This window comes from Pseudomonas citronellolis, assembly GCF_001586155.1.
GTDB lineage: Bacteria > Pseudomonadota > Gammaproteobacteria > Pseudomonadales > Pseudomonadaceae > Pseudomonas > Pseudomonas citronellolis.
The window spans coordinates 4170106-4395069 of the sequence record NZ_CP014158.1; the positions used below are offsets into that span (position 1 = coordinate 4170106).

General features: G+C 67.5%; 197 protein-coding genes, 1 tRNA gene, 2 pseudogenes and 1 riboswitch (1 of these 201 only partly in view). Of the genes and pseudogenes, 99 read left to right on the top strand and 101 right to left on the bottom strand.

What is annotated here, in order from left to right:
* Nucleotides 1-94: 94 nt before the first annotated feature.
* The 7 genes from PcP3B5_RS18070 to PcP3B5_RS18100 all read right to left on the bottom strand — a co-directional run bounded on the left by PcP3B5_RS18070 (nucleotide 95) and on the right by PcP3B5_RS18100 (nucleotide 8814).
* Nucleotides 95-1045: a beta/alpha barrel domain-containing protein gene (locus PcP3B5_RS18070; protein WP_061562044.1), complete on the bottom strand. Its 951-nt coding sequence runs from the start codon at nucleotides 1043-1045 to the stop codon at nucleotides 95-97.
* The gene (locus PcP3B5_RS18075) at nucleotides 1042-2103 is read right to left on the bottom strand and encodes an LLM class flavin-dependent oxidoreductase (RefSeq protein ID WP_237143046.1); all 1062 of its coding nucleotides are present in this window, start codon (nucleotides 2101-2103) and stop codon (nucleotides 1042-1044) included. The genes PcP3B5_RS18070 and PcP3B5_RS18075 overlap by 4 nt, the downstream gene beginning before the upstream one ends.
* Nucleotides 2104-2659: 556 nt before the next feature.
* Nucleotides 2660-3652 carry an Ldh family oxidoreductase gene (locus PcP3B5_RS18080; protein WP_061562046.1) on the bottom strand — a complete coding sequence of 331 codons (993 nt, stop codon included), beginning with the start codon at nucleotides 3650-3652 and terminating at the stop codon, nucleotides 2660-2662.
* A 10-nt stretch (nucleotides 3653-3662) separates the two neighbouring features.
* Nucleotides 3663-5030, bottom strand: coding sequence for a DUF1329 domain-containing protein (locus PcP3B5_RS18085; protein WP_009623028.1), 1368 nt, complete (start codon nucleotides 5028-5030; stop codon nucleotides 3663-3665).
* A 10-nt stretch (nucleotides 5031-5040) separates the two neighbouring features.
* Nucleotides 5041-6846, bottom strand: a complete 1806-nt coding sequence (locus PcP3B5_RS18090; protein ID WP_043272007.1) for a DUF1302 domain-containing protein — start codon at nucleotides 6844-6846, stop codon at nucleotides 5041-5043.
* A 163-nt stretch (nucleotides 6847-7009) separates the two neighbouring features.
* Nucleotides 7010-8089 carry an AraC family transcriptional regulator gene (locus PcP3B5_RS18095; protein WP_160329418.1) on the bottom strand — a complete coding sequence of 360 codons (1080 nt, stop codon included), beginning with the start codon at nucleotides 8087-8089 and terminating at the stop codon, nucleotides 7010-7012.
* A 71-nt stretch (nucleotides 8090-8160) separates the two neighbouring features.
* The gene (locus PcP3B5_RS18100; RefSeq protein ID WP_009623032.1) at nucleotides 8161-8814 is read right to left on the bottom strand and encodes an NADPH-dependent F420 reductase; all 654 of its coding nucleotides are present in this window, start codon (nucleotides 8812-8814) and stop codon (nucleotides 8161-8163) included.
* Between the two features lie 153 nt (nucleotides 8815-8967).
* Between PcP3B5_RS18100 and PcP3B5_RS18105 the strand changes: the two genes are divergently transcribed.
* Nucleotides 8968-9867, top strand: a complete 900-nt coding sequence (locus PcP3B5_RS18105) for a LysR family transcriptional regulator (protein WP_061562047.1) — start codon at nucleotides 8968-8970, stop codon at nucleotides 9865-9867.
* Between the two features lie 66 nt (nucleotides 9868-9933).
* Here PcP3B5_RS18105 and PcP3B5_RS18110 read toward each other — a convergent pair whose 3' ends face one another.
* The 4 genes from PcP3B5_RS18110 to PcP3B5_RS18125 form a co-directional block, all read right to left on the bottom strand.
* Nucleotides 9934-11307: a DUF1329 domain-containing protein gene (locus PcP3B5_RS18110; protein WP_009623036.1), complete on the bottom strand. Its 1374-nt coding sequence runs from the start codon at nucleotides 11305-11307 to the stop codon at nucleotides 9934-9936.
* 13 nt (nucleotides 11308-11320) lie between these two features.
* Nucleotides 11321-13132 (bottom strand): DUF1302 domain-containing protein, encoded by a 1812-nt coding sequence (locus PcP3B5_RS18115; RefSeq protein ID WP_061562048.1) that lies wholly within the window; start codon nucleotides 13130-13132, stop codon nucleotides 11321-11323.
* A 106-nt stretch (nucleotides 13133-13238) separates the two neighbouring features.
* A complete protein-coding gene (locus PcP3B5_RS18120) occupies nucleotides 13239-14684 on the bottom strand; it encodes an aldehyde dehydrogenase family protein (RefSeq protein WP_061562049.1) in 1446 nt (481 codons plus the stop codon).
* 82 nt (nucleotides 14685-14766) lie between these two features.
* Nucleotides 14767-16251: a flavin-containing monooxygenase gene (locus tag PcP3B5_RS18125; protein WP_061562050.1), complete on the bottom strand. Its 1485-nt coding sequence runs from the start codon at nucleotides 16249-16251 to the stop codon at nucleotides 14767-14769.
* Between the two features lie 169 nt (nucleotides 16252-16420).
* Between PcP3B5_RS18125 and PcP3B5_RS18130 the strand changes: the two genes are divergently transcribed.
* Nucleotides 16421-17017 (top strand): TetR/AcrR family transcriptional regulator, encoded by a 597-nt coding sequence (locus tag PcP3B5_RS18130; protein WP_061562051.1) that lies wholly within the window; start codon nucleotides 16421-16423, stop codon nucleotides 17015-17017.
* A gap of 36 nt (nucleotides 17018-17053) precedes the next feature.
* Here the strand turns inward: PcP3B5_RS18130 and PcP3B5_RS18135 are convergent, their stop codons facing one another.
* The 8 genes from PcP3B5_RS18135 to PcP3B5_RS18170 all read right to left on the bottom strand — a co-directional run bounded on the left by PcP3B5_RS18135 (nucleotide 17054) and on the right by PcP3B5_RS18170 (nucleotide 27017).
* Nucleotides 17054-17884 (bottom strand): SDR family NAD(P)-dependent oxidoreductase, encoded by an 831-nt coding sequence (locus PcP3B5_RS18135; protein ID WP_160336935.1) that lies wholly within the window; start codon nucleotides 17882-17884, stop codon nucleotides 17054-17056.
* An 868-nt stretch (nucleotides 17885-18752) separates the two neighbouring features.
* Entirely contained in the window at nucleotides 18753-19712 is a 960-nt protein-coding gene (locus tag PcP3B5_RS18140; protein ID WP_061562052.1) for a quinone oxidoreductase family protein, read from the bottom strand.
* Between the two features lie 42 nt (nucleotides 19713-19754).
* Nucleotides 19755-20528: an ABC transporter ATP-binding protein gene (locus PcP3B5_RS18145; RefSeq protein WP_043318384.1), complete on the bottom strand. Its 774-nt coding sequence runs from the start codon at nucleotides 20526-20528 to the stop codon at nucleotides 19755-19757.
* Between the two features lie 229 nt (nucleotides 20529-20757).
* The gene (locus PcP3B5_RS18150; RefSeq protein ID WP_061562053.1) at nucleotides 20758-22002 is read right to left on the bottom strand and encodes an MFS transporter; all 1245 of its coding nucleotides are present in this window, start codon (nucleotides 22000-22002) and stop codon (nucleotides 20758-20760) included.
* A 30-nt stretch (nucleotides 22003-22032) separates the two neighbouring features.
* The gene (locus tag PcP3B5_RS18155) at nucleotides 22033-23385 is read right to left on the bottom strand and encodes an outer membrane beta-barrel protein (RefSeq protein WP_061562054.1); all 1353 of its coding nucleotides are present in this window, start codon (nucleotides 23383-23385) and stop codon (nucleotides 22033-22035) included.
* Nucleotides 23386-23450: 65 nt separating this feature from the next.
* On the bottom strand, nucleotides 23451-25082 hold the full coding sequence (gene mhpA, locus PcP3B5_RS18160; RefSeq protein WP_061562055.1) for a bifunctional 3-(3-hydroxy-phenyl)propionate/3-hydroxycinnamic acid hydroxylase MhpA: 1632 nt from the start codon (nucleotides 25080-25082) through the stop codon (nucleotides 23451-23453).
* A 105-nt stretch (nucleotides 25083-25187) separates the two neighbouring features.
* The gene (locus PcP3B5_RS18165) at nucleotides 25188-26108 is read right to left on the bottom strand and encodes a VOC family protein (protein WP_043318375.1); all 921 of its coding nucleotides are present in this window, start codon (nucleotides 26106-26108) and stop codon (nucleotides 25188-25190) included.
* Between the two features lie 75 nt (nucleotides 26109-26183).
* Entirely contained in the window at nucleotides 26184-27017 is an 834-nt protein-coding gene (locus PcP3B5_RS18170; RefSeq protein ID WP_043272021.1) for a fumarylacetoacetate hydrolase family protein, read from the bottom strand.
* A gap of 172 nt (nucleotides 27018-27189) precedes the next feature.
* Here PcP3B5_RS18170 and PcP3B5_RS18175 point away from each other — a divergent pair, with 172 nt between their 5' ends.
* Nucleotides 27190-27894, top strand: coding sequence for a GntR family transcriptional regulator (locus PcP3B5_RS18175; RefSeq protein ID WP_043272022.1), 705 nt, complete (start codon nucleotides 27190-27192; stop codon nucleotides 27892-27894).
* 12 nt (nucleotides 27895-27906) lie between these two features.
* Here PcP3B5_RS18175 and PcP3B5_RS18180 read toward each other — a convergent pair whose 3' ends face one another.
* Nucleotides 27907-28797, bottom strand: a complete 891-nt coding sequence (locus tag PcP3B5_RS18180) for a LysR substrate-binding domain-containing protein (protein WP_009623090.1) — start codon at nucleotides 28795-28797, stop codon at nucleotides 27907-27909.
* Between the two features lie 107 nt (nucleotides 28798-28904).
* Here PcP3B5_RS18180 and PcP3B5_RS18185 point away from each other — a divergent pair, with 107 nt between their 5' ends.
* Both PcP3B5_RS18185 and PcP3B5_RS18190 read left to right on the top strand, forming a co-directional pair.
* Complete coding sequence (locus PcP3B5_RS18185) at nucleotides 28905-29480, top strand: nuclear transport factor 2 family protein (RefSeq protein ID WP_009623091.1); 576 nt, start codon at nucleotides 28905-28907, stop codon at nucleotides 29478-29480.
* Between the two features lie 59 nt (nucleotides 29481-29539).
* Nucleotides 29540-30418 carry an alpha/beta hydrolase gene (locus PcP3B5_RS18190; protein WP_061562056.1) on the top strand — a complete coding sequence of 293 codons (879 nt, stop codon included), beginning with the start codon at nucleotides 29540-29542 and terminating at the stop codon, nucleotides 30416-30418.
* 60 nt (nucleotides 30419-30478) lie between these two features.
* Here the strand turns inward: PcP3B5_RS18190 and PcP3B5_RS18195 are convergent, their stop codons facing one another.
* The 8 genes from PcP3B5_RS18195 to PcP3B5_RS18230 form a co-directional block, all read right to left on the bottom strand.
* Nucleotides 30479-31840: an outer membrane beta-barrel protein gene (locus PcP3B5_RS18195; protein WP_043272024.1), complete on the bottom strand. Its 1362-nt coding sequence runs from the start codon at nucleotides 31838-31840 to the stop codon at nucleotides 30479-30481.
* 97 nt (nucleotides 31841-31937) lie between these two features.
* A complete protein-coding gene (locus tag PcP3B5_RS18200) occupies nucleotides 31938-32315 on the bottom strand; it encodes a nuclear transport factor 2 family protein (RefSeq protein ID WP_043272025.1) in 378 nt (125 codons plus the stop codon).
* Nucleotides 32305-33189 (bottom strand): fumarylacetoacetate hydrolase family protein, encoded by an 885-nt coding sequence (locus PcP3B5_RS18205; protein ID WP_058070472.1) that lies wholly within the window; start codon nucleotides 33187-33189, stop codon nucleotides 32305-32307. The genes PcP3B5_RS18200 and PcP3B5_RS18205 overlap by 11 nt, the downstream gene beginning before the upstream one ends.
* A gap of 10 nt (nucleotides 33190-33199) precedes the next feature.
* Nucleotides 33200-33778, bottom strand: a complete 579-nt coding sequence (locus PcP3B5_RS18210; protein ID WP_009623105.1) for a VOC family protein — start codon at nucleotides 33776-33778, stop codon at nucleotides 33200-33202.
* Nucleotides 33779-33801: 23 nt separating this feature from the next.
* Nucleotides 33802-35088: a 2-oxo acid dehydrogenase subunit E2 gene (locus PcP3B5_RS18215; RefSeq protein WP_061562057.1), complete on the bottom strand. Its 1287-nt coding sequence runs from the start codon at nucleotides 35086-35088 to the stop codon at nucleotides 33802-33804.
* A 12-nt stretch (nucleotides 35089-35100) separates the two neighbouring features.
* Nucleotides 35101-37761: an alpha-ketoglutarate dehydrogenase gene (gene mdeB / locus PcP3B5_RS18220; protein ID WP_061562058.1), complete on the bottom strand. Its 2661-nt coding sequence runs from the start codon at nucleotides 37759-37761 to the stop codon at nucleotides 35101-35103.
* 101 nt (nucleotides 37762-37862) lie between these two features.
* The gene (locus PcP3B5_RS18225; RefSeq protein WP_043272029.1) at nucleotides 37863-38369 is read right to left on the bottom strand and encodes a flavin reductase family protein; all 507 of its coding nucleotides are present in this window, start codon (nucleotides 38367-38369) and stop codon (nucleotides 37863-37865) included.
* A 16-nt stretch (nucleotides 38370-38385) separates the two neighbouring features.
* Nucleotides 38386-39600: an acyl-CoA dehydrogenase family protein gene (locus PcP3B5_RS18230; RefSeq protein WP_061562059.1), complete on the bottom strand. Its 1215-nt coding sequence runs from the start codon at nucleotides 39598-39600 to the stop codon at nucleotides 38386-38388.
* Nucleotides 39601-40073: 473 nt separating this feature from the next.
* On the opposite strand from PcP3B5_RS18230, the gene PcP3B5_RS18235 reads away from it, so the two are divergent.
* Entirely contained in the window at nucleotides 40074-40844 is a 771-nt protein-coding gene (locus PcP3B5_RS18235) for a TetR/AcrR family transcriptional regulator (RefSeq protein WP_061562060.1), read from the top strand.
* Here the strand turns inward: PcP3B5_RS18235 and PcP3B5_RS18240 are convergent.
* The 4 genes from PcP3B5_RS18240 to PcP3B5_RS18255 are packed head-to-tail and all read right to left on the bottom strand — an operon-like array spanning nucleotide 40823 to nucleotide 47544.
* A complete protein-coding gene (locus PcP3B5_RS18240) occupies nucleotides 40823-41815 on the bottom strand; it encodes a LysR family transcriptional regulator (RefSeq protein WP_061562061.1) in 993 nt (330 codons plus the stop codon). The genes PcP3B5_RS18235 and PcP3B5_RS18240 overlap by 22 nt on opposite strands.
* Nucleotides 41816-41848: 33 nt before the next feature.
* Nucleotides 41849-43246 (bottom strand): efflux transporter outer membrane subunit, encoded by a 1398-nt coding sequence (locus PcP3B5_RS18245; protein WP_061562062.1) that lies wholly within the window; start codon nucleotides 43244-43246, stop codon nucleotides 41849-41851.
* Entirely contained in the window at nucleotides 43243-46377 is a 3135-nt protein-coding gene (locus PcP3B5_RS18250) for an efflux RND transporter permease subunit (RefSeq protein ID WP_009623119.1), read from the bottom strand. The genes PcP3B5_RS18245 and PcP3B5_RS18250 overlap by 4 nt, the downstream gene beginning before the upstream one ends.
* 39 nt (nucleotides 46378-46416) lie before the next feature.
* On the bottom strand, nucleotides 46417-47544 hold the full coding sequence (locus tag PcP3B5_RS18255; RefSeq protein WP_058490131.1) for an efflux RND transporter periplasmic adaptor subunit: 1128 nt from the start codon (nucleotides 47542-47544) through the stop codon (nucleotides 46417-46419).
* 220 nt (nucleotides 47545-47764) lie between these two features.
* Between PcP3B5_RS18255 and PcP3B5_RS18260 the strand changes: the two genes are divergently transcribed.
* A complete protein-coding gene (locus tag PcP3B5_RS18260) occupies nucleotides 47765-48532 on the top strand; it encodes an IclR family transcriptional regulator (RefSeq protein ID WP_061562063.1) in 768 nt (255 codons plus the stop codon).
* A gap of 45 nt (nucleotides 48533-48577) precedes the next feature.
* Here the strand turns inward: PcP3B5_RS18260 and PcP3B5_RS18265 are convergent, their stop codons facing one another.
* Both PcP3B5_RS18265 and PcP3B5_RS18270 read right to left on the bottom strand, forming a co-directional pair.
* Nucleotides 48578-48976 (bottom strand): ArsR/SmtB family transcription factor, encoded by a 399-nt coding sequence (locus PcP3B5_RS18265; protein ID WP_061562064.1) that lies wholly within the window; start codon nucleotides 48974-48976, stop codon nucleotides 48578-48580.
* A complete protein-coding gene (locus PcP3B5_RS18270) occupies nucleotides 48973-49623 on the bottom strand; it encodes a peroxiredoxin (protein WP_024128674.1) in 651 nt (216 codons plus the stop codon). Before PcP3B5_RS18270 ends, PcP3B5_RS18265 begins: the two co-directional genes overlap by 4 nt.
* Before the next feature lie 148 nt (nucleotides 49624-49771).
* Here PcP3B5_RS18270 and PcP3B5_RS18275 point away from each other — a divergent pair, with 148 nt between their 5' ends.
* The 3 genes from PcP3B5_RS18275 to PcP3B5_RS18285 all read left to right on the top strand — a co-directional run bounded on the left by PcP3B5_RS18275 (nucleotide 49772) and on the right by PcP3B5_RS18285 (nucleotide 53281).
* Nucleotides 49772-50710 carry an MBL fold metallo-hydrolase gene (locus tag PcP3B5_RS18275; RefSeq protein ID WP_061562065.1) on the top strand — a complete coding sequence of 313 codons (939 nt, stop codon included), beginning with the start codon at nucleotides 49772-49774 and terminating at the stop codon, nucleotides 50708-50710.
* An 83-nt stretch (nucleotides 50711-50793) separates the two neighbouring features.
* On the top strand, nucleotides 50794-52476 hold the full coding sequence (locus tag PcP3B5_RS18280; RefSeq protein ID WP_061562066.1) for a bifunctional protein tyrosine phosphatase family protein/NAD(P)/FAD-dependent oxidoreductase: 1683 nt from the start codon (nucleotides 50794-50796) through the stop codon (nucleotides 52474-52476).
* A gap of 10 nt (nucleotides 52477-52486) precedes the next feature.
* Nucleotides 52487-53281, top strand: a complete 795-nt coding sequence (locus tag PcP3B5_RS18285) for a sulfite exporter TauE/SafE family protein (protein ID WP_009623129.1) — start codon at nucleotides 52487-52489, stop codon at nucleotides 53279-53281.
* A gap of 20 nt (nucleotides 53282-53301) precedes the next feature.
* Here PcP3B5_RS18285 and PcP3B5_RS18290 read toward each other — a convergent pair whose 3' ends face one another.
* Together PcP3B5_RS18290 and PcP3B5_RS18295 are read right to left on the bottom strand one after the other, a co-directional pair.
* Complete coding sequence (locus PcP3B5_RS18290) at nucleotides 53302-53535, bottom strand: metal-sensing transcriptional repressor (protein ID WP_058070484.1); 234 nt, start codon at nucleotides 53533-53535, stop codon at nucleotides 53302-53304.
* 184 nt (nucleotides 53536-53719) lie between these two features.
* Nucleotides 53720-53917, bottom strand: coding sequence for a YgaP family membrane protein (locus PcP3B5_RS18295; RefSeq protein WP_043318350.1), 198 nt, complete (start codon nucleotides 53915-53917; stop codon nucleotides 53720-53722).
* A gap of 182 nt (nucleotides 53918-54099) precedes the next feature.
* Between PcP3B5_RS18295 and cydP the strand changes: the two genes are divergently transcribed.
* The 5 genes from cydP to PcP3B5_RS18320 are packed head-to-tail and all read left to right on the top strand — an operon-like array spanning nucleotide 54100 to nucleotide 57439.
* A complete protein-coding gene (cydP, locus tag PcP3B5_RS18300; RefSeq protein ID WP_043272039.1) occupies nucleotides 54100-54309 on the top strand; it encodes a cytochrome oxidase putative small subunit CydP in 210 nt (69 codons plus the stop codon).
* The gene (locus tag PcP3B5_RS18305) at nucleotides 54309-55883 is read left to right on the top strand and encodes a cytochrome ubiquinol oxidase subunit I (RefSeq protein ID WP_061562067.1); all 1575 of its coding nucleotides are present in this window, start codon (nucleotides 54309-54311) and stop codon (nucleotides 55881-55883) included. The genes cydP and PcP3B5_RS18305 overlap by 1 nt, the downstream gene beginning before the upstream one ends.
* A 10-nt stretch (nucleotides 55884-55893) precedes the next feature.
* Nucleotides 55894-57030: a cytochrome d ubiquinol oxidase subunit II gene (gene cydB, locus PcP3B5_RS18310; RefSeq protein WP_061562068.1), complete on the top strand. Its 1137-nt coding sequence runs from the start codon at nucleotides 55894-55896 to the stop codon at nucleotides 57028-57030.
* Nucleotides 57031-57042: 12 nt separating this feature from the next.
* Nucleotides 57043-57159, top strand: a complete 117-nt coding sequence (cydX, locus tag PcP3B5_RS18315; protein ID WP_009623142.1) for a cytochrome bd-I oxidase subunit CydX — start codon at nucleotides 57043-57045, stop codon at nucleotides 57157-57159.
* The gene (locus PcP3B5_RS18320; RefSeq protein WP_043318342.1) at nucleotides 57140-57439 is read left to right on the top strand and encodes a cyd operon YbgE family protein; all 300 of its coding nucleotides are present in this window, start codon (nucleotides 57140-57142) and stop codon (nucleotides 57437-57439) included. The genes cydX and PcP3B5_RS18320 overlap by 20 nt, the downstream gene beginning before the upstream one ends.
* A 1093-nt stretch (nucleotides 57440-58532) precedes the next feature.
* Here the strand turns inward: PcP3B5_RS18320 and PcP3B5_RS18325 are convergent.
* Nucleotides 58533-59810: a putative porin gene (locus PcP3B5_RS18325; RefSeq protein ID WP_061562069.1), complete on the bottom strand. Its 1278-nt coding sequence runs from the start codon at nucleotides 59808-59810 to the stop codon at nucleotides 58533-58535.
* On the opposite strand from PcP3B5_RS18325, the gene PcP3B5_RS31905 reads away from it, so the two are divergent.
* Nucleotides 59701-60141 (top strand): hypothetical protein, encoded by a 441-nt coding sequence (locus tag PcP3B5_RS31905; protein WP_162493534.1) that lies wholly within the window; start codon nucleotides 59701-59703, stop codon nucleotides 60139-60141. The two genes, PcP3B5_RS18325 and PcP3B5_RS31905, sit on opposite strands and share 110 nt — an antisense overlap.
* A 66-nt stretch (nucleotides 60142-60207) precedes the next feature.
* Here the strand turns inward: PcP3B5_RS31905 and PcP3B5_RS18330 are convergent, their stop codons facing one another.
* Complete coding sequence (locus PcP3B5_RS18330) at nucleotides 60208-61842, bottom strand: sigma-54-dependent Fis family transcriptional regulator (protein ID WP_061562070.1); 1635 nt, start codon at nucleotides 61840-61842, stop codon at nucleotides 60208-60210.
* A gap of 295 nt (nucleotides 61843-62137) precedes the next feature.
* Here PcP3B5_RS18330 and mhpA (PcP3B5_RS18335) point away from each other — a divergent pair, with 295 nt between their 5' ends.
* The 6 genes from mhpA (PcP3B5_RS18335) (at nucleotide 62138) to PcP3B5_RS18360 (ending at nucleotide 68271) form a co-directional block, all read left to right on the top strand.
* The gene (gene mhpA, locus PcP3B5_RS18335) at nucleotides 62138-63766 is read left to right on the top strand and encodes a bifunctional 3-(3-hydroxy-phenyl)propionate/3-hydroxycinnamic acid hydroxylase MhpA (RefSeq protein WP_061563292.1); all 1629 of its coding nucleotides are present in this window, start codon (nucleotides 62138-62140) and stop codon (nucleotides 63764-63766) included.
* 25 nt (nucleotides 63767-63791) lie between these two features.
* Nucleotides 63792-64847, top strand: a complete 1056-nt coding sequence (locus PcP3B5_RS18340; protein ID WP_061562071.1) for a maleylacetate reductase — start codon at nucleotides 63792-63794, stop codon at nucleotides 64845-64847.
* 44 nt (nucleotides 64848-64891) lie between these two features.
* A complete protein-coding gene (locus PcP3B5_RS18345; RefSeq protein WP_061562072.1) occupies nucleotides 64892-65731 on the top strand; it encodes an intradiol ring-cleavage dioxygenase in 840 nt (279 codons plus the stop codon).
* Nucleotides 65732-65823: 92 nt separating this feature from the next.
* Nucleotides 65824-67068 (top strand): MFS transporter, encoded by a 1245-nt coding sequence (locus PcP3B5_RS18350; RefSeq protein WP_061563293.1) that lies wholly within the window; start codon nucleotides 65824-65826, stop codon nucleotides 67066-67068.
* A gap of 114 nt (nucleotides 67069-67182) precedes the next feature.
* A complete protein-coding gene (locus tag PcP3B5_RS18355) occupies nucleotides 67183-67377 on the top strand; it encodes a 2-hydroxymuconate tautomerase (RefSeq protein ID WP_009623158.1) in 195 nt (64 codons plus the stop codon).
* Nucleotides 67378-67446: 69 nt separating this feature from the next.
* Nucleotides 67447-68271 carry a SphA family protein gene (locus PcP3B5_RS18360; RefSeq protein ID WP_052267888.1) on the top strand — a complete coding sequence of 275 codons (825 nt, stop codon included), beginning with the start codon at nucleotides 67447-67449 and terminating at the stop codon, nucleotides 68269-68271.
* Nucleotides 68272-68389: 118 nt separating this feature from the next.
* Here the strand turns inward: PcP3B5_RS18360 and PcP3B5_RS18365 are convergent, their stop codons facing one another.
* From PcP3B5_RS18365 to PcP3B5_RS18400, 9 genes are all read right to left on the bottom strand, one after another.
* The gene (locus tag PcP3B5_RS18365; protein ID WP_061562073.1) at nucleotides 68390-69778 is read right to left on the bottom strand and encodes a 4Fe-4S binding protein; all 1389 of its coding nucleotides are present in this window, start codon (nucleotides 69776-69778) and stop codon (nucleotides 68390-68392) included.
* The gene (locus PcP3B5_RS18370; protein ID WP_061562074.1) at nucleotides 69775-70626 is read right to left on the bottom strand and encodes an FTR1 family iron permease; all 852 of its coding nucleotides are present in this window, start codon (nucleotides 70624-70626) and stop codon (nucleotides 69775-69777) included. Before PcP3B5_RS18370 ends, PcP3B5_RS18365 begins: the two co-directional genes overlap by 4 nt.
* A 13-nt stretch (nucleotides 70627-70639) precedes the next feature.
* On the bottom strand, nucleotides 70640-70966 hold the full coding sequence (locus PcP3B5_RS18375) for a cupredoxin domain-containing protein (RefSeq protein ID WP_061562075.1): 327 nt from the start codon (nucleotides 70964-70966) through the stop codon (nucleotides 70640-70642).
* Between the two features lie 60 nt (nucleotides 70967-71026).
* A complete protein-coding gene (locus PcP3B5_RS18380) occupies nucleotides 71027-71557 on the bottom strand; it encodes an iron transporter (protein WP_009623170.1) in 531 nt (176 codons plus the stop codon).
* A gap of 234 nt (nucleotides 71558-71791) precedes the next feature.
* The gene (locus PcP3B5_RS31520; RefSeq protein WP_143096590.1) at nucleotides 71792-71959 is read right to left on the bottom strand and encodes an OprD family porin; all 168 of its coding nucleotides are present in this window, start codon (nucleotides 71957-71959) and stop codon (nucleotides 71792-71794) included.
* A 144-nt stretch (nucleotides 71960-72103) separates the two neighbouring features.
* Nucleotides 72104-73420 (bottom strand): hypothetical protein, encoded by a 1317-nt coding sequence (locus tag PcP3B5_RS18385; RefSeq protein ID WP_061562076.1) that lies wholly within the window; start codon nucleotides 73418-73420, stop codon nucleotides 72104-72106.
* 50 nt (nucleotides 73421-73470) lie between these two features.
* A complete protein-coding gene (locus PcP3B5_RS18390; RefSeq protein WP_058071769.1) occupies nucleotides 73471-73860 on the bottom strand; it encodes a DUF4440 domain-containing protein in 390 nt (129 codons plus the stop codon).
* 74 nt (nucleotides 73861-73934) lie between these two features.
* Nucleotides 73935-75236, bottom strand: coding sequence for an NAD(P)/FAD-dependent oxidoreductase (locus PcP3B5_RS18395; RefSeq protein ID WP_058071768.1), 1302 nt, complete (start codon nucleotides 75234-75236; stop codon nucleotides 73935-73937).
* Nucleotides 75237-75269: 33 nt separating this feature from the next.
* Nucleotides 75270-76688 (bottom strand): APC family permease, encoded by a 1419-nt coding sequence (locus tag PcP3B5_RS18400; protein ID WP_082656987.1) that lies wholly within the window; start codon nucleotides 76686-76688, stop codon nucleotides 75270-75272.
* A gap of 217 nt (nucleotides 76689-76905) precedes the next feature.
* Here PcP3B5_RS18400 and feaR point away from each other — a divergent pair, with 217 nt between their 5' ends.
* The gene (feaR, locus tag PcP3B5_RS18405; protein ID WP_058071767.1) at nucleotides 76906-77844 is read left to right on the top strand and encodes a transcriptional regulator FeaR; all 939 of its coding nucleotides are present in this window, start codon (nucleotides 76906-76908) and stop codon (nucleotides 77842-77844) included.
* Between the two features lie 179 nt (nucleotides 77845-78023).
* A complete protein-coding gene (locus tag PcP3B5_RS18410; RefSeq protein ID WP_058071766.1) occupies nucleotides 78024-78260 on the top strand; it encodes a site-specific integrase in 237 nt (78 codons plus the stop codon).
* A 120-nt stretch (nucleotides 78261-78380) separates the two neighbouring features.
* Here the strand turns inward: PcP3B5_RS18410 and PcP3B5_RS18415 are convergent.
* Nucleotides 78381-78468, bottom strand: a tRNA-Ser gene (locus PcP3B5_RS18415).
* Between the two features lie 129 nt (nucleotides 78469-78597).
* Between PcP3B5_RS18415 and PcP3B5_RS18420 the strand changes: the two genes are divergently transcribed.
* The 7 genes from PcP3B5_RS18420 (at nucleotide 78598) to PcP3B5_RS18450 (ending at nucleotide 82844) form a co-directional block, all read left to right on the top strand.
* Nucleotides 78598-79263, top strand: a complete 666-nt coding sequence (locus tag PcP3B5_RS18420) for a Bax inhibitor-1/YccA family protein (RefSeq protein ID WP_061562078.1) — start codon at nucleotides 78598-78600, stop codon at nucleotides 79261-79263.
* A gap of 115 nt (nucleotides 79264-79378) precedes the next feature.
* Nucleotides 79379-79771, top strand: a complete 393-nt coding sequence (tusD, locus tag PcP3B5_RS18425) for a sulfurtransferase complex subunit TusD (RefSeq protein ID WP_061562079.1) — start codon at nucleotides 79379-79381, stop codon at nucleotides 79769-79771.
* Nucleotides 79771-80130 (top strand): sulfurtransferase complex subunit TusC, encoded by a 360-nt coding sequence (tusC, locus tag PcP3B5_RS18430; RefSeq protein ID WP_061562080.1) that lies wholly within the window; start codon nucleotides 79771-79773, stop codon nucleotides 80128-80130. Before tusD ends, tusC begins: the two co-directional genes overlap by 1 nt.
* Nucleotides 80130-80429: a sulfurtransferase complex subunit TusB gene (tusB, locus tag PcP3B5_RS18435; RefSeq protein WP_061562081.1), complete on the top strand. Its 300-nt coding sequence runs from the start codon at nucleotides 80130-80132 to the stop codon at nucleotides 80427-80429. The genes tusC and tusB overlap by 1 nt, the downstream gene beginning before the upstream one ends.
* The gene (locus PcP3B5_RS18440; RefSeq protein WP_043272060.1) at nucleotides 80426-80761 is read left to right on the top strand and encodes a TusE/DsrC/DsvC family sulfur relay protein; all 336 of its coding nucleotides are present in this window, start codon (nucleotides 80426-80428) and stop codon (nucleotides 80759-80761) included. Before tusB ends, PcP3B5_RS18440 begins: the two co-directional genes overlap by 4 nt.
* Nucleotides 80758-81759, top strand: coding sequence for a glycosyl transferase family protein (locus tag PcP3B5_RS18445; protein WP_061562082.1), 1002 nt, complete (start codon nucleotides 80758-80760; stop codon nucleotides 81757-81759). Before PcP3B5_RS18440 ends, PcP3B5_RS18445 begins: the two co-directional genes overlap by 4 nt.
* A gap of 83 nt (nucleotides 81760-81842) precedes the next feature.
* A complete protein-coding gene (locus PcP3B5_RS18450) occupies nucleotides 81843-82844 on the top strand; it encodes a glutathione S-transferase family protein (protein ID WP_061562083.1) in 1002 nt (333 codons plus the stop codon).
* Nucleotides 82845-83168: 324 nt separating this feature from the next.
* On the opposite strand, the gene PcP3B5_RS18455 is transcribed toward PcP3B5_RS18450, so the two are convergent.
* The 6 genes from PcP3B5_RS18455 to ftsK are packed head-to-tail and all read right to left on the bottom strand — an operon-like array spanning nucleotide 83169 to nucleotide 90664.
* The gene (locus tag PcP3B5_RS18455) at nucleotides 83169-83498 is read right to left on the bottom strand and encodes a lysozyme inhibitor LprI family protein (RefSeq protein WP_043318304.1); all 330 of its coding nucleotides are present in this window, start codon (nucleotides 83496-83498) and stop codon (nucleotides 83169-83171) included.
* 17 nt (nucleotides 83499-83515) lie between these two features.
* Nucleotides 83516-84901 carry a siroheme synthase CysG gene (gene cysG / locus PcP3B5_RS18460; RefSeq protein WP_061562084.1) on the bottom strand — a complete coding sequence of 462 codons (1386 nt, stop codon included), beginning with the start codon at nucleotides 84899-84901 and terminating at the stop codon, nucleotides 83516-83518.
* 1 nt (nucleotide 84902) lies between these two features.
* A complete protein-coding gene (gene serS, locus PcP3B5_RS18465) occupies nucleotides 84903-86183 on the bottom strand; it encodes a serine--tRNA ligase (RefSeq protein ID WP_061562085.1) in 1281 nt (426 codons plus the stop codon).
* 42 nt (nucleotides 86184-86225) lie between these two features.
* Nucleotides 86226-87551: a replication-associated recombination protein A gene (locus PcP3B5_RS18470; protein WP_009623214.1), complete on the bottom strand. Its 1326-nt coding sequence runs from the start codon at nucleotides 87549-87551 to the stop codon at nucleotides 86226-86228.
* 38 nt (nucleotides 87552-87589) lie between these two features.
* Nucleotides 87590-88213, bottom strand: a complete 624-nt coding sequence (lolA, locus tag PcP3B5_RS18475) for an outer membrane lipoprotein periplasmic chaperone LolA (RefSeq protein ID WP_009623215.1) — start codon at nucleotides 88211-88213, stop codon at nucleotides 87590-87592.
* A 12-nt stretch (nucleotides 88214-88225) separates the two neighbouring features.
* A complete protein-coding gene (ftsK, locus tag PcP3B5_RS18480; RefSeq protein WP_009623226.1) occupies nucleotides 88226-90664 on the bottom strand; it encodes a DNA translocase FtsK in 2439 nt (812 codons plus the stop codon).
* A 193-nt stretch (nucleotides 90665-90857) separates the two neighbouring features.
* Between ftsK and trxB the strand changes: the two genes are divergently transcribed.
* The 4 genes from trxB to infA all read left to right on the top strand — a co-directional run bounded on the left by trxB (nucleotide 90858) and on the right by infA (nucleotide 93612).
* Entirely contained in the window at nucleotides 90858-91811 is a 954-nt protein-coding gene (trxB, locus tag PcP3B5_RS18485) for a thioredoxin-disulfide reductase (protein ID WP_061562086.1), read from the top strand.
* Nucleotides 91812-91848: 37 nt separating this feature from the next.
* Nucleotides 91849-92553 carry a leucyl/phenylalanyl-tRNA--protein transferase gene (gene aat, locus PcP3B5_RS18490; protein ID WP_061562087.1) on the top strand — a complete coding sequence of 235 codons (705 nt, stop codon included), beginning with the start codon at nucleotides 91849-91851 and terminating at the stop codon, nucleotides 92551-92553.
* Between the two features lie 31 nt (nucleotides 92554-92584).
* A complete protein-coding gene (locus PcP3B5_RS18495; RefSeq protein ID WP_043272068.1) occupies nucleotides 92585-93292 on the top strand; it encodes an arginyltransferase in 708 nt (235 codons plus the stop codon).
* A gap of 101 nt (nucleotides 93293-93393) precedes the next feature.
* The gene (gene infA / locus PcP3B5_RS18500) at nucleotides 93394-93612 is read left to right on the top strand and encodes a translation initiation factor IF-1 (protein WP_002553999.1); all 219 of its coding nucleotides are present in this window, start codon (nucleotides 93394-93396) and stop codon (nucleotides 93610-93612) included.
* 88 nt (nucleotides 93613-93700) lie between these two features.
* Here infA and clpA read toward each other — a convergent pair whose 3' ends face one another.
* Both clpA and clpS read right to left on the bottom strand, forming a co-directional pair.
* On the bottom strand, nucleotides 93701-95974 hold the full coding sequence (gene clpA / locus PcP3B5_RS18505; protein WP_043272069.1) for an ATP-dependent Clp protease ATP-binding subunit ClpA: 2274 nt from the start codon (nucleotides 95972-95974) through the stop codon (nucleotides 93701-93703).
* A gap of 27 nt (nucleotides 95975-96001) precedes the next feature.
* On the bottom strand, nucleotides 96002-96364 hold the full coding sequence (gene clpS / locus PcP3B5_RS18510) for an ATP-dependent Clp protease adapter ClpS (RefSeq protein WP_024128657.1): 363 nt from the start codon (nucleotides 96362-96364) through the stop codon (nucleotides 96002-96004).
* Nucleotides 96365-96591: 227 nt separating this feature from the next.
* Between clpS and cspD the strand changes: the two genes are divergently transcribed.
* The gene (cspD, locus tag PcP3B5_RS18515) at nucleotides 96592-96867 is read left to right on the top strand and encodes a cold shock domain-containing protein CspD (RefSeq protein WP_043318293.1); all 276 of its coding nucleotides are present in this window, start codon (nucleotides 96592-96594) and stop codon (nucleotides 96865-96867) included.
* Nucleotides 96868-96947: 80 nt separating this feature from the next.
* On the opposite strand, the gene icd is transcribed toward cspD, so the two are convergent.
* Nucleotides 96948-98204 (bottom strand): NADP-dependent isocitrate dehydrogenase, encoded by a 1257-nt coding sequence (gene icd, locus PcP3B5_RS18520; protein WP_009623236.1) that lies wholly within the window; start codon nucleotides 98202-98204, stop codon nucleotides 96948-96950.
* A gap of 397 nt (nucleotides 98205-98601) precedes the next feature.
* On the opposite strand from icd, the gene PcP3B5_RS18525 reads away from it, so the two are divergent.
* The 23 genes from PcP3B5_RS18525 to nuoN all read left to right on the top strand — a co-directional run bounded on the left by PcP3B5_RS18525 (nucleotide 98602) and on the right by nuoN (nucleotide 125857).
* Nucleotides 98602-100824 carry an NADP-dependent isocitrate dehydrogenase gene (locus tag PcP3B5_RS18525; RefSeq protein WP_009623237.1) on the top strand — a complete coding sequence of 741 codons (2223 nt, stop codon included), beginning with the start codon at nucleotides 98602-98604 and terminating at the stop codon, nucleotides 100822-100824.
* A 131-nt stretch (nucleotides 100825-100955) separates the two neighbouring features.
* The gene (locus tag PcP3B5_RS18530; RefSeq protein ID WP_043318288.1) at nucleotides 100956-101423 is read left to right on the top strand and encodes an NUDIX hydrolase; all 468 of its coding nucleotides are present in this window, start codon (nucleotides 100956-100958) and stop codon (nucleotides 101421-101423) included.
* 40 nt (nucleotides 101424-101463) lie between these two features.
* Nucleotides 101464-102603, top strand: coding sequence for a tRNA 2-thiouridine(34) synthase MnmA (gene mnmA, locus PcP3B5_RS18535; RefSeq protein WP_061562088.1), 1140 nt, complete (start codon nucleotides 101464-101466; stop codon nucleotides 102601-102603).
* Nucleotides 102600-103226 (top strand): high frequency lysogenization protein HflD, encoded by a 627-nt coding sequence (hflD, locus tag PcP3B5_RS18540; RefSeq protein WP_009623241.1) that lies wholly within the window; start codon nucleotides 102600-102602, stop codon nucleotides 103224-103226. The genes mnmA and hflD overlap by 4 nt, the downstream gene beginning before the upstream one ends.
* A gap of 114 nt (nucleotides 103227-103340) precedes the next feature.
* On the top strand, nucleotides 103341-104711 hold the full coding sequence (gene purB, locus PcP3B5_RS18545) for an adenylosuccinate lyase (protein ID WP_009623243.1): 1371 nt from the start codon (nucleotides 103341-103343) through the stop codon (nucleotides 104709-104711).
* A gap of 60 nt (nucleotides 104712-104771) precedes the next feature.
* Nucleotides 104772-105947: a ribosomal protein uL16 3-hydroxylase gene (locus tag PcP3B5_RS18550; protein ID WP_043272074.1), complete on the top strand. Its 1176-nt coding sequence runs from the start codon at nucleotides 104772-104774 to the stop codon at nucleotides 105945-105947.
* Nucleotides 105940-106368 (top strand): GNAT family N-acetyltransferase, encoded by a 429-nt coding sequence (locus tag PcP3B5_RS18555; RefSeq protein ID WP_009623246.1) that lies wholly within the window; start codon nucleotides 105940-105942, stop codon nucleotides 106366-106368. The genes PcP3B5_RS18550 and PcP3B5_RS18555 overlap by 8 nt, the downstream gene beginning before the upstream one ends.
* Nucleotides 106369-106378: 10 nt before the next feature.
* Nucleotides 106379-106996: a DUF7931 domain-containing protein gene (locus tag PcP3B5_RS18560; protein ID WP_009623248.1), complete on the top strand. Its 618-nt coding sequence runs from the start codon at nucleotides 106379-106381 to the stop codon at nucleotides 106994-106996.
* Entirely contained in the window at nucleotides 106993-107808 is an 816-nt protein-coding gene (locus PcP3B5_RS18565; protein ID WP_043272076.1) for a secretin N-terminal domain-containing protein, read from the top strand. Before PcP3B5_RS18560 ends, PcP3B5_RS18565 begins: the two co-directional genes overlap by 4 nt.
* 489 nt (nucleotides 107809-108297) lie before the next feature.
* Nucleotides 108298-109893, top strand: coding sequence for an isocitrate lyase (locus tag PcP3B5_RS18570; RefSeq protein WP_058490158.1), 1596 nt, complete (start codon nucleotides 108298-108300; stop codon nucleotides 109891-109893).
* Between the two features lie 1071 nt (nucleotides 109894-110964).
* Nucleotides 110965-111378: an NADH-quinone oxidoreductase subunit A gene (locus PcP3B5_RS18575; RefSeq protein ID WP_009623254.1), complete on the top strand. Its 414-nt coding sequence runs from the start codon at nucleotides 110965-110967 to the stop codon at nucleotides 111376-111378.
* A 10-nt stretch (nucleotides 111379-111388) separates the two neighbouring features.
* The gene (locus PcP3B5_RS18580; RefSeq protein ID WP_009623256.1) at nucleotides 111389-112066 is read left to right on the top strand and encodes a NuoB/complex I 20 kDa subunit family protein; all 678 of its coding nucleotides are present in this window, start codon (nucleotides 111389-111391) and stop codon (nucleotides 112064-112066) included.
* Nucleotides 112067-112126: 60 nt separating this feature from the next.
* Nucleotides 112127-113908, top strand: a complete 1782-nt coding sequence (nuoC, locus tag PcP3B5_RS18585; protein ID WP_009623258.1) for an NADH-quinone oxidoreductase subunit C/D — start codon at nucleotides 112127-112129, stop codon at nucleotides 113906-113908.
* A 2-nt stretch (nucleotides 113909-113910) separates the two neighbouring features.
* A complete protein-coding gene (gene nuoE, locus PcP3B5_RS18590; protein WP_009623260.1) occupies nucleotides 113911-114405 on the top strand; it encodes an NADH-quinone oxidoreductase subunit NuoE in 495 nt (164 codons plus the stop codon).
* The gene (nuoF, locus tag PcP3B5_RS18595) at nucleotides 114402-115751 is read left to right on the top strand and encodes an NADH-quinone oxidoreductase subunit NuoF (protein WP_061562089.1); all 1350 of its coding nucleotides are present in this window, start codon (nucleotides 114402-114404) and stop codon (nucleotides 115749-115751) included. Before nuoE ends, nuoF begins: the two co-directional genes overlap by 4 nt.
* A gap of 129 nt (nucleotides 115752-115880) precedes the next feature.
* Nucleotides 115881-118595 (top strand): NADH-quinone oxidoreductase subunit NuoG, encoded by a 2715-nt coding sequence (gene nuoG, locus PcP3B5_RS18600; protein ID WP_061562090.1) that lies wholly within the window; start codon nucleotides 115881-115883, stop codon nucleotides 118593-118595.
* Between the two features lie 11 nt (nucleotides 118596-118606).
* On the top strand, nucleotides 118607-119599 hold the full coding sequence (gene nuoH / locus PcP3B5_RS18605; protein ID WP_024128655.1) for an NADH-quinone oxidoreductase subunit NuoH: 993 nt from the start codon (nucleotides 118607-118609) through the stop codon (nucleotides 119597-119599).
* Between the two features lie 11 nt (nucleotides 119600-119610).
* The gene (gene nuoI / locus PcP3B5_RS18610) at nucleotides 119611-120159 is read left to right on the top strand and encodes an NADH-quinone oxidoreductase subunit NuoI (protein ID WP_009623268.1); all 549 of its coding nucleotides are present in this window, start codon (nucleotides 119611-119613) and stop codon (nucleotides 120157-120159) included.
* 11 nt (nucleotides 120160-120170) lie between these two features.
* Nucleotides 120171-120671, top strand: a complete 501-nt coding sequence (gene nuoJ / locus PcP3B5_RS18615) for an NADH-quinone oxidoreductase subunit J (protein WP_043318272.1) — start codon at nucleotides 120171-120173, stop codon at nucleotides 120669-120671.
* A gap of 4 nt (nucleotides 120672-120675) precedes the next feature.
* A complete protein-coding gene (nuoK, locus tag PcP3B5_RS18620; protein ID WP_009623272.1) occupies nucleotides 120676-120984 on the top strand; it encodes an NADH-quinone oxidoreductase subunit NuoK in 309 nt (102 codons plus the stop codon).
* Entirely contained in the window at nucleotides 120981-122825 is a 1845-nt protein-coding gene (gene nuoL / locus PcP3B5_RS18625; RefSeq protein ID WP_061562091.1) for an NADH-quinone oxidoreductase subunit L, read from the top strand. Before nuoK ends, nuoL begins: the two co-directional genes overlap by 4 nt.
* Before the next feature lie 28 nt (nucleotides 122826-122853).
* Nucleotides 122854-124383, top strand: coding sequence for an NADH-quinone oxidoreductase subunit M (gene nuoM, locus PcP3B5_RS18630; protein ID WP_009623276.1), 1530 nt, complete (start codon nucleotides 122854-122856; stop codon nucleotides 124381-124383).
* Between the two features lie 7 nt (nucleotides 124384-124390).
* Entirely contained in the window at nucleotides 124391-125857 is a 1467-nt protein-coding gene (gene nuoN, locus PcP3B5_RS18635; RefSeq protein ID WP_009623278.1) for an NADH-quinone oxidoreductase subunit NuoN, read from the top strand.
* A gap of 224 nt (nucleotides 125858-126081) precedes the next feature.
* Here the strand turns inward: nuoN and PcP3B5_RS18640 are convergent, their stop codons facing one another.
* Complete coding sequence (locus tag PcP3B5_RS18640) at nucleotides 126082-127146, bottom strand: AI-2E family transporter (protein WP_043318269.1); 1065 nt, start codon at nucleotides 127144-127146, stop codon at nucleotides 126082-126084.
* Nucleotides 127147-127662: 516 nt separating this feature from the next.
* Between PcP3B5_RS18640 and PcP3B5_RS32620 the strand changes: the two are divergent.
* Nucleotides 127663-128616 (top strand): annotated as a pseudogene (locus PcP3B5_RS32620) (methyl-accepting chemotaxis protein); the annotation flags it as partial.
* A gap of 102 nt (nucleotides 128617-128718) precedes the next feature.
* Nucleotides 128719-129474 (top strand): methyl-accepting chemotaxis protein, encoded by a 756-nt coding sequence (locus tag PcP3B5_RS32625; protein WP_370311555.1) that lies wholly within the window; start codon nucleotides 128719-128721, stop codon nucleotides 129472-129474.
* Nucleotides 129475-129693: 219 nt separating this feature from the next.
* Here PcP3B5_RS32625 and thrH read toward each other — a convergent pair whose 3' ends face one another.
* Nucleotides 129694-130311 carry a bifunctional phosphoserine phosphatase/homoserine phosphotransferase ThrH gene (gene thrH / locus PcP3B5_RS18650; RefSeq protein ID WP_061562093.1) on the bottom strand — a complete coding sequence of 206 codons (618 nt, stop codon included), beginning with the start codon at nucleotides 130309-130311 and terminating at the stop codon, nucleotides 129694-129696.
* A gap of 187 nt (nucleotides 130312-130498) precedes the next feature.
* On the opposite strand from thrH, the gene PcP3B5_RS18655 reads away from it, so the two are divergent.
* The 3 genes from PcP3B5_RS18655 (at nucleotide 130499) to PcP3B5_RS18665 (ending at nucleotide 132362) form a co-directional block, all read left to right on the top strand.
* Nucleotides 130499-131233, top strand: a complete 735-nt coding sequence (locus PcP3B5_RS18655; protein ID WP_061562094.1) for a phosphoadenylyl-sulfate reductase — start codon at nucleotides 130499-130501, stop codon at nucleotides 131231-131233.
* 77 nt (nucleotides 131234-131310) lie between these two features.
* The gene (locus PcP3B5_RS18660) at nucleotides 131311-131655 is read left to right on the top strand and encodes a hypothetical protein (RefSeq protein ID WP_061562095.1); all 345 of its coding nucleotides are present in this window, start codon (nucleotides 131311-131313) and stop codon (nucleotides 131653-131655) included.
* A gap of 77 nt (nucleotides 131656-131732) precedes the next feature.
* Nucleotides 131733-132362, top strand: coding sequence for a phosphatase PAP2 family protein (locus PcP3B5_RS18665; RefSeq protein ID WP_061562096.1), 630 nt, complete (start codon nucleotides 131733-131735; stop codon nucleotides 132360-132362).
* A 788-nt stretch (nucleotides 132363-133150) separates the two neighbouring features.
* On the opposite strand, the gene cysB is transcribed toward PcP3B5_RS18665, so the two are convergent.
* The 5 genes from cysB to PcP3B5_RS18690 all read right to left on the bottom strand — a co-directional run bounded on the left by cysB (nucleotide 133151) and on the right by PcP3B5_RS18690 (nucleotide 137151).
* Entirely contained in the window at nucleotides 133151-134125 is a 975-nt protein-coding gene (cysB, locus tag PcP3B5_RS18670; protein WP_009623289.1) for an HTH-type transcriptional regulator CysB, read from the bottom strand.
* A 196-nt stretch (nucleotides 134126-134321) separates the two neighbouring features.
* On the bottom strand, nucleotides 134322-134810 hold the full coding sequence (locus PcP3B5_RS18675) for a universal stress protein (RefSeq protein WP_009623290.1): 489 nt from the start codon (nucleotides 134808-134810) through the stop codon (nucleotides 134322-134324).
* Nucleotides 134811-134874: 64 nt separating this feature from the next.
* Nucleotides 134875-135786, bottom strand: a complete 912-nt coding sequence (locus PcP3B5_RS18680; RefSeq protein WP_009623291.1) for a 5'-nucleotidase — start codon at nucleotides 135784-135786, stop codon at nucleotides 134875-134877.
* 21 nt (nucleotides 135787-135807) lie between these two features.
* Entirely contained in the window at nucleotides 135808-136761 is a 954-nt protein-coding gene (locus tag PcP3B5_RS18685) for a putative 2-dehydropantoate 2-reductase (RefSeq protein WP_061562097.1), read from the bottom strand.
* Nucleotides 136762-137151 carry a YbbN family protein gene (locus PcP3B5_RS18690; RefSeq protein ID WP_061562098.1) on the bottom strand — a complete coding sequence of 130 codons (390 nt, stop codon included), beginning with the start codon at nucleotides 137149-137151 and terminating at the stop codon, nucleotides 136762-136764.
* On the opposite strand from PcP3B5_RS18690, the gene PcP3B5_RS18695 reads away from it, so the two are divergent.
* Nucleotides 137150-137569 (top strand): PilZ domain-containing protein, encoded by a 420-nt coding sequence (locus PcP3B5_RS18695; protein WP_024128653.1) that lies wholly within the window; start codon nucleotides 137150-137152, stop codon nucleotides 137567-137569. The two genes, PcP3B5_RS18690 and PcP3B5_RS18695, sit on opposite strands and share 2 nt — an antisense overlap.
* Nucleotides 137570-137735: 166 nt before the next feature.
* Nucleotides 137736-138812: a 3-deoxy-7-phosphoheptulonate synthase gene (locus tag PcP3B5_RS18700; RefSeq protein ID WP_058490167.1), complete on the top strand. Its 1077-nt coding sequence runs from the start codon at nucleotides 137736-137738 to the stop codon at nucleotides 138810-138812.
* A gap of 57 nt (nucleotides 138813-138869) precedes the next feature.
* Here the strand turns inward: PcP3B5_RS18700 and PcP3B5_RS18705 are convergent, their stop codons facing one another.
* On the bottom strand, nucleotides 138870-139154 hold the full coding sequence (locus PcP3B5_RS18705) for a GNAT family N-acetyltransferase (RefSeq protein WP_009623398.1): 285 nt from the start codon (nucleotides 139152-139154) through the stop codon (nucleotides 138870-138872).
* 22 nt (nucleotides 139155-139176) lie between these two features.
* On the bottom strand, nucleotides 139177-140451 hold the full coding sequence (locus PcP3B5_RS18710; RefSeq protein ID WP_009623399.1) for a hypothetical protein: 1275 nt from the start codon (nucleotides 140449-140451) through the stop codon (nucleotides 139177-139179).
* A 225-nt stretch (nucleotides 140452-140676) separates the two neighbouring features.
* On the opposite strand from PcP3B5_RS18710, the gene PcP3B5_RS18715 reads away from it, so the two are divergent.
* Together PcP3B5_RS18715 and PcP3B5_RS18720 are read left to right on the top strand one after the other, a co-directional pair.
* On the top strand, nucleotides 140677-141366 hold the full coding sequence (locus tag PcP3B5_RS18715; protein ID WP_061562099.1) for a crotonase/enoyl-CoA hydratase family protein: 690 nt from the start codon (nucleotides 140677-140679) through the stop codon (nucleotides 141364-141366).
* Between the two features lie 1187 nt (nucleotides 141367-142553).
* Nucleotides 142554-142742, top strand: coding sequence for a hypothetical protein (locus PcP3B5_RS18720; protein WP_009618839.1), 189 nt, complete (start codon nucleotides 142554-142556; stop codon nucleotides 142740-142742).
* Nucleotides 142743-142813: 71 nt separating this feature from the next.
* On the opposite strand, the gene PcP3B5_RS18725 is transcribed toward PcP3B5_RS18720, so the two are convergent.
* The gene (locus PcP3B5_RS18725; RefSeq protein WP_058073232.1) at nucleotides 142814-143320 is read right to left on the bottom strand and encodes a macro domain-containing protein; all 507 of its coding nucleotides are present in this window, start codon (nucleotides 143318-143320) and stop codon (nucleotides 142814-142816) included.
* Nucleotides 143321-143551: 231 nt separating this feature from the next.
* Here PcP3B5_RS18725 and PcP3B5_RS18730 point away from each other — a divergent pair, with 231 nt between their 5' ends.
* Both PcP3B5_RS18730 and PcP3B5_RS18735 read left to right on the top strand, forming a co-directional pair.
* Nucleotides 143552-143773 (top strand): hypothetical protein, encoded by a 222-nt coding sequence (locus PcP3B5_RS18730; RefSeq protein ID WP_061562100.1) that lies wholly within the window; start codon nucleotides 143552-143554, stop codon nucleotides 143771-143773.
* Nucleotides 143774-143871: 98 nt separating this feature from the next.
* A complete protein-coding gene (locus PcP3B5_RS18735; protein WP_009618833.1) occupies nucleotides 143872-144843 on the top strand; it encodes a magnesium and cobalt transport protein CorA in 972 nt (323 codons plus the stop codon).
* Between the two features lie 334 nt (nucleotides 144844-145177).
* Here the strand turns inward: PcP3B5_RS18735 and PcP3B5_RS18740 are convergent, their stop codons facing one another.
* The 4 genes from PcP3B5_RS18740 to PcP3B5_RS18755 form a co-directional block, all read right to left on the bottom strand.
* The gene (locus tag PcP3B5_RS18740) at nucleotides 145178-145915 is read right to left on the bottom strand and encodes an amidotransferase (protein WP_043317045.1); all 738 of its coding nucleotides are present in this window, start codon (nucleotides 145913-145915) and stop codon (nucleotides 145178-145180) included.
* 192 nt (nucleotides 145916-146107) lie between these two features.
* Nucleotides 146108-146665, bottom strand: a complete 558-nt coding sequence (locus PcP3B5_RS18745; RefSeq protein ID WP_043272094.1) for a cysteine hydrolase family protein — start codon at nucleotides 146663-146665, stop codon at nucleotides 146108-146110.
* A 449-nt stretch (nucleotides 146666-147114) separates the two neighbouring features.
* Nucleotides 147115-149259, bottom strand: coding sequence for a 3-hydroxyacyl-CoA dehydrogenase NAD-binding domain-containing protein (locus PcP3B5_RS18750; protein WP_061562101.1), 2145 nt, complete (start codon nucleotides 149257-149259; stop codon nucleotides 147115-147117).
* A gap of 161 nt (nucleotides 149260-149420) precedes the next feature.
* Nucleotides 149421-150626 (bottom strand): acetyl-CoA C-acetyltransferase, encoded by a 1206-nt coding sequence (locus tag PcP3B5_RS18755; RefSeq protein WP_061562102.1) that lies wholly within the window; start codon nucleotides 150624-150626, stop codon nucleotides 149421-149423.
* A gap of 671 nt (nucleotides 150627-151297) precedes the next feature.
* Here PcP3B5_RS18755 and PcP3B5_RS18760 point away from each other — a divergent pair.
* A complete protein-coding gene (locus PcP3B5_RS18760; protein WP_061562103.1) occupies nucleotides 151298-152098 on the top strand; it encodes a c-type cytochrome in 801 nt (266 codons plus the stop codon).
* Nucleotides 152099-152188: 90 nt separating this feature from the next.
* On the opposite strand, the gene PcP3B5_RS18765 is transcribed toward PcP3B5_RS18760, so the two are convergent.
* The 10 genes from PcP3B5_RS18765 to PcP3B5_RS18810 form a co-directional block, all read right to left on the bottom strand.
* Nucleotides 152189-152404 (bottom strand): TOBE domain-containing protein, encoded by a 216-nt coding sequence (locus PcP3B5_RS18765; protein WP_009618813.1) that lies wholly within the window; start codon nucleotides 152402-152404, stop codon nucleotides 152189-152191.
* Nucleotides 152405-152452: 48 nt separating this feature from the next.
* Nucleotides 152453-153262 (bottom strand): aliphatic sulfonates ABC transporter ATP-binding protein, encoded by an 810-nt coding sequence (gene ssuB, locus PcP3B5_RS18770; protein WP_061562104.1) that lies wholly within the window; start codon nucleotides 153260-153262, stop codon nucleotides 152453-152455.
* Complete coding sequence (gene ssuC / locus PcP3B5_RS18775) at nucleotides 153259-154053, bottom strand: aliphatic sulfonate ABC transporter permease SsuC (protein WP_009618809.1); 795 nt, start codon at nucleotides 154051-154053, stop codon at nucleotides 153259-153261. The genes ssuB and ssuC overlap by 4 nt, the downstream gene beginning before the upstream one ends.
* Nucleotides 154054-154116: 63 nt before the next feature.
* On the bottom strand, nucleotides 154117-155268 hold the full coding sequence (ssuD, locus tag PcP3B5_RS18780) for an FMNH2-dependent alkanesulfonate monooxygenase (RefSeq protein WP_061562105.1): 1152 nt from the start codon (nucleotides 155266-155268) through the stop codon (nucleotides 154117-154119).
* 110 nt (nucleotides 155269-155378) lie between these two features.
* On the bottom strand, nucleotides 155379-156356 hold the full coding sequence (locus tag PcP3B5_RS18785) for a sulfonate ABC transporter substrate-binding protein (protein WP_061562106.1): 978 nt from the start codon (nucleotides 156354-156356) through the stop codon (nucleotides 155379-155381).
* A gap of 168 nt (nucleotides 156357-156524) precedes the next feature.
* The gene (gene ssuE / locus PcP3B5_RS18790; RefSeq protein ID WP_043317032.1) at nucleotides 156525-157118 is read right to left on the bottom strand and encodes an NADPH-dependent FMN reductase; all 594 of its coding nucleotides are present in this window, start codon (nucleotides 157116-157118) and stop codon (nucleotides 156525-156527) included.
* Between the two features lie 444 nt (nucleotides 157119-157562).
* The gene (locus tag PcP3B5_RS18795; RefSeq protein WP_061562107.1) at nucleotides 157563-158312 is read right to left on the bottom strand and encodes an ABC transporter ATP-binding protein; all 750 of its coding nucleotides are present in this window, start codon (nucleotides 158310-158312) and stop codon (nucleotides 157563-157565) included.
* Nucleotides 158309-159136, bottom strand: a complete 828-nt coding sequence (locus tag PcP3B5_RS18800; RefSeq protein ID WP_061563295.1) for an ABC transporter permease — start codon at nucleotides 159134-159136, stop codon at nucleotides 158309-158311. Before PcP3B5_RS18800 ends, PcP3B5_RS18795 begins: the two co-directional genes overlap by 4 nt.
* A gap of 9 nt (nucleotides 159137-159145) precedes the next feature.
* Nucleotides 159146-160153, bottom strand: a complete 1008-nt coding sequence (locus PcP3B5_RS18805) for an aliphatic sulfonate ABC transporter substrate-binding protein (protein ID WP_145923919.1) — start codon at nucleotides 160151-160153, stop codon at nucleotides 159146-159148.
* 183 nt (nucleotides 160154-160336) lie between these two features.
* Nucleotides 160337-160975 carry a peroxiredoxin gene (locus PcP3B5_RS18810; protein WP_009618796.1) on the bottom strand — a complete coding sequence of 213 codons (639 nt, stop codon included), beginning with the start codon at nucleotides 160973-160975 and terminating at the stop codon, nucleotides 160337-160339.
* 236 nt (nucleotides 160976-161211) lie between these two features.
* Here PcP3B5_RS18810 and PcP3B5_RS18815 point away from each other — a divergent pair, with 236 nt between their 5' ends.
* Nucleotides 161212-161421, top strand: a complete 210-nt coding sequence (locus PcP3B5_RS18815; RefSeq protein WP_009618794.1) for a DUF6316 family protein — start codon at nucleotides 161212-161214, stop codon at nucleotides 161419-161421.
* Nucleotides 161422-161869: 448 nt separating this feature from the next.
* Here the strand turns inward: PcP3B5_RS18815 and PcP3B5_RS18820 are convergent, their stop codons facing one another.
* Complete coding sequence (locus PcP3B5_RS18820) at nucleotides 161870-163054, bottom strand: thiolase family protein (protein ID WP_009618792.1); 1185 nt, start codon at nucleotides 163052-163054, stop codon at nucleotides 161870-161872.
* Between the two features lie 168 nt (nucleotides 163055-163222).
* Entirely contained in the window at nucleotides 163223-169036 is a 5814-nt protein-coding gene (locus PcP3B5_RS18825; protein WP_061562108.1) for a retention module-containing protein, read from the bottom strand.
* A 480-nt stretch (nucleotides 169037-169516) separates the two neighbouring features.
* Between PcP3B5_RS18825 and PcP3B5_RS18830 the strand changes: the two genes are divergently transcribed.
* The 4 genes from PcP3B5_RS18830 (at nucleotide 169517) to PcP3B5_RS18845 (ending at nucleotide 176351) form a co-directional block, all read left to right on the top strand.
* A complete protein-coding gene (locus PcP3B5_RS18830) occupies nucleotides 169517-170875 on the top strand; it encodes a TolC family outer membrane protein (protein WP_058490183.1) in 1359 nt (452 codons plus the stop codon).
* Nucleotides 170876-170980: 105 nt separating this feature from the next.
* Nucleotides 170981-173143: a type I secretion system permease/ATPase gene (locus PcP3B5_RS18835; protein WP_043318226.1), complete on the top strand. Its 2163-nt coding sequence runs from the start codon at nucleotides 170981-170983 to the stop codon at nucleotides 173141-173143.
* Between the two features lie 4 nt (nucleotides 173144-173147).
* Complete coding sequence (locus PcP3B5_RS18840) at nucleotides 173148-174494, top strand: HlyD family type I secretion periplasmic adaptor subunit (protein ID WP_061562109.1); 1347 nt, start codon at nucleotides 173148-173150, stop codon at nucleotides 174492-174494.
* 684 nt (nucleotides 174495-175178) lie between these two features.
* Entirely contained in the window at nucleotides 175179-176351 is a 1173-nt protein-coding gene (locus PcP3B5_RS18845; RefSeq protein ID WP_061560270.1) for an IS4 family transposase, read from the top strand.
* A 142-nt stretch (nucleotides 176352-176493) separates the two neighbouring features.
* Here the strand turns inward: PcP3B5_RS18845 and PcP3B5_RS18850 are convergent, their stop codons facing one another.
* The 4 genes from PcP3B5_RS18850 to PcP3B5_RS18865 all read right to left on the bottom strand — a co-directional run bounded on the left by PcP3B5_RS18850 (nucleotide 176494) and on the right by PcP3B5_RS18865 (nucleotide 180463).
* Nucleotides 176494-177228: a proteasome-type protease gene (locus PcP3B5_RS18850; RefSeq protein ID WP_043272105.1), complete on the bottom strand. Its 735-nt coding sequence runs from the start codon at nucleotides 177226-177228 to the stop codon at nucleotides 176494-176496.
* 79 nt (nucleotides 177229-177307) lie between these two features.
* Complete coding sequence (locus tag PcP3B5_RS18855) at nucleotides 177308-178105, bottom strand: transglutaminase family protein (protein WP_061562110.1); 798 nt, start codon at nucleotides 178103-178105, stop codon at nucleotides 177308-177310.
* Nucleotides 178102-179052, bottom strand: a complete 951-nt coding sequence (locus PcP3B5_RS18860; RefSeq protein ID WP_009618784.1) for an alpha-E domain-containing protein — start codon at nucleotides 179050-179052, stop codon at nucleotides 178102-178104. Before PcP3B5_RS18860 ends, PcP3B5_RS18855 begins: the two co-directional genes overlap by 4 nt.
* Before the next feature lies 1 nt (nucleotide 179053).
* On the bottom strand, nucleotides 179054-180463 hold the full coding sequence (locus PcP3B5_RS18865; protein WP_043318215.1) for a circularly permuted type 2 ATP-grasp protein: 1410 nt from the start codon (nucleotides 180461-180463) through the stop codon (nucleotides 179054-179056).
* 368 nt (nucleotides 180464-180831) lie between these two features.
* Here PcP3B5_RS18865 and ydcS point away from each other — a divergent pair, with 368 nt between their 5' ends.
* The 5 genes from ydcS (at nucleotide 180832) to PcP3B5_RS18890 (ending at nucleotide 186605) form a co-directional block, all read left to right on the top strand.
* Nucleotides 180832-181971, top strand: coding sequence for a putative ABC transporter substrate-binding protein YdcS (gene ydcS, locus PcP3B5_RS18870; RefSeq protein ID WP_061562111.1), 1140 nt, complete (start codon nucleotides 180832-180834; stop codon nucleotides 181969-181971).
* A 438-nt stretch (nucleotides 181972-182409) separates the two neighbouring features.
* On the top strand, nucleotides 182410-183429 hold the full coding sequence (locus tag PcP3B5_RS18875) for an ABC transporter ATP-binding protein (RefSeq protein WP_009618779.1): 1020 nt from the start codon (nucleotides 182410-182412) through the stop codon (nucleotides 183427-183429).
* The gene (locus PcP3B5_RS18880) at nucleotides 183426-184331 is read left to right on the top strand and encodes an ABC transporter permease (protein ID WP_082816356.1); all 906 of its coding nucleotides are present in this window, start codon (nucleotides 183426-183428) and stop codon (nucleotides 184329-184331) included. The genes PcP3B5_RS18875 and PcP3B5_RS18880 overlap by 4 nt, the downstream gene beginning before the upstream one ends.
* Nucleotides 184321-185127: an ABC transporter permease gene (locus PcP3B5_RS18885; RefSeq protein WP_009618775.1), complete on the top strand. Its 807-nt coding sequence runs from the start codon at nucleotides 184321-184323 to the stop codon at nucleotides 185125-185127. The genes PcP3B5_RS18880 and PcP3B5_RS18885 overlap by 11 nt, the downstream gene beginning before the upstream one ends.
* Before the next feature lie 53 nt (nucleotides 185128-185180).
* Entirely contained in the window at nucleotides 185181-186605 is a 1425-nt protein-coding gene (locus tag PcP3B5_RS18890) for a gamma-aminobutyraldehyde dehydrogenase (protein WP_061562112.1), read from the top strand.
* Between the two features lie 379 nt (nucleotides 186606-186984).
* On the opposite strand, the gene PcP3B5_RS18895 is transcribed toward PcP3B5_RS18890, so the two are convergent.
* The 5 genes and pseudogenes from PcP3B5_RS18895 to PcP3B5_RS18910 all read right to left on the bottom strand — a co-directional run bounded on the left by PcP3B5_RS18895 (nucleotide 186985) and on the right by PcP3B5_RS18910 (nucleotide 192374).
* A complete protein-coding gene (locus tag PcP3B5_RS18895; protein ID WP_061562113.1) occupies nucleotides 186985-187947 on the bottom strand; it encodes a PDR/VanB family oxidoreductase in 963 nt (320 codons plus the stop codon).
* Nucleotides 187948-188008: 61 nt separating this feature from the next.
* Nucleotides 188009-188134, bottom strand: a pseudogene (locus tag PcP3B5_RS30850) (aldehyde dehydrogenase family protein); the annotation flags it as partial.
* Between the two features lie 41 nt (nucleotides 188135-188175).
* Nucleotides 188176-189297: an aromatic ring-hydroxylating oxygenase subunit alpha gene (locus PcP3B5_RS18900; protein WP_061562114.1), complete on the bottom strand. Its 1122-nt coding sequence runs from the start codon at nucleotides 189295-189297 to the stop codon at nucleotides 188176-188178.
* A 136-nt stretch (nucleotides 189298-189433) separates the two neighbouring features.
* Nucleotides 189434-191038 (bottom strand): BCCT family transporter, encoded by a 1605-nt coding sequence (locus tag PcP3B5_RS18905; RefSeq protein ID WP_061562115.1) that lies wholly within the window; start codon nucleotides 191036-191038, stop codon nucleotides 189434-189436.
* Between the two features lie 250 nt (nucleotides 191039-191288).
* Entirely contained in the window at nucleotides 191289-192374 is a 1086-nt protein-coding gene (locus PcP3B5_RS18910) for a tartrate dehydrogenase (RefSeq protein ID WP_058490192.1), read from the bottom strand.
* A 103-nt stretch (nucleotides 192375-192477) separates the two neighbouring features.
* On the opposite strand from PcP3B5_RS18910, the gene PcP3B5_RS18915 reads away from it, so the two are divergent.
* Nucleotides 192478-193392 carry a LysR substrate-binding domain-containing protein gene (locus tag PcP3B5_RS18915; RefSeq protein WP_061562116.1) on the top strand — a complete coding sequence of 305 codons (915 nt, stop codon included), beginning with the start codon at nucleotides 192478-192480 and terminating at the stop codon, nucleotides 193390-193392.
* A 440-nt stretch (nucleotides 193393-193832) separates the two neighbouring features.
* Here the strand turns inward: PcP3B5_RS18915 and ung are convergent, their stop codons facing one another.
* Nucleotides 193833-194528 (bottom strand): uracil-DNA glycosylase, encoded by a 696-nt coding sequence (ung, locus tag PcP3B5_RS18920; protein ID WP_058070269.1) that lies wholly within the window; start codon nucleotides 194526-194528, stop codon nucleotides 193833-193835.
* A 71-nt stretch (nucleotides 194529-194599) separates the two neighbouring features.
* Here ung and PcP3B5_RS18925 point away from each other — a divergent pair, with 71 nt between their 5' ends.
* On the top strand, nucleotides 194600-195469 hold the full coding sequence (locus PcP3B5_RS18925) for an HDOD domain-containing protein (protein ID WP_081884682.1): 870 nt from the start codon (nucleotides 194600-194602) through the stop codon (nucleotides 195467-195469).
* A gap of 3 nt (nucleotides 195470-195472) precedes the next feature.
* On the opposite strand, the gene PcP3B5_RS18930 is transcribed toward PcP3B5_RS18925, so the two are convergent.
* Nucleotides 195473-196354 carry an AraC family transcriptional regulator gene (locus PcP3B5_RS18930; RefSeq protein WP_061562117.1) on the bottom strand — a complete coding sequence of 294 codons (882 nt, stop codon included), beginning with the start codon at nucleotides 196352-196354 and terminating at the stop codon, nucleotides 195473-195475.
* 141 nt (nucleotides 196355-196495) lie between these two features.
* On the opposite strand from PcP3B5_RS18930, the gene PcP3B5_RS18935 reads away from it, so the two are divergent.
* The 5 genes from PcP3B5_RS18935 (at nucleotide 196496) to PcP3B5_RS18955 (ending at nucleotide 201507) form a co-directional block, all read left to right on the top strand.
* Nucleotides 196496-197659, top strand: coding sequence for an isobutyryl-CoA dehydrogenase (locus PcP3B5_RS18935; protein WP_061562118.1), 1164 nt, complete (start codon nucleotides 196496-196498; stop codon nucleotides 197657-197659).
* A gap of 207 nt (nucleotides 197660-197866) precedes the next feature.
* A complete protein-coding gene (locus PcP3B5_RS18940) occupies nucleotides 197867-198685 on the top strand; it encodes an enoyl-CoA hydratase (RefSeq protein WP_009618757.1) in 819 nt (272 codons plus the stop codon).
* A gap of 10 nt (nucleotides 198686-198695) precedes the next feature.
* Nucleotides 198696-199799, top strand: a complete 1104-nt coding sequence (locus PcP3B5_RS18945; protein ID WP_061562119.1) for an enoyl-CoA hydratase/isomerase family protein — start codon at nucleotides 198696-198698, stop codon at nucleotides 199797-199799.
* A 67-nt stretch (nucleotides 199800-199866) separates the two neighbouring features.
* Nucleotides 199867-200757: a 3-hydroxyisobutyrate dehydrogenase gene (gene mmsB, locus PcP3B5_RS18950; RefSeq protein WP_061562120.1), complete on the top strand. Its 891-nt coding sequence runs from the start codon at nucleotides 199867-199869 to the stop codon at nucleotides 200755-200757.
* A gap of 108 nt (nucleotides 200758-200865) precedes the next feature.
* A complete protein-coding gene (locus PcP3B5_RS18955; protein ID WP_061562121.1) occupies nucleotides 200866-201507 on the top strand; it encodes an NAD(P)-dependent oxidoreductase in 642 nt (213 codons plus the stop codon).
* A 599-nt stretch (nucleotides 201508-202106) separates the two neighbouring features.
* Here the strand turns inward: PcP3B5_RS18955 and PcP3B5_RS18960 are convergent.
* Nucleotides 202107-204092: an alkyl/aryl-sulfatase gene (locus tag PcP3B5_RS18960; protein WP_061562122.1), complete on the bottom strand. Its 1986-nt coding sequence runs from the start codon at nucleotides 204090-204092 to the stop codon at nucleotides 202107-202109.
* Nucleotides 204093-204192: 100 nt separating this feature from the next.
* Between PcP3B5_RS18960 and PcP3B5_RS18965 the strand changes: the two genes are divergently transcribed.
* Nucleotides 204193-205122, top strand: a complete 930-nt coding sequence (locus tag PcP3B5_RS18965; RefSeq protein ID WP_061562123.1) for a LysR family transcriptional regulator — start codon at nucleotides 204193-204195, stop codon at nucleotides 205120-205122.
* Nucleotides 205123-205158: 36 nt separating this feature from the next.
* On the opposite strand, the gene PcP3B5_RS18970 is transcribed toward PcP3B5_RS18965, so the two are convergent.
* The 4 genes from PcP3B5_RS18970 to PcP3B5_RS18985 all read right to left on the bottom strand — a co-directional run bounded on the left by PcP3B5_RS18970 (nucleotide 205159) and on the right by PcP3B5_RS18985 (nucleotide 210199).
* Nucleotides 205159-206547 (bottom strand): amidase, encoded by a 1389-nt coding sequence (locus PcP3B5_RS18970; protein WP_061562124.1) that lies wholly within the window; start codon nucleotides 206545-206547, stop codon nucleotides 205159-205161.
* 20 nt (nucleotides 206548-206567) lie between these two features.
* On the bottom strand, nucleotides 206568-207869 hold the full coding sequence (locus PcP3B5_RS18975) for an MFS transporter (protein ID WP_145923988.1): 1302 nt from the start codon (nucleotides 207867-207869) through the stop codon (nucleotides 206568-206570).
* Between the two features lie 204 nt (nucleotides 207870-208073).
* A complete protein-coding gene (locus PcP3B5_RS18980) occupies nucleotides 208074-209288 on the bottom strand; it encodes a hypothetical protein (RefSeq protein WP_061562126.1) in 1215 nt (404 codons plus the stop codon).
* Between the two features lie 11 nt (nucleotides 209289-209299).
* Complete coding sequence (locus tag PcP3B5_RS18985) at nucleotides 209300-210199, bottom strand: nitrilase family protein (protein ID WP_061562127.1); 900 nt, start codon at nucleotides 210197-210199, stop codon at nucleotides 209300-209302.
* A 100-nt stretch (nucleotides 210200-210299) separates the two neighbouring features.
* Here PcP3B5_RS18985 and PcP3B5_RS18990 point away from each other — a divergent pair, with 100 nt between their 5' ends.
* Nucleotides 210300-211466, top strand: a complete 1167-nt coding sequence (locus PcP3B5_RS18990; RefSeq protein ID WP_237143049.1) for a LacI family DNA-binding transcriptional regulator — start codon at nucleotides 210300-210302, stop codon at nucleotides 211464-211466.
* A 49-nt stretch (nucleotides 211467-211515) separates the two neighbouring features.
* Here the strand turns inward: PcP3B5_RS18990 and PcP3B5_RS32035 are convergent, their stop codons facing one another.
* Together PcP3B5_RS32035 and PcP3B5_RS18995 are read right to left on the bottom strand one after the other, a co-directional pair.
* Complete coding sequence (locus tag PcP3B5_RS32035) at nucleotides 211516-211677, bottom strand: hypothetical protein (RefSeq protein WP_203228507.1); 162 nt, start codon at nucleotides 211675-211677, stop codon at nucleotides 211516-211518.
* A 100-nt stretch (nucleotides 211678-211777) separates the two neighbouring features.
* On the bottom strand, nucleotides 211778-212032 hold the full coding sequence (locus PcP3B5_RS18995; RefSeq protein WP_058070261.1) for a DUF1145 domain-containing protein: 255 nt from the start codon (nucleotides 212030-212032) through the stop codon (nucleotides 211778-211780).
* Between the two features lie 250 nt (nucleotides 212033-212282).
* A riboswitch (guanidine-I (ykkC/yxkD leader) is annotated at nucleotides 212283-212381 on the top strand.
* Between the two features lie 56 nt (nucleotides 212382-212437).
* On the opposite strand from PcP3B5_RS18995, the gene PcP3B5_RS19000 reads away from it, so the two are divergent.
* The 9 genes from PcP3B5_RS19000 to PcP3B5_RS19040 form a co-directional block, all read left to right on the top strand.
* Nucleotides 212438-213502 carry a putative urea ABC transporter substrate-binding protein gene (locus tag PcP3B5_RS19000; protein ID WP_061562129.1) on the top strand — a complete coding sequence of 355 codons (1065 nt, stop codon included), beginning with the start codon at nucleotides 212438-212440 and terminating at the stop codon, nucleotides 213500-213502.
* 183 nt (nucleotides 213503-213685) lie between these two features.
* Entirely contained in the window at nucleotides 213686-214858 is a 1173-nt protein-coding gene (locus PcP3B5_RS19005) for an IS4 family transposase (protein ID WP_061560270.1), read from the top strand.
* A 58-nt stretch (nucleotides 214859-214916) separates the two neighbouring features.
* A complete protein-coding gene (locus PcP3B5_RS19010) occupies nucleotides 214917-215732 on the top strand; it encodes an ABC transporter permease (RefSeq protein WP_061562130.1) in 816 nt (271 codons plus the stop codon).
* On the top strand, nucleotides 215729-216535 hold the full coding sequence (locus PcP3B5_RS19015) for an ABC transporter ATP-binding protein (protein WP_061562131.1): 807 nt from the start codon (nucleotides 215729-215731) through the stop codon (nucleotides 216533-216535). The genes PcP3B5_RS19010 and PcP3B5_RS19015 overlap by 4 nt, the downstream gene beginning before the upstream one ends.
* Nucleotides 216536-216545: 10 nt before the next feature.
* Nucleotides 216546-217274, top strand: a complete 729-nt coding sequence (locus PcP3B5_RS19020) for an urea amidolyase associated protein UAAP1 (protein ID WP_061562132.1) — start codon at nucleotides 216546-216548, stop codon at nucleotides 217272-217274.
* Nucleotides 217275-217298: 24 nt separating this feature from the next.
* Nucleotides 217299-217934 carry an urea amidolyase associated protein UAAP2 gene (locus PcP3B5_RS19025; protein ID WP_061562133.1) on the top strand — a complete coding sequence of 212 codons (636 nt, stop codon included), beginning with the start codon at nucleotides 217299-217301 and terminating at the stop codon, nucleotides 217932-217934.
* A 258-nt stretch (nucleotides 217935-218192) separates the two neighbouring features.
* Nucleotides 218193-221849, top strand: a complete 3657-nt coding sequence (uca, locus tag PcP3B5_RS19030) for an urea carboxylase (protein WP_061562134.1) — start codon at nucleotides 218193-218195, stop codon at nucleotides 221847-221849.
* Nucleotides 221850-222067: 218 nt separating this feature from the next.
* Entirely contained in the window at nucleotides 222068-223876 is a 1809-nt protein-coding gene (gene atzF, locus PcP3B5_RS19035; protein ID WP_061562135.1) for an allophanate hydrolase, read from the top strand.
* A 200-nt stretch (nucleotides 223877-224076) separates the two neighbouring features.
* On the top strand, nucleotides 224077-224964 hold the 5' portion of the coding sequence (locus tag PcP3B5_RS19040; protein WP_061562136.1) for a DUF2157 domain-containing protein. The gene runs 186 nt beyond the window's last position; only the first 888 of its 1074 coding nucleotides appear in the window; its start codon is at nucleotides 224077-224079; the stop codon falls past the right edge of the window.

Consider the following 224964-nt stretch of genomic DNA (forward strand, 5'->3'; position numbering starts at 1 on the left):
TTATGGTGGCCCGGCATACCGGGCGCATGTTTCGTGGGCTACCGGCCGGCGGCGCTCTGTGGCGCCTGGCGGCCGGGCACGCAGGCCCTGTGTTCTATCGCCTGGCCCAGTCGAAGGTACCCTGGGCCTTGCGGAAGGCTTCCAGCTCGGCCTGGTCCAGCGGTACCTTGCCGACGCGCCGGGTGAAACCCTTCTCGCCTGCGCCGAGGATAGCGTCCAGCCAGTTCGCCGTGTCGATCAGCGCGCCCAGGTCCAGCCCGGTTTCCACGCCCATCAGCTCCAGCAATTGCACCGCGTCCTCGGTGCAGACGCCACCCACCGAGGCCCCCGGCGCCGCCGGATGGCCGCCGGAGCCGGCCAGGGCGGTGTCGATGTTGGCCACGCCCAGGCGCGCCAGCTCGGCGACGTTGGCCACGCCCATGCCGCGGCTGTCGTGGACCTGCACGTTGAGCCGGTCGATGCCGGTGAGCCCGGCGGCGAACTCGACCATGGCGCGCACCTGCGGCGGCGCCGCGTAGCCGCAGGAGTCGGCCAGGATCCAGTGCTCGACGCCCATGGCCAGCAGGCGCTCGGCCAGCGGCCGCACGCTGGCCGGGCCGCGCGGCAGGCCGATGGGCCCGCCGAAGGCGGCGATGATATAGGTGCCCAGGCCGGTGCCGGTGCCCTCGGCCAGCTCGCGCATCTTCTCAAGCTCAAGCAGGGAATCGTCGATGGAGCGGCCGATGTTGGCGCGGGCGAAGGCTTCGTCGGCGGCCAGCAGGAACCAGGCGACGTGGGCGCCGGCGTCGATGGCGCGCTTGAGCCCGGTGAGGTTGCCCACGCAGCACTCCAGCGACAGCCCCTCGCGGCGCTGCACGCCGGCGAACACCTGCTCGGCGTCGGCCAGCCCGGGCACCAGCTTCGGGTGGACGAAGGACGACACCTCGATGGCGCGCATCCCGGCCGCGCTCAGGCGGTCGACCAGCTCGATCTTCTGCGCGGTGTTCGCCGGCCGTGCCTGGAAGGCCAGGCGTGGCGAGATGTCGCGAAGGCGCACCGGCTTCATTGCAGCTCCTGCTTGACGCGCACCAGGAAGTCCTTCAGCGACGGTTCCCACAGGCCATCGGCGCCGCCGGTGAAGAGGAAGGCGCCGATGCCCAGGGCGTGGTACTGCTTGAGGGTGGCCATGACGCGGTCCGGGGTGCCGACCAGCGCCGCCGAGTTGGCGAAGCCGCCGAGCAGCTTGACCAGCCCGCTCCAGAAGCAGTCGTCGTGGACGTCGGCGTTGGTCAGCGACAATTGGCGCTCGCGCCCCACCGAGGTGTCGCCGGCGCTGGAGCGGGCGAAGCGGTTGCTGCCCTGGGCGGCGAGGATGGTGTCCTCGGCGGCGTGGGCGGCGGCCCAGGCGGCCTCGTCGGTGTCGCCCAGGAACAGCCGCAGGCTCAGCGAGAATTCCGGCTTGCGCCCATGCTTCTCGGCGGCGGCGAGCACCCGCTCGATACGCTCGCGGGTGCCGGCCAGGGGCTCGCCCCAGAGCATGTAGGTGTCGGCATGGCGGGCGCCGAATTCGATGGCCGCGTCGCTGTCGCCGCCCATGAACACCGGCACGTGGTTCTTCAGCGGACGCAGCAGCTGGCGCACCGCCTCGGCGCGGTAGAACTCGCCCTGGTAGTCGAAGGACTTCGGCTCGCTCCAGCAGCGCTTCATCACTTCCACGTACTCGCCGGCGCGCTCGTAGCGGGTGGCCTTGTCGGCGTAGTCGCCCTCGCGGTGCACGTCCTTGTCCGAGGAGCCGGTGACGAAGTTGATCGCCAGGCGCGCGCCGGACATCACGTCCATGGTGGCGAAGCAGCGCGCCGCGGCGGCCGGGTGCATGACACCCGGGCGGTGGGCGACGATCAGCTTGACGCGGCTGCTTTCGGCGAACAGCAGCGGCGAAGTCACCAGGTTGTGCGGCCACAGGGACGAATAGCCGCAGAGTATGTAGTCGATGACCTCCGCCGCCTCCCATTTGCGCGCCTGGCGCGCCAGTGCCTCGGGGCTGGGGACGTTGTTCTCGAAGGGACTGTCCACGGTGAATATCTTGACCATCTGCTGCCGTTCCTCGTTGTTGTTATGGGGCATCGCCGCCACGGGGAGCGGCGATGAGCTTGAGGCGACTATAGGGCGCGGCCGCAGGGCTCCATAGGACAGGCCACGACGGACAGGGGACCGAAGACGACAGACTGGAAGATTCTCGATGCAGGGTATGGCGGGCAAATGAAAACGCCGTTTCCCAGGGGTGGGAAACGGCGTTTGTGCGCTGCTTTTCGTAGGATGGGTTGAGCCTTGGCGAAACCCATGCGGTCGTGGCGATGGGTATCGCTTCGCTCAACCCGTCCTACGTTGGTGTATTCCTGCAGTTGTAGGAGCGAGCTTGCTCGCGAAAGGTGTTCGCCGGTGGTTGCGGTGTGCTGGGTGGACTCCGCCCCTCTCCCTAAAGGGAGAGGGGGCTGTCCTGAGCGGATTTGGGGCTTGGTGTCATCCTGGAACAACGGAGGTTTCAAGAGCGAAAGGAGTATCAGGATAACTGCTGACTTCCCGCACACACCGAACGGCCCCCTCTCCCTTCAGGGAGAGGGTTGGGGAGAGGGTTGCGGACGTCAACACCGCTCCAGCGCCAAACCATGCTCCCCTTCCCTCACCCTCCAGTCCCAGCGACCTTCACCAGAGCCTGATACACCACCTCCTCCACCTCGACACGCCCCTCCGCCAGCCGCCGCTCACGCTCCGCCGCCGACCGCTCGAACGGCACCCTCACCGGCCTACCTTCCTCCAGCGGACGAGTCGCCCGCAGGCTTTCCAGATACTCGCCCACCCTCTGCCGGAACGCCTCGCGCTCGCCGAACAACCCGGGATCCACCACCAGCAGGAAGAAGCCGCAGTCGCGCAGCCCCTCGGGGGCCGCCGCGGCGCCGCAGAGCATGCCCAGCAGTTGCACCACCAGCGCCAGGCCCGAGCCCTTGTGGCCGCCCCAGACGCTGAAGGCGCCGGCCAGGGCTTCGGCCGGTTCGCGGGTCGGCTGGCCTTGCCCGTCGAAGGCCAGGCCCGGCGCCAGCTGCTCGCCCAGGCGCAGCTTCAGCAGCACCTCGGCGAGCATCACGCTGGAGGTGCCGATGTCCCAGATCATCGGCGCCGTCGGGGTGGGGAAGCCGAAGGCGATGGGGTTGGTGCCGAAGCGCTTTTCGGTGCCGCCGTGGGGCGCCACTATGTGCCCGCCGCTGCCGGCGATCATGCCGGCGAAGCCGGCGCCGGTGACCTGTTCCAGGTAGTAGGAGAACATCCCCGTGTACCAGGTCTGGCGGGCGCCGACCACGGCCACGCCGCTGTCGCGGGCCTTGGCGATGGCCAGGTCGGTGGCGCGCTGGGCGACCAGGTAGCCGACCTGGTCGCCGCCGTCGATGGCCGCCGACACCGCGCTTTCCCGCTCGATACGGATCGGCCGCGGCGGCGTGGGGCTGGCGGCGATCCGCTCGATGATCGACAGCGCCCGCGGCAGGCCGCCATAGGACAGCCCGCGCAGTTCGCAGTCGATCAGGTGGTCGGCGATCACCCTCGCCTCTTCGGCGCTGTGGCCGCAACCGCGCATGCCGGCTTCGGCCAGTTCGCGGGCCTGCTGGATACTCAGAAACATATCGCCTCCCTTAGCGCACGCCGTCGTTGCGCAGTGCTGCTGTACTGAAGTCACTGGAAGAAAGCTCGATCCCGTATTGCACAGGCGCCTTTTCCTCGTTGCCCAGGCCGATGGCGATGTAGCGCCCGGCGATCAGGTCATACAAGGCTTCCAGGGCGTACACCGGGATCTGCTTGTCGTACTGCTGGTACAACTGCGCCTCGCCCACCCGCCAGAGCTGGCCGCGGCCGTCGTAGAGCTCCGACTCGGCGATCTGCCAGCTGTCCTCGTCGAGGTAGAAGCGGCGCTTGGCGTAGATGTTGCGCTCGCCGCTCTTCAGGCTCGCTTCCACCACCCACACGCGGTGCAGCTCGTAGCGCGTCAGGTCCTGGTTGATGTGCCCGGGCTTGAGGATGTCGGCGTATTTCAGCTGCGGCGAGGCCAGCCGATAGTTGTTGTAGGGAATGTAGATTTCCCGCTTGCCCAGCAGCTTCCACTCGTAGCGGTCCGGCGCGCCGTTGAACATGTCCAGGTTGTCCGAGGTGCGCAGGCCGTCGGCGGCGGTGCCGGGGCCGTCGTAGGCGATCTGCGGGGCGCGCCGCACGCGGCGCTGGCCGGCGTTGTAGACCCAGGCCAGGCGCGGCTCCTTGACCTGGTCGATGGTCTCGGCCACCAGCGACACGTTGCCGGCCAGGCGCGCCGGCGCGGTGACCTTCTGCTTGTAGTAGAAGAGCAGGTTGGCCGCCTTGTCCGCCGGCAGGTCGGGCAGGCCGTCGGGCATGGCGATCTCGTCCTCGAAGTTGACCAGGCTGTATTCGCCATTGGTCTGCGGCGCCGCCTGCACGATGGAGCGCCGCAAGGTGCCGCCGCGGTAGCGGGTGATGTGGTTCCAGATCACCTCCAGGCCGTTGTGCGGGATGGGGAAGGCGTAATAGCGGCTGTCGGTGAAGTCGGCCAGGCCGCTGCCGCCCTCCACCAGCCTGGTGCGCTGGGCGCTGACCTTGGCCAGGTCGTAGATCTTCTGCGGCAGCGCCGCGCTGCGGTGGCTGCTGTACACCGGGATGCGGTAGCTGTCCGGGTAGCGCTGGAACAGCGCCAACTGGCCCTCGGTGAGTTTGCCGCGGTACTGCTGCAGGTTCTGCGCGGTGATCACGAACAGCGGCTTCTCGCCGGCATAGGGGTCGCCGACGAAGCCGCCGGCGGCGATCGGCGCGGCATCGGTCGGCAGGCCGCCGGTCCATGCCGGGATGCTGCCGTCGGCGTTGCCGGCCTTCTCCGCGCCCAGCGGGGTGAGGCTGCTACCGAGTTTGGCGGCCTCGTCGGGGGTGGCCGCGGCCAGCACGCTGGTGGCCAGCAGGGAAAGGGTCAGGGAAGCGAACCATCGGGTTGTTGCACGCATCTGTGGCTCCTCAGAAGTTCACGCCGAAGCTGAGCGCAAGGAAGTCGCGATCGCCCTGGGTGTTGTACTTGCCGTCGAAGAAGTTGGTGTAGGAAAGGCTGGCCGTATAGGTATTCAGGTAGTCCGCGTCCAGGCCGACGCTGGCGGCCTTGGCGCCCTGGTTGAACTGCCCGTTGGGGCCGTAGCCGTCGACGTCCTGGGACCAGGCCAGGTTGGGCTTGAGGTTCACCCCGGCGAACACGTTGTTGTAGTCCCACAGCGCGCGCACGCGGTAGCCCCAGGAGTCGCGGGTGACGAAGCCGGCGGTGCCGAACTCGGCGCGCTGCGCCGGGTCGTCGACGCTGCCGAAGTTGGGGTCGCGGCCGTAGCGCAGGTCGTGGGTGCTCTCCAGGCCGCCGACGTGGTCGTAGGCCACCTCGCCCACCAGGGTCAGGCGCTCGGCGCCCATCACCTGGTCGAAGAAGTGGGTGAAGGTGGTCTGCAGTTGGGTGATCTCCTTGCGCCGGTAGCCCTGGTTGTAGGCGCCCTCGCTGGTGGGGATGGTTGGCGAGGCGAGGCCGCCGCTGATGGGGTTGAGCAGCGCCCGCGGCAGGTCGGTGGTGTTGATCTGCAGCGGCGCGTTGGGCCGGTAGCTGATCTCGCCGCTCCAGGCGGTGCCGGTGGGCAGCGTGGTGGCGAAGCTCAGGCCGTAGAGGCGGATGTTTTCCGGGTATTCGAGAAAATACTGGCCGGTGCCCAGCGCGGCGCTCTGCAGCAGGCCGCCGGCCAGGGGCCCTGCGGCAGCGTTGAAGGCCGGGTTGGCGGCCACCGCGAGCAGGCCGCTGGGCGTCCGGGTGGAGAGGAACGGCGTGCGGCTGTGGTAGTTGATGAAGTAGCCGCCGTACTCGACGTTGTCGGTCTGCCAGCGCAGGGCCAGGCCCCACTGCCCGGAGTCGCGCGCCTCGCGGTCCTTGCCGCGGGGGATGGCGACGCCCTCGGCGTCGACGTCGAAGCCGATGCCGAAGGCCCGCGCCAGGGGCTCCAGGGGCGCGATGGCCGGCGAGCCGACGCGGTTGTTGTCGTTGCAGCCCTTGGCCACCACATCGGAGCTGGAGAAGAAGGTGCCGCAGTTGTCGACCACGGTCTTCTGCCATTCCAGCTGGTAGAAGCCGTCGACGCTCAGCGAGTCGCCGAGGCTCTGCGACAGCGAGAGCATGTTCACCGGGATCAGCGCTTCCTTGACCTCGGCGCCGGGGCGGCGCAGGGCGGAAACGTCCACCGGGTTGATGGCGTTGATGCCGTTGGCGATGAAGGTGCTCTCGCCCCAGCTCACCACCTGCTTGCCCAGGCGCACCGCGCCGGGCTGCCCGCCGATGTCGTAGTTGCGGTAGACGAAGGCGTCGAGGATTTCGCCGCCGGAGGCCTTGGCGCCCTCGTCGCGGCCGTGGTCGTCGATGTCCTTCCAGGGCCGGTTTTCGTCCTTGAGTTCGAAGTCGTACCAGTAGCGGCCGCGCAGCAGCGCACCGTAGTCGCCGTACTTCAGCTCCAGGTCGTGGATGCCCTTGAAGATCTTCGAGAAGGTTTCGCCGCGCTTGAAGTTGAGGCGGCCGTCGTCGCCGGTGGCGGTCGGGCCGCGCCCGCCGTTGTTGATGCCGACCAGGTTCCTGTCGATTTTCGAGGTCCCCCAGCTGGCGCCGAAGGAAAGCGAGGAGTCGAGCTGGCCTTCGATCTCGCCGAGGGTGAAGTTGTAGGCATGGGCGGGGGCGGCCAATCCCAGTACGACCGAGAAGGTCAGTACCTGCGACGCAAGGTTGGCCTGCCGATTTGTTCTTGTCATTCGGCGCTCCTGAGGCTGGGCCTCTTATTGTTCTGGCACCGCCCGCCTGGCCGGCGGGGGTGTGGCAGAACGATAGGGCCAGGCCCGGGGCGCAACTAGGACCGCCCGCGACGCCCAGGGGACCGAAGACGACAGTCGAAGGCGGTCGCTGCCAGCCGGGCCCTCAGCCCTTCTGCGAACGCCGGAAGACGCTGGGCGACATGCCGGCCCAGCGGCTGAAGGCCCGGGTGAAGGCGCGCCGTTCGGAGAAACCGAGGCGCTCGCTGATGCTGTCCAGGTCCAGGTCGGTTTCGCGCAGCAGCTTGCTGGCCTGGCGGAAGCGCAGGCGCGCCTGCAGCGCGGCGAAGCTCTCGCCCTCGCTCCGCAGGCGCCGCTGCAGGGTGCGCACCTGCATGCCGAGTTCCTCGGCGCTGCCCTCGATGCCCAGGCTGAGCAAGGCCGGGCGCTCGCCGAAGAGCCGTTCCAGCTGGCCGCTGATGCCCACCTGCGAGGTCAGCCGGGAAACCCGTTGCTCGATGCTCACCTCGGCCTGCCGATGCAGCTCGGGCAAGGCGCCGAACAGCGGCTGGTCGAGCAGTTCGCGGGGCAGCACGATGGCGTTGCAGGGCTGCTCGAAACGCACTTCGGCAGCGAAGTGGCGGGCATAGAGTTCGCCATACTCCGGCGCGGCATGGCGCACCAGCACGCGTTCCACGGCGTTGCGGCCGATCAGCGTGCGGGTGAAGCGCAGCATCGAGGCCAGCCAGGCCTCGGTGAAGTAGCGCGTCGGCGCCGGCCAGGCCTGGTAGTCGCCCAGGTCGATGCGCAGCTGGGCGTAGCGGCTGCTTTCGTGCAGGGTCATGCGCAGGCTCTGGCTCATCAGCTCGCTGACCCAGTCCAGCGCGCGCAGCGCCTTGCGCAGCGTGGTGCAGGTGGCCAGGTAGGTCTCGATCTCGGGGATCGAGCCGAAGGCGAAGGACTCGCCGAAGACGAAGGGGAAATGCTCGCCACGCGCCCTGGCCGCCTCGGAGCGGGCGACGCAGGCCTCGATCAGCCGGCTGGACTGGGCCAGGCTGATGCTGACCTCGTTGAGGCGGATGCCATCCACCCGCACGCCGATCTCGCGGAGGATGGGGTCGATGGCGAAACCGCAGCGCGCCGCTGCCTGGATCCAGCTGGGCAGCGGTACGAAAGCGATCTTTTCCTGCGGCGAAACAGGCCGGGAGGGCCTGGCGGCGGGCGGTGCGGAGGGACTCTTGGGCATGCCGCCCATACTATCGGAGTCACTCGTGGCAAACCAGAATCCCCCGCGCCAGAGCCCTCCCCCGCGCCGCGTCAGCTGCGCCAGGCGCCTTCGGCCTGGTTGGGCCCGGTATCGGCCAGCGCGGCGCGCAGGCCGGCGCTGTCCAGGCGCCGGCAGTAGGCCGGGCGCGCGCGTTCGAAACGCCAGCCCTCGGCCAGGGGGCCGGCGTCGACCACGTCGTAGCCGAAGCGCTCGTGCAGTTCAGCGGCCGCCTGCTTGGCCTGCGCATCGTCCCCGGCGATCGGCAGCGCGCGGCGGTCGGCGGCGCCGGCGGGCCGCGCGTCGGCCACCAGGTCGCGTTCGAGGATGGCGTTGAAGGCCTTGACCACGCGGGCGCCTTGCAGGTGCTGCGCCAGCAGTTCGCTGGTGGTGGTCGCCTGGCTGTCCAGCTCGGCGAACTGGCCGTCGCGCTGCGGGTAGTAGTTGTTGGCGTCCAGCACGATCTTGCCGGCGAAGGCCTGGGCCGGCAGCTCGCGGTAGCGGCCGAAGGGGATGGCCAGCAGCAACAGGTCGCCGAAGCTGGCGGCCTGCTCCACGCTGCCGATCCGGCAGCCCAGGGCGATCATGGTGCTGGTCAATGTGTGCGGGCCACGGGAGTTGCTGAGCATCACCTCGTAGCCGTTCTTCACGCCCAGTTCTGCCAGGGCGCGGCCGATGAAGCCCGCCCCGATGATTCCGATACGCATCGCCTGTCTCCCGTTGTCCATTCTCGGTGGGGGGCGGCTGGCGCTTGCCAGCCAACCCGGAAGCCAGGATGCTATTTGAAACCTGGAGGCGGAAAAATCGGCCTCCATTTGCAAGTGCCGAAACCATTGGTTTTGAATCGCGAGTTTTGAATCATGGATCGTCTGCAAAGCATGGCGGTATTCGTCAAGGCCGCCGACAGCGGCTCCTTCTCCGCCGCCGGCGCGGCCCTGGGCATGTCCTCGCAGATGGTCGGCAAGCACGTCGGCGCACTGGAGGAGCGCCTGGGCGTCAAGCTGCTCAACCGCACCACCCGCCGGCAGAGCCTCACCGAGGTCGGCCAGCAGTACTACGAACGCTGCAAGCTGGTGCTGGCCGAGGCGGAAGCGGCCGACGCCCTGGCCCTGAACCACAGCGCGGTGCCGCGCGGGCGCCTGCGCATCAGCGCCCCGGTGACCTACGGCACCTACTGCCTGCTGCCGCTGCTCGGCCGCTACCTGCGCACGCACCCCGAGGTGCAGGTGGAACTGTCGCTCAACGACCGCCTGGTGGACCTGATCGACGACGGCTTCGAGGCGGTCATCCGCATTGGCACCCTGGGCGACTCCAGCCTGGTGGCCCGGCCGCTGGCGCCCTACCGGCTGGTGGCCTGCGCCTCGCCGGACTACCTGGCCGAGCACGGCACGCCACATGCCCCGGCCGAGCTGGCCCGGCACCAGTGCCTGGGCTTCACCTTCCAGTCGCCCGCGGCGGCCAGCGACTGGCTGATGCTCGACAGCGAAAGCCTGCAGTACTTCTCCCGCGGCAGCCGCTTCCAGGTCAACGACGCGCGCGCCCAGCGAGCCGCGGCGCGCGACGGCTTGGGCATCCTCCTCGGCGCCGAGGCGATGCTCGCCGAAGACCTGCGCCGGGGCAGCCTGGTGCGGCTGTTCCCCCAGCTGCAGATGCCGGCGCGGCCGGTGCACCTGCTGTACGCCAGCGACCGACGCATGCCGCCGAAGCTGCGCAGCTTCGTCGACCTGGTAGTGGCGGATCTTGGCGCCGGCCAGGCCTGAACGCCACGCTGGCGAGCAAGGCGCCACCGCCCTGCCCGCTCACGCGCACAGGGCGGTGGCCGGGTTTCAGCGCACCCCGGTGCTGCGCAGCGCCGAGGGGGTGAAGTCGGCCGGCGAGGCCTTGAGGTCGAACTGCACGAAGGTCTTCTCCTCGTTGCTCAGGCCGGTGACGATGTAACGTCCGGCGATCAGGTCGTCGAGTTCCTCGAAGGCATAGGCCGGCACTTCGCGCTGGTAGTAGGGCATCAGCATGGCGCGACCGACCCGCCACAGCTGGCCGCGGCCGTCGTAGAGGTCGGACATCGCGATCTGCCAGCTGTCCTCGTCGAGGTAGAAGCGGCGCTTGGCGTAGATGTTGCGCTCGCCGCTCTTCAGCGTTGCCTCCACCACCCACACCCGGTGCAGTTCGTAGCGCGCCAGCTCCGGGTTGGTGTGGCCGGCCTTGAGGATGTCGGCGTACTTCACCGTCGGCGCGGCCAGGCGGAAGTTGTTGTAGGGGATGTACAACTCCTTCTTGCCGATCAGCTTCCAGTCGTAGCGGTCCGGCGCGCCGTTGTACATGTCGAAGTTGTCCGAGGTTCGCAGGCCGTCGGCGGCGGTGCCGGGGCCGTCGTAGGCCACCTGCGGGGCGCGGCGCACGCGGCGCTGGCCGGCGTTGTAGATCCAGGCCATGCGCGGCTGCTTCACCTGGTCGAGGAAGTCGTGCACCAGCAGCACGTTGCCGGCCAGGCGCGCCGGCGCGGTGATCTGCTGCTTGAAGTACAGCAGCGCGTTGGCGGCGGTGTCCGCCGGCAGGTCGGGCATCTTGTCGGGGAAGGCCACCTCGTCCTCGAAGTTGACCAGGCTGTAGCTGCCGTTGACCTGCGGCGCGGCCTGCACGTACAGGCGCCGCAGGTTGCCGCCGCGGTAGCGGGTGATGTGGTTCCACACCACTTCCAGGCCGTCGTGGGGGATGGGGAAGGCGTAGTAGCGGCTGTCGGTGAAGCCTTCCAGGCCGTTGCCGCTGGGGATCAGGCGGGTCTTCCGGGCGCTGACCTTCGCCGCCGCGTAGATCGCCTCGGGCACCGCGTTGGAGCGGTGGCTGGTGTACACCGGCATGCGGTAACTGTCCGGGTAGCGCTGGAACATCGCCAGCTGCCCCTCGGACAGGCGCGCGCGGTACTGCTCGAGGTTCTTCGCGGTGATGGTGAACAGCGGCTGCTCGCCGGCGTAGGGGTCGCCGAGGAAGCCATTGGCGGTCACCGGCGCGGCGTCGGGCTTGAGGCCGCCGGTCCAGGCCGGGATGCTGCCGTCGGCGTTGCCGGCCTTCTCCGCGCCCAGCGGAGTCAGCGAAGTGCCGAGCTTGGCCAGCTCGTCCGGCGTGGCCGCCGCCAGCGCGTGGCCCGCCAGCAGGCTCAGGACCAGGGCGATGCCGTGCAACTGTATCTTGGGCTTGTTCATGCAGGCTCCCTCCTCAGAAGTTCACGCCGAAGCTGAGCGCGACGAAGTCGCGGTCGCTGATGGTGTTGTAATCGCCGCCGAAGAAGTTGGTGTAGGAAAGGCTGGCGGTGTAGGTGTTCTGGTAGTCGGCGTCCAGGCCGATGCTGGCGGCCTTGCTGCCCTCGTTGAACACCGGGCCGTAGCCGTCGACGTCGTGGGACCAGGCCAGGTTGGGCTTGAGGTTGATGCCGGCGATGACGTTGGGGTAGTCCCAGATGGCCCGCGCGCGGTAGCCCCAGGACGACGAGGTGTAGAAGCCGTGGCTGCCGTAGCGGCTGGCCGCCGCCGGGTTCTCCGGCACGCCGTAGACGGCGTCGCGGCCGTAGCGCTCGCCGACGTCGTCGGTCATGCCGCCGACGTAGGTCAGGCCCAGCTCGCCCACCAGGGTCAGGCGCTCGGCGCCCATCACCTGGTCGAAGAACTGGGTGAAGGTGGTCTGCGCCTGGGTGACCTCCTTGCGGATGTAGCCGTGGCTGACCTGCCCGGCCGTCCCCAGCGCGCCGGCCACGCCGCCGCTGGCGAAGCCGCCGGCCACGGTGGTGGCCAGCAACGGGGTGAGGTCGGTGGTGTTGGTCTGCAGCGGCATGTTCGGCCGGTAGCTGATCTCGCCGCTCCAGGCGGTGCCGGTCGGCAGCGTGGTGGAGAAGCTCAGGCCGTACAGGCGGATGTCCTCGGGGTATTCGAGGAAGTAGCTGCCGCGGCCGAGCAGGATCGGCTGGGCCAGCGCCGCGGTGGCCGGGCTGGAAAGCGCCAGCAGGGCATTGCCGATGTCGCCGCGGTTGGCGTTCTGCATGCTGACGATGGGCGTGCGGCTGTGGTAGTTCATGAAGTAGGCGCCGTACTCGGTGTTGTCGCCCAGCCAGCGCAGGGCCAGGCCCCACTGCCCGGAGTCGCGCGCGTCGCGGTCGGCGCCGCGCGGCACCATCAGGCCCTCGGGGGTGACGGTGACGCCCAGGGAGTTGAGCACGGCCTTGGTCGCCGGCGCGTTGAGGCCGGCGACCGAGGCCGGGTCGAGGATGTTGTAGTTGCTCCGGCAGCCGTCGGCGGCCACGTCGGTGGTGGAGAAGAAGGTGCCGCAGTTGTCGATGACGGTCTGGTCCCACTCCAGCTGGTAGAAGGCTTCCATCGACAGCTGGTCGGTCAGGCCCTGGGAGATGAAGGCCATGTTCACCGGGATCAGGCCTTCCTTGATCTCGGCGCCGGGGCGGCGGAAGGCGGCGACGTCGATGGGGTTGATGCTGTTGATCGAGTTGAGGATGAAGGTGCTCTCGCCCCAGCTCACCACCTGCTTGCCCAGGCGCACGCTGCCGGGCTTCTCGGCGATGCTGTAGTTGTAGTAGCCGAAGGCGTCGAGCAGCTGCGCGCCGGAAGACTTGGCGCCTTCCTTGCGGCCGTGGTCGTCGATGTCCTTCCACTGGCGGCTTTCGTCCTTGAGCTCGAAGTCGTACCAGTACTTGCCGCGGGTGAAGACGCCGAAGTCGCCGTACTTCAGCTCCAGGTCGTGGATGCCCTTGAAGATCTTCGAGAAGGTCTCGCCCTTTTTGAAGTTCAGCCGGCCGTCGTCGTTGGTCTGGGTGAAGCCGTGGCCGCCGTTGGCCGCGCCGATCAGGTCCTGCTTGGGACTCTGGGTGCTCCAGCTGGCGCCGATGGACAGCGAGGAGTCGAACTGCCCCTGGATCTCGCCGATGTTGAAATTGACCGCCGAGGCCTCGGCACTGACGCCGACGCCCACCACCACCGCCAGTACCTTCGTGCTGAAGCCGGCGAACCTTATTGTTCTTATCATTTGGCGCTCCTTGATGGATGACTCGATCCACGTCCGCCGCGGCCCGGCCGCGGCGGGGTTGGCATGTGCCGCGCGGCCCGCCGGGCCGGCGCGAACCCCCTCCCCCTCAACCGCCGACGGCAGCGGCGATCAGGGCGTCGGCCAGTTCGCCGTAGGGGGCGAACATGGCGCGTACCCGGTCGTCCTGACCGCGCTCGACCACCGAGCGCAGGTTGGAAAACTCCAGGAATCCTTCATGGCCGTGCTGGCGCCCGCTGCCGCTCTTGCCGATGCCGCCGAACGGCAGGCCGGGCACCGCGGCCTGCAGCGCCGCGCAGTTGATGCAGGCGCCGCCGGAAACGGTGCGGCCGAGCACCCGGTGGGCGCTGGCCGGGTGGGCCGAGAACACGTAGATGCCCAGCGGCCGCTCGTGGGCGTTGACGTAGGCGATGGCCTGGTCCAGCTCGCGGTAGGTGAGCACCGGCAGGATCGGACCGAAGATCTCCCGCTGCATCAGCTGCATGCCGTCGTCCACGTCCAGGGCCAGGGTGAAGGGCAGGCGCCGCGCCTGCGGCTGCGCCTCGCCGCCGAACTGCACCAGGCTGGCGCCCCTGGCGCGGGCGTCGTCGAGGTAGCCGAGCAGGCGCTGCAGGTGCCGCGGGTTGATGATGCCGGTGGTGTCGGCGCGGCTGGCGTAGCCCGGCAGGCGGCTGTCCAGCAGCGCGCCGACCATCCGGACGAAACGCTCGCGGTCGTCCTCGTGGACCAGCACGTAGTCCACGGTCACGCACATCTGCCCGTTCTTGATGGTCTTGCAGCCGACGATCTGCTCCACCGCGGCCTCGTCCAGGCCGCCGGGGGCGATGATCGCCGGGCACTTGCCGCCCAGCTCCAGGGTCACCGGCACCAGGTTGTGCGCCGCGGCCACCGCCACCTGGCGGCCGACCTCGGTGCTGCCGGTGTACATCAGGTGGTCCCAGGGCTGTTCGGCGAAGGCCCGGGCCAGGTCGAGGCCGCCGGCCACCGCGGCGAGCTGCTCGGCGTCGAAGTGGCTGGCGAGCATCTCCAGCAGCAGCTCGCTGCAGGCCGGGGCCAGGTCGGAGGGCTTGACGATCACCCGGTTGCCGGCGGCGAGCATCTCCACCACCGGGCCCAGGCCGATGTCGAAGGGGAAGTTCCACGGCGCCATGTTGCCGACCACGCCCTTGGGCTGCGCCACCACGTAGGCCTTGGCGCTGCCGTACAGGGCCGGGTCCATGGGCCGCGCCTGGGGCTTCATCCAGCTCACCAGGTGCTCGGCGACGTACTGCGCGCGCCCCGCCACGCCCAGGCACTCGACCAGGTCGGCGAACTGCTTCGGGTGGCTGCCGAAGTCGCTGGCGATGGCCTCCTGGATGCGCGTGCGGTTGGCCAGCAGCATGCTCGCCAGGGTGCCGAGCAGCGCCAGGCGCTGGGCCAGGCTGGGCATCGGCTCGGCGAGGAAGGCGCGGCGCTGGGCGGCGAGCAGCCGCTGCAGTTCGGCGATCTGCGCCGCATCGCCGGCGCCGGGGGTTTCACGTTCGATAAAGGCCATGGTCGTTCCTTCGCAGTCTGGTAGCGGGCCCGGCTGTGGCGCCGGCCCTGATCATCGTCACGGGAAGCTGCAGCGGCGCGGCTCAGGTGCCGGGTTGCAGGGCCTCCCCGGCCGGCGTGGTGCGGTGGAACTTCAGGTTGCGCTGGGCCAGGCGACCGAAACGCATGTCCAGCAGGTCGCCCAGGTAGCTCTGCTTCTGCCGCCAGGGCGCGCCCGGGCCCTGCTTGGGGAACAGCGGCGCGGCGCGCAGGATGTAGCCGGACTGCAGGTCCAGCAGCGGCGCGGCGGGCATCCGCGGGTCGTCCGCCTGGGCTACGCAGTGGCTGTAGCCCTTGCGCGCCATGTAGCGCAGCAAGCGGCAGACGTAGAGGGAGGCGAGGTCCGCGCGCAGCGTCCAGGACAGGTGGGTGTAGCCGACGCAGACCGCCGCGTTGGGCAGCCCGGACATCATCAGGCCCTTGTAGCTGTAGGTGTCGCCCACCGCGACCGGGCGCCCGTCGACCTCGAAGCGGATGCCGCCGCAAGGCACCAGCTCCAGGCCGGTGGCGGCGACCAGGATGTCCGCCGCCAGCTCCTGGCCCGAGGCCAGGCGCACGCCGTGCTCGCTGAAACCCTCGATGCGGTCGGTGACGATGGAGGCGCTGCCCTTGCGCAGGGCGCGGAACAGGTCGCCGTTGGGCACCAGGCACAGGCGCTGGTCCCAGGGCTGGTAGCTGGGTGCGAAGTGCGGGTCGAGGGGAAAGCCCTCGCCCAGGTAGCGGCGCATGCCGCTGCGGATCAGGCGCTTGGCCAGGTTCGGGCGGTGCCGGCAGAGGCGGTAGAGGAACAGGCTCAGCAGCACGTTCTTGGCGCGCACCAGCTTGTGCGCCAGTTTCTCCGGCAGCAGCTTGCGCAGGCCGTCGGCCAGGGCATCGGTGTCCGGCAGCGACAGCACGTAAGACGGCGAGCGCTGCAGCATGGTGACGTGGGCCGCCTCGCCGGCCAGGCTCGGCACCAGGGTCACGGCGGTGGCGCCGCTGCCCACCACCACGATGCGCTTGCCCTGGTAGTCGAGGTCCTGCGGCCATTGCTGGGGGTGCACCAGGCGCCCCTTGAAGCGCTCGATGCCGGGGAACGCCGGCAGGTGGCCGGCGTCGTAGCGGTAGTAGCCGCTGCACAGGTAGAGGAAGTTGCAGGTGAAGCCGCGCAGCTGGCCGCCCACCTCGACCTGCAGCTGCCACAGCGCATGCTGCGACGACCAGGCCGCCGAGACGATGCGGTGGCCGAAGCGGATGTGCCGGTCGATGCCGAACTCCCGCGCGGTGTCGCGGATGTATTCGAGGATGCTGGCGCCGTCGGCGATGGCCTTGCCGGCCTTCCAGGGGCGGAAGGCATAGCCCAGGGTGAACATGTCCGAGTCCGAGCGCACGCCGGGGTAGCGGAACAGGTCCCAGGTGCCGCCGATGGATTCGCGCGCCTCCAGGATCGCCAGGCTGCGCTCCGGGCAACGCGTCTTCAGGTGGTAGCCGGCGCCTATGCCGGACAGCCCGGCGCCCACCACCAGTACATCGAAATGCTCGACCGACATCTGGATCTCCACGCTGTTGTCGTACCCCCGACGCCGCCGGGGGATGCTTTTTTATGCGGTGAAGCGTCGCTAAGATGCAAAAACTCCGGCGCCTGCTTTAAGGTAGGCACCTTAAAACCGAATCTAAGGTGAACACCTTACAATGTCAACCGCCGAACAGGTGAAGCCCATGAAGCGCCAGAACACCCGGGAGCGCATCCTGGTCACGTGCCGCAAGCTGTTCAACACCAGCGGCGTGGCCGCCGTGACCACCGCGGCCATCGCCGAGGCGGTGGGCATCAACGAGGGCAACCTGTACTACTACTTCAAGAAGAAGGCCGACATCGTCAGCGAGCTGTTCGAGCAGTTCGCCGCCGAGCAGCTGCGCGTGGCCTCGCAGCAGGACGACCTGCACCTGTGGTTCCAGCTGATGTGGGAATGGCGCTTCTTCTACCGCGACAGCATGACCCTGTTCGCCCTCGACCCCAGCCTGCGCCCGCGCCTGCAGACGCTCTCCGACGAGGTCCAGGCCCACGGCCGCGCCAAGCTGCTGGCGATGATCGGCAGCGGGCGCATGAACCTGCGCGAGGAGCAGATCGAGGCGCTGCTGGAGAACGCCTGGATCGTCTCCACCTACTGGATCGAATACCTGCACTCGCGGCACGGCATCGTGCGCGTCACCCGCAAGCACCTGAACTGGGGCTACAACCAGATGGCGGCGCTGTTCGAGCCCTACCTGGTGCGCTCGCGCGACGTCCGCGCGGCCGCCGGCGACCCGGCCGAGTGACGCGCGGGGCCGCTCGCCGGCCCCGCGCCCGGCGTCTCAGTCCGTGGCCTCCACCTTGTCCATGCGCGCCCGCATGATCCGCTGCATCAGCCGCGGCGACAGGCGCTGCAGCAGCCAGCCGACGCCCACCTCGCTGCGCGGGGTGACGCAGAACAGCCGCCCCTTGCTGATGTCCGTGAGCACGTCCGCCGCCACCCGGTCGGGCGACACGCCGCGCCGCGCGTAGTACTCGACGGCCCGCGACTGCCGCTGCTCGGCGCCGGCCCCGCGCATGCGGGTGTTGCGGATGATGGCGGTGTCGATGGTGCCCGGGCAGAGGATGGTGACGTCGACGTTGCGCCCGGCCAGTTCCGCCGCCAGCGACTGCGACAGCCCGACCACCGCGTGCTTGGAGGCGCAGTAGGGCGCGGTGCGCGGCATCGGGATCAGCCCGGCGCCGGAGGCGGTGTTGACGATGTGCCCGCGCCCGGGCTGCGCCAGCATGCGCGGCAGGAAGGCGTGGATGCCGTGCACCACGCCCATCAGGTTGACCTCGAAGACCCAGCGCCAGTCGGCCAGCTCGGTGTCCTCCACCCGCCCGGCATGGCCGACGCCGGCATTGTTGAACAGCAGGTCCACCCTGCCCTCGCGGGCATACACGCGCTCGGCGAAGGCCGCCAGCGCCGCGGCGTCGGTGACGTCCAGCGCCTCGCCGGCGGCATTGGGCAACCCCTCGGCGACGCGCTGCGCCGCCGCGCCATCGACGTCGGTGCAGTACACCCGGGCGCCCAGCGCGCCCAGGCGCTGGGCGATGGCCCGGCCGATACCCGAGCCGGCGCCGGTGACCACGGCGATCTTGTTGTTGTAATAGCTGGCCAGTTTCGACAACGCGGCATCCTCCTCAGGATCGTTCGCCATACGGCGCCGCTGCGCACCCAGGCCATGCGCAAAGGCACGGCGGGCGGCGCAACGAGCCCCACGCCTAAGGTGATTACCTTAAAAAGTGCAAGAGGTCAAACCCGTCGCAGCTCGCCGCGGTTGTCGTACTGGTCGACCTTTGCGATCGCCCGGCTGATGGCCGGGGTGGTGTACGTGCCTGCCGATGGGAAGCGCTGATCACAGTCTTGCCGACTACGCCGAAGCGCTTTTCGTAGGATGGGTTGAGCCTTGGCGAAACCCATGCGGCCATGGCGATGGGTATCGCTTCGCTCAACGCCATCCTACGACGCGCCAGGGTTGGCCTGGGCACACGGCCATGGCCTCGGCGTATCGGCGGATAACCGCGAACGGTTATTCGCCCTACGCTCCCGGGAGCCTCCGTCGCAGGAGTAGCTGTCTTGCCGGCTGCGCCGAAACGCTTTTCGTAGGATGGGTTGAGCCTGCGAAACCCATGCGGCCATGGCGATGGGTATCGCTTCGCTCAACGCCATCCTACGACGCTCCAGGGTTGGCCTGGGCACACGGCCATGGCCTCGGTGTATCGGCGGATAACCGCGAACGGTTATTCGCCCTACGCTTCCGGAAGCCCGAATCGCGGACGGAGTCCGCCCCTACGGTTCCAGGAAGCACGGGCGTAGGAGCGGACCTTGTCCGCGATAGCCGGTCGTCCCGGCGCGATTCGCGGATGAGATCCGCTCCTACACTGCCCACCCTCGCCATTCCAATGTAGGAGCGCGCCCTGCGCGCGAAATCGCGGGCAGGGCCCGCTCCTACAGGTTACCGGGAGGCAGGGTATTCCTCCCCCGCGGCTACCCGATCACAGGGTGAAGACGATGCGCTCGGCGGCGCTGCGCTGCCAGGCCGACTCGACCTCGCTCAGCGGCACCGCCTCGGCGTCCACCTTCAGCCCGGCCGGCTCGATGGCCCGCAGCAACTGGCCGATCACCTGCACCAGGCCTTCGTTGGAGACGCTGCCCAGGCCGCTGCCGAGCAGCTCCAGGCCGGAGCTGCGCAGCGCGCCGGCGTTCAGCGGCAGGCTCGCCCCGGCGAGCGAGCCGATGTTGACGAAGCGCAGGCGCGGCGAGGCTTCGCCGCTGCCGTGGCTGGCCGCGGCGTCGAGGATGCAGGCCGCCGGCGGGCCCCACAGGTAGTCCAGCACCACGTCGATGCCGCGGCCCTGGATTTCCTCGCGCAGCTCGGCGGTCAGCTGCTCGGCCGGCTGGTCCAGGCGGATGAACTGGTCCGCGCCCAGGGCGCGCAGCTCCGCCTCCACCGCCGGGTTGCGCGCGGTGGCGATCACCCGCGAGGCACCCAGGTGCCTGGCCACCTGGATGGCCAGGCGCCCGGAGGTGCCGGCGGCGCCGTTGACCAGCACGCTTTCGCCGGGCTTGAAGTGCGCGCGTTCCTGCAGCGCCGCCCAGGACGACATGCCGGGGTTGGCGATGGCCGCGGCGGTGATGTCGTCGATGCCGTCGGGCACCGCCACGCAGTAGCGCGCGTCCACCGCCACGGTCTCGGCCATGGCGCCGTGGGGCGCGCGGGGGAAGGCGAAGTACACGCGGGTGCCGTCTTCCAGCAGGCCCACGCCGTCGACGCCGGGCACCGCCGGCAGGCTCCGGGGGCTGCTGTAGTGCTTGCCGCTGGCCTGGGCGCGCACCAGTTGGCTGAGGGCGGCGGCGCGCACGCGCACCAGCACCTCGCCGGCGGCGGCTGGCTGCGCCTCGAACTCGCCGTAGCGCGGCGGCTGGTCGAAGGCATGGACGATGGCGGCTTTCATGGGTTTCTACTCCGGTGGGTCAGGGGAATCGGGATGCCGGCTTCAGGCGTGCCAGCAGCGGTACCAGCCGTCCTGCTCGTCGATGCGCAGCTCGGTCTGGTAGAGGTCGGACAACCGGGCGCTGGTCAGCACCTCGGCCTTGGGCCCGTCGGCGACGATGCGGCCCTTGTCCAGCAGCACCACGCGCTCGATCTCGGGGATGACCTCGTCGATGTGGTGGGTGGTGATGATCATGGCGTGCGCCTCGCCGCAGAAGCGCCGCAGCAGCTTGAGCATGCCCAGGCTGGCGCCCATGTCCAGACCGTTGGCCGGCTCGTCGAGGATCAGCGCGCGCGGCCGGTGGACCAGCGCGCGGGCCAGCAGCAGGCGGCGCTTCTGCCCGGTGGACAGGCGCTGGAACATGGTCCGCTCGTGGCCGGCCATCTCCACCACCGCCAGCAGCGCGCGGGCCTGCTCCAGTTGCTCGTCGCTGGGCTGCAGGTGGCCGTGGGCGCCGATCGAGCCGAAGAAGCCGGAGACCACCACGTCCAGGGCCTGGGTGTAGGGTGTGTAGTCGTCCTGCAGGTCCTGGGAGATGAAGCCGATGCGGCTGCGCAGGTCCCAGAGGTTGACGGTGTCGCTGCCGAACAGCCGCAGGTGGCTGCCCTCGCGCTCCACCGGGTACAGCTCGCGGCTGATCAGCTTGAGCAGGGTGCTCTTGCCGGCGCCGTTGGGGCCGAGGATGGCGACCTTCTCGCCATCGCCGATGTGCAGGGAAAAGCCGTCGAGCACGCGGGTCTGCTGCTGGAAGGCGGTGACGTTGTGGATGTCGATCATGAAGGGTTCGTCGTCGCGGGCGTGGGAATGCCGATACTACATCAGGTGGCACCGGGCGGCGCCGGCTCGTGACCGGCGCCGCCCAGGCCCTGCGCGAGGGAAGGAACATCGGCCGGCGCGGATGGCGCCGGCGATGGCATGCGCATCCCGCGCATGACGCGGACGAAGCCGGGACGGTGGGCCCGGCTCCGCCCTGCCGACATCCTGTCGGCGGTAACGGCCAGCGGCTTCAGGCCACGTCTCCGGCCTGCCCGACCGGCGCCTTGCGTCGCAGCGGCGCGGTCTCGCGCAGCAGGCTGGCGGCGGCAACGCCGAGCGCCACGCCGCCCAGGGCCAGGTAGAGGGTGTACTGGATGCCGTGGTGCTGGGCGATGTAGCCGGCCAGGGCCGGCGCCACGCCGCCGCCGAACACCTCGCCGATGCCCACCACCAGCCCGGTGGCGGTGGACACCAGGGGCAGCGGCACCGACTCGCCGGTGAGCGGGCCGACGGTCATGCAGATCATGCTGAAGTTGAAGAAGGTGGTGAGGAACAGCAGCGCGAACAGCGTCAGCGGCTCGGCCCCGGTGTGCATCAGCAGCCAGATGCAGGCACCGGTGGCGACGAAGCTGCCCAGCACCACCGGCTTGCGTCCCAGGCGGTCGGAAAGCCCCGGCAGCACCAGCTGGCCGATGAAGCCGCCCAGGCCGATGGCGGACATGACGAAGCCCATCTGCTGCACGCCCAGGTGCAGGTAGTCGGTGAGGTAGTTGGGCATCATCACGCTGAGCACGAACAGGCTGGTGAGCATGCAGAACATGCCGAGGATGTTCAGCGGCACGTTGCGGTAGCGTAGCGCGTCCAGCCAGCGGCCCTGCTCCTGGGGCGCCTCGGCGGCCGCCGGCGCGCGGGTCTCGCGCAGGCGGCGGTACATGAACCAGGCGAGCAGGAAGCCGGGCAGCGACACCACCACGAACACCCAGCGCCAGGACGGCAGCACCAGCAGCAGCTGGGTGGCGAGGATCGGCGCCAGGCCCAGGCCGAGGATCGGGAAGAAGGCCTGCTGGATGCCGATGTTCAGCCCGCGCCGCGACGGGTGCGAGGACTCTGCGGTGGCGGCGATGGCGGTGGGTGTGAAGGCGCCCTCGGAGACGCCCATCACCGCGCGGATCAGCAGCAGCGCGGCGACGCCGTTGGCCAGCCCGGACAGCCCGGCCAGCAGGGAGAACAGCAGCACCGCGGGGATCAGCACCTTGCGCCGGCCGATATGGTCGGACAGCCGGCCCATGAAGATCGAGGAAATCCCCCAGGCGATGGCGAGGACCGCCGAGATGTTGCCCAGGTCCTGATAGTCCAGGTTCAGCTCGCTCATCATCACCGGGAACAGCGGCAGGATGATGAAGCGGTCCAGGCCGACCAGGCCGAAGCCCAGGGCGAGCATGGCGACGGCCGTGTATTCGTAGCGCGCATTCCACTTGTTGTCGTTGTTGTGCATGGCATGGGTACTCGGGACGTTGGCGGGCGGTCAGAAGTAGAACAGCGCTTCGACCATGGTGGAGAGTTGCGAGCGGTCGCGGCCGTTGCCGTAGGGGCGGTCGTGGTCGCGGGGGTCGAACCAGTCGTAGCGGACTTCCGGGCGCAGCGAGAGGTTGCCGGTCACATCCCAGCGCAGGCCGGTGGTGAGGGCGTTGTAGTCGCCGCGGGCGGTGCTGGTGGGGAACAGGATGAAGCCGTCCGGGTCGCTGAAATGCTCGCCGCGCAGGGAGAAGGACAGGTCCGGGCGGTACTGGTAGGTGACGACCGCGTTGGCGCCCCACCAGCGGGCGCCGTCGAAGCCGGGGCCGCTCACCACGTCGACGGTGGAGGCCTTGCCATCGCCGGCCTGGTGGCCGTAGACCAGCTCGGCGCCCATGGACCAGCGCTCGTCGAACCTGTGCCAGCCGTTGAGCGAGTGCTGCTGCTTGAGCTGGCCGCTGTCGGCGACCAGCCGCGCGGTCGGCGCCTGCACGTCGGAGAAGCTGTCGTTCTGCTCGTTGCCGACGATGAACTCGTAGTCGAGCCAGGTGTTCATGTCCGCCGTGCGCCAGCGCAGGGCGCCCATCAGCGACTTGCCGTCGTTGTTGTCGCGCAGGTTGTTCCAGCCCTGCACCACGCCCAGCTCCAGGCCGAGGATGCCGCTGGCGTCATTGCGCAGGCGGGTGCCGACCAGCACGCCGGAGACGGTGCCCGGCTCGCTGACGAAGGCGTAGGTCTTGCTGGCGAAGGGGTTGCGCGCCTGGCGGATGTTCGGCGGGATCTCGTAGCCCAGCGCCGGGCCGAACACCCCGGCCATGAAGTTGAAGCCCGGCCCGTAGGGCACGTAGGCGGTGGCGGCGATGTTGGGGACGGCGAGGAAGCGGTCCTTGTCCTTCTGCGCCTTGGCGGCGTCGTCCTCGTTCATGTTCCAGTGCATGTCCCAGCCGAAGGTCCGGGCGAACTGGGCGTTGCGCCCGTAGTTGGCCTCGAAGGTGAAACCGAAGGCGAAGTCCTCCGGCTTGGGCCCCGGCAACGGGGTGATGCGCGGCACGAAGGTGCCCTTGAGCGCCTTGTCGACGAACAGGTGCAGGCTGCCCCACTCCAGGCCCTCGTCGGACATGCCGGTGAGCGGCAGGTTGCTCAGGCCGTCCTCGCGTTCGTCGTGGGTGGAGCGGTTGTTGCGCGCGTAGGCGATGTCCAGCAGGCCGGAAACCGTAATGCCGTAGTCGCGCTCCAGGCTGTCGCCGAAGAGGCCCTTGAACAGAGCGCCCTCCCCCGGCGCCGGCGCCTCGGCGGCATGGCATTCGACGATCGCCAGGGCGGCCAGGACCGCACCAAGCGTTTTCACCTTGATGTTGAGCATGCTTCTGTCTCTTGTTGTTGTTTTCAGAGGGGTGCCGCGGGGGAGTGCCCCGCGGCAGAAGGGACCTAGACCTGGGCGGCGAGCGGCCGCCGCGCCTCGCGCAGCGCGCCGCCCTGGCCCTGCTGCAGCGCCAGGTCGCGGCGCAGCGCGTCGAGCAGTTGCGGCAGTTCGCTGGCGTGGCCGATGCCGCCGTAGATGTAGAAGTCCGGGCGCACCAGCACGGCTTGCAGCCCGGCGGCGCGGAGGAACTGGTGGTACTTGCCGGACAGGTCGCGGCAGGTGCCTGGCGCGCCGTCCTCGCTCAGGCGCACGTCCTTCACTTCCAGCTGTTCGAGCAGTGCCTTGTGCGCCTCGTCCAGCCCGGCCAGCGGGTCGTCGCCGATGCTCACCAGGTGGAAACCGCGGCCGAAGGCGTCGTCGTAGCGCTGGCGGTGTTCGTCGCGCTCGATCTCGCCGTGTACGCCCAGGCAGCCGGCCGGGCCCAGGGCGCGGCCGTTGCGTTCGTCCTTGTGCACCACGCCGTCGACCAGGCCGGGGAACGGCGGCAGCGGCGGCACCTGGCCGGAAAGGAAGGCGGCATCGCGCTCGGCGGCCTTCTGCGGGTCGGCCACGCAGACCACCTTGCCCATTTCCACCGAGGCGTCGATCACCGCGCGGATCTGCGGCTTGCGCTCCAGGGTGTAGCTGTCCAGCAGCTGCTCCGAGCAGATGCCGCGGAAGATCAGGTCCAGGCGCCAGGACAGGTTCCAGGCATCGCGGATGCCCGAGCACATGCCCTGGCCCATGAACGGCGGCATCAGGTGCGCGGCGTCGCCGGCCAGCAGCACGCGGCCGTGGCGCCAGGTCTGGGCGATGCGCGAGCGGAACTGGTAGACGGCGTGGCGCACCAGGCTGGCGGTGTCCGGGGTGACCCAGGGCGCCAGCAGTTCCCAGACCTTGTCGGTGCTCTGCAGGTCCTCGATGCTCTCGTGGGGCAGGCGCATGAATTCCCAGCGGCGGTAGCCGGGGCCGCCGGGGACCATGGTGGTCGGCCGCGCCGGGTTGCACCACTGGCCGATGTCCGGCACGTCCAGCTCGACGCCGGGCTTGGGCTGCAGGTCGACCACCAGCCAGTCCTCCTGGAAGCCCAGGTCCTGCCAGTCGATGCCACATTCGCGGCGCACCACGCTGTTGGCGCCGTCGGCGCCGATCACGTAGCGGGCGCGCACGCTGCGCTGCTCGGTGGCCTGCGCCGCGTCGCCGCGCTGGGTGCGTTGCATGCGCAGCTCGCAACCCTGCGCGTCCTGGCTCAGCCCCAGCACTTCCCAGCCCTGGTGGACCTCGACGTTGGCGATGGCCTTGGCCCGACGGTCGAGGATGGCCTCCAGGCCCGGCTGGTTGAACAGGTAGCCGAAGGGGCCGTCGCTGATCGACTCGGCCGACCAGTCGATTTCCACCAGCACCTTCCAGTCGGCGTTGAACCACTGGTAGCAGGCCGAGGGCTGGGAAATCTCCTGCAGTTCCTCTTCCAGGCCCATCATGCGGAATACGCGGCGGATCTCGTGGTCGTGGAACACCGCGCGCGGCAGCGGGTAGAGGGACTGCCAGCGCTCGTACACGGCGACGCTGTAGCCCATCTTGCCGAGGAGGATGGCGAGGGTCTGGCCGACCGGGCCGTAGCCGACGATGGCTACGTCATGGATCTTGTTTTCGTTCATCTGTGCTGACCTGAAACCGGGTGGGTTTTGGGCAAGCCGCTCCCCGCCTCCCTGCGCGGCAGGAAAGTGTTCGGGACCAGGGCGCGGCCTGCGTCGCTGGGGGCGCTAGCTTTTGGCCGGCGCGCTGTCCGTCTCGGTGTTGAGGACGAAGTACTCGGGGACGCTGGGGCCCCAGAGGTACAGCGAGTTCTCGGGCGGGAAGTCGCCGGCCGGCCACTGGCTGCCGGCGTCGATGAAGTCCATGTCCGCCGAGTACTCGCAGAACGAGCCCCAGGGGTCGCGGACGTAGTGGAAGTAGTTGGAGCCCAGGCAGTGCCGCCCGGTGCCCCAGCCCTCGCGGTAGCCGGCGTTGGCCATCTGCTCGGCGCCGTTGCCGACCTCGTCGACGCCGTCGACTTCCCAGGCGGCGTGGTGGAAGCCCTTGGCGCCGCTCTTGCAGAAGGCCACCAGGTGGTGGTCGCAGCCGTGCGGGGCGTGGGTGAAGGCGATGATGTCCTGGGAATGGTCGGACAGCCGCAGGCCCAGGGCCCGCTCGTAGAAGGTGACGGCCTGGGGCACGTCGGGGCTGAACAGCAGCACGTGGGACAGCCGCCGCGGGCGCACCCGGGCCACTTCGTCGCGGGTGCCGACGCCGCGCACGGCGGGCCGCACCGGCGCCGCGGCGTGCTTGCTGTCGGGCATGTGCTTGGCGCCGACCCTGACCTGCAGCAGGTTGCCGTCGGGGTCGCGGAACCAGAAACCCTCGCCGTCGCCGGCCTCGAAGCGCGCGCCGGCGACCTCGGCCTGCTGGCGCAGGGCGTCATAGTCCTCGGCGAAGCAGTTGAAGCTCAGGTAGGCCAGGCTCTTGCGCGGGCCCTGCAGCATCCGCGCCCAGCGGTGGCCGTCGGCGGCGCGCAGTTCCAGGGCATCCGCGGTTTCGCCGACTTCCAGGCCGAAGCTGGCGAAGAAGGTCCGCGCCTCGGCCAGCGAGGGCACGAACAGCGCGTAATGATCGATCGAATGCACACTGCGGGGAGTGACAGTCATGATCGCCTCCGTTTGTTGTTCTTGTCGTCGAAGCCTCGGAGCGGGAGGCTTCGATCTGGCCGGGAATGCCCGGGGTCAGGCTTCGTCCACCACCGGGTTGACCAGGGTGCCGATGCCTTCGATGGACACTTCCACCACGTCGCCGGCCTTCAGGTAGACCTTCGGGTCCATGCCGAAGCCAACGCCGGCCGGGGTGCCGCTGACGATCACGTCGCCCGCTTCGAGGGTCACCGCCTCGCTGAGGGTGGAGATGATGGTGGCCACGTCGAACAGCATGTCCTCGGTGTTGGCCGATTGCACCACCTTGCCGTTGACGCGGGTCTGCAGCAGCAGGCCCTTGCCGCCGGCCGGCAGTTCGTCGGCGGTCACAAGGTCCGGGCCGAAGGCGCCGGTGTCGTCGAAGTTCTTGCCCACGGTCCACTGCGGCGACTTGAACTGGTACTCGCGCACCGAGCCCTCGTTGAACAGCGCGTAGCCGGCCACGTGCTGCAGCGCCTGCTCCTTGGCAATGTGCCGGCCGCCGCTCTTGAGCACCACGGCCATCTCGCCCTCGTAATCCAGGGTGTCGGAGATGCGCGGGCGCACCAGCGGCTGGTTGTGGGCGATCAGGCTGCTGTTGAAGCGCGGGAACAGCGTCGGGTAGTCCGGCTGGGCGTAGGGCGATTCCTTGGTGTGGTCGGCGTAGTTCAGGCCAACGCAGACGATCTTGCCGGGCTTCTTCATCAGCGGCAGGTAGTCCTGCTCGCCGATCTGCACCAGCGGCCCCTGCGCCTCGGCGCCGTAGGTGGCCAGGTCCACGCCGCGCTCCAGCAGCGACTCCAGGGTTTCCTCGCCGAGGACCCGGACGCCTTCGGCAGTACGCACGCCCAGTACCGGGCGGCCTTGGTGAGTGAAGCGAACGTAGCGCATGGAGCTGACCTCTTGTTGTGGTTCGTGACGACCGCCAGGCAGTGCGGTATGGGCCCTAAGCTAATCCGAGGAAAATATGCCGTCAACGATAAAATATATTTTTTCAGAATTATCGATAAAAGGCCGCCATGTGTATCATCTGCCTCATCCGTCATCACCCGTGGTAAAGCCCATGAACCGAGCCGAACGCTGGGCACAGCAGCCCGAAGTCTCGGAAAAGCGCACCATGGCCTCGCAACTGGAGGCCAGGGTCCGCGAAGACATCATCAACGGCCGCCTGGCGCCGGGCAGCCGCCTGCGCCTGAAGGAGCTGGCCGAGCACTACGACGCCGGCGTCATCCCCCTGCGCGAGGCGCTGTCGCGCCTGGCCGCCAGTGGTTTCGTCAGCGCCGAGGACCAGAAGGGTTTCAGCGTCGGGCGCATCTCCGCGGAGGAAATCCGCGACATCACCCACACCCGCCTGCTCATCGAATGCCAGGCCCTGGCCGAGTCCATCCGCAACGGCGACCTGGAGTGGGAAAGCCGGCTGATCGCCGCCCACCACCGCCTGGACCGCCTGCCCATCGTCGAAGGCCCGGAACGGCTGATGAAGCCGGAATGGGAGAACGCCCACGAGGCCTTCCACGAGGCGCTGATCGCCAATTGCCGCTCGCCCTGGCTGCGGCGCCTGTCGCACATGCTGCGCGACCAGACCGCGCGCTACCGCATGCTCTCGGTGCACTACAACGACAGCGCCAGCCGCGACGTCCCCGGCGAACACCGCGAACTGCTCGACGCCGCCCTGGCGCGCGACGTGGACAAGGCCTGCGCGCTGCTGGCGCAGCACTACGAGACCACCACCCGCAGCGTGCTGGCCCATGAGGCGTTGAAGGGCTAACCGGCCCCGGACTCACTCGCCAGCCAGCCCCTGGCGGGCGATGCCCAGGAAGGCGCGCACGGCGCCGCCGGTTTCCTCGTTGCGGCTGACCAGCAGCAGGTCGGCCTGCGGTTCCATGCCGCCGAGCCGGCGGTAGGCCACCCCCGGGATGTGCACCTGCAGCAGCGGCTCGGGCACCAGCGCCACGCCCATGCCGGCGGCCACCAGCGCCAGCACGCTGAGGGTGCTGCTGGTGCGGTGCACCTTGGGCTCGCGCCCCAGCGCCCGGCGCAGGCCGCCGAGCATGTTCTCGTCGGCGCCGTGGGCGGCATAGACGATCAGCGGTTCCGCGCCGAGCATCGACACCTGCAGCGGCTGGGCATCGACCAGCGGATGGCTGTCGGGCATGGCCACCAGCAGCGGCCAGGTGCCGATGCGCTCGAAGCACAGCGAGTCGTCGACGATCTGCCCGCCGTGGCTGGGGGCGTAGCCGATATCCAGCTGGCCGGCCTGGATCGCCTCGACCTGCAGGTGCGGCGCCAGTTCGCGCAGCACCACCTCGGCCTCCGGGTAGACGGCGTGGAAGGCCCGCACGTCCGCCATCAGCCGGCCGCTGAACACGGCGTTGCCGGCGAAGCCGATGCGCACCGTGCCCATCTCCCCGCGCAGCGCCCGCTGCACCGTGCGCTGGGCGTGTTCAGCCTGGGCCAGGGTGCGTTCGGCCTCGCCACGCAGCATCCGCCCGGCCTCGGTCAGTTCCACCCGGCGGCTGGTGCGCACGAACAGCGGGCCGCCGAGTTCCTCTTCCAGGGCGCGTATCTGCATGCTCAGCGCCGACTGCACGATGTGCAGGCGCTGGGCGGCGCGGCCGAAATGGCCTTCCTCGGCGACGGCGAGGAAGTAGCGCAGGTGACGCAGGTCCATGGGCATATCCTTCAGAATTAGTGATTGATTGTTCAGATCAATCTATTTGAGTTCGCTACCGCGCGGGAAGATGCTGAGGCGATTTCCCACAAGCAAGAGAACACACCATGCACAGTTACCTGGAAGACCGTCTGCAGATCACCGACCTGATCACCGGCTGGATCCACCGCGACCTCGGCCAATGGGAGCGCCTGGCCGGGCTGTTCCACCCGGACGGGGTGATCGAGGTCACCTGGTTCGAAGGCCCCTTCTCCGACTTCATCGAAGGCTCGCGGCGCATGGGCGCCTCCGACCTGCGCACCAAGCACCTGATCGGCACCCCGGTGGTGGAGATGAACGGCGAGCGCGCCATCGTCGAGACCAACGCGGTGATAGTCGCCGAGAACGTGCGCCTGGGCCTGGGCTGCAGCGTGCACAACCGCTTCTACGACCTGGCGGAAAAACGCGACGGCCAGTGGAAGCTGCTCAAGCGCCAGAGCATCTACGACATGGGCGGCTTCAGCTTCCCGCGCGGGCCGGTGGCGGTCGAGGCGCAGGTGCTGGAGCGCTATCCGCGCGAGTATGCGCCCCTGGCCTACCTGCTGGAGAAAAGCGGCTTCCCGTTGGGCCGGACCTTCGCCACCCGCGGCAGCGAGCTGGAACGCTCCATGCGGCAGGCGGCCCAGGCCTGGCTCGCCGCCTAGCCTTCGCCCGGCGCCAAAGGATCGGAAAACCACAACAACAAGAAGAGGAGCGAAAAACCATGTGCAAGCAGGACTATGTCTTCCGCGGGCTGGGCGTCACGCTGTCCGGCCGCGGACGGATACCGGAGGCCGAAAGCCCGGACCGGCATCCGCTGATCATCGCCATCCACGGCGGCACCTATTCCTCCCGCTACTTCGACGTGGCGGGCTATTCGCTGCTGGACCGGGCGCAGGCGCAACAGCTGCCGATCTTCGCCATCGACCGTCCGGGCTACGGCCTGAGCGCGGACTACGCCGCCAACGCGCCAAGCATCATGGACAACGCGGAGATTCTCGACTCGGCCATCCATGGCCTGTGGCACAGCTATTCGCACAAGGCCTGCGGCATCGTCCTGGTCGGCCACTCGATCGGCGGGGCCATCACCATCGCCATCGCCGCGCGCCAACCGTCCTGGCCGCTGCTGGGCATCGCCATCTCCGGCGTCGGGCTCGACCCGGTGCCGGCCTCCAAGGACAAGTGGAACCAGGTGCCCGCGGAACAGGCCCTGGTCAGCGTGCCGCCGGAGGCGATGGACGGGTTCTTCTTCGGCCCGCCGGGCACCTACGAGCAAGGCGTCATGCCGCAGGCCAGCTACAGAGCGAGCGCCCCTGCCCCACGCAGCGAACTGATCGACATCGGCATGCACTGGCCGAAGCAGGTCGGCCGGCTGGCTGCGCAGGTCAAGGTGCCGGTGCACTATCGGCAGCCCGAGTTCGAACAGCTGTGGCCGGTGGACGAGGCGACTATCCAGCGTTTCGCCGATGCCTTCGTCAACTGCCCGGAGATGGATGCGGCGCTGTTCAGGGACGCCGGCCACTGCATCGATTTCCACCGCTCGGGCGAGGCCTTCCAGTTGCAGCAACTGGCGTTCGCCAGGCGCTGCGCCGCCCGCGCATAGGTCCCGGGCCGGCAGAAAAGCCCTGGCAGCTTGGGCTGCCAGGGCTTTTTTCATTGATCGTCAGAAGTACAGGAGCGCTTCCACCATCGCCGTCAACTGGTCGCGATCCCGGCCGTTGCCGAACGGGCGATCGTGTTCGCGGGCGTCGAACCAGTCATAGCGCAGCTCCGGGCGCAGCGAGAGGTTCTTGCTGACTTCGTAGCGGAAGCCGCTGGTGATGGCGTTGAAGTCCCCGCGGGCGGTGGTGGTGGGGAACAGCGTGAAGCCGTCCGGGTCGCTGAAATGCTCGCCGCGCACCGAGAACGACAGGTCGGGCCTGACCTGGTAGGTGACCACCGCGTTGACGCCCCACCAATGGGCGCCATCGAAGCCCGGCCCGGTGATGATGTCCACGGTCGATGGCTTGCCGTCGCCGTCCTGGCGGCCGTAGACCAGCTCCGCGCCCATCGACCAGCGCTCGTCGAAGCGGTGCCAGCCGTTCAGCGAATGCTGCTGCCGGAGCTGGCCGTCCGGGGAGATCAGCCGCGAGGTCGGCGCCTGGACGTCCTTGACGCTGTCGTTCTGCTGGTTGCCCAGCATGAACTCGTAGTCGACCCAGGTCTGCATGTCGGGCGTGCGCCAGCGCAGCGCACCGAACAGCGCCTTGTCGTCGTTGTTGTCGCGCAGGTTGCTCCAGCCCTGGGCCACGCCGAGTTCCACCCCCAGCAGCCCATGCGGGCTGTCGAGCAGGCGGGTGCCCAGCATCACGCCGCTGACCGTCACCAGGTTGCTGACGAAGGCGTAGGTCCGGCTGGCGAAGGGGTTGCGGGCCAGGCGGATGTTCGGCGGAATCTCGTAGCCGAAGGCCGGGCCGAAGATGCCCGCCATGACGGTGAAGCCCTGCCCATAGGGCAGGTAGGCGGTAGCGGCCAGGTTGGGCATGGAGACGAAGTTCTGCCTGTCGCGCCGGGCCTTCTCGGTGTCGTCGTCGCCGGGCGAATTGACGTCCCAGTGCATGTCCCAGCCGAAGGCCCGGGAGAACTGGGCGTTGCGCCCGTACAGGGCTTCGAAGGTGAAACCGAAATCCGCCTGCTCGGGAGCCGGGCCCGGCAGCGGGGTGATGCGCGGGATGAAGTTGGCCTTCAGCGGCTTGTCGACGAACAGGTGCAGGCTGCCCAGCTCGAAGCCTTCGTCGGAAAAACCGGTGATGGGGAGGTTGCTGAGGCCGTCGCGGCGCTCGTCGTGGGTGGAGCGGTTGTTGCGGGAGTAGCCGATGTCGAGCAGGAAGGAGGTGGTGATGCCGTAGTCGCGTTGCAGGCCGTCGCCGAACAGGCTGCGGAACAGCGTGCCTTCGGCGGGCTCGCCGGCCGGCTCGGCGTGGCAATCGATTATCGCGAAGGCGGCCAGCACCGCACCCAGCGCTTTCACCCGGATGTTGTTCATGGAAGTGGACTCTTGTTGTTGTTCTGTCAGTGGGGTGGGTTCCGGCGTCCCTGCCGGCGCGGGCCGTCGCCGGCCCGCGAACTTGCATCGGTCTCCGTCAGAGGTTGGTGGCCTGGAAGGCGCACTGGCGCCAGCCGTCCTCCCCGCGCAGCCACACCTGGGTGGTGTAGGCCTTCATCAGCCGCTCCTCGCCGCTCTCGCGCAGGACGATGGCCTGTTCCAGGCGGCCGCTGGCGATGGCGGTGTCGCCGAACACGCGCACGCGCATGTCGCTGCGCTCGACGCTGAGGAAGTCGATGTGCCTGGCGACCATTTCCAGGTACTGCTCCTTGTCGTCCACCTTGCCGGTGGCGTGGACGTGCACCAGGGCGTCGTCCATCAGCGCCGCCAGGGTTTGCAGGTCGCGCTGCACCAGGGCGCGGCAGCGCTCGCTCTCTAGACGCAGGATTTCCTGCTGGATGGCTTCAGCGTGCATGGCCGTCTCCTGCCGCGCGCTCGGCGCGGACGATGTTCTCGATGGCGCCCAGGCCGTCGATCTCCACCCGTACCCGGTCGCCCTCGCGCAGCCAGCGCGGCGGCTTGAAGCCCACGCCGACGCCACCGGGGGTGCCGCTGAAGATCACGTCGCCCGGCTCCAGGGTCATCACCTTGGACAGGTGCTCCACCTGCTGGTAGCAGTCGAAGATCAGCTCGCGGGTGTTGGAGTCCTGGCGCTTCTCGTCGTTGACGAAGCAGCGGATGCCCAGTTCGTGCGGGTTGCCCAGCTCGTCCGGGGTGACCAGCCAGGGGCCGAAGGGCGCGTGGCCGTCGAACGACTTGCCGAGCACGAACTGCGAGGTGCGCAGTTGCCAGTCGCGCACGCTGACGTCGTTGCCCACGCAGTAGCCGAAGATCGCTTCGCGCGCCTGCTCGCGGCTGACGTGGCGGCAGCGCTTGCCGATCACGAAGACCATCTCGGCCTCGTAGTCCAGCTGCTCCGACACCCGCGGCAGGTCGATGGGCGCGTAGGGGCCGTTGGCCGCGGTGTTCATCATGGCGAACCACAGCTGGTCGGCCGGCGTGGCCATGCCCGACTCGGCGACGTGGTCGGCGTAGTTCAGGCCGATGCCGAGGATCTTGCCCGGGCGCGGCACCGGGGCCAGGAGAGTCACCTCATCGAGGGCGAAGTCCGCCTTCTGCAGCTGCGCCAGGCGCTGCAGCGGCTCCTGCCAGAGCTGCCATTCGCCGATCAGCCCGGCCATGTCGCGCGGCGCGGCGGACAGGTGGTCGGCGACGCGGATGATGCCCTCGCCGCTGACGATGCCGACGCCCACCAGGCCGCCGGGGGTCTTGAAGGTGCAGAGTTTCATGGTCGTTTCCTTATCCCAGTACGGTGCGGGTGCCGGTGGCGGCGGTGCCCAGCTGGCAGAGCTCGGCGTCGCTGGCGCCGCTGCGCCACAGCTCGACCATGGCGTCCGGGTCGAACTCCAGGCCGATGGGGTCGTTGGCGAAGGTTTCGCTGTGGAAGAAGGCCGCGGCGTCGGCGGCCTCGACGAAGTTGTCCACCTGCAGCTCGATGTCGTTGCCTTCCGGGTCGCGGAAGTACAGCGAGGTGGTCGGCCCGTGGTTGATGCACCAGTAGGGGCGGATGCCCTCTTCCTTCAGGCGCAGGTAGGTGTTGAGCAGGTCGGCGATGCTGGCGTAGCTGTAGGCGATGTGGTGCACGCCGGTGACCTCGTCGGACTTCGGCGGCAGGTGCGGCATGTTGAAGAAGGCCAGGCGGTGGTGCTCGTCGTCGTAGGTGATGAAGGTGAGGATGTCGTCCTCGAACACCAGTTCGGCCTGGAACAGCTTGCGGTACCAGTCGACCATGGCCTTGCGGTCGGCGCAGCGGAACACCAGGTGGGCCATTTTCATCGGCACGATGCGTTCGGCGGGCGTGGCTTGGGAAGCAGTCATCTCGGTTCTCCTTGTTGTCGTACTCAGACCAGCACCCGGCGGAAGTCGCCGAGCAGGGTCGCCAGGTAGGCGAGGAAGCGCCCGGCCTCGGCGCCGTCCACCGCGCGGTGGTCCCAGGACAGCGACAGCGGCAGTTGCAGGCGCGGTTCGAAGGCGCTGCCGTTCCAGCGCGGTTGCAGCTCGGCGCGGCCGACGCCGAGGATCGCCACTTCCGGCGCGTTGATGATCGGGGTGAAGTGGCCGCCGCCGATGCCGCCCAGGGACGAGATGGAGAAACAGCCGCCCTGCATCTGCGCCGGGCTCAGCTTGCCGGCGCGGGCCAGTTGCGAGAGCTCGGCCATTTCCTGCGCCAGCGCGGCGATGCCCTTGCGCTCGGCATCGCGGATCACCGGCACCACCAGGCCGTTGGGGGTGTCGGCGGCGAAGCCGATGTGGAAGTAGTGCTTCTGCACCACTTCGTCGCCCTCCAGGCTCACGTTGAACTGCGGGAAGCGTTGCAGCGCCGCCACGCAGGCCTTGATCAGGAAGGCCAGCAGGGTGACCTTGGCCTGCCCTTCGCGCGCCTCGCCGTTGAGCTGCACGCGCAGCGCTTCCAGCTCGGTGACGTCGGCCTGGCTGTGGTTGGTGACGTGGGGGATGCTCACCCAGTTGCGGTGCAGGTTGGCCGCCGAGATGCGCTTGATGCGCGACAGCGTGCGGCGCTCGACGTGGCCGAACTGGGCGAAGTCCACCTGCGGCCAGGGCAGCAGGTCGAGCCCGCCGCCGAGTTTGGCGGCGGCCGCCGGTTGTTCGCGCTGGGCCTTGACGAAGGCCAGCACGTCCTCGCGCAGCACCCGGCCGTTGGGGCCGCTGGCCGGCACCTGGTCGAGGTCCACCACCAGTTCGCGGGCCAGCTTGCGCACCGCCGGGCCGGCCAGGGCCAGTTGCGGTTTGCGGACTTCTTCAGCGGCGGGCGCCGGCGCAGCTTGCACGCTGGGCGCGGGAGCGGCGGCCACCGGCTCGGCTTTCACTACGACGGGCGCGGCCTCGGGAATCGCAGGCGCAGCTTCGGCGACCACAGGCGCGGTGGCGCCCTCCCCGGCCGGTTCGATATGGGCGATCACGCTGCCCCGGGAGACCTTGTCGCCCGGCTTGATCAGCACTTCGCGAATGGTGCAGGACAGGGTGCTGGGCACGTCCATCACCGCCTTGTCGGATTCGAGCACGATCAGCGGCTGTTCCACGGCGACCACATCGCCGGCCTTGATCAGCACCTCCACCACCGGCAGGTCCTTGAAGTCGCCGATATCGGGAACCATCAGTTGTTGCATGGCGTTCACTCCTCAACGGTTCCAGGGGGCGCCGGCGGCGCCGTCGATGGCGTAGCGCGCGCGGGCCTGGGCATGCTTGTCGCGGTCGATACCGGCCAGCGCCGCCAGGGCGATGTGCTGGCGGTCCAACTCGAAGAAGCGGCGCAGCGCCGGGCGGGTGTCGCTGCGGCCGAAGCCGTCGGTGCCCAGGGCGGTGTACGGCGCCCGCAGGTAGGGCGCGATCAGCTGCGCGTAGCCGCGCACGTAGTCGCTGGCGGCCACCACCGGCACTGCGCCGGGCAGGCAGGTTTGCAGGTGGCTGCGCGCTTCGGTCTGCTCGCCGAACAGTTGCTCGCGCTCGACCTCGCGGGCCTCGCGGGCCAGTTCGGAGAAGCTGGTGACGCTCCAGATCTCGCTGGCCACGCCCCACTCTTCGGCGAGCAGTTCGGCGGCGGCGATGACCTCGCGCAGGATGGCCCCGGAGCCGAGCAGGCGGACCGCAGGCGCGCCCTCCCCGCGGCTGCCGAACAGGCGCATGCCCTTGATCACGTCGGCGTGCTGCGCGGCGTCCAGCGGCGCCTGCACGTAGTTCTCGTTGGTCACCGTCAGGTAGTAGAACTCGTCGTGCTGCGCTTCGAGCATGCGCCGGCCGCCGTGGTCGATGATCACCGCCGCCTCGGAGGCGAAGGCCGGGTCGTAGGCGCGGCAGTTGGGCACGGTGGAAGCTATCAGCTGGCTGGTGCCGTCCTGGTGCTGCAGGCCCTCGCCGGCCAGGGTGGTGCGCCCGGCCGTGGCGCCGATCAGGAAGCCGCGGGCGCGCTGGTCGGCGGCGGCCCAGATGAGGTCGCCGATGCGCTGGAAGCCGAACATCGAGTAGTAGATGTAGAACGGCAGCATGGCCACGCCGTTGACGCTGTAGGAGGTGGCCGCCGCGACCCAGGAGGAGATCGCCCCGGCCTCGGTGATGCCTTCTTCCAGCAGCTGGCCGTCGCGCGCTTCCTTGTAGTAGAGCATCGCCCCGGCGTCTTCCGGCTCGTAGAGCTGGCCGGCCGGCGAGTAGATGCCGATCTGGCGGAACAGGTTGGCCATGCCGAAGGTGCGCGCCTCGTCGGCGACGATGGGCACGATGCGCGGGCCCAGCTGCTTGTCCTTGAGCAGGTTGGAGAACAGCCGCACCACCGCGGTGGTGGTCGAGCTTTCACGCTCGTCCGGTTGCAGGGCGAACTGCGCGTAGCTCTCCAGCGCCGGCAGCGCCAGGGGGTCGGCCTGGCCGACGCGGCGCGGCAGGTAGCCGCCCAGGGCCTCGCGGCGCTCGCGCAGGTAGCGCAGCTCGGCGCTGTCCTCGGCCGGCTTGTAGAAGCGCATTTCTTCCAGAGCGGCGTCGTCCAGCGGCAGGGCGAAGCGGTCGCGGAAGGCCTTGAGCGCGTCGATGTCCAGCTTCTTCTGCTGGTGCGAGGTGTTGCGCGACTCGCCGGCCTGGCCCATGCCGAAGCCCTTCTTGGTCTTGGCCAGGATCACCGTCGGCCGGCCGTCGTGCGCCTTGGCGGCGGCGAAGGCGGCGTGCAGCTTGCGGAAGTCGTGGCCGCCGCGGCGCAGGCCGTCGATCTCCTCGGGGCTCATGTGCGAGACCAGCGCCTGCAGTTCCGGGTCGAGGTCGAAGAAGTGCGCGCGGTTGTAGTTGCCGTCGTTGGCGCCGAGGGTCTGGTACTGGCCATCCACGGTGTGGGCGAAGCGGCGCAGCAGCACGTGGTTGCGGTCGCGGGCGAACAGCGCGTCCCAGTCCGAGCCCCAGATCACCTTGATGACGTTCCAGCCGGCGCCGCTGAACAGCGCCTCCAGCTCCTGGATGATCTGCCCGTTGCCGCGCACCGGGCCGTCCAGGCGCTGCAGGTTGCAGTTGATCACGAAGGTCAGGTTGTCGAGCTTCTCGCGGGCGGCCAGGGACAGCGCGGCGAGGGATTCCGGCTCGTCCATCTCGCCGTCGCCGAACACGCCCCAGACATGGCGCTGGGCGGTGTCGGCGATGCCGCGGTGCTCCAGGTAGCGGAGGAAGCGCGCCTGGTAGATGGCGCTGATCGGGCCGATGCCCATGGAGCCGGTGGGGAACTGCCAGAAGTCCGGCATCAGCCAGGGGTGCGGGTAGGAGCACAGGCCGCCGCCGTCCACTTCCTGGCGGTAGCGCTGCAGCTGTTCCTCGCCCAGGCGCCCTTCGAGGAAGGCGCGGGCGTAGACGCCGGGCGCCGAGTGCGGCTGGAAGTACACCAGGTCGCCCTTGCCGGCGGCGCTGTCGGCGCGGAAGAAGTGGTTGAAGCCGACCTCGAAGATCTCCGCCGCCGAGGCGTAGCTGGCGATGTGGCCGCCCAGCTCGCCGTAGGCCTTGTTGGCCCGCGCCACCATGGCCAGGGCGTTCCAGCGGATGATCGAGGTGATGCGTTCCTCCATGGCCAGGTCGCCGGGGAAGGCCGGCTGCTGCTCCAGGGGGATGCTGTTCTGGTACAGCGAATAGGGGTGCGCCGAGGGGCGCACGCCCAGGTGGCTGGCATGCTCGGCCAGGCGCTGCAGGAGGAAGTCGACGCGCTCGCCGCCGGCGCTGCGCGCCACGGCCTCCAGGGCGTCGAGCCATTCGTGGGTTTCCTGGCGGTCGCTGTCCTGTTCGGCGCGCTCGCGGGGTGATTCGGTGATCCTGGCTGTCATGGTTCTTCGCTCGATCAGGGTTTCGCAGGCGCGAGCCGCCCCCGGGCGCCCCCTGCCGGGGGCGCCGTGGCGTTCGCGCGGTCAATCGTCGGTGCGCGGGCCTACCAGCCTTCGCGGCAACCGTTCCACTCGGCGCCCGGCGAGCGGGCGTGCATCTGGTGGTAGCGGCCGCTGTAGAACAGCAGCGGCTTGCGCTGCTCGCCGATGCGCAGGTGCTCCACCTCGCCGATGTACAGCTGGTGGTCGCCGGCCGGGTGCACGTCCACCGTGCGCGCCACCAGCTGCACCAGGCTGCCGTCCAGCAGCGGGGTGTCCTGGTGCCGGCAGAACGGCAGCTCCAGCCCCTCCTCCGGGCGCCCGCCGAAGTGCGCACTCAGCGGGCGCTGGGTCTCGGCGAGGAAGTTCACGCCGTAGCGCACGCCCTCCTTCACCCACTGGTTGAAGCGCGAAGCGTTGCGCACCGAGACGAGGATCAGCGGCGGCTCCAGCGACACCGACATGAAGGCGTTGGCGGTCATGCCGGCCGGCTCGCCGTCGGCGAGGTAGGTGATCACGGTGACGCCGGTGGCGAACTGGCCCATCACCGTACGCAGGAGTTTGGGGTCCATGGGGTTGCCCTCCCGGTCAGATCAGCGGGGTGACGGTGTTTTCCAAGCCCAGCAGCGCCTTGCCGTACAGCTCCAGGCCGATGCTCGGCAGGGCCACGGCGTGCCGCGCGGCGGTGTTGGAGTCGCGCCACCAGCGCTGCATCGGGCTGCTCTCGGCGAAGCTGCCGGCGCCGTGGGCAGTGAGCAGGATGTTGATGGCGTCGGTGATGTGGCTGTTGACCAGGCCGACGTCGGCGCGGATGCGCGCGCGGGTGGTGGCGTCGAGCTTGCGGCCCTCGCGCGCGGCGGCGTCGATCTCGTCGACGGCGCGGAAGGCGCGCAGCTCGGCGCTGTCGATCTTCAGCGCGGCCTCGGCGACCTGGGCCTGGAACAGCACCGAGTCGGTCTGCTTCTCGAACGAGGTGTAGGCGATGGCGCGGCGCGGCGCGTTGTCGATCACGTACTTCAGCGCGGCGCGGCCCAGGCCCAGCTGCGGGCCGTTGAGGATCAGCGCGGCGAAGGGCACGAACAGCGGGCGGTAGCTGGCCTCGTCCTTGAATTCGGTGGGGTAGTCGCCCTCGATGGCCGCGCCCATGTTCAGCAGGCGGTGGTCGGGCACGAACACCTCCTCGGCGACGATGCAGTTGCTGCCCGAGGCGCGCATGCCGGTGGTGAACCAGGTGTCTTCGATGCAGAACTGTTCGCGCGGGATCAGCGCCAGGTACTGGGCCACCAGCGCGCCGTTGGCGTCGCGCTCCTCGGCGCCCACGGCGGCCCAGTCGGCGTGCAGGCTGCCGGAGGAGAAGTACCACTTGCCGGAGACGATCAGGCCACCCTCGACGCGGCGGGTGTTGGGCGAGGCATTGAACACGCCGGACACGCGGGCGTCGGGGTTGGCGCCGAACACGTCGTTCTGCGCGCGCTCGCTGAACAGACTGGTGAACCAGGCGCAGACGTTGGTCAGCGCGGCCACCCAGGCAGTGCCGCCGCAGCCTTCGGCGAGCGCCGCGGACACTTCCAGGTGCGAGCGCAGGGTGCCTTCGTGGCCGCCGAAACGCTTGGGCACCATCAGCCGGAACAGCCCGGCGTCGCGCATGGCCTGGATGTTCTCCTCGGCGGCGCGGCGATTCCTCTCCGACTCCGCAGCGTTCTTGCGCAGCAGCGGCTGCAGCGCTTCGGCGCGCTTGACCAGCTCCTGCAGGGAGGGACGCTGCTCGGCCACGGGCAGCACGCTTACGTCGGACACTTTCATCGCTTCTTTCATGGCTTCGACCTTGTATGTCACAATGACTAAAATGTCATTCATTTGTTCTGGGCGAACGAATCCCGCCGGCCGCGGCGCCAGGGCGCACCGGATGGCAACGGATTCCTCGCGGGCAGGCGTCGGCGCTCAGGACCTTGATGGTCCCGCAGGCATACGGTTACCCGGAGTGGCTAGGAATGCGGGGAAATATCAGGCGCGCGGGCGCTTGCGGCGCGGCGGCGGAGGAAGCGGGCGGGACAGGCGGGGTGGCAAGGCGTTACGGATCATTTTTCGTCTCCTGTTGTTTTTATGACGAAAGCGCCAGAGCGACGAATACGTTATAGACTGAACATACTTGTCATTCCGACATTGGTCAGCAATGTAGGACAGACGCCCCGCTCGTACAAGGGGTGCGATCAAATAAATTTATTCACCCGACTATCGGCATAGTTTTTAACAATGACATTTTGTCACTCCCGGAGATGAAGTCCGTGTCCGACGACCAACAGCCCTCCCCCCGCGGACGGGCCAACCCCGACCACCGCCCGAAGATGGCGGAGAAGAAACGCCTGCTGATGCGCACGCGCCTGCTCGACGCGGCGATGCGGGTATTCGCCGAGCCCGGCTCGGCCACGCCGGTGATCGACGACGTGATCCGCGAGGCCAAGGTCTCGCGCGGCACTTTCTACCGCTACTTCGACTCCCTGGACCAGGTGCTGGTCGCCCTCGGCCAGGACCTGAGCAACCAGATGACCACCGACATCCTGCCGCTCTACGACATCCTCCAGGAGCCGTGGAAGCGCATTTCGGTGGGTTTCCGGGTGTTCCTGGTGCGCGCCCTGCTGGACCGCAAGTGGGCCGGCTTCGTCACCCGCGTCGACGTCTGGCCGCACCACGCGCTGGTGGCCGAGTACATGGGCCGCGACCTGGAGGGCGGGCGCGCCGCCGGCGAACTGCACTTCGAGCGCCTCGACGCCGCCACCGACTTCCTCATGGGCGCCTCGGCCCTGTGCATCCAGACCATCCTGCAGGGGGTGGAGAAGGTCAACGAGTACGTCGACGCCTGCGTGCACATGGCCATGGCCAGCCTCGGCTACGACGCGGCCACCTGCCGGCGCGGCGTGAACTTCTCGCTGACCTACCTGCAGGACTGGGGCTCGGGCGCGCTGGACCTGCCGCGCCCGGTATGGTCGCTGAACCTCAACTCGCGCGAGGGCCGCGAATTCCTCGCCTATCGTCGCAACGGGGCCTGAGCCTCACCGCCGCACCCGGCCAGGCGCGGCCGCGGGCGCGCCCAGTAGCGCGGGTCGTCGAGCACCGCCAGGTCGCGGGCGAAGGCCTGTGGCAGTTGCGCCTTGAGGAACTCGACCCAGGTGCGGATCTTGGCGTCGAGGAAGCGCCGCGAGGAATACAGGGCGAAGACGTCGCGGCCGTGCAGGCGCAGCTGTGGCAGGACCCGCAGCAGCCGCCCTTCGCGCAGCGCGCGGGCGGCGACGAAGCCCGGCAGCAGGCACACGCCCATGCCCGAGGCGGCGGCCAGGCAGGCCGCCTCGGGGAGGTTGACGCGCAGCACGTCCTCGAAGGCGAAAGGCGCCTCCTCGGCCTGCTCGCTGAAGTACCAGCCATCGGGAAACAGCGGGTCGGCCAGCATCAGGCAGCGGTGTTCGCGCAGGTCTTCCGGGCACCTCGGCACCCCGTGGCGGTGCAGGTACCCGGGCGCGGCGCAGAGCACGCTGAACACCCGCCCCAGGCGCTGGGCGACGAAGGCCGAGTCGGGCAGCCCGCGGGACAGGGTGACCAGCACGTCCAGGCCCTCCTCCAGCAGCGCCGGGGTGTCCTGGGTCAGCGACAGGTCGATGGACACCTCCGGGTAGCGCTCGCGGTACGCGGCGATCAGCGGTGTCAGGTGCTCCAGGCCGAACTCGGTCACCGCGTGCAGGCGCAGCCGCCCGCTGGCCCGCGACAGCGAGCCGGCGGCCTCGGCGGCGGCATCGTCGATCTCGCCGAGGATGCCCTTGCAGCGCTTGAAGTAGCGCCGGCCGGCCTCGGTCACCGCCACGCTGCGGGTGGTGCGTTGCAGCAGGCGCGCGCGCAGCTGCTCCTCCAGGCCTGCTATCAGCCGCGAGACCTTCGACGGCGACATGTCGAGGGCGCGGGCGGCCTGGCTGAAGCTGCCGCTCTCCACCACCCGCACGAAGGCCTGCATGCCTTGCAAGAGGTCCATGGCCCTACTCCCCGGCGGCGCGCGCCGCGGCCCTCATCTGTCGCCCCCGCCGAGGGCCTTGTACAGCGCCACCAGGTTCTGCTGGCGGGCCAGTTCGGTGGCCACCAGTTCCTGCTGCGCGGCGAACAGGCTGCGCTGCGCGTCCAGGGAGTTGAGGTAGGTGTCCACGCCCTGCTCGTAGCGGGCCCGGGCCAGGTCGTAGGAGTGGGCGTTGGCCTTCACCAGCAGCGCCTGGGCGCGCACCTGCTCCTGCAGGGTGCCGCGCGCGGCCAGGCCGTCGGCCACCTCGCGGAAGGCCACCTGGATGGCCTTCTGGTAGTTGGCCACTTCGATGGAGGCCTGGACCTTGGCCACGTCGAGGTTGGCCCGGTTGCGGCCGCCGTCGAAGATCGGCAGGCTGATCGACGGCACGAAGCTCCAGGCGCCCTGCCCGCCGGCGAACAGCTGGCCGAGCTCGGCGCTGGCCGAACCGGCCGAGGCGGTCAGGCCGATGCGCGGGAAGAAGGCCGCGCGCGCCGCGCCTATGTTGGCGTTGGCGGCCTTGAGCGCGTGCTCGGCGGCGAGGATGTCCGGGCGCCGGGTCAGCACCTCCGAGGGCAGGCCCACCGGCAGCGCCTCGTCCAGCGCCAGCGCCTGCGGCGCCGCCTGGCGCAGCCGCTGCGCATCCAGCGGCCTGCCCACCAGCAGCACCAGGGCGTTGCGGTCCTGCGCCACCAGGCGCCGGTACTGCGCCTGGCTGGCCTCGGCGGCCCGCACCGTGCTTTCCGCCTGGCTCAGGTCCAGCTCGGTGGCGACTTCCGCGGCGTAGCTGCTGCGGATGGTGGCGTAGCTCTGCCGCTGGCTTTCCAGGGTCTGCCGGGCGATGGCCAGGGACTGCAGGTCCGCCTGCAACTGGTAGTAGGCCGTGGCTACCTCGGCGACCAGGGCGATGCGCGCGCTGCGCTGCGCCTCCACCGTCTGCAGGTAGGTCTGCAGCGCCTGTTCGTTGAGGCTGCGTACCCGGCCGAAGAAGTCCAGTTCATAGGAGGCGATGCCCACCCCGGCGTCGTAGCGGTGGGTGGTCTCCGTGCGGCCGCTGCTGGACAGGTCAGCCGGGGTGCGCTGGCCGTTGCCGGAGGCGCTGGCGTCGATCGACGGCAGCAGGTCGGCGCGGCTGATGCGGTACTGCGCCCGCGCCTTCTCGATGTTCAGCACGGCCACGCGCAGATCGCGGTTGTTCTCCAGGGCATCGGCGACCAGGGCCTTGAGCTGTTCGTCCTTGAAGAAACCCTGCCAGGGCAGCAGCGCCTGCGCCGCGTCGGCCCGGGGCGCGGCCCAGTCCTGCGCGACCGGGCTTTCCGGGCGCTGGTAGTCGGGGATCAGCGAGCAGCCGCCGAGCGCGCCCACCGCCAGGGCGACGCTGAGCATCGCCCGCCATTTCAGCTGATTCATGCGTGTTCTCCCTGCTGGGCGTCGAGTGGTTTCGCCTTGCGGCTGAACAGGCGGGTGATCAGCACGTAGAACATCGGCACGAAGAACACCGCCAGGAAGGTCGCGGTGAGCATGCCGCCGACCACCCCGGTGCCGATCGAGTGCTGGCTGCCGGAGCCCGGCCCGTGGGAGATGGCCAGCGGCAGCACACCGAGGACGAAGGCCAGCGAGGTCATGATGATCGGCCGCAGGCGCAGGCGCGCCGCCTCCGAAGCCGCCTTCAGCAGCGGCATGCCCTGTTCGTGCAGCGCCTTGGCGAACTCGACGATGAGGATGGCGTTCTTCGCCGACAGGCCCACGGTGGTCAGCAGGCCGACCTGGAAGAACACGTCGTTGGCCAGGCCGCGGCCGAGGGTGGCCAGCACCGCTCCGATGACGCCCAGCGGCACCACCATGATCACCGCCAGGGGCACCGTCCAGCTTTCGTAGAGGGCCGCCAGGCAGAGGAACACGATCAGCACCGAGATGGCGTACAGCGCCGGCGCCTGGGAGCCGGACAGGCGTTCCTCGTAGGAGATGCCGGTGAACTGCAGGCCGATGCCGTCGGGCAGTTGGGCGACGATGCGCGCCACCGCCTGCATGGCGTCGCCCGAGCTGTAGCCCGGCGCCGGCTCGCCCTGGATCTCCACCGCCGGCACGCCGTTGTAGCGTTCCAGCTTGGGCGAGCCGTAGGTCCAGTAGCCGGAGGCGAAGGCGGAGAACTTGACCATCTCGCCACGGGCGTTGCGCACGTACCACTTGGCGAAGTCCTCGGGCGAGATGCGCGAGTCGATGGCGCCCTGCACGTAGACCTTCTTCACCCGTCCGCGGTCGACGAAGTCGTTGACATAGGCCGAGCCCCAGGCGGTGCTCATGGTGGCGTTGATGTCGCTGATACTGACCTGCAGCGCGCGGGCCTTTTCCTTGTCGATCACCACCTGGTACTGCGGCTCGTCGTTCATGCCGTTGGGCCGCACGTTCTTCAGCACCGGGTCGGCGGCGGCCAGTTCGAGGAACCTGTCGCGGGCCTGCATGAGCTTCTCGTGGCCCAGGCCGACGCGGTCCTGGAGGAACAGGTCGAAGCCGGTGGCGTTGCCCATCTCCAGGATCGCCGGCGGCACGATGGCGATGGCGGTGCCGTCCTTGATCTGCGCGATCCGCGCCTGCAGGCGCTGGGCCAGGGCGAAGATGCTGGTGTCGTCGCGGCCGCTACGCTCCTCCCACGGCTTCAGGCCGATGAAGAGCATCCCGGAGTTCTGCCCGCGACCGGCGAAGTTGAAGCCGCTCACCGTGTACGCGGAGTCGATCAGCCCGGCCTCGTCGTGCAGCAGGTAGTCGCGGATCTCGTCCAGCACCACCTGGGTACGGGCAGCGCTGGCGTTGCTCGGCATCTGCACCTGCACCACCATGTTGCCCTGGTCCTCGTCGGGCAGGAAGGCGCTGGGAATCTGCGGGAACAGCCACACCAGCGCGACCACGATCAGCCCATAGATGCCCAGGAACAGCCCCTTGCGCCGGGCGATGGCGTCCACGCCGGTCTTGTAGCGCTCGGCGCCGCGGTCGAAGCTGCGGTTGAACCAGCCGAAGAAGCCCTTCTTCTCGTGGTGGCCATGCACCGGTTTGAGCAGGGTGGCGCACAGCGCCGGGGTGAAGATCATCGCCACCAGCACCGACAGGGCCATGGCCGAGACGATGGTGACCGAGAACTGCCGGTAGATGATGCCGGTGGCGCCGCCGAAGAAGGCCATGGGCACGAACACCGCCGAAAGCACCATGGCGATGCCCACCAGGGCGCCCTGGATCTGTCCCATGGACTTGCGCGTGGCCTCCCGGGGCGAGAGCCCCTCCTCCACCATCACCCGCTCGACGTTTTCCACCACCACGATGGCGTCGTCCACCAGCAGGCCGATGGCCAGGACCATGCCGAACATGGTCAGGGTGTTGATGGTGAAGCCGCAGGCCGCCAGCACGCCGAAGGTCCCCAGCAGCACCACCGGCACCGCCAGGGTGGGGATCAGCGTGGCGCGCAGGTTCTGCATGAACAGGTACATCACCAGGAACACCAGGAGGATGCCTTCGAACAGCGTCTTGACCACCTCATGAATGGAGGCGCTGACCACGGGCGAGGTGTCGTATGGGTAGACCACCTTCAGGCCCTTGGGGAAATAGGGCTCCAGCTCGGCCACGGTCTCGTGCACGCGCTTGACGGTGTCCAGCAGGTTGGCCCCGGTGGCCAGGCGCAGGGCGATGGCCGCCGCCGGCTTGCCGTTGTAGGTGCCGGAGATGGAGAAGTTCTCCGAGCCCAGGCCGACCTCGGCCACGTCCTTCAGGCGCACCTGGGAGCCGTCCGGGTTGACCTTCAGGAGGATCTCGCGGAACTGCGCCGCGGTGGTCATCCGCGACATGCCCAGCACGGTGGCGTTCAGCTGCACGCCCTGGTGCGTCGGCAGGCCGCCGAGGGCGCCGGAGGATACCTGCACGTTCTCCGCGCGCACCGCGTCGATCACGTCCTGCGGCGTCAGCTGGTAGCTGAGCAGCTTCTGCGGGTCGACCCAGATGCGCATGGCGTACTGCGCGCCCAGCAGCAGGAAGTCGCCGACGCCCTTGGTGCGGGTGATCGGGTCCTTGAGGTTGGAGGCGATGTAGTTGCCGATGTCGAAGTCGTCCATGCTGCCGTCCTCGGAATACAGGCCGACGATGAGCATGAAGTTGATCTGGTACTTGGCCACCCGCAGCCCCTGCTTCTGCACCTCTTCGGGCAGCAGCGGGGTGGCCAGCTGCAGCTTGTTCTGCACCTGTACCTGGGCGATGTCCGGGTCGGTGCCCTGGTCGAAGGTAACGATGATGTTGGTGCTGCCGTCGGCGTTGCTCTCCGAGGAGATGTAGCGCAGCCCGTCGAGGTTGTTCAGCTGCTGCTCGATGGGTTGCACCACGGTGTCCTGCACCGTCTGCGCCGAGGCGCCGGGATAGGTGACGGTGGTGATGATCGCCGGCGCGGCGATGTTCGGGTACTGGTTGACCGGCAGCTTGAGGATGGAAAGCCCACCCGCCAGCATGATCACGATCGCGATCACCCAGGCGAAGATCGGCCGGTTGATGAAGAAGGATGCCATTGGGAATTACCGGAAGATTGCGGCTAGGCCGGGGCAGTTCTATTCGTGGGAACTGGCGAGGGTCTGCACGGGCGCGACGTTGTTCGCCGCCACCGGCTTGAGCACGGCGCCGGGACGCACGCGCTGCACGCCCTCGGTGACGACGCGCTCGCCGGCGGCCAGGCCCGACTCCACCAGCCACTGGTTGCCCAGGGTGCGCGACACCCGCACCTGGCGCAGCTCGGCCTTGTCGCCCTCGCCCACCACCCAGGCGGTGGCCTCGCCCTTGAGGTCGCGGCTGATGCCCTGCTGCGGCACCAGCAGCGCCTGGCGGCGCATGCCCTCGGCCAGGGAGCCGTGGACGAACATGCCCGGCAGCAGGAGGCCGTCCGGATTGGGGAACACCGCGCGCAGGGTCACCGCGCCGGTGCTCGGCTCCACCGTCACCTCGGAGAACTTCAGCACCCCGGGCAGCGGGTAGCGCGAGCCGTCCTCCAAGCTCAGGTGCACCTGCACCTGGCCCGGGCCGGCCATGCTCAGTTGCCCGGAATCCAGCTCGCGGCGCAGCCGCAGCATGTCGGTGGCGGCCTGGTTGACGTCGACATAGATGGGATCGAGCTGGTTGATCGAGGCCAGCTCCTGGGCCTGGCCGGCGTTCACCAGCGCGCCCTCGGTGACGTTGGAACGGCTGATGCGCCCGCCGATGGGCGCCAGCACGCGGGTGTACTCCAGGTTGATGCGGGCGGTCTTCAGCTCGGCCTCGGCCTGCTTCCAGGCCGCTTGCGCATCATCGAACTGCTGGCGGCTGATGGCGCGGGTCTCCAGCAGGCGCTGGTAGCGCTGCGCCAGGTTGCGCGCGCTGTCGCGGGTGGCCTGGGCCTTGTCCACCGCGGCCTGGTACAGCGCCGGGTCGATCTGGTAGAGCTGCTGGCCCTTCTTCACCACGCTGCCTTCGGCGAACAGGCGCTTCTGGATGATCCCGCTGACCTGCGGCCGCACTTCGGCCACGCGGTAGGGCGCGGTGCGCCCGGGCAGGTCGCCGCTGAGCAGGACGTCCTGCGCCTTGAGTTCGACCACGCCCACCTCGGGGGCCGCAGCCTCCATCTTCTGCTCGGTCTTGCCACAGGCCGCCAGCACCAGCGCCGTCGACAACAGGGCCCCGAGGCTCCGCAAAGCTCTGACTTTCATCGTTTCTCCTTGGACATGCCGCCAATGCCCGAATGGCCGCGCGGAGGACTTCCGCCAACGGCGGGGTCGGATCGGGCGAGGCGGCAGTGTACCACAATACGATTATCTGTATCGCAATATGGTACAACTGAATTCACAGCCCCTGCCGAGCGCGCGGCAAGGCTGTACACTCCGCCGGTCGCCACGGCGCATGCGGCGATGCAGAGCTTCGAGGAACCAGATGAGCGAAGAGAAAGACATGCCGGAAGAGGCGCGCAGCGGCGGCATCCAGGTGATCGCCCGGGCCAGCGCCATCATGCGGGCGCTGGGCGCGCAGCCCCAGGGGCTGAGCCTGGCGGCCATCGCCCAGGCCGTCGGGCTGCCGCGCTCGACGGTGCAGCGCATCATCGGCGCGCTGGAGGCCGAGGCGCTGGTGGAGGCGATCCGCCCCGGCACGGGCTACCGCCTGGGCCCGGCGCTGGGGCAACTGATCCACCAGGCCCACAGCGACATCATCTCGGTGGCCCGGCACTCCCTGGAACGACTCTGCGACGCCCTGCAGGAAACCGTGGCGCTGTCCTGCATCCGCGCCCGCCAGACCCACGTGATCGACCGCGTGATCGCAGAGACCGAGTTGCGCGTGGTGATCCCCATGGGGCACTCGCTGCCCATGCATGCCACGGCCGACGGCAAGGTGCTGCTGTCCACCCTGGACGACGACAGCATCGCCCAGTGGCTGGGCCCCTCCCCGGCCAGGCTGACCCCTCACACCCGCGACCTGCCGGCGCTGCTCGCGGAAATGCCGACCATCCGCCGCAGCGGCATGGCCCGGGACCTCGAGGAACACACGCCGGGCATCAGCGCCCTCAGCATCCTGATCCCCACTTTCATGGGGCCGCACGCGGTGTCGGTGGTGGCGCCCAGTACGCGCTTCCAGGCTCGCGAGGCCTACTTCCGCGAAGCGCTGGAGGTGTGCAAGACGGAAATCAGCCGGCAGGCGGGGATGTAGCCAGAAGGAGCGACCGCCGCTGCGCGCGGCGGTATGGCGGCAGGCCTAACGCTCGATACGGGCGAAGCGCGCGCTCTCCCCGGGCGCCGGCGTCGCCCTGGCGGGGAGCCGGGCCGCCTGTTGCAGCTGCGGATCGCCGCACAGCGCCTCGTGCAACGCTTCCAGCAGCACCTGCACGCGGGCGTCGGCCAGGCTGTAGTAGATCGAGCGGGATTCGCGGCGGGTCTTCACCAGTTGGTTCTGCCGCAGCTCCGCCAGTTGCTGCGACAGGCCGGGCTGGCGCAGGCCGAGGTCGCGTTCCAGTTCCGCCACGGAGCATTCGCCACGGGCGATCTGGCAGAGCAGCAGCAGGCGCGTCGGGTTGGCCAGCAGGCGCAGCAGTTCGGCGGCGTCGTTGGCGCGTTCCTTCAGGGCTTCCAGGCCCTCGTCGACCGGCGCTTTCATGGTTTCTTCCAGCGGTAGTACCAGGTTTCGTCCGGGCCGGGTTCGACCTGCAGCGCCTCATGGGCATCCAGGGCCACCGGCTCCAGCAGCGCGCCGCCGGGCTGCCAGCCCTCCGGGGTGGAGGCGGCGTGCCGGTCGCTGGCCTGCAGCGCGGCGACCAGGCGCAGCAGTTCCTCCACCGAGCGGCCGACGTTCATCGGGTACCAGCTCAGGGCGCGGATGATGCCCTCCGGGTCGATCACGTAGCTGACCCGGGTGGTGGAGCTGTCCACCGCGTCGGGGCCGACCATGCCGTAGCCGCGGGCGATGGCCATGGAGGGATCCTCGATGATCGGGAAGTCGATGGCCACGCCGAAGCGCTCGTGGATGTCGCGTATCCACGCCAGGTGCGAGTAGAGGCCGTCCACCGACAGCGCCAGCAGCTCGCAGCCCAGTGCGTCGAAGCGCGGCTTGGCGCGGGCGAAGGCGATGAATTCGCTGGTGCACACCGGGGTGAAGTCCGCCGGGTGGGAGAACAGCAGCAGCCAGCGGCCGCGGTAGTCGCTCAGGGCAACGTCGCCGCGGGTGGTGCGGGCGCGGAACTCCGGCGCACGGTCGTTCTGGCGCAGCGGCGGCATGGAGGGAGCGGAACAGGCATTGGCTTCCACGGTGATCCAGATCCTCGGCTGAACAGGCCCGTCATGCTACCGCCCCGGCCCGGTAGCGTCGACGGCGACACTTCGACGTTTTCATAATTGCACTATTAAAGAAATAGTGTAAGCATGATTCAGGTCAATGTCGCAGGAGACGTCCCCCATGTCCGCCCTCCACGCCGATGCCGCCCTGGCCGCCGCCAGCGCACTGGTCGACGACGCCACCAGCGGCCGCGCCCCCGCCCCGCAGGTCACCTCGTTCTTCGACGAAGCCACCTTCACCGTCAGCCATGTGGTGCGCGATCCCACCAGCAACGCCTGCGCCATCATCGACAGCGTGCTCGACTTCGACCAGGCCAGCGGCCGCACCCACCAGGAGTCGGCCCAGGCCCTGGTGGAGTTCGTCCAGGCCAACGACCTGCGGGTGTCCTGGCTGCTGGAGACCCACGCCCATGCCGACCACCTGTCCGCCGCGCCGCTGCTGCAGGAACGCCTGGGCGGGCGCCTGGCGATCGGCGAGCGGATCACCCGGGTGCAGCAGACCTTCGGCAAGGTCTTCAACGCCGGCAGCGCCTTCGCCCGCGACGGCAGCCAGTTCGACCATCTTTTCGCGGATGGCGAAAGTTTCCGCATCGGCAACCTGCAGGCCATCGCCCTGCACGTGCCCGGGCATACCCCGGCCTGTATGGCCTACGTGATCGGCGATGCGGTGTTCCCCGGCGACACCCTGTTCATGCCCGACTACGGCACCGCGCGCTGCGACTTCCCCGGCGGCGACAGCGCCACGCTGTTCCGCTCCATCCGCCGGCTGCTCGGCCTGCCGCAGCGGGCGCGGGTGTTCCTCTGCCACGACTACAAGGCCCCCAGCCGCGACCACTACGCCTGGGAAACCAGCATCGGCGCGCAGCGCGCCGGCAACATCCACGTCCACGACGGCGTGAGCGAGGCCGCGTTCGTCGCCATGCGCGACGCCCGCGACGCCACCCTGCCGATGCCGCGCCTGATGCTGCCCTCGGTGCAGGTGAACATGCGCGGCGGCCACCTGCCGGAGCCGGAAGACAACGGCGTGCGCTACCTCAAGCTGCCGCTGAACCTGCTCTGAGCCGCCGACGGCGGGCCATGACGGCCGCTGTCCCGCCGCCCTCCCCTTGCCTTGCGCCGCCGAAAGAAGAAGAGGAATCCGCCATGCAACGTCTGCCCCTGGACGATGGCTTTTGCGTCGCCCCGCAACTGAACCCCGAAGACCTTTCCGCCCTGGCCGCCGCCGGCATCCGCAGCCTGGTCTGCAACCGTCCCGACGGCGAGGCCGACGACCAGCCGGGCAGCCCGGCCATGGCCGCGGCCGCCGCCGCCCAGGGCCTGGAGTTCGCCTACCTGCCGGTGATCAGCGGCGCCATCGGCGACGCCGACGTCCATGCCTTCGCCGCCGCCCTGGAGCAGTTGCCCGGCCCGGTGCTCGCCTACTGCCGCACCGGCACCCGCTCGGCCACCCTCTGGGCGCTGTCCCAGGCAGGGCAACGGCCCCTGGACGACATACTCGCCCGCGCCGCCCGCGCCGGCTTCGACCTCGGCCAGCTGCGCCCGCGCCTGCAGGCCGCCGCCAGCCCCCGCCCGGGGCGTGGCGAGCCCACCTACGACCTGGTGGTGATCGGCGCCGGCGCCGCCGGCCTGGCCACCTGCGCCAGCCTGCTCAAGCGCCGCCAGAACCTGAGCATCTGCATGGTCGAGCCGGCCACGGAGCACTACTACCAGCCGGGCTGGACCATGGTCGGCGCCGGCGTCTTCACCCAGGACCGCACGGTGCGCCCGATGGCGGCGCTGATCCCCGACTGCGTGGCCTGGGAACGCTCCGCCGCGGCGGCCTTCGCGCCCCAGGACGACCGAGTGATCCTGGCCAACGGCGCCAGCCTGAAGTACCGCGTGCTGATCCTGGCGCCCGGCCTGAAGCTGGACTGGAACGCCATCCCCGGCCTGACCGACACCCTGGGGCGCAACGGCGTGACCTCCAACTACCGCTTCGACCTGGCGCCCTACACCTGGCAACTGGTGCGCGGCCTGCACCGCGGCCGCGCGCTCTTCACCCAGCCGCCGATGCCGATCAAGTGCGCCGGCGCGCCGCAGAAGGCCATGTACCTGTCCGCCGACCACTGGCTGCGCGGCGGCCGCCTGGAGGGCATCGACATCCAGTTCCACACCGCCGGCGCCGCGCTGTTCGGCGTGGCGGACTACGTGCCGGCGCTGATGGAGTACGTCGAGCGCTACCGCGCCCAGCTCAACTTCGGCTCGACCCTGGCGGCCGTCGACGGCCCGGCGCGCACCGCCACCTTCGCCCGCACCGATGCCGACGGCCAGCGCCACGAGGAAGTGCGCGAGTTCGACATGCTCCACGTGTGCCCGCCGCAGACCGCTCCGGACTTCATCCGCAGCAGCCCGCTGGCCGGCGACGGCGGCTGGATCGACGTCGACCCGGTGACCTTGCGCCATGCGCGCTTCGCCAACGTCTTCGCCCTCGGCGACGCCAGCGCCGCGCCCAACGCCAAGACCGCCGCGGCGGCGCGCAAGCAGGCCCCGGTGGTGGCGCACAACGCCCTCGCCTGCCTCGACGGCCTGCCCCTGACCGCGGCCTACGACGGCTACGGCTCCTGCCCGCTGACCGTGGAGCGCGGCAAGATCGTGCTCGCCGAGTTCGGCTACGGCGGCAAGCTGCTGCCCACCTTCCCGCGCTGGCTGCTCGATGGCCGCAAGCCGTCGCGCCTGGCCTGGCACCTGAAGTCCGAGGCGCTGCCGGGCATCTACTGGAACGCCATGCTCAAGGGCCGCGAGTGGCTCTGCGCGCCCGGCCGGCGCCGCGCCGGACAGTCCGCCTGAGGAAGCCGCGATGCCGACCCTCAGCCTGTTGCAGTACCTGCTCGGCGCCGCCGCCGGATCGCTGGTGGGCTTCACCCTCGGCCTGGTCGGCGGGGGCGGCTCGATCCTCGCCGTACCGCTGATGGTCTACCTGGTCGGCGTCGACAACCCCCACGTCGCCATCGGCACCAGCGCCCTGGCGGTGGCCGCCAACGCCGCCGCCAACCTGCTCAACCATGCCCGCCGCGGCAACGTGAAGTGGCCCTGCGCCTCGCTGTTCGCCCTGGTCGGGGTGGTCGGCGCCTTCTTCGGCTCGTCCCTGGGCAAGGCCTTCGACGGCCAGAAGCTGCTGGCGCTGTTCGCCCTGCTGATGCTGGTGGTGGCGGCGCTGATGCTGCGCGGGCGCGACAGCGAAGGCGACGCCGCGGTGGCCCTGGGCCGCGGCAACGCCCCGCGGCTGGCGGCATTCGGCGGCCTGGCCGGGGCCCTGTCGGGGTTCTTCGGCATCGGCGGCGGCTTCCTCATCGTGCCCGGCCTGATGGCCGCCACGCGCATGCCGATCCTCTTCGCCGTGGGCAGCTCGCTGGTGGCGGTGACCGCCTTCGGCCTGACCACCGCGCTCAACTACGCGCGCTCGGGCCTGGTGGACTGGCCGCTGGCGGTGGTGTTCATCGGCGGCGGGGTGGCCGGCGGGCTGTGCGGCGCCTGGCTGGCGACGCGCCTGTCGCGCAGCCAGGGCACCCTGAACCTGGTGTCGGCGGCGATGATCGGCGCCACCGCGCTGTACATGCTCTACCGCAGCCTGGGGGCGCTGGGCGTCATATGAACGGCCGGGCAGCGCACCGCTCAGGTGTACTTGGTGAAGATCGCCCGGACCCGCTGCAGCGTCTGCGCCGCGTCCTGCCCCTGGTCCTCGAACGCCTCTTCCAGCAGGCAGGCGAGCAGCTCCTGGTAGGCCTTTTCCAGGGCCTTGCGCGCCGCGCGGAACTGCAGCGCGATGGTCTCGCACTCCTCGCCCCGGCGGATCATGGCCTGCAACCCGCGGATCTGGCCCTCGACCCGGGCCAGGCGGTTGAGCATCGCTTCCTGGGGGGTGATATCGCTTTTTCTGCTCACGTGTACCTTCCAACGCGCATCCCAAGGTGAAGGCTCCATGGGATTCCCATCCACGGCAACCCGGCGCCCGGGCGTGAGGGTAGCGTTGTTCGGCGGGCACAGCCAGCCCGGCGGCGCGGCAGCCGCCGGGCATGGCCCGCGCCCGGCCTCAGGAGCGCTTGCAGCTCCCGCAGGTGCTGATGCCCAGCAGCGGATAGGCCGGGCAGAAACGGAAGATGCCGGTGGCCAGCGGCACCACGCCGATCCACCCCCACCAGCCGATCACGCCGGCGAGGCTCAGCCCGATCAGCAGCAGCCCCACGACGATGCGCACCGCGCGATCGATGGTCCCCACATTCGCTTTCATGACGATCTCCTTGGTCAGGTCCCGCGCCGGCCATCCAGCGCGGTGAAGATGAGCGGCCGGCTTGCCGGGTCGGGCGCCGGACGAGGGTCCGTGCGCCCGCTGCGTCAATCTGCCATCTCATTGGAAGGGCATTTCCAACATACCCTATGGGGTATTACAGCAGTCGCTCCGGAGGTGCACAAGTGAGTGCGTCAATCCGCTACCCGAAGCTGGTGAAGGAACTGGCGGCCATCCTGCTGATCAAGCTGGTGCTGCTCCTGGCCATCAAGGCCATCTGGTTCGACCACCCCACCCTTCCCGCCGAGGGCGAACGGCAGGTCAGCGCGCACCTGCTGGGCACCCCCGACCCCGTATCCACCCCCACCTCATCCCCCGCCAAGGAGTCCCCGTGATGATTTCCGAAGCCGTAGTCGACCTGTCACGCCTGCAGTTCGCGATGACGGCGATGTACCACTTCCTGTTCGTGCCCCTGACGCTGGGCCTCGCCTTCCTGCTGGCGATCATGGAGTCGGTCTACGTGATGACCGGCAAGCAGGTGTACAAGGACATGACGCAGTTCTGGGGCAAGCTGTTCGGCATCAACTTCGCCCTCGGCGTCACCACCGGGCTGACCATGGAGTTCCAGTTCGGCACCAACTGGGCCTACTACTCCCACTACGTCGGCGACATCTTCGGCGCGCCCCTGGCCATCGAGGGGCTGATGGCGTTCTTCCTCGAATCCACCTTCATCGGCCTGTTCTTCTTCGGCTGGGATCGCCTGTCCAAGGTCCAGCACCTGAGCGTGACCTGGCTGGTGGCGCTGGGCTCGAACCTCTCGGCGCTGTGGATCCTGATCGCCAACGGCTGGATGCAGAACCCGGTGGGCGCGGAGTTCAACTTCCAGACCATGCGCATGGAGCTGACCGACTTCGGCGCGCTGCTGTTCAACCCGGTGGCCCAGGTCAAGTTCGTCCACACCGTGGCCGCCGGCTACGTGACCGGGGCGATCTTCGTCCTGGCCATCTCCAGCTACTACCTGCTCAAGGGCCGCGACCAGGGCTTCGCCCGCCGCTCCTTCGCCATCGCCTCGGCCTTCGGCCTGGCCTCGATCCTCTCGGTGATCATCCTCGGCGACGAGTCCGGCTACGAGATCGGCGACGTGCAGAAGACCAAGCTGGCCGCCATCGAGGCCGAGTGGAACACCGAGCAGGCGCCAGCCGGCTTCACCCTGTTCGGCATCCCCGACCAGGAGCAGATGCGCACCCATTACGCGATCAGGATTCCCTACGCGCTGGGCATCATCGCCACCCGCTCGCTGGACAAGGAGGTCACCGGCATCAAGGACCTGCTGGTGCAGCACGAGGCGCGCATCCGCAACGGCATGCAGGCCTACGCGCTGCTGGAACAGCTGCGCAGCGGCGACACCTCCGCGGCCACCCTCGCCGCCTTCGATGATGTGAAGCAGGACCTGGGCTACGGCCTGCTGCTGAAGAAGTACACCGACAAGGTGGTGGACGCCAGCGAAGAGCAGATCCGCCTGGCCACCCTGGACACCATCCCCGACGTGCTCACGCTGTTCTTCAGCTTCCGCATCATGGTCGCCTGCGGCTTCCTCATGCTCGCCCTGTTCGCCTGCGCCTTCTGGGCCTCGGCGCGCAAGAACGAGGAGCGCAAGCCCTGGCTGCTGAAGTGGGCGCTGCTGAGCCTGCCGCTGCCCTGGATCGCCGCGCAGACCGGCTGGTACGTCGCCGAGCACGGCCGCCAGCCCTGGTCCATCGGCGAGGTGCTGCCGGTGCACCTGTCCGCCTCCAGCCTGGGCACCCACGACCTGTGGGGCTCGCTGATCGCGCTGGTCGCCTTCTACAGCCTGCTGCTGGTGGTGGAGCTGTACCTGATGATCAAGTTCGCCCGCCTCGGCCCGTCAAGCCTGCACACCGGCCGCTACCACTTCGAGCAGGGCGCCGCGCAGCGCCCGGCCATTGCCTGAGGAGCCCGCCATGGACTACGAAACCCTGAAGATCACCTGGTGGGTGCTGATCGGCGTGCTGCTGATCGGCTTCGCCCTCACCGACGGCTTCGACATGGGCGCCATGGCGCTGCTGCCCTTCGTCGCCCGGGACGACCACGAGCGCCGCGTGGCGATCAACACCATCGCCCCGCACTGGGACGGCAACCAGGTGTGGTTCATCACCGCCGGCGGCGCGCTCTTCGCCGCCTGGCCGATGGTCTACGCCACCGCCTTCTCCGGGCTCTACTGGGCCATGCTGCTGGTGCTGTTCGCGCTGTTCTGCCGGCCGGTGGGCTTCGACTACCGCAGCAAGCTGGAGAACCCGCGCTGGCGCGCGGCCTGGGACTGGGCGCTGTTCGTCGGCGGCTGCGTCCCGGCGCTGGTGTTCGGCGTGGCCTTCGGCAACCTGTTCCTGGGCCTGCCGTTCAACCTCGACGACATGATGCGGCCGACCTACAGCGGCTCGTTCTTCGCCCTGCTCAACCCCTTCGCCCTGCTCGCCGGGGTGGTCAGCCTGAGCATGCTCTGCCTGCACGGCGGCGCCTGGCTGATGCTGCGCACCGACGGCGAACTGGCCGAACGCTCGCGCCGCGCCGTGCAACTGTGTGCGCTGGTGTACCTGGCGGCCTTCATCGGCGCCGGGCTGTGGCTCAGCCTGGGCATGCACGGCTTCAGCCTGGCCTCGGCGGTGGACGGCAACGCCGTGCTCAACCCGCTGCACAAGCAGGTGACGCTGGACAACGCCGGCTGGCTGGCCAACTACCACAGGCAACCGCTGACCATGCTCGCCCCGGCGCTGGGCATCCTCGGCGGGCTGCTGGCCCTGGCCAGCGCCAGCGGCAACAGGGGCGGCCCGGCCTTCCTCGGCAGCGCCCTGGCCATCGTCGGCACTATCTGCACCGCCGGCTTCGCCCTGTTCCCCTTCGTCTTCCCCTCCAGCGAGAACCCGGCGGCCAGCCTGACGCTGTGGGACGCGGTGTCCAGCCACAAGACCCTCGGCATCATGTTCGCCGTGGCCTGCATCTTCGTGCCGCTGATCCTCTGCTACACGCTCTGGGGCTACGTGCGCATGTGGGGCCGGCTGAACCGCGGGCACATCGACGCCAACCCCCACGGACTCTACTGAGGAGCGACAAGCATGTGGTACTTCACCTGGATTCTCGGCGTGCTGCTGGCCTGCAGCTTCGGCATCATCAACGCCCTCTGGCTGGAAACCACCCAGGACCTGGACAGCGATGACCGCCGCCAGTCCTGAACGCGCCCTGCGCCGCCGCTGGAGCCGCGCGCTGTCGCTGCTGCTGGCGGCGCCGCTGGCGCTGGTGCTGCTGATCCACCCGGCGCTGATGCTCGACGCCAACGGCGGCTACAGCCACGGCCTGCTGATGCTGGTGATGCTCGGCGTGAGCGGCGGCTTCGTCCACGGCGTGGGCTTCGACCCGCGCGGCCGGCTCTGGGCGCTGCTGTTCGGCCCGCCCGTGGCCTGGCCGCTGATGCTGCTGGGCTATGGCCTGCTGCTCTATGCGCGGACGAGTTGAGGCCGTCTCACTTCGAAAGCGCCAGGCCAAACCTGAACAACAGTTGAACGGTGCGGTCATCGCGCATGGAAACAGTCCGGAAGCCTTGACCCAGGTCATTCGTTTCCGGCCTCCGGCGAAAACATAGTGGAACCGAGCGCCCGAGGGGGCCAGACATGGACGCCGGCGAGTTATCCCACCCTCGGGCGCTCCCCCATCGCAGCGTAGGGCGCATAACGCCCCGGGCGTTATCCGCCGTTGGCCCCGGCTCCGGCGTTCCGACCGTCGTAGGATGGGTTGAGCTTGCGATACCCATCGGACCCCGGTGATGGGTATCGCTTCGCTCAACCCATCCTACGAAAAGCGCCTCGCATGGCGGGTAAGACAAGCTGCCCCGGCACCGTGCCCATGTAGGAGCGGACCTTGTCCGCGATTTTCGGCTGCGGGCCGGAACATCGGTGACAGGTCTAAGAGCCCCTCTCCCTAACCCTCTCCCTGAAGGGAGAGGGGACCGTTGGGCAGGGTTTGATGTTATGGCGTTAGCCGGCAATCTCGGCAGTTTCCGGCAGGAACCATTACCTTTCTCGGCACGGACAAGCCCCCTCTCCCTTCAGGGCGGGGCGCGCAGCCGAGGGCTGGGGAGAGGGCGCTCCAAAGCCCAACACCCAAAGCCGCAGGCACACACCATTCGCAAGCGCGATTCGCGGATGAGATCCGCTACGGGCGGCCCCGGCACCGTGCCCATGTAGGAGCGCGCCCTGCGCGCGATTTCGCGGGCAGGGCCCTACGATTCCAGGAAGCACGGCTTTTCGTAGGATGGGTTGAGCTTGCGAAACCCATGCGGTTGCGCTGATGGGTATCGCTTCGCTCAACGCCATCCTACGAAGAGCACCTCGGCGCAAGACAGTCGCTCCTACGCAAAGCTCTCCGATCCCCCATGAAAAAGCCGCCACGACGCATGGGGTCGTCGTGGCGGCCAAGGGGAATGAATCGGACGGCCGAAGCCGGCATTCACGAACTCAAGGTGGTTTGAATGAAGTCAATGGACAACCCTCGATATAGGGAGCATGCGGTATCAACTGATACTTCGAAAAGTCTTTAATCCGCAGCAAAACTAGAACTTGGCCTCCAGATCCAATTGCAACGTATCGATATCCGCATCTTTACGCGAACCACTGGCGGCATCCGACCTGGCCATGAAATAAGTGGCACCCAGGGCGAAATTCTTGTCGATGTCGTAGGCAACTTTGAACTTATGACCACGAGATGCGGTGTAACCATTGGCGAAGTCCGAATCGGTAAATGCCCCGACCACCGCATTACGCTGCACGTCGCGATAGTTGTAGTCGAAGCTGAAGTCGCCCACCTTGGTCTTCGCGCCGGTCAGCCAGGCAGTATCTTCGTTGCTATCGGTCGCCTGGTTGACTACGTACTGGCCGTATAGCGAAAGCGGAACCGGCAGGTTGCCGAAGTCCAGTTGGCCGAAGCCTTCGTAGAGGCGGAAGTCCCTGGTGGTGTTGCCGTTGGCGGAAAGCTGGCACGGCGTCGTGGTGGCCGAGCCGCAGGCACTGTCGGTGTCGTTGTCGTAGGCGTAGAGGCTCGCCCCGAGGGTCGCCTTGATGCCGTCGATGGGCGCGAAGCGGGCGCCGAACTGGCCGCTGTACAGGCGCAGGTCATGCTGGAAGGCGTAGCCTTCGCCGTCGACGTTGTCCTTCAGGTTGAAGTAGCCGGCGCTGCCGAACAGCTCGGCGCTGCCGCCCAGCGGGTATTTGTAGGTGGCGGCGAAGCCTTCGGGGTTGATGTCGCCGTCCCAGATGACATCGCCTGCGCTGACCCACGGCTGGTTCATCTTGCCGCCGATCAGGTGCAGGTTCTTCACCGCCGCGGGGTGGAAGTCGATGTAGGCCTGGTCCAGCCACAGCTGCTTCTTGTCGAAGTAGTTGTCCATGCTCTGGTTGGTGGAACGGGCGTCGTCGCCACTGCCGGTGGCGATGCGGATGCCGGTGTCCACCTGCGGGTTGATCTGGCTGTAGAAGCCGACCCGCGCGCGGATGCGCTGGCGGTTCTGGTCGCCCTTGCTGCCGCTGTTCTGCGCATGCACGGTTTCCTGGCGCACGCGGACATCGCCCTTCACCTGGGTCCTGGCGGCCCAGGCGATGCTCTGCTCGAAGGCGCTCATCTGCTCCTTCTTCGCCTTGGCCTGCTCCGCGGCGGCCTGGTTCTCCCTGTCCAGCTCGGCCGTGAGTTCGGTGTACTGGGCGGCGCTGATCGAGCCATTGGCCTTGAGCATTTCCAACAGCCTGGCATCGACCCCCGCCTGCGCCGGCACACTCAGAACGAGCAATGCCCCGGCACAAACCCCCATTCCGCCCAGTGCAGAAATACTACGCATCAAGAATCTCCTGAAATCCGATAAAGGCGGCAACTGCCACCCAATTAATTCGGTTCCCACAAAGTTCTCCGCCACCGGCGAAGACCTTGTCCCCAAACCGGGGCAGATTCTTGTTTTTCGAATATTGCAGAATGGTTTCAGGCGAAGACGGGATATGAACAAGCAGAACATCAAGAGCCCTTGCAGCCCTTATGAATCGCGGATTCATATACTATTTGGCGAGGGTGTTTTTACGCGCAGCGGCTATATTGCCGGGCGGGAAATACCTAGCATTTTAAAAGTGAAGAACCCTGCTGTTTTCGGTCGAATGAAAGTTCGATCGACTCTCTGAATAGAGCAACCAGAATTCAGCGATCCCGGGCCCCCTTCGGCCTCGTTGCCGAAGGGGGCCGGGCGATCAATCCGCCATACCGGCGTCGTCGCCAGGCTGGCGCGTCTTCAGGCGGTGCTCCAACTGCCGGCGGGTGATGCCCAGAAGCCGCGCGGCGCCGGCGACATTGCCGCCGGCCCGGCCCAGGGCACGCTTCACCGAAGCCTCGATCAGTTCCTCCAGCGGGTGCTCGTCCAGCCACTGCTCGATGATCCGCTGCCGCTGCTGCGGGGCCTCGAAGGCCGGCCGGGCTTCCGCCTCCCGCGCCGGGGACAGGAACAGGTCGCTCAGGCCGATGGGCTCGTTGTCGTCGGCCAGGACCACGCCTCGCTCGATGATGTTCTCCAGCTCGCGCACGTTGCCGGGATAGTGGTATTCCAGCAGCGCCCGCACGGCCGCGCGCGAGAGGCCCTTGATGGTGCGCTGGTGCTGGGTGGAGAAGCGCTTGATGAAGTAGCGGATCAGCAAGGGGATGTCGTTGCGCCGCTCGCGCAGCGCGGGGATGTGGATGGGGACGACGTTGATGCGGTAGTACAGGTCCTCGCGGAAACGGCCCTGCTGGACATCCTTCTCCAGGTCCGCGTTGGTGGCGGCGATGACGCGGATGTCGACGGGGCGCGGCGCATCGCCGCCCAGCCGGTCGACCTCGCGTTGCTGCAGCACGCGCAGCAGCTTCTCCTGGGCCACCGAGGTCAGGGTGCCGATCTCGTCGAGGAACAGGGTGCCGCCGTCGGCCTGCTCGAAGCGCCCTGGCCGGCTGCGGTGGGCGCCGGTGAAGGCGCCCTTCTCGACGCCGAACAGCTCCGACTCGATGAGGGTTTCCGGCAGGGCCGCGCAGTTGACGGCGACGAAGGGCTTGTCCGCGCGGTGACTGAGCTGGTGCAGCAGGCGGGCGAAGCGCTCCTTGCCCACGCCGGTCTCGCCCTGGAACAGCACGGTGACGTCGCGCGTGGCGATCTTCTCGATGCGCCGGCAGGTGGCGAGGAAGCTCGGGTCCGCGCCGATCAGGTCGGAAACCGCCAGGGCCTCGTCCAGCACGGGGTCGTTCAGCGAAGCGTTGATGTAGTCGGTGGAGCCGAACAGCTCCAGCTGATCGCCGTCGGGGCCCCACTCCTCCAGCGGCTTGCCGATGATCCGGCAGTGCGCGTGGCCCATGCCGCGGCACTCCACCTCGCGGAACAGCACCGTGCGGCCGAAGAAGGCGCTGTTGAAGCCGGAGGCGTGGCCGACCTGCATCCAGCAGACCGGCTCGGCGGAAGGCGGCAGGTGCGCCAGGTGGGCGCTGGCCTCGAAGGAGTCGTGCCAGATCTGCTCGACATAGTGGTGGCCGGACTCCACGTCCACCTCCATGCGCAAGGTCTCCACTTGCGTCACCCCTTCCAGCGCATGCAGCAGCGGCCCCGCCATGAAGGCGTGGTCGCTCTCGTCGCCACGCAACTGGCGCGCCAGCCCGGCGTCGCTGGAGCCCGTCGCATAGCCCATGCGGGCCAGCAGGCGACGCGAATGGGCCACGCCGATCTCGGCGATCAACTCACGGCGGAAGGCGGCGAAGGCGGACAGCTGCATGAGGAATGCGCGTTGCTGGCCGATCCAGATCTGGCCCTTTTCGGGCTGCATGCGGAACTGACGGAGCAGGTCCTGGGGGAAGCTGCGGGCACCCATGGCATCTCAACATTTTTGTTATTAGTGAATTCGAAATTAACAAACACGTTAATTCCGCGGCAATCCAGCCTTGGCGCCAAAGGTGCCGAAAAATCCTTTAAGCCTCTGTTTATCCTGAAGAAAACAAAATCAACGAACCATTGGCATGCCGCTTGCCATTGCCCTCTCAAGCGCAACGCGCTGGGGACGGACGGGACGCCGCGCCCTGCCCACCACGGAGGGCTACCCGATAACAAGATGGCGATGCCGGGCGTGGCGGCCCGGTATCCGGAGAGCGAGAACAATGACAATGAGCATGCCTGGTTTACCCGCCGACAATGCCGGCGAAGCGCGCTACGACGCGGACGTGGCCATCGTCGGGGCCGGCCCCGTCGGCACCCTGCTGGCCATTCTGCTGGGCCGCAAGGGCCACCGCGTCACCCTGGTGGAGCGCTGGCCGCAACCCTACGACCGCCCCCGCGCCGTGACCTTCGACCATGAGATCGCCAGGATACTCGCGGGCCTGGGTATCGACTCCGACAACGACCCGGCGATCAACTACCACGACGAGCTCTACTACTGGCGCAACGCCGCCGGCGAAGACCTGCAGATCGTCGACTGGAAAAGCGCCTCGGCCTCCGGCTGGCGGGTGCGCTACTGGTTCAACCAGCCCGGCCTGGAAAGGCGCCTGCTGGGCATCGCCGAGGGCATCGCGAACATCCGCCTGATCCGTGGCTGGGAAGCCAACGAACTGCAGCAGGATGACCAGGGCATCTGCCTGGGCGGCATTGGCGATGCGCCAGACGCGCCCAGCCGCATCCGCGCCCGCTACGTCGTGGGCGCCGATGGCGCCAACAGCTTCGTGCGCAAGGCGCTGGGCCTGAGCCTCACCGACTGCGGCTTCTTCTACGACTGGCTGATCCTCGACATGATCCCGCACCAGGAACAGGTGCTGGACCCGGTGCACTGGCAGCTGTGCGATCCCAGGCGCCCCACCACCATAGTGCCGGGCGGCCCCGGCCGCCTGCGCTGGGAGTTCATGGCGCTGCCCGGCGAGTCGGCAGAGGCGCTGGCCAGCCCGGAAAACGCCTGGAGCCTGATGCAGCCCTGGGGCCTGACGGCAGCCAACGCGACGCTGGAACGCAGCGCCGTGTACCGCTTCCAGGCCTGCTGGGCGGAGTCCTGGCGCAACGGCCGCGGCCTGATCGCCGGCGATGCCGCGCACCTGATGCCGCCCTTCGCCGGCGAGGGCATGTGCGCCGGCCTGCGCGACGCCGTCGCCCTGGCCTGGCGCCTGGACGCCATCCTCGACGGCACCCTGGGCGAGGCGGTGCTGGACAGCTACACCAGCGAACGCCGCGAACATGCCAAGCACTACATCGAGTTCTCCATGGAGCTGGGGCGCATCATCTGCATCACCGACCCGCAGGAAGCCGCCGAGCGCGACCGGCGCATGAAGGCGGAACTGGAGGCCTCCGGCCGTACGCCGGTGCCCACCGACAAGGCGGCGCTGGGCCCAGGCATCTGGTGCAAGGACGCGGCCCACGCCGGCGAACTCTCGGTGCAGGGCATCGTCCGCGCGGGCGAGCGGCGCGGGCGCTTCGACGACCTCGCCGGCCGCGGCTGGCTGGTCATCGGTTTCGAGCAATCGCCCCGCCAGGCCCTGCCCTCCCATCAGTTGCAGGCGCTGGAGCACCTGGGCGCACGCTTCGTCACCCTGGGCCGCCCGGGCAGCCATTGCGACCTGGAAGACGCCGAAGGCACCTATGCCGCCTGGCTGGAAGAACTGGGCGCCCGCTACCTGGTGATTCGCCCGGACTTCTACGTCGCCGCCAGCGCCGGCTCGGCCGAGGCGCTGCAGCGCCAGCTGGACGAACTGCTGGGGCAGCTTCACCTGACGCACCTCCAGGCCGCTTCCCACGAAGCGACCGCCGCCTTCGCCTGACCGACACGACCGGGAGTCCATCCTGATGCACGAATTTCTCTATACCCAAAACCCCGCCCGCGTGGTCTTCGGCGCCGGCAGTTCCCTGCGCGCGGCCGCGGAACTGGAGGCCCTGGGTTGCCGGCGCGCCCTGCTGCTCTCGACGCCCGCGCAACAGGCGGACGCCGAGCGGCTGCTCGACAGCCTTGGCGGGCTGGGCGTCGGCGTCTTCGCCCAGGCCACCATGCACACCCCCGTAGAGGTGACCGAGGCGGCGCTGGCGCGCTATGCCGAGCTGGGCGCGGACAGCGTCGTGGCCCTGGGCGGCGGCTCCACCATCGGCCTGGGCAAGGCCATCGCCTACCGCAACGACGCCCCCCAGGTGGTGATCCCGACGACCTACGCAGGCTCCGAGGTGACGCCCATCCTCGGGCAGACGGAAAACGGTGTGAAGACCACGGTGAGCGCGCCGTCGATCCTCCCCGAAGTGGTGATCTACGACCCGCAACTGACCCTCGGGCTGCCGGTGTCCATGAGCATCACCAGCGCCCTCAACGCCATGGCCCACGCCGTGGAGGGACTGTATGCGCGCAACCGCAACCCCATCACCTCGCTGATGGCGGTGGAAGGCATCCGGGCGCTGAAGCAGGCCCTGCCCGGCGTGGTCCGGCAGCCGGAGGACATCGCCGCGCGCAGCTCGGCCCTGTATGGCGCCTGGCTGTGCGGCACGGTGCTGGGCAGCGTCGGCATGGCCCTGCACCACAAGCTCTGCCACACCCTGGGCGGCAGCTTCAACCTGCCCCACGCCGAAACCCACGCGGTCATGCTGCCCCACACCGCCGCCTACAACCAGCAGGCCGCGGCCGAGGCCCTGCAGCCGGCGGCCGAACTGTTCGGCGGCGACCTCGGCGGCGGCCTCCACGACTTCGCCGGGCAGCTGGGCGCGCCCCTGGCGCTGAAGGACCTGGGCCTGCGCGAAAGCGACCTGGACCGCGCCGCGGACCTGGCCGTGACCAACCCGTACTGGAACCCCCGACCGGTCGAGCGCGAGGCCATCCGCGCGCTCCTGCAACGGGCCTGGGCTGGCCTGCGGCCGGAATGAACGCACCGCCCCGGCGGCCACACGAAAGCATCAAGGTGAACCAGATGATCGAATACTTTACCGAGGCAGCGTCGGCGAAGACCGTCAACGCACGCATGGGGGATGCCATCGACCCGCGCCTGCGTACCGTCATGGCTTCGCTGGTCGAGCACTTGCACAGCTTCGTCCGCGAGGTGGAGCTGACCGAGGCCGAATGGGAACTGGCGATCGACTTCCTGACCAGGACGGGGCAGCTCTGCTCCGACCACCGCCAGGAATTCATCCTGCTCAGCGACACCCTGGGCGTCTCCATGCTGGTGGACGCCATCAACCACCGGCGCCCGCCCGGCGCGACCGAGAACACGGTGTTCGGCCCCTTCCACGTGGAGAACGCGCCCATCCGCGCCATGGGCGACACCATCTCCCTGGACGAGAAAGGTGAAAGCTGCCTGTACGAAGGCCGCGTCCTCGACCTGCAGGGCCAGCCCATCGCCGGCGCCGTGCTGGACGTGTGGTCGGACAACGCCGAGGGCTACTACGACGTGCAGCAACCCGGGCTGCAACCGGAGTGGAACAACCGTGGCCGCTTCGTCACCGGCGCCGACGGGCGCTACCGCTTCCGCGGCATCAAGCCGGTGCCCTACCCGATCCCCGACGACGGCCCGGTCGGCCAGTTGCTGGCGCGCCTGGGGCGGCACCCCTGGCGCCCCGCCCACATGCATTTCATGGTGGGGGCCGAGGGCTACCAGCGCCTGGTGACGCACACCTTCGTGTCCGGCGACGCGTACCTGGCCTCCGACACGGTGTTCGGCGTTAAGCAATCCCTCATCCAGATATTCGAGGCGAACCCGGGCGGCGCCACCCGCTGGACGGCCAGGTTCGACTTCGTACTGGCCCCCGACTGACCGACGACGCAGTACCAACCCAAAGTGCCGGCCAGGCGTGCACCCCGTGGTACCGGCACGTTCCTATTACAAGAACAACAGTGGACGAAAACATGAAAGACACCCAGGGCAATCGCCCCGATACCTCGTACGAGTGGAAAGCCGTCCTGCTGCTGGCGCTCGGCTTCGGCCTGGTCAGCATCGACCGTTTCATGATCATGCCGCTCTTCCCGGTCATGATGAAGGACCTGGGCCTGGACTATCAGGACCTCGGCCTGATAACCGGCATCCTGGCCGTGACCTGGGGCTGCTCGTCCCTGTTCATGGGCAAGCTGTCCGACCGCCTTGGCCACCGCGCGGTGATCATCCCCGCGGTCATCCTCTTCTCCCTGCTGGCCGGCTGCAGCGGCCTGGCCACCGGCCTGGTCAGCCTGATGCTGATCCGCGCGGTCATAGGCGCGGCCGAGGGCGCCTACACGCCGGCCAGCATCGTCGCCACGCTGGAGGCCTCGAGGCCCAGCCGCCACGGCCTGAACCTGGGCATCCAGCAGGCCGCGATGCCGCTCTTCGGCCTGGCGCTCGCCCCGCTGCTGGCCACCCAGCTGCTGCACCTGTTCGACTGGCACTGGGTGTTCGCCATGGTGATGCTCCCCGGGTTGATCGTCGGCTACCTGCTGTACAAGGTGCTGCGCAACACCGACGCGGCCACGGCCGCGGAACACACCAGCACCCACGACGCCGGCCGCCATCACTGGCGCGATGCCTTCAAGAGCCGCAACGTGCCGCTGAACATCCTCGGCATGATGTGCTGGCTGACCGTCCTCGTGGTGCTGGGGGCGTTCCTGCCCAACTACCTGCTCGACTACCTGGGGCTCAGCCTGGCGCAGATGGGCTACGTGCTCTCCGCCATCGGCTTCGGCGGCGCCGTCGGCACCATCGTCCTGCCCAGCCTGTCCGACCGCATCGGCCGCAAGCCGGTGATGGTGCTGTCGGTGCTCTGCGGGGTGGCCTCGCTGTACCTGCTGATCAACACCGGCGCGGATACCTCCCGCCTGTTCCTCACCCTGTTCTTCACGGTCTTCTTCGACTTCGGGCTGATCTGCCTGACCGTGGGGCCGGCCACCACCGAATCGGTGCCGGCGACGCTCATGTCCACCGCCTCGGGTTTCGTCGTCGGCATCGGCGAAATCTTCGGCGGCGGCATCGCTCCCGGCCTGGCGGGCTACGTCGCCAACCACCACGGCATCCAGCACACGCCCCTGCTGGCGCTCGGCGCCATGGCCTGCGGGCTGCTGGTGACGCTCTGCCTCAAGGAGACGGCGCCGCTGCGCATCGGTGCCGGCCTCGAGGCGACCTGACCTCCGCCTGACGCCCGAAACCACACCGGGGCCCCGCCTGCATACCGGCAGGGCCCACGGCTTCGCTCATCCGCCAGAAAGGGCGGAACCCACCCCTGAGAGGAAAAAAGCCCCATGCCCATCATCAGCATCCATCTCGTCGAAGGCCGCACGGACGAGCAGAAGGAGCAACTGATCCACGAAGTCACCGAAGCCTGCCACCGCGCCCTGGCGGTCCCGCGGGACGCGGTGCGGATCATCCTCAGCGACATGGCCAGGCAGCACTACGGCGTCGGCGGCCAATCCAGGCTGAAGTCGGAAAGCCAGTGAAAACGGCAGTCCCCCGCGAAGCAACCCGGCATTGACCACACCCACCCTGCCGACCTACCGGAAGACACCATGAGCATTACCAAGAACAAGAACCTCGCTCCCGCAATCCTGGCCCTGCTGCTGCCCCTCTCCGCCCTGGCCGGGGGCCATTACAGCCCTGGCGTCGAAGGCATCGACGGCGCCGTCGTGCCGCCTCCCGGCGTGTACTACCGCGGCTACGCCGTGCACTACCAGGCCGACCGGCACGACGCCGTCCCCGACAGCGACGTGCGCGTCGACGCCCTGGCCAACCGCCTGGTCTGGGTCACCGGGCAGAAGGTCCTGGGCGGCGACCTGACCTTCGAGACCATAGTCCCGGTGACCCACACCGACCTGCACCTGGCGTCGGGAGCCGTCGACGACTCGGCCTGGGGCGTGGGCGACATCTACGCCGGCAGCGTCATCGGCTGGCATGGCCAGCGCTGGGACGCCGTGGCGGGCGCCGGGTTCTGGTCGCCCACCGGCCAGGACGACCGGCCGGCCGACCCCGGGCTGGGCTATTCCGAACTGATGCTCACCCTGGGCGGCAACCTCTACCTGACCGAGCGCAAGGACCTCAGCCTGAGCGTCCTCAGCCGCTACGAAGCCGCGGACGACTCTGACGTGGAAGACACGTTCCTGGTCGAATGGGGCCTCGCCAAGCGCCTGGACAACGGCCTGAAACTCGGCCTCGTCGGCTACGACCAGTGGCAACTGGGCGACGGCGACGCGCAAAGACACGCGGCCGGCCTGGAGGGCGGCTACTTCTGGCCGGCCGCGGGCGTCGGCCTGAACCTGGCGGCCTACCAGGAATACGCGGTCAACGACGACTTCAAGGGCTACCTGTTGCGGGCCGTGCTGACCAAGGCGTTCTGAACCGGGCCTCCGGGGCGGCGGGCGTTGCCGCTCCGGAGGTTTCCATCGCCATCGCCGAAGCGTGCATGTCCCCGGCAGAGGGGAAGCCCCAGCTACATCAGGATTCAGCCTCGCCCCTTCAGCTCCAACCCCAGAACATCAACCACCAGCCGCCCAGCACCGGCACGCAGGCCAGCGCCAGGCAGGCCAGCGCGACTGGCTGGCGCAGGGGCGCGACGCCGCGGCGGCGGAGGATCCGCCAGCCCAGCCACAGCGTCCAGGCGCAGGCGCCCGCCAGCAGCAGGGCCCGCGCCGGCTGCACCCAGCCGAGGGCCAGCCCTTCGTAGCGCAGCAGTTTCACCGTGGTGGCCGAAAGCCCCAGGAACAGCCCGCAGCCGCCCAGGGGAATCAGCGCCTGGGCCAGGTGCCCGTGCAGCCCCCGCCCTTTCCCCGACACCCTGCCAGCCAGGCGCAGCAGCGCCGTCAGCCAGGTGCCCATGAGCAGCGCCCAGGCCAGCACGTAGAAAACCAGCACGCCGCCGTCGAGCCAGGTGAAGAGGTCGTTGTTCTGCGGGTAATGCGTCAGCACCCACCAGGGCGCGTTGGCCTCCAGCGGCCAGAGGATGCCCCGCTCCACCAGCCACTCCGCACTCGTCTGCTTGAGCGCGATGAACCAGGGGCTGAGCGTCCAGTTGAAGGCGCCCATGGCCAGGCCGATCACCCCGAACAGCAGCAGGCGCGCCGGCCAGGGGCTTTCCGTGCGCTGGCCGTGCACGACGATTTCCTCGTTCGGCCAGCGCGGGCTCAGGGCCACGGCGCCGCGCTGGCCGCTGCAGCGGCCGCAGGAATGGCAGTCGGCGCAGCCGCTCATGCGGCGGATGTCGATCAGCGGGGCGCAGTTGGGCGTCGGCAGGTGCGGCCCGGCATTGGCCAGCCAGCGCGCCTCGTCGACGCGGAAGTGCACCGGCGCCAGCCGCGCGAGCAGGTTGAACACGCCGCTGACCGGGCACAGGTAGCGGCACCAGACGCGCTTGCCGCGCCCGTAGAGGAAGCCCACCAGCATCGCCGCCAGGGTCGAGCCGCCGAGGATCAGCAGCGCCGGCAGCGCGTAGTCGTAGACGCTGACCAGTTGCCCGTACAGGGTGGTCAGGCAGAAGGCCAGGAACGGCCAGCCGCCCCAGCGCATCCAGCGCGGCACGCCGCGCCCGCGGCCATGCCGGCTCGCCCATTCGCTGAGTGCGCCCTCGGGGCAGAACAGCCCGCACCAGAGCCGCCCGAACAGCAGCATCGACAACAGCACGAAGGGCCACCAGATGCCCCAGAACACGAACTGCGCAAACACCGCCAGGTTGTCCAGCATGCGCGCCTGGGCCGGCGGCAGGTCCAGGCAGGCCGGGACGATCAGCAGCACCGCGTAGAACAGCACCACGGCCCATTGCAGGGCGCGGATCAGCCCGGCATGCCGGCGCATGCCGTCCCCCAGCCGGGCCAACGACCGGGCCAACCAGAGGGAAGGCGCGCCGTTCATGCCAGTTGGGTCTCGACGCGGCGCTCACCGCGCCGGCACAGGTAGCTCGCCAGCGCCCAGTAGGCCGGCAACAGCAGCACCGCCAGCAGCGAGGGCGCGGCGCGGTAACCGGCGAAGCCGGCCAGGGCCGCGCCCAGGCCGTGGCCGTCGCTGAGCCAGGCGGAGGTGTCCCAGAGCGGATCGCCGAACAGCCCGTAGCACCATTCGGGCAGGTCCAGCGCCATGACCTGCCCCGCCACCCGGTCCAGCGCCGCCATCAGCAGGGCGCCGCCGAGCAGCAGCAGGAGGACTTCGCTGACGCGGAAGAAGCGCCGCCAGGTGAGTATCCGCGAGGACCACTGCAGCGCGGCGTAGGTGGCCAGCGCCAGCAGGAAGCCGAGCACGCCGCCCAGGGCGAACCAGGTCCAGTCCGCCCCCTGCTGCGCGCCGATGCCGTAGAGGAACACCACCGTCTCGCTGCCTTCGCGGGCCACCGCCAGCATCGCCAGCAGCAGCACGCCCCAGCCGCCGTCCTCAGCGATGCTGCGCTCGGCGTCCCGCTCCAGCTGGCGCTTCATGCCGCGCCCATGGCGGTGCATCCACACCACCATCTGCAGGATCAGCAGGCTGGCGCAGAGCACCATGGCGGCCTGGAACCATTCGCCGGACGGCCCCGCCAGCCACTCCCCGGCGAGCATGAAGAGCGCGGCCAGCGAGCAGGCCAGCACGACGCCCAGCCCTACCCCGCTCCAGAGCATGCGCAGGCCACGCGCCGGCTCCGGGCGATGGCAGAGCCAGGCATGCAGGATGCCGACGACCAGCAGCGCCTCGACGCTCTCGCGCCAGACGATGAACAAGGATTGCAGCATGCTTGGCTCCCGGTCAGTGCGCCACGATCTCGCCTTGCGGCAGGTCCATGTGGAATTCGTCGAAGAAGGGATAGCGGCCGGGACGCAGGGGGTGGATCACCACGAACGAGGTGACGCCCGGCGAGAGCACCTTCTCCACCCGCAGCGGCGTGCTCTCGAACTCGGCCGGCCCGCTGCCGGCGTTGCGCACCACGACCTTGAAGCGCTGCCCGGCGGGCACTTCCAGGGTCTGGGGGGTGAAGTGGCCATCGCTGATGGTCAGCTCATAGGTGGGGAGCGGCGCCGCCTGCGCGGCAGCGGCGAACGACAGTGCCAGCAGGCAGAAGAACGAGCGCAACATGACGGCCTCGCGACTCTCGGGGAAGGTAACGCCGCACCCGCAACGGGTGCGGCCCGCGCATCAATAGCCGCCTTTCTTGCCGATGCCGGCGTAGGTGAAGTCGTATTCCACCTTGCAGGTCTCGAACCAGGGCGCCACGCCGGTTTCCTTGTCGACGTGGCGGCCGAACATGGAGGCCTCCGACGGCGGCAGGATGGTGTAGGTCAGGTGGTACTTGCCCGGGCCGAGCAGCTTGATGTTGTCGCCGTAGTGCGGGCCGTCGCTGGCCACCATGCCGTGGAAGTCGCCCTTGAGGACCTGGTCGCTGCCGTCCTTGCGCAGTTCGTAGGCCACCCGCAGGTAGGGAATCCAGCTGCCCTCCTGGAAGCCGTTGGGGTTGTCGGCGGTGGCGGCGATGTCGGCCTCAAGGTGCACGTCGGACTGCGCGGCGGCGCGCATCATCCCGGGCGGGTCCATCTCGATCGGCTGCAGGTACACCGCGCCGATCTCCATCCCGCCGCAGGCCTGCGGCGCGCCGATGGGGTACTCCTTGGCCGCCGCGAACGGGGCGGCGAGCGCCAGTATCACGGGAACGGCGCGGTTGATTCGCATGGTCTTCTCCTTGGCTCGACAGATGAGGAATCGCGAGCTCGCATTTAGGGACCAAACGACGCCATTGAGAATGATTTGTATCAAGAATTCCTGAAGTAAATCCGCAAACCTGCGCGGCGAGGACAGGAAGACCAGGGCTGTTCACTTCCACGCTCACGGCGTTGATTGCCGATAGGCCAGCCCGGCGCAGAAGAGGGAGCGCCAGGTGGCGCTCCCCTTTCGGCCGGCCCTGCCCTACCAGAGCGGCAAGGTGTAGCTGACGATCAGCCGCGTCTCGTCCAGGTCACGGCGATGGCCCTTGTCGCCGTTGATCGTCACGCTCAGGTCAACCAGCGGGGCGATGGCGGTTCTCCGCGAATTCAGGGATGAAGCCGAGAGCGAGGCGTAAGGTAGGCCAGCCACGGGCTGGCATCGGCCAGGGCGGCGACAGCCTGCGACCCGCCCGCCAGGACCGCGAGGTCGGTGTCGCGGAGCAAGGAAGCAAGGCCACTGGGCCACCGACACGCCTTTCGACCTGACGGCAGCCAATCCGCGGCCGAGGTCACTCTAGTAGGACCAGACTGCCAATAACTGGGCATACAGGTTGGTTCTGTCATCGCCCAGTTGCGTGCCGCCTCCTGACACACTTCGCTGGGGCTTGTAAAAGCCCAGCAGAGGCAACAGCGTCCAATGCGGATCGATATTCCATTCGGCGTAGATATCGATCTCCCGTCCATCCCGATTCCCCAGCGATCGATCGAGGGTATCGAAAGAGTAGACGAGCACCCCAAGGTTCAGGCCGTCCATGACGGAGGCCTTCAAGCCCACATGGTGAACGGCCGTGTTGGTATTGAAAGGACCTGCATAGTTCGAGGCAACCTCGCCCTGGAACCAGGTGCCCAACGCCCGCCCGTTGCCGTAGAAAAGCGGGTCGTAGCCTTCCGAGAAACGGCTGTAGCGATAATTGATGCTGGGTTTTCCCGGCAACTCGGCGAATGTCCAGCCCACCTCCAGGTACCAGGCGCTTTCGTTCCCGCCACGCTTGTCTTCCCAGGCACGTTCCGCGGCGAGGAACAGGTTGGGAACCCCCATGTTGCCCTGCCCTCGCAGGCTGCCCACCTTCATCCCCCTTCGTTCCGGGTAAAGGAGCTCGCCAAGCTCGCGGTCGGTATCCAGGACCTTGATGAGGGTCAGCCCCAGCGTCCCTTCGTCGACGACATGCTCGAGCGTGGCAACCCCGAGTTCGGGTTTGGCCTGGGCCGGGTTGTCCGACTCCAGCCACATCAGGTCGCCCCGCAGCCCACGCTCACCGCCCCAGCGAAGAATGGCCGTCTTGTCGAACGCCCTGCGGCCCGTGAGGTAGTAGGCGCCCCCTCGGTTCACCCTGCCATCCAGCAGGCCGCGCCCAAGGTTCAAGGCGTCGCCGGCGATGAGGAAGCCGTCCCCCACGACCACCGTTTGCCTTCCCGCGGAGACGTCGAGGGCGTTCTCGCCAAGCTGGGACAGGGCGTCCATGGAGCGCCAGCCCAGGTAGGCATTCTCGATCTTGGTGGTCCGCTCATCCCCCATGGTCCAGCCTGCCGCATCGCCGTCCCCGAAGGTGGCGCTGCTGACCCAGTCGAGCGCTCCGTATAGCTCGCCCGTCGCAGGTCTGCGTTGCCTGAAGTCGATTCCGTATTGCAACGTCGCCTCTTGCCAACGGCTGCTTCCTGCGTCCCTGGTACCGGCCTGGGCATAGCTCTCACGGCTGTGAAAAGCGCCAACGGCGCCTTGCAGCTTCGCATCGAGTTCTGTCTCGGCATCCTGATAGAGCACTGCGGCATCCGCCCAGCCCGACAACGACAACAGCAGCGGAAGGGATGCCTTGAGTTTTTGTTTTCGCATCGGAGGTCTCTTCGGGCAAGGAAGCGGCCTCGCTGCGAGGCCGCAGGAAGTCAGGCGGGAATTTCACCTTCGGCGTACATATCCGCCGCTATGCGCCAACCGCTGTCAGTGAGCACCCAAACGAAGAGGCTCTTCATCGAGAAGGCCTCGCCATCCCGGGGCAGGACGCTCCAGGTCACCCAGGTGTAGGCCGCGGCGCCACCAAGCGAATGGATACGATCGAGGCGGATGGCCGCGCCACGGGAGTCGTCGACGAGGGTCCTGACGAGTCCGACCAGCACGTCGGAGCCCTGGAGCAGAGGCTCGCTGCCCGGGCCGGCGATCTCGGTGGTCTGGGTATAGAGTTCATTGACGATGCCCTCGGCATCTCGACGCATCCACAACGACTGCAGTACGTCCAGGCGCTCTCGCAGGGCTGATTTCAGGGCAGCAGAAGCCATCTTCGAATCCTCTTGGTCGAATTGATTGGAGAGAAATGAGGCCTCGTCGAGGCCGGTTGGATCGGGCCGGCGTGTCAGCGCCGGCCGTTGCCGTATCCCGCGAGCTGGTGGCAGACCTTGCCCAGGGTGCAGATCAGGTTGCGCAGGCTGTCCTTGGCGTAGATGCGCGTGCGCGGGATGGAACTCATGACGTCCCAGTGGCGGGAACCCTCAGTCATGCCCTCGGCGACGACCCGGCTCACCACGTGGCTGGGCGTCACCCCGAAACCGGAGTACCCCTGCACGAAGAAGGCATTGGGGCGGCCGGGCAAGGTCCCGATCTGCGGGAACAGGTTCGCCGTGCATTCCATCGGGCCGCCCCAGGCCAGGTCGATCTTCACATGTCCGAGGTAGGGGAAAACCTTCAGCATCAGGTTGCGGTTCCAGGCCTTCAGGTCGTTGGGGATGTATTCCAGCGCGCGGGTGGCCGAACCGAAGAGCAGCCGGTTCTCGTTGGTCACGCGGTAGTACTCGATGACCGGCCGGATGTCGCTGAATGCGCCACGGATAGGGCTGATCTGCTCGATGAGCGAGTCCGGCAGCGGCTCGGTCACCAGTTGGAAGGCGTAGGTGCTGATCATGGTCCGGTGCAGTTCGGGCTCCAGGCGGTCGAGGAATGCACCGCAGGACCAGAGGATCTTCTTCGCCCGTACCGAGCCTTTCGCCGTGCGCACGTGGATCGTTTCGCCGTAGGTCACCTCCAGCACCGGCGAGTTCTCGAAGATGCGCCCGCCCAGGCCCATCAATGCCTTTGCCGAGCCCAGCAGCATGTTCAGCGAATGGATGTGGCCATTGCCCATGTGCTTGAGGGCGCAGCTGTAGATGTCGGAACCGACGATGTCCTTGACCGCGCTGCCTTCCAGGTAGGCGATCTCCTGGTCGGGGTTGAGCTGGCGGAACTCCTTTTCCCAGGCCTGCAGCAGCTTTCCCTGGCGTGCGTTGAAGCCCAGGTATCCATAGCCATGGCGAAAGTCGGCATCGATACCGTACTTCTCGATCCGCGACTTGATGATGGACGAACCCAGGTCGCTGATCTCGAAGATAGCCTGCAGCCCTGATTCGCCGACGCTGCGGCGAATCTTCTCCAGGTCATGGCCTATGCCGGCCATCACGTGTCCGCCGTTGCGCCCCGAACCGCCGAAGCCCAGGTAGCGCGCCTCCAGCAGGACGATGTCCGTCACCCCTCGTTCGGCCAGCTCCAGGGCGGTGTTGACGCCGGAAAAACCACCGCCGATGACCACCACCTCGGCCTCCAGGTCCTGTTCCAGATCGGCAAACCTGAGGTCGTACTTGCGGGTAGCGGTGTAGTAGGTAGTGGGTGTTTCGACAGACAGCATGGGATCACCTTGTTCTTGTGGTTTCGGTTCGGGTCAACGGGGCAGCGCCGTTCGGGAAGGCAGCCGGTCCTGCCATCTGCGCAGGGCGAAGAGCACCAGCGACAACAGCAGGATGCCGATGCCGGTGACCACCTCGCGCAGGCCGCCGTAGCCCGCCAGTTCCGCCGAAGCAGCGCCGACCACCACGACCAGGCCGGTGAAGATGCTCAGTAGCCAGGCCACGGGCATCCAGCCACGGCCCAGGCGCACGGGCCGTGGCACGGCGGAGGCGTCCTTGCGCAGGAGGATGAACCCGGACAGGGCGAAGAAGATGGCCACGAGGTAGCCGATATTCGCGGTGACCAGCATCGCCAGGGGCGAAGACAGCAGGAAGATCATGCCCAGGTTGAGCACGACCGCGACGGTCATGCAGCGCCCCGGCACCTGGTGCTTGTTGAGGACGCCCAGTTGGCGGATGGTGAGCCCTTCGAGCGCCATGCCGTACAGAGCGCGGGAACCGTCCGCCAGGGCCGCGTTGAGCCCCATGAAGAGCCCCACCAGCAAAGTGGCCACGAAGAAGCCGCTGAAGCCGCTGCCAAGCACCGCATTGAACGCCTGGATGTAGAAGCCGCTCGGGTTGGCCATGGCCTCCTCGCGGCCAACCATCCCTCCCAGCCCGAAAGCCACGGCGGCGAAGACAGCCACCGTATAGCCGCCGGAGGTCAGCAGCGCCAGGCGCATGTCCCGCTGGCTACGGTATTCCGGACCGAAGGCCGCGCACATCTCGGTGCCATAGGCGCTCCAACTGACCAGGAACAGCCAGACCAGAGCGGTGCGCAAGGTCCCCCAGCTCCACACGACAGGTTGCGCCAGCTCCTCCCGGAAGCGCTCGAGGCTCCATCCGTCGCCGAACAACGGGGACACGGCGAGAACCAGAATCGGCACCAGCAGCAGCGCGCCCATGTACTTGGAGACGGCGGCGGCCATATGCACGCCAAGGCGGTTGAATTGCCAGAAGAGCAGCAGCAGGCCGGCGCCGACGCACTGTGCGAAACCTATGTTCAGCGGCCCCAGCGCCAGCGTCCAGTCCTGCCCGGCGAACCACTGGGCCTGGATCAGGGCGCCGGCGCTGACGCTGACGATGGACAGAACGGCCGACCAGCCGAGCCAGTAGCCGAAAGACGCCAGGGGCCCAACCAGGACGCAGCGGCGGCGCCAGCCTTCGGTGGCGATCATGGCGATGCCGCCCGGCTTGTCCGGGAACATCGCGCAGACCTCGAGGAAGATCCAGTTCTGGCACGCCCCGATGGCCGCGGAGCCGACCCACAGCAGTAGCGCGCCGACGGGCCCGAGGACGCCCAGGGCGAACCCGAAGGAGGCGAATATGGAGCCGGACACCGCCATCGACAGCGCGAAGGCATCCGTCCAGCGGAGGGTTTTCTGCAAGTGCTGATTATTGTTGTTGTCGTTCACGGAAGGGCTCCGCGCAGGTTGTAAAGGAGCCTCTATTTAACGCGCCCGCGCAGAGCGGCGACATTGCTCAGAGCGCACACCGCATGGCCTGGCGTGCCAAGCCGTAATTGCCTTGAAACAACCATTAACATGTTAGTAAATTAGCCCAGCCTCCGGCCGCTCCGGCAGGGCGGGCATAACAAGAAGTCCGGTGCAATCCGGTAGCGGAGGTGAAGCGATGAATCATCCTCTCGACCACGCCAGCGTGTTCCAGGGCCGCCAAGGGTTCGAAGCCTGGCATGGCGACCTCTCCTCCAACTGCGGCACCTTCCACGTCGAGCCTCCAGCCGATGCTGGCATCGCCTCCTTCCGGGGCGCGGTAACCGCCGTCACGCCGGACCTCAGCTCGCTCCAGGGTGCGCGCATCACCAGCAACTGCCGGCATGTCCACCGCTCCCGGCGGGACATTCGCCAGGATGACAAGGACTTCTTCTACCTGGTCATGCAGGTAGGAGGCGAAGCGCTCATGTGCCAGTCCGACTCGCAGACCCGGCTGGGCAGCGGAGACCTGGTGCTGCTCGATATCACGCAACCCTGCGATTTCTACTTCGAGGGGCTGAGCGACCAGTTCTCGGTGATCCTCCCGCGCAACCAGGTGCTTCAGCGCTTCAGGGAGGGGCAGATACTGCTCAACCGACGCATCGGCTCCGCCTCCCCCCTGGGGGCGATGGGCGGCATGCTCGTAGGTCAGCTCTTCTCCACCCCCCTGCTCCGCATCGATGAAGCGACGGCCATGCGGGAGGCGATACTCGCGCTACTTCGCCCGGCCCTCGACCATGGCGGACTAGGCGCACAGGCCGACGGCCCGTTGCTGCTCAAGGCCAAGACCTTCATCGAGAGGCACCTTGCCGACGAGGCCTTGTGCCCCGAGCAGATCGCCGGCTCGATAGGGACGTCGCTGCGCAACCTGCATCGGCTTTTCGCCCAGATGGAAACGACGGTCGGACGCTACATCCTGGATCGCCGCCTGCAATCGTGCGCAACGGCCATACGCGAGAGCGAGCAGAAAATCAGCAGCATCGCCTTTGCCCGGGGCTTCAAGGACTTCAGCCACTTTTCCCGTTCGTTCAAGAACCACTTCGGTGTTTCTCCCCGCGGGTACCGAACGAGCAAATGAACGCCCCGGCCCCGCTGGATTTACGGTCGTACAGCCGGGGCGCCAAAAGGCGGGAGCTCGACCATCACCCAAACTATCGAACCGCTCCCAGATGGAAGCACCTGGCGCCTACTGGCTTGATACGAATCAGCAGCCCGTACCTGATCATCAGCGCCAGAAGCAGGCGCGCAGGGCCGTCGATGCTGCGTGACCGCAGGGAGGCCGCCCGGGAAGCGGCTCAGCAGGCCGCTATCGAGGCCGGCGATCCGAAGTTCGGCACCATCATCCGCAACTTTCAGTTCAAGGACATCCGGCCAAAGGCGACCACCGAGATCAACGACTTGAAAGATGCCAGCCGGCTCCTGGGGCATACGGAGGAGGAGATCACCGAGAAGTTCTACATCCACCGCGGCTTCGTCGCGAAGCCAGCGAAATAGCCAGAGTTCTGGGACGCATGGAGATTTATTTTGGGACTCTTGCCATTTTCAGCCCATCATCGAGCCTTAATGTTGGTCGCCGAAAATGAAAAAGGCCCTGAAAAATCAGGGCCTTGGAGATGGCGGAAGCGCAGAGATTCGAACTCTGGGGGCTGTTACACCCGGCGGTTTTCAAGACCGCTGCCTTAAACCACTCGGCCACACTTCCTTTCGGGGGCGCATAGTACCGGATCGCAACACACTGTCAAACTCTGATCCTACGTCTGACAGGCGGCTTTGATATCATCACTGCAACTATGGTCACGGAATCCCATTCCGCTTACAGGAGTGTCTAGCCATGCAAGAACGGCAATATCTCAACCCCGCCGCGGCGGAACAACGGGAAGTCAGCGGAGTCCTGCGCAACACCTACGGCCTGCTGGCCATGACCCTGGCCTTCAGCGGCCTGGTCGCCTACGTCTCGCAACAACTGCACCTGCCCCACCCGGGCCTGCTGCTGACCCTGGTCGGCTTCTACGGCCTGTTCTTCGCCACCCTCAAGCTGCGCGACAGCGGCTGGGGCCTGCTCACCACCTTCGCCCTCACCGGCTTCATGGGCTACACCCTCGGCCCGATCCTGAACCTGTACCTGGGCATGGCCAACGGCGCCAGCATCATTTCCTCGGCGTTCTTCATGACCGCCCTGGTGTTCTTCGGCCTGTCCGCCTACGTGCTGACCACCCGCAAGGACATGAGCTTCCTGTCCGGCTTCATCACCGCCGGCTTCTTCGTCCTGCTGGGCGCCATGCTGGTCTCGCTGTTCTTCCAGATCAGCGGCCTGCAACTGGCAATCAGCGCCGGCTTCGTGCTGTTCTCCTCGGCGGCCATCCTGTTCCAGACCAGCGCCATCATCCACGGTGGCGAGCGCAACTACATCATGGCCACCATCAGCCTGTACGTGTCGATCTACAACATGTTCCTCAGCCTGTTGCAGATCTTCGGCATCATGGGCAGCGACGACTGACGCTTCCCGGCAACACCGGAAAAGCCCGCCTTGGCGGGCTTTTTCCTTTTCCGGCGCAGCAAAATCCCCGCGCTGGCCTTATCATCGCGCTGTAATCCGCCGACCGGCCCATGCCATGAAATTCGCCATTGCCCTCTTCGCCCCGCCCCACTCGCCCGCCGCCCGACGCGCCCTGCGCTTCGCCGAGGCGGTGCTCGCCGGCGGCCACGAGATCGTCCGCCTGTTTTTCTATCAGGACGGCGTGCACAGCGCTTCGAGCAACCCGGTGAGCGGCCAGGACGAACTGGACGTGGCGGCGGCCTGGACGCGCTTCGTCGGCGAGCACCGCCTCGATGCCGTGGTGTGCATCGCCGCCGCCCTGCGCCGCGGGGTGCTCAACGCCGAGGAAGCCGCCCGCTACCAACGCCCGGCGGCCAACCTGCAGGCGCCCTGGGAGCTGTCCGGCCTCGGCCAGCTGCATGAAGCGACGCAGATGGCGGACCGCCTGGTCTGCTTCGGAGGCGACTGATGGCCAAGTCCCTGCTGATCGTCAGCCGCCAGGCCCCGTGGAGCGGCCCCGGCGCCCGCGAGGCGCTGGACATCGCCCTGGCCGGCGGCGCCTTCGACCTGCCCATCGCCTTCCTTTTCCTCGACGACGGGGTGTTCCAGTTGGCGCCCGGCCAGGCCCCCGCCAGCCTCGAACAGAAGGATCTGCAGGCCAACCTACAGGCCCTGCCGCTGTTCGGCGTCGAAAGGCTCTACGCCGCCAGGCGCAGCCTCGCCGAGCGCGGCCTGGCCGATGCCAGTCTGAGCCTGCCGGTGGAGGTGCTGGACGACCTCGCATTGCGCCAGCTGACCCAGCAATACGACCAGGTGATCACCCTCTGATGAGCACGCTGCATCTGCTTTCCCATTCCCCGTTCGGCGACGGCCGCTTCGACAGTTGCCTGCAGCTGCTGTCCCACGACGACGGCCTGCTGCTCAGCGGCGATGCCGTCTACGCCCTCGCCGCCAGCAGCGCCCCGCGCCAACGCCTGGAGCACCTGCCCAACGCTTGCTTCGCCCTCGCCGAGGACCTACAGGCGCGCGGCCTGCAGGAGCACCTGCCGGCCAACCTGAAGGCCGTGGACTACCCCGCCTTCGTCGAACTCTGTACCCGCTACGACAAGGTCAACGCCTGGCTATGACTACCCTCATGGTGGAAGGGCGCGCCATCGCCCTGGACAAGGACGGCTACCTGCAATACCTGGACGACTGGTCGGTAGCCGCCGCCGAAGCCCTGGCCCGCCAGGAAGGCCTGCACCTCACGCCGGAGCACTGGGAAATCCTCCACCTGCTGCGCGAGTTCTATGCGCAGTTCCAGCTGTCGCCGGCCAACCGCCCGCTGATCAAGTACGTGGCCCAGCGCCTGGGAGCGGAAAAGGGCAGCAGCCTGCACCTCAACCTCCTGTTCAAGGGCACCCCGGCCAAGCTTGCCGCCAAGCTCGCCGGCCTGCCGAAGCCGACCAATTGCCTATGACCGCCACGCCTCTCGTCCTGCAGACACCCGCCGAACACCCTTTCGCGCAGTTCGTGCGCATCCTCGGCAAGGGCAAGCGCGGCGCGCGCAGCCTGACCCGCAAGGAAGCCCGCGAGGCCCTGGGCATGATCCTCGACGGCCAGGTCGAGGAAGCGCAGCTGGGCGCCTTCCTGATGCTGCTGCGGCACAAGGAGGAAAGCGCCGATGAGCTGGCCGGCTTCACCGAGGCCGTGCGCGCACGCCTGGACGCGCCGCGGATTGCCGTCGACCTCGACTGGCCCAGCTATGCCGGCAAGAAGCGCCACCTGCCCTGGTACCTGCTCGCCGCCAAGTGCCTGGCCGGCAGCGGCACGCGCACCCTCCTGCACGGCGGCGGCGCGCACACCGCCGGGCGCCTGTACACCGAGCAGTTGCTGCAGACGCTGGACATCCCGCTGTGCCGCGACTGGAACGCCGTGGGCGAAGCGCTCGACCGGGGCGGCCTGGCCTTCGCCCCGCTGGTGGACTGGATGCCGGCGCTGCAGCGGATGATCGACCTGCGCAACACCCTCGGCCTGCGCTCGCCCATTCATTCCCTGGTGCGCCTGCTCAACCCGCTGGGCGCGCACTGCATCCTGCAGAGCATCTTCCACCCCGGCTACCAGGAAACCCACCGCGAAGGCAGCCGCCTGCTCGGCGACCGCGCCATCGTGATCAAGGGCGAAGGCGGCGAGATCGAGATCAACCCGGACAGCCCGGCGCATCTCTACGGCACCGAAGCGGGCCAGAGCTGGGACGAGGAATGGCCGGCCCTCTCGGCGCTGCGCCACGTCAAGCCGGAGCGCCTGGAGCCGCAGGTGCTGGTCGAGTTCTGGCGCGGCGAACGGGAGGACGCCTACGGCGAACTGGCGGTGGTCGCCACCATCGCCCTGGGCCTGCGCGGGCTGGGCCGCAACCGCGAGGCGGCCTTCGCCGAGGCCCGGCAACGCTGGGCCGCCCGGGACAGATCGATCGGCTAGATAGCTTCTACCCTGTTTTTGCGGCGATCCATCGATGGCATGGGCGTAGACTGATCCCCATACCCTTTCCTGAGGAGCCAGTCATGGGACAGCTCATCGATGGCCGCTGGCAAGACCAGTGGTACGACACCAGCAAGGATGGCCGCTTCCAGCGCGAGAACGCGCAACGCCGCAACTGGGTCACCGCCGACGGCCAGCCCGGCCCGAGCGGCGAAGGCGGCTTCCGCGCCGAGGCCGGGCGCTACCACCTGTACGTCTCCCTCGCCTGCCCCTGGGCACACCGCACGCTGATCTACCGCCAGCTCAAGGGCCTGGCCGGGCTGATCGACGTTTCGGTGGTCAGTTGGCTGATGCAGGAGAACGGCTGGACCTTCGACCGCAGCCTGGGCTCCACCGGCGATGCCCTGGACGGCCTGGAGTTCCTGCACCAGCGCTACACCCGCGACGATCCGCACTATACCGGCCGCGTCACCGTGCCGGTGCTGTGGGACAAGCAGCGCAAGCGCATCGTCAGCAACGAGTCGGCGGAAATCATCCGCATGTTCAACTCGGCCTTCGACGGCCTGACCGGCAACGACCTGGACCTCTACCCCACCCCGTTGCAGGGCGAGATCGACGCGCTGAACGAGCGCATCTACCCGGCGGTGAACAACGGCGTATACCGCGCCGGCTTCGCCACCAGCCAGGAAGCCTACGAAGAGGCCTTCGTCACTCTGTTCGAGGAACTGGACTGCCTGGAGAAGCGCCTGGGCGAACGGCGCTACCTGACCGGCGAATACCTGAGCGAAGCCGATATCCGCCTGTTCACCACGCTGATCCGCTTCGATGCCGTGTACCACGGGCATTTCAAGTGCAACCTGCGGCGCCTGGCCGACTACCCGAACCTGTCCGGCTGGCTGCGCGAGCTGTACCAGTTGCCGGGGGTGGCCGGCACGGTGAACTTCCAGCACATCAAGAATCACTATTACGGCAGCCACCGCACCATCAACCCGACCGGCATAGTGCCGCTGGGGCCGCAGCAGAATTTCAGCGGGCCGCACGGGCGCGAGCATCTGCCGGGCAAGGGGATTGCGCGCAAGGGCTGAGACCCGGGCTATTCGTAGGAGCGAGGGGGACGCCTAGTCCTTGCTCGCGAAGGGGTTTGCCGGGGGAGTAGGTGCTGGGTTTAGAGCACCCTCTCCCCAACCCTCTCCCTGAAGGGAGAGGGGGCTGTCCTGAGTGGACAGTGAGTTCGGAGTAATCCTGAAAGCCCTCTCTATCCCCGCCCTTCCCGCGAGCACGGAAACGTAGGGCGTATAACCGTTCGCGGTTATACGCCGTTGGCCCGAGCATCGAAGCCAAGGACGGCAGCGCATTCGCCCCCGTAGGAGCGGGCCCTGCCCGCGATTCGCAGGTGAATAGAGCGAGGCTCAGAGCGGCTTGTCGATGCCGTCGTAGATCTTCTGCAGGGCGTCCAGGCGTTCCTGGTAGCGCTGCTTCAGGCAGGCCTTGTCGCGGCCGCAGGCGCGGCGCTGGTCCAGCCAGGCGAGTTGGGCATCGCCCATGTTGCCGCGCATGCCCATGGCGAACAGGCCGCTGAGCAGGCGGTAGGTGGTGGCCATCTGCACGTCCAGCTCGGACAGCTGGCGGTCGGCGCAGATGGCCTTTTCGTCGGCGTGGCGGGCCTTCTTGCAGTCGAAGCTGGCGGCGCCGGCCGGCAAGGCGGCGGCAGCCAGGGCGCAGGCCGCGCCCCAGGCCATCGCCGCATGCCAAGCCTTCATTGCTGACCTTCGAACCAGGCGAGCTTGTCGCGCAGGGTGACCACCTCGCCGACGATCACCAGCGTCGGCGCGTGCACTTCATGCTCGGCGACCAGTTTCGGCAGGTTGGCCAGGGTGCCGGTGAACACGCGCTGGTGTTCGGTGGTGCCCTGCTGGATCAGCGCGGCGGGCGTATCGGCGGCGCGGCCGTGGCGCACCAGTTCCTCGCAGATCACCGGCAGGCCCACCAGACCCATGTAGAACACCAGGGTCTGGCCCGGCGCCACCAGGTCGTTCCACGGCAGGTCGGTGCTGCCGTCCTTCAGGTGGCCGGTGACGAAACGCACCGACTGCGCGTAGTCGCGGTGGGTCAGCGGAATGCCGGCGTAGGCCGCGCAGCCGCTGGCCGCGGTGATGCCCGGCACCACCTGGAAGGGAATGCCGTTGGCCGCCAGTTCGTCGATTTCCTCGCCGCCACGGCCGAAGATGAACGGATCGCCGCCCTTCAGGCGCAGCACGCGCTTGCCCTGCTTGGCCAGCTCGACCAACTTGCGGTTGATCTCGTCCTGGGGCACGGCGTGCTCGGCGCGGCGCTTGCCGACGTACAGGCGGTCGGCGTCGCGGCGGCACAGTTCGAGGATGGCCGGAGCCACAAGACGGTCGTAGAGCACCACGTCGGCCTGCTGCATCAGGCGCAGGGCGCGGAAGGTCAGCAGGTCCGGGTCGCCCGGGCCGGCGCCGACCAGGTAGACCTCGCCGCGGGCCTCGGCCTGGCCGTGTTCCAGCTTGTCGGCCAACAGGCGCTCGGCTTCCGCCGGCTGCCCGGCGAGCATGCGTTCGGCCACCGGGCCCTGGAAGACCTCCTCCCAGAACTGGCGGCGCTGCTGCAGGTCCGGTAGGCGCTGCTTGACCGCTTCGCGGAAGCGGCTGGCCAGCCCGGCCAGTTGGCCGTAGGTGGCGGGAATCCAGGTTTCCAGCCTGGCCCGCAGCAGGCGTGCCAGCACCGGCGCGTCGCCGCCGCTGGAGACCGCCAGCAGCAGCGGCGAACGGTCGACGATGGCGGGGAAGATCACGCTGCACAGCGCCGGCGCGTCCACCACGTTGACCGGCACACCGCGAGCGTGGGCATCGCGGGACACCTGGGCGTTCAGCGGCTCGTCGTCGGTGGCGGCGATGGCCAGCACGCAGTCGCCGAGATCGGCCTCGGCGTAGCGGCGTTCCAGCAGTTCGCCACCGCCCTGCTCCACCAGCTCGCGCAACTCGCTGTGGACCTGCGGCGCGACCACGCGCAACACGGCGCCGGCACTGTCGAGCAGGCGCGCCTTGCGCAGGGCGACTTCACCGCCGCCGACCAGGAGTGCGCGACGCCCGCGCAGGACGTGGAACAGCGGCAGCGCATCCATCTCAGCCGATCACCTCGATGCCGCCCATGTAGGGCTTGAGCACCTCGGGCACGCGGATGCTGCCGTCGGCCTGCTGGTAGTTCTCCAGCACGGCGACCAGGGTGCGGCCCACCGCCAGGCCGGAGCCGTTGAGGGTGTGCAGCAGTTCCGGCTTGCCGGTTTCCGGGTTGCGGAAGCGCGCCTGCATGCGGCGGGCCTGGAAGTCGCCGCAGTTGGAGCAGGAGGAAATCTCGCGGTACTTGTCCTGGCTCGGCACCCAGACTTCCAGGTCGTAGGTCTTGGCCGCGCTGAAGCCCATGTCGCCGGTGCACAGGGCCAGCACGCGGTACGGCAGCTCCAGGGCCTGCAGCACCCTCTCGGCATTGCCGACCAGGCTTTCCAGGGCTTCCCAGGACTTCGTCGGCTCGACGATCTGCACCATCTCGACCTTGTCGAACTGGTGCTGGCGGATCATCCCGCGGGTGTCGCGGCCCGAGGCGCCGGCTTCGCTGCGGAAGCACGGGGTATGGGCGACGAACTTCAGCGGCAGCTCCTTGGCGTCGAGGATCTGCCCGGCGACGATGTTGGTCAGCGAGACTTCGGCGGTGGGGATCAGGTACAGGTCGGCTTCGCCGTCGCGGCCGATCTTGAACAGGTCTTCCTCGAACTTCGGCAGCTGGCCGGTGCCCTGCAGCGCCGGCGCCTGCACCAGGTACGGGGTGTAGGCTTCCTCGTAGCCGTGCTCGCGGGTGTGCAGGTCGATCATGAACTGCGCCAGGGCGCGGTGCAGTCGGGCGATCGGGCCGCGCATCAGGGCGAAGCGGGCGCCGGACAGCCGCGCGGCGGTCTCGAAGTCCAGCCAGCCGTGCTGCTCGCCGAGGGCGACGTGGTCCTGGATGGGGAAGTCGAAGCTGCGCGGGGTGCCCCAGCGGCGCACTTCCAGGTTGTCTTCTTCGTCCGCGCCGACCGGCACCGACTCATGGGGCAGGTTGGGGATGGTCAGCAGCAGGGCGTCCAGCTCGGCCTGAATGCCATCCAGCTCGCGCTTGCCGGCCTCCAGCTCGTCGGCCATGCGGTTGACCTCGGCCTTGAGCGGCTCGACGTCCTCGCCACGCTTCATGGCCTGGCCGATCGCCTTGGAGCGCGCGTTGCGCTCGGCCTGCAGGGTTTCGGTGCGGGTCTGCACGGCCTTGCGCTGGTTCTCCAGCGCTTCGATGCGCGCCACGTCCAGGGTGAAGCCGCGGGCGGCGAGGCGGTCGGCCACTTCCTGCGGCTGGGTGCGTACCAGTTTGGAATCGAGCATGGTCTGTTCTCGTGTCTAGTGTCGGCGGCGTGCGGGCGCCGCTCAGGATTTTCTGCGTTTTCTCGGGCTGGCCCGGTCCAGGGCCGCCAGGTGCTTGAGCTTCTCGCCGATCTTCAGTTCCAGGCCGCGGGGCACGGGCTGGTAATACTGGCGCGGTTCGAGCTGTTCGGGGAAGTAGTCTTCCCCGGCGGCATAGGCGTCGGGCTCGTCATGGGCATAACGATACTCCTCGCCGTAGCCGAGGTTCTTCATCAGTTTGGTCGGCGCGTTGCGCAGGTGCAGCGGCACTTCCAGCGAGCCGTTCTCGGCCACGTCGCGGCGCGCCGTGTTGTAGGCGTTGTAGACGGCGTTGCTCTTCGGCGCGCAGGCCAGGTAGACGATGGCCTGGGCGATGGCCAGCTCGCCTTCGGGGCTGCCCAGGCGCTCCTGCACGTCCCAGGCGTGCAGGCACAGGGTCAGCGCGCGGGGGTCGGCGTTGCCGATGTCCTCGCTGGCCATGCGCACCACGCGGCGGGCGATGTAGAGCGGGTCGCAGCCGCCGTCGAGCATGCGTGCGTACCAGTAGAGCGCGCCATCGGGGCTGGAGCCGCGCACCGACTTGTGCAGCGCGCTGATCTGGTCGTAGAAGGCCTCGCCGCCCTTGTCGAAGCGCCGGCGGCTGTCGCCCAGCAGGTTCTGCAGCAGTTCGGCGCTGATCTCGCCGCCGTCCTCGGCCAGGTCGGAAGCATTCTCCAGCAGGTTGAGCAGGCGCCGGCCGTCGCCGTCGGCGGCGGCCATGAGAATGGCGAAGCTCTCCTCCGGCAGGCTCAGGTGGCGCTTGCCCAGGCCCTTGTCCTCGCTCAGGGCGCGCTGCACCAGCTTGCGCAGGGCGGCTTCGTCCAGGCTTTTCAGCACGTAGACGCGGGCCCGCGAGAGCAGCGCGTTGTTCAGCTCGAACGAGGGGTTCTCGGTGGTAGCACCGATGAAGATCAGGGTGCCGTCTTCGACGTAGGGCAGGAAGGCGTCCTGCTGGCTCTTGTTGAAGCGGTGCACCTCGTCGACGAAGAGGATGGTGCGGCGGCCGTACTGCGCGGCCTGCTGCTTGGCCATCTCCACCGACTGGCGGATTTCCTTCACCCCCGAGAGCACCGCGGAGATGGTCTCGAAGTGGGCGTCGGAGACCTGCGCCAGCAGCTTGGCCAGGGTGGTCTTGCCCACGCCCGGCGGGCCCCAGAAGATCATCGAGTGCAGCGCGCCCTGCTCCAGGGCCTCGCGCAGCGGCTTGCCGCGGGCGAGCAGGTGCTCCTGGCCGACGTATTCGTCCAGGCTGGTGGCGCGCAGGCGCGCGGCCAGGGGCTGGGCTACGGGTTCGGAACGGAACAGGTCCACGCTGCTACCTCATGGGCGCCGCGCCAGGCGGCGGCCCTTCACTCCTGGATGACGTCGACGCCCTTGGGCGCTTCGAACACGAACTGCTTGGCATCCACCGGCTGGTTCATCTTCACGTCGAAGAACAGGATGTTGGTGCGCTGGCCGACGCTGTCGATCAGCTGCATGTCGTTGACCACCCCGTTGCGGAAGGAAATCCGCAGGTTGTCGAACAGGGTGTCCTTGTCCTTCGGCTTGAGGATGAAGTCGACCACGTTGCCGCCGTCCTTGCTGGTGATGTCGAAGCTCTCGTGGATCTTCGAGATGTCGCCGGAAAGCAGCAGCGCCGGGGTCTGGGTCAGGCGCTGGTCGAGCTTCTGGATGGTCACCTGCTGCAGGTCCGGGTCGTACAGCCAGATCTTCTCGCCGTTGGAGATCAACAGTTGCTCCTGGGGCGCGTCGGTGTGCCAGCGGAACAGGCCCGGGCGCTTGAGCGCCAGGTTGCCGGCGGTTTCCTGCAGGCGGGTGCCGCTGCCGTCCAGGGTCAGCTGGGAGAAGCGCGCGCTCAGGGTCTGGGCCTTGCTCAGCATGGCGCTCAGGCGCTGGGTGGCGGCGTCGTCGGCGTGGGCCTGGACGCCGGCGACGGCCAGCGCAGCAAGCACGAGCATGCGGATCAGTCGCATGGAAATCCTCGATCAGTCGCGGATGGGAGCCGGCGCGACCACTTCGCGCGAGCCGTTGGTATTCATCGGGGTGACCACACCGGCCATTTCCATCGCCTCGATCATGCGCGCGGCGCGGTTGTAGCCGATCTTCAGCTTGCGCTGCACCGCGGAGATGGAGGCGCGGCGGCTCTCGGTGACGAAGCGCACGGCCTCGTCGTACAGCGGGTCGTCCTCGCTGCCCTCGCCGCCTTCGCCACCACCGCCGCCGCCACCGTCGAAGCCGCCGCCACCGCCTTCATCGGCGCCGGCGAGGATGTCCTCGATGTAGTCGGGCGCGCCGCGCAGCTTCCAGGCCTCGACCACGCGGTGCACTTCCTCGTCGGAGACGAAAGCGCCATGCACGCGGATCGGCAGGCCGGTGCCCGGCGGCAGGTAGAGCATGTCGCCGTGGCCGAGCAGCTGTTCGGCGCCGCCCTGGTCGAGGATGGTCCGCGAGTCGATCTTGCTCGACACCTGGAAGGCGATACGCGTGGGGATGTTGGCCTTGATCAGGCCGGTGATCACGTCCACCGACGGGCGCTGGGTGGCGAGGATCAGGTGGATGCCCGCGGCCCGCGCCTTCTGCGCGATCCGGGCGATCAGTTCCTCGACCTTCTTGCCGACGATCATCATCATGTCGGCGAATTCGTCGACCACCACGACGATGGTCGGCAGCGTCTGCAGCAGCGGCGCCTCGTCTTCCATGCTCTCGCGGCGGTACAGCGGGTCGGTCAGCGGCGTGCCGGCTTCCTCGGCATCCTTCACCTTGCGGTTGAAGCCGGCCAGGTTGCGCACGCCCATGGCGGCCATCAGCTTGTAGCGCCGCTCCATCTCGGCGACGCTCCAGCGCAGGGCGTTGGCCGCCTCCTTCATGTCGGTGACCACCGGGCAGAGCAGGTGCGGGATGCCTTCGTAGATCGACAGTTCGAGCATCTTCGGGTCGATCATGATCAGCCGCGCGTCCTGGGGCGTGGACTTGAACAGGATCGACAGGAGCATGGCGTTCACCCCCACCGACTTACCCGAGCCGGTGGTACCGGCCACCAGCAGGTGCGGCATGCGCGCCAGGTCGGTGATGACCGGGTTGCCGCCGATGTCGTGGCCCAGGGCCAGCGGCACGGTGGACTTGTGCTCGTCGTATTCCGGCGACATCAGCACTTCGGAGAAGCGCACCATCTGCCGGTCTTCGTTGGGGATCTCGATGCCCACGGTGGTCTTGCCGGGGATCACCTCGACCACCCGCACGCTGATCACCGCCAGCGAGCGCGCCAGGTCCTTGGCCAGGTTGGAGATGCGGCTGACCTTGACGCCGGCCGCCGGCTGGATCTCGAAGCGGGTGATCACCGGGCCCGGATGGACCGACTCGACCACCACCTCGACGCCGAATTCCTTGAGCTTGATCTCCAGCAGGCGCGACATGGCCTCCAGGGATTCCGGGGAGTAGCTGCGCTTCTTCTCGCCGGCCGGGTCGAGGATCGACAGCGGCGGCAGGGTGCCCTCGACGGCGGTGTCGACGAACAGCGGCGCCTGTTTTTCCTTGAGCACGCGCTTGCTGGGCTCGACCGGCTTGGGCGGCGGCGGCGCGTCGATCTTCGGCGCCGTGCGCTTCTCGCGCTCCTGCACGCTCTTGACCAGGGCCTCCTCGCGCTCGATCAGGCGCTCCTTGACCTTGGCCTGCTCGCGGCGGTCCGGCACCACGGGCGCGGCCACCTCGGCGACGCGCTCGTCCACCTCGCGTAGTTGCGCGACCAGTTGCTTGCGCTCGCTGCGCGCGCTCAACCAGCGGTTGAAGGCGTTCTGGATCAGCTCGAAGAGGTCGAGGGTGATCTTCCCGGTGACGTCCATCACCTGGAACCAGGACAGGTCGGCGAACACCGTCAGGCCGAACAGGAACAGGGCGATGAACAGCAGGGTGCTGCCCTGCACGTTGAGGGCGTTGAGGGCCAGTTGGCCGAGGCTTTCGCCCACGGCGCCGCCGGCGGAGGCCGGCAGGTGGCCGCCGCCGATGTGGAAATGGATGTAGGCCAGCGCCGAGCCGGAGAGGATCAGGAACACCAGGCCGATCAGCCGCCAGGAGAACAGCCAGCCGCTGAACTCCCAGGCCATGTGGCGCTTGCGGAAGATCTGCCAGGTCTTGACCCCCAGCAGCAGCGGGAACAGGTAGGCGAAGTACCCCAGCGCGACGAAGAGGATGTCGGCGCTCAGGGCCCCCAGGCGACCAGCGGCATTCTGCACCTGCTCGACGTGGCTGGAATGGCTCCAGCCCGGATCGGACGAATCGTAGGTGAGCAGCGCCATCCACAGGTAAAGGCAGAGCGCGCCGAGCGCGATCAGGGCCCCTTCCTTCAGGCGAATGTGCAATTGCTGACGCCAGGCTGCGGCGTGGCTAGCGGTGGTCGAGTCCTTCAAAACGCGTCTATTCCTGCGCACTGGGCGCGTCCGAGAGTCATCTGGCGACAAAACGGGCCTATTGTACGGCTTTGGCCGCTCGATGCCACAGGGCCCGCCGCGGCGCCTTTTGCCGCCTTTTCCAGGTTCGGTGTAGCATAGCCCACCAAGGTTTCACGGCTGCTCAATTGGAGCATGCATTCTCTTACGTGACAAAGGCTTATGGAGTCTTTTTATGAGTGAAGTCAAGCATTCGCGCCTGATCGTCCTGGGCTCCGGCCCGGCGGGTTACACCGCTGCCGTGTACGCCGCGCGGGCCAACCTCAAGCCTGTTGTCATCACCGGCATCCAGCCCGGCGGCCAGCTCACCACCACCACCGAGGTCGACAACTGGCCGGGCGACGTCGAAGGCCTGACCGGTCCGGCCCTGATGGAGCGCATGGAGCAGCACGCCAAGCGTTTCGATACCGAGATCGTCTACGACCACATCCACACCGCCGAGTTGCAGGGCAAGCCGTTCATCCTCAAGGGCGACAGCGGCACCTACAGCTGCGACGCGCTGATCATCGCCACCGGTGCCTCCGCGCAGTACCTGGGCATGAGCTCGGAAGAGGCCTTCATGGGCAAGGGCGTCTCCGCCTGCGCCACCTGCGACGGCTTCTTCTACCGCAACCAGGTGGTCTGCGTGGTCGGCGGCGGCAACACCGCGGTCGAGGAAGCGCTGTACCTGGCCAACATCGCCAAGGAAGTGCACCTGATCCACCGCCGCGACAAGCTGCGCTCGGAGAAGATCCTCCAGGACAAGCTGTTCGAGAAGGCCAAAAACGGCAACGTGCGCCTGCACTGGAACACCACCCTGGACGAGGTCCTGGGCGACGAGATGGGCGTGATCGGCGTGCGCCTGAAGGACGTGGACAGCGGCGAGACCCGCCAACTGGACCTGGCTGGCGTGTTCATCGCCATCGGCCACAAGCCCAATACCGACCTGTTCACCGGCCAGCTGGAAATGCGTGACGGCTACCTGGTGGTCAAGGGTGGCGGCGAAGGCAACGCCACCGCCACCAGCATCCCCGGCGTGTTCGCCGCCGGCGACGTGGCCGACCACGTCTACCGCCAGGCCATCACCTCGGCCGGCGCCGGCTGCATGGCCGCGCTGGACGCCGAGAAATACCTCGACGACAGTCACTGACAGGCCCGGGGAGGGCCCCGCCCTCCCCTACCCCGCCATGCTCAGCTGGCTTTCCCGCGGCAATTTCGACTTCCCGCCCCTCGAACAGGCCCTGCACGAGCCCAACGGCCTGCTCGCGGCCGGCGGCGACCTCGATCCGCGCCGCCTGGTGGCCGCCTACCGCCACGGCTGCTTCCCCTGGTACCAGGACGACCAGCCGATCCTCTGGTGGTCGCCGGACCCGCGCACCGTACTCTTCCCCGACGAACTGCACGTTTCCCGCAGCCTGGCCAAGTGCCTGCGCCAGGGCCGCTACCGGGTGACCTTCGATACGGCCTTCGACCGGGTCATCGCCGCCTGCGCCGCGCCACGCGACTACGCAGACGGCACCTGGATCACCCAGCCGATGCAGGACGCCTACCGCCAGTTGCACCGCATGGGCATCGCCCACTCGGTGGAAAGCTGGGACGGCGACCACCTGGTCGGCGGCCTCTACGGCCTGGCCATGGGCCGGCTGTTCTTCGGCGAGTCCATGTTCAGCCGCGCCGACAACGCCTCCAAGGTGGCATTCGTCACCCTGGTGCAACATCTGCGCGCCGCCGGGTTCGTATTGATCGACTGCCAGATGCCCACCCAGCACCTGCACAGCTTCGGCGCCCGCGCCATCAGCCGTGCCGATTTCGCCAGCCACCTGCGCCGTCATCTCGACGAAACGCCGCTCTGCGACTGGCGTTCGCAAGCGGACTCGCGCGGACTGGCATAAACTTGCCAGAGGGTTATCGCGGGGGTTGACCATGACCGAACTGGCCCGACTGAAGTTCTACGCGACGCAGCCGCATCCATGCAGCTATCTGCCCGAGGAGCAGGCCACCACCCTGTTCCTCGATCCCAGCCAGCCCATGGACGCGCAGCTGTACGCTTCGTTGTCGGAAGTCGGTTTCCGCCGCAGCGGCGAGCACCTCTATCGCCCGCACTGCCAGCACTGCACCGCCTGCATCCCGGCGCGCATCCCCGCCGCGGGCTTCCAGCCCAACCGCCAGCAGAAGCGCATCATCAAGCGCAACGCCGATCTCAAGGTGCTCAAGCGCCGCCCGGCCTTCACCGAGGAGTACTACGCGCTGTACATGCGCTACATCGAGCAGCGCCACGCCGACGGCGACATGTACCCGCCCAGCCGCGACCAGTTCAGCACCTTCCTGGTGCGCGACCTGCCGTTCAGCTGCTTCTACGAGTTCCGCCTGCAGGGCCGCCTGCTCGCCGTGGCGGTCACCGACGTGCTGCCCAACGGCCTGTCGGCGGTCTACACCTTCTACGACCCCGACGAGGAACGCCGCAGCCTGGGACGCTACGCCATCCTCTGGCAGATCGCCGAGACCGAACGCCTGGGCCTGTACGCGGTGTACCTGGGCTACTGGATCAAGAACTGCCGGAAGATGAACTACAAGACCCAGTACCGGCCGATCGAACTCTTCGTCAACCAGCGCTGGGTAGCCCTCAGCTGAAGCCGGCACTCCGCTTCTGGCGTATGACGCGGATTTCAGGCACAATACTCGCCTTTTTTCAGGCCACCCAGGCCATTCATAGACACCGAGGGCTCTACTGCATGTCGAAAGAAGACAGCTTCGAAATGGAAGGCACTGTCGTCGACACCCTGCCCAACACCATGTTCCGCGTGGAGTTGGAGAACGGGCACGTCGTTACCGCGCACATCTCCGGTAAGATGCGCAAGAATTACATCCGCATCCTCACCGGCGACAAGGTTCGCGTCGAACTGACGCCCTACGACCTGAGCAAGGGTCGCATCACCTACCGCGCCCGTTGAGCGCAAGGTGAATCCGGGCCTCGGCCCGGACGAATAGCAAAACGCCCGGAATTGCCGGGCGTTTGCATTTGGGCCGCGAGGCCGACCGTCAGGCCGGCTCCGCGGTGACCACCTCGTACTCGAAGACCAGCTCGCCGTCCTTCAGGTCGATGTGCGCCACGCCGCCGTGCTCAGCCAGTTCGCCGAACAGGATCTGCTCGGCCAGAGGCCGCTTGATCTTGTCCTGGATCAGCCGTGCCATCGGGCGCGCGCCCATCTGCGGGTCGTAGCCCTTCTCCGCCAGCCAGTTGCGCGCCACGTCGCTGACCTCCAGCTGGACGCGCTTGTCCTCCAGCTGCGCCTGCAGCTCGGTGAGGAACTTGTCGACCACGCTCTTGATCGTCTCGTGGCTGAGCCGGCCGAACTGGATGATGGTGTCCAGGCGGTTGCGGAACTCCGGCGTGAAGCTCTTCTTGATCACTTCCATGGCATCGCTGGCGTGGTCCTGCTGGCTGAAGCCGATGGAGGCCCGCGCTGCGGTTTCCGCGCCGGCGTTGGTGGTCATGATGACGATGACGTTGCGGAAGTCCGCCTTGCGCCCGTTGTTGTCGGTCAGGGTGCCGTGGTCCATCACCTGCAGCAGCAGGTTGAAGACTTCCGGGTGGGCCTTCTCGATCTCGTCCAGCAGCAGCACGCAGTGCGGCGTCTTGGTGATGGCCTCGGTGAGCAGGCCGCCCTGGTCGAAGCCGACGTAGCCCGGAGGGGCGCCGATCAGCCGCGACACGGTATGCCGCTCCATGTACTCGGACATGTCGAAGCGCACCAGCTCCACGCCCATCGCCTTGGCCAACTGGCGGGCGACCTCGGTCTTGCCCACCCCGGTGGGGCCGGCGAAGAGGAAGGAGCCGACCGGCTTGTCCGGCGACTTCAGGCCCGCGCGGGACAGCTTGATGGCGGTGGACAGCGACTCGATGGCCGCATCCTGGCCGAACACCGTCAGCTTGAGGTCGCGCTCGAGGTTGCGCAGCAGCTCCTTGTCCGAGCTGGTGACGTGCTTCGGCGGAATCCGCGCGATCTTCGCCACTATGTCCTCGACCTGGGCCACCTCGATGCGCTTCACGCGCTTCTCTTCCGGCTGCAGGCGCTGGTAGGCGCCGGCTTCGTCGATGACGTCGATGGCCTTGTCCGGCATGTGCCGGTCGTTGATGTAGCGCGCAGCCAGTTCGGCGGCGGCACGCAGGGCCTCGTCGCTGTACTCGATGTGGTGGTGCTGCTCGAAGCGCGGCTTCAGGCCCTTGAGGATACCCACGGTGTCTTCCACCGACGGCTCTGTGACGTCCACCTTCTGGAAGCGCCGCGCCAGGGCCCGGTCCTTCTCGAAGATGCCGCGGAATTCCTGGAAGGTGGTCGAGCCGATGCAGCGGATTTCCCCGGAGGACAGCAGCGGCTTGAGCAGGTTGGACGCGTCCATCACCCCGCCGGACGCCGCGCCGGCGCCGATGATGGTGTGGATTTCGTCGATGAACAGCACCGCGTGCGGGCGCTTGCGCAGCTCGTTGAGCAGCGCCTTGAAGCGCTTCTCGAAGTCGCCGCGGTACTTGGTGCCGGCCAGCAGCGCGCCCAGGTCCAGGGAGTAGACCACGCTGTCGGCCAGCAGGTCCGGCACCTGGCCGTCGACGATGCGCTTGGCCAGGCCTTCGGCGATGGCGGTCTTGCCGACGCCGGCCTCGCCCACCAGCAGCGGGTTGTTCTTGCGCCGCCGGGCGAGGATCTGCGCCACGCGCTCCACCTCGGCCTCGCGGCCTACCAGCGGGTCGATGCGGCCCTGGCGCGCCAGGTCGTTGAGGTTGCTGGCGTAGGCGTCCAGCGGGTGGCTGGAGGTGGAGGACTCGCCGCCCTCCTCGTCCTGCATTTCCTGGTCGCTTTCCGGGTGCTCGGCATGGCCCGGCACCTTGGAGATGCCGTGGGCGATGTAGTTCACCACATCTATACGGGCCACGCTCTGCTGCTTGAGCAGGAACACCGCCTGGCTCTCCTGCTCGCTGAAGATCGCCACCAGCACGTTGGCGCCGGTCACTTCGCGCTTGCCCGAACTCTGCACGTGGAACACGGCGCGCTGCAGCACGCGCTGGAAGCCCAGGGTCGGCTGGGTCTCGCGGTCCTCGTCGTGCTGCGGGATCAGCGGCGTGGTGGAATCGATGAATTCCTGCAGATCACGACGCAGCTTGTCCAGGTTCGCCCCGCAGGCGCGCAGCACCGTGGCCGCCGCCTCGTTGTCCAGGAGCGCCAGCAGCAGGTGCTCGACGGTCATGAACTCATGCCGTTTTGCCCGCGCTTCCTTGAAGGCGAGATTGAGGGTGACTTCGAGCTCTCGATTCAACATGGCTTCACCTCGCTCCAAACATCCGCATCAGCTTTCTTTCTCAATCTCACACAACAGTGGATGCTGGCTCTCCCTCGCATATTGATTGACCTGCATGGCCTTGGTCTCGGCGATGTCACGGGTGAACGTGCCGCAGACCGCCTTACCTTGAGTATGTACCGTCAACATGACCTTGGTCGCCTGCTCCCGGTTCATGTTGAAGTACAGCTCCAGTACCTCTACCACGAAATCCATCGGCGTGTAGTCATCGTTGAACATGATGACCCTGTACATCGGCGGAGGTTTCAGGGCCGGCTTGGATTCCTCGACCGCAAGCCCGGCCCCCTCTTCCTCGAGGGGATCGGGACGGTCCTGATTGAATGTTAGTCGAATCTGGCTACTTGCATGCATGCTGGAATAAATGGGTTCGCAACGTGGGAATTAAAGGCCTGAGTGGAGTTTGACCGGAATCTCAGGCACGGACGAGAGCGCCTTGACTAACCCCGAAACGGTGTTACAAACAAAGGATACCCCACAGCGGGTATCAGGCGTTCTGCGGCCCTGGAACCTCTGGGGCTGGAGCGGAATCGTAGTGGATGATACTCCAGCGATGGAGTCCTTTGCAGAGGGATATCAGCATGCTCAGCGGTAAGGTCAAGTGGTTCAACAACGCCAAGGGCTATGGATTCATCCTGGCCGACGGCCGAGATGAGGACCTGTTCGCTCATTACTCGGCAATCCAGATGGATGGCTACAAGACGCTCAAGGCCGGCCAGCCGGTCAGCTTCGAGATCCTGCAAGGTCCGAAGGGTCTGCATGCGGTGAACATCCAGCCGATCGGCGCCGGCGCGCCGGCCAGCGCCGCCCAGGCCAGCCCCAGCAGCGAGGTGCAGAGCGTCACCGCAGAAGCCTGATTCCCCCTGCCCCGCCATTTCCGGCGAAGCGATGAAAAAAGGCCGGTGAGAACCGGCCTTTTTTCGTTGTCTCACGCCCGTTACATCCTGGCGATCATGGCCTCGCCGAACTCCGAGCAGGACACCAGCTTGGCGCCGTCCATCAGCCGCTCGAAGTCGTAGGTCACGGTCTTGGCCGCGATGGCGCCGTTCATCCCCTTGATGATCAGGTCGGCCGCCTCGGTCCAGCCCATGTGGCGCAGCATCATCTCGGCGGAGAGGATCAGCGAGCCGGGGTTGACCTTGTCCTGCCCGGCGTACTTGGGCGCGGTGCCGTGGGTCGCCTCGAACATGGCCACCGAATCCGACAGGTTGGCCCCCGGCGCGATGCCGATGCCGCCCACTTCCGCCGCCAGGGCGTCGGAGAGGTAGTCGCCGTTCAGGTTCAGGGTGGCGATCACGTCGTACTCGGCCGGGCGCAGCAGGATCTGCTGCAGCATGGCGTCGGCGATCACGTCCTTGACCACGATGTTCTTGCCGGTCACCGGGTTCTTGAATTGCATCCAGGGGCCGCCGTCCAGCAGCTCGGCGCCGAACTCCTCGCGGGCCAGCTCGTAGCCCCAGTCCTTGAAGGCGCCCTCGGTGAATTTCATGATGTTGCCCTTGTGCACCAGGGTGACCGAGCTGCGGTCGTTGTCCACGGCGTACTGCAGGGCCTTGCGCACCAGGCGCCGGGTGCCGTCGCGGGAGACCGGCTTGATGCCGATGCCGCAGTTCTCGGTGAAGCGGATCTTCTTGACGCCCATCTCCTCGGTGAGGAACTTGATGACCTTCTCGGCTTCGGGCGAACCGGCCTTCCATTCGACGCCGGCGTAGATGTCCTCGGAGTTCTCGCGGAAGATCACCATGTCCACGTCGCCGGGCTTCTTCACCGGGCTGGGCACACCCTCGAACCAGCGCACCGGGCGCAGGCAGACGTAGAGGTCGAGCTGCTGGCGCAGGGCCACGTTGAGGGAGCGGATGCCGCCGCCGACGGGGGTGGTCAGCGGGCCCTTGATGGACACCACGTAGTCGCGCACGGCTTCCAGGGTCTCTTCGGGCAGCCAGGTGTCCTGGTCGTAGACCTGGGTGGCCTTCTCGCCGGCATAGACCTCCATCCAGGCGATCTTGCGCTGTCCGCTGTAGGCCTTTTCCACTGCCGCATCGACGACGTCGATCATGACCGGACTGATGTCCACGCCTATGCCGTCGCCTTCGATGTAGGGAATGATCGGGTTGTTCGGTACCTTCAGGGAATTGTCGGCATTGACGGTGATGCGCTCACCTGCGGCCGGCACCTGGATCTTCTGGTATCCCATGCTGAACTCCGTGCTGTGGTTGAACCTCAGGGACCAGCCCCGCTTCGTCGCGGCGTGACGGGAACAGGCCCGGGTTCCTGAGGGTAGCCCAGTTGCCGGCCCCTAACCACAATCTTATGCCTTAGTCTAAAAGCCGCGGGTGCGTCACCCCGCCGCGAGAGTGGTATACTGCGCGCCGTGACTTCACAGTCATCGAGGTCCGAGCCGTCTGGGACCAGACCCCCTCCCCTCGCAACGGCCACGTCGCCACCCTGACGCGGTCGTACAACGCTCTACTGGCGCCCCTATATCCCCGCGGCAATTCTCGAATGCCGGCACCTTGCCGTGTCGGACGAAAGCGCCCACCAAGGCGTATCGAGACTCTGTGCGCGCCCAGCAAAGAAGAGAGTCATAGTAGATGTCCAACCGCTCGAAGATCACCTACACCTTCACCGACGAAGCACCCGCCCTCGCCACCTACTCGCTCCTCCCGATCGTCAAGGCGTTCGCCGCCTCCGCCGACATTGACGTCGAAACCCGCGACATCTCTCTTGCAGGACGCATCCTCGCCGCCTTCACCGACAAGCTCGGCGACAAGGCCATCGAAGACGACCTGGCCTACCTGGCCAAGCTGGCCACCGCCCCCGACGCCAACATCATCAAGCTGCCGAACATCAGCGCGTCGGTACCCCAGCTCAAGGGCGCCATCGCCGAGCTGCAGGCCCTGGGCTACGCCATCCCGGACTTCCCGGAAGACCCGCAGACCGACGAAGAGAAAGACACCCGCGCCCGCTACGCCAAGGTCCTGGGCAGCGCCGTGAACCCGGTCCTGCGCGAAGGCAACTCCGACCGCCGCGCCCCCGCCGCGGTCAAGGCCTATGCCCGCAAGCACCCGCACAGCATGGGCAAGTGGAGCATGGCCTCGCGCTCCCACGCCGACTACATGCGTGGCGGCGACTTCTTCTCCAGCGAGCAGTCGGTCACCATCCCCAAGGCCGGTGAAGTTCGCATCGAGTTCGTCGGCAAGGACGGCAAGGTCGAGCTGAAGAAAACCCTGAAGATGCAGGAAGGCGAAGTCCTCGACAGCATGTTCATGAGCTGCAACAAGCTGCGCGCCTTCTTCGAGAAGACCCTGCAGGACTGCAAGGAAACCGGCGTCATGTGGTCCCTGCACGTCAAGGCGACCATGATGAAGATCTCCCACCCGATTGTCTTCGGCCACGCCGTCACCGTCTACTACAAGGACGTGTTCGACAAGTGGGGCCAACTGTTCGACGAGCTGGGCGTGAACCCGAACAACGGCATCTCCAGCGTCTACGACAAGATCAAGTCGCTGCCGGCCTCGCAGCAGGAAGAGATCCTCCACGACATCCACGAGGTGTACAGCCACCGTCCGGAAATGGCGATGGTCGACTCGGTCAAGGGCATCACCAACCTGCACATCCCCAGCGACGTGATCGTCGACGCCTCGATGCCGGCGATGATCCGCAACTCGGGTCAGATGTGGGGCAAGGACGGCAAGCAGAAGGACACCAAGGCGGTGATGCCGGAGAGCACCTACGCCCGCATCTACCAGGAGATGATCAACTTCTGCAAGACCAACGGCGCCTTCGACCCGACCACCATGGGCAGCGTGCCGAACGTCGGCCTGATGGCGCAGAAGGCCGAGGAATACGGCTCCCACGACAAGACCTTCGAGATGGAAGCCGACGGCACCATGCGCGTGGTCGACGAAGACGGCAAGGTGCTGATGCAGCACGAAGTCGAAGCCGGCGACATCTGGCGCGCCTGCCAGACCAAGGACGCCCCGATCCGCGACTGGGTCAAGCTGGCCGTCACCCGCGCCCGCCAGTCCAACACCCCGGCCATCTTCTGGCTGGACCCGGAGCGCGCCCACGACAACGAGCTGCGCAAGAAGGTCGAGCTGTACCTGAAGGACCACGACCTGACCGGCCTGGACATCAGCATCAAGGGCTACAACGAAGCCATCCGCACCAGCATGGAGCGCATGATCCGCGGCCAGGACACCATCTCGGTGACCGGCAACGTCCTGCGCGACTACCTGACCGACCTGTTCCCGATCATGGAACTGGGCACCTCGGCCAAGATGCTGTCCATCGTTCCGCTGATGGCTGGCGGCGGCATGTACGAGACCGGCGCCGGCGGTTCGGCGCCCAAGCACGTGCAGCAGCTGGTTGAAGAGAACTACCTGCGCTGGGATTCCCTGGGCGAGTTCCTGGCCCTGGCCGTGTCCCTGGAAGAAGAAGGCATCAAGACCGGCAACGCCAAGGCCAAGGTCCTGGGCAAGACCCTCGACGAGGCCACCGGCAAGCTGCTGGACAACAACAAGTCCCCGGCGCGCAAGGTCGGCGAGATCGACAACCGCGGCAGCCACTTCTACCTGGCGCTGTACTGGGCCCAGGCCCTGGCCGCGCAGAACGAAGACGCCGAGCTGAAAGCCCACTTCACCCCGCTGGCCAAGACCTTGACCGAGCAGGAAGCGACCATCGTCGCCGAACTGAACGGCGCCCAGGGCAAGGCCGTGGACATCGGTGGCTACTACCGCTCCAACCCGGAGAAAACCAGCCAGGTGATGCGCCCCAGCGCCACCTTCAACGCCGCCATCGACTCGCTGAACTGAATCGAAGGCTAGCGTGACCGACGAAAACCCCGGCCTGGTGCCGGGGTTTTTGCTTTTCCGGGGCTGCGCCTCCACCCAACACCACCCCACCCTCCAGCGTTATCATGCCCATTTCCCCCGGAGGACCGCCCATGCGCTGGCAACCGCATATCACAGTCGCAACCATCGTCGAAGACCAGGGCCGCTTCCTGCTGGTAGAGGAAACCTCCCACGGCAAGACCGTGCTGAACCAGCCCGCCGGCCACCTGGAGGCCGACGAGAGCCTGCTGCAGGCAGCCGTACGCGAAACCCTCGAAGAAACCGGCTGGGAAGTCGAGCTGACCGCGGTCACCGGCATCTACCTCTACACCGCCCCCAGCAACGGCGTGACCTACCAGCGCGTATGCTTCGCCGCCCGCCCGCTGCGGCACCGCCCGGAACTGCCGCTGGACGACGGCATCATCGGCCCGCGCTGGCTGACCCGCGACGAGCTGGAAGCCTGCCGGGACAGCTGGCGCAGCCACCTGGTAGCGCGCTGCATCGACGACTACCTGGCCGGCGGACGCTTCCCCCTGGCGCTGATCCGCGACGCCGAACTGCCCGTGCCGAACCCGGCCTGATAGAATCCCGCTTTTGCACCGACGCCTGCGATAGCCCGCCATGTCCGATTCCAGCACCACCTCCCCCGTCCAGCCCGGCAAGGGCCGCGTCATCGTCGGCATGTCCGGCGGCGTGGACTCTTCGGTTTCCGCCCTCCTGCTCAAGGAGCAGGGCTACGAGGTGGAAGGCCTATTCATGAAGAACTGGGAAGAGGACGACGGCACCGAATACTGCACCGCCATGACCGACCTGGCCGACGCCCAGGCCGTCTGCGACCGCATTGGCATCAAGCTGCACACCGCCAACTTCGCCGCCGAGTACTGGGACAACGTCTTCGAGTACTTCCTCGCCGAATACCAGGCCGGGCGCACGCCGAATCCGGACATCCTGTGCAACCGCGAGATCAAGTTCAAAGCCTTCCTCGACTACGCCCTGGCCCTGGGCGCCGACCTGATCGCCACCGGCCACTACGTGCGCCGCCTCGACATCGACGGCCGCACCGAGCTACTCAAGGGCCTGGACCCGAACAAGGACCAGAGCTACTTCCTCCACGCCGTGGGCGGCGAGCAGATCGCCAGGACGCTGTTCCCGGTCGGCGAGCTGGAGAAGCCGGAAGTGCGCGCCATCGCCGAGAAATACGGCCTGGCTACGGCGAAGAAGAAGGACTCCACCGGCATCTGCTTCATCGGCGAACGGCGCTTCAGCGACTTCCTCAAGCAGTACCTGCCGGCCCAGCCGGGCGACATCGAGACCACCGACGGCACCGTCATCGGCCGCCACGCCGGGCTCATGTACCACACCATCGGCCAGCGCCAGGGCCTGGGCATCGGCGGCATGAAGAACGCCGACGACAGCCCCTGGTACGTGCTGGAGAAGGACCTGGCGCGCAACGTGCTGATCGTCGGCCAGGGCAACGACCACCCCTGGCTGTTCTCCCGCGCCCTGCACGCCTCCAGCATCTTCTGGGTGAACCCGCTGGAGCTGCCCGAGCCGCGCGCCCTGCGCGCCAAGGTGCGCTACCGCCAGGCCGACCAGGACTGCGTGCTGGAACGCACCGCCGACGGCTACCGCGCGGTGTTCGACCAGCCGCAGCGCGCCGTCACCCCGGGTCAGTCCGTGGTGTTCTACGACGGCGAGGTGTGCCTGGGCGGTGGTGTGATCGAATCGGCCGAACCGGCCTACGCGAAGGAGCGTGCATGAGCGAGTTGCGCGACCAACTGATCGCCCTCGCCGGCGTCTTCGAAGCCGCCGCCCTGGTGGACCGCCTGGCCCGCACCGGGCAGATTCCCGAAGCCCCGCTGGGCTGCATGCTCGGCAGCCTGCTGGTGCGCGAGCCGAAGACCACCCTGGACGTGTTCGGCGGCGACATCCACAACCTGCGCGAGGGCCTGCGCGCCCTGGCCAGCGCCCTGGAGCGCGATCCCAACAGCCTGCAGCGCGAACCGCTGCGCTATGCGCTGTCGCTGATCGGCCTGGAACGCCAACTGGCCAAGCGCGACGACATGCTCGACCTGATCGGCTCGCGCCTGGACCAGGTGCAGCAGCAGGTGCAGCACTTCGGCCTGGTCCACGAGAACGTCATCGCCTCCTGCGCCGGCCTCTACCAGGACACCCTGAGCACCTTCCGCCAGCGCATCCAGGTGCATGGCGACATGCGCTACCTGCAGATCAACGCCAACGCCGCGCGCATCCGCGCCCTGCTGCTGGCCGGCATCCGCTCGGCGCGCCTGTGGCGGCAGCTGGGCGGCAACCGCTGGCAAATGGTGTTCGGCCGGCGCAAGCTGCTGGGCGAGCTGCGCCCGATCCTGCGCGGCACCGACTGATCCGCCGAGGCGCCCGCCCGGGCGTCTTCGTGCGGCAGCGAGTACGGGCGAAAGCGCGTTCGTTCGTGTATGATGTGCGCCCTTTTCGTTGACCGACAGCCACGAGAACGCCCCATGCAGCTTTCCTCCCTCACCGCGGTTTCCCCCGTCGACGGCCGTTACGGCAGCAAGACCAGCGCCCTGCGTCCGATCTTCAGCGAGTACGGCCTGATCCGTTTCCGCGTCCTGGTAGAGGTCCGCTGGCTGCAGCGCCTCGCGGCGCACGCCGGCATCCCCGAGGTGGCGCCCTTCTCCGGCGAAGCCAACGCCCTGCTCGACAAGCTGGCCGAGGACTTCCAGCTGGAGCACGCGCAGCGCATCAAGGAAATCGAACGCACCACCAACCACGACGTGAAAGCCGTGGAGTACCTGCTCAAGGAACAGGCGGCCAAGCTGCCGGAGCTGGCCAAGGTCAGCGAATTCATCCACTTCGCCTGCACCAGCGAGGACATCAACAACCTGTCCCACGCCCTGATGTTGCGCGAAGGCCGTGACCAGGTGCTGCTGCCGCTGATGCGCCAGATCGCCGAGGCGATCCGCGAGCTGGCGGTCCAGTTCGCCGACGTGCCCATGCTCTCGCGCACCCACGGCCAGCCGGCGTCGCCGACCACCCTGGGCAAGGAACTGGCCAACGTGGTCTACCGCCTGGAGCGGCAGATCAAGCAGGTCGCCGCGGTCGAGCTGCTGGGCAAGATCAACGGCGCCGTGGGCAACTACAACGCCCACCTGTCGGCCTACCCGCAGGTGGACTGGGAAGCCAACGCCCGCGAGTTCATCGTCCATGACCTGGGCCTGGCCTGGAACCCCTACACCACCCAGATCGAGCCGCACGACTACATCGCCGAGCTGTTCGACGCCATCGCCCGCTTCAACACCATCCTCATCGACTTCGACCGCGACGTCTGGGGCTACATCTCCCTGGGCTACTTCAAGCAGAAGACCGTGGCCGGCGAGATCGGCTCCTCGACCATGCCGCACAAGGTCAACCCGATCGACTTCGAGAACTCCGAAGGCAACCTGGGCATCGCCAACGCGATCTTCCAGCACTTGGCCAGCAAGCTGCCGATCTCCCGCTGGCAGCGCGACCTGACCGACTCCACCGTGCTGCGCAACCTGGGCGTCGGTTTCGCCCACAGCGTCATCGCCTATGAAGCCAGCCTCAAGGGCATCGGCAAGCTGGAGCTGAACGCCGCGCGCATCGCCGAAGACCTGGATGCCTGCTGGGAAGTCCTGGCCGAGCCGGTGCAGACCGTGATGCGCCGCTACGGCATCGAGAACCCCTACGAGAAGCTCAAGGAGCTGACCCGCGGCAAAGGCATCAGCGCCAAGGCCCTGCAGGTGTTCATCGACGGCCTCGACATGCCCGCCGAAGCCAAGGCCGAGCTGAAGAAGCTGACCCCGGCGAACTACATCGGCAACGCCGCCGCCCAGGCCAAGCGCATCTGACATGCGCTGAACATTTGCACGCCCGGCTGTGCCGGGCGTTTTTGTTTCAAGGACTTACATATGAATCCTGCTATTCCTCTTCAGCTCCTGGGCGGCATCAGCGCCGATGAATTCCTCCGCGACTACTGGCAGAAGAAACCCCTGCTGGTGCGCCAGGCCATCCCCGGTTTCGAAAGCCCGCTGGAGGCCGACGAGCTGGCCGGCCTGTCCCTGGAAGACAGCGTCGAGTCGCGCATCGTCCTCGAACACGGCAACACCCCCTGGGAAATGCGCCGCGGCCCCTTCAGCGAGGACACCTACAAGGAACTGCCCGAGCGCGACTGGACCCTGCTGGTGCAGGCCGTCGACCAGTTCGTGCCGGAAGTCGCCGAACTGCTGGAGCACTTCAAGTTCCTGCCCAGCTGGCGCATCGACGACGTGATGATCAGCTACGCGGCTCCCGGCGGCGGCGTCGGCCCGCACTTCGACAACTACGACGTGTTCCTGCTGCAGGGCCACGGCCGCCGCCGCTGGAAAGTCGGCCAGCTGTGCGACGCCGACAGCCCGATGCTGCAGCACGCCGACCTGCGCATCCTCGCCGACTTCCAGCAGAGCGACGAGTGGGTGCTGGAACCCGGCGACATGCTCTACCTGCCGCCGCGCGTGGCCCACTACGGCATCGCCGAAGACGAGTGCATGACCTACTCGGTGGGCTTCCGCGCCCCCAGCGCCGCTGAGGTGCTGACCCACTTCACCGACTTCCTCGCCCAGTTCCTCTCCGACGAGGAGCGCTACAGCGACGCCGGCATGGCCGCCGTGCAGAGCGGCGAGGACCAGCACAAGATCCAGCGCGACGCCCTCGACCGCCTGAAGAACCTGCTGCAGGAGCACATGAGCGACGAGCGCCTGCTGCTCACCTGGTTCGGCCAGTTCATGACCGAGCCGCGCTACCCGGAACTGGTGGCCGGCGAGGAGATCGACGACACGGACCTGCGGCAGGCCCTGGAAGACGGCGCCGTACTGGTACGCAACCCCAGCGCGCGCCTGGCCTGGAGCGAAGTGGACGTCGGCCTGCTGCTGTTCTCCAGCGGCCAGAGCGTGGTGCTGCCCAAGGCCATGGAGCCGCTGCTCAAGCTGGTGTGCTCGGCGGACGCCCTGCACAGCGACAACCTCGGCCAATGGCTGGGCGACGAGGATGGGCGTAAGCTGTTGGCAGAATTGGTCAAACAGGGCAGTTTGGAGTTTGCCGATGAGTAACAAGATCAGGGTTCGCCTGGCCGATTGGCAGAAGGACAATGCCGACCTGCGACGCATCCGCGAGGCGGTCTTCATCGCCGAGCAATCGGTGCCGCCGGAACTGGAGTGGGATGCCGAGGACGCGGAAGCCGTGCACTTCCTCGCCTTCGAGGGGGATTACGCAATCGGCACGGCGCGCCTGCTGCCCGACGGCCACATCGGCCGCGTCTCGGTACTCAAGGACTGGCGCGGGCTGAAGGTCGGCGACCAGTTGATGCGCGCCGCCATCGAGGAAGCCGAGCGCCGCCAGCTCAAGCGCCAGTTGCTCACCGCCCAGGTCTATGCCATCCCCTTCTACGAGCGGCTAGGCTTCAAGGTGGCCAGCGGCGAATTCCTCGAAGCCGGCCTGCCCCACGTCGACATGGTGCGCGAAAGCGCCTGAGGAAGCCGCGATGAAAGACGCCCCGGACCACGAAGGCCAACTCCCGGCCATCGACTTCCAGTCCCCGGGGCGTTTCAGCGTGCACAACCCGGCGCCCGACCTGCCGGCCTCCCAACCCTGGGAACCGGCGCCCTTCCGCCTCGGCGAGGCCAGCGGCCTGCAACGCTTCGGCGAACCGGAGGCCGCCCGCTCCCACGCCCTGGCGCTGATGCAGCAGGCCAGCCGCAGCCTGTGCCTGTACAGCCCTGACCTGGAAGCCTGGCTGTACAACCACAGCAGCATCCAGGAAGCCTGCACCCGCCTGCTGCTGCGCCATCCGCAGAACCGCCTGCGCATCCTCCTGCGCGACAGCACCCGCCCGGTCAGGGAAGGCCACCGCCTGCTCAACCTCAGCCGGCGCCTGTCGAGCAACCTGCACATCCGCCTGCTCAACCCGGACTACCCGAGCCCGGAACAGGCCTTCCTGCTCGCCGACCAGCTCGGCCTGCTGCTGCGAACCGAACCGGCGCTGCCCGCCGGCCACGCCCACTACAACGACCCCGGCCGGGTGCGCCAGTTGCAGGCGCAGTTCGACCAGGCCTGGGACACCAGCCTCGCCGACCCGAACCTGCGGAGCTTCCTGCTGTGAGCCATCGCCGAACCGCCCTGCTCCTCGCCTGCGCCATCAGCCTGGCCGCCCAGGCCGCGCCGCGCACCGAGATCCTGCCGCTGAGCTACCGCACCGCCGACGAAATCCTCCCGGTGGCACAGCAGGTCCTCGGCAACGAAGGCCGGGTGACCGCCTACGGCAACCAGTTGGTGGTCAACGCCGAGCCGGCGAAGATCCGCGAACTGCAGCAGGTACTGGAGCAACTGGACACCCGCCCGCACCGCCTGCTGATCAGCGTCGACACCAGCGACTCCAGCCAGCGCAGCCGCAGCGGCTATTCGGTGAACGGCTCGGCCAGCGTCGGCAACGTCGAGATCCACAGCGGCCGCGGCGAGGTCCACGGCCGCGACCAGGTGCGCATCATCGACAGCTCCACCGCCAGCCGCAGCGGCGGCGTGCAGCAGATCCAGACCATCGAGGGCTCGCCGGCGCTGATCCAGGTCGGCCAGAGCCAACCGGTGTACAACGTCGGCGTCGGCCCCTACGGCCAGGTCTACAGCCAGACCGAGTACCGCGACGCCAACCGCGGCATGTACGTGACCGCCACCTTGAGCGGCAACATCGTCCACATCGACCTGGACACCCGCAACGACCGCTTCAACAACAGCGCCCCCGGCGCCATGGACACGGCCGGCGCCAGCACCCGCCTGAGCGGCCGCCTCGGCGAGTGGATCGAGGTGGGCGGCGTCAGCGAAAACAGCCAGGGCAGCCAGGGCGGCCTGACGCGCAATTACAGCACCCAGGGGCGCAGCGACAGCAGCCTGCGGGTGAAGGTCGAAGTGCTCGACTGAGCCTTCCGAAGGTGACCGGAGAGTCCTCCTTAGACCTTCGTGTAGTAGTCCAAAAAAAACACTACAAAACGTTTGACGAACGTTTGTTCGAAAGGCATGATGGCCTCGCTCCCGCTAACCAGGGGCCCTGAACCGGGCCTCCGGATCGAGCCCGCAGCCCACTCGCTGTGCCGGTCCGTGTTGTTACAGCCCACAAGGCGAAATGACGAGGTTGCGACTGGCAAGAAGTTGTCCTGAGGGACGGGGAAGCAACCAACGTATCAGCAAGATGGTCGAATGCAGCCATTCGCCCTCGCCCAACGGCAGCCACGAGCCGGCAAGCGATCCCGGATGCCATCGCTGCGATCATCTACCTGTTCGCCCGCGCCACCCCTCCCCCTCTGCGTCAATCCTTCCAGTCGTCATTTCGCCATCCGCGGCGAGCGATCCCACGAGCCCTGCGTGGGAAGTCGGTGCTCAACCAACACATTTTTTGAAGGATTGTTGACCATGTCCGCATATCAGAACGACATCAAGGCCGTTGCCGCCCTGAAAGAGAAGTTCGGCAGCAGCTGGAGCGCTATCAACCCCGAGTCCGTCGCCCGTATGCGCGCCCAGAACCGCTTCAAGACTGGCCTGGATATCGCCAAGTACACCGCGGCCATCATGCGCAAGGACATGGCCGAATACGACGCCGACTCCTCCGTCTACACCCAGTCCCTGGGCTGCTGGCACGGCTTCATCGGTCAGCAGAAGCTGATCTCCATCAAGAAGCACCTGAAGACCACCAACAAGCGCTACCTCTACCTGTCCGGCTGGATGGTCGCCGCGCTGCGCTCCGAGTTCGGCCCGCTGCCCGACCAGTCCATGCACGAGAAGACCGCGGTCTCCAGCCTGATCGAAGAGCTGTACACCTTCCTGCGCCAGGCTGACGCCCGCGAACTGGACCTGCTGTTCACCGCCCTGGACGCCGCCCGCGAAGCCGGCGACAAGGCCAAGCAGGAAGAGATCCAGAACCAGATCGACAACTACGAAACCCACGTGGTGCCGATCATCGCCGACATCGACGCCGGCTTCGGCAACCCGGAAGCCACCTACCTGCTGGCCAAGAAGATGATCGAAGCCGGTGCCTGCTGCATCCAGATCGAGAACCAGGTTTCCGACGAGAAGCAGTGCGGCCACCAGGACGGTAAAGTGACCGTCCCGCACGAAGACTTCCTCGCCAAGATCGCCGCCGTTCGCTACGCCTTCCTCGAACTGGGCGTTGACGACGGCGTGATCGTCGCCCGTACCGACTCCCTGGGCGCCGGCCTGACCAAGCAGATCGCCGTGACCAAGCAACCGGGCGACCTGGGCGACCAGTACAACTCCTTCCTGGACTGCGACGAGATCAGCCCGGCCGAACTGCAGAACGGCGACGTGGTGATCAACCGCGGCGGCAAGCTGCTGCGTCCCAAGCGCCTGCCCTCCAACCTGTTCCAGTTCCGCAAGGGCACCGGCGAAGACCGCTGCGTCCTGGACTGCATCACCTCGCTGCAGAACGGCGCCGACCTGCTGTGGATCGAAACCGAGAAGCCGCACGTTGGCCAGATCAAGGGCATGGTTGACCGCATCCGCGAAGTCATCCCGAACGCCAAGCTGGTGTACAACAACAGCCCGTCGTTCAACTGGACCCTGAACTTCCGCCAGCAGGTGTTCGATGCGTTCGTCGCCGAAGGCAAGGACGTTTCCGCCTACGACCGCGCCAAGCTGATGAGCGTCGAGTACGACGAGACCGAACTGGCCCAGATCGCCGACGAGAAGATCCGCACCTTCCAGCGCGACGGTTCGGCCCACGCCGGCATCTTCCACCACCTGATCACCCTGCCGACCTACCACACTGCGGCCCTGTCCACCGACAACCTGGCCAAGGGCTACTTCGCCGACCAGGGCATGCTGGCCTACGTGAAGGGCGTGCAGCGTCAGGAAATCCGCCAGGGCATCGCCTGCGTCAAGCACCAGAACATGGCTGGCTCCGACATCGGCGACAACCACAAAGAGTACTTCGCCGGCGAAGCCGCGCTGAAGGCCTCGGGCAAAGACAACACCATGAACCAGTTCCACTAAGAACCGGTTCGCCCGGCCCCTCGGGGCCGGGAAGCGGCCCAGCCGCAAAGGTGTAGCACCAATGAAAACGCCGCTTCCCCAGGGAAGCGGCGTTTTTTCATGTCCGCCGCCGAGATGCGGCGCATAACCGCGAACGGTTATGCGCCCTACGAACTCGTCGGCTGACGCTGAACTATCCGCCTACTCCGAGCGGCCCCCTCTCCCGCTTGCGGGAGAGGGTTGGGGAGAGGGCGCTCTTCGCGAGTACGCGGAGTGAACAACTGGCTTGCCGGCTACGCCGAGATGCTCTTCGTAGGACGGGTCGAGCCTGCGAAACCCATGCGGCCACGGCGATGGGTATCGCTTCGCTCAACACCATCCTACGACGCCCCTGTCCCCTGAGCGGACCTTGTCCGCGATAGCCGGACATATCGGCGCGATTCGCGGATAAGATCCGCTCCTACGCTGCCCCACCCACGTCATTCCATGTAGGAGCGCGCCCTGCGCGCGAATCGCGGGCAGGGCCCGCTCCTACAGTTCGCCGGAAGGCACTGCGCTCCGGCGCTGACACCCACCCTGTAGGAGCGGATTTATCCGCGATCCGGCCGGCAGGCCGGCCCATGCCGACGATTGCCCCTACGCAGCAGCCTCCCCCTAAACAGACCATTGGGAAATTCCCGACACCAATTGACGCCCATAAACCCTTAAAACCGCCGACAATAAAAAGTACGACGCCTATATGTAGTAAAGTTACGGATAAACGACACCGCGAATGATAATATTTATCATTTAAAGAGCGCTAGAAACACTTTCTTCATATCCGTAAAAGTGCCATTCGACCAAAGCCTGAACCGTGCCAGCCCAGGCGTGGAGCGGCCTGCAGCCGGGGCCCGGACAAAAATGCAAAAGCCTTTTGCCCGATTTGGAAGCATCTGTTTGTGTTAGAAAAATTTACTTGCCCGAGGCTTTGGGCATAAAATTGGAAAGATCACTCGAACCCTTAGCTCGCTATCTTGAGCCCGAGGTTCATGCAGCCGGGCGAAGGCCCGGAATCCAAGACCACCGCTAATTTTTGTAGGAAGGAGTATCGGCATGCCCAACCCAGCTGAACTTGCAGCTCAACACTGGGGACTCGCCGCCTTCCTTCTAGGCGTGGTCGGCCTGCTGGCCTTCATGCTAGGGGTTTCCTCGCTGCTGGGCAGCAAGGCATTTGGTCGCAGCAAGAACGAGCCCTTCGAATCCGGCATCGTTCCCACCGGCAGCGCACGCCTGCGCCTGTCGGCAAAATTCTATCTGGTCGCGATGCTCTTCGTGATCTTCGACGTCGAAGCCCTCTTCCTCTTCGCCTGGTCCGTGTCCGTCCGTGAAAGCGGTTGGGCCGGTCTGGTCGAGGCCACCATTTTCATTGCAATTCTGTTGGCAGGTCTTGTCTACCTCTGGCGGGTCGGCGCGCTCGATTGGGCGCCGGCGGCACGTCGCGAGCGGCAGGCGAAGCTAAAACAATGAGGCTTTGGCGATGCAATACAAACTTACCCGGATCGACCCCGATGCGGCCAACGATCAGTACCCGATCGGCCAGCGCGAAACGGTAGACGACCCTCTGGTAGAGGGGCAGGTCAGCAAGAACATCTTCATGGGCAAGCTCGAGGATGTTCTCAACGGCGCCGTCAACTGGGGTCGCAAGAACTCGCTGTGGCCCTATAACTTCGGCCTGTCCTGCTGCTACGTGGAGATGACCACGGCGTTCACCGCGCCGCACGACATCGCCCGCTTCGGCGCCGAAGTGATTCGTGCCTCGCCGCGCCAGGCGGACTTCATGGTCATCGCCGGCACCTGCTTCATCAAGATGGCCCCGGTCATCCAGCGCCTGTACGAGCAGATGCTGGAACCCAAGTGGGTGATCTCCATGGGCTCGTGCGCCAATTCCGGCGGCATGTACGACATCTACTCGGTGGTCCAGGGGGTCGACAAGTTCCTCCCCGTGGACGTCTACATCCCCGGCTGCCCGCCCCGCCCCGAGGCGTTCCTGCAAGGCCTGATGCTGCTGCAGGAATCCATCGGCCAGGAGCGTCGCCCGTTGTCCTGGGTGGTTGGCGATCAAGGCATCTACCGTGCCGAAATGCCTGCCCAGAAGGACCTCAAGCGCGAACAGCGCATTGCGGTCACCAACCTGCGCAGCCCCGACGAAGTGTGAAGCCGACCTCCACGAGAGGCCCTTACTTCACTCCACCGTTGACCGATAGCGACCGAGACCATGACCGCAGACTCCGCTCTGTACATCCCGCCCTATAAGGCGGACGACCAAGACATAGTCGTCGAACTGAATTCCCGCTTTGGCGCCGAGACCTTCACCGTCCAGGCCACCCGCACCGGCATGCCGGTCCTCTGGGTGAGCCGCGAGAAGCTGATCGACGTCCTCACCTTCCTGCGCAACGTACCCAAGCCCTACGTGATGCTCTACGACCTCCACGGGGTCGACGAGCGCCTGCGCACCCACCGTCGCGGCCTGCCGGGCGCCGACTTCAGCGTGTTCTACCACCTGATGTCGCTCGAGCGTAACAGCGACGTGATGATCAAGGTGGCCCTCTCCGAGAACGACCTCAACCTGCCCACCGCCACCCGTATCTGGCCGAACGCCAACTGGTACGAGCGTGAGGTCTGGGACATGTACGGCATCCACTTCAACGGCCACCCGCACCTGGCCCGCATGCTGATGCCGCCGACCTGGCAGGGCCACCCGCTGCGCAAGGACTACCCGGCGCGCGCCACCGAGTTCGATCCCTACTCGCTCTCCGTGGCCAAGCAGGAGCTGGAGCAGGAAGCCCTGCGCTTCAAGCCCGAAGACTGGGGCATGAAACGCCACGGCGAGAACGAGGACTTCATGTTCCTCAACCTCGGCCCGAACCACCCCTCCGCCCACGGTGCCTTCCGCATCATCCTGCAGCTCGACGGCGAAGAGATTCTCGACTGCGTGCCGGAGATCGGCTACCACCACCGCGGCGCCGAGAAGATGGCCGAGCGCCAGTCCTGGCACAGCTTCATCCCCTACACCGACCGCATCGACTACCTCGGCGGGGTGATGAACAACCTGCCGTACGTGCTCTCGGTGGAGAAGCTCGCAGGCATCAAGGTGCCGCAGCGCGTCGACGTCATCCGCATCATGATGTCGGAGTTCTTCCGCATCCTGAACCACCTGCTGTACCTGGGCACCTACATCCAGGACGTGGGCGCCATGACCCCGGTGTTCTTCACCTTCACCGACCGCCAGCGCGCCTACAAGGTGGTCGAGGCCATCACCGGCTTCCGCCTGCACCCGGCCTGGTACCGCATCGGCGGCGTCGCCCACGACCTGCCGCGCGGCTGGGACAAGCTGGTCCGCGAATTCCTCGACTGGATGCCCAAGCGCCTGGACGAGTATGAAAAGGCGGCGCTGCAGAACAGCATCCTGCGCGGCCGGACCATCGGCGTGGCGCAGTACAACACCAAGCAGGCCCTGGAATGGGGCACCACCGGTGCCGGCCTGCGCGCCACCGGTTGCGACTTCGACCTGCGCAAGGCCCGCCCCTACTCCGGCTACGAGAACTTCGAGTTCGAAGTGCCGCTGGCCCACAACGGCGACGCCTACGACCGCTGCATGGTGAAGATGGGCGAGATGCGCCAGAGCCTGCGCATCATCGAGCAGTGCCTGAAGAACATGCCCGAAGGCCCGTACAAGGCCGACCATCCGCTGACCACGCCGCCGCCCAAAGAGCGCACGCTGCAGCACATCGAGACGCTGATCACCCACTTCCTGCAGGTTTCCTGGGGCCCGGTCATGCCGGCCAACGAAGCCTTCCAGATGGTCGAGGCGACCAAGGGTATCAACAGCTACTACCTGACGAGCGATGGCAGCACCATGAGCTACCGGACGCGCATCCGCACGCCCAGCTTCGCGCACCTGCAACAGATTCCGTCGGTCATCAACGGCAGCATGATCGCCGACCTGATCGCCTATCTGGGCAGCATCGACTTCGTTATGGCTGACGTGGACCGCTGATCATGAGCACCATCATCCAGACTGACCGTTTCGCCCTGAGCGAAACCGAGCGCTCGGCCATCGAGCACGAGCTGCATCACTACGAGGACTCCCGCGCGGCGTCCATCGAGGCCCTGAAGATCGTCCAGAAGGAGCGCGGCTGGGTGCCGGACGGCGCCATCGGCGCGATCGCCGAGATCCTCGGCATCCCCGACAGCGACGTCGAAGGCGTGGCCACCTTCTATAGCCAGATCTTCCGCCAGCCGGTCGGCCGCCACATCATCCGCGTGTGCGACAGCATGGTCTGCTACATCGGCGGCCACGAGTCGGTGGTCGGCGAGATCCAGAAGCAACTGGGCATCGGCCTCGGCCAGACCACCGCCGACGGCCGCTTCACCCTGCTGCCGGTGTGCTGCCTGGGCAACTGCGACAAGGCCCCGGCGCTGATGATCGACGACGATACCCACGGCAATCTCGAGCCGTCGGCAGTCGCCAAACTGCTGGAGGCCTACGCATGACGCTCCTCACCTCCTACGGCACGCCCAACCGCACCGCGCGCGCCGCGGAAACCCACCCGCTGACCTGGCGCCTGCGCGACGACGGCGCCCCGGTATGGCTGGAGGAATACCAGGCGAAGAACGGCTACGCCGCCGCGCGCAAGGCGCTGGCCGAAATGGCCGCCGACGACATCGTCCAGACCGTCAAGGACTCCGGCCTCAAGGGCCGCGGCGGTGCGGGCTTCCCCACCGGCGTGAAGTGGGGCCTGATGCCCAAGGACGAATCCCTCGACATCCGCTACCTGCTGTGCAACGCGGACGAGATGGAGCCCAACACCTGGAAGGACCGCATGCTCATGGAGCAGCTGCCGCACCTGCTGGTGGAAGGCATGCTGATCTCCGCGCGGGCGCTGAAGGCCTATCGCGGCTACATCTTCCTGCGCGGCGAATACGTCGACGCGGCGCGCAACCTCAACCGCGCCATCGACGAAGCCAAGGCCGCCGGCCTGCTGGGCAAGAACATCCTCGGCAGCGGCTTCGACTTCGAGCTGTTCGTCCACACCGGCGCCGGCCGCTACATCTGCGGTGAAGAAACCGCGCTGATCAACTCCCTGGAAGGCCGCCGCGCCAACCCGCGCTCCAAGCCGCCCTTCCCCGCTGCCGTCGGCGTCTGGGGCAAGCCGACCTGCGTCAACAACGTCGAGACCCTGTGCAACGTGCCGGCGATCGTCGAGCACGGCGTCGACTGGTACAAGGGCCTGGCGCGCCCGGGCAGCGAAGACATGGGCACCAAGCTCATGGGCTTCTCCGGCAAGGTGCAGAACCCCGGCATCTGGGAACTGCCCTTCGGCATCCCGGTGCGCGAGGTCTTCGAGGACTACGCCGGCGGCATGCGCGAGGGCTACAAGCTCAAGGCCTGGCAGCCCGGCGGCGCCGGCACCGGCTTCCTGCTCCCCGAGCACATGGACGCCCTGTTCTACGCCGGCGGCATCGCCAAGGTCGGCACCCGCATGGGCACCGGCCTGGCCATGGCGGTGGACGACAGCATCAACATGGTCTCGCTGCTGCGCAACATGGAAGAGTTCTTCGCCCGCGAGTCGTGCGGCTGGTGCACTCCGTGCCGCGACGGCCTGCCGTGGAGCGTGAAGCTCCTGCGCGCGCTGGAGCGTGGCGAAGGCCAGCCCGGCGACCTCGAGACCCTCGAGCAACTGGTCAACTTCCTCGGCCCGGGCAAGACCTTCTGCGCCCACGCACCGGGCGCCGTCGAACCGCTGGGCAGTGCCTTGAAATATTTCCGTCCCGAGTTCGAAGCGGGCGTCTCCCGCCAGGCTCAGGCCGCGCCGCAACCGCAACGCGTCGGCGCGTAAAGCTTTGGATGCCGGGCCCGCGGGCCCGGCGATGTTCCGTCGTAGCGCCGCGGCATGCCGCCGGCCCGACGGAGCCGTGATTTCCCTTAGCCAAGCCCGCTGACAACGGGCCAACGAAGAACTTGAACCATGGCCACTATCCACGTAGACGGCAAGACGTTAGAAGTCGATGGGGCGGACAACCTGTTGCAGGCCTGCCTGTCCCTCGGACTCGACATCCCCTACTTCTGCTGGCACCCGGCGCTCGGTAGCGTCGGCGCCTGCCGGCAGTGCGCGGTCAAGCAGTACACCGACGAGAACGACAAGCGTGGTCGCCTCGTCATGTCCTGCATGACCCCCGCCACCGACAACACCTGGATCTCCATCGAGGACGAAGAGGCCAAGGCCTTCCGCGAAAGCGTCGTCGAATGGCTGATGACCAACCACCCGCACGACTGCCCGGTGTGCGAGGAAGGCGGTCACTGCCACCTGCAGGACATGACGGTGATGACCGGCCACAACAAGCGCCGGTACCGCTTCACCAAGCGCACCCACCAGAACCAGGAGCTCGGCCCGTTCATCGCCCACGAGATGAACCGCTGCATCGCCTGCTACCGCTGCGTGCGCTACTACAAGGACTACGCCGGCGGCACCGACCTGGGCGTCTATGGCGCGCACGACAACGTGTATTTCGGCCGCATCGAGGACGGCGTGCTGGAGAGCGAGTTCTCCGGCAACCTGACCGAGGTCTGCCCGACCGGCGTGTTCACCGACAAGACCCACTCCGAGCGCTACAACCGCAAGTGGGACATGCAGTTCGCCCCGAGCATCTGCCATGGCTGCTCCAGCGGCTGCAACATCAGCCCCGGCGAGCGCTACGGCGAGATCCGCCGCATCGAGAACCGCTACAACGGCTCGGTGAACCACTACTTCCTCTGCGACCGCGGCCGCTTCGGCTACGGCTACGTCAACCGCGAGGACCGTCCGCGCCAGCCGATGCTGATGCTCAGCAAGCAGAAGCTGAGCCTGGATGGCGCCCTCGACCAGGCCGCCGCCCTGCTCAAGGGCCGCAAGGTGATCGGCATCGGTTCGCCGCGTGCCAGCCTGGAAAGCAACTACGCGCTGTCCGAGCTGGTCGGCGCCGGCAACTTCTACAGCGGCATCGCCGCCGATGAGCTGCAGCGCCTGCGCCTGGTGCTCAAGGTGATGCAGGAAGGCCCGCTGCCCTCCCCCACCATCCGCGACATGGAAGACCATGACGCGGTCTTCGTGCTCGGCGAGGACCTGACCCAGACCGCCGCCCGCATCGCCCTGGCCCTGCGCCAGTCGGTGAAGGGCAAGGGCGAGGACATGGCCGCCGCGATGAAGATCCAGCCGTGGCTCGACGCCGCGGTGAAGACCATCGCCCAGCACGAGAAGAACCCGCTGTTCATCGCCAGCCTGGCCGAGACGCGCCTGGACGACGTCGCCGCCGAGTGCGTGCACGCCGCCCCCGAGGACCTGGCCCGCCTGGGCTTCGCCGTGGCCCACGCGATCGACCCGAGCGCCCCGGCCGTGGCCGGTCTGGAACCGGAAGCGCAAGCCCTGGCCCAGCGCATCGCCGATGCCCTGGTGGCCGCCAAGCGCCCGCTGGTGGTCTCCGGCGTTTCGCTGCGCAGCAACGCCCTGATCGAAGCCGCGGCGAACATCGCCAGCGCGCTGAAGCAGCGCGAGAAGAACGGCTCGCTGAGCCTGGTGGTGCCGGAAGCCAACAGCCTGGGCCTCACCCTGTTCGGCGGTGAATCCGTCGAAGCCGCGCTGGAGCAACTGACCTCCGGCGCCGCCGACGCCGTGGTGGTGCTGGAGAACGACCTGTACCGCCGCGCCGAAGCCGCCCAGGTCGACGCCGCCCTGGCCGCCGCCAAGCTGGTGATCGTCGCCGACCACCAGAGCACCGCGACCAGCGCCAAGGCGCACATCGTCCTGCCGGCCGCCAGCTTCGCCGAAGGCGACGGCACCCTGGTCAGCCAGGAAGGCCGCGCCCAGCGCTTCTTCCAGGTCTTCGACCCGACCTACTACAACGCCGACAACCTGGTCCGCGAAGGCTGGCGCTGGCTGCACGCCCTGCACAGCACCCTCGAGGGCAAGCGCGTCGACTGGACGCAGCTGGACCACGTGATCGACGCCGTGGTCGCCGCCAAGCCGCAACTGGCCGGCATCCGCGACGCCGCGCCGAACGCCGCGTTCCGCATCAAGGGCCTGAAGCTGGCGCGCGAACCGCACCGCTACTCCGGCCGCACCGCCATGCGCGCCAACATCAACGTCAGCGAGCCCCGCGCCCCGCAGGACATCGACAGCGCCTTCGCCTTCTCCATGGAAGGCTATTCCGGCAGCACCGAGCCGCGTCAGCAGATTCCCTTCGCCTGGTCCCCGGGCTGGAACTCGCCGCAGGCCTGGAACAAGTTCCAGGACGAGGTCGGCGGCCACCTGCGCGCCGGCGACCCGGGCGTGCGCCTGATCGAGGCCAAGGGCGAGGCCCTGTGGTTCAGCGACGTACCGGCGCCGTTCCACACCCCGGCCAGCCAGTTCAAGGTGGTGCCCTTCTACCACCTGTTCGGCAGCGAGGAGAACAGCGCCCGCGCCAAGCCGGTGCAGGAGCGCATCCCGGAAACCTACGTGGCCCTGGGCCGCGAGGAAGCCGAGCGCCTGGGCCTGGCCGAAGGCAAGCTGCTGCGCCTGAGCGTCAAGGGCCACGAGCTGCGCCTGCCGCTGCGCATCAGCGAAGAGCTGGGCGCGGGCCTGGTCGCCCTGCCGGCCGGCCTGGCCGGCATCCCCGCCGGTGTCTTCGGCGGTGTCGCTGAAGGTCTGCAGGAGGCTGCCCAATGAGTTTGATGAGCATGAGCTGGCTGACACCCGCCATCGTCGACATCATCGTCGAGGTCATCAAGGCCATCGTCATCCTGCTCGCCGTGGTCGTCTGCGGCGCGCTGCTGAGCTGGGTCGAGCGGCGCCTGCTGGGCCTCTGGCAGGACCGCTACGGTCCCAACCGGGTCGGCCCGTTCGGCGCCTTCCAGCTCGGCGCGGACATGATCAAGATGTTCTTCAAGGAAGACTGGACGCCGCCGTTCGCCGACAAGATGATCTTCACCCTCGCCCCGGTCATCGCCATGGGCGCACTGCTGATCGCCTTCGTCATCATCCCGATCAGCCCCAGCTGGGGCGTGGCGGACCTGAACATCGGCATCCTGTTCTTCTTCGCCATGGCCGGCCTGACCGTGTACGCGGTGCTCTTCGCCGGCTGGTCGAGCAACAACAAGTTCGCCCTGCTCGGCAGCCTGCGCGCCTCGGCCCAGACCATCTCCTACGAGGTGTTCCTGGCCTTGTCGCTGATGGGCATCGTGGCCCAGGTCGGCTCGTTCAACATGCGCGACATCGTCGACTACCAGGCCCAGCACCTGTGGTTCATCATTCCGCAGTTCTTCGGCTTCTGCACCTTCATCATCGCCGGCGTCGCCGTGACCCACCGTCACCCGTTCGACCAGCCGGAAGCGGAGCAGGAACTGGCCGACGGCTACCACATCGAGTACGCCGGGATGAAATGGGGCATGTTCTTCGTCGGCGAATACATCGGCATCGTGCTGATCTCGGCGCTGCTGGTGACGCTGTTCTTCGGTGGCTGGCACGGCCCGTTCGGCCTGCTGCCGCAGATCCCGTTCATCTGGTTCGCCCTGAAGACCAGCTTCTTCATCATGCTGTTCATCCTGATCCGCGCCTCGCTGCCGCGTCCGCGCTATGACCAGGTGATGGCCTTCAGCTGGAAGTTCTGCCTTCCGCTGACCCTGATCAACCTGCTGGTGACCGGCGCCTGCGTGCTGGCCGCGGCCCAGTAAGGAGAACCACCATGATCAAAGAAATCCTGCACATCGTGCATGGCACCTACACCCAGCTGCGCAGCCTGGTGATGATCTTCGGCCATGCCTTCCGCAAGCGCGACACCCTGCAGTACCCGGAAGAGCAGGTCTACCTGCCGCCGCGCTACCGCGGCCGTATCGTCCTCACCCGCGACCCCGACGGCGAGGAACGCTGCGTGGCCTGCAACCTGTGCGCCGTGGCCTGCCCGGTCGGCTGCATCTCGCTGCAGAAGGCCGAGACCGACGACGGCCGCTGGTACCCCGAGTTCTTCCGCATCAACTTCTCCCGCTGCATCTTCTGCGGCCTGTGCGAGGAAGCCTGCCCGACCACCGCGATCCAGCTGACCCCGGATTTCGAGATGGGCGAGTTCAAGCGCCAGGACCTGGTGTACGAGAAGGAAGACCTGCTGATCTCCGGCCCCGGCAAGAACCCGGACTACAACTTCTACCGCGTCGCCGGCATGGCCATCGCCGGCAAGCCCAAGGGCAGCGCGCAGAACGAGGCCGAACCGATCAACGTCAAGAGCCTGCTGCCGTAAGGAGACGTCGCGTGGAATTCGCTTTCTACTTCGCCGCCGGCGTCGCCGTGCTGGCAACCCTGCGGGTCATCACCAACAGCAACCCGGTGCATGCCCTGCTCTACCTCATCGTTTCGCTGCTCGCCGTGTCGATGACCTTCTTCAGCCTCGGCGCCCCGTTCGCCGGCGCCCTGGAGATCATCGTCTACGCCGGCGCGATCATGGTGCTGTTCGTCTTCGTGGTGATGATGCTCAACCTGGGCCCGGCGATCGCCGAGCAGGAGCGCAAGTGGCTCAAGCCCGGGGTCTGGATCGGCCCGGGCGTGCTCTCCGCCGTCCTGCTCGTCGAGCTGCTGCTGGTGCTGTCGCGCAACCCCAGCGGCGCCGGCATCGGCCACACCACCGTGGACGCCAAGGCCGTGGGCATCGCCCTGTTCGGCCCCTACCTGCTGGTCGTCGAACTGGCCTCGATGCTGCTGCTGGCGGCACTGGTCGCCGCCTACCACCTCGGCCGCCACGACGCGAAGGAATAACACCATGAATGCAATCCCCCTGGAACACGGGCTGGCACTCTCCGGCGTGCTGTTCTGCCTCGGGCTGGCCGGCCTGATGGTCCGGCGCAACATCCTGTTCGTACTCATGAGCCTGGAAGTGATGATGAACGCCGCCGCGCTGGCCTTCGTGGTCGCCGGCAGCCGCTGGGCGCAGCCCGACGGCCAGGTGATGTTCATCCTGGTGCTCAGCCTGGCCGCGGCCGAGGCGAGCATCGGTCTGGCGATCCTGCTGCAACTGTATCGCCGCTTCCATACCCTCGATGTCGACGCTGCCAGCGAGATGCGCGGATGAACCTGCTGCCCCTCACCTTCCTGTTCCCCCTGGTCGGCTTCCTGCTGCTGTCTTTCTCCCGCGGCAAGTGGTCGGAAAATCTCTCCGCGCTGGTCGGCGTCGGCTCGGTCGGCCTGGCCGCGCTGTCCGCCTTCTGGGCGATCTGGAGCTTCCACAGCGCCCCGCCGGAGGGCGGCGCCTACACCCTGGTCCTGTGGCAGTGGATGAACGTCGACGGCTTCGCGCCGAACTTCGCCCTGTACCTGGACGGCCTGTCGGTCACCATGCTCGGCGTGGTCACCGGCGTCGGCTTCCTGATCCACCTGTTCGCCAGTTGGTACATGCGCGGTGAAGCCGGCTACTCGCGCTTCTTCGCCTACACCAACCTGTTCATCGCCAGCATGCTGTTCCTGGTGCTGGGCGACAACCTGCTGTTCCTGTACTTCGGCTGGGAAGGCGTGGGCCTGTGCTCCTACCTGCTGATCGGCTTCTACTACAGCCACGTACCGAACGGCAACGCGGCGCTCAAGGCCTTCATCGTCACCCGCGTGGGCGACGTGTTCATGGCCTTCGGCCTGTTCATCCTGTTCCAGCAGCTGGGCACCCTGAACATCCAGGAACTGCTGGTGCTGGCCCCGCAGCACTTCGCCCAGGGCGATATGTGGGTGAGCCTGGCGGCCCTGGCGCTGCTCGGCGGCGCGGTCGGCAAGTCGGCCCAGCTGCCGCTGCAGACCTGGCTGGCGGATGCGATGGCCGGCCCGACCCCGGTTTCGGCGCTGATCCACGCGGCGACCATGGTCACCGCGGGCGTCTACCTGATCGCCCGCTGCCACGGCATCTTCACCCTGGCGCCGAACGTGCTGGAACTGGTCGGCGTGGTCGGCGCGGTCACCCTGGTCCTGGCCGGCTTCGCCGCCCTGGTGCAGACCGACATCAAGCGCATCCTCGCCTACTCGACCATGAGCCAGATCGGCTACATGTTCCTGGCCCTGGGCGTCGGCGCCTGGGACGCGGCGATCTTCCACCTGATGACCCACGCCTTCTTCAAGGCCCTGCTGTTCCTCGCCTCCGGCGCGGTGATCGTCGCCTGCCACCACGAGCAGAACATCTTCAAGATGGGCGGCCTGTGGAAGAAGCTGCCGCTGGCCTACGCCAGCTTCATCGTCGGTGGTTCGGCCCTGGCCGCCCTGCCGCTGGTCACCGCCGGCTTCTACTCCAAGGACGAGATCCTCTGGGAAGCCTTCGCCAGCGGTCACCAGAACCTGCTGATCGCTGGCCTGGTGGGTGCCTTCCTGACCTCGATCTACACCTTCCGCCTGATCTTCATCGCCTTCCACGGCGAGCAGAAGACCGAGGCCCACGCCGGCCATGGCATCAGCCACTGGCTGCCGCTGTCGGTGCTGATCGTGCTGTCGACCTTCATCGGCGCGCTGATCACCCCGCCGCTGCACGGCGTGCTGCCGGAAAGCGTCGGCCATGCCGGCGGCGAAGCCCAGCACAGCCTGGAAATCGCCTCGGGCGCCATCGCCCTGGCCGGTATCCTGCTGGCCGGCCTGCTGTTCCTCGGCAAGCGCCGCTTCGTCAGCGCCCTGGCCAAGAGCGCGCCGGGCCGCTTCTTCGGCACCTGGTGGTACCACGCCTGGGGCTTCGACTGGCTGTACGACAAGCTGTTCGTGAAACCCTACCTGCTGCTCTGCCGCCTGCTCGGCCGCGACCCCATCGACCAGACCCTGGTCCTGGTGCCGCTGTCCGCCCGCGGTGGGCACACCCTTCTGAGCCTGACCGAGAACGGCCGCCTGCGCTGGTACGCCGCTTCCCTGGTCGGCGGCGCGGTGCTGCTGCTCGCGCTGCTACTGGCCTAACGCATTCACGAAAGAGATCGAGCCCGTCATGATTCTGCCCTGGCTAATCCTGATCCCCTTCATCGGCGGCTTCCTCTGCTGGATCGCCGAGTACACCAGCAAGACCCTGCCCCGCTGGGTCGCGCTGGGTTCCATGACCCTGACCCTGGCGCTGAGCCTGTGGCTGTGGCACACCGGCGACTTCCACCTGGCGCCCGCGCCGGGTGGCGAGCCGCAGTGGACCGCCGAATTCAAGCTGCAATGGATCGAGCGCTTCGGCATCAGCGTGCACCTGGCCATCGACGGCCTGTCGCTGCTGATGGTCGCCCTCACCGGCCTGCTCGGCGTGCTGTCCGTGCTCTGCTCGTGGAACGAGATCCAGCGCCGCATCGGCTTCTTCCACCTGAACCTGCTGTGGATCCTCGGCGGCGTGATCGGCGTGTTCCTCGCCGTCGACCTGTTCCTGTTCTTCTTCTTCTGGGAAATGATGCTGGTGCCGATGTACTTCCTCATCGCGCTCTGGGGCCATAGCTCGGACGACGGCAAGAAGACGCGCATCTACGCCGCCACCAAGTTCTTCATCTTCACCCAGGCCAGCGGCCTGGTGATGCTGGTGGCGATCCTCGGCCTGGTGTTCGTGCACTACAACAGCACCGGCGTGCTGACCTTCAACTACGCCGACCTGCTGAAGACGCAGATGAGCGAGCACGTCGAGTGGCTGCTGATGCTCGGCTTCTTCGTCGCCTTCGCGGTGAAGATGCCGGTGGTGCCGGTGCACTCCTGGCTGCCGGACGCCCACGCCCAGGCGCCCACCGCCGGTTCCGTGGACCTGGCCGGCATCCTGCTGAAGACCGCCGCCTACGGCCTGATCCGCTTCGCCCTGCCGCTGTTCCCCAACGCCTCGGCGGAGTTCGCGCCCATCGCCATGACCCTGGGCCTGATCGGCATCTTCTACGGCGCCCTGCTGTCCTTCGCGCAGACCGACATCAAGCGCCTGGTGGCCTTCTCCAGCGTGTCGCACATGGGCTTCGTGATGATCGGCATCTACTCCGGCAGCCCGCAGGCGCTGCAGGGCGTGGTGATCCAGATGATCGCCCACGGCCTGTCCGCCGCCGCGCTGTTCATCCTCTGCGGCCAGCTCTATGAGCGCCTGCACACCCGCGACATGCGCAAGATGGGCGGCCTGTGGTCGCGCATCCCGTACCTGCCGGCCGTGGCCCTGTTCTTCGCGACCGCGTCCCTGGGCCTGCCGGGCACCGGCAACTTCGTCGGCGAGTTCCTGATCCTGCTGGGCGCCTTCAAGACCGTGCCGGTGGTCATCGTCATCGCCACCTTCGGCCTGGTGTTCGCCTCGATCTACTCGCTGATCATGATCCACCGCGCCTACTTCGGCCCGGCGAAGGCGGATACGCCGATCGCCGGCCTGAACGCCCGCGAGCTGAGCATGGTCCTGGGCCTGGCGGTCCTGCTGATCATCCTCGGCATCTACCCGCAGCCGGTTCTCGATACCTCCGCCGCCACCATGCACGGTGTCCAGCAGTGGTTCGATTCCGCCCTTTCCACCCTTGCCGCACGGTAGTCGCGAAATGACCTTCACGATCCAACACTTCATCGCGCTCCTGCCGCTGCTCATCACCAGCGCCACTCTGGTGGTGGTGATGCTGGCGGTCGCCTGGAAACGCAACCACCGGCTGATCGCCACCCTCTCGATGATCGGCCTCAACCTGGCGCTGCTGTCGATCCTCTGGGCGATCAAGGCGACCCCCATCGCCGTCACCCCGCTGCTGCTGATCGACAACTTCGCGTTGTTCTACTCGGCGCTGATCCTGATCGCCGCCCTCGCCTGCTCGACCCTCGCCCATGCCTACATGGAGAGCTACCCGGGCAACCGCGAGGAGCTCTACCTGCTCCTGCTGCTGGCCACCGCCGGCGGCCTGGTGCTGGTGGCGGCGCAGAACCTGGCCGGCCTGTTCATCGGCCTGGAACTGCTCTCGGTGCCGGTCTACGGCATGGTGGCCTACGCCTTCTTCAACAAGCGCAGCCTGGAAGCCGGCATCAAGTACACCGTGCTGTCCGCGGCGGGCTCGGCCTTCCTGCTGTTCGGCATGGCCATGCTCTACGCCGAAGCCGGCACCCTGGACTTCGCCGGCCTGGGCAGCGCCCTGGCCGAAGGCACCGTGCACAGCCCGCTGCTGACCATCGGCGTGGGCATGATGCTGGTGGGCCTGGGCTTCAAGCTGTCGCTGGCGCCCTTCCACCTGTGGACCCCGGACGTCTACGAAGGCGCCCCGGCCCCGGTGGCGGCGTTCCTCGCCACCGCCGCCAAGGTCGCCGTGTTCGCCGTGCTGCTGCGCCTGTTCCAGATCGCCCCGGCGGCCCTGCACAGCGGCGTGCTGCACGTCGCCCTGGCGGTCATCGCGGTCATCTCGATCCTGGTCGGCAACCTGCTGGCGCTGACCCAGAGCAACCTCAAGCGCCTGCTCGGCTATTCCTCCATCGCCCACCTGGGCTACCTGCTGATCGCCGTGGTGGCCAGCAACGGCCTGGCCGTGGAGACCGTCGGCGTCTACCTGACCACCTACGTGGTCACCACCCTGGGCGCCTTCGGCGTGGTCACCCTGATGTCCACCCCCTACGGCGGCCGCGACGCCGACGCGCTGTTCGAGTACCGCGGCCTGTTCTGGCGCCGTCCGGTGCTGACCGCGGTGATGACCGTGATGATGCTGTCCCTGGCCGGCATCCCGCTGACCGCCGGCTTCATCGGCAAGTTCTACGTCATCGCCAGCGGCGTCGAGTCGCACCTGTGGTGGCTGGTCGGCGCCCTGGTGCTGGGCAGCGCCATCGGCCTGTACTACTACCTGCGCGTCATGGTCACCCTGTTCCTGGTCGAGCCGAACATGAAGCGCCACGACGCGCCCCTGGACTGGGCCCAGCGCGCCGGCGGCATCATGCTGGTGGCCATCGCCCTGCTGGCCTTCTTCCTCGGCGTCTACCCGCAGCCGCTGCTGGACATCCTCCAGCACTCCGGCCTGGCGGTAGCCGTCGCCGGCTGAGCGCAGGCAGCAAGAAAAAACCCCGCCTCGGCGGGGTTTTTTATTGCCTGCGAAACGCCGTGCTTCCTGGAACCGCATGAGCGAGCACGGCTTTTCGTAGGATGGTGTTGAGCGAAGCGATACCCATCAGCGCAACCGCATGGGTTTCGCAAGCTCAACCCATCCTACGAAAAACGCCTCGGCGCAGACCGTTGCTCCTACGCTATCCCCAGGCCCTCCCTCCCCTACCCCGCCGGGTCTTCCAGTTCCTCGCGGCCGGTGAACAGGTCCCAGCTGGCGATGAACAGCGCGGCGATCAGCGGGCCGATGACGAAGCCGTTGAGGCCGAACAGCGACATGCCGCCCAGGGTGGAGATCAGCACCACGTAGTCGGGCATCTTGGTGTCCTTGCCCACCAGGATCGGGCGCAGGATGTTGTCCACCAGGCCGATCACCAGCACGCAGAAGAGGATCAGCACCACGCCCTGCCAGATCGCCCCGGTGAGCAGGAACCAGGCCGCCACCGGCACCCACACCAGCCCCGCGCCTATCGCCGGCAGCAGCGACAGGAAGGCCATCAGCGTGCCCCACAGCAGCGAGCCCTGGATGCCCAGGAACCAGAAGATCAGCCCGCCCAGCGCGCCCTGGGTGGCGGCCACGGCGATGTTGCCCTTCACCGTGGCGCGCACCACGGTGGTGAACTTGGTGAACAGGTGCTGCTTGTGCTCGTGGTCCAGCGGCACCGCCTGCTTGATCCGCCGGCCCAGGGTGCGGCCGTCGCGCAGCAGGAAGAACAGCAGGTAGAGCATCACGCCGAAGCTGACGACGAAGTCGAAGGTGTTCTGGCCGATGCTGAAGGCCTTGGTGGCGACGAACTGGCTGGCCTGCATGGCGCCGCTGGAAAGCTTCTCCTGCAGGCTCGACAGGTCGCCCAGGTCGAAACGTTCCAGCCACTGGTGGGCCCATGGCGGCAAGGCGGCGAAGGCCTGCTGCACCAGGCCGGCGAGGTTCAGTTGGCCGGACTTCAGGCTCTGGTAGAGGTTGGCGCCTTCCTGCACCAGCGAGCCGGCGATGAAGATCACCGGCAGGATCACGATGAGGATACAGGCGCTCAATGTGATCAGCGCCGCCAGGTTCCTGCGCCCACCCAGGCGCGCCTGCAGCCGGCGGTGCACCGGGGTGAAGATGATGGCCAGGATGGTGCCCCAGAACACCGCGCCGTAGAACGGCAGCAGCAGCCAGGCGAAGGCGATGCTGACCACCGCCAGCAGTATCAGGAACGTCCGGTTTTCCAGTTTCGAATCGAGCATGTGCAATCCCATCTGCCGAGAGTGGCCTGCACATTAGTCAGCAGATGGGTGGCGAAGTGCAACCCGGCGCGAGACTGGCGCCCCAGAAGCCCAGCCGACGGACGGTAGCAATGTCTGTAAAGAAAATCGCACAGCCGCCGATATTTCCGAACATCCCCAAGGTTCCCGCAGAGGACACCCCCAATGCCCTTCCGTCGCCTCTCCATCCAGTGGAAGATCACCCTGCTCGCCGGCCTGTGCCTGCTCGGCGTGGTCTCGCTGCTCGCCGGCCTCTCGATCTTCCGCATGCAGCACAGCACCGCGCTGGTGAAGGAATCCAGCACGCACATGCTGGACGATGCCGCCGAAGCCCGCCTGCGCGCCCGCGGGGAAATCCAGGCGATGCGCATCCAGCGCTACTTCAGCGACGCCTACCGCTACGCACAGAGCTTCGCCCGCCAGGCCCTGGCCATGCGCCAGCTCGCCGCCCAGCGCGGCCTGGACACCCTGGCCCTGCGCGAGGAGCTGAACCGGCAGATGCGCGACGCGGTGGCAGCCAACCCCGAACTGCTCGGCCTGTACCTCGCCTTCGAGCCCGACGCCCTCGACGGCCATGACGCGCAGGCCGAAGGCCGCACGGAGATCGGCAGTAACGAAAAGGGGCGTTTCTCGCAATACTGGGCGCAGGCCACCCCCGGCAAGCTGGAAGCCGAGCCGATGGACGAGAAGATGCTCGCCGACACCAGCCCCGGCCCTAGCGGCGCGGCCTACAACGCCTGGTACACCTGCCCGAAGGCCGCCGGCAAGACCTGCGTGCTGGAGCCCTACGTCGACGAAGTGGGCACCCGCAAGATCCTCATGACCAGCATCGCTCTGCCCCTGTGGGTGGACGGCAAGCTGGTCGGCGTGCTGGGCGTGGACATCGCCCTCGACCGCCTGCAGGAAATCGCCCATGAAGGCAGCCAGGAACTCTACGAAGGCCAGAGCCGCGTCGCCATCGTCAGCCCCGCCGGCCTGCTCGCCGGCTACAGCGCCGACGCCGGCAAGCTCGGCAAGAAGCTGCAGGAGGTCTACCCCGCTCAGGGCGGGCAGCTGCTGCAACTGCTCGGCGCCGACCAGCACAAGGTCCTCGAACACGACAGCGAACTGCGCGCCCTGCAACCGCTGCGCCCGATCCCCGAGGCCGACGCCTGGGGCGTGCTCATCGACGTGCCGCTGCAGGCGCTGCAGGGCCCGGCGGTGAAACTGCAGCAGGAACTGGACCAGCAACGCACCCAGGGCACCGTCGTCGAACTCGGCCTGGGCCTGCTCGCCGCCCTGCTCGGCCTGCTGCTGGTATGGCTGACCGCTCGCGGCGTGACCCGCCCGATCCTCGACGTGGCCGGCATGCTGCGCGACATCGCCAGCGGCGAGGGCGACCTGACCCAGCGCCTGAAATACCAGGGCCAGGATGAACTGGGTGAGTTGGCTGGCTGGTTCAACCGCTTCCTCGACAAGCTGCAGCCGATCATCCGCGACGTGAAAGCCTCGGTGCAGGACGCCCGCGCCACCGCCGACCAGTCCGCCGCGCTGTCGACCCAGACCAGCGCCGGCATGCAGCAGCAGTTCCGCGAGATCGAGCAGGTGGCCACCGCCTCCCAGGAAATGAGCGCCACCGCCCACGACGTGGCCAACAGCGCAGCCCAAGCCGCCGACGCCGCCCGCGGGGCCGACGGCGCCACCCGCGACGGCCTGGCGGTGATCGACCAGACCACCCGCGCCATCGACGAACTGGCCCGCGACATGAGCCAGGCCATGACCCAGGTCGAGGGCCTGGCGGCCAGCAGCGAGCAGATCGGCTCGGTGCTGGAAGTGATCCGCGCCATCGCCGAACAGACCAACCTGCTGGCGCTCAACGCCGCCATCGAAGCGGCCCGCGCCGGCGAGGCCGGCCGTGGTTTCGCGGTGGTGGCCGACGAAGTGCGTAACCTGGCCAAGCGCACCCAGGACTCGGTGGAGGAAATCCGCCAGGTGATCGAAGGCCTGCAGAACGGCACCCGCGAAGTGGTCACCGCCATGCACAGCAGCCACCAGCAGGCCCAGGGCAGCGTCAGCCAGGTCGAACAGGCGGTAGCGGCGTTGCAGCGCATCGGCGAGGCGGTGGGGGTGATCAACGACATGAACCTGCAGATCGCCAGCGCCGCCGAGGAACAGAGCGCGGTGGCCGAGGAGATCAACCGCAACGTGGCGGGCATCCGCGACGTGACCGAATCTCTGTCGGGCCAGGCCCAGGAGTCGGCGCAGATCAGCCAGTCGCTGAACGACCTGGCGAATCACCAGCAGGGGTTGATGGGGCAGTTTCGGGTGTGAAGGGCGGGCTCCCATAGACTCGTAGGATGGCGTTGAGCGAAGCGATACCCATCACCGCCACCGCATGGGTTTCGCAAGCTCAACCCATCCTACGAAGAGCGCCTCGGCGCAGGTCGACAAGCCCGCCCGTGTTTTCCTGGAACCCACAAAAAACGCCGTTTTCCATGACGGGAAACGGCGTTCTTTCTCGAACCGCGGGCCATCGCCGGCCCGTCGGCATTACAGGCTGAGCTGGCGGTTCGACGCCTTGAGGAACTCCTGCTTCAGGTCCTCGTAGGTGTGCACCGCCGGGAACTGCGGGAACTCGCGGATGACGTTCTCCGGCGCATGGAACAGGATGCCGGCGTGGGCTTCGCTGAGCATGGTGGTGTCGTTGTACGAGTCGCCCGCGGCGATCACGCGGTAGTACAGGCTCTTGAGGGCGATCACCGACTGGCGCTTGGGGTCCTTCTGGCGCAGTTGGTAACCGACCACGCGGTCGGTCTCGTCGGTGACCAGCTTGTGGCACAGCAGGGTCGGGAAGCCCAGTTGGCGCATCAGCGGCTGGGAGAACTCGTAGAAGGTGTCGGAGAGGATCACCACCTGGAAGCGCTCGCGCAGCCAGTCGACGAACTCCACCGCGCCGTCCAGCGGCTTGAGGGTGGCGATCACTTCCTGGATGTCGGCCAGCTTCAGGCCGTGCTCGTCGAGGATGCGCAGGCGCTGCTGCATCAGCACGTCGTAGTCGGGGATATCGCGGGTAGTCGCCTTGAGCGCTTCGATACCGGTTTTTTCAGCGAAGGCGATCCAGATTTCCGGGACCAGTACCCCTTCCAGGTCGAGACAGGCGATTTCCACGAACGATTCCCCGCAGGTTTGGACAGAAGGCGGCACTCTAGCGGCTAGCCCGGGCCGGCGCAACGCGGCACTTATACTCAAAGCACACAGTCGACCTTCCTGATGGTTATTTAGGGGCATATCCCTGCCTTTGTTAAGATCGGCAGCCTTATAGCGCACCGCGCAAGTACAAGTGGAAAACCGCCTGATGAGCCATCCGTTCGACGTCGCCGAAATCGCCGCGACCTATGCCAGCAAGTCCCCCCAGGACATCCTCAAGTTCGCCTTCGAGCACTTCGGCGATGACCTGTGGATTTCCTTCAGCGGCGCCGAGGACGTGGTGCTGCTGGACATGGCCTGGAAGATCAACAAGAACGTCAAGGTGTTCAGCCTGGACACCGGCCGCCTGCACCCGGAGACCTACCGCTTCATCGAGCAGGTGCGCGAGCACTACGGCATCGCCATCGAGGTCATGACCCCCGATCCGCGCCTGCTGGAGCCCTTCGTCAAGGAAAAGGGCCTGTTCAGCTTCTACAAGGACGGCCACGGCGAGTGCTGCGGCATCCGCAAGATCGAGCCGCTCAAGCGCAAGCTCGCCACCGTCAGCGCCTGGGCCACCGGCCAGCGCAAGGACCAGAGCCCCGGCACCCGCAGCCAGGTGGCGGTGGTCGAACTGGACGGCGCCTTCTCCACGTCGGAAAAGCCGCTGTACAAGTTCAACCCGCTGGCCAGCATGAGCAGCGAGGAAGTCTGGGCCTACATCCGCATGCTGGAGATCCCCTACAACAGCCTGCACGAGCGCGGCTTCATCAGCATCGGCTGCGAGCCCTGCACCCGCCCGGTGCTGCCCAACCAGCACGAGCGCGAAGGCCGCTGGTGGTGGGAGGAAGCCACCCAGAAGGAATGCGGCCTGCACGCCGGCAACCTGATCAGCAAGGGCTGAGCTCGTCGCCGGCGGGTTTTCCGCCGGCGCCGCAGCGCTTAAGGTAGGCCCTGCCCCTACCGCGAGAGGAAAGCCCCATGCGCATCACCATGGTCAAGAAGGTCCTGGCCGACGGCGAGGACTGCGGCAAGTGCAAGGACGTGCAGCAACGCCTGGAGAAAGGCGGCTACCTGCCGCGCATCGACCGCGTGCTGGTGGCCGACGAACGCAACCCGGGCAGCGCCGGCTGGATGGTCGCCGCCCAGTACGGCGTGGACAGCGCGCCCTTCTTCGTGGTGCGCCACGACGACGGCCGCGAGCAGGTGTTCACCGTGTTCATGAGCTTCCTCCACGAGATTCTCGAAGACCGCGGCCCGGCGCCGCAGGACTCGCCCGAGGCACTGGCCGAGCTGGCCCTGCGCAGCGACCTCGACCGACTCTGATCGCCTCCGTCCCGGCTTAATGCCGTCTTCAGGCTCCGACGCCTATAGTCCTGCGTGCCCTCTTACAAGAATCGACCATGCCCACCTTGCTCCCTACTCCCGGCCCCAGCCTGCTGGAGGCGCTCGACCGCCAGGCGTTCCTCGCCATCAACGCCACCGCGCAGACGCCAGCCTGGCTGATCGACGCCGCGCGCTTCATCGCCACCGTGCCGCTCTACCTGTTGCCGCTGGCGTTGCTGTACCTGTGGTGCCGGGGTGACCACGACCTGCGCGGCCGCCTGCTGCGCGCCCTGGGCGTGACCTCGCTGGCGCTGGGGCTCAGCCTGCTGATCGGCCTGCTCTGGCCGCACCCGCGCCCCTTCGCCATAGGCCTGGGCCACGCCTGGCTGGCCCACGCCGCCAACGCCTCCTTCCCCAGCGACCACCTGACCCTCTTCGCCGGCTGCGCTCTCAGCCTGCTGTTCGACGATGCCTGGCTGCTGGGTGCGTTGATCGGCGCCGTCGGCCTGGCGGTGGGCTACGCGAGGGTCTACCTGGGCATCCACTCCCCGCTGGACATGCTCGGCGCGCTGGCCGTGGCGGCGGTGAGCAACAGCCTGGTCTGGCTGCTCTGGCAGCGCCACGGCGGCACGTTGACCGCCCAGGCCGAGACGCTATACCGGCGCGCGCTGGCGCCGGCAATCAGCCGGGGGTGGTTGCGTCACTGAATGCGCCTGGCGAGCGGCATGGTTTCGGTCGTGAACCTGGCCTCGAGCGCCGCTTTCTATCTTGTCATTCCCGCGAACGCGGGACGCGGCTTCATCGCGAACAGCGCTTGCGCTGGCCCGAAGGGGAATAACCCAGAGACGTCTTGTTTGGGTGTAGCGCGCCGCTCCGAGTGTTCGGATGTCTCTTGTTTCGCCCCCTCGGGCGAGTCCCTTTTGTCAATCGGTGGAAGGCCACCCCCGCAAAAAGGAACCAAAAAGGCTTGCCCCGCATACGGGCCCGATGGAGCCGGGCTACCCTCGCGAATTCCCCCGCCACGGAGGCCCGAACTAGGCGTCCCCCCCCGAGCGTACGTCCCTGTAGCCCATCGGGGCTCTCGCGACATCCATGTCGCATGACCTCCTGAGCGCCGGTTTCGCTCGGCCTGCTGAAGGGGCGTTTCGGAGTGCGCGGAGGTTTCTCTGGAAGTCCCAAAAGCAAGAGCGGCGTGCTTTTGCTCTTCGTAGGAGCGAGCTTGCTCGCGAAGGGAGTTTCCCGGCGATATAGATGTTTGGGATCGACTCCGTTCCCTCTCCCTAACCCTCTCCCTGAAGGGAGAGGGGACCGTTGGGCAGAGCTGGATGTTATGGCGTTAGCCGGCAGCTCCGGTGCTTCCGGCTAAATCCGTTGTCGACGGTGGCACGGACAGCCCCCTCTCCCGCTTGCGGGAGAGGGTTGGGGAGAGGGCGCTCTTGAACCCAACACCCACCCCACCTAAACCCCGCCAATCCCCACCCGTTTCACACCTGCCTCAATAAACCGGCAGCTCGATCCCCTCGAACAGCTCATCCAGCTCAGCCTTGTTGTGGCACTGCACCGCCTTGGCCAGCAACTCGCGAGTCAGGTGCGGAGCGAACTTCTCGATGAAGTCGCACATGAAACCGCGCAGGAAGGTGCCGCGGCGGAAGCCGATCTTGGTCACGCTGGACTCGAACAGGTGGCTGGCGTCGAGCATCACCAGGTCGCTGTCCAGCTTCGGGTCCACCGCCATGTGCGCCACGATGCCCACGCCCAGGCCCAGGCGCACGTAGGTCTTGATCACGTCGGCGTCGGCGGCGGTGAACACCACCTTGGGCACCAGGCCGCGCTGGTTGAAGGCCTCGTCCAGCTTGGAGCGGCCGGTGAAGCCGAACACGTAGGTGACGATCGGCTGTTCGGCGAGCAGTTCCAGGGTCAGCTTCGGTACCTTGGTCAGCGGGTGGCCCTGGGGCACTATCACGCAGCGGTTCCAGCGATAGCAGGGCATCATGATCAGGTCGCCGAACAGCTCCAGGGCCTCGGTGGCGATGGCGAAGTCGACGGTGCCGTCGGCGGCCATCTCGGCGATCTGCATGGGCGTGCCCTGGTGCATGTGCAGGGAGACGTCCGGGTACTGCTTGATGAAGCCGCTGATCACGCTCGGCAGCGCGTAGCGCGCCTGGGTGTGGGTGGTGGCGATGGACAGGGTGCCCTTCTTCTCGTTGGAGAATTCCTGGGCGATCTGCTTGATGCTCTCGACCTTGCGCAGGATCTCGCCGGCGGTGTTGATGATGCGCTCGCCGGCGGGGGTGACACGGGTCAGGTGCTTGCCGCTGCGGGCGAAGACTTCCACGCCCAGTTCGTCTTCCAGCAGGCGGATCTGCTTGCTGATGCCCGGCTGCGACGTGTACAGGCTCTGCGCGGTGGCGGAAACGTTGAGGTCGTGGTGCGCGACTTCCCAGATATAGCGCAGTTGCTGAAGCTTCATGGAGATTCCTCGAAATGGATGTCGCGGCCCGCGACCCGGGCTCTGCTTTTATAACCATATTAATGGTTTGAGGAATAAAGTTAGACGTTTTTTTCGAGCTTGCCTACTACGTCCCCTCTGGCAACATCCCGGCACCCCACGGACACCGGGAAAAGTGCGCGGCAGAGCGCCGCATCCGTTCGTCGCGCAGCCGTGCTCAGCTGCGGTGCTGCAGCATGGGCACCAGGTAGACCGGCACTTCCGCCAGCTGCACCACCCGTGCGGCGGTGCGCCCCAGGGGCGTGTTCATGCCCTCGCCATGGCTGTGGCTGCCGGCGACTATCAGGTCCACGGCCAGGCGCTGCGCCTCGTCGAGGATCACCTGCGGCGGGTCGCCCTGCAGCACGCGCACCGAACGGATCATGTCCGACTCCTCGTGCAGTTCGCCGAGTTCGTCGCGGAAGCCTTCCATCACCCGCCGCTCGATGTTGCCCATGACGGTGCTCAAACCGCTGCTGCGCAGCTCGGCGAGGGTGTCGGCATCCAGGTAGGTCTGCAGCACGGAGTCGGCGAACAGCCCCATCGGCTCCACGGCGTGCACCACGTGGATCTCGGCATCGTAAGCGCGGGCGAGGGACATGGCGTGCTGGAGGACGTACGGGGCGTAGAGACCAAGGTCGGTAGCGTAGAGAATCGATCGGATCATGCGGCCTCCTACTGCCTCGGCGGCGGGCCTCTGAGCAGAGTAGCAGCAAGCGGCCGAGGCCGCGCTAGCTGGCCGTCTGCGGCTCGTTGCTGACGCCGTGGGGCACGTGGCCGGTGGCGACCACCTCCCGGGCCCGCTCGCAATGCCCGGGCTGGTCGTCGAAGAACACGTCGGCGCTGAAGGCCTCGAGGAACGCCGACTTGTCCAGGCCGCCGAGGAACAGCGACTCGTCCAGGCGGATGTCCCATTCGCGCAGGGTGCGGATGACGCGCTCGTGGGCCGGCGCCGAGCGCGCGGTGACCAGCGCCGTACGGATCGGGCAGGATTCCTGGGGGAAGGCCTGCTGCACGCGGTTCAGCGCCGCCAGGAAGGGCTTGAACGGGCCGCCGCCCAGCGGCTCGCGGGCGGACGCCTGCTCGCGCGTCTGGAAGGCCTCCAGGCCGCCCTGCTGGAACACCCGCTCGGCCTCGTCGGAGAACAGCACGGCGTCGCCGTCGAAGGCGAAGCGCAGTTCGCCGGCGGTCTCGCGGCGAGCCCCGGCGGAGAGGATGGTGGCCGCGGCGAAGCCGTTCTCCAGGGCGCTGCGCACATCCTCGACGTGGGTGGAGAGGAACAGGTGGCAACCGAACGCCGCCAGGTAGGGATAAGGGCTGCGCCCGCCGACGAAGGCCGCGCGGGAGATGCCCAGGCCATGCTGCTGGATGGAGTTGAACACCCGCAGGCCGGTGTCGGCGCTGTTGCGCGAGACCAGCACCACTTCCACCAGTTGCCGGCCGAGCATCTCGTTGAGCCCCAGCAGCTTCTGCACCAGGGCGAAGGCGTCCCCGGGCGACAGCACCTCGTCCTCGTGGGCGATCTGGTACTGCCGGTAGGCCTCCACGCCTTCGGATTCGTAGATGCGGTGACTCTCGTCCAGGTCGAACAGCGCCCGCGAGGAGATCGCCACCACCAGCTTGTCGCCCAGCCCCTTGCCCATTGCCCGTTCCCCCGTGATGGATCAGCGCGCCTGGTTGCGCGCGTCGATGAAGCGTAGCGCCCGTTGCAGCGCCTCGATGCGCGGCATCGCCACCCCGGCGGCGGCCGCCGCGGCCAGGGGCGCGTCGTAGATGGCCTGCAACTCCAGCGGCCGGCGCTGGGCGAAGTCGTGGTACATGCTCGGCAGGTAGTCGGGCATGCGTTCGGTCGCGCTCAGCATCGCCGCCGGGTAGCCGGCCGGCAACTCATGGCCGCAGGCAGCCGCGCCGGCCATCACCTCGTCCATGATGGCGGCGATCAGCGCGCGGCTGTCGGCGTTGGCCATCAGCGCCCGGGTGCCGCTATCCAGCAGCACCGACAGGCCGTTGTAAGGGACGTTCCATACCAGCTTCTGCCAGCGCGCGTGCTCCAGCGCCGGCATCGCCACGGAATCCAGCCCGGCCTGGCGGAACAGCGCCGCGCCCTCCTCGGCGATGGCCTGGCCGGCGGCAGCGGCGGCCGGCCCGCTGTGGTAGCCCAGGTGCACCGCACCCAGGGCCTGGTGTTCGATCACTCCCGGCGCGGAGCGGTGCACGCAGATGTAGCAGAGCCCGCCGAGCAGGTGCAGCGCGTCCGGCAGCAGCGGGCGCAGGCCCTCCTCCACCGCCAGGCCGTTCTGCAGCAGCAGGACCTTGGCGCCCGGCGCCGCGGCGCGGGCGATCAGCGGCGCCAATTCGGCGTTGCTGGTGGTCTTGGCGCCCACCAGCAGCCAGTCGCACGGCGGCATCTCGGCGACGTCGTGGTAGGCCTGCACCGGCGCCAGGCCCAGGGCGCCGTGCACCTGGCTGTTCAGGCGCAGGCCGTGCTCGGCCACCGCGGCGTATTCGCTGCGCAGCAGGAAGTGCACATCGAAGCCGGCGCGGGCCAGCATCAGGCCGTAGAAACCGCCGATGGCGCCAGTGCCGATCACGCCGATGCGGACGGGGGAAACAGTCATTCAGGGCAACTCCTCGGGAATGCGCAAGGCCGCGGCGCGCAGGGCCTGGGCCAATGGGCCGGCGCGCAGGGGCGCGTCGAGGCGGCCATGGAAGGCGCCGTCGCGCACCAGGAACAGCGCCGGCAGGTGGAAGACTTCATAACGCTCGACCAGGCCGCCATTGCGCCCGGCATCGACCCAGCACAGGCGCCGCACCGGCAGGCCCATGCCCGGCAACTGCGCGCGGGCCCAGCGGCAGGAAGCGCAGCCCTCGGCGCTGAACACCAGCAGCGACTCGCCTGGCAACTCGAGCAACCGGTGATCGGCATCCAGGTCGGTGAGTTCCAGCGACGGCACTATACTTTGCCCAATGCCAACGCCAAAAAGATTGCAGTCGGAGCCTTCCGTCATGCGACAGTTCCTGCGTCACCCCTGTGATCTACCGGTGGAGCTGGTGGTCCGCAGGCAGCTCTTCCTGCCGCGCCAGCGCCTGTACAATATCAGCCTCGGCGGGGTGGCCTGCAACGCCCCGCGCGGTTTCCGCCGCGGCACCGCGGTCGAGCTGCGCATCCCGCTGCTGGGCGACGCCGCGCGCTACCCCGGCGTGGTGGCCTGGAGCCGCAAACTCAGCGACGACTACCTGGTGGGCGTGGCCTTCCTCGACGAAGACACCCTGTTCCGCGCGCGCATGGTCGAACAGGTCTGCCAGATCGAGCACTTCCGCCGCCAGCGCGAGCGCGAAAGCGGGCAGGCGCAGCCGGTGGAAGACACCGCCCTGGAGTGGATCGCCTGCAACGCCGCCGACTTCCCCCTGTTCTGCGCCATCTGAAACGCCGCCAAACCCCGTCATCCGGGCATTTTCCCGCTGCCTGCCCATTGTCGAGCCGGCGTCCGACGCGTTAAGGTTCGACTTCCCCTTAGCGAGATTCATGCCTGCGCCCCATCGCATGGGGGGTTCCTGGCGGCCGGCACCCGTGACCTGACTGAGTACCACGATGGCTGATTTACAGATCGACGACCTTAACGTTGCCTCCAACGAGACCCTGATCACGCCGGAGCAGCTCAAGCGCGAAATCCCCCTGACCGATGCCGCCCGGCAGACCGTCGCCCATGGCCGCCAGGTCGTTCGCGACATCCTCGATGGCAAGGACCACCGCCTGTTCGTGGTGATCGGCCCCTGCTCCATCCACGACGTCAAGGCCGCCCACGAATACGCCGAGCGCCTCAAGGTCCTGGCCGCCGAAGTCGCCGACACCCTGTTCCTGGTAATGCGCGTGTACTTCGAGAAACCGCGCACCACCGTGGGCTGGAAAGGCCTGATCAACGACCCCTACCTGGACGACTCCTTCAAGATCCAGGACGGCCTGCACATCGGCCGCCAGCTGCTGCGCGACCTGGCCGAGATGGGCCTGCCCACCGCCACCGAGGCGCTCGACCCGATCTCCCCGCAGTACCTGCAGGACCTGATCAGCTGGTCGGCCATCGGCGCGCGCACCACCGAATCCCAGACCCACCGCGAGATGGCTTCCGGCCTGTCCTCCGCGGTCGGCTTCAAGAACGGCACCGACGGCAGCCTGACCGTGGCGATCAACGCCCTGCAGTCGGTCTCCAGCCCGCACCGTTTCCTCGGCATCAACCAGGAAGGCGGCGTGTCCATCGTCACCACCAAGGGCAACCGCTACGGCCACGTGGTGCTGCGCGGCGGCAACGGCAAGCCCAACTACGACTCGGTGAGCGTGGCCCTGTGCGAGCAGGAGCTGAACAAGGCCAAGGTGCCGCTGAACGTGATGGTCGACTGCAGCCACGCCAACTCCAACAAGGACCCGGCCCTGCAGCCGCTGGTGATGGACAACGTCGCCAACCAGATCGTCGAGGGCAACAACTCCATCGTCGGCCTGATGGTGGAAAGCCACCTGGGCTGGGGCAACCAGCCGATCCCGAAGGACCTCTGCCAGCTGCAGTACGGCGTCTCCGTCACCGACGCCTGCATCGACTGGGAAACCACCGAAAAGGCCGTGCGCAGCATGCACGCCAAGCTCAAGGACGTGCTGCCCAAGCGCCAGCGCGGCTGAATCGGACGCAACGAAAAACGCCGGGCATTGCCCGGCGTTTTCATGGGTGCTGGCGGCTCAGGCCATGCGGTCGGCGTGGCGCGGATGGCGCTCCAGGTAGCGCTCGACGTAGGAGCAGGAGGGAATCACGCTGTAGCCCTTGCGCTCGGCGTACTGCAGCGCGTGCTCGGTGAGCGCTGCGGCGATGCCGCGGCCGCGCAGGCTGTCGGGCACGAAGGTGCGGTAGATGTCCAGCGTCTGCTTGCCCAGATCCATGTAGGCCAGGTAGGCACGATGACCGTCCACCGTCGTGACGAACTGGTGGCTGGACTCATCATGATGGATGGACAACGACTCACTCACTTGCACTCTCCTCTTGCGCGTCTCACAACTCGACGCGCACCTGATTGATCTTGTTCAGGCGGAGGTTCATCTCGGCCGAGCCCGTCCCCATGAGGACCGTGATATAGACTCGTCCGTTCTCCACCTTGTGCAGTACACCCTGATAATAGGCACCATCGAAGGTGATGAACTGCAGGCGCTTGCCGGTGTACTGGGCAAGGCTGTCGATACTGACGAAGCCATATTGCTGCGTTCTCTTCTCCGACTCAACCGTTTCTTCGGCTGAAATCTTATGCGTGGCCGAATCGGCGGTGACCTTGTGCTTCAGCGGGTCGACCCAGGCGAAGCCGATCGGGTTCACCGCCTGCTGGTTCACCAGCACCACCGGGCGCAGCATGCCGACCACGTCCTTGGCCTCGAAGAACTGCAGCCCGCTCCAGGTCATGCCCTCGCTGGGGTTGAGTTCCAGGCGCAGCGACTGCGGGTCGGCCAGGTAGCGGGCGTAGGCGTCGAGCAGCGGCTGGTCCAGCGCCACGCGCTGGCTGCGCATGGCCTTGTCGAACTGCGCCAGGGCCTGCTTGAGGTACTCCTCGCGCTTCACGCCCAGGCGCGCGGCGCAGAATTCCTGGACCTTGCGCTGGTACTGGTTGTCGTCCAGCTCGACGGTCACCTGGGACACCCGCGGCGGGTTCACGCGCATGTCGCCGGGGCGTTCGGAGACGTTGCTCAGGGACATGCCGACGCGGGTGTCGAGCATGCCGCGGGCGTCCGAGCGCAGGTTGAAGGTCAGCTTCTGCGCGCCGGGCTCGAACAGGTAGGAGAACTCGATATCCGATTCCAGGGTGCGGTAGCCCATCTGCAGCAGCTCGTCGGAGCCGATGTTGCGGATGTTGCCGCAGGCCACCTCGCTCATGGCGGTGAACACGCTGCTCTCCGCCGGCTGCTGGTACAGCGCCTGCATGAATGGGCCGTGCACCTGCAGCTCGACGCCGGTGAGTTCCATGGCCATCTGCTTGGGCAGCTTGCCCTCGGCCAGGCGCTCCTTGAAGCTCAGCAGCTCGCGCAGGCCGTTGAACCTGAGCTGGGCATGGGCCACCTTCAGGCTGTCGCGGGCGGCCGGCACGCGGATCTCCACGTTCTTCAGGCCGACGCGGCCGTCGAAGGAAGAGGAAATCCCGCCGTAGGTGATCTCCACCATCGGCGATAGGCGCGCCACGGCGTCGTCGACGATGCTGCGCACGGACAGCCACAGCGACACCTTGATGATGAGCGCGACGGCCACGATGCCGAGCAGGCCCCACTTGAGCAGTTTCGACATTCGGAAGGACTTCCCTGTAAGCGGATTGATACGGACGGCGGTGCTGGCAGCTTAACAGCACGGCCTGCGCGCCTCCACGCACACCCCGCGAAATTCACCGGCTCGCCCATCGGAGAGTGAAGTCCGTCGCAAAACCGCGGTGACCGGCCGGTCGGACACAGCGCTTTACGGTCGCCGTGGTCGCCAGTATGTTCTGCGCCACGCCCCTTTTCCGGATGTCCTGCCATGAGTGAACCGATCAGCTATCAACTCGACGACGGCGTCGCCACCCTGACCCTCGCCAACGGCAAGGTGAATGCCATCTCCCCCGCCGTGATCGAGGCCTTCAACCAGGCGCTGGACCGTGCCGAGCAGGACCGCGCGGTGGTGATCCTCACCGGCCAGCCGGGCATCCTTTCCGGCGGCTACGACCTCAAGGTGATGACCTCCGGCCCGGAGAACGCCGTGGCCCTAGTGGCCGCCGGCTCGACCCTGGCCCGGCGCATGCTGGCCCACCCCTACCCGATCATCGTCGCCTGCCCCGGCCACGCGGTGGCCAAGGGCGCCTTCCTGCTGCTCTCGGCGGACTACCGCATCGGCGTCGACGGCCCCTTCCAGATCGGCCTGAACGAAGTGGCCATCGGCATGACCATGCACCACGTGGGCATCGAACTGGCCCGCGACCGCCTGCGCAAGTCGGCCTTCAACCGTTCGGTGATCAACGCCGAGATGTTCGCCCCGCAGGAGGCCATGGCCGCCGGCTTCCTGGACAAGGTGGTGAGCGCCGAGGAGCTGCTGGACACCGCCCGCGCCGCCGCCCAGCAGTTGAAGAAACTGAACATGACCGCGCACCGCAACACCAAGCTGAAGGTGCGCCGGCAACTGCTGGAAACCCTCGACCAGGCCATCGAGAAGGACAAGCAGCACCTGGGCTGAGGTGCTCCTACGCCGCCCCACTGTTCCTACAGGTGCGGGGGAAATGCCGTGCCTCACGAAGCGCATAGAGGCACGGAATCGAGCGAGCAGGCCTGCGGCCCCCCTCACCCTAACCCTCTCCCGGAGGGAGAGGGGACCGTTCGGCGTGCGTTGGTGTTTCGGCGTTAGCTGGCTAGCACAGGGATCGCCGACTGAAACCAGGCCTTCTCTCGGCACGGACTGGCCCCCCTCTCCCTCCGGGAGAGGGCTGGGGTGAGGGAAAAGCCCGAGCGCCGATGCCATTCCCCTGTAGGAGCGCGCCCTGCGCGCGATTTCGCGGGCAGGGCCCGCTTACAGGTGCAGGGGAAATGCCGTGCCTCACGAAGCGCATAGGGGCACGGAATCGAGCGAGCAGGCCTGCGGCCCCCTCACCCTAACCCTCTCCCGGAGGGAGAGGGGACCGTTCGGAGTACATGGGTGTTTCGGCGTTATCCGGCTAGCACAGGGATCGCCGGCTGAAACCAGGCCTTCTCTCGGCACGGACTAGCTCCCCCTCCCTCCGGGAGAGGGCTGGGGTGAGGGGAAAGCCCGAGCGCCGATGCCATTCCCCTATAGGAGCGCGCCCTGCACGCGATTTCGCGGGCAGGGCCCGCTTACAGGTGCGGGGGAAATGCCGTGCCTCACGAAGCGCATAGAGGCACGGAATCGAGCGAGCAGGCCTGCGGCCCCCTCACCCTAACCCTCTCCCGGAGGGAGAGGGGACCGTTCGGCGTGCGTTGGTGTTTCGGCGTTAGCCGGCTAGCGCAGGGGTTGCCGGCTGAAACCAGGCCTTCTCTCGGCACGGACTAGCCCCCTCTCCCTCCGGGAGAGGGCTGGGGTGAGGGGAAAGCCCGAGCGCCGATGCCATTCCCCTGTAGGAGCGCGCCCTGCACGCGATTTCGCGGGCAGGGCCCTACGGTTCCAGGAAGCACGGCTTCTCGTAGGATGGCGTTGAGCGAAGCGATACCCATCAGCGCAACCGCATGGGTTTCGCAAGCTCAACCCATCCTACGAAGAGCACCTCGGCGCAAGACAGTTGCTCCTACGGGACGCCTCGAATAGTTACGAAAAAGGCAAAACTGATTAAGCCCGTTCAGTCTTTTTCAAAAATTATTGCGCGTTAACCTATTGATGAACCCACAGGAAAAGCAACCAACGAGGTGTTCATCATGAAACTGCAACTGATCGCCACTGCCCTCCTCGCCAGCGCCACTCTGCTCGGCGCCCAGTCCGGCTTCGCCGAAGAATCGCCGCTGATGCAGAACCGCATGGTCAACCTGAACCAGGCCGCGCTGCAGCACCAGGCCGAGCGGACCGCCAGCCAGCAGCACGACGCTACCCCCGCCCACCAGGGCTGACCGGCGCTCGCCGGCATTCCGACGGCCCCACGCGCCCCGGCTCCGGGACGCGCCAGGCCGCCGGCCACGCCTCAGCCGAGCTTCTCGTCGGCGGCGACGCCCTTGCGATAGACCGCATAGACCACCACGGGAATGTCCAGATGGCCGAGGTACCTGTCCAACAACGGTCGCACATCCTTCCACTCCAGCCCGCCGACACCGGTGGCCAGGCACGGCAGCGCCAGGCTGCGGACGCCCTCCCCCTCGACGTACTTCGCCAGCTCCCGCAGGCAGTGCCCGACATTCTCCAGACTGGCCTTGGCCGGCTTGGCGCTACGCCCGCTGCCCTGCATGTCCTGGGTGAGCAGGTTGACGATGCCGCGGGTCGAACCGTCGGCGTCCACCCCCGACCAGGCCCAGATGGAGCCCGGCGCGGGCGCCGAGGCATGGGCCGCATGACGGTAGTCGCGGACCAGCGACGGCCAGCGCTCGCGCAGGGCCAGCGCCAGGCCGCTGTCGAACGGGTCCTGGGGCGCGATGCCATGGGCGATGACCTGGGCCTTGCTCAGCAGAATGTCGCCTTCAACTTCTCGAATCATGAATCTTTCCTTGCTCGGTGGAGTACCTCGGAAGCCTTGCCTTGCGCTCCCGTCAACTTCCACGTTACGCCTGGCCGCACCGCGAACCTTGACCCGCATCAAGGCCGCATCCCCCTCGCGGCGGTCGGCAAACCATCAATTCCGCCGATAGTTGAAAGCAACGAACTTCGTTATTCCATCGACCAGACTGCTGGGAAACTGGCCCCACTCCCACTTCCGGCAGCCACCGCCATGCACCGTTCCACCGCCCGCACCCTGCGCAACGGCGCCCTCGCCAGCATCGGCCTGTACAGCATCGTGGTCCTGGTGGCGCTGGCCCTGAGCGGCGGCTTCCAGGGCGCCCGCAACATCCAGCCGGACGGCGTGGACAAGAGCGCGCTGTTCCAGCGTTTCAACGAAGTGCTGCCCAACGCCCTGGCGGTGCTGCAGCAGAGCCTGCGCCCGCACTCCTGACCTCTGCGCTGGCGGCCTGCGCCAGCTTGCCCATACTTTGCAGATCGCCGCCGGTGCCCGCCGGCACCGCCCGCCTCCGCCTGCCGGGAGAACGCGCCATGGGTCGAGTCGTCGCATCCGCCGTCTACTGCAAGGGCAAGAAGGTCGCCGATATCCCGCTGGAGGCGGGCTATCGCTGGGCCTGCCAGCCCGACCACTTCGTCTGGACCGGCCTGCAGGAACCCACGCCGGAAGAGCTGATGAACCTGCAGAAGCAGTTCAACCTGCACGAGCTGGCGATCGCCGACGCCCTGGAGAAGCACAGCCGGCCGAAGCTGGAGACCTTCGGCGACGCGCTGTTCATGGTGATCTACTCGCCGGTGCGCGCGGACAGCCGGCTGATGTTCGTGGAAACCCACCTGTTCGCCGGCATCGGCTACATCATCAGCGCCCGCCACGGCTTCTCGCAGTCGTACTCGCAGGTGCGCCAGCGCTGCGAGGCGCGCCCGCTGCTGCTGGCCCACGGCACCGACTTCGTGCTCTACGCCCTGCTCGACTTCGTGGTCGGCAACTACGAGCCGGTGGTGGAGGAGATCCGCGGCGAGATCGAGGTGCTGGAGCAGCGCGCCCTGCGCACCTCGCTGAGCCAGGAGGAGATCGAGCGCATCTACGGCCTGCGCCGCGAGGTGCTCAAGCTGCGCCACTACGCGGCGCCCATGGTGGAGATCTGCCAGGAGCTGCAGCGCCTGGACTTCCCCTTCATCGACAAGCAGATGCGCCCCTACTTCCGCGACGTGGCCATCCACGTCAACCGCCTGCTGGAAGACCTCAACTCGCTGCGTGACATCGCCAGCCAGACCATCGAGGTCGGCCTGCTGCTGGAGTCCTCGCGGCAGAGCGTGGTGCAGCGCAAGTTCGCCGCCTGGGCGGCGATCCTCGGCTTGCCCACGGCGGTGGCCGGCATCTACGGGATGAACTTCGAGTACATCCCGGAGCTGCACTGGCACTACGGCTACTTCCTGGTGATGGGCCTGCTGGTGATCGGCTGCATCGGGCTGTACGTCAGCTTCAAGCAGGCGGATTGGCTCTAGCCCGCCGACCGCGCCACAGCGCTTGTGTAGGATGGCATCCTGCGCGGAATGCCCTACGCCCGTGCGTCCCTGGAGCCGTAGGAGCGAACCTTGTCCGCGATAGCCGGAAGTGCCGGCGCGATTCGCGGATGAGATCCGCTTACAGTTCCAGGAAGCCCCGTAGGATGGGTTGAGCGAAGCGATACCCATCACCATGGCCCGATGGGTTTCGCAAGCTCAACCCATCCTACGAAAAGCACCTCGACGCAGACAGTTGCTCCTACGAAAGGCGGTTCGCCTCGGCGCGGGAATGAAAACGCCGCTCCGGGGAGCGGCGTTGGTGGACGCAGCGAGCTCAGGCGGCGTTCTGCTCGTCCTTTTTCCGGCCCAGCTGGACGAAGCGCATCATCCATTCGGCCACGGTGGCGCCCTGGTGCTCGCGGTCGAGGCTGTCGATGCCCTTCCGGTAGACCGGCTCGCTGAAGATTTCCCGGCGCAGGTCGAGGATCGCCTGGGAGTAGTCGGCGACGAACTCCGGGTGGCCCTGGAAGCACAGCACCTGGTCGCCGATGGCGTAGGCGGCGTTCGGGCAGAAGTCGCTGCTGGCGATGCGCCGGGCGCCTTCGGGCAGCTGGGTGACCTGGTCCTGGTGGCTGACCAGCAGGGTCAGGTCGTCCAGTTGCGGCTGCATCCACTGCGGCTGCTCTTCGATGCGGTAGTCATGGATGCCCACGCCCCAGCCCTGGTCGGCGCGCTCGGTCTTGCCACCGAGCAGCAGGGCCAGCAGCTGGTGGCCGAAACACACGCCCAGCAGCTTGTCGCCGCGCTCGTAGCGGCTCAGCAGGTAGTCCTTGAGCTTGCGGATCCAGGGTTCGTCGCCGAAGGAGTCGTACTTGCTGCCGGTCACCAGGTAGGCGTCGTAGTGCTCGCTGTCGGGCGGGTAATGGCCCTCCACCACGTTGTACACCTTGAACTCGGCGGGCACCGGTTGCTTGGCGAACAGCTGCTGGAACATCCAGCCGTAGCCGGTGTACTGGTCGATCAGCTCGGGACGCAGGATATCGGTTTCCAGAATGCAGATTTGCAGCGTCATGTAGTGGTGGGTTCCTGAGGTTGAGCGGGCACGAACGCGCGCTTTCTTAACAAACTGCACGCCCCGTGAAAACTACACACTGTTTTTTCACGACACAAGATGACAAAGCCATTCCTTGCATCGGAATTTCAGGGGAAATACCCGAAAAACCGCCGCGCATCAATGCCGGCGGGAACGATGGCGACCGGCTGCTCAGCCGTCCCGCGCCATCCCCAGCGCCTGCGCGGTCTCCAGCACCCAGGCGTACTCGCCCTGCAGGTTGCCCAGGGCCATGGCATGGACCTCTTCGGCGCTGCGCAGGGTGCCGTGGTAGTCGCGCTGTTCGAAGGCGAAGCAGGCATCGGCCACCACGAAGGTGCGAAAGCCCAGGTTGCCGGCGCTGCGCGCGGTGCTTTCCACCGAGTTGTTGGTGCTGACGCCGGCGATCACCAGGGTGTCGATGCCGCGCACCCGCAGCCAGCGCTCCAGGCCGCTGTTGGCGAAGGCGTCGGGGACGTTCTTCTCCAGCACCTGCTCGTGCTCCAGCGGCGCCAGCGCGTCCTGGAACTCCACCCCCGGCTGCCCCGGCCAGAACGGCGAGCCCGGCGTGCGCGAGATGTGCCGGACGTGCAGCAGCGGCGCCCCGGCCGCGCGCCAGGCGGCCAGGAGTTCGGCGATGCGGGCTTCGGCGTGGGGGTTGTTGCGGGGGACCGGTGTGCTGGCCATGCCTTTTTGCATGTCGATGATGATCAGGGCGGGGGTGTTGGGCATGGTGGATCCGGGGGTGATGGGTTTCGCTGCGCTCAACGCCATCCTACGGGGGTCGTGGGGAAGAAAAAACCGGTGGTGGGGGCGGTTTCGGGGGGCGCGTCCTTGCTTTGGCTTTTGCTTTTCGTAGGAGCGAGCTTGCTCGCGAATGGTGCTCGCCGGCGGCCATGGTGTCTCCGGTTGCTCCGTCCCCTCTCCCCAGCCCTCTCCCTGAAGGGAGAGGGGGCTTGTCCGTGCCAAGAGAAGGAATGGCCTCAACCTGAAACCGCCGGCAGGCCCGGCTAACTCAAGAGCATCCGCACACACCGAACGGTCCCCTCTCCCTTCAGGGCGGGGCGCGCAGCCGAGGGTTAGGGAGAGGGAGCGGAGTTCCCCCAGAACACCGCTGCCACAGGTAACTCCCGTTCGCGAGCAAGAACTAGGCGTCCCCCTCGCTCCTACACCAAACCCATTCAGAAGGTCTCGTTGCGCAACGCCTTGTCCAGCAACAGCGCCGGCGGCTCGAAGCGCTCGCCATACTGCTCGGCCAGGTATTGCGCGCGGGCGATGAAGTCCTGCAGGCCGTACTGGTTGATGAACTGCAGCGCGCCGCCGCTCCAGGCGGCGAAGCCGATGCCGAAGATCGAGCCGATGTTGGCGTCGGCGGTCGACAGCAGCACGCCCTCCTCCACGCAGCGCACCGTCTCGATGGCCTGGACGAAGAGGATGCGGTCGCGCACGTCTTCGGCCGGGATCATGCCGTCGGGCTTCTCGAAGCGCTGCTTCAGCTCCGGCCACAGGTGCTTCCTGCCGTTGGCGGGGTAGTCGTAGAAGCCGCCGCCAGCCGCCTTGCCCGGGCGCTTGTACTCGTTGAGCATCAGGTCGACCACGGCGAAGGCCGGGTGCTGCGGCAGGGCCTTGCCTTCGGCTTCCAGATCCTTGCGGGTCTGCTCGCGGATGTGGCTCATCAGGCTCAGCGAGACCTCGTCGCTGATCGCCAGCGGGCCCACCGGCATGCCGGCCTGGCGCGCCTGGTTCTCGATCATCGCCGCCGGCACGCCCTCGCCGAGCATGGCCAGGCCTTCGTTGGTGAAGGTGCCGAACACCCGCGAGGTGAAGAAGCCGCGGCTGTCGTTGACCACGATCGGCGTCTTCCTGATCTGCAATACGTAGTCGAAGGCGCGGGCCAGGGTGGCGTCGTCGGTCTTCTCGCCGCGGATGATTTCCACCAGCGGCATCTTGTCCACCGGGCTGAAGAAGTGCAGGCCGATGAACTTCTGCGGTTGCGCCACGGCCTGGGCCAGGCCGGTGATCGGCAGGGTCGAGGTGTTGGAGGCGATCACCGCATCGGGCAGCGCGGCGGCCTCGGCGGCGGCGGTGACCTTGCCCTTGAGCGCGCGGTCCTCGAACACCGCCTCGATGATCAGGTCGCAGCCCTCGAAGTCGGTTTCGCTGGCGCTCGGCTTGATGCGGGCGAGGAAGGCGTCGCGCTTCTCGGCGGTCATCTGGCCCTTGCTCACTTTCTTGTCCAGCAGCGCGGCTGAGTACGCCTTGCCCTTCTCCGCCGCTTCGATGGAGACGTCCTTGAGCACCACCTCGATGCCGGCGGCGGCCGAGACGTAGGCGATGCCCGCGCCCATCATGCCGGCGCCGAGCACGCCGACCTTCTTCGTCTGCTGCTGCGGGTAGCCCTGCGGGCGCGACTTGCCGGCGTTGATCTCGTTGAGCTGGAACCAGAAGGTGCCGATCATGTTCTTCGCCACCTGGCCGGTGGTCAGCTCGGTGAAGTAGCGCGCCTCGATCAATTGCGCGGTGTCGAAGTCCACCTGGGCGCCCTCGACGGCGGCGCACATGATCTTCTCCGGCGCCGGGAAGCAGCCCTTGGTCTTGTCGCGCAGCACGCTCGGGGCGATGGCCAGCATCTGCGCCACGTTCGGGCTGGACGGGGTGCCGCCGGGGATCTTGTAGCCGGCCGTGTCCCACGGCTGCTTGGCGTTGGGGTTGGCGGCGATCCATTCGCGGGCCTTGGCCAGCATGTCTTCACGGCTGGAGGCCAACTGGTGGATCAGCCCGGCCTTGAGCGCCTGCTCCGGGCGCACCTTCTTGCCTTCGGCGAGGTACGGCAGGGCCTTCTCCAGACCCAGCAGGCGCACCATGCGCACTACCCCGCCGCCGCCGGGCAGCAGGCCCAGGGTGACTTCCGGCAGGCCCAGCTGCACGTGGCTTTCGTCCAGGGCGATGCGGTGGTGGCAGGCCAGGGCGATTTCCCAGCCGCCGCCCAGGGCCGCGCCGTTGATGGCGGCCACCACCGGCTTGCCGAGGGTCTCCAGGCGACGCAGCTGGCCCTTGAGCACCAGGATGCCGGCGTAGAAGGCCGGGGCGTCGGCCTTGGTGACCTTGATCAGTTCGTTGAGGTCGCCGCCGGCGAAGAAGGTCTTCTTCGCGGAAGTCAGGATGACGCCGGCGATGGAATCCTTCTCGGCCTCCAGGCGGGCGACGGTGGCGGCCATGGCCTCGCGGTAGGCGCCGTTCATGGTATTGGCGCTCTGGCCGGGCATGTCCATGGTCAGGACGACTATGTTGTCCTGGCCCTTTTCGTAGCGGATGGCTTCGGTCATTTTTATCTTCTTCCCAGGGTGGGGGATCGCTTCAGGGGCGTCACGAGCGAAGGTCAGGCAAGGCGGAAATTCTTCGGCAAGCGGAGTTGGCTGCAGCCAATGAGCATTCCCGGAGAATTTCCAACGCAGCATGGCCGAGCGCAGTAGCCCATGATCGATCCTTAAACGCGTTCGATGATGGTGGCGATGCCCATGCCGCCGCCCACGCAGAGGGTGGCCAGGCCGTAGCGCAGGTTGCGCCGCTCCAGTTCGTCGAGCAGGGTGCCGAGGATCATGCAGCCGGTGGCGCCCAGGGGGTGGCCCATGGCGATGGAGCCGCCGTTGACGTTGACCTTGCTCTCCGGCACGCCCATGTCCTTCATGAACTTCATCACCACCGAGGCGAAGGCTTCGTTGACCTCGAACAGGTCGATGTCGTCTACCCGCAGGCCGGCCTTGGCCAGGGCCTTGCGGGTGGCCGGCGCGGGGCCGGTGAGCATGATGGTCGGGTCGGTGCTGGTGACCGCCGTGGCGACGATCCGCGCGCGGGCCTTCAGGCCCAGCTCGCGGCCCTTGGCCTCGGAGCCGATGAGCATGGCGGCGGCGCCGTCGACGATGCCCGAGCTGTTGCCCGGGGTGTGCACGTGCTCGATGCGCTCGACGTAGCTGTACTTGCGCAGGGCGGTGGCGTCGAAGCCCATCTGCCCCATCATCTCGAAGCTCGGCTTGAGCGCGCCGAGACCTTCCAGGCTGGAGTCGGCGCGGATGAATTCGTCGTGGTCGAGGATGACGATGCCGTTCTGGTCGGTCACCGGCACCAGGGACTTGCCGAACAGCCCCTCGGCGCGGGCCTTGGCGGCCTTCTGCTGGGAGCGCAGGGCGAAGGCGTCGACATCGCTGCGGCTGAAGCCCTCCAGGGTGGCGATCAGGTCGGCGCCGATGCCCTGGGGCACGAAGCTGGTGTGCAGGTTGGTTTGCGGGTCCAGCGCCCAGGCGCCGCCGTCCGAGCCCATGGGCACGCGCGACATGGATTCCACGCCGCCCACCAGCACCAGGTCCTCGAAGCCCGAGCGCACCTTCATGGCGCCCAGGTTGACCGCCTCCAGGCCCGAGGCGCAGAAGCGGTTGATCTGCACGCCCGCCACCTGCTCGTCCCAGTCGGCGACCAGGGCGGCGGTCTTGGCGATGTCGGCGCCCTGGTCGCCCACCGGCGTCACGCAGCCCAGGACGATGTCGTCGACCTGCGCGGTGTCCAGTTGGTTGCGCCGCTGCACTTCGCGCAGCAGGCCGGCCATCAGGTCCACCGGCTTGACGCTGTACAGCGCGCCGTCCTTCTTGCCCTTGCCGCGGGGCGTGCGCACCGCGTCGTAAATCAATGCTTCGGTCATGGCGTTCTCTCTTGGGAGTGCTCTCTTGGCGTGGAGGTCACGCAGGCAGCGTGTCGGCCTACCTTAACCGCGCGGCGGCGTCCGGCAATGACCGGATCGCTCAGGCGGATTGACCCCCGCGCTCAGCCCGGGCGACCGGCGGTCGCCTGGCGCACCGCTCTGGGCTGCGCGCCGACGGGCGGTCGGATGAGCGGTCGGGCCGCGAGCCAGAGCCGTCACCGCGTTGTCATATAGATGGAATATGCCTGGAACCATAGGATTTGCTGCCAGATCGTCTAAGCCCGCGCCAGCCGGGGCTTAGACTGAAATTTCGCAGTACCTATGGGACGTCGCTGCCGGGTCTTGCCGGGGCGGCCGGTATGCAAAGCCAAGGTCGCAGCCACCCGGCGCCGGGCCGTATGAGCGCGCGGGAGCGGGCCAACAACAAGAAAGGCGGGAACATCATGATGGATCAACAACCGAAGAAATGGCGGCAGGCCAGCCTGATCGTCTTCGTTACCGCAGTGGTGCTCATCATCCCCAACCTCAGTCGCCTGGTCGGCTAGCCAACCGTCCGCCTGCCGCTGCGAAGCCGGCGTCGCCCGAAGGGCCGCGCCCTCGCAGCGCAGGTGGCAGTGCCGTTCGTCGGCATCCTCTGCTATGTTTGCGCAGCCCATCGCTGGAGCCCGCCCATGCGCTTCATCCTGTCGCTGCTGATCCTGCTTTGCCCCACCGTATTCGCCGCCGAACTGACCCTGGAGCTGCCCGCCGGCACGCGCACGCTGAGCAGCGCCGAGCTGCTGGGCAACGCCCAGGCGCGCAACATCGAGATCAAGGACGACGTGGCCTACAAGCGCACCATGCACTACCGCGCGGTGCCGCTGGCGGCGCTGCTGGAGGGCGTGGACGGCCGCGCCCACGTGCAGGCCGTGGCGCTGGACGGCTTCGCCGCCGAGCTGCCCGCCGCGCCGCTGTTGCAGAAAGAGGGCGCGCGGGCCTGGCTGGCCATCGAGGACGAAAAGAAGCCCTGGCCGCCGCTGGGCCAGGACAAGCCTTCGGCCGGGCCCTTCTACCTGGTCTGGACCGACCCGCAGGCCTCGGCCATCGGCCCGGAGCAATGGCCCTTCCAGGTAAGCAGCCTGCGCGTGCTGGATTCGGTGGAAATCCGCTTCCCGGCCCTGCTCCCGGCCAAGGACGCCAGCCCCGACGTGCAGGCCGGCTTCGCCCTGTTCCAGAAGCACTGCCTGGCCTGCCACCGCCTGAACGGCGCCGGCGACGCCCAGTTCGGCCCGGACCTGAACCAGCCCTACAGCCCCACCGAGTACTTCGCCAGGGACTTCCTCCACGCCTACATCCGCGACCCGCAGAGCCTGCGCCGCTGGCCCCAGGCGAAGATGCCCGGCTTCGCCCCGGAAACCCTCGACGATACCGAGCTGGACCAGCTGATCGACTACCTCGCGCACATGGCGGCGCGGCGCCAGGCGCTGATGTAGAGCGCGCCGGCAAAGAAAAAGGCGGGCGCTCCACAGGGGCGTCCGCCTTTTTTTCGCACCCAGGGCAGCGCAAACGCCGCCCTCCCCGCCTCACAGCTTGGCGATGGACACCTCGGTGGATTTCACGAAGGCGATCACTTCGCTGCCCACGGCCAGTTCCAGTTCCTTCACGGAGCGGGTGGTGATCACCGAGGTGACGATGCCGGCGGCGGTCTGCACGTCGATTTCCGAGAGCACCGGGCCTTCGAGGATTTCCTTCACGGTGCCCTTGAACTGGTTGCGGACGTTGATGGCTTTGATGGTCATGGCGTTTCTCCTATGGGGAATGTCGGTAGTGCACGGATGAACGGTGGATCAGAGCGCCCAGCGCAGTTGCGTGGGCAGTGGGGATACAGGTTCCGGCTCGGGCGGCAGCGGCGGCAACGCCAGCACGCGGTCGAGCACCTCGGCCTCCAGCGCGGCCAGGCGCGCCGAGCCGCGGGAGCGCGGGCGGGCCAGGTCGACGTTCAGGTCCAGGCCGATCTCGCCTTCCTCGATGAGGATCACCCGGTCGGCGACGGCCACCGCCTCGCTGACGTCGTGGGTGACCAGCAGCACGGTGAAGCCGTGGCGTTGCCAGAGGTTCTCGATCAGCCGCTGCATCTCGATGCGGGTCAGCGCATCCAGCGCGCCCAGCGGCTCGTCCAGCAGCAGCAGGCGCGGCCGGTGGATCAGCGCGCGGGCCAGGGCCACGCGCTGCTTCTGGCCGCCGGACAGGCTGGCCGGCCATTCCCGGGCGCGGTCGGCCAGGCCCACCGCCTCCAGGGCTTCCAGGGCCTGCTTGCGCCAGTCGCCGGACAGGCCCAGGCCGACGTTGTCGATCACCCGCTTCCAGGGCAGCAGGCGGGCGTCCTGGAACATCAGGCGGGTGCCTTCGCGGGCCTCTTCCAGGGGCGCGGAGCCGGCCAGCAACTGGCCTTCGCTGGGGGCGTCGAGGCCGGCCAACAGGCGCAGCAGGGTGCTCTTGCCGCAGCCGCTGCGGCCGACGATGGCGACGAACTGGCCGGCCGGGATGCGCAGGTCGATGCCCTTGAGCACCTCGCGCTCGCCGAAACGCTTGACCACGCCGTTCAGCGCCAGCGGGATGCCCTGCTTGAGGTTCTGCGGAATGCTGAGGGCGTTCATGCCGCACCTCCCTTGGCCTGGTAGGCCGGGTGCCAGCGCAGCCAGACGCGCTCCAGGCCGCGGGCGGCGAGGTCGGCCAGCTTGCCCAGCACGGCGTAGAGCAGGATCGCCAGGACCACCACGTCGGTCTGCAGGAACTCCCGGGCGTTCATCGCCAGGTAGCCGATGCCGGAGCTGGCGGAGATGGTCTCGGCGACGATCAGCGTCAGCCACATGAAGCCCAGGGCGAAGCGCACGCCCACCAGGATCGACGGCAGCGCGCCGGGGAGGATCACCTGGCGGAACAGGGCGAAGCCGGACAGGCCGTAGCTGCGCGCCATCTCCAGCAGGCCGGAGTCGATGTTGCGGATGCCGTGGTAGGTGTTCAGGTAGATGGGGAACAGGGTGCCGAGGGCGACCAGGAAGATCTTCGCCGACTCGTCGATGCCGAACCACAGGATCACCAGCGGGATCAGCGCCAGGTGCGGCACGTTGCGGATCATCTGCACCGAGCTGTCGAGGAAGCGTTCGCCCCACTTCGACAGGCCGGTGACCAGGCCCAGGGCCAGGCCGATGGAGCCGCCGATGACGAAGCCGATGGCGGCGCGCCAGGTGCTGATCGCCAGGTGCTGCCAGAGCTCGCCGCTCTTCACCAGCTGGTAGCCGGCCTCGACCACCGCGCTGGGCGCCGGCAGGATGCGGCTGGAGAGGAAACCGCCCTCCACCGCCACCTGCCAGACCAGCACCAGGGCCACCGGCAGGGCCCAGGGCGCCAGGCGCTGGGCCACTTGGTTGAGAGTATTTGTCTTCATGTCTTGTGCTTCTCCGGGTTGCTCGCGGGGTTCGCGAGCAAGCTCGCTCCTACAAAGTCGACTTCAGCTCTGCGCGGCCTGCTGCTTGGGCAGGATGTCGTTGGCCACCATCTCGCCGAACGGGCTGACGTAGCCGCGGGCTTCGGGCTGCTGCGGGCGGGCGAGGTCCAGGTGCGGGAACAGCAGTTCGGCGACGCGGTAGGACTCTTCCAGGTGCGGGTAGCCGGAGAAGATGAAGGTGTCGATGCCAAGCTCGGCGTATTCCTTCACCCGCGCGGCCACGGTCGGGCCGTCGCCGACCAGCGCGGTGCCGGCGCCGCCGCGCACCAGGCCGACGCCGGCCCAGAGGTTGGGCGAGACTTCCAGGTTGTCCTTGCTGCCGCCGTGCAGGGCGGCCATGCGCTGCTGGCCCACCGAGTCGAAGCGGGCGAGCGAGGCCTGGGCGCGGTCGATGGTGTCCTGGTCGAGGTGGCTGATCAGGCGGTCGGCGGCCTTCCAGGCTTCCTCGTTGGTTTCGCGGACGATCACGTGCAGGCGGATGCCGAAGCGCACGCTGCGGCCCTGCTTGGCGGCCTTCTCGCGGACCTGGGCGATTTTCTCGGCCACCGCGGCCGGCGGCTCGCCCCAGGTCAGGTACAGCTCGACCTGCTCGGCGGCGAGGTCCTGGGCGGCTTCCGAGGAGCCGCCGAAGTACAGCGGCGGGCGCGGCTGCTGGATCGGCGGGTAGAGCAGCTTGGCGCCCTGCACCTGGATGTGCTTGCCGTCGTAGTCGACGGTCTCGCCTTCCAGCACGCGGCGCCAGATACGGGTGAATTCGACGGAGGCCTCGTAGCGCTCCTCGTGGTTCAGGTGCAGGCCGTCGCCGGCCAGCTCGTCCGGGTCGCCGCCGGTGACCAGGTTGAACAGCGCGCGGCCGTTGGACAGGCGGTCGAGGGTCGCTGCCTGGCGCGCAGCTACGGTCGGCGAGATGATCCCCGGGCGCAGCGCCACCAGGAACTTCAGGCGCTGGGTCACCGGGATCAGCGAGGCGGCGACCAGCCAGGAGTCCTCGCAGGAGCGCCCGGTGGGGATCAGCACGCCGCCGAAGCCGAGGCGGTCGGCGGCCTGGGCCACCTGCTGCAGGTAGCCGTGGTCGACCGCGCGGGCGCCCTCGGCGGTGCCAAGGTAATGGCCGTCGCCGTGGGTGGGAAGGAACCAGAAGATGTTGAGGCTCATCGCTATAACTCCAGATTGAGCGCGCCGGCGTGGCGTAGCCGCGCGATGATGGGGTGTCGGAATCGGGTGAAGTCGCTGGGTTCCCGCGAACGCGGGAACCCAATGAACGCTTACTGCGCCTGGGCCACCTTGGCCTTGCTGTCCGCCGGCGGCGTCCAGACCACGTCCTTGATGCTCAGCGCCTTGGGAATCAGCTTCAGCTGGGTGAAGGCGTCGGCGATCTTCTGCTGCTTGACCACCACCTCGGGGGTGATGAACTGCGCGCCGTAGCCCTGGCGCTTGACCGCGGTGAGGGTGATGTCGGCGGGCAGGCCGAGCAGCGGGGCGACCTGTTCGGTGACCTGCTCGGGGTTCTTCTGCGACCACTCGCCCACCGAGCGCACTTCTTCCACCAGGGTTGTCAGCACCTGCGGGTGCTCCTTGGCGTAGGTGCGGGTGGCCAGGTAGAACTGGTGGTTGTCGGCCAGGCCGCGGGCATCGACCAGGGTGCGGGCGTGCAGCTGCTTCTCGGCGGCGGCCTGGTACGGGTCCCAGATCACCCAGGCGTCGACGGCGCCGCGCTCGAAGGCGGCGCGGGCGTCGGCCGGCGGCAGGTACACCGGCTGGATGTCGCTGTACTTCAGGCCGTTCTCCTCCAGGGCGCGCACCAACAGGTAGTGCACGTTGGAGCCCTTGTTCAGGGCGACCTTCCTGCCCTTGAGCTCGGCGACGGATTTGATCGGCGAGTCCTTGGGCAGCAGGATGGCCTCGCTGGTGGGCGCCGGCGGCTCGCTGGCGACGTAGACCAGGTCGGCGCCGGCGGCCTGGGCGAACACCGGCGGCGTCTCGCCGGTGACGCCGAAGTCGATGCTGCCGACGTTCAGCCCTTCCAGCAGTTGCGGGCCGCCGGGGAACTCCGTCCACTGCACCTTGACGCCCTGCTCGGCCAGGCGCTTCTCCAGCGTGCCGCGGGCCTTGAGCAGCACCAGGGTGCCGTACTTCTGGTAGCCGATACGCAGGGTACCGGGTTGTTCTTCAGCTTGGGCGCCATGGGCCAGGGCCGCGATCAGCAGGGCCGCCAGTCCACCACGCAAAGTGAGGTTGCGCATTGCATGCTCCTTTGTCGTTGTGTGCTCGCCGGACCTGCGCTCCCGTTGGCGGGATGCTGAGGACCTGGTTTCTTGTCGTCTGGCAGTCACGCACCTGCCTATTCGAGGCTCGGTAGCGCTCCACGCTTTTTCTTGCAGCTTGCCGCTTGTAGCCTGCAGCCGCTTCTTTCAAATACTCCAGCGCGCCTTGAGCAACCGCTCGCTGAGCAGGTTCGGGTCGATCGGCCGGGGCCGCCGCGCCAGGGCGCCGTGGAACTGTTCCAGGGACTCCAGCAGGCGCCGCTCCAGGGCCGGCTCCAGCTGCGCCGGCGCATCGGCCGTGGCGTAGGCGATCTGCGAATCCTCGGCGAACACGCCGTGGAGCATCTCCTGGGCCTTCAGCGCCGCCAGCACCGGCTTGAGCGCGTAGTCCACGGCGAGCATGTGGGCGTTGCTGCCGCCGGTGGCCAGGGGCAGCACCACCTTGTGGCTCAGGGCGCGCTCGGGCAGCAGGTCCAGCAGCACCTTGAGGGCGCCGGCGATGGAGGCCTTGTACACCGGGGTGGCGATCACCAGGCCGTCGGCCCGCGCCACCTGCTCCAGCAGCTCCAGCACCTGGGGGCTGTCGAAGCGGGCATGCAGCAGGTCCTCGGCGGCGAAGTCACGCACCTGGTAGGAACGCACCTCCACCCCACGCTCGTGCAGCCACCGGCGGGCAACGTCCAGCAGGACCGCGGAACGGGAGCGCTGGCTCGGACTGCCGGCGAGGGTCACCACATACATTGCACGCTTCCTTATAACTGAAAGAGCCGACTTGAAGCCGGCTCGCTAACCAACGTGCATAGACCTTAACAGGGGTTTTGATATTCCAATAAATGTTATTTATTCATTTGCTTATAACTTGAATAAAGACTGTAGGAGCGAGCTTGCTCGCGAACGGGAGTTACTTGTGGCAGCGGTGTTCTGGGGAGATTCCGCTCCCTCTCCCTAACCCTCTCCCTGAAGGGAGAGGGGACCGTTCGGAGTGCTTTGGTATTCCTGAGTCAGCCGGCAATCTCGGCTATCCGGCTGAATCTGACCTTCCCGCTGGCACGGACAAGCCCCCTCTCCCTTCAGGGAGAGGGCTGGGGAGAGGGCGCTCTTGAACCCAGCACCTAGGCCACCAGCAAACGCCAATTCGCGAACAAGAACCAGGCGTCCCCCTCGCTCCTACGAACAGCGCGACGTCTAGATCACGTGGGAATGCTGCAACTCCGTCAGCGCCTCGCCCCGCAGATACGCCAGCTCCACCGCACGGCGGTCGCGCGGGCGTGGCAGGGGCACCGGGAACTCGCGGCGCAGGCGGCTCGGGGCGCCGCCCAGGAGCAGCACGCGGTCGCCCAGGTAGAAGGCCTCGTCGAGGTCGTGGGTGACCAGCAGGATGCTGATGTCGTATTCCAGGGCCAGTTGCTGGATCAGGTCCTGCAGGCGCAGGCGGGTGAAGGCGTCCACCGCGCTGAAGGGCTCGTCCAGCAGCAGCACCTGCGGGCGGCCGTAGAGCCCGCGGGCGATGGCCGCGCGCTGGGCCATGCCGCCGGAGAGCTGCTTGGGCAGCAGGCCGCCCTTGCCTTCCAGGCCGACGTCGCGCAGCAGCCGGGCGATGCGCTGGTCGTCGGCCAGCCAGCCGTCGGCGAAACCGACGTTCTGCGCCACCGTCAGCCAGGGCAGCAGGCGCGGTTCCTGGAACACCACGCCGATGCCGCCGCCGCGGCCGCTCTCGCCGTCCGGGCCGAAGCCCAGCAGCGGGTTGCGTTGCAGCTGCCCGGCGAAGTCGGCGTCCAGGCCGGCGGCGATGCGCAGCAGGGTGCTCTTGCCGCAGCCGCTGGGGCCCAGCAGGCTGACCACCTCCCCCGGCGCCAGCGCCAGGCTGACGTCGTCGAGCACGCGCAGGCCGTCGAAGCTCTTGCGGATGTTGTTGAGTTCCAGCAGCGCGCTCATGCCTTGCCCTCCAGGCCTTCGAAGCTGTCGCGCCAGGCCAGGGCGCGGCGTTCCACGGCCTTGAGCAGGCCGTCGCTGAGCTTGCCGAGCACGGCCAGGACCAGGATGGCGGCGATGACGATGTCCGGCCGCGAGGTCTCGCGGCCGTCGCTGAGCAGGTAGCCCAGGCCACGGGTGGCGGCGATCAGCTCGGCGGCGACGAGGAACATCCAGCTCAGGCTGAGGGCGCCGCGCAGCCCGGTGAACAGGCTCGGCAGCGCCGCCGGCAGGAGGATGCGCCGCGCCAGGGTGAAGGTCGACAGGTGGTACAGCCGGCCCAGCTCCACCCACTTGCGGTCCACCCCGCGCACGCCGGCGACCAGCGCCAGGTACACCGGGAAGAAGGCGCCGAGGGCGATGAGCACCACCTTGGGCGTCTCGTCGATGCCCAGCCAGAGCAGCAGCAAGGGCACCCAGGCCAGGCTGGGGATGGCCCGCAGCGCCTGGAAGCTCGGCTCCAGGTAGGCCTCGGCGCGCTGGCTGAGGCCGACCCAGGTGCCGATCAGCAGGGCGGCGAAGGAGCCGATGGCGAAGCCGCTGGCCACCCGCGCCAGGCTGGCGCCGATGTGCTGCCACAGCTCGCCATGGGCCAGTTGCCAAAGGGTGAGCACGACGCTGCTAGGCGCCGGCATCTGGTTCTCCGCCAGCCAGCCGGCGCGCACCGCGAGTTCCAGCGCGGCGCACAGCAGCAGCGGCAGCACCCAGGCCCGCCAACGCAGCGGGCGCGGCCGCAGCGACAGGGCCAGGCGGCGGCTACGGCCCAGGTCGAGGGGCTGGCTCGGCACACCCATGGTTCATTCCGCCCTGGCCAGGGGTTGCTTGCCGATGACTTCGCCGGCCAGTTGCGGGTCGATCAACTGGTCCACCACCCTGGCCACGTCGGTACCGGGGCGCACCAGTTGCTCGTCCACCAGGATGGGCGCGGCGGCCTTGAGCGCGGCGACCTGCTCGGCGCCGGGCAGCGGCTGGCTGAAGTCGGTGCGCGAGAGCTGCAGCCTGGCCACTTCCAGCGGCAGCTTGGCCTCCTCGGCCAGCAGCCTGGCGGTCTCCTCCGGATGCTCGATGGCCCAGTGGCGGGCCCGCTCGTAAGCGCCGATGACCTGCTTGATCAGTTGCGGCTGCTCACGGGCGAAACGCTCGGTGACGCTGAGCACGCCGTAGCTGTTGAAGTTCACGTTGCGGTACAGCAGCCGCGAGCCGGCCTGCAGCTCGCTGGCCGCCATGTGCGGGTCGAGCCCGGCCCAGGCGTCCACCTGGCCGCGCTCCAGCGCGGTGCGGCCGTCGGGGTGCTGCAGGTGGACGATCTCCACGTCGCCCTTGCCCAGGCCGACGCTCTGCAGGCTGCGCAGCAGGAACAGGTAGGGGTCGGTGCCCTTGGTGGCGGCCACCTTGTGGCCCTTGAGGTCGGCCAGGGATTTCAGCGGCGAGTCCTTGGGCACCACCAGCGCGGTCCATTCCGGGCGCGAGGCGATGTAGACGGTCTTCAGCGGGCTACCGTTGGCGCGGCTGAGCACCGCGGCCAGCCCCGCGGTGGAAGCGAAGTCGGTGCTGCCGGCGTTGAGGTATTCCAGCGAGCGGTTGCTGCCCTGGCTGAACACCCAGCGCACCTCGGTGCCCTGGGGCTTGAGCGCGTCTTCCAGCCAGCCGAAGTGCCTGAGCACCAGGCTGGTGGGCGCGTAGTAGGCGTAGTCCAGGCGGACTTCCTTTGGCGTTTGTGCGCAAGCGGTGGCAGTGAAGGCGCCGAACGGCAGACACGCCAGGAGAGCGGCGGTCAGGCTGCGGCGCCAGGTGGACGGACCCATGGTCGATCTCCTTGGCGGCGTGGCTGACGTCTTCTCCCCGTGTGGCGGGCAAGTCAGAGCGGGAAAACAAAGCGCGGCTCGAGGCCGGGCGGGAACGGAAAAAAAGGCGGCCGGCGAACCGGCCGAATACCCTACTCGTGGTTTGGAACAACGGCGCGGCTGCGCGGGGCAGCCGCGGGAAAATCAGCGGTTGGGCTGCGGGGTCAGGCGCAGGTACGGCTTGACCGCGCGGTAGCCTTTGGGGAAACGCTGGCGAATCTCGTCCTCGTCTTTCAGCGAGGGCACGATGACCACCTCGTCGCCGTCCTGCCAGTTGCCGGGCGTGGCGACCTTGTGGTTGTCGGTCAGTTGCAGCGAGTCCACCACCCGCAGGATCTCGTTGAAGTTGCGCCCGGTGCTGGCCGGGTAGGTGATGGTCAGGCGCACCTTCTTGTTCGGGTCGATGACGAACAGCGAACGCACGGTCAGGGTGTCGTTGGCGTTCGGGTGGATCAGGTCGTACAGCTCGGAGACCTTGCGGTCGGCGTCGGCGATGATCGGGAAGTTGACCACGGTGTTCTGGGTTTCGTTGATGTCGTCGATCCACTTCACGTGGGACTCCACCGGGTCCACCGACAGCGCGATCACCTTGACGCCGCGCTGTGCGAAGTCGTCCTTGAGCTTGGCGGTCAGGCCCAGCTCGGTGGTGCATACCGGGGTGAAGTCCGCCGGGTGGGAGAAGAGAATGCCCCAGCTGTCGCCGAGCCATTCGTGGAAACGGATGCGGCCTTCGCTGGATTCCTGTTCGAAGTCGGGGGCGATGTCGCCGAGACGCAGACTCATGGGTTGGGCTCCTGGTTCGTGTGGGGTTCACTATGCACAAGGCCGGACTGCATTAAAAAGAATATATTTTGATTTTCTTATAACCAAAAAGACATGCAGCCGCCTGGCCTCGCGCCACTGGCCATTGAGCATAGCCGCCAAGGCCCCCGCCGCCGTCCATTCGTCGCCTGCGCCCCGCCGCCGTCCGGCCTGACTACACTGAAATCATTAACCCGCAAGGTGTGGGAGGTATCTTCATGTTCGGTAAACGAGTGACTGACGGCGAGCCGGGCACCCACTATCGGAGCGACCGGATCAGCGCGGTCAATGGCCAGTATTTCTTCTCGACCCGCGAAGGCACGCTGGAAGGGCCGTTCTTCACCCGCTTCGATGCGGAACGCGAGGTGATGCAGTACATCAGCCGGATGCAGCAGGCCGCCGGGTTGTATGCGCGGGTGGCGCAGTAGGTGTTGTCTGGGTCATGAACCCCGGCCAGGTGCCGGGGTTTTTCTTTGGGTGTCTTCCGGGGGCAGGTTCTTTTCGTAGGAGCGAGCTTGCTCGCGAACAGAGTTTCCCGGGTGTATTGGTGCATCGACTGACCTCCCTTCCCTCTCCCCAGCCCTCTCCCTGAAGGGAGAGGGGGCTTGTCCGTGCCGAAAGAAGATTTGGCGTCAGTCGGAAACTTCGCGATAGCCGGCTAACGCCGCAACACCCGAGCACACCGAACGGTCCCCTCTCCCTTCAGGGAGAGGGTTAGGGAGAGGGGACGGCGTCAACGCTTGCACCGTAGCCGCCGGGTAACTCCGTTCGCGAGCAAGCTCGCTCCTACAAAAAAAACCTCCCCAACGAAAAAAGCCCCGGCATCGCTGCCGGGGCTTCGCTATCGGCCCTCCTGCGTGGGGACGGCCGCCAGACTCAGCGGAGCGCTTCGAACAGGCCGGTGGCGCCCATGCCGCCGCCCACGCACATGGTCACGATGCCGTAGCGCAGGTTGCGCCGCTGCAGTTCGCGCACCAGGTGGCCGACCTGGCGCGAGCCGGTCATGCCGAAGGGGTGGCCGATGGAGATGGAGCCGCCGTTGACGTTGTATTTCTCGTTGTCGATGCCCAGGCGGTTGCGCGCGTACAGGCACTGCGAGGCGAAGGCTTCGTTGAGCTCCCAGAGGTCGATGTCGTCGATCTGCAGGCCGCGGGCCTTGAGCAGCTTGGGCACCGAGAACACCGGGCCGATGCCCATCTCGTCCGGCTCGCAGCCGGCCACGGTGAAGCCGCGGAAGAAGGCCTTGGGCTTGAGGCCCAGTTCCAGGGCCTTGTCCAGGCTCATCACCAGGGTCATGGAGGCGCCGTCGGAAAGCTGCGAGGCGTTGCCGGCGGTCACCGAGCCGTCTTCGGCGAACACCGGCTTCAGCGAGTTGAGGCCTTCGAGGGTGGTGTCCGGGCGGTTGCAGTCATCGCGGTCGACCACGCCTTCGACCACCTTCTTCTCGCCGGTGGCCTTGTCTTCCACGGCGTAGCGCACGTTCATCGGCACGATTTCGTCGTCGAACAGGCCCTCGGCCTGGGCGCGGGCGGTGCGCTGCTGGCTCTGCAGGGCGTAGAGGTCCTGTTCCTCGCGGGTGACGTTGTAGCGGCGGGCGACGATCTCGGCGGTCTGCCCCATGGGGTAGTAGATCCCCGGGAACTCCGCTTCCAGACGCGGGTTGACGAAGTGGTCGGTGTTGCGCGACTTGGCCGTCAGGGTGATGGACTCGACGCCGCCGGCCACCAGGATGTCGCTGCAGCCGGAGGCCACCTGGTTGGCGGCGATGGCGATGGCCTGCAGGCCCGAGGAGCAGTAGCGGTTGAGGGTCATGCCGGCGACGTGGATGCCCAGCTTCGACAGCACCGCGGCGTTGCGGCCGATGTTGTGGCCCTGGGCGCCCTCGTTGGAGCCGGCGCCGACCACGCAGTCGTCCACCAGCAGCGGGTCCAGGCCGTTGCGCGCCAGCAGCGCGTCGATGCAGTGGGCCACCATGTCGTCGGGCCGGGTCATGTTGAACTTGCCGCGGAACGACTTGGCCAGGCCGGTACGGACGCTGTCGACGATCACCACTTCACGCATGGGAAACCTCGTTGCTTGTTGTTCGATTGGGGAGGTGCACTCGGCCAAGCATAGGGCGAGCGAATGCCGGGGCGCGACGATCATTCATCCCGGATATGCGCTGCCATCCCCCAGCGGATACGCGACCGCCGCCCAAGGGCGGCGGTCGCAGGCGCCCTTGCGGCGCGGTCAGACGGTGTCCACCTTCACCGCGTGGTCGGCCAGCAGGCCGTTGAGCACCGCGTGGGTGTCGCCGCTGGAGACGATGGCGCCGCCGTGGTGGTCGGTGTACTTGGCCACCAGGTCGACGTTGGCCAGGTCGATGCTCTGGGTCGTCGCGCCCCCTGTCGCGCCGGTGGGGTTCACCGAGATGGTGGTGGTCGAGGTGGTGGCGTTGACCGAGAAGGTCAGGTACTGCGCCAGCGAATCGGCGGTGGCGTGCTCGCCCTGCAGCAGGTCGGCCAGGTTCAGCGAGTCGCCCTCGCCTATGTTGAAGTCCTTGATCACGTCATGCCCGGCCTCGCCCTTCTGCCAGACGAACTGGTCGGCGCCGGCGCCGCCGGTAAGGGTGTCGTCGCCCATGCCGCCGAACAGGATGTCGTTGCCGTCGCCGCCGAGCAGCGTGTCGTTGCCGCCCTGGCCGAACAGCAGGTCGTCGCCCTTGCCGCCTTCGAGGGTGTCGTTGCCGCCGCGGGTGTCGCCGGCGACGTTGAGTTCATAGGCGTGGGCGACGATGTAGTTGGTCACCTGGCCCTGGGACGGCGCGGCGCCGCCGTTGGCGGCGGTCAGGTAGTCCACCAGGCCCTGGTAGCCGGCGCCGTTGTGGGTGCCGGCGGCGTGCCCGGTCCAGCTCAGGGCGTCGGTGTTGATCACGTCGCCGAAGAGGATGTCGTTGCCGTCGCCGCCGACCAGGTGGTCGTGGCCCACCGCCTGCGGCGAGGTGTTGCTGAAGCCTTCCTGCAGCGCGGTCTGCAGCTGTTCGGCGGTGTTGATGATCTGCGGCTGGCCGACGTTGGCGGTGAGGTCCGGGGTGTTGCCGGTGAAATGCAGGGTGGCGGTGCCCGTGGTGCTGGTGTTGTCGAAGAACTGCAGGATGCCGCTGTTGATGCCGTCGCCGATGCCGATGGCGTTCACCGACACATGGTCGCTGCCGCTGAACAGGCCGCCGCCGTTGAGCAGGTTGTTGGCGACGTCCAGCGCGTCCTTGATGTCGTGGTAGTTGGTGACGGTGCCGCTGTTGCTGTTGTCGCCGATGTAGGTGGTGGGGTTGCCGTCGGTGAGGAAGAACGCCAGGTTGATGTAGTCGTGGGCGGCGTTGGCGCCCCCGCCCACCGTGGCGTTGAACCAGTCGACGGTGGACTTCAGCGCCGCCTCGTAGTTGGTCCCGCCCACGGCGCCGAGGCTGTTGATGGCGCTGATCAGGGTGGCGACGTTGGTGCTGTTCAGGCCATGCACCTGGGTCAGCGTCGAGCCGTCGGCGAAGGACACCAGGGCCAGGTTGATGGTGCCGTCGTGGCCCTTGATCTGGTTCAGCAGGTTGATCAGCGCCGCCTTGGCCAGGGCCATGCGACTGAGCCCGGTGGTCCCGGAGGCGTCGGCCATGCTGCCGGAGGTGTCGATGATCAGCGCGATGTTGTAGTTCTTGCCGGGCGTGGTGGTGACGGAAACGCCGCCCACGTCGCCGATCAGCACGTCGTTGCCGAAGCTGCCGGCGATGGTCCCGTGGTCCGGCCCGAGCGGGCTGGGCACGGTGTGGGGCGTCGTCGAGCCATCGGTGTCGCTGGCGTTGCTGCCCACCACCAGGATCGGCGCGCCGTATTTCACGCAGATGTCGAGGTTGGCCGAGGCGGTGTCGCCGTCGCCATCGACGATGGTGTACTGGAACGACTCGCTGATCTGCCCGCTTTCCGGGAAGCTCACGCTGGCCTTGACCGCGTAGGTGTAGTCGCCGGCGTGGTGGCCGCCGCCATCCTTCAGGTACAGCGTCAGGGTGCCGTTGTCGGTGCTGATGGTCAGCAGGCCGCTGCTGGCGTTGTAGCTGCCGGTGGCATGGCTGGCGCCGGGGTCGAGGTTGGTGAGGTGGCCGTTGGCGTCCACCGCGAAGGTCTCGCCGCCGGTGCTCACCTGGGTGATGCGCACGGTGCCGTCGGCGCTGACCGGCAGGTCGTTGGCCAGCACGTTGCCGCTGACCGCGTCGAGGTGGCTGAGGTTGACCAGGGTGGCGCTGAGGTCGCTGGGGTCGGTGACGATGACCGGCGTGCCGTGGCTGTCCACCCGCACCAGGTCCTGGTCGGTGATGGAGGTGCCGACGCCGACGGCGAAGGCCTCGACGTTGTTGGTGCTGCCGTTGTGCGCGGCGAGGAAGCTCTGCCAGGCGTTCAGCGCAGCGTTGGTGCTACCGGTGGTGGGCTGCCCATCGGAGATGAAGTACACCCGGTTGATCGCCGCGGGGTCGGCCCCCGGCGCGTTCAGGTCGGCGTTGATGCTGGTCTGGGCGCGGTTCAGCGCGGCCTCGTAGTTGGTGTTGCCGCCGGCCTGCAGGCCGTTGATGGCGTTCACCAGGCTGGTGTAGCCGCTGTCGCCGGCGTCGTCGAAGCTGTAGTGGCTGGCGGCGCTGGCCGAGGTGGCGAAGCTGATCAGCGAGACCTGGATCAGCAGGCCCATGGAGGCGTACTCGTGCAGCATGTTGATCAGCGCGGCCTTGGCCTGGGCCAGCTTGCTGCCCTGCATGCTGCCGGAGACGTCGAGCACCAGCGTCAGGTTGACCGCCGGCGGCGGCTGCACCAGCAGGCACGCCGGGTGGTCGTCCACCGCGGTGGGGCCGTCGTCGGCGAAGCCGATCTTGTTGCCCAGGTCGAGGGTCTGGCTGCTGCTGGCCTTGTCGCCGTCGTAGTCAGTGATGCTGGCGGTGCCTTCCAGGCCGACCAGCCCGGTCTTCAGCCAGGCCACCTGGCTGTCGTAGTTGCCGGAAGCCCCCGGCCCGTCGTGCTGGATGGCCGAGTACTGGGTGAGGATCACCTTGCCGCTGTTGCCGTCCAGGCGCAGGTCGAACACGGTGTTGGCCGTGGTCACGCCCTGCAGGCTGGTGGCGGTGCTGCCGACAATCTTGCCGCCGACGTCGTAAAGGTGGATGGTCGCGTTGCCGCTGCTCAGCCCGCTATCGGCGCCCTGCCCGGCCAGCAGCTTGAGGCTGTAGCTCCAGCTCACGGCGGAGGCCGGGGCATCGGCGCCGGCGCTCTGCGAGGTGATGACGAAGGCGCCGGTGAAGTCGCCGCTGGCGGTGTCGGAGTTGGCGCCTATGGTGTCGGCGTCCTGGGTCTGCACCAGCACCGACTGGCTGCCCAGGCCGACGCTGATGGACGGGCCGTCGTCGGCGAAGGCCACCTTGTTGCCCAGGTCCAGCGAGGCCGTGGAGCTGGCCTTGTCGCCGTCGTAGTCGGTGATGGTCGCGGTGGCCTGCAGGCTGACCAGGCCGGTGGCCAGGGGGGTCTGCTGGGTGGCGTAGTTGCTGGTGGCACCCGGCAGCGCGTGGTCGATTTCGGCGTACTGCGTCAGGGTGACATTGCCGCTGCCATCCACCTTCAGGTTGAAGATGGTGTTGCTGGCATTCACCCCGCCTTCGGTGTTCGAGGTGCTGCCGATGATCTGGCCGTTCTGTTCGTACAGATAAATCTTCTGCCCCGCACTGTTCAGGCCCGATTGGGTGCCTTCGGCCACGTCCAGCTTCAGCGCGTAGCTCCAGCTCACCGCGGCCGGGGTATCGGCGCCGGTGCTTTGCGAGGTGATGGCGAAGGCTGCGGCGAAGCTGGTGGTGGCGGTGTCGAAGTTCGAGCCGATGGTGTCCGCGTCGTGGGTCAGCAGCACGATGGGTTTGCTGCCGCTGAGGTCGATGCAGATGGAGGGGCCGTCGTCGTCGAAGGCCACCTTGCCGCCCAGGTCGATGCTGGCGCTGGACGAGGCCTTGTCACCGTCGTAGTCGGTGATGGTGGCGCTGGCCTGCAGGCTCACCAGGCCGGTGGCCAGGGGGGCCTGCTGGGTGGCGTAGTTGCTGGTGACGCCCGGCAGCGCGTGATCGATTTCGGCGTATTGCGTGAGGGTGACGTTGCCGCTGCCGTCCACCTTCAGGTTGAAGATGGTGTTGCTGGAATCCACGCCAGCTTCGGTGCTGGAAGTGCTACCGATGATCTGGCCGTTCTGCTCGTACAGGTAAATCTTCTGCCCTGCACTGTTCAGCCCCGACTGGGTGCCTTCGGCCACGTCCAGTTTCAGCGCATAGCTCCAGCTCACCGTGGCCGGGCCGTCGGCGCCGGCGTTCTGCGAAGTGATGGCGAAGGCCGCGGCGAAGCTGGTGGTGGCGGTATCGAAGTTGCTGCCGATGGTGTCGGCGTCCTGGGTCACCAGGTTGCCGAGCAGCGCGCCGCTGGCGCCGATGCCGATGCTCGGGCCGTCGTCGGCGAAGCCGATCCGGCCGCCCAGGTCGAGGTTCTGGCTGGCGCTGGCCGGGTCGCCGTCACGGTCGGTGATGGTGACGCTGCCCTGCAGTTGCACCAGGTCGCTGCCGAGGGTGACGTGCTGGCTGTCGAAGCCGCTGGTGGCGCCCGGCAGCGCATGGTCGATGGCGGCGTACTGGGTCAGGGTGACCTTGCCGCTGGCGGCGTCCACTGCCAGCGAGAAGACGGTGTTGGCGCTGCTGACCGCGTCGGCGCTGGCGGCGGTGGAGCCCATCACCACGCCATCGATCAGGTAGAGGTGGATGCCCTGGCCGCCGCTGCTCAGGCCCGAGGCCTCGCCCTGGCTGGTGACGTTCAGGCTGTAGTGCCAGGCCACGCTGCCGGCGCCGTCGGCGCCATAGGCCAGGGTCGCCTTGAAGGCGCTGGCGAAGTCCGCCGAGACGCTCTCCGAAGCGCCGCCGCGGGTGCCTTCGTCATGGCTGAGCAGGCTCGGCGCCTCGCCCTCCTGGGCCAGGGAGGCGGTGGGGCTGTCGTCGTTGATGAGGATGGCCAGGTTGCCGCTGGCGGGCGTGCCGTTGCCGTCGGTCAGGGTGTAGGGGACGCTGAGGGCGATGTCGTCCTCGACGCCGTGCTGCGGGTGGTCCAGCGGCTGCTGCAGGACCAGTTCGTAGGTGCCGTTGGCGAGGTTGGTGAGGCTCAGGGTGAACACCGTCTGGCCATTGGCCGAGGCCGTCAGCACGTGGCCGTCGGGGCTCACGCTGTAGCTCAGGGCCACGCCGCCGGAGGTCAGCGCCGGCAGGCCGGTGGTGCTCCAGGCGAAGGTCCCGGGGCCGTCGGCGCCGAAGTCGTAGCCGAGGCTGCCGGAAGCGCTGGCGCCGACGCCGGGCAGGCCGTCGTTGCCCTGGATGCCGCCGGGCAAGCCGTCTTCATCCACCACGGCGCTGGCGTTGCCCGCGCTGGGCACGCCGTCGACGGGCGGGGCCGGTGGTTCCGGCGGGGTCGGCGGCGCCGCCTGGGCCTGCTCGGGGCTGGGTACGCCATCGAACAGCCGCGGGAACAGCGGGCCGCTGCCCAGGGGCCCGGTGGGGAAGCCGATGTCCGGATCAATGTGGCCGCCGATCTCGGTCAGCAGTACGAAGGAGTGCCCGCCGCCGGCCTTGGCGTTGCCGCCGGCGGAGAACGACGGGCCGGCCGCGGTGGCCTCGGCCACCTGGCTCGGGTCCTGCCCGGCGGCGATGGCCGCCTGCAGCGCCTTGACGTCGGTGATGTCCTGCTGGCTGGGCGCGACCGGCGCCTGCGCCGGCGCGCTGTCCGCGTACTGGTGGTGGGCGGCGGCGACCAGTTGATTGCTCATCGGCATCGAACTGTCGCGCCCCAGGGTGAGTTCGCCGCCACCGGCGATCGCCACGGCCACGGCACCTTCGTGCCCGGTCACCAGTTGTTCGCCGACGAACAGCTTGTCGCCCTGGTGCAGGATGCGACGCGAACCATCCGCGGCCACGGCGAAGACCTCGCCCACCGCCTTGCTGACGATACCTACCAAGCTGGCCATGACTGCATCCTCCGCGCTTACTCTGCGCTTGCCGCCCGGCGCCGCCTCCGGCGGCACCCAAGACCTCCGAGTTGGCCATGCCGTCACCGGCGCGCAGTGATGCGTAGAGGGAAGCGGAAGCCTGAAGGCGCTTTGGCATCAAAAAGCCAGCGGATGAATCCGCCATTTTTTTGACCACGCTTGCTTCGGTACTTCGCGGAAACGCCCGCCCTAGCCGCCTGAAACGTACATGGCTGTATGTGCAAGCCCTATTCGTCCCCATAGCCAAGAAAAATCAGGGTTTGCGAGTTTTACAATGTGCCGCTTTTCACAGGTGTCATAAGACTTTTTCTGAATATGGGATGTGAAAAATTCTTCTGATGTTCGCGAAAAGTTGTTCTTAGCTCTGATGTTACAGGCGTGAAACGCTTGATATCAGAAAAAAGCCAAGTTTTTGGCGAATTGCAAGAGCATCGAAGTCGAGAACACCAGGAGAACGCCATGCGCAGTCGTAACGCGACGCTATGGAGCGGTGTATTTCTGGCGGCCACCTGCGCTCAAGCCAACGCGATGAGCCTGACCCAAGCCATACAGAGCACCCTGCAATATCACCCGGAGATCAGCCAGAGCATGAACAGCCGGCTGACCGCAGACCAGGAACTGAAGATCGCCCGCGGCGGCTACCTGCCCACCGTCGATCTACTGCTGGGTTACGGCCGCGAAGGCGTCGATAGCCCCTCTACCCGTCAGGAAGGCAACCACAACAAGGAAACGCTCAACCGCGGCGATGCCGAGCTCCGCCTGCAGCAGATGCTGTTCGACGGCTTCGCCACGCCCAACGAGGTGGCGCGCAACGAGGCCAACGTCAATTCCAAGGCGTTCCGCGTGCTGGGCACCTCGGAGAACGCCGCGCTGCGCACCGTCGAGGTCTACCTCAACGTGCTGCAGCACCGCGAGATGGTGAGCCTGGCGCGCAACAACCTGCAGGCCCACCAGCGCATCGGCGACCAGATCCGCATGCGCAGCCAGCAGGGCGTCGGCAGCACCGCCGACAACGACCAGGCCACCGCGCGCCTGGCCCTGGCGCAGAACAACCTCTACACCGAGGAAGTCGACCTGCGCGACGCCGAGGCCAACTTCTACAGCGCCGTGGGCAAGCAGCCCGACGAGCTGGAGACGCCCTCCACCGTCAAGGCCCTGGTGCCCAGCGACATCAACAAGGCGCGCCAGGAAGTGCTGAGCAACAACCCGCTGCTCAAATCGGCCCAGGCCGACGTGAATGCCGCCGAGAAGCAGTACGAGGCGGCCAAGTCGCCCTTCTACCCGCGCTTCGACCTGGAACTGTCGAAGGCGGCGAACAACAACGTCGACGGCGAAGTGGGCCACTACAACGACTGGGAAGCCCAGGTGGTGATGCGCTACAACCTGTTCAACGGCATGCGCGACAAGAACCGCCTCGGCGCCACTTCGCACCAGATCGACGAAGCCAAGGACGTCCGCGACAATGCCCTGCGCCTGCTCAACGAGAACCTCTCGCTGGCCTGGGACGCCATGGAGAACGCCAGCAAGCAGACCGGCCCGGCGCGCGAATACGCCGACTACACGCGCAAGGTCCGCGAGGCCTACCAGCAGCAGTTCACCCTCGGCCAGCGCACGCTGCTCGACCTGCTGGACAGCGAGAACGAACTCTTCACCGCCAACCGCCGCTACACCCAGGTGCGCTACACCGAGGAGTACTCGCGCTACCGCGTGCTGGCCGCCATGGGCGCCCTGCTGCGCTCGCAGAACGTCGTGCCGCCCCATGAGGGCGTGGCGCTGTCCGACGTGAAGACCGAGACACGCCTGCCCGACATGAAATAAGGCCCTGCCCGCCCCGCGTCCGCCGCCGGCCCGCCCGGCCGGCGGCGCCTGCGGGGCGCGGCGGCCGCATGGGGCTCGCAGAAGCCCGGGAGAAGTAGCGTGACCATGATCATCCAGGAGCGTGGCAACCCCGCAGCGGACGATCCCCGCCTGAGCCACGACGACCCCCTGCTCGACGGCCTGCTGATCCTCTGCCGCCTGCACGGCTGTTCGGTCAGCCGCACCAGCCTGAGCGCCGGCCTGCCGTTGCCGCAGCAACGCCTGAACGCCGAGCTGCTGCCCCGCGCCGCGGCCCGCGCCGGCCTGCAGGGGCGCCTGCTGCGCCGCGAGCTGAAGGCCATACCGGCGCTGAACCTGCCGGTCCTTCTGCTGCTCGAAGGCGGGCGCAGCGCGGTGCTGCGCCAGTGGGGCGCGGACGGCCAGGCGCTGATCCTGCCCTGCGAGACCGAGGGCGGCGAGCAGTGGGTGGGCACCGAGGAGCTGGCCGCGCAGTACAGCGGCCTGGCCCTGTTCGCCCGCCCGCGCCACGAGCTGGAGGCGGCGCGCCAGCCGCTGGTGCCGCGGGTCGAGGCCTGGTTCCGCGACACCCTCAAGCTGTCGCGCTGGCTCTACACCGACGCCCTGGTGGCGAGCCTGCTGATCAACCTGCTGAGCATGCTGGTGCCGCTGTTCGTCATGCAGACCTACGACCGCGTGGTGCCCAACCAGGCCATCTCCACCCTCTGGGTGCTGGCCAGCGGGTTGCTGCTGGGCACCCTCTTCGAGCTGCTGCTGCGGGTGCTGCGCTCGCACCTGCTGGACATGGCCGGGAAGAAGACCGACGTGGTGCTCTCGGCCACCCTGTTCGAGCGCATCACCGGCATGGCCATGAAGTTCCGCCCGGCCACGGTCGGCGGTTTCGCCCAGAGCATCCACGACTTCCAGGGCCTGCGTGAATTCCTCACGGCGCTGACCCTCACCAGCCTCATCGACCTGCCCTTCTCGCTGCTGATGATCGTGGTCATCGGCCTGCTCGGCGGCGCTCTGGTGGCGGTGCCGCTGCTGGCCTTCCCGCTGACCATCGGCTTCGCCTACCTGATCCAGGTGCGCCTGCGCGACACCGTGCAGAAGAGCCTGACCCTCGGCGCCGAGCGCCAGGCCCTGCTGATCGAGACCCTCGGCGGCCTGGAAACGCTCAAGGCGTGCGGCGCCGAGAGCGAGCGTCAGTACCGCTGGGAAGCCACCCACGGCGCCCTCACCCGCCTGGACAACCACGCCCGCTTCCTCGCCACCCTGGCCACCAACGGCACCCTGTTCGTCCAGCAGTTCGCCGGCATGGCCCTGATCATCTGCGGCGTCTACGCCATCCTCGACGGCCAGCTCAGCGTCGGCGCCCTGGTCGCCTGCTACATGCTCAACAGCCGGGTGCTGGCGCCGCTGGGGCAGATCGCCGGGCTGATCACCCGCCACCAGCAGGCGCGCCTGACCATGAAGAGCACCGACGCGCTCATGGCCCTGCCCCAGGAGCGCCAGGCCAGCCAGCGCCCGCTGGAGCGCACCCAGCTGCACGGCGCGCTGGAGATGCGCCAGGTGGAATTCCGCTACCCCGAGCAGAACGCCGCGGCGCTGAGCCAGATCGGCCTGCGCCTGGCCCCCGGCGAGAAGGTCGGGCTGATCGGCCGCAGCGGCTCGGGCAAGAGCACCCTGGCGCGCCTGCTGCTGGGCTTCTACCAGCCGGACGAGGGGCAGATCCTGCTCGACGGCCTGGACCTGCGGCAGATCGACGTGGCCGACCTGCGCCAGCAGGTAGGCTACGTGGCCCACGACCTGCCGCTGCTGGCCGGCAGCCTGCGCGACAACCTGACCCTGGGCGCGCGCTACGTCGGCGACGCGCGCATGCTGGAAGTGGCCGAGCTGACCGGCGTCAGCGAACTGGCCCGGCAGCACCCGGCCGGCTTCGACCGCCCGGTGGGCGAGCGCGGCCAGCTGCTTTCCGGCGGCCAGCGCCAGGCCGTGCTGATGGCCCGCGCGCTGCTGCTGGACCCGCCGATCCTGGTGCTCGACGAGCCCACCAGCGCCATGGACAACAGCAGCGAGGAAGCCCTGCGCCGGCGCCTGCAGGCGTGCTGCGCGGGCAAGACGCTGCTGCTGGTCACCCACCGCACCTCAATGCTCGCCCTGGTCGACCGGCTGATCGTCCTCGACGCCGGGCGCATCGTCGCCGACGGGCCGAAGGAAGCGGTGATCGAAGCATTGCGCAAGGGCCACGTCGGCCCGGCAGCGGGGTGAAGCCATGAGCAGCATGCAACCGACGCCGGGCTACCTCGGCGGCCGCAGCGACACCGAGTTCATGCCCGAGGTCCAGGGCACGGTGCTGGAAGACTCTCCGCTGGCCGCGCGCATCACCCTCTGGGCGGTGCTCGCGCTGCTGGTCTGCGCGCTGGCCTGGGCACACTACGCGCACCTGGAGGAAGTCACCAAGGGCGAAGGCAAGGCCATCCCCTCCAGCAAGGTGCAGACCATCCAGAACCTGGAGGGCGGCATCGTCTCGGAAATCTTCGTCCACGAAGGCCAGGTGGTGGACAAGGGCCAGACCCTGCTGCGCCTGGACGACACCCGCTTCGCCTCCAACAAGGGCGAGACCGAGGCCGACCGCAACGCCCTGGAGGCCAGGGTGGAACGCCTGAGCGCCGAGGCCGAGGGCCGCGAGCCGGCCTTCTCCGACGCCCTGAAGCAGACCGCGCCGCAGGTGGTCGACGACCAGTTGCAGCTCTACCACAGCCGCCAGGCGCGCCAGGCCAGCGAGGTAAGCATCCTCCAGGAACAGCTGCGGCAGAAGACCCAGGAACTGCAGGAATTCCGCGCCAAGGCCCAACAGTACCGTTCCAGCCTGGGCCTGGTGCAGCAGGAGCTGAACATGTCCACGCCGCTGGTCAAGAGCGGCGCCATCTCCCCGGTGGAACTGCTGCGCCTGCGCCGCAGCGTGGTGGAGATCAACGGCGAACTGAACGCCACCACCCTGGCCATCCCCCGCGCCGAGGCGGCCATGCAGGAGATCGCGCGGAAGATCGACGAGTCGCGCCAGGGCTTCCGCACCGACGCCCTGAAGGACCTCAACGAGGCCCGCACCGAGCTGAACAAACTCACCGCCACCAGCCGCGCCATCGACGACAAGGTCAGCCGCACCACCGTGGTGTCGCCGGTGCGCGGCATCGTCAAGCAGCTGAAGGTCAACACCATCGGCGGCGTGGTGCAGCCGGGCAGCGACATGGTGGAAATCGTCCCGCTGGAGGACAACCTGCTGGTGGAAGCGAAGATCCGCCCGCAGGACGTCGCCTTCCTCCACCCCGGCCAGCCGGCCACGGTGAAGTTCAGCGCCTACGACTACACCATCTACGGCGGCCTGAAGGCCAAGCTGGAGATGATCAGCGCGGACACCATCACCGACGACAAGGGCAACGCCTTCTATCTGATCCAGGTGCGCACCGACAAGAACCACCTGGGGCCGGACAACAAGCCGCTGCTGATCATTCCGGGGATGGTGGCGACGGTGGATATCATCACTGGCGAGAAGAGTGTGCTGGATTATCTGCTCAAGCCGGTGCTGAAGGCGCGGTGGGAGGCGTTGCGGGAGCGGTGAGGGGTGTTGTGGGGGCGAGCTTGCTTGCGAATGGGGTTTGCCGGGGGCTGTGGTGTTGGGGGGAAGAGCGCCCTCTCCCCAGCCCTCTCCCTGAAGGGAGAGGGGGCTGTCCTGAGTAGGCGGAAAATCTGGAGTCATCCTGAAACTCCTCACTCCCCCTCGTCATTCCCGCGAACGCGGGAACCCAGCTGCCTTGGCTTGGGTGTTTCTGCGCCGCTCCGAGTCTGCCCGACCGTCTTGTTTCGCCCCCTCGGGCGAGTCCCTTTTGTCAAACGCCACAAAAGGAACCAAAAAGGCTTGCCCCGACATACGGGCCCGACAGAGTCGGGCTACCCTCACGAATTCCCCCGCCACGGAGGCCCGCCCCGAGGGTACGTCCCTGTAGCCCGCGGGGCTCTCGCGACATCCATGTCGCATGACCTCCTGAGCGCCGGTTTCGCTCGGCCTTCTGAAGGGGCGTTCGGAGTGCGCGGAGGTTTCTCTGGAAGTCCCAAAAGCCAGAGCAGAGCTGCTTTGCTCTTCGTAGGAGCGAGCTTGCTCGCGAACCCAACCACCCGTCACTGGGTTCCCGCGTTCGCGCACTACTGTCCGGAATATTTTCGAGGGGGCGTCTGGAGGGCTTGCGGGGGCTGAAGGCACGGGTTAAACCGTTGAGCGCCAACTCAACCTCACAGCCCCCGCAAGATGTTCAGGATAAGCCGTTTTCACGATGTACTAAAAGCGCTGCCTCGCGGCGTCTTCGATCGACTGGTCGCCGAACACGGCGCCGACAAGCACAGCAAGCGCTTTGGCAGCTGGGATCACCTGGTCGCCATGGTGTATGCCCAACTGGCCGGCGTGAGCAGCCTGCGGGCGCTTGAAACCAGCTTCAACAGCCATCCCCATCAGCACTATCACCTGGGGACGGGCCCGATCCGGCGTTCCACCCTGGCCGATGCCAACGAACGCCGTAATACCGAGGTCTTCGCCCAGGTTGCGCACTACCTGATGGCGGGCGTCTGCCGGCAGTTACGCCGTGACGGGAAGGAACTGCTGTACCTGCTGGACTCCACCACGATCACCCTCAAGGGCCCTGGCTTCGACGAATGGACGCTGTCCAATCGAACCCGCTCCCAGGGGCTGAAAGTCCATGTGCTGTATGCCGAGCAGGCGGCAGCACCGGTGCATTGCAGCTTCAGCGCAGCCAACGTCAACGACATCGACGAAGGCCGGACGCTGGGTATCGAGCCACAGGCCACCTACGTATTCGACAAGGGCTATTACGACTTCAACTGGTGGGCGAGCCTGGATGCCCAGAAGGCCCGCTTCGTCACACGATTCAAGTCCAATGTGCGGCTCAAGGTCCTGGCCCAGCGCGAGGTTCCCCAGCAAGACCGGGAAACGATCCTGCGAGACGAAGAGGTGAGCTTCTCCAACCGCAACCCAGGTGGCCGACGGCGTAATCACTACACCCAGCCCCTGCGGCGGATCCTGGTGAACCGCCCAGGCGATGAGCCGCCTCTGAGCCTGGCGACCAACGACCTGAGCAGCCCGGCGGCAGAAATCGCCGAGCGCTATCGGGATCGCTGGCGGATCGAGCTGTTTTTCAAATGGATCAAGCAACACCTGAAGGTCAGGCGTTTCCTGGGCCGTAGCGAGAATGCCGTGCGCATCCAGATTCTCTGTGCGCTGATCAGCTACTTGCTGCTGAACCTTTACCAACGCAGGACGGGAACGCGGCAAAGCCTGTGGATGCTGATGGTGGAGGTACAGGCAACGCTGTTTCAGCGCCCAGGCCTGGAGGCCGAACGTTACCGACGACGGCAGGAGCGAATACGCGAGATCAACCTGCGTCAGGGGCAGCTGTTAATAGCATGAGGCGTGCCGGACAGCAGTGCGCGTTCGCGGGAATGACGAGGGTGGAGGATGGTGCCTGACTCCAACCCCGCTCAGGACAGCCCCCTCTCCCGCTTGCGGGAGAGGGTTGGGGAGAGGGCGCTCTTGAACCCAACACCCTCCGCTAGATGTTGTACTCCACCGGCGGCGCCGGCAGCTCCGCCAGCAGCTCATGCAACCCCGCCGACCACTGCTTGCGGATGCTCGCGTAGTACGCATCCTCCTCCGTCACCCGGTAGCCCGCCGGGACGATCAGGCTGTCGCGGTGGTACACCAGCAGGTCCAGCGGCATGCCCACCGATAGGTTGCTTCGAATCGTCGAATCGAAGGACACCAGCGCGCAACGCAGGCCCTCGGCCAGGCTGGTGGTGAACTCCAGGTTGCGGTCGAGGATCGGCTTGCCGTACTTGCTCTCGCCCAGTTGCAGGAAGGGCGTGTCTTCGGTGGCCTGGATGAAGTTGCCCTGGGGGTAGATGCTGTACAGCTCCGGCGGGCCGCCGGCGATCTGCCCGCCGACCAGGAAGGAACAGGTCAGGTCGGTGTTGCCGGCCAGGGGCGCGGCGTCGCGGGCCACCACCTCGCGCACGGTAGCGGCCACCAGCGCGGTGGCTTCGTAGAGCGTCGGCACGCTGTGCAGGTTCACCTGGCCGGCGTCGCCCAGGCGCTGCTTCAGCAGGTTCACCACCGACTGCGAGGTGGCCAGGTTGCCGGCGCTCTGCAGCACGATCAGGCGCTCGCCGGGCACGCCGAAGGTGAACAGCTTGCGGAAGGTGGCGATGTGGTCGATGCCGGCGTTGGTCCGCGAGTCCGAGGCGAACACCAGGCCCTCGTCCAGGCACATGGCTACGCAATAGGTCATGGGATGGCCTTCTTCAGGGGTTGCCCGGCAATACTAGACCACCACGGGTTTCCATCCCGTGGCAGCCTCCCCGCCGGCCTCACTGCTGGCTGCGCAGCAGCGGCGCCACCACCACCCGCGCGTGCATCTGCTCGCCCAGGCCGCTGCCGCGGCGCATGCCGCGCACCGGGCAGGCGTCCAGGTAGTCCAGGCCCACCGCCAGCTTCAGGTGGCGCTCCGGGCGCGCCAGTTCGTTGGTCACGTCGAAGCTGTACCAGGCGTCGTCCAGCCAGGCCTCGGCCCAGGCGTGGCTGGCCAGGTCCTGGTCGCTGCCGCGGTACAGGTAGCCGGAGACGAAGCGCGCCGGAATGCCCAGGCTGCGCGCGCAGGCGAGGAAGGCATGGGTGTGGTCCTGGCAGACCCCGGCGCCGCCGGCGAAGGCTTCGGCCGCGGTGCTTTCGACGCCGGTGGCGCCCGGCTGGAACGGCATCTGCCCGTGCAGGGCATGCATCAGCCTGATCAGCGCGCTGCGGTCGCGGGCCTCGCCGCACTGCGCCAGGGCGAAGGCGCGCAGCGCGTCGTCCGGGGTGGTCAGGCGGGTGAAGCGCAGGAACGGCAGCGGCGACTGGTCGTCGTGCTCGGCCTCGCGGCTCTCGTCGATCTCCACCAGGCCGCGGGCGCGGATCACCACGGCCTCGTGGGGTTCGTCGATGCTCAGCACGTGCAGCACGTTGCCGTAGGGGTCGCGCTGGGCGCGAGCTGGGCGCGGCAGCGTGAGCTCCCAGCTGAGCACGTGCTGGCGCTCGCTTTCCTGGGGCGTCAGGCGCAGGTACTGGATGCTGGCGCGCACCGGGTCGTCGTAGCGGTAGGTGGTGTCGTGGCTGATGGCGAGTTTCATACGGCCTCCAGATAGGAACTGTGGATTGCCCGGGCCAGTTGGCGGATCAGCAAAATGAAGTCGGTGAGCCAGGCGTGCAGGCCGTCACCGAGGATTTCGTCGATCGCCGTGTAGCGCAAGCGCGCGGCCAATTCGGCGGCCAGGCGCTGCGCCGGGCGGCCGTTGTCGCCGGGCAAGGTGGATAGGATGCCGTCCAGTTCCTCCACGCAGGCTTGCAGGGAACGGGGCACCTCGGCACGCAAGAGCAGCAGTTCGGACACCTGGCGAGCATCGGGCGAGCCACGGTAGATCTCGTTGTAGGCTTCGAAGGAGGACAGCGCGCGCAGCAGCGCGCTCCACTGGTAGTAGCCGCGCGCCGAGGTGTCGCTGACCTCCTCGGCCTCCTCGCCGAGCAGTTCGTAGCGGGCGTCGAGCAGGCGCAGGGTGTTGTCGGCGCGTTCGATGAAGGTGCCCAGGCGGATGAAGCTGGAGGCCTCGCCGCGCATGATGGTGCCGTAGGTGGCGCCGCGGAACAGGTACGAGCGCTCCTTGACCCATTCGCAGAAGCGGCTGATGCCATAGCGGCCCAGGCCCTGCTGGGCGATGCTGCGCATCTCCAGCCAGGTGGCGTTGATGTTCTCCCAGATGTCCGCGGTGATCCGCCCGCGCACCGCGTGGGCGTTGCCGCGGGCGGCCTGCAGGCAGCGGTAGATGCTCGCCGGGTTGTCGGCGTCGAGGGCGAAGAAATGCAGCATGCGCTCGGGCTGCATCTTCCCGTGGCGCTCCAGGTAGTCGTCCATGGTGCCGGTGATCAACAGCGGCATGGCCAGTTCGTCGGCGCCGCCGCCGCGGTCGTCCGCCGGCATCAGCGACAGCGAATAGCTCACGTCGAGCATGCGCGCAAGGTTCTCCGCGCGCTCCAGGTAGCGGGACATCCAGTACAGGTCGGCTGCGGTACGGCTCAGCATCTCAGTCCTCCACCACCCAGGTGTCCTTGGTACCGCCACCCTGTGACGAATTGACCACCAGCGAGCCTTCGCGCAGCGCCACGCGGGTCAGCCCGCCGGGCACCAGGCGCGTCTCGCGGCCGGACAGCACGAACGGCCGCAGGTCGATGTGCCGCGGCGCGATGCCGCTGTCGACGTAGGTCGGGCAGGTCGACAGGCACAGCGTCGGCTGGGCGATGTAGGCGTGCGGGCGGGCCTTGATGCGCTCGCGGAAGGCCTCGATCTCCTGGCTGCTGGCCGCAGGACCGACGAGCATGCCGTAGCCACCGGAACCCTGGGTTTCCTTGACCACCAACTGCGGCAGGTGCGCCAGCACGTGGGACAGGTCGGCTGGCTTGCGGCACTGCCAGGTGGGCACGTTCTTCAGAATGGGCTCCTCGGACAGGTAGAAACGCACCATGTCGCCGACGTAGGGGTAGATCGACTTGTCGTCGGCCACCCCGGTGCCGATGGCGTTGGCCAGCACCACGTTGCCGGCGCGGTAGGCCGCCAGCAGGCCGGGCACGCCGAGCATCGACTCGGGGTTGAAGGCCAGCGGGTCGAGGAAGGCGTCGTCCAGGCGCCGGTAGATCACGTCCACCGGGCGCGGGCCGGCGGTGGTGCGCATGTACACGCGCTCGTCGCGGACGAACAGGTCGGCGCCTTCCACCAGTTCCACGCCCATTTCGCGGGCGAGGAAGGCGTGCTCGAAGTAGGCGCTGTTGAAGCGCCCGGGGGTCAGCACCACCACGCTGGGGTTGTCCAGCGGGCTGGAGCTGCGCAGGGTCTCCAGCAGCAGGTTCGGGTAGTGGTCGATGGGCGCGATGCGCTGCGCGGCGAACAGCTCGGGGAACAGCCGCATCATCATCTTGCGGTCTTCGAGCATGTAGCTCACGCCGCTGGGGGTGCGCAGGTTGTCCTCCAGCACGTAGTAGCTGCCGTCGGCGTCGCGCACCAGGTCGACGCCGGCGATGTGGGCATAGAGGTCGCGGTGCAGGTCCAGGCCCTGCATGGCGATCTGGTAGCCCTCGTTGGTCAGCACCTGTTCCGCCGGGACCACCCCGGCCTTGATGATGCGCTGCCCGTGGTAGAGGTCGGCGAGGAACATGTTCAGCGCGCGCACCCGCTGGATGCAGCCGCGCTCCACCACGCGCCATTCGCTCATGGGAATGCTGCGCGGGATGGTGTCGAAGGGGATCAGGCGCTCGGTGCCCTGCTCGTCGCCATAGAGGGTGAAGGTGATGCCGGCGCGGTGGAACAGCAGGTCGGCCTCGCGCCGGCGCTGCTCCAGGGTTTCCGGCGGCGCCGCCGCCAGCCAGCGGGCGAATTCGCGGTAGTGCGCCCGGCACTGGCCATTCGCGTCATACATCTCGTCGTAGAAAGTGCGGGACATGCCGAACTCCTTGTCGCCACCAGTAGCCTTGCCATCGCAAGCCCCGTGCCATCGAAACAAAGCCTTGGGTTTCAATGGCTTGCAAAACACGCCCGGCACTGGCGCGCCACTTTGGTGCAAGCGGCGCGGGCAGCGGGCCGGCGCCGCCCCTTTTGGCGCCAACCGCTTCAGTCTAGGCCAGTGGCGGCGACCGGCGCGCTTGCGCCTATGCTTATGCGTGGATGGCGAGCCTGCGCTTGTAGCCCCCGGCGGGCGCGACTAGGCTGCCAGAGATGTCGTTTCGCCATGACACATGCTGTCCGCCCAGGTGCCCCACCCGCGGTGCGCTACGACCGCAGAGGCTCCGAACCCCCAACAGGAGTCCGACCATGCCTTCCCCGAAACTCGCCCCCCTGGCCTTCGCCGGCGCCTGCGCCCTGGCCAGCGCCGCCCCGCAGGCCGCCCAGCTCGGCGCGCCCGAGGGCGCCCTCGACATCATCGCCTGGCCCGGCTACATCGAGCGCGGCGAGAGCGACAAGAACTACGACTGGGTGACGCCCTTCGAGAAGGAGACCAGCTGCAAGGTCAACGTGAAGACCGCCGCCACCTCCGACGAGATGGTCAGCCTGATGGCCAAGGGCGGCTACGACCTGGTCACCGCCTCGGGCGATGCCTCGCTGCGCCTGGTGTACGGCAAGCGCGTGCAGCCGATCGACGTCAGCCTGATCCCCAACTGGAAGAACGTCGACCCGCGCCTGCAGGACGCGCCCTGGCACACCGTGGACGGCAAGCACTACGGCACGCCCTACCAATGGGGCCCGAACGTGCTGATGTACAACACCAAGGTCTTCCCCAAGGCGCCGGAAAGCTGGAGCGTGGTGTTCAAGGAGCAGCAACTGCCCGACGGCAAGAGCAACAAGGGCCGCGTGCAGGCCTACGACGGGCCCATCTACATCGCCGACGCCGCGCTCTACCTGAAGAGCACCGAGCCGTCCCTGGGCATCCAGGACCCGTACCAGCTCACCGAGGCGCAGTACGCCGCGGTGCTCAAGCTGCTGCGCGCCCAGCACGCGCTGATCCACCGCTACTGGCACGACGCGACCGTGCAGATGAGCGACTTCAAGAACGAAGGCGTGGCCGCCTCCGGCTCCTGGCCCTACCAGGTCAACGCCCTGCAGGGCGAGAAGCAGCCGATCGCCTCGACCATCCCCGCCGAGGGCGTGACCGGCTGGGCCGACACCACCATGCTGCACGTCGACGCCAAGCACCCGAACTGCGCCTACAAGTGGCTGAACTGGTCGCTGGAGCCCAAGGTGCAGGGCGACGTCGCCGCCTGGTTCGGTTCGGTGCCGGCGGCGCCGGCCGGCTGCAAGGGCAGCCAGCTGCTCGGCGCCGAGGGCTGCGCCACCAACGGCTACGACCAGTTCGAGCGCATCGCCTTCTGGAAGACGCCGCAGGCGGAGGGCGGGAAGTACGTGCCCTATAGCCGCTGGACGCAGGATTACATCGCGATCATGGGTGGCAGATAGCGCTTTAGATTTTCGTAGGAGCGAGCTTGCTCGCGAACGGGGTTTGCCGGTGGCTTCGGTGCTTTGGGTTAACTCCGCTCCCTCTCCCCAGCCCTCTCCCTGAAGAGAGAGGGGGCTAGTCCGTGCCGAGAAGTAATGGCTCAGCCGGCAACTCGGCACAAGCCGGCTAACACCAGAACATCAACGTCTGCCCAACGGTCCCCTCTCCCTTCAGGGAGAGGGTTAGGGAGAGGGAACGCCCTCCCCGCCACGGTCAAACATCCAGGAGCGTAGGGCGAATAACCGTTCGCGGTTATCCGCCGCCTGACCTCGATCGCCGGCCCACTCGGGTTCGACCTCGGGCACAACGGCATACAACCGCAAACGGTCGTACGCCCCACGTCGGCCCCTCCCCCATGCACTACCCTGTTAAAGCACACCAGCCACGCGGGTAGCGCCATGACCACAGCCGTCCAGTTCACCGAGGTGAGCCGCCACTACGGCGAGGTGAAAGCCGTCGACCGGGTGTCCATCGAAATCCGCGATGGCGAGTTCTTCTCCATGCTCGGCCCCTCCGGCTCGGGCAAGACCACCTGCCTGCGCCTGATCGCCGGGTTCGAGCAGCCCTCCTCCGGCTCCATCCGCATCCACGGCCAGGAAGCCGCCGGGCTGCCGCCCTACGAGCGCGACGTGAACACGGTGTTCCAGGACTACGCGCTATTCCCGCACATGAACGTGCTGGACAACGTCGCCTATGGCCTCAAGGTCAAGGGCGTGGCCAAGGCCGAGCGCCTCAAGCGCGCCGAAGAGGCGTTGGACATGGTCGCCCTCGCCACCTACGGCAGCCGCAAGCCGGCGCAGCTTTCCGGCGGCCAGCGCCAGCGCGTGGCCCTGGCCCGTGCCCTGGTCAACCGCCCGCGGGTGCTGCTGCTGGACGAACCGCTCGGCGCGCTGGACCTGAAGCTGCGCGAGCAGATGCAGGTGGAACTGAAGAAACTGCAACGCCAGCTGGGCATCACCTTCATCTTCGTCACCCACGACCAGGGCGAGGCGCTGTCCATGTCCGACCGCGTGGCAGTGTTCAACAAGGGCCGCATCGAACAGGTGGACACCCCGCGCAACCTCTACATGAAGCCGGCCACGCCCTTCGTCGCCGAGTTCGTCGGCACCGCCAACGTGCTGCGCGGCGACCTCGCCCGGCGCCTGCTCGGCGCGGCCGGTGCCTGGTCGCTGCGCCCGGAGCACGTGCGCTTCGGCCAGCCGCGCGAGGGTGAGCTGCAGGTCGCCGGCACCCTGGTGGACGTGCAGTACCTGGGCGCCGCCAGCCGCTACGAGATCGCCCTGGACGCCGGCGGCCGGCTGGTGGCCGCGCTGCCCAACGGCGAGCGCGAGGAGCAGCGCCCGCAGCCCGGCGAGGCGGTCAGCGCCTGCTGGGCGCGCAGCGCGCTGGTGCCGCTGCGCGAGGAACCGCTGCCATGATGCGCGCCGTCTCCAGCTTCCTCTACCGGCGCAGCAACCTGTACCTGCTGATGCTGCTGATCCCGCCGCTGCTGTGGTTCGGGGTGATCTACATCGGTGCGCTGTTCGCCCTGCTCTGGCAGAGCTTCTACACCTTCGACGATTTCACCATGGCGGTGACGCCGCAGCTGACCCTGGCCAACTACGCGGCGCTGTTCAACCCGGCCAACTACGACATCGTCCTGCGCACCCTGGGCATGGCCGTGGCGGTGTCCCTGGCCAGCGCCGTGCTGGCCTTCCCCATCGCCTACTACATGGCGCGCTTCGCCGGGCCCAAGGAAAAGGCCTTCTTCTATATCGCGGTGATGCTGCCGATGTGGGCCAGCTACATCGTCAAGGCCTACGCCTGGACGGTGATCCTGGCCAAGGGCGGCATCCTCTACTGGATCATCGAGAAGCTGCACCTGCTGGGCCTGCTCGACCTGCTGCTGGACGTGCCCGGGGTGGGCGGCAACACCCTGTCCACCTCGCACCTGGGGCGCTTCTGGGTGTTCACCTACATCTGGCTGCCGTTCATGATCCTGCCGATCCAGGCCGCCCTGGAGCGCCTGCCGCCATCGCTGCTGCAGGCCAGCGCCGACCTGGGCGCGCGGCCGCGGCAGACCTTCGCCCAGGTCATCCTGCCGCTGGCCTTCCCCGGCGTGGTGGCCGGCTCCATCTTCACCTTCAGCCTGACCCTGGGCGACTTCATCATCCCGCAGCTGGTGGGCCCCAGCGGGCTGTTCATCGGCACCATGGTCTATGTGCAGCAGGGCTCCATCGGCAACATGCCGCTGGCCGCGGCCTTCACCCTGGTGCCCATCGTGCTGATCGCCGTCTACCTGTCCATCGCCAAGCGGCTGGGGGCCTTCGATGCACTCTGAGCGAGCTTCCTGGGCCTTGCGCCTGGCCGCCTGGGGCGGGCTGGTGTTCCTGCACTTCCCGATCCTGGTGATCCTGCTCTACGCCTTCAACACCGAGGAGTCGGCCTACAGCTTCCCGCTGCAGGGCTTCACCCTGCGCTGGTTCGCCGAGGTGGCCCAGCGCGGCGACGTGCTCGACGCCATCTGGCTGTCGGTGAAGATCGCCTGCGTCGCCACCCTGGTGGCCATGGTCCTCGGCACCCTGGCCGCCGGCGCGCTGTACCGCCGCGACTTCTTCGGCAAGGAGGGCATCTCGCTGATGCTCATCCTGCCCATCGCCCTGCCCGGCATCATCACCGGCATCGCGCTGCTCTCGGCGTTCAAGACCCTCGGCATCGAACCGGGCTTCCTGACCATCGTCATCGGCCACGCCACCTTCTGCGTGGTGATCGTCTACAACAACGTGATCGCGCGCTTCCGCCGCACCTCGTTCAGCCTCATCGAGGCCTCCATGGACCTGGGCGCCGACGGCTGGCAGACCTTCCGCTACATCGTCCTGCCGAACATCGCCACCGCCCTGCTGGCCGGCGGCATGCTGGCCTTCGCGCTGTCCTTCGACGAGATCATCGTCACCACCTTCACCGCCGGCCACGAGCGCACCCTGCCGCTGTGGCTGTTGAACCAGCTCACCCGCCCGCGCGACGTGCCCATCACCAACGTGGTGGCCATGCTGGTGATGCTGGCGACCATGCTGCCGATCCTCGGCGCCTACTACCTGACCCGCGGCACCAGCGACGTGGCCGGCGGCGGCAAGTGAACCGGCGGCCCGCCGCGGCGGGCATCCAGCCACCGAAGCAGAGGAGCCCCGCAATGCAAAGCAAACTCCTGATCAACGGCCAGTTCGTCGCCGGCGAAGGCGAGAAACTGGACATCCTCAACCCCTCCACCGGCGAGGTGCTGGGCCAGATAGCCGAGGCCAGCGAGGCCCAGGTGGACGCCGCCGTGCGCGCCGCCGACGCCGCCTTCGACGGCTGGTCGCAGACCACCCCGAAGGACCGCGCGCAGCTCCTGCTGCGCCTGGCCGATAAAATCGAGGAACACGCCGCGGAGCTGGCGCGCCTGGAATCGCAGAACTGCGGCAAACCCTACGCCGCCGCGCTGAACGACGAAATCCCGGCCATCGCCGACGTGTTCCGCTTCTTCGCCGGGGCCTGCCGCTGCCTGCCCGGCTCGGCGGCCGGCGAGTACCTGCCCGGCTTCACCTCGATGATCCGCCGCGACCCGGTGGGGGTGATCGCCTCCATCGCGCCCTGGAACTACCCGCTGATGATGGCCGCCTGGAAGCTCGGCCCGGCCCTGGCCGCCGGCAACTGCGTGGTGCTCAAGCCCTCGGAGCAGACGCCCCTGACCGCCCTGCGCCTGGCCGAGTTCATCGCCGAGCTGTTCCCCGCCGGGGTGGTCAACCTGGTGTTCGGCCGCGGCCCCACGGTGGGCAGCCCGCTGGTCAGCCATGCGCTGGTGCGCATGGTCTCGCTGACCGGCTCGGTGGGCACCGGCAAGAGCATCATCCGCAGCGCCGCCGACAGCGTGAAGCGCCTGCACATGGAACTGGGCGGCAAGGCCCCGGTGATCGTCTTCGACGACGCCGACCTGGCCGACGTGGTCGAGGGCATCCGCACCTTCGGCTTCTACAACGCCGGCCAGGACTGCACCGCGGCCTGCCGCATCTACGCCGGCAAGAAGATCTACGACAACTTCGTCGCCGACCTGGCCAACGCCGTGTCCAGCCTGAAGACCGGCCTGCAGGACGACCCGGCCACCGAACTGGGCCCGCTGATCACCGCCAGCCAGCGCGAGCGCGTCTCCGGCTTCGTCGAACGGGCCAAGGCCAGCCCGCACATCCGCATCGCCACCGGCGGCGCGGCGGTGGCCGGCAACGGCTTCTTCTACCAGCCGACGGTGGTGGCCAACGCCCAGCAGGACGACGAGATAGTGCGTAACGAAGTGTTCGGCCCGGTGGTCTCGGTCACGCCGTTCAGCGACGTCGAGCAGGCCATCCGCTGGGCCAACGACTCCGAGTACGGCCTGGCCAGCTCGGTGTGGACCCGCGACGTCGGCCGCGCCAGCCGGGTGGCGGCGCGCCTGCAGTACGGCTGCACCTGGGTCAACACCCACTTCATGCTGTGCAGCGAAATGCCCCACGGCGGCTTCAAGCAGTCCGGCTACGGCAAGGACCTGTCGCTGTACGGCCTGGAGGACTACACGGTGGCGCGGCACGTGATGATCAAGCATTGAGGCTGGCCGGGCGCGAAGAGCCCCTCTCCCCAACCCTCTCCCTGAAGGGAGAGGGGGCTGTCCTGAGCGGATGGGAAGTTTGGAGTCATCCTGAAACTCCTTACTATCCTCGTCATTCCCGCGAACGCGGGACACGGCTCCATCGCGAACAGCGCTTGCGCTGGCCCGAAGGGGAATAAGCCAGTGACGGATGGTTGGGTTCGCGAGCAAGCTCGCTCCTACGAAGAGCGCATCGGCGCAGCCGTCAGGGCAGGATGTGGGGCCAACCTGTAGCGGATCTCATCCGCGAATCGCGCCGATACCTCCGGCTAACCACCTGTAGGAGCGGGCCCTGCCCGCGATTCGCGCGCAACGCGCGCGCCCACGAAGCGCATCGGCCTCAGAGATCGATCACCAACCGCGCCGTCCGGGCGCGCGATACGCACAGCATCAGGCTCTGCTGCGCGGCCTTTTCCGCGTCGCTCAGGTACTGGTCGAAGTGCTCCGCCTCGCCTTCGAGGATCGCCGTCTCGCAGGTGCCGCAGACGCCCTCGCGGCACAGGCATTCGACCTTGGCCGCCTTCACGTTCTCGATGGCCTGGAGGATGGTCATGCCCTCCTCCACCCGCAGTTCGCGGCCGGAACGGGCCAGCACCACGGTGAAGGCGGCGCCTTCGGCCGGGGCGGCGGCGAACTGTTCCCAATGCACGCGCCCGTCCGCGATGCCGGCTGCCTTGGCGCCTTCGATCACCGCGTCGATCAGCGGCTTGGGCCCGCACACGTACACATGGGCATCCCCGGCCAGGCCGGCGAACAGCGCCGCCAGGTCGAGCCTGCGCCCCAGGCTGTCGATGTAGAAGCGTACGTGCCCGGCGTGCGGGCCCTGCTCCAGCTCGGCCTGGAACGCGCCGTGCTCCGGGCTGCGGAACGCGTAGTGCAGCTCGTAGGGCGTAGCGCCGCCTTCCAGGTCGTGCAGCTGGGCCAGGAACGGGGTGATGCCGATGCCGCCGGCGATCAGCACGTGGCGCCCGGCGCCGGGGTCCAGGGCGAACAGGTTGTTCGGCGTAGAGATGGTCAGCCGGGTACCCACTTCCACCTGGCCGTGCATGAAGGCCGAGCCGCCCCTGGACTGCTCTTCCAGGCGCACGCCGATCTGGTAGTGGCTGAGGTCGCGCGGGTCGCTCATCAGCGAGTAGGCGTTGCTGAAACTACCCGCCGGGTCCTGCACGATCACATGGCTGCCGCCGCTGAACGCCGGCAGTGGCTGGCCGTCCTCGCGCACCAGGGTGAAGCGCTTGATCAGCGGCGTCGCCTGTTCCACCGCGCTGACGCGGACGCTGAACATCTCGTATTTGTTGGCCATCATTCACCTCGACTGCATCGGCGAGCGGCAGGCCCTGCCGCTCGCCGCGACCTATCCCCGCTCAAACGGCGAGGCACAGGTACTTGATTTCCAGATAGTCCTCGATGCCGTACTTGGAGCCCTCGCGGCCCAGGCCGGACTGCTTCACCCCGCCGAACGGCGCCACCTCGTTGGAGATCAGCTGGGTGGCGCTAGCCAGCGCGATCACCTCGGCGGCGGCGCTGGCCATCAGTCTTCCAGGTGGGCGACGGCGATCAGGTTGTGGAAGTGGGCGATGCCGTGCTCGCTGATGCCGCTGCGCTGCTTGTCCACCATGATCCGACCCTGGCCGCGGTAGCCGCGGGACTTCAGGCCCTTCTGCACGCTTTCCACCAGGCGCAGGTCCTCGGGGCGGAACACGTCGCGGTACCACTCCACCAGCACCTTCTGCTCCTCGGTCAGCTCCTTGTTGAGGAAGTAGATGTCGTAGTGCTGCAGGGTGGTCTCGGCGTCCACCGGGAACTCGTAGATCACGGTCATGAAGTTGGCGCCCGGCGGCACGTTGAACATGGTGCACGGCCAGGCCCAGAAGCCGGCGAAGGACGGGTCCTTGACCGACTCGTCGACCTTGAACGACTGCTCCGAGGACTTGGCGATGCCGTACTGCAGCGACCAGTTGCCGTGCAGGGTGTGGCCGTACTGGCCGACGTCCACCGAGTCGGCGAAGCTGGGGTGCGCCGGGCCGCAGTGGTAGCACTCCAGGTAGTTGTCGACGATGGACTTCCAGTTGGCCGGGGTGGTGGTGACGAAGCGCGCCGCCAGCTGCAGGTCGTCGATCACCGCGCAGGCCTGGCGCATGCGCGCCTGCAGGCCCGGCAGCTGGTCTTCGACGCTGCCGGCGTCGTTGTCCATGTTGATGAAGATGAAGCCGGCGTATTCCTCCACGCGCAGCGGCACCAGGCCGTAGTCGCCCTTGTCGAAGCCCTGCACGGCGTCGCAGTTGCGCACGTGGGTCAGCTCGCCGTCGAGCTTGAAGGTCCAGGCGTGGTACGGGCAGGCGATGACGTTCTTGGCCTTGCCGCTGCCTTCCAGCAGCTGGTGGCCGCGGTGCGGGCAGACGTTGTAGAAGGCGCGCAGCACGCCGTCGCGGCCACGCACCACGATGATGCTTTCGCCGATCACTTCGCGGGTGATGTAGGCGTTGTTCTCCGCCACCTCGCTGCGGTGCGCCACGCAGATCCAGCTGCGGGCGAAGATGGCTTCCTTCTCGTGCTCGTACACCGCCTTGCTGGTGTAGAAGTGCGCGGGGATGGTGAAGGCCTCTTCATGGTTGGCGCAGAAATCGGCGGGCAGGCGCTGGAAGTCATTCATCGGTTGGTCTCCGGTTTCAGGCACGGGCGTCGCCGTGCTTTTTACTTATTGGTTAACGGATATCTGTTGGTTAACAAGTCGGGCAAAAAAATTTGCCGCGGAGTGCCCGCCTCCGCTCGGGAGGCGGGCCGTACCCTTACTGCGCGGGCGCCCCGGCGGCCACCGGCTGCGGCTCGGCGTGGGGCTCCTCGCCGGCCAGGCGGGCGGCCTCCTCCTCGATCAGGTGCGCCGGCATCGAGCCGTAGTCCTGCACCATCCACTTGAGGAAGCCGTAGATCTTCACCAGCAGGATCGCCATGAACGGGATGGCGGTGAGCACCACCGCGGTCTTCATGGTCGACAGCGAGGCCTTGGCGAAGAGCATGGCCAGCGGCACCAGGGTCAGGGTCACGCACCAGAACAGCCGGTGGGTCGGCGTCGGGTCGTCGCCTTCCTGCAGGTTGCGGGTGCTGGTGGCGGCCACCGCGTAGGCCGCGGCGTCCATGTGCGAGGCGCAGAACACCGCCATGATGAACAGGTACACGGCGAGGAACGCCTTGCCCATCGGCAGGGCCGCCAGCAGCGCTTCCACCGCGCTCTCGCCGCCGTGCTCGCTGAGGATCTTCGGCACGTCGACGGCGCCGCTGATGAACTGGTGCATGCTGTAGCTTTCCAGCGCGCCGAAGAAGAACCAGCAACCGAAGCTGCCGCCCATCAACAGGGCGAACACCACTTCCCTGATCTGCCGGCCGCGCGACACGCGGGTCACGAACATGGCCACGCCGGGCGCGTAGGACACCCACCAGAGCCAGTAGAACACCGTCCAGTTGCGGGTGAAGGCGCCGTCCCCGGCGGGGTCGGTGAACAGGCTCATGTGCACGTAGTTCTGGATCATCAGGCCGACGGCGTTGGCCGTGTTGTTGATGGTGAACTGCGTCGGGCCGACCAGCAGCACCACCGCGGCGAACACCAGGGCGCCGTAGCAGACCATCTTGCTCAGGTGCTGCAGGCCGCCGTCGATGCCGATGTAGGAACTGAGCGAGAAGAGCACGGCGATCACGCCGATGACCATCAGTTGCACCATGAAGGTGTCGGGCGTGCCGACCAGGCCGGAGAGGCCGCGGGTGAGCGTCGAGGCGGTCAGCGCCAGGGACACGGTGAGCGCGCCCATCATGGTCAGCAGGAAGATCAGGTCCACCGCGCGGCCCACCGGGCCGGTGGCCTTGAAGCCGGTGACGGCCTCGACGATGGAAGCCAGGTTCAGGCCGCTCTTCTTGCGCACGTGGAAGTGGTAGGCCATGGCCAGCGAGGCCAGGGCGTAGATCGACCAGGCGCTGATGCCCCAGTGGAAGAACGAGTAGCTGACGCTGTATTCCAGCGCCTGGGCCGACTCGGGGACCATGTTCAGGCCGGGGGTCTGGTAGTAGTAGGCCCACTCCATCACGCCCCAGTACAGGGTCGAGGAACCCATGCCGGCGCAGATGAACATGAACACCCAGGTGGCGGTGGAGTATTCCGGCTTGCCGCTCCCCAGGCGGATGTGGCCGTACTTGCTGAAGGCCAGGTACAGCACCACCAGGGAGCTGGAGAACACCAGCAACTGCACGCTGGTACCGAAGGTGCGGGTGGAGAGTTCGAACAGGGTGTTGGCCAGCTGCCCGGACTGTTCCGGGAACGCGGCCAGGCCGACCACGGTGAGCAGCACGGCGACGAGGCTTACGGTAATCAGGAACACATCAATCTTTTTGTTCTTGTGCGACATCAATCGACTCCTGGAGCTATGGAAGTCTCCCCGCCCGCGGGTAGGCAAATCCCGTCTGTGGGTGGGAAGGATTGTTTCGTTCGGCTGTGCTTGCGCTTCCTTCTGTAAACCTTAAGTTAACCAAAATCCAATGGTTAACATTGTGCCCGCAACGCTTTCTCCCTGCAAGCCTGAAGCGCAGGTCTCATGGGGCCTTCCGGATCATTGGCGGCCCGCTGCGCCTTCCCGTTGCGCAGCGGGCCGGGGGAACTCAGCCGGCGACGCGCGCGGCGATGGCCTCGCCCACTTCCTGGGTGGAGCGCTGGCCGCCCATGTCGCGGGTCACCTCGCCTTCGGCGATGACCTGCTCGATGGCCGCGAGGATGTCGTCATGGGCGGCGCGGTAGCGCGCATCGCCCTGGCCGAGGAAGTCCAGCATCAGCGCGCCGGACCAGATCATGGCGATGGGGTTGGCGATGTTCTTGCCGTAGATGTCCGGCGCCGAGCCATGCACCGGCTCGAACAGCGAGGGGAACTTGCGCTCGGGGTTGAGGTTGGCCGAGGGTGCGATGCCGATGGTGCCGGCGCAGGCCGGGCCGAGGTCGGAGAGGATGTCGCCGAACAGGTTGGAGGCCACCACCACGTCGAAGCGCTCGGGCTGCAGCACGAAGCGCGCGCAGAGTATGTCGATGTGCTGCTTGTCCCAGGTGATCTGCGGGTAGTTCGCGGCCATGGCCTCGGTGCGCTCGTCCCAGTAGGGCATGCTCACGGCCATGCCGTTGGACTTGGTGGCCGAGGTCAGGCGCTTGCGCTCGCGGCTCTGGGCCAGGTCGAAGGCGTACTTGAGGATGCGGTCGACGCCGCGGCGGGTGAATACCGATTCCTGCAGCACGAACTCGTTCTCGGTACCCTCGAACATGCGCCCGCCCAGGGAGGAGTACTCGCCCTCGGTGTTCTCGCGGATCACCACGAAGTCGATGTCGCCGGGCTGTTTGTTGGCCAGCGGGCACGGCACGCCGGGGAACAGGCGCACCGGGCGGATGTTCACGTACTGGTCGAACTCGCGGCGGAACTTCAGCAGCGAGCCCCACAGGGAGATGTGGTCGGGCACCTTGTCCGGCCAGCCGACCGCGCCGAAGTACAGGGCATCGAAGCCCTGCAGCTGCTGGAACCAGTCGTCGGGCATCATCTTGCCGTGCTGCAGGTAGTAGTCGCAGCTGGCCCACTCGAAGTGCTCGAACTCCAGCGCCAGGCCGTGTTTGGCGGCCGCCGCCTGGACGACGCGCAGGCCTTCGGGGAGGACTTCGTTGCCGATGCCGTCGCCGGCGATGGCGGCGATGCGATAGGTCTTGCTCATGCTGGACACACTCTTGTGGCTGTAGGGCTTGTCGTGCCGACCATGCTATAAGCGCCATTCGAAAACATAATCCTGCTTTCCATGGATTCTTAAGACACGAATCGTGAACAATCTGCCGAACCTGGAAGACCTCGCCGTCTTCGTCCAGGTCGCCAAGCGCGCGAGCTTCGCCGCCGCCGCCAGCGAGCTGGGCATGTCCACCGCCTTCATCAGCAAGCGCATCCGCCTGCTGGAGCAGAACCTCGGCGTGCGCCTGCTGCACCGCACCACCCGGCGGGTGTCGGTGAGCGAGGACGGCGAACGGGTGTACCACTGGGCGCTGCGCATCCTCGATTCGGTGCAGCGCATGGGCGACGAGGTCTCGGCGCTGCACCGCGAACCCAGCGGCCAGCTGCGCATCGCCAGCAGCCTGGGCCTGGGCCGGCGCTTCGTCGCCCCGGCGCTGTCGGAGCTGGCGGCGCGCTACCCGCAGCTGGACATCCGCCTGGACGTCCACGACCGCCTGGTGGACCTGGTGGCCGAGGGCGTGGACCTGGACATCCGCGTGGGCAACGAGATCGCCGCCAACCTCATCGCCAAGCCCCTGGCAAAGAACCGCCGGGTGCTCTGCGCGGCGCCGGCCTACCTGGAACGCCGCGGCACGCCGCGCAGCCTGGCCGAGCTGACCAGCCACGACTGCCTGGTGATCAAGGAGCGTGACCACCCCTTCGGCGTCTGGCACCTGGAGGGGCCCAGCGGCGAGGAGAACGTGAAGGTCACCGGGCCGCTGTCGTCCAACCACGGCGAGGTGGTGCACCAGTGGTGCCTGGACGGCCGCGGCATCCTCCTGCGCTCCTGGTGGGACGTGCACGACAGCCTGGCCGACGGCCGCCTGGTGCAGGTGCTGCCGGAATACCAGCAACAGGCGGACATCTGGGCGGTGCACGCCGCGCCCCTGTCCAGCTCGGCCAGGGTGCGGGTGGCGGTGGAGTTCTTCCGGCAGTATTTCGCCGAGCGCTATACGCTGCCGGAGAGTTGAACGGGGAAGGCTGAAGGCTGAAGGCTGAAGGCTTTTCGTAGGAGCGAGCTTGCTCGCGAACGGTGTTCACCGCTGGCAGTTGCGGTGATGGGTATCGCTTCGCTCAACACCATCCTACGGGTCTTGTGCTTACCGGAGGGGGTAGGAGCGGGCTCCGTCCGCGATTGTGTTCACCGTCGGCGGTGGTGTTTCGGGTTGACTCCTTACCCTCACCCCAACCCTCTCCCAGAGGGAGAGGGGGCCGTTCGGCGCGGCCGGGTTGATCGGTTTCAGCCTGATACCGCAACGCAGTAGAACTTTCAGAATGAAGCCTGACTTCCACTCCACTCAGGACAGCCCCCTCTCCCTTCAGGGCGGGGCGCGCAGCCGAGGGTTGGGGAGAGGGCGCGTAGTCACACCCCGCACCGAAACACCCGGCATACACCACACCACCCCAGCCCTCAAACCTCCGGCAACGCCCAATCGATCGGCGTCTTGCCATTCTGCTCGAGGAACTTGTTGGTCCGGCTGAAATGCCCGTTGCCGAGGAAGCCACGGTAAGCCGACAACGGCGACGGATGGGCGGACTTGAGGATCAGGTGCTTGCGCGGGTCGATCAGCTTCTGCTTGCTCTGCGCGTGGGAGCCCCAGAGCAGGAAGACCACGCCGTCGCAGCGCTCGTTGACCACCTCGATCACCCGGTCGGTGAACTGCTGCCAGCCGGCCTGGGCGTGGGAGCCGGCGCGGGCCTGCTCCACCGTCAGCGAGGTGTTGAGCAGCAGCACGCCCTGCTCCGCCCAGTGCTGCAGGTAGCCGTGGCTGGGAATGGGGACGTTGAGGTCGCGCTGCAGCTCCTTGTAGATGTTCTGCAGCGACGGCGGCGCCGGCACCCCCGGCTGCACCGAGAAGCACAGGCCGTGGGCCTGGCCGGGACCGTGGTAGGGGTCCTGGCCGATGATCACCACCTTCACCTTGTCCAGCGGCGTGGAGTTGAGGGCGTTGAAGATCAGCGGGCCCGGCGGGTAGATCACCTTGCCGGCGGCCTTCTCCCTGCGCAGGAATTCGCCCAGCTCGCGCATGTACGGCTTGTCGAACTCCTCGCGCAGGGCACTCTTCCAGCTCTCTTCCAGTTTGATACGATCGTCGGTCTCGGTCATGGGACACCTGATGGAACATGGCCGCCGCACCCTAAGAAAAGCTCCCGCCCCTTGTCAATGCGGCAAAGTCCATGGATCCCTCGGAAAGCTCTCCTGCCATCCCCCCTGCCGACGCCGTGCGCTTCGCGCTGTACAACCGTTTCCTCAAGGGCGAGGCCAAGGTGCCGCAGATGCCCGAGTCGCACCTGCGCGTGCGCCGCCTGCTGGGCGATGCGCGCACTTCGCTGGAGCAACTGGCGCGGGTGATCAACGCCGACCCGCCGCTGGCCGCCTACCTCATGCAGTTCGCCGAAAGCCCGCTGCTGCGCGGCGCCCGCCCCTGCGCCTCGCTGCGCGACGTTTTGGCGCGCCTGGGCACGCGGCGCCTGGGCAACCTGGTGCTGGGCTTCTCCCTGCGCAACCTCTACATCGGCAAGGAACGCATCCTCCAGCAGATGTTCCGCGCGCGCTGGAACGCTGCCCGCGAGCGCGCCGCCTACAGCGCCCTGCTCGCCCAGCACAGCCAGGTGGCCGAGGCCGACGATGCCATCCTCGCCGGCCTGCTGCAGGACGTCGGCAGCCTGCCGCTGCTGGCCGAGCTGGAGCGCTGGCCGCAGTACCCGCGCGATGCCGAGTCGCTGCAGCGCCTGTGCGAGCAACTGTCCGGCGACATCGGCGTGGTCATCATGACCGTCTGGAAGCTGCCCACCCTGACCATCGAATGCGCCCGCCAGCGCAGCCGCTGGGAGCGCGAGCACGACGGCCCGGCCGACCTCGCCGACCTGGTGCAGGTGGCCGAGCAACTGCGCAATCCGGCCTTGGCCGGCGATGCCCTGGCCGAGCTGCCGGCCTTCCGCCGCCTGGCGCAGGGCTGCCCGGCGCTGCAACAGCCCATCCCGCAGCTGCGCGCGCAATTGAACGAAGAAGTGAAGCTCTGGCAGCGCCTGCTCGCCGGCCGCTGAGCCTCAGCCCTGGTGCAGCGCCCGGTAGTGGCTGGGCGCCATCCCCACCACCCGCTTGAACAGCCGCGAAAAGTAATAGGCATCGGCATAGCCGAGCTGTTCGGCCACCTGGCGCACCTCCAGGTGGCCCTGGTCGAGCAGGCGGCAGGCGTGGGTCATCTTCAACCGGATGAAGTCCTGGATCGGCGCCCGGCCGGTCAGCGCGCGGTAGGTCTTGGCGAAGTGGAAGCGCGACAGGCGGAACTGCGCGGCTAGCTCGTCGAGGTTGAGGCTGCTGTCCAGGTGCTCGCGCATCAGCGCCTGCACCGCCTCGATGTCCAGCACCGCGCCGGACTTCAGCCGGGCGCGCACCGGGCGCAGCGCCAGGGAGGTCAGCAGGGCCTGCAGCAGGTGCGCGGCATGGATGAAGTGCGGCAGGCTCAGGCCCTGGCGGCGCAGCGCCAGCAGCGCGTCGAACTCCCCGCGCAGGCGCGGCTGCACGCCCACCCGCAGGCGCGGCGAGGAACCCAGCGGGCGCAGGAACTCCTCGGCCAGGGCGCCGTCCAGGTGCACCCAGTAGATCGACCAGGGCCGCCCGGGCGCGGCGCCATAGGCGTGGGCCAGGCCCTTGGGCAGCACCAGCAGGTCGCCGGCCAGCACCTCGAATCGTCCATCCGCGCAGCTCAGCCAGCCCTCCCCGGCGCTGCAGTAGATCAGCAGGTGGTCGTCCGGCGCCTGGCGCTCCATGCGGTGCCCGGCGGCGGCCGGGTAATAGCCCAGCGCCAGCGGGTAGCAGGCCTGGCCCAGCGGGTGCCGGGCCAGGGCGCGGCGCAGCCGCGGCGGGGTGATGAAGCGGACACCCTGCTGCGGCAGGGGCCAGGCCGAGAGAAGCGGGCTGCCGGACATGCGGATGAATACCCTGGGAAGTCGATCCAATGCCAAGATCGTCCATCCCCGAGGCAAGATCGTCAATCCACAGCGGGGCCCGCCTCGCGCTATAACCGTGGCAGGCTGTCCCACTTCACAAGAACAAACCGAGGAAGCTCCATGGAATTCGATCTCAGCGAAGAACAGCGCCTGCTGGTGGAAAGCGCCAAAGCCTTCGCCCGCCACGAACTGGCGCCGCACGCCGCGGACTGGGACCGCGAGCACCACTTCCCGGTCGACGTCATCCGCCGCGCCGCCGAGCAGGGCTACCTCGGCCTCTACATCGCCGAGGAAGACGGCGGCCTGGGCCTGTCGCGGCTGTCCGCGTCGCTGATCTTCGAGCAACTGGCCGCCGGCTGCGTGGCCACCACCGCCTACATCACCATCCACAACATGGCCGCCTGGATGCTCGCCAGCTTCGGCGACGCGGCGCTCAAGGAGCAGTGGCTGCCCGGGCTGATCGGCGGCGAGTCGCTGGCCTCCTACTGCCTCACCGAGCCGGACGCCGGCTCCGACGCCGCGCACCTGCGCACCCGCGCCCGCCGCGACGGCGAGGAGTACGTGCTGGACGGCGCCAAGACCTTCATCTCCGGCGCAGGCTCCACCGACGTGCTGATCGTCATGGCGCGCACCGGCGCGGACGGCGCCAAGGGCATCTCCTGCTTCCTGGTGCCGGCCAACGCCGAGGGCATCCGCTACGGCCGCAACGAGGACAAGATGGGCTGGAAGGCCCAGCCCACCCGCACCATCACCTTCGAGGGCGTGCGCATCCCGGCGGGCAACCGCATCGGCCCGGAAGGCCAGGGCTTCGTCTACGCCATGAAGGGCCTGGACGGCGGCCGCCTGAACATCGCCAGCTGCTCCCTGGGCGCGGCCCAGGCGGCGCTGGAGCAGTCGCTGCGCTACGTCGAGGAACGCAAGCAGTTCGGCAAGGCCCTGGCCGAGTTCCAGGCCCTGCAGTTCAAGCTCGCCGACATGCTCACCGACCTCACCGCCAGCCGCCAGATGGTGCGCCTGGCCGCGCACAAGCTGGACCACAAGGACGCCGAGGCGACGCTGTACTGCGCCATGGCCAAGCGCTTCGCCACCGACCGCTGCTTCGCCCTGTGCAACGAGGCCCTGCAACTGCACGGCGGCTACGGCTACCTCAACGACTACCCGCTGGAGCGCTGGGTGCGCGACAGCCGCGTGCACCAGATCCTCGAAGGCACCAACGAAATCATGCGGGTGATAGTCGCGCGCCGCCTGCTCGACCAGGGCGGCATGCTCGACCGCCTGCTGTAACCGCCCCGCACCCGGCCCTCGCCCGTAGGATGGGTTGAGCGAAGCGATACCCATGCCACGAAAAGCACCGCGCAGAAAGATGGAAAAAACGCCCGCCCGCACGGTCCAATCCGAACGCAACGGACATGGACGCCCAGGCCCGGGCCCCCTAGAGTCCCCGCATACCCCGGCGCCGGCCCCGGCCCGCGCCCTGCCAAGGAGAACCCCATGAGCACCGCCGTCGAACCCTACAAGCCCGGCCACTTCGACCTGACCCACAAGCTCACCGTGGAGAAGCATGGCCACACCGCGCTGGTCACCATCAACCACCCGCCGGCCAACACCTGGGACCGCGATTCGCTGATCGGCCTGCGCCAGCTCATCGAGCACCTCAACCGCGACGACGACATCTACGCCCTGGTGATCACCGGCCAGGGGCCGAAGTTCTTCTCCGCCGGCGCCGATCTGAACATGTTCGCCGACGGCGACAAGGCCCGCGCCCGCGAAATGGCCCGGCGCTTCGGCGAGGCCTTCGAGGCGCTGCGCGACTTCCGCGGCGTGTCCATCGCCGCGATCAACGGCTACGCCATGGGCGGCGGCCTGGAATGCGCCCTGGCCTGCGACATCCGCATCGCCGAGCGCCACGCGCAGATGGCCTTGCCCGAGGCCGCGGTGGGCCTGCTGCCGTGCGCCGGCGGCACCCAGGCGCTGGCCTGGCTGGTCGGCGAAGGCTGGGCCAAGCGCATGATCCTCTGCGGCGAGCGGGTGGACGCCGAGACCGCCCAGCGCATCGGCCTGGTCGAGCAGGTGGTGGACAGCGGCGAGGCCCGCGGCACCGCCCTGCTGCTGGCGGCCAAGGTGGCGCGGCAGAGCCCGGTGGCGGTGCGCACCATCAAGCCGCTGATCCAGGGCGCCCGCGAGCGCGGCCCGAACACCTGGCTGCCGGAGGAGCGCGAGCGCTTCGTCGACCTGTTCGACGCCGACGACACCCGCGAGGGCGTCAACGCCTTCCTGGAGAAACGCGAACCGAACTGGCGCAACAAGTAAGGATGACCCGATGAATGTACTTTTCGAGGAACGCCACGGGCTGCACGGCTTCCGCATCGGCATAGCGACCCTGGATGCGGAAAAGAGCCTCAACGCCCTCAGCCTGCCGATGATCGAGGCGCTGCTGCAACGCCTGCAGATCTGGCGCGACGACCCGCACATCGCCTGCGTGCTGCTGCGCGGCGCCGGCACCAAGGCCTTCTGCGCCGGCGGCGACGTGCGCAAGCTGGTCGACGCCTGCCGCGAACACCCCGGAGAGGTGCCGGAACTGGCGCGGCGCTTCTTCGCCGACGAATACCGCCTCGACCACCTCATCCACAGCTACGGCAAGCCGCTGCTGTGCTGGGCCCACGGCTACGTGATGGGCGGCGGCATGGGCCTGATGCAGGGCGCCGGGGTGCGCATCGTCACCCCATCCAGCCGCCTGGCCATGCCGGAGGTGAGCATCGGCCTGTACCCGGACGTCGGCGCCAGTTGGTTCCTCGCCCGCCTGCCGGGGCGCCTGGGCCTGTTCCTCGGCCTGGGCGCCACCCAGATGAACGCCCGCGACGCGCTGGACCTGGACCTGGCCGACCGCTTCCTGCTGGACAACCAGCAGGAGGACCTGATCACCGGGTTGATCCAGCTGAACTGGCGCGAACAGCCGGACGTGCAGTTGCACAGCCTGCTCCGCGCCCTGGAGCACGAGGCCCGCGGCGAACTGCCCGAGGCCCAGCTGCTGCCGCGCCGCGAGCGCCTGGACCAGTTGCTCGACGTGGCCGACGCCAACGACGCCTGGCAGGCCCTGGCCGCCCTGCAGAACGACGCCGATCCGTTGCTGGCCAAGGCCGCGCGGACCCTGGCCAGCGGCTGCCCGCTGACCGCCCGGCTGGTCTGGGAGCAGATCCGCCGCGCGCGCCATTCGTCGCTCGCCGAGGTGTTCCGCATGGAATACGCCATGAGCCTGAACTGCTGCCGCCACCCGGAATTCCCGGAGGGCGTGCGCGCCCGGCTGATCGACAAGGACAACACGCCGCACTGGCACTGGCCACAGATCGCTGCCATACCTGAGGCAGTGGTGGACGCGCATTTCGAGGCGACCTGGGAGGGCGCGCACCCGCTGGCGGACCTGTAGCCCCGCCCCCTCCCCGTGAAAGACGTGCTTCGTGGCGTTCACCCCTGGCAACCAGAGGAGAACGCGGATGAAACAGATAGCCTTCATCGGCCTCGGCCACATGGGCGCGCCCATGGCCGCCAACCTGCTCAAGGCCGGTTACCTGCTGCGGGTCTTCGACCTGGTGCAGAGCGCCGTCGACGGCCTGGTGCCGCTGGGCGCCAGCGCCGCGCGCAGCGCCCACGACGCGGTGGACGGCGTCGACGTGGTGATCACCATGCTGCCGGCCAGCCAGCACGTCGAGGGGCTCTACCTCGGCGAGCAGGGCCTGCTGCAGCACATCGCCCCCGGCACCCTGGTGCTGGAATGCTCCACCATCGCCCCGGCCTCGGCGCGCAAGGTCCATCATGCGGCGGCTGAACGCCGGATTCCCATGCTCGACGCGCCGGTCTCCGGCGGCGTCGGCGGCGCCGTCGCCGGCACCCTCACCTTCATGGTCGGCGGCGACGCCCAGGTGCTGGAGAAGGCCAAGCCGATCTTCTCCGCCATGGGCCGCAACATCTTCCACGCCGGCAGCGACGGCGCCGGCCAGGTGGCCAAGGTGTGCAACAACCAGTTGCTGGCCATCCTCATGATCGGCACCGCCGAATCCCTGGCCCTGGGCGTGGCCAACGGACTGGACCCGCTGGTGCTGTCCGAAATCATGCGGCGCAGTTCCGGCGGCAACTGGGCGCTGGAGGTCTACAACCCCTGGCCCGGGGTGATGGAGAACGCCCCGGCCTCGCGCGGCTACGAGGGCGGCTTCCTCAGCGCGCTGATGGCCAAGGACCTCGGCCTGGCCCAGGAGGCCGCGCAGCTCACCGGCAACGCCACGCCGCTGGGCAGCCTGGCCACCAGCCTCTACCGCCTGCTGCTCAAGCAGGGCTTCGGCGACAAGGACTTCTCGGTGGTGCAGAAGCTGTTCGACCAGGGATTGTGAAGCACAGCTTACGAGTGCATGGCGGCCCGGCCGGTTTTTCCCGCGCAGGGCGTGGCCGATCATGGGCGCCATTCCGCCGTGCTACGGCCTTTGCCCTGGAGCTTAACGATGAAAATCGCCCTGATCGGTGCCACCGGCCATGTCGGCCATTATTTCCTGGAAGAAGCGCTGCGCCGCGGCCTGCTGGTGACGGCGCTGGTCCGCGACCCGGCCAGGCTGGCCAACCGCGCCGGCCTCACCGTCGTGCGCGCCGACGTCTACGACGCCGCGCAGGTGGCCAAGGCGGTTGCCGGCCATGACGTGGTCATCAGCGCCTTCAACGCCGGCTGCGGCAACCCGGACATCCGCGCCGCCCACGCCCGCGGCAGCCAGGCCATCCTCGACGGCGCCAAGGCCGCCGGGGTGAAGCGCCTGCTGGTGCTCGGCGGCGCCGGCAGCCTGGAAATCGCCCCCGGCCAGCGCCTGGTGGACAGCCCGGAATTCCCCGAAGCCTGGAAACAGGGCGCCCTGGGCGCCGCCGACGCCCTCGACCAGTTGCGCGGCGAAAAGGACCTGGACTGGGCCTTCCTCAGCCCGGCCATGCTCCTGGAAGGCGAACAGCGCACCGGCAGCTTCCGCATCGGCGGCGACCAGGTGCTGTTCGACGCCAAAGGCGAAAGCCGCATCTCCCTCCCCGACCTGGCCGTGGCCATGCTCGACGAAGCGGAACGCCCCGCCCACCACCGCCAGCGCTTCACCGTGGCCTATTGAACGGAACACCGTAGGCGGGCCCTGCCCGCGAAATCGCGCGCAGGGCGCGCTCCTACAAGGGAACACCGCGGGTGGGGCGGCGTAGGAGCGGATCTTATCCGCGAATCGCGCCGGTGGTTCCGGCCATCGCGGACAAGGTCCTACGGGCGAGAACGCCATGCCTCCCAGCAAACTGTAGGAGCGGGCCCTGCCCGCGATTTCGCGCGCAGGGCGCGCTCCTACAAGGGAACACCGCGGGTGGGGCGGCGTAGGAGCGGATCCCATCCGCGAACCGCGCCGGTGGTTCCGACCATCGCGGACAAGGTCCTACGGGGAAATGCCGTGCTTGTAGGGGCGCCGAAATGCGGCGGGTAACCGCGAACGGTTATCCGCCCTGCGAACTCGCCGGCTGACGCTGAACTATCCCCCGCTCCGAACGGCCCCCTCTCCCGCTTGCGGGAGAGGGCTGGGGAGAGGGCGCTCTTCCGGGAGTGAACAACTGGCCCGCCGCCTGCGCCGCGATGCTCTGCGTAGGATGGGTTGAGCTTGCGATACCCATCGGACCCTGGTGATGGGTATCGCTTCGCTCAACCCATCCTACGAGGGTACGTCTTCCCGCATCACCCCTCGCGCTTCCCCGGCGTGGCGATATCGAACCAGAACTCGAAGTCATCCAGCATCCCGAACAGCTTGGCCAGCAACAGCGGATTGCCCGAGCTCTTCAGCTTGCCCTGGGCGATCAGCACCACCGGGTTGGCCTCCTTGAGCAGTAGGCGGTTGAGGTCGGCGCGGTCGATGGTCACCGTCTGCCCGGCGTCCTCGCTGTGCACGCCGCGGATGTTGTTCAGGTGCGAGTTCTTCAGCTCCAGCAGGTATTCCTGGCCGATGTCCGGCAACACCAGGTTGATGGCGAAGTCCTCGCCCTCGGCCTTGCCGGCGTTCAGGCGCACGCCCAGGTAGTCGAACAGCAGGCCGGTGTCCATGGCGGCCAGGGCATCGGCGCTGGAGGTCTTCAGCGACGGCAGGTCGCGCGGCACGCCGTGGCGCAGCTCGTCCGCCGCGGCCAGGTAGCTGTTGCGCCAGCCGGCGTTCTCCGCCTGGTAGCCCAGCTGCTCCAGGGCGTCGGCCTGCAGGCGGCGGGCGGCCTGGTTGTCCGGCTCGGCGAAGACCAGCTTGTTGACCACCTCCACCACCCAGCGGTACTCGCCCTGGTCGAAGGATTTCTGCGCCATCTGCAGCACGTGCTCGGCACCGCCCATGAACGCCACGTACTTCTTCGCCGAATCCTCCGGCGCCAGCGGGTTGAGGGTGGCCGGGTTGCCGTCGTAATAGCCCAGGTACTTGTTCACCACCGCGCGCACGTTGTGGCTGACCGAGCCGTGGTAGCCGCGGTTGTACCACTCGTTGGCCAGCTCCGGCGGCAGCTGGAAGCGCTCGTGGATCTGGTTGATGGTCACGCCCTGGTTGGCCAGGTGCAGGCTCTGGTCGTTGAGGTAGCCGTAGAGGTCGCGCTGCTTCTCCAGGGTGCGGACGATGTCCTCATGCCCCCAGCGCGGCCAGTTGTGCACGGCGAACATCACCTCGGCCTGGTTGCCGTAGCGGTGCAGCGCCTCGTTGATGTACTTGCTCCAGCCCAGCGCGTCGCGGGTCTCGGCGCCGCGCAGGGTGTAGAGGTTGTGCAGGGTGCCGGTGACGTTCTCGGCCATCAGCAGGGCCTTCTGCTTCGGCAGCCAGACGTTCATCTCCGAGGGCGACTCGGTGCCGGGGGTGTTCTGGAAGGCGAAGTCGACGCCGTCGATGCGCAGCTGCTCGTCGTCCTTCTCGATCAGCCGGGTCGGCGCGATCAGGCTCATCGGCCCGTGGGCGACGGCCTTGCCGATGGCCATGTCCACCAGCCCGCGTGGGCCCTTGGGCAGCTCGGTGCCGTACTGGTAGGTGGCGCGGCGCAGCATGGCGTTGCCGGCCAGCACGTTCTCCTTGATCGCCGACTCCATGAAGCCCTTGGGCGCGATGATCTGCACCTCGCCCTTGTCCACCTGTTCCTGGCTCACCAGGCCCTTCACCCCGCCGAAGTGGTCGACGTGGGCGTGGCTGTAGATGATCGCCTTGATCGGCTTCTGCCCCAGCTCCTGGCTGACCAGGGCGTAGGCAGCCTTGGAAGTGGCCGGGGTGGTCAGGGTGTCGATGATGATCCAGCCGCTGTCGCCCTGGACGAAGGTGATGTTGGCCAGGTCGAAGCCGCGCACCTGGTAGATGCCGTCGGCGACCTTGTACAGCCCGTACTTGAGGTTGAGCAGGGCCTGGCGCTGCAGGCTGGGGTTGATGCTGTCGATGTCCTGGCCAGCATCGAGGAAGCCGAAGCCGCCCAGTTGCCAGGCCACGCTGCCGTCGTCGTTGCGGATCACCAGCTGTTCCGGGCGCTTGATCAGCCCCTGCTCGACCCGCGCGAAGTCGGCGCGGTCGTTGAACGGCAGCGTCTCGCGGACCTTCTGCTGCAGGGCCACGGTGAAGGCGCTGGGCGGCTTGGGCGCATCGGTGGGGTCGTCGGCGGCGAGCAGCACGGGCGACAGGCCGGCCAGCAGGACGGCGGCGGAAAGGCGCAGCATGGAAAACTCCGGTTCTTGTTATGGGAATGCCTGGCACTATGCCGGCAGGCATGGCAATAATTCCAATGCATTCCTTTACCGATCCTGATGCATACCAAGCATGACCGACCTGCGCCAGCTCCGCCATTTCGTCGCCCTCGCCGAACACGGCCACTTCGCCCGCGCCGCCGAAGCGGTGAACCTCAGCCAGCCGGCGCTCTCGCGCAGCATCCAGGCCCTGGAAAACCAGCTCGACTGCCGCCTGCTCGACCGCAACCCGCGCGGCATCAGCCTGACCGCCCACGGCCGGCTGGTGCTGGAGCACGCCCGCCGCCTGCTGGCCGGCAGCCGCGCGCTGGACAACGCGGTGAGCCAGCTGGGCAACCTGGAGGCCGGCGAACTGCGCCTGGGCGCCGGCCCCTTCCCCGCCGCGCGCCTGCTGCCGCAGACCCTCGCGGCCTTCAGCCGCGCCCACCCGCGGGTCAGCGTGGCGCTGGCCATCGAGAACTGGCAGCTGCTGCACCGGCGCCTGCTGGACGACGAGCTGGAACTGTTCGTCGCCGACTGCCGCGAACTGCAGGGCGACCCGCGCCTGGACATCCAGCCGCTGCGCGAGCACGACAGCCTGCTGTTCTGCCGACCCGGCCACCCGCTGCTGGCGCGCGGGCGCCTGGCCATCGACGACCTGCGCGACTACCCGCTGGCCGGCCCGCGCCTGCCGCGCGACGCCCACCAGCGCCTGGCCCGCAGCCTGGGCCGCGAGCAGCCGCTGGACGTGCAGTGCGACGACGTGCTGATGCTCAAGGAACTGGTGCGCGGCAGCGACGTGCTGTGCCTGGCGGTGGCCGACGTGGTGGCCGCCGACGTCGCCGCCGGGCGCCTGGCCACCCTGCCCTGGCCGCGCCAGGCCGGCGACGCCGCGCTGCGCGGCTCGGCCTACGGCCTGGTGCGCCACGCCAGCCGCAGCCTGTCGCCGGCGGCCCAGGCGTTCGTCGAGCTATTGCTGCAGGTCGACGGCCAGGGCGTCGAAGGCCCGGCGCAGAACGACTGACGGCACCCGAAGGTGCCGTCAGTCATAGCCAGGAAACTATCCAGTCCAAGAAAGCTTCTCCAGCAATCGGGCCACCTCAAGCACATGCTCGTCACGCCCCAACCCACCGACCAGTTGAAGCCCTATGGGTAGTCCCTCCACCGTTCCACAAGGAATGCTGATGGCAGGAAGCCCCAGCAGGTTCCATGCATTGGTCAAGCCCAGCAAGGAGTCCCGCACAGGGATGTCCCGTCCGTCGATATGGACCAAGCGCTCATATAGCCTTGGGGCGACAAGGGGAACCGTCGGCATGGCCAAGAAGTCGTGCTCCCCTAGCAAGGACCCGAAAAGCGCCTGGCATCTTTGGCGTAAGGCCATTCCCCGCACGTACTCCCAGCCCCTGACCTCGCATGATGCCAATAGGCGCTCAAGCACTTCGGGCTGGAACAGTTCGGGGTGCTCCGCAATCCGTTCCGCATGTACCTCGTATGCTTCGCTTTTCTGCACCCAGCCAATGGCTTTGCGCAGATCGTCGACCATCGCCTCCATCAACTGGGCAACAGGAGGCTCTTTCTCCAGGACCGAACTCAGGACCCCGTATACGGACCTCTCGACAGCAGGGCCATATGCCTCGAACAAAGCGGGCGGAACCCAGGCGATCGATATCTCGGCGAGAGATCGCTCCGCAGCCATTGCGGACATGTCCTCCTTCGGTGCGAAAAGAATCCCGGACACTACCGCGGCATCCGCAGCGCTCCCGGCGATCACACCAACATGGTCCAGGGTTTTCGACAGCGGGAATACGCCGTCCATGGGAATGCGAGCGTAGCTGGGCTTGAAGCCGACCACACCGGTCAAGGCCGCGGGTATGCGCACGGAACCTCCCGTATCCGTGCCCAAGGCCACGGGCAGAATGCCGGCGGCAACCGCCACGGCACTCCCGCAACTCGACCCGCCTGGAATTCTCGTTGTGTCCCAAGGATTTCGAGTGGCCCCCTGCACGGCACAGTCCCCCGTGGGGCCGTAGGCGAACTCATGGGTAGTCGTCTTGCCGAAAATGATCGCTCCGGCCTTTCTCAGCGCGGCAACGCATGCCGCATCCCGATCCGGGACATATCCATTGAAGTGCGCGGAGCCCATGGTCATAGGCACGCCGGCAGTGGAAATATTGTCCTTTATGCCGACGGGAATACCGTGCAACGGCCCCTTATCGATGCCTGTGGCCAACTCACGATCAGCCCTCATGGCCTCTTCGAGAGCCTTATCCCTTGCCACATGAGCGAAGGCATTGAGCGCCGGGTTCAGCTTCTCCACGCCATCCAGCGCATGCTTCACCAAAGCCACCGAGGTCAGGCTTCCTGCTCGTATTTCCCGGGCAAGCGCGGTCAGGTCCCTGCCAGCGAAGAAACCAACCGCAGGGGGGTGCAGCTTGTTGCTAATGGACATTTTCAATCCCCATATCGAACCTATCGCGCCTCGGTGACAGCATCGTCGGCGCGCCTGTCTTCATTTCGTGATTTCAGCCCAGGGCGTACCAGCACCATGGCCGACATACCAATGGCCGTTGCCACTGCGGCGGCCATGAACATCGATGAATAGCCGTACTGCAGGGTGAGATATCCCGTCAGCGTGGGAGCCGCGACCGCGCCGATGTTGGCGATGAAATGCATCAATCCACTGAAGGTTCCCACCCGGTTGGCAGGAGAGCTGTCGATGACCACGGCCCAGTAGACCGAATTGGGCAGGGCATTGAGCGCATTCGCCAGCGTCATCAAGGCCACCACCACAACCGCCGACTCAGCCTGGGAAACCAGGAGGAAGCACAGGGTAGTCAACAGCAGGCACGCCGAGGCGAACCAACTACGAGCCACCACCAGCCGGCCACTGCGCCTGAGTAGCCAATCGGACAGGCGCCCTCCGAGCAAAACGGTGAAGCAGGCGCCAATCCAGGGGATCATGCCCATGTACCACAGGGAGGAAAGGGAATAATTGAATTGGTCCTGAAGATATTTAGGCGTCCAGGTCAACAGCAGGAAGTTCACATAAATAAAAGAAAAGTACCCGACTGTATTCAGCACCAGAGTCCTGCTGCGGAAAAACTCCCACCAAGCAAGCTTCAGGCTCCCCTCAACCGACCTGGAGCCGCTGGAGGTTTGTGAGCTTTCAATCTCAGCCAGTTCTTCAGCACAGACGCGTGGATTATCCCTGGGGTGATCGGTAAAAATCCTCATGAACAGGAAGAGAACTACCAACCCTGCAACCCCAAGGATAATGAACATACTTCTCCAACTGCCGGTCAGGTGCAGCAGCCCGACTGAAACCGGAGCGGTCAGCAAGGCCCCCAGGGGAGTGCTCAGCAAACCGAAGCCGACAACGAAGCCACGTTCCCGCGTCGTTGCCCAGTTGCTTATGGTCTTATTGATGATGGAATAGGCCGGCCCTTCGGAAAAACCAAAACACACACGGACCAGCGCGAAACCCGCCAGGGCGGAGCCACCAGCCATGGCCAGGCCAATTTCTCCGGCATAGGCGGTGGCTATCTCGAAGACGGACCAGGCAAAACCCGCAACTATCCATACCCGGCGCGGGCCGAAACGGTCCGCCAGCATCCCGCCGACCAGGGCACCGAACATATAGCCATAGCCGAAGTAACCTAATACAGCACCCCACTCTTTTTTATCTAGTCCGTACTCCCCGGTAATAGCTTCGGCAGCATAAGAGATCGCTCCACGATCAACATAATTGATCAGAGCCAATAGCACGATCATTGAGAAAATCACATAGCGGAAATTTCCATTATTCGAATACACGGGCATACCTCTACAAGGAAGGCGCGAACAGAACACCTTCTGAAAGGAACAGTCAGGCATGAGACATATTCCAATGTCCCGGGCCCCAGCTGGTTTAATTAATGGATACGCAGTGGCAAGAACGGCCGTTCAGTGTTGGCGGGAAGTGAAGAATCAGGGTGTTCATACCCCTGGCAAGTAGCCAATGAGCGGGACGACGAGCAATGTGCAAATTGCCATGGATACCACGTTACCCACATAGGGATGGATATCCCTGGGCAAGCGGCTAGAAACAAAGGTTGCCAACGGCGGCCCCAACAGCGCTCCCAAAGTGGCGCCGACCAGGATGGCGATTGGCGCTCCCCCATAGGTCAATACCGCCGCAGGCGCGACAGAGACCACAGGGATATAGGTCGGATACCAACCTCTGGCTATCCACTGGCGACGCCAGATCACGACTCCCACGGCCGAAGCCAGAGCCTGGGCCGTCAACAGCGGGGCAAGCAGCCCGGTCCCGTAGACAGGTCCCAAAGGATTCAATACCGCAGCGAGCATGACGCCCAGGATAAGCCCCAGGCTGGCCAGCTCGTTTCCCCAGAACGGGGCCTCCGTGAAGTCCGCCAGGATTCTTCTGACCGTCCAGATCGCACCATGGCCCGTCTGAACGGATGGGTTCGGCGAATCACCCGTCTCCACGTCCCCGGTATTACCGCGCAACCACTGCAGGCGACGGCAAAGAATGAACGCGATCACGCTACCAAGCGCCATGCCGCCGACATTACCGATGACGCTTGGCAGGGAGAGTGGATTGCAGAAGTAATTGACGATCAGCAATGAGCAAGGGGTGACCAGCAACGCCCCCATTACCGCTCCGGTCAATGCCACCCGCCAGCCTCGGCCAAACATGAGGACCATCGCCGCCGGCAAGGAAACGAAGGGGACGAAGGTGGGTTGCCAGGCAGTGCTGGCAAACAACGTCCAGCCCCACAGCAGATTACTCAGGACCAACCCAAGTACCGAACTCAGCAGTATCCAGAGCCAAAGCCCCGTGCCATAGGCAATGGCAAAACCCTGCCAGGCTCTCCCCTTCCGGTATCCCCAGTAGGCCAGGAGCGCACCGGCGAGCATGCCAATGGAGGCGAGCTCATGTTTGTAAAAGGTCGCCTCGCTCATGTCGCCCAATAGCCAACGCAATGCTGCCATGGGCCCGGGCAGTTCGGCCATCAGCCCGGCGAACCCCGGCCAGGATGCGCTGGACGACTGGCCGAGAAAGGTGGCGGCATAGGCGAGACTCGACAGAACGGCCACCAATACAGCAGCGGCCATGCCGTTCACGACCAGAGTGAGAATGGGAGCGTTCCGGCTGCCGGCTTTTCCAGCCATGGATGCGTTTTCCATGAAGAGTCTCCTCAGCGTGGAAAAGCGCGATGGCCGGTATAGCCCAGCATGGCGTCGTAGAGATCGACACGACGATCACGCAGCAGGTCGTTCAGGTTGTTCCATATCGGCGCGCTGCGCGCCGAGCTCAGGTCCACATCGGCATAGAGGATGACCTCCTTGTCCGCGGGAGCCACCTCGCCGATAGGCCATCCATTGGTGCCAGCGATCAGCGAACATCCCAGGAAACGCTCGCCCCTGTCCGTTCCCACGCGATTTGCCGCTGCGATGAAGACATTGTTCACATGGGCAGCGGTCATCGTCAGATAGGACGCCATGCACTTGCCCGACTCGTCGAACAGCGGCGGCGGCGTCCACACCCAGTTGTTGACGCTGCAGATGATGTCGGCGCCTTGCTGCGCCAGCAGACGCGGAACTTCGGGAAACCAGATATCCCAGCAGATCAGCAGGCCAATGCGGCCAATCGGCGTATCGAACACCGGGAAGCCCAGGTTCCCCGGAGTGAACCAGAGTTTTTCCAGGTTCCACAGGTGGGCCTTGCGATAGTGGCCAATGAAGCCTTCCGGCCCAACCAGCACGGCAGAGTCGTAGAGTTGCATCCCCTCCCGCTCGGCCACGCCGGCAACAAGATAGACCTTGTGCTTGCGCGCGAAATCCATCCAGACCTGAACACTTGGCCCGTTGGGTACCTCCTCGGCGTGCTCGAACGCCTCCTCGCGCGAAGTGAACAAATAGCCCGTGTTCGCCAGTTCAGGCATCACGATCAGGTTGGCCCCAGCCTCCGCCGCTTGCTGAGCCATCCCCAGCCCGTGCCGTAGATTGCGATCCCGATTTTCCATGCCGACCTGCGGATCGAACTGGAGTACTGCGATGCGCACCGGGCTCACGCCCGCGCCTTGGGTTTGACTCATGACTTTTTCCTCTTTTTGTTGTTAGGCAAACGTTTGGCCAAAACAACCCAAACGTTTGGGTTTGCGAAATATGGAGGATCAGGAAAAAAAGTCAACCCTCATGAAAAGCACTTCGTCGCCCTCGAAAAGACTGGCCGAGACCTGCTTGCCCCAGCCGTCGATGTTCAAATCCCGCTGGGAAGGCGGCACACTTGCGGCTCCTCCCCCGCAACACACCCGCATGAAGGAAGGTATGGAGAACCGGAGAAACAAGCCCATCACGCTGAAGGAGCTTTCTGCGCGCCTGGGGGTCCATGTCTCCACGGTATCCCGCGTGTTGAATGGCTCGCAGGACAGCGCTGCACTGGCGGCCTCCCCCGAAACGGTCCAGCGCATCAGGCAACTCGCCGCGGAATTGAACTATCGACCCAACCCACACGCCACCAGCCTCAAGACCCAGCGCAGCCAGGTCATAGGGGTTCTGGTACCGCGCCTGTCGGACCTGGTGCTGGCGACCATCTACGAAGGCATCGACGAAGCAGCGACGAACAATCGCGTCTTCACCTTCGTCTTCAACACCAACGACTCGCTGGAGAACCAACGCGAAAGAGGAGAAATGGCCCTGGCCCGACGGGTCGACGGGCTGATCATCGGCGATGCGCACATGACCTCGGACAATCGGTTCCTGCAGGACATCGCCAAGCGAGGCATTCCGTTCGTGCTGGTCAGCCGCCATGCCGGCGACTACTGTGCGGTTACTTGCGACGACTACCAAGGTGGCCGCCTGGCCGCGCAGTACTTCCTGGAACAAGGGCATACCCGGCTAGCGGTGATTGCTGGGGAAACCTTCGCCAGCACCGGTCTGGACAGAACCGCGGGCTTCGTCGAGCGCTGCCGGGAAGCAGGTATCCGGATTCCACCCGAGTGGATCCTGAACAGCCATTTCGATGCACCTGCCGGCTATGAATCCGGTATGAAGCTGCTTTCCGAATCCACCCCACCCACTGCAATATTCGCGGTCAACGACTTCCTCGCAATCGGGCTCATGGGTGCGGCCAGGGCCCATGGCCTAACGCCGGGGCGCGATATCGCCATCATTGGATTCAACGATACGCCCCTCGCCTCCCAACTCCCGATACCACTGAGCAGCGTGCGCTCTCCCATGCACGAGATGGGCTATCGCTCCGTCGAACTGCTGCTGAAGCTCATGGAAGGGAAAACAGTGGAATCCGAAAAGCTGGCGCCATCGCTGATCGTCCGGGATAGCGCCCAGTACCACCATCCTTGATGGCCGCCCTTGGCACTGACGGCACCCGAAGGTGCCGTCAGCAGGGGCATCAGCGACGCCAGTAGTAGCCGGGGGCCGGGGCGTAGCGTACCGGCGGCGGCGGAGGCGCGTAGTAGCGATGGCCACCGCGCCAGCCGCCATGGTCGTGTTCGTAGACCACGCAGCCGGACAGCGGCAGGAACAACAGCAGGGCAACGAGAAGGCGACGCATGGCTAACTCCTGATCGGCATCCGCTTCGAATCAGCGGCTTATACGATCAGACCCGGCGCCCCGGCGGCGGTGCCCGGCTACAGGGTAAAGCTTATGTAAATCACGGATTTACCCGCAGCGCGGGCAGGTGCAGCACGCCGAAGAACAGTACCTGCAGGCGTTCCAGCCAGGGTTGCCGGCGCGCCTTCAGGCGCCGGCCCAGCAGCAGCACCTCGCCGGCGTGCAGCGCCAACAGCACGACCGAGAGCAACAGCAGCGGGCGGTACAGCTCGCCGAACGGGTACAGCAGGTTGACCGCGGCGGCCAGCCAGAACATGGCCAGCGCGCCCTTGGCGAAGGACAGCAGGTGCGACATGGGCGACTCCGATGGGGTGGATGGTCCGCGCAGTCTGCCGTGGGCCGCGCACCGGCCGACACCGACTTTCGACTGGCGCACCAGGATGTGGCGGCGTGCCTCATCAGGGCGCATGGCGGCCCGGCGCAACACCCCGCCCGGCGGAGCCAAGCCTTCTGCCACGGGCCCTGGGCGAAGTTGGCACGCCCCTCGCTTTGTCAGCGGCGTGCAGGAATCGCCCGCCAACGCGGGCCGGCGGCACCACAATTCGAAAATGGATGGCTAGGGTTCCGGCTCGCATGGCGAGTGACTGGTCCGAGAGCCATCGACCTCCAGCGAGGTTACACGGCGGGACAAAAGCCCGGGAGAAGAGCGCGACCTAGCCGCCCGACTCCTGCCCGCCCGACAACCAACCGGAGGTTCCCCATGCGCAAGCCCCGTCTGCCCGCCCTGCTCGCCGCAGCCCTGACAGCCCTAAGCCTCGGCGCCTCCGCCGCGCCCAAGGACAGCTTCAACCTCTGCTGGACCATCTACGCCGGCTGGATGCCCTGGGAATACGCCGCCAGCCACGGCATCGTCGACAAGTGGGCGAAGAAGTACGGCATCCAGATCAAGGTCACCCAGCTCAACGACTACATCGAGTCGATCAACCAGTACACCGCCGGGCAGTTCGACGGCTGCACCATGACCAACATGGACGCCCTGACCATCCCCGCCGCCGGCGGCGTGGACTCCACCGCGCTGATCGTCAGCGACTTCTCCAACGGCAACGACGGCATCGTGGTCAAGGGCGCGGGCAAGACCGTCGCCGACCTCAAGGGCATGGACATCAACCTGGTGGAACTGTCGGTCTCCCACTACCTGCTGGCCCGCGCCCTGGAGCACGCCGGGCTGAGCGAGAAGGACGTGAAGACCGTGAACACCTCCGACGCCGACATCGCCGCGGCCTTCAACACCGACGAGGTGCAGGCGGTGACCACCTGGAACCCGATGCTCGCCGAAGCCCGCGCCAAGCCCGGCACCAGCGAGGTGTTCGACTCCAGCAAGGTGCCCGGCGAGATCATGGACATGATGGTGGTCAACAGCCGGACGCTGAAGGACAACCCGGCCCTGGGCAAGGCCCTGGCCGGCGCCTGGTTCGAGACGGTGGCGCTGATGAAGGCCGACGACGCGCAAGCCAAGGCTGCCCTGGAACACATGGCCAAGGCCTCGGGCACCGACCTCGCCGGCTACCAGGCGCAATTGGCCACCACCCGGCTGTTCGCCACCCCGGCCGAGGCCCTGGCCTTCGCCACCAGCCCGGCGCTGGCGGAAACCATGCAGCGCGTCGCGAAGTTCTCCTTCGCCCACGGCCTGCTCGGCGAAGGCGCCAAGTCGGCCGACGCGGTGGGCATGAGCTTCGCCGGCGGCGCCAGCTACGGCGACGCCGGCAACCTCAAGCTGCGCTTCGACCCGACCTACGTGCAGCTGGCCGCCGACGGCAAGCTCTGACGCGTGGTTTCTGGTTCCCCGCGTTCGCGGGGATGACGAGACGAGGCTCCTTCCCCCAGCGTCATTCCCGCGAACGCGCACTACTGTCCGGAATATTTTCGAGGGGGCGTCTGGAGGGCTTGCGGGGGCTGAAGGCACGGGTTAAACCGTTGAGCGCCAACTCAACCTCACAGCCCCCGCAAGATGTTCAGGATAAGCCGTTTTCACGATGTACTAAAAGCGCTGCCTCGCGGCGTCTTCGATCGACTGGTCGCCGAACACGGCGCCGACAAGCACAGCAAGCGCTTTGGCAGCTGGGATCACCTGGTCGCCATGGTGTATGCCCAACTGGCCGGCGTGAGCAGCCTGCGGGCGCTTGAAACCAGCTTCAACAGCCATCCCCATCAGCACTATCACCTGGGGACGGGCCCGATCCGGCGTTCCACCCTGGCCGATGCCAACGAACGCCGTAATACCGAGGTCTTCGCCCAGGTTGCGCACTACCTGATGGCGGGCGTCTGCCGGCAGTTACGCCGTGACGGGAAGGAACTGCTGTACCTGCTGGACTCCACCACGATCACCCTCAAGGGCCCTGGCTTCGACGAATGGACGCTGTCCAATCGAACCCGCTCCCAGGGGCTGAAAGTCCATGTGCTGTATGCCGAGCAGGCGGCAGCACCGGTGCATTGCAGCTTCAGCGCAGCCAACGTCAACGACATCGACGAAGGCCGGACGCTGGGTATCGAGCCACAGGCCACCTACGTATTCGACAAGGGCTATTACGACTTCAACTGGTGGGCGAGCCTGGATGCCCAGAAGGCCCGCTTCGTCACACGATTCAAGTCCAATGTGCGGCTCAAGGTCCTGGCCCAGCGCGAGGTTCCCCAGCAAGACCGGGAAACGATCCTGCGAGACGAAGAGGTGAGCTTCTCCAACCGCAACCCAGGTGGCCGACGGCGTAATCACTACACCCAGCCCCTGCGGCGGATCCTGGTGAACCGCCCAGGCGATGAGCCGCCTCTGAGCCTGGCGACCAACGACCTGAGCAGCCCGGCGGCAGAAATCGCCGAGCGCTATCGGGATCGCTGGCGGATCGAGCTGTTTTTCAAATGGATCAAGCAACACCTGAAGGTCAGGCGTTTCCTGGGCCGTAGCGAGAATGCCGTGCGCATCCAGATTCTCTGTGCGCTGATCAGCTACTTGCTGCTGAACCTTTACCAACGCAGGACGGGAACGCGGCAAAGCCTGTGGATGCTGATGGTGGAGGTACAGGCAACGCTGTTTCAGCGCCCAGGCCTGGAGGCCGAACGTTACCGACGACGGCAGGAGCGAATACGCGAGATCAACCTGCGTCAGGGGCAGCTGTTAATAGCATGAGGCGTGCCGGACAGCAGTGCGCGAACGCGGGAACCCAATGAAAAACAGGTAGGGAACCATGCGCCTGATCAACCTCCACCCCCAGCGCGGCGGCCGCCTGTTCCTGGTGCTGCTGCCCTTCGCCCTGCTGCTGTTCGCCTACCTCACCGGCTCGGCGGCGCGGCTGGCGGAGAACCCCAACGACAAGCTGCTGCCCGGCGTCGCGCAGATGGCCGACGCCGTCCAGCGCCTGGCCTTGCACGAAGACAAGCGCACCGGCGAAGTGCTGTTCTGGGGCGACACCGGCGCCAGCCTGCAGCGCCTCGGCCTGGGCCTGGGCATCGCCGCCCTGCTCGGCCTGGTGCTGGGCATCGCCGCCGGCAGCGTGCCGCTGTTCGGCGCGCCGCTGTCGCCGCTGCTCACGGTGCTGTCGATGATCCCGCCGCTGGCGATATTGCCGGTGCTGTTCATCGTCTTCGGCCTCGGCGAGCTGTCCAAGGTGGTGCTGATCGTCATCGGCGTCGCCCCCTGCATCGCCCGCGACATCGAGCAGCGCGCCCGGGAAATCCCCAACGAGCTGCTGATCAAGGCGCAGACCCTCGGCGCCAGCACCTGGACGCTGATCCTGCGCGTGATGCTGCCGCAACTGCTGCCGCGCCTGCTGGTCTCGCTGCGGCTGATGCTCGGCTCGGCCTGGCTGTTCCTCATCGCCGCCGAGGCCATCGCCGCCACCGACGGCCTGGGCTACCGCATCTTCCTCGTGCGCCGCTACCTGGCCATGGACGTGATCCTGCCCTACGTGGCCTGGATCACCCTGCTCGCCTGGCTGATGGACTGGGCCCTGCGCGTGCTCACCCGGCGCGCCTTCCCCTGGTACGAAGGAGGCAAGGCATGAGCTTCATCGACGTGAACAACGTCTGGCAGGAATACGCCGACAACGTGATCCTCGAACGCCTGAACCTGCGCGTCGCCGAAGGCGAGTTCTGCACCCTGGTCGGCGCCTCCGGCTGCGGCAAGTCCACCTTCCTGCGCCTGCTGCTGGGCCAGGAACGCCCCAGCCGCGGCGAGCTGCTGCTGGACGGCAAGCGCCTGGCCGCCGAACCCGACCCGAGCCGCGGCGTGGTGTTCCAGCGCTACTCGGTGTTCCCGCACCTGAGCGTGCTCGACAACGTCGCCCTGGGCCTGGAGCTGCCGCGCTCGAAACTGCTCGGCCGGCTGTTCGGCGCGGCCCGCCGCGAGGCCCGCGCACAGGCCGCCGAACTGCTGCGCAAGGTCGGCCTCGGCCATGCCCTGGACAAGTACCCCAGCGCGCTCTCCGGCGGCATGCAGCAGCGCCTGGCCATCGCCCAGGCGCTGGTGATGAAGCCGCGCGTGCTGCTGCTCGACGAACCCTTCGGCGCCCTCGACCCGGGCATCCGCAAGGACATGCACGAACTGCTGCTGCAGCTCTGGCGGGAAACCCAGCTGACCGTGTTCATGGTCACCCACGACCTGTCCGAGGGCTTCAGCCTGGGCACCCGCCTGCTGGTCTTCGACAAGGTCCGCCACGACCCGCAGGCGCCCAACGCCTACGGCGCCCGCATCACCTACGACATCCCGCTCAACGCCGACCGCCGCGCGGCCCGCGCCGCCCTCCCCGCGCCCCTGGCGGCGCGCCTGGAGCAGCCGGCCGCGCCGGTGATCACCCCGGCCTACTGAGGAAACCCCCATGACCGCATCCCTCGCCCTGCGCCCCACCCTCTACGAGGAAACCGTCCCCGGCGGCGGCCACACCTCCTTCGTCCTCAAGCGCGGCCAGTTGCTGCGCCTGACCGACCTCGAAGGCGGCGGCAACGTCAGCCTGCTGCTGTTCAACGCCCAGGAGAAAAGCGAGCGGCTGAACCTGCCGGACAGCCTCAAGGCCCAGCACACCGCCAAGCTCACTGCCGGCCACTGCCTGTACTCGGACATGGGCCGGGTGCTGGCGGCCATCAGCGCCGACACCTGCGGCTGGCACGACAGCTTCGGCGGCGTGCTCAACGCCGCCGAAGTGCTGGAGAAGTACGGCCAGGGCCGCTACCAGGAACTGCGCAACGGCTTCCACCGCAACGGCGCGGACAACCTGCTGGTGGAAATGGGCAAGTGGGACATGCGCCTGCAGGACCTGCTGATGTGCCTGAACCTGTTCAGCCGCGTGGACGTCGACGCCGACGGCTGCTTCCGCTTCGTCGAGGGCAACTCCAAGGCCGGCGACTACGTCGAGCTGTACGCGCCGATGGACACCCTGGTGGTGCTCACCGCGCTGCAGCACCCCATGGACCCGAACCCGCGCTACGCGCCCAAGCCCATCGGCCTGTCCTGGCACAAGGTCGAATCCGACGGCATCAGCGTGCTCTGCCGCACTTCGCGGCCGGAGAACGGCCGCGGCTTCCACAACACCGAACGCCTGTTCATCTGATTGGAAAAGACAGAGGACACTTGCATGCCCATCAGCCACAGCGCCAAGCACCCCGAAGCCGCCGTCTCGCGCACTCTCATCAATGCCGGCGAACCCAGCCTGAGCGAACTCAAGGCCGGCCAGACCCTGCGCATCCTCGACCTGGAAGGCAACCAGGCGGTCGACACCCTGTTCTACAACGCGCGCAACCCACGCGAGCGCTACGACGTGCAGCGCACCCTGCGCAAACAGGGCAGCGTCTACCTCAGCGCCGGCAGCGTGCTCTATTCCAACCTCGGCAACCCGATGCTGAGCATCGTCGCCGACACCTGCGGCCGCCACGACACCCTCGGCGGCGCCTGCGCCCAGGAAAGCAACACGGTGCGCTACGCCCTGGACAAGCGCTACATGCACAGCTGCCGCGACAACTTCCTGCGCGCGGCCCTGCACGACGGGCGCCTGGGCAAGGCCGACATCAGCCACAACATCAACTTCTTCATGAACGTGCCGGTCACCGCCGAGGGCGGCCTGACCTTCGAGGACGGCATCTCCGCCGCCGGCAAGTACGTCGAGCTGCTCGCGCACATGGACGTCATCGTGCTGATCTCCAACTGCCCGCAACTGAACAACCCCTGCAACGGCTGGAACCCGACGCCGGCGGAGTTGCTGGTATGGGACTGAAGCAGCCGCAAGCAGCAAGCGGCAGGCTGCAAGCGGTACGGCGCTGGCTGTTCCTGCTGTGCCAGAGCCGTTCGGGACAATGCCTGCACGGAGCCCCCGTAGGATGGGTTGAGCCCCGCGAAACCCATCGCGAATCCTCCGGCGATTGATGGGTATCGCTTCGCTCAACCCATCCTATGGAACCTGTTTCCACCACGGACGACCGTGGTGCGCACCGACTGACGGCGGGACGGCCCGCCACCCCATGGGGACTTCCTCATGTTCGACAAGCTCCTGATCGCCAACCGCGGCGCCATCGCCTGCCGCATCCTGCGGACGCTTCGTGAACTGCGCGTGGGCGGCGTGGCGGTCTACGCCGAGGCCGACGCCGCCAGCCTGCACGTGCAGCAGGCCGACGAAGCCTTCGAACTGGGCGCCGGCCCCGCCGCCGGCACCTACCTCGCGGTCGACAAGATCCTCGCCGCCGCCCGCGCCAGCGGCGCCCAGGCCATCCACCCCGGCTACGGCTTCCTTTCCGAGAACGCCGCCTTCGCCGAGGCCTGCGAAGCCGCCGGCATTGCCTTCGTCGGCCCGACGCCGGAACAGCTGCGGCTGTTCGGCCTGAAGCACACCGCCCGCGCCCTGGCCCGCGAACAGGGCGTGCCCTTGCTCGAAGGCACCGACCTGCTGGAAAGCCTCGACGCCGCCCTCGCCGCCGCCGAACGCGTGGGCTACCCGGTGATGCTCAAGAGCACCGCCGGCGGCGGCGGCATCGGCATGCGCGTGTGCCGCTCGGCGCAAGAGCTGGGCGAAGCCTTCGACGCGGTGAAACGCCTGGGGCAGAACAACTTCAGCGATGCCGGGGTGTTCATCGAGAAATACATCCAGCGCGCCCGCCACCTGGAAGTGCAGGTGTTCGGCGACGGCGCCGGCGAGGTCATCGCCCTCGGCGTGCGCGACTGCTCGGTGCAGCGGCGCAACCAGAAGGTGCTGGAGGAAACCCCGGCGCCGAACCTGCCGACGGGCATGGCCGACGCGCTTTGCGCGGCGGCCATCCAACTGGCCAAAGCGGTCAGCTACCGCAGCGCCGGCACCGTGGAATTCGTCTACGACAGCGAGGCCGAACGCTTCTACTTCCTCGAAGTGAACACCCGCCTGCAGGTGGAGCACGGCGTCACCGAGCAGGTCTGGGGCGTCGACCTGGTGCGCTGGATGATCGAACTGGCCGCCGGCTGCCTGCCGCCGCTGGCCGAACTGGCCGCCGCGCTCAAGCCCAGCGGCCACGCCATTCAGGCGCGCCTGTACGCCGAGGACCCGGGCCGCGACTTCCAGCCCAGCCCCGGCCTGCTCACCGCCGTGCGCTTCCCGCCGGCCGACGGCCGGGCCCTGCGCATCGACACCTGGGTGGAAGCCGGCTGCGAGATACCGCCCTACTTCGACCCGATGATCGCCAAGCTGATCGCCTGGGCGCCCAGCCGCGCCGAAGCCGGCGCCGCCCTCGACCACGCCCTGGCGGACACCCGGCTGTACGGCGTGGAAAGCAACCGCGCCTACCTGCGCCAGATCATCGCCGACGCGCCCTTCGCCAGCGGCTCGCCCTGGACGCGCTGCCTGGAGGGCCTGCGCTACCGCGCCGACACTTTCGAGGTGCTGGGCGCCGGCACCCAGACCAGCGTGCAGGATTACCCCGGCCGCCTAGGCTACTGGGCCGTGGGCGTGCCGCCGTCGGGGCCGATGGACGACCGCGCGCTGCGCCTGGGCAACCGCCTGCTGGGCAACCCGGAAGGCGCGGCGGCGCTGGAGATCACCCTCAGCGGCCCGAGCCTGCGCTTCAACACCGACGCGGTGGTGGCCGTGACCGGTGCGCCGCTGGCCGTGCAACTGGACGGCCGCGAGCAGCCCATGGACACCAGCCTGTTCGTGCCCGCCGGCTCCACCCTGAGCCTCGGCGCCATCGCCGGGGCCGGCGCGCGCAGCTACCTGTGCCTGCGCGGCGGCCTGCAACTGCCGGACTACCTGGGCAGCAAAAGCACCTTCACCCTCGGCCAGTTCGGCGGCCACGGCGGCCGCGCCCTGCGCGCCGGCGACGTGCTGCACCTGGCGCCGCTCGCCGACGCCCGCCACGGCGCCAGCCTGCCCGCCGAACTGCGCAGCGAGCTGCCGGCGCTGCGGCGCATCCGGGTGATCTACGGCCCCCACGGCGCGCCGGAATACTTCACCCCGGCGTACATCCGCACCTTCTTCGCCACCGACTGGGAAGTCCACTTCAACTCCAGCCGCACCGGCGTGCGCCTGATAGGGCCGAAGCCGGAATGGGTGCGCGACAGCGGCGGCGAGGCCGGCCTGCACCCGTCGAACATCCACGACAACCCCTACGCCATCGGCGCGGTGGACTTCACCGGCGACATGCCGGTGATCCTCGGCCCCGACGGCCCCAGCCTGGGCGGCTTCGTCTGCCCGGTGACGGTGATCGAGGCCGACCTCTGGCAGCTCGGCCAGCTCAAGGCCGGCGACAAGGTGCGCTTCGAGCCGGTCGATATCGCCACCGCTCGCGAACTGGCTCTCTCCCAATCCGCGGAATATCGCGCTCTTCGTAGGAGCGAGCTTGCTCGCGAACAGCTCGGCACCGGGTTCGCGAGCAAGGGCTGGGGCGCCCCCCTCGCTCCTACAAGAGCAACCGAGCCAAGCTCGCCCATCGTCCTCGACCTCGGCCGCGATGACACCCGCCTGCTCGCCCGCCTGGCCGGCGACACCCACCTGCTGCTGGAAATCGGCCAACCCGAGCTGGACCTGGTGCTGCGCTTCCGCGCCCACGCACTGATGCAGGCGCTGGAGGCCCTGGCGCTGCCCGGCGTGATCGACCTCACCCCGGGCATCCGCTCGCTGCAGGTGCACTACCAGCCCGAGACGCTGCCCCTGGCGCAGCTGCTGGAGACGGTCGCCGGGCTGTGGGACGAAGTCTGCGCGGCACGCGACCTCAAGGTGCCCTCGCGGATCGTCCACCTGCCGCTGTCCTGGGACGACCCGGCCTGCCAGTTGGCCATCGAGAAATACATGACCACGGTGCGCAAGGACGCCCCCTGGTGCCCGAGCAACCTGGAGTTCATCCGCCGCATCAACGAGCTGCCGGACTTGCAGGCGGTGTACCGCACGGTGTTCGAGGCCAGCTACCTGGTCATGGGCCTGGGCGACGTCTACCTCGGCGCGCCGGTGGCCACCCCGCTGGACCCGCGCCACCGCCTGGTCACCACCAAGTACAACCCGGCGCGCACCTGGACCGCCGAGAACTCCGTGGGCATCGGCGGCGCCTACCTGTGCGTGTACGGCATGGAAGGCCCCGGCGGCTACCAGTTCGTCGGCCGCACCCTGCAGATGTGGAACCGCTACCGCGAGGTCGAGGCCTTCGCCGGCAAGCCCTGGCTGCTGCGCTTCTTCGACCAGATCCGCTTCTACCCGGTGAGCGCGGAGGAGCTGCTGCGCATCCGCCGCGACTTCCCGCTGGGCCGCTACCCGCTGCGCATCGAGGAAAGCGAGCTGCGCCTGGCCGACTACCAGGCCTTCCTGGCCCGCGAGGCGGACGGCATCGAGGCCTTCCGCAGCCACCAGCGCGCCGCCTTCGACGCCGAGCGGCAACGCTGGATCGCCTCCGGCCAGGCCCACTTCGAGAGCGAGGAAGTCGCCCCCGAGCTGGGCGAGGACGCGCCCCTGGGCGCCGGCCAGCACGCCATCGAAAGCCACGTCGCCGGCAACCTCTGGCAGGTGCAGGTGAGCGAGGGCGCCAGCGTCAAGGCCGGCGACACCCTGGTGATCCTCGAGTCGATGAAGATGGAGATCCCCCTGACCGCCCCGCGCGACGGCGTGGTCCGCGAGGTCCGCGTGCAGCCCGGCTCGCCGGTGCGGGCGGGGCAGCGGGTGGTGGTGCTGGAGGAGGGTTGAGCGGGCGTGCCAAGCAAGAGCAAAGAGCCCCTCTCCCCAACCCTCTCCCGCAAGCGGGAGAGGGGGCTGTCCGGAGCAGGGATAGAGATTCGATTCATCCTGAAACCACGGTCCAGCCCGTGATTTGAACCCGACATCGCGCCGGGCCGCTCTTCCCCCTCTCCCTTCAGGGAGAGGGCCGGGGAGAGGGTTGCCGGCCCCGAACTGGAATCCCGAGCATGCCCCACACCTTCGACCTCCGCCTCGCCACCCTCCGCGCCGCCTACCGCGAAGGCCGCGCCACCCCGCGCCAGCTGATCGCCCAACTGCGCGACCGGGCCGCCGCGTTGAACCCGGACTACCACCTGTTCATCCACCTGCTCACCCCGGCGGAACTTGAGCCCTACCTGGCCGCGCTGGACGGCCGCTCGCCCGACGAGCTGCCGCTGTACGGCATCCCCTTCGCCATCAAGGACAACATCGACTTGGCCGGCATCCCCACCACCGCCGCCTGCCCGGCCTTCGCCTATACCCCACAAGCGTCGGCGACGCTGGTGCAGCGGCTGGTCGAGCTGGGCGCCGTGCCCCTGGGCAAGACCAACCTCGACCAGTTCGCCACCGGCCTCAACGGCACCCGCTCGCCCTACGGCGAATGCCGCAACAGCGTGCTGGCCGACTACCCCTCCGGCGGCTCCAGCGCCGGCTCCTCGCTGGCCGTGGCGCTGGGCGTGGCGAGCTTCGCCCTGGGCACCGACACCGCCGGCTCCGGCCGCGTGCCGGCGGCGCTGAACAACCTGGTGGGGCTCAAGCCGAGCAAGGGCCTGCTGTCCAACCACGGCCTGGTGCCGGCCTGCCGTACCCTCGACTGCATCAGCTACTTCAGCGCCACGGCGGCCGAGGCCAGCGAACTGCTCGCCCTGAGCGCCCGCCACGACCCGCTGGACGCCTACAGCCGCGCCAACCCGGCGTGGAACGACGGCAGCGCCTTCGGTGCGCCGCGCCCCTTCCGCTTCGGCGTACCGCGCGCCCGGGACCTGGAATTCTTCGGCTGCGCGGAAGGCCCGGCGCTCTTCGCCCAGGCCATTGAGCAACTGCGCGGCATCGGCGGCACGCCGGTGGAGATCGACTTCGCGCCCTTCCTCGAAGCTGCCCGCCTGCTCTACGAAGGCCCCTGGGTGGCGGAGCGCTACAGCGTCGCCGGCGAGCTGATCGAACGCGAGCCCGACGCCGTGCTGCCGGTGATCCGCGCCGTGCTGGAGAAAGCCCCGGCGGCCAGCGCCGTGGAACTGTTCCGCGCCCAGTACCGCCTGCAGGCGCTCAAGGCGCGCTGCGACGCCATCATGGCCGGGCTGGATTGCGTGCTCACCCCGACCATCGGCCGCCCCGTCAGCCTCGCCGAACTGCACGCCGAACCGGTGCTGCGCAACGCCGAGCTGGGCTACTACACCAACTTCATGAACCTGCTGGACTACGCCGCCCTGGCCCTGCCCAGCGCCTTCATGGACAACGGCCTGCCCTGGGGCCTGACGCTGTTCGGCCGCGCCTTCAGCGACCAGTACCTGCTCGGCCTGGGCGATGCCCTGCAGCGCGCCAGCACCCTGCCCCTGGTCGGCGGCAACGCCCCGGCCGACCCGGCGCCCAAGGCCCCGGCGCGCAACGACCGCACGCGCCTGGTGGTGTGCGGCGCGCACCTGGACGGCCTGGCGCTCAACTGGCAGCTGCGCCAGCGCGGCGCGCGCCTGCTGCAGGCCACCCGCAGCGCGCCGGCCTACAGGCTCTACGCCCTGGCCGGCGGCCCGCCGCTGCGCCCGGGCATGCTGCGGGTGGCCGAGGGCGGCGTGGCCGTCGAAGTGGAAGTCTGGGAACTGCCCAGCGCCGAACTGGGCTCCTTCCTCAGCGGCATCCCGGCGCCGCTGGGCCTGGGCAAGGTGGAACTGGCCGACGGCAGCTGGGAAACCGGCTTCATCTGCGACGCCTGGGGCCTGGCCGGCGCCGAGGACATCAGCGCCTTCGGCGGCTGGCGCGCCTGGCTGGCCAGCCGCGGCTGAGCGCCGCAGTGGAGAGCCGCCGCGGGAGTCGCTAGAGTGGAAAAGTGACCGGCCCCACTCCACCGGATGAACGCACTCGTAGGATGGGTTGAGCCTGCGAAACCCATGCTGCCGTGATGATGGGTATCGCTTCGCTCAACCCATCCTACGAAAAGCGCTTCGGTGCAGTCGGCAAGACAGTTGCTCCTACGAGGTGCGCCATGCCCACGCTCAGCCATCACGACGCCCAGCAGCGCGTCGATGACATCCACGCCTTCACCCGCGAGCTGCAGCGCCTGGGCGAGGAAGGCGCGCTGAGCCTGGACGCGGCCCAGCGCGAGGGCCTACAGGCGCACCACCTGCGCCTGCTGGACGAATACCGCGAGCAGTTCGACATCGACCGCGACAGCCAGGACAGCCGCCTGTCCCTGGGCATGCGCATCGCCTCCTTCCTCGGCGCGCTGGCCCTGGCCGCCAGCCTGTTCTTCCTCTTCTACCAGTTCTGGGGCCTGTTCGGCGAAGCCGTGCAGGTGGGCATCCTCGTCGGCGCTTCGGTGATCACCCTGCTGGCCACCTTCTGGCTGCAACGCCGCGACGCCTCCGGCTACTTCGCCAAGCTGGCGGCCATGCTGGCCTTCGCCGCGCTGGTGCTGAACATCAGCATGCTCGGGCAGATCTTCAACATCACTCCGTCCGAGCGCGCCCTGCTGCCCTGGGCGGCCTACGCCCTGCTGCTGGCCTACCTGTGCGACGCGCGGCTGCTGCTGGGTGCCGGGCTGCTCTGCCTGATGGGCTTCATCGCCGCGCGCTTCGGCACCTGGGGCGGCGTCTACTGGCTGGACGCGGGCGAGCGCCCGGAGAACTTCTTCCCCGCCGCCGTGCTGGTGTTCCTGGTGCCGCTGCTGTTCGAGCAGCGCCGCTTCGACGGCTTCGCCGCGCTGTACCGGGTGTTCGGCCTGCTGGCGCTGTTCGTGCCCATGCTGGTGCTGGCCAACTGGGGCAACGGCAGCTACCTGCCCTTCGCCCCGCACCGCATCGAGGGGCTGTACCAGGTGCTCGGCTTCGTCTGCGCCGCCGCGGCCATCTGGCTGGGCGCGCACCGCGAGTGG

Bases quoted from the DNA above. Each gene is read 5' to 3' on its own strand.
- PcP3B5_RS18525 (WP_009623237.1), top strand. From the start codon at position 98,602: ATGTCCAACCGCTCGAAGATCACCTACACCTTCACCGACGAAGCACCC.
- PcP3B5_RS18700 (WP_058490167.1), top strand. From the start codon at position 137,736: ATGGCTGATTTACAGATCGACGACCTTAACGTTGCCTCCAACGAGACC.
- PcP3B5_RS18570 (WP_058490158.1), top strand. From the start codon at position 108,298: ATGTCCGCATATCAGAACGACATCAAGGCCGTTGCCGCCCTGAAAGAG.
- PcP3B5_RS19025 (WP_061562133.1), top strand. From the start codon at position 217,299: ATGCCCATCAGCCACAGCGCCAAGCACCCCGAAGCCGCCGTCTCGCGC.
- PcP3B5_RS18345 (WP_061562072.1), top strand. From the start codon at position 64,892: ATGATCGAATACTTTACCGAGGCAGCGTCGGCGAAGACCGTCAACGCA.
- PcP3B5_RS18120 (WP_061562049.1), bottom strand. From the start codon at position 14,684: ATGGCCTTTATCGAACGTGAAACCCCCGGCGCCGGCGATGCGGCGCAG.
- PcP3B5_RS18935 (WP_061562118.1), top strand. From the start codon at position 196,496: ATGGAATTCGATCTCAGCGAAGAACAGCGCCTGCTGGTGGAAAGCGCC.
- PcP3B5_RS18105 (WP_061562047.1), top strand. From the start codon at position 8,968: ATGGATCGTCTGCAAAGCATGGCGGTATTCGTCAAGGCCGCCGACAGC.
- PcP3B5_RS18665 (WP_061562096.1), top strand. From the start codon at position 131,733: ATGCCCACCTTGCTCCCTACTCCCGGCCCCAGCCTGCTGGAGGCGCTC.
- PcP3B5_RS18825 (WP_061562108.1), bottom strand. From the start codon at position 169,036: ATGGCCAGCTTGGTAGGTATCGTCAGCAAGGCGGTGGGCGAGGTCTTC.
- PcP3B5_RS18895 (WP_061562113.1), bottom strand. From the start codon at position 187,947: ATGGCCAACAAATACGAGATGTTCAGCGTCCGCGTCAGCGCGGTGGAA.
- PcP3B5_RS18070 (WP_061562044.1), bottom strand. From the start codon at position 1,045: ATGAAGCCGGTGCGCCTTCGCGACATCTCGCCACGCCTGGCCTTCCAG.
- PcP3B5_RS18155 (WP_061562054.1), bottom strand. From the start codon at position 23,385: ATGCTCAACATCAAGGTGAAAACGCTTGGTGCGGTCCTGGCCGCCCTG.
- PcP3B5_RS18785 (WP_061562106.1), bottom strand. From the start codon at position 156,356: ATGCGCAACCTCACTTTGCGTGGTGGACTGGCGGCCCTGCTGATCGCG.
- nuoM (WP_009623276.1), top strand. From the start codon at position 122,854: ATGATTCTGCCCTGGCTAATCCTGATCCCCTTCATCGGCGGCTTCCTC.
- infA (WP_002553999.1), top strand. From the start codon at position 93,394: ATGTCGAAAGAAGACAGCTTCGAAATGGAAGGCACTGTCGTCGACACC.
- PcP3B5_RS18340 (WP_061562071.1), top strand. From the start codon at position 63,792: ATGCACGAATTTCTCTATACCCAAAACCCCGCCCGCGTGGTCTTCGGC.
- PcP3B5_RS18880 (WP_082816356.1), top strand. From the start codon at position 183,426: ATGATGCGCGCCGTCTCCAGCTTCCTCTACCGGCGCAGCAACCTGTAC.
- PcP3B5_RS18765 (WP_009618813.1), bottom strand. From the start codon at position 152,404: ATGACCATCAAAGCCATCAACGTCCGCAACCAGTTCAAGGGCACCGTG.
- PcP3B5_RS18860 (WP_009618784.1), bottom strand. From the start codon at position 179,052: ATGCTGAGCCGTACCGCAGCCGACCTGTACTGGATGTCCCGCTACCTG.
- nuoG (WP_061562090.1), top strand. From the start codon at position 115,881: ATGGCCACTATCCACGTAGACGGCAAGACGTTAGAAGTCGATGGGGCG.
- cydX (WP_009623142.1), top strand. From the start codon at position 57,043: ATGTGGTACTTCACCTGGATTCTCGGCGTGCTGCTGGCCTGCAGCTTC.
- feaR (WP_058071767.1), top strand. From the start codon at position 76,906: ATGAATCATCCTCTCGACCACGCCAGCGTGTTCCAGGGCCGCCAAGGG.
- PcP3B5_RS18580 (WP_009623256.1), top strand. From the start codon at position 111,389: ATGCAATACAAACTTACCCGGATCGACCCCGATGCGGCCAACGATCAG.
- PcP3B5_RS18985 (WP_061562127.1), bottom strand. From the start codon at position 210,199: ATGAGTCAAACCCAAGGCGCGGGCGTGAGCCCGGTGCGCATCGCAGTA.
- PcP3B5_RS18690 (WP_061562098.1), bottom strand. From the start codon at position 137,151: ATGACGGAAGGCTCCGACTGCAATCTTTTTGGCGTTGGCATTGGGCAA.
- PcP3B5_RS18395 (WP_058071768.1), bottom strand. From the start codon at position 75,236: ATGCTGTCTGTCGAAACACCCACTACCTACTACACCGCTACCCGCAAG.
- PcP3B5_RS18795 (WP_061562107.1), bottom strand. From the start codon at position 158,312: ATGAGCGCGCTGCTGGAACTCAACAACATCCGCAAGAGCTTCGACGGC.
- PcP3B5_RS18820 (WP_009618792.1), bottom strand. From the start codon at position 163,054: ATGCGTGAAGTGGTGATCGTCGACAGCGTCCGTACCGGCCTGGCCAAG.
- PcP3B5_RS18995 (WP_058070261.1), bottom strand. From the start codon at position 212,032: ATGTCGCACCTGCTGTCCTTCGCCAAGGGCGCGCTGGCCATGTTCTGG.
- PcP3B5_RS18110 (WP_009623036.1), bottom strand. From the start codon at position 11,307: ATGAACAAGCCCAAGATACAGTTGCACGGCATCGCCCTGGTCCTGAGC.
- mhpA (WP_061562055.1), bottom strand. From the start codon at position 25,082: ATGAACGAAAACAAGATCCATGACGTAGCCATCGTCGGCTACGGCCCG.
- PcP3B5_RS18655 (WP_061562094.1), top strand. From the start codon at position 130,499: ATGAGCCATCCGTTCGACGTCGCCGAAATCGCCGCGACCTATGCCAGC.
- PcP3B5_RS18495 (WP_043272068.1), top strand. From the start codon at position 92,585: ATGACCGAACTGGCCCGACTGAAGTTCTACGCGACGCAGCCGCATCCA.
- PcP3B5_RS18295 (WP_043318350.1), bottom strand. From the start codon at position 53,917: ATGAAAGCGAATGTGGGGACCATCGATCGCGCGGTGCGCATCGTCGTG.
- PcP3B5_RS18440 (WP_043272060.1), top strand. From the start codon at position 80,426: ATGACTACCCTCATGGTGGAAGGGCGCGCCATCGCCCTGGACAAGGAC.
- nuoC (WP_009623258.1), top strand. From the start codon at position 112,127: ATGACCGCAGACTCCGCTCTGTACATCCCGCCCTATAAGGCGGACGAC.
- ydcS (WP_061562111.1), top strand. From the start codon at position 180,832: ATGCCTTCCCCGAAACTCGCCCCCCTGGCCTTCGCCGGCGCCTGCGCC.
- PcP3B5_RS18200 (WP_043272025.1), bottom strand. From the start codon at position 32,315: ATGCACGCTGAAGCCATCCAGCAGGAAATCCTGCGTCTAGAGAGCGAG.
- PcP3B5_RS18095 (WP_160329418.1), bottom strand. From the start codon at position 8,089: ATGCCCAAGAGTCCCTCCGCACCGCCCGCCGCCAGGCCCTCCCGGCCT.
- PcP3B5_RS18115 (WP_061562048.1), bottom strand. From the start codon at position 13,132: ATGATAAGAACAATAAGGTTCGCCGGCTTCAGCACGAAGGTACTGGCG.
- PcP3B5_RS18965 (WP_061562123.1), top strand. From the start codon at position 204,193: ATGACCGACCTGCGCCAGCTCCGCCATTTCGTCGCCCTCGCCGAACAC.
- ung (WP_058070269.1), bottom strand. From the start codon at position 194,528: ATGACCGAGACCGACGATCGTATCAAACTGGAAGAGAGCTGGAAGAGT.
- PcP3B5_RS18555 (WP_009623246.1), top strand. From the start codon at position 105,940: ATGAGTAACAAGATCAGGGTTCGCCTGGCCGATTGGCAGAAGGACAAT.
- PcP3B5_RS18170 (WP_043272021.1), bottom strand. From the start codon at position 27,017: ATGCGCTACGTTCGCTTCACTCACCAAGGCCGCCCGGTACTGGGCGTG.
- PcP3B5_RS32625 (WP_370311555.1), top strand. From the start codon at position 128,719: ATGCAGCAGCAGTTCCGCGAGATCGAGCAGGTGGCCACCGCCTCCCAG.
- aat (WP_061562087.1), top strand. From the start codon at position 91,849: ATGCTCAGCTGGCTTTCCCGCGGCAATTTCGACTTCCCGCCCCTCGAA.
- PcP3B5_RS18370 (WP_061562074.1), bottom strand. From the start codon at position 70,626: ATGCTGCAATCCTTGTTCATCGTCTGGCGCGAGAGCGTCGAGGCGCTG.
- PcP3B5_RS19000 (WP_061562129.1), top strand. From the start codon at position 212,438: ATGCGCAAGCCCCGTCTGCCCGCCCTGCTCGCCGCAGCCCTGACAGCC.
- PcP3B5_RS18145 (WP_043318384.1), bottom strand. From the start codon at position 20,528: ATGATCGACATCCACAACGTCACCGCCTTCCAGCAGCAGACCCGCGTG.
- PcP3B5_RS18890 (WP_061562112.1), top strand. From the start codon at position 185,181: ATGCAAAGCAAACTCCTGATCAACGGCCAGTTCGTCGCCGGCGAAGGC.
- PcP3B5_RS18805 (WP_145923919.1), bottom strand. From the start codon at position 160,153: ATGGGTCCGTCCACCTGGCGCCGCAGCCTGACCGCCGCTCTCCTGGCG.
- PcP3B5_RS18080 (WP_061562046.1), bottom strand. From the start codon at position 3,652: ATGTTTCTGAGTATCCAGCAGGCCCGCGAACTGGCCGAAGCCGGCATG.
- mmsB (WP_061562120.1), top strand. From the start codon at position 199,867: ATGAAACAGATAGCCTTCATCGGCCTCGGCCACATGGGCGCGCCCATG.
- PcP3B5_RS18675 (WP_009623290.1), bottom strand. From the start codon at position 134,810: ATGATCCGATCGATTCTCTACGCTACCGACCTTGGTCTCTACGCCCCG.
- PcP3B5_RS18720 (WP_009618839.1), top strand. From the start codon at position 142,554: ATGAAACTGCAACTGATCGCCACTGCCCTCCTCGCCAGCGCCACTCTG.
- cydB (WP_061562068.1), top strand. From the start codon at position 55,894: ATGGACTACGAAACCCTGAAGATCACCTGGTGGGTGCTGATCGGCGTG.
- PcP3B5_RS18865 (WP_043318215.1), bottom strand. From the start codon at position 180,463: ATGTCCCGCACTTTCTACGACGAGATGTATGACGCGAATGGCCAGTGC.
- PcP3B5_RS18305 (WP_061562067.1), top strand. From the start codon at position 54,309: ATGATTTCCGAAGCCGTAGTCGACCTGTCACGCCTGCAGTTCGCGATG.
- mnmA (WP_061562088.1), top strand. From the start codon at position 101,464: ATGTCCGATTCCAGCACCACCTCCCCCGTCCAGCCCGGCAAGGGCCGC.
- PcP3B5_RS18410 (WP_058071766.1), top strand. From the start codon at position 78,024: ATGCTGCGTGACCGCAGGGAGGCCGCCCGGGAAGCGGCTCAGCAGGCC.
- ssuC (WP_009618809.1), bottom strand. From the start codon at position 154,053: ATGAAGACAAATACTCTCAACCAAGTGGCCCAGCGCCTGGCGCCCTGG.
- PcP3B5_RS18350 (WP_061563293.1), top strand. From the start codon at position 65,824: ATGAAAGACACCCAGGGCAATCGCCCCGATACCTCGTACGAGTGGAAA.
- PcP3B5_RS18380 (WP_009623170.1), bottom strand. From the start codon at position 71,557: ATGCGAATCAACCGCGCCGTTCCCGTGATACTGGCGCTCGCCGCCCCG.
- PcP3B5_RS19005 (WP_061560270.1), top strand. From the start codon at position 213,686: ATGTTCAGGATAAGCCGTTTTCACGATGTACTAAAAGCGCTGCCTCGC.
- clpS (WP_024128657.1), bottom strand. From the start codon at position 96,364: ATGCATGCAAGTAGCCAGATTCGACTAACATTCAATCAGGACCGTCCC.
- PcP3B5_RS18455 (WP_043318304.1), bottom strand. From the start codon at position 83,498: ATGGCCTGGGGCGCGGCCTGCGCCCTGGCTGCCGCCGCCTTGCCGGCC.
- PcP3B5_RS18075 (WP_237143046.1), bottom strand. From the start codon at position 2,103: ATGCCCCATAACAACAACGAGGAACGGCAGCAGATGGTCAAGATATTC.
- PcP3B5_RS18850 (WP_043272105.1), bottom strand. From the start codon at position 177,228: ATGACCTATTGCGTAGCCATGTGCCTGGACGAGGGCCTGGTGTTCGCC.
- PcP3B5_RS18445 (WP_061562082.1), top strand. From the start codon at position 80,758: ATGACCGCCACGCCTCTCGTCCTGCAGACACCCGCCGAACACCCTTTC.
- PcP3B5_RS18845 (WP_061560270.1), top strand. From the start codon at position 175,179: ATGTTCAGGATAAGCCGTTTTCACGATGTACTAAAAGCGCTGCCTCGC.
- PcP3B5_RS18205 (WP_058070472.1), bottom strand. From the start codon at position 33,189: ATGAAACTCTGCACCTTCAAGACCCCCGGCGGCCTGGTGGGCGTCGGC.
- PcP3B5_RS18900 (WP_061562114.1), bottom strand. From the start codon at position 189,297: ATGAATGACTTCCAGCGCCTGCCCGCCGATTTCTGCGCCAACCATGAA.
- PcP3B5_RS18230 (WP_061562059.1), bottom strand. From the start codon at position 39,600: ATGAAAGTGTCCGACGTAAGCGTGCTGCCCGTGGCCGAGCAGCGTCCC.
- PcP3B5_RS18100 (WP_009623032.1), bottom strand. From the start codon at position 8,814: ATGCGTATCGGAATCATCGGGGCGGGCTTCATCGGCCGCGCCCTGGCA.
- PcP3B5_RS18355 (WP_009623158.1), top strand. From the start codon at position 67,183: ATGCCCATCATCAGCATCCATCTCGTCGAAGGCCGCACGGACGAGCAG.
- PcP3B5_RS18265 (WP_061562064.1), bottom strand. From the start codon at position 48,976: ATGAAAGCGCCGGTCGACGAGGGCCTGGAAGCCCTGAAGGAACGCGCC.
- PcP3B5_RS18190 (WP_061562056.1), top strand. From the start codon at position 29,540: ATGTGCAAGCAGGACTATGTCTTCCGCGGGCTGGGCGTCACGCTGTCC.
- PcP3B5_RS18280 (WP_061562066.1), top strand. From the start codon at position 50,794: ATGCAACGTCTGCCCCTGGACGATGGCTTTTGCGTCGCCCCGCAACTG.
- PcP3B5_RS18640 (WP_043318269.1), bottom strand. From the start codon at position 127,146: ATGCTCGATTCGAAACTGGAAAACCGGACGTTCCTGATACTGCTGGCG.
- PcP3B5_RS18385 (WP_061562076.1), bottom strand. From the start codon at position 73,420: ATGCGAAAACAAAAACTCAAGGCATCCCTTCCGCTGCTGTTGTCGTTG.
- PcP3B5_RS18360 (WP_052267888.1), top strand. From the start codon at position 67,447: ATGAGCATTACCAAGAACAAGAACCTCGCTCCCGCAATCCTGGCCCTG.
- nuoE (WP_009623260.1), top strand. From the start codon at position 113,911: ATGAGCACCATCATCCAGACTGACCGTTTCGCCCTGAGCGAAACCGAG.
- cysB (WP_009623289.1), bottom strand. From the start codon at position 134,125: ATGAAGCTTCAGCAACTGCGCTATATCTGGGAAGTCGCGCACCACGAC.
- PcP3B5_RS18815 (WP_009618794.1), top strand. From the start codon at position 161,212: ATGTTCGGTAAACGAGTGACTGACGGCGAGCCGGGCACCCACTATCGG.
- PcP3B5_RS18885 (WP_009618775.1), top strand. From the start codon at position 184,321: ATGCACTCTGAGCGAGCTTCCTGGGCCTTGCGCCTGGCCGCCTGGGGC.
- PcP3B5_RS18830 (WP_058490183.1), top strand. From the start codon at position 169,517: ATGCGCAGTCGTAACGCGACGCTATGGAGCGGTGTATTTCTGGCGGCC.
- cysG (WP_061562084.1), bottom strand. From the start codon at position 84,901: ATGGATGCGCTGCCGCTGTTCCACGTCCTGCGCGGGCGTCGCGCACTC.
- nuoI (WP_009623268.1), top strand. From the start codon at position 119,611: ATGATCAAAGAAATCCTGCACATCGTGCATGGCACCTACACCCAGCTG.
- PcP3B5_RS18760 (WP_061562103.1), top strand. From the start codon at position 151,298: ATGCGCTTCATCCTGTCGCTGCTGATCCTGCTTTGCCCCACCGTATTC.
- hflD (WP_009623241.1), top strand. From the start codon at position 102,600: ATGAGCGAGTTGCGCGACCAACTGATCGCCCTCGCCGGCGTCTTCGAA.
- PcP3B5_RS18925 (WP_081884682.1), top strand. From the start codon at position 194,600: ATGGATCCCTCGGAAAGCTCTCCTGCCATCCCCCCTGCCGACGCCGTG.
- PcP3B5_RS18365 (WP_061562073.1), bottom strand. From the start codon at position 69,778: ATGAACGGCGCGCCTTCCCTCTGGTTGGCCCGGTCGTTGGCCCGGCTG.
- PcP3B5_RS18725 (WP_058073232.1), bottom strand. From the start codon at position 143,320: ATGATTCGAGAAGTTGAAGGCGACATTCTGCTGAGCAAGGCCCAGGTC.
- PcP3B5_RS18960 (WP_061562122.1), bottom strand. From the start codon at position 204,092: ATGCTGCGCCTTTCCGCCGCCGTCCTGCTGGCCGGCCTGTCGCCCGTG.
- PcP3B5_RS18185 (WP_009623091.1), top strand. From the start codon at position 28,905: ATGCACAGTTACCTGGAAGACCGTCTGCAGATCACCGACCTGATCACC.
- PcP3B5_RS18210 (WP_009623105.1), bottom strand. From the start codon at position 33,778: ATGACTGCTTCCCAAGCCACGCCCGCCGAACGCATCGTGCCGATGAAA.
- PcP3B5_RS18940 (WP_009618757.1), top strand. From the start codon at position 197,867: ATGAGCACCGCCGTCGAACCCTACAAGCCCGGCCACTTCGACCTGACC.
- PcP3B5_RS18755 (WP_061562102.1), bottom strand. From the start codon at position 150,626: ATGACCGAAGCATTGATTTACGACGCGGTGCGCACGCCCCGCGGCAAG.
- PcP3B5_RS18130 (WP_061562051.1), top strand. From the start codon at position 16,421: ATGAAGCGCCAGAACACCCGGGAGCGCATCCTGGTCACGTGCCGCAAG.
- nuoK (WP_009623272.1), top strand. From the start codon at position 120,676: ATGAATGCAATCCCCCTGGAACACGGGCTGGCACTCTCCGGCGTGCTG.
- PcP3B5_RS18390 (WP_058071769.1), bottom strand. From the start codon at position 73,860: ATGGCTTCTGCTGCCCTGAAATCAGCCCTGCGAGAGCGCCTGGACGTA.
- clpA (WP_043272069.1), bottom strand. From the start codon at position 95,974: ATGTTGAATCGAGAGCTCGAAGTCACCCTCAATCTCGCCTTCAAGGAA.
- ssuE (WP_043317032.1), bottom strand. From the start codon at position 157,118: ATGTATGTGGTGACCCTCGCCGGCAGTCCGAGCCAGCGCTCCCGTTCC.
- PcP3B5_RS18990 (WP_237143049.1), top strand. From the start codon at position 210,300: ATGAAAAGCACTTCGTCGCCCTCGAAAAGACTGGCCGAGACCTGCTTG.
- PcP3B5_RS18125 (WP_061562050.1), bottom strand. From the start codon at position 16,251: ATGTCGGTCGAGCATTTCGATGTACTGGTGGTGGGCGCCGGGCTGTCC.
- PcP3B5_RS18735 (WP_009618833.1), top strand. From the start codon at position 143,872: ATGGGTCGAGTCGTCGCATCCGCCGTCTACTGCAAGGGCAAGAAGGTC.
- PcP3B5_RS18730 (WP_061562100.1), top strand. From the start codon at position 143,552: ATGCACCGTTCCACCGCCCGCACCCTGCGCAACGGCGCCCTCGCCAGC.
- PcP3B5_RS18450 (WP_061562083.1), top strand. From the start codon at position 81,843: ATGGGACAGCTCATCGATGGCCGCTGGCAAGACCAGTGGTACGACACC.
- PcP3B5_RS18740 (WP_043317045.1), bottom strand. From the start codon at position 145,915: ATGACGCTGCAAATCTGCATTCTGGAAACCGATATCCTGCGTCCCGAG.
- PcP3B5_RS19010 (WP_061562130.1), top strand. From the start codon at position 214,917: ATGCGCCTGATCAACCTCCACCCCCAGCGCGGCGGCCGCCTGTTCCTG.
- PcP3B5_RS18955 (WP_061562121.1), top strand. From the start codon at position 200,866: ATGAAAATCGCCCTGATCGGTGCCACCGGCCATGTCGGCCATTATTTC.
- PcP3B5_RS18835 (WP_043318226.1), top strand. From the start codon at position 170,981: ATGATCATCCAGGAGCGTGGCAACCCCGCAGCGGACGATCCCCGCCTG.
- PcP3B5_RS18250 (WP_009623119.1), bottom strand. From the start codon at position 46,377: ATGGCATCCTTCTTCATCAACCGGCCGATCTTCGCCTGGGTGATCGCG.
- PcP3B5_RS18330 (WP_061562070.1), bottom strand. From the start codon at position 61,842: ATGGGTGCCCGCAGCTTCCCCCAGGACCTGCTCCGTCAGTTCCGCATG.
- ssuB (WP_061562104.1), bottom strand. From the start codon at position 153,262: ATGAACGCCCTCAGCATTCCGCAGAACCTCAAGCAGGGCATCCCGCTG.
- PcP3B5_RS18240 (WP_061562061.1), bottom strand. From the start codon at position 41,815: ATGGACCTCTTGCAAGGCATGCAGGCCTTCGTGCGGGTGGTGGAGAGC.
- nuoN (WP_009623278.1), top strand. From the start codon at position 124,391: ATGACCTTCACGATCCAACACTTCATCGCGCTCCTGCCGCTGCTCATC.
- atzF (WP_061562135.1), top strand. From the start codon at position 222,068: ATGCCCCACACCTTCGACCTCCGCCTCGCCACCCTCCGCGCCGCCTAC.
- PcP3B5_RS18175 (WP_043272022.1), top strand. From the start codon at position 27,190: ATGAACCGAGCCGAACGCTGGGCACAGCAGCCCGAAGTCTCGGAAAAG.
- tusB (WP_061562081.1), top strand. From the start codon at position 80,130: ATGAGCACGCTGCATCTGCTTTCCCATTCCCCGTTCGGCGACGGCCGC.
- tusC (WP_061562080.1), top strand. From the start codon at position 79,771: ATGGCCAAGTCCCTGCTGATCGTCAGCCGCCAGGCCCCGTGGAGCGGC.
- PcP3B5_RS18560 (WP_009623248.1), top strand. From the start codon at position 106,379: ATGAAAGACGCCCCGGACCACGAAGGCCAACTCCCGGCCATCGACTTC.
- uca (WP_061562134.1), top strand. From the start codon at position 218,193: ATGTTCGACAAGCTCCTGATCGCCAACCGCGGCGCCATCGCCTGCCGC.
- nuoL (WP_061562091.1), top strand. From the start codon at position 120,981: ATGAACCTGCTGCCCCTCACCTTCCTGTTCCCCCTGGTCGGCTTCCTG.
- PcP3B5_RS18290 (WP_058070484.1), bottom strand. From the start codon at position 53,535: ATGCTCAACCGCCTGGCCCGGGTCGAGGGCCAGATCCGCGGGTTGCAG.
- PcP3B5_RS18285 (WP_009623129.1), top strand. From the start codon at position 52,487: ATGCCGACCCTCAGCCTGTTGCAGTACCTGCTCGGCGCCGCCGCCGGA.
- PcP3B5_RS18195 (WP_043272024.1), bottom strand. From the start codon at position 31,840: ATGAACAACATCCGGGTGAAAGCGCTGGGTGCGGTGCTGGCCGCCTTC.
- PcP3B5_RS18745 (WP_043272094.1), bottom strand. From the start codon at position 146,665: ATGCCCAACACCCCCGCCCTGATCATCATCGACATGCAAAAAGGCATG.
- PcP3B5_RS18550 (WP_043272074.1), top strand. From the start codon at position 104,772: ATGAATCCTGCTATTCCTCTTCAGCTCCTGGGCGGCATCAGCGCCGAT.
- PcP3B5_RS18875 (WP_009618779.1), top strand. From the start codon at position 182,410: ATGACCACAGCCGTCCAGTTCACCGAGGTGAGCCGCCACTACGGCGAG.
- PcP3B5_RS18980 (WP_061562126.1), bottom strand. From the start codon at position 209,288: ATGGAAAACGCATCCATGGCTGGAAAAGCCGGCAGCCGGAACGCTCCC.
- PcP3B5_RS18320 (WP_043318342.1), top strand. From the start codon at position 57,140: ATGACCGCCGCCAGTCCTGAACGCGCCCTGCGCCGCCGCTGGAGCCGC.
- PcP3B5_RS32035 (WP_203228507.1), bottom strand. From the start codon at position 211,677: ATGCGTCGCCTTCTCGTTGCCCTGCTGTTGTTCCTGCCGCTGTCCGGC.
- PcP3B5_RS19020 (WP_061562132.1), top strand. From the start codon at position 216,546: ATGACCGCATCCCTCGCCCTGCGCCCCACCCTCTACGAGGAAACCGTC.
- PcP3B5_RS18375 (WP_061562075.1), bottom strand. From the start codon at position 70,966: ATGTTGCGCTCGTTCTTCTGCCTGCTGGCACTGTCGTTCGCCGCTGCC.
- PcP3B5_RS18420 (WP_061562078.1), top strand. From the start codon at position 78,598: ATGCAAGAACGGCAATATCTCAACCCCGCCGCGGCGGAACAACGGGAA.
- PcP3B5_RS18715 (WP_061562099.1), top strand. From the start codon at position 140,677: ATGAGTGAACCGATCAGCTATCAACTCGACGACGGCGTCGCCACCCTG.
- PcP3B5_RS19015 (WP_061562131.1), top strand. From the start codon at position 215,729: ATGAGCTTCATCGACGTGAACAACGTCTGGCAGGAATACGCCGACAAC.
- nuoH (WP_024128655.1), top strand. From the start codon at position 118,607: ATGAGCTGGCTGACACCCGCCATCGTCGACATCATCGTCGAGGTCATC.
- PcP3B5_RS18685 (WP_061562097.1), bottom strand. From the start codon at position 136,761: ATGACTGTTTCCCCCGTCCGCATCGGCGTGATCGGCACTGGCGCCATC.
- trxB (WP_061562086.1), top strand. From the start codon at position 90,858: ATGAGTGAAGTCAAGCATTCGCGCCTGATCGTCCTGGGCTCCGGCCCG.
- PcP3B5_RS18660 (WP_061562095.1), top strand. From the start codon at position 131,311: ATGCGCATCACCATGGTCAAGAAGGTCCTGGCCGACGGCGAGGACTGC.
- PcP3B5_RS18150 (WP_061562053.1), bottom strand. From the start codon at position 22,002: ATGCACAACAACGACAACAAGTGGAATGCGCGCTACGAATACACGGCC.
- PcP3B5_RS18575 (WP_009623254.1), top strand. From the start codon at position 110,965: ATGCCCAACCCAGCTGAACTTGCAGCTCAACACTGGGGACTCGCCGCC.
- PcP3B5_RS18325 (WP_061562069.1), bottom strand. From the start codon at position 59,810: ATGCGTAGTATTTCTGCACTGGGCGGAATGGGGGTTTGTGCCGGGGCA.
- mhpA (WP_061563292.1), top strand. From the start codon at position 62,138: ATGCCTGGTTTACCCGCCGACAATGCCGGCGAAGCGCGCTACGACGCG.
- tusD (WP_061562079.1), top strand. From the start codon at position 79,379: ATGAAATTCGCCATTGCCCTCTTCGCCCCGCCCCACTCGCCCGCCGCC.
- PcP3B5_RS18855 (WP_061562110.1), bottom strand. From the start codon at position 178,105: ATGAAACTCGCCATCAGCCACGACACCACCTACCGCTACGACGACCCG.
- mdeB (WP_061562058.1), bottom strand. From the start codon at position 37,761: ATGACAGCCAGGATCACCGAATCACCCCGCGAGCGCGCCGAACAGGAC.
- purB (WP_009623243.1), top strand. From the start codon at position 103,341: ATGCAGCTTTCCTCCCTCACCGCGGTTTCCCCCGTCGACGGCCGTTAC.
- PcP3B5_RS18225 (WP_043272029.1), bottom strand. From the start codon at position 38,369: ATGGACCCCAAACTCCTGCGTACGGTGATGGGCCAGTTCGCCACCGGC.
- PcP3B5_RS18840 (WP_061562109.1), top strand. From the start codon at position 173,148: ATGAGCAGCATGCAACCGACGCCGGGCTACCTCGGCGGCCGCAGCGAC.
- PcP3B5_RS18710 (WP_009623399.1), bottom strand. From the start codon at position 140,451: ATGTCGAAACTGCTCAAGTGGGGCCTGCTCGGCATCGTGGCCGTCGCG.
- ssuD (WP_061562105.1), bottom strand. From the start codon at position 155,268: ATGAGCCTCAACATCTTCTGGTTCCTTCCCACCCACGGCGACGGCCAT.
- lolA (WP_009623215.1), bottom strand. From the start codon at position 88,213: ATGCGACTGATCCGCATGCTCGTGCTTGCTGCGCTGGCCGTCGCCGGC.
- PcP3B5_RS18235 (WP_061562060.1), top strand. From the start codon at position 40,074: ATGAAGTCCGTGTCCGACGACCAACAGCCCTCCCCCCGCGGACGGGCC.
- PcP3B5_RS18910 (WP_058490192.1), bottom strand. From the start codon at position 192,374: ATGAGCAAGACCTATCGCATCGCCGCCATCGCCGGCGACGGCATCGGC.
- PcP3B5_RS18810 (WP_009618796.1), bottom strand. From the start codon at position 160,975: ATGAGTCTGCGTCTCGGCGACATCGCCCCCGACTTCGAACAGGAATCC.
- PcP3B5_RS18970 (WP_061562124.1), bottom strand. From the start codon at position 206,547: ATGTCCATTAGCAACAAGCTGCACCCCCCTGCGGTTGGTTTCTTCGCT.
- cspD (WP_043318293.1), top strand. From the start codon at position 96,592: ATGCTCAGCGGTAAGGTCAAGTGGTTCAACAACGCCAAGGGCTATGGA.
- PcP3B5_RS18530 (WP_043318288.1), top strand. From the start codon at position 100,956: ATGCGCTGGCAACCGCATATCACAGTCGCAACCATCGTCGAAGACCAG.
- PcP3B5_RS18275 (WP_061562065.1), top strand. From the start codon at position 49,772: ATGTCCGCCCTCCACGCCGATGCCGCCCTGGCCGCCGCCAGCGCACTG.
- PcP3B5_RS18215 (WP_061562057.1), bottom strand. From the start codon at position 35,088: ATGCAACAACTGATGGTTCCCGATATCGGCGACTTCAAGGACCTGCCG.
- PcP3B5_RS18180 (WP_009623090.1), bottom strand. From the start codon at position 28,797: ATGGACCTGCGTCACCTGCGCTACTTCCTCGCCGTCGCCGAGGAAGGC.
- nuoF (WP_061562089.1), top strand. From the start codon at position 114,402: ATGACGCTCCTCACCTCCTACGGCACGCCCAACCGCACCGCGCGCGCC.
- PcP3B5_RS18905 (WP_061562115.1), bottom strand. From the start codon at position 191,038: ATGTCGCACAAGAACAAAAAGATTGATGTGTTCCTGATTACCGTAAGC.
- serS (WP_061562085.1), bottom strand. From the start codon at position 86,183: ATGCTCGATTCCAAACTGGTACGCACCCAGCCGCAGGAAGTGGCCGAC.
- PcP3B5_RS18140 (WP_061562052.1), bottom strand. From the start codon at position 19,712: ATGAAAGCCGCCATCGTCCATGCCTTCGACCAGCCGCCGCGCTACGGC.
- PcP3B5_RS18260 (WP_061562063.1), top strand. From the start codon at position 47,765: ATGAGCGAAGAGAAAGACATGCCGGAAGAGGCGCGCAGCGGCGGCATC.
- PcP3B5_RS18945 (WP_061562119.1), top strand. From the start codon at position 198,696: ATGAATGTACTTTTCGAGGAACGCCACGGGCTGCACGGCTTCCGCATC.
- PcP3B5_RS18680 (WP_009623291.1), bottom strand. From the start codon at position 135,786: ATGGGCAAGGGGCTGGGCGACAAGCTGGTGGTGGCGATCTCCTCGCGG.
- PcP3B5_RS18695 (WP_024128653.1), top strand. From the start codon at position 137,150: ATGCGACAGTTCCTGCGTCACCCCTGTGATCTACCGGTGGAGCTGGTG.
- PcP3B5_RS18255 (WP_058490131.1), bottom strand. From the start codon at position 47,544: ATGAAAGTCAGAGCTTTGCGGAGCCTCGGGGCCCTGTTGTCGACGGCG.
- PcP3B5_RS18975 (WP_145923988.1), bottom strand. From the start codon at position 207,869: ATGATCGTGCTATTGGCTCTGATCAATTATGTTGATCGTGGAGCGATC.
- PcP3B5_RS18165 (WP_043318375.1), bottom strand. From the start codon at position 26,108: ATGACTGTCACTCCCCGCAGTGTGCATTCGATCGATCATTACGCGCTG.
- icd (WP_009623236.1), bottom strand. From the start codon at position 98,204: ATGGGATACCAGAAGATCCAGGTGCCGGCCGCAGGTGAGCGCATCACC.
- PcP3B5_RS18245 (WP_061562062.1), bottom strand. From the start codon at position 43,246: ATGAATCAGCTGAAATGGCGGGCGATGCTCAGCGTCGCCCTGGCGGTG.
- PcP3B5_RS18930 (WP_061562117.1), bottom strand. From the start codon at position 196,354: ATGTCCGGCAGCCCGCTTCTCTCGGCCTGGCCCCTGCCGCAGCAGGGT.
- PcP3B5_RS18750 (WP_061562101.1), bottom strand. From the start codon at position 149,259: ATGACCGAAGCCATCCGCTACGAAAAGGGCCAGGACAACATAGTCGTC.
- PcP3B5_RS18090 (WP_043272007.1), bottom strand. From the start codon at position 6,846: ATGACAAGAACAAATCGGCAGGCCAACCTTGCGTCGCAGGTACTGACC.
- PcP3B5_RS18085 (WP_009623028.1), bottom strand. From the start codon at position 5,030: ATGCGTGCAACAACCCGATGGTTCGCTTCCCTGACCCTTTCCCTGCTG.